This is a genomic window from Kineococcus anabasis, assembly GCF_054590795.1.
In genome coordinates, this window is sequence record NZ_BAAIHU010000002.1 from 473,844 (window position 1) to 704,529 (window position 230,686).

Below are 230,686 nucleotides of genomic sequence, written 5' to 3' on the forward strand. Positions count from 1 at the left end.
GCGTCGGGCTCCAGGCCCACGACCTGCCCGCCGCGGCCCAGCACCCAGTCCACGACCGTGCGCACCTCGGCGCCCACGTCGCGCACCGGGTGCAGCACGAGGCCCACGCGCCCGCCGATCACCTGCGTCACCGTAACCCAGGGCGCACCGGCGGTCCTGCCGTGGCTCAGCGCCCTGCGCCGGCCCGGCCGCCCGCCGACGTGCCCACGGGCGCCCCGGGCGACGTGCCCGCCCCGGTGCCCGCCCCGGTGCCCGCCCCGGTTGCCGGGCCGGTGCCCGCCCCGGTGGTCGCCTCCGCACCCGCCGCACGTGCCCGCCGGCCCCCGCGCCGCGCCGCGGGCACCACCAGCGGGGTGCCCGTCTCGGGGTCCGGCACGACCACGCACGGCAGCCCGAACACCCGCTCCACCAGCGCCGCGTCCACCACCTCGCCCGGTGCGCCCTGCGCCTCGATCCGCCCGCCGCGCATCGCCACCAGGTGCGTGGCGTAGCGGCAGGCGTGGTTCAGGTCGTGCAGCACCGCCACGAGGGTGCGGCCCTGCTCCTCGTGGAGCTGGGCGCACAGGTCCAGCACCTCGATCTGGTGGGCGATGTCCAGGTACGTCGTCGGCTCGTCCAGCAGCAGGATCGGCGTCTCCTGGGCCAGCGCCATCGCCAGCCACACCCGCTGCCGCTGCCCCCCGGACAGCTCGTCCACGGCGCGCTCGGCCAGGGCGTCGACCCCCGTGGCGGCCATCGCCCCCGCCACGGCCCGCTCGTCCTCGGTGCTCCACTGCCGCAGCAGCCGCTGGTGGGGGAAGCGGCCGCGCGCCACGAGGTCGGCCACCGTGATGCCGTCCGGGGCGCTCGCCGTCTGCGGCAGCAGGCCCAGGCGGCGCGCCACCTCCTTGGAGGGGAGCCGGCCGATCAGCTCCCCGTCCAGGTGCACGCCCCCGGAGCGGGGCTTCAGCAGCCTCGCCAGGGCCCGCAGCAGCGTGGACTTCCCGCACGCGTTCGGCCCGACGATCACGGTGAAGGAGCCGTCGGGGATCTGCAGGTCCAGGCCCTCGACGACGGTGCGCTGCTCGTACGCCAGGGTCAGGTCCTGCGCGCGCAGCCGGGCGGGGGGAGCGTGCACGGCGTTCGTCCTCCGGGTGGGGTTCGGGTGGTCGGTGCGGGGCGCGCCGGGCGGTCTCATCCGCGCCCCCGGCGCCAGGAGTCCACGAGCAGCCAGGCCAGGTACAGCCCGCCCACGGCGGCGGTCATCACGCCCACCGGGAGCTGGGTGGGGGCCAGCACGCGCTGGGCCGCCACGTCCGCCGCGAGCAGCAGCGCCGCGCCCGTCAGCGCCGCCGCGGGCAGGCCCGCCCCGGTGGCGCGGGTCAGCCGGCGCGCCACCTGCGGGGCGGCGAGCGCCACGAACAGGATCGGCCCCGAGGCGACGGTCGCGCCCGCGGTGAGGGCCACCGCCACCACCACCGCGGCCAGGCGCACCCGCTCCACCCGCACCCCGAGCGCCGAGGCGAGGTCGTCGCCCATCTCCAGCAGGGTGAGCCGCCGCCCGAGCACCAGGGCGGCGGGCACCAGCACGAGCATCCCCACCGCCAGGGGCGCGACGTGCTCGAAGCCGCGGGCGCTGAGGGTGCCGGTCAGCCACAGCTGCGCGCCGTGGGCCTCCTCCACCTCCGCGCGGGTGAGCAGGTAGTGCGTCGTGGACTGCAGCAGGGCGGTCAGGCCGATGCCGACGAGCACGATGCGGTAGCCCTCGGCGCCGCCGCGGAAGGCCAGCGCGTACACCAGCAGGGCCGCGGCCAGGCCCCCGGCGAGCGCCCCGAGCGCCACGGCCGGGCCGGTGCGGTGCAGGACGAGCAGCACCACGACGGCCCCGAGGGCGGCGCCGTGCGTGAAGCCGATCACGTCGGGGCTGCCCAGCGGGTTGCGCGTGAGCTGCTGGAACATCCCCCCGGCGATGCCGAGCGCCGCACCGACCACCACGGCGACGACGACGCGCGGCAGCCGCAGCCCCCAGACGATGAACTCCGCCCCGGGGTCCCCGCGCCCGAGCAGCGTCGCGACCACGTCGCGCACGGGCAGGGGGTACTCCCCGGTGGTCAGGGCGACGGTGGCGGCCAGGAGCACCGCGAGGACGAGCAGCGCGCACACCACGGCGGTGCGCGGCGCGACCGCACGCCGGCGCGGGCGCGGGGGCGCGGCGGGCCGGGCCGCGGCGGGGGCGCTCACAGGTGCGCCAGCCGGCGGCGGCGGACCAGGGCGATGAACACCGGCGCCCCGACGGCGGCGGTCACGATGGCGACCGGCAGCTCGCCCGGCCGCACGAGCACGCGCCCGAGGACGTCGGCCAGCAGCAGCAGCACGGGCGCGCAGACCACGCAGTACGGCAGCACCCAGCGCTGGTCCGGGCCCGTCACCGCCCGCACCGCGTGCGGCACGGCCAGGCCGATGAACCACAGCGGCCCGGCCGCGGCGGTCGCGGCCCCGCACAGCAGGGTCACGGCCACGGCGGTCAGCACCCGGGTGCGGGCGGTGCTCGCGCCGAGCGCCCGGCTGGAGTCGGCGCCGAGGGCGAGGGCGTTGAGGCCGCGGCCCTGGGCCAGGGCCAGCACACCGCCGACGAGGAGGAAGGGCGCCAGCCCGGTGAGGGTGTCCCACCCGGCCCCGGCCAGGGAGCCGACCTGCCAGAAGCGGTAGCGGTCGAACGTCTCGCGGTCGAGCAGGACGAGGGCGCTGGTCCAGGCCAGCAGGACCGCGCTGACCGCCGTGCCCGCCAGCGCCAGGCGGACGGGGGTGGCGCCCCCGCGCCCGGCGGCACCCAGGGCGTAGACCACGACGGAGGCCGCGGCGGCCCCGGCCATCGCGGCCCAGACGAGCGTGCTGGTGCTGCCGGCGCCCACGATGCCGGCGACGGTCACCATCGCCGCGGCGGCGCCGTTGTTGACGCCGAGCAGGCCGGGGTCGGCCAGCGGGTTGCGGGTGAGGGCCTGCATGAGGGCCCCGGCCAGCCCGAGGGCCGCGCCCACGGCGAGGCCGGTGACCGTGCGCGGCAGCCGCAGCTCCCGCACCACGAGGGCGTCGGGGGAGGTGTCGGCGCCGGTGAGGGCGCCGGCGACCGTGCCGAGGGGGACGTCCCGGGCGCCCACGGCCAGGCTCAGGGCCACCGCGAGGGCGAGCAGGGCCAGGGCCACCAGCAGGCCGGTGGTGCGGCCGCCCGCGGAGCGCAGCCGGGAGGGGGCGGGGAGGCGCGGGGGTGGGGCGAGCGCGTCGCGCGCGGTGCGGGCGGAGCTCGACGTGGTCGGCACGAGGTGAGGTTAGCCTGTCCAACCATCTCGCGAGCCTGGAGCGGCGTGGTCCGGGGAGCCGGGCCGCGAGGAGCAGCCGATCGGGTGCACCCGCTCAAGCGGGCGCGCTGTGCTGCCGATGGGAGCATGGGGCAGACTGTCCCGGAGCGGGCGCGCCGTCGGCGCCGGGCCCGCGGTCGAGTGCGATGCGCCCCAGGGCGCCGGAAGTCCCAGCGGGTCCCTCTTCGTGAGCGGGGTCGATCGTCCGTCGGCCACCACCCATCCCCTCCCGGAAGGCTCGCCTTGAGCATGCGCGACGTCCGCACGCCCGGATCGTCCAGCCCGTCCACCCCGTCCGCCCCCCGCCGCCGCGCCACGCGCGCCGCGGGTGCGGCGAGCCAGACCCCGGCCGCCGCCGCCCCGGTCGCCCCCGCGCCGGTCGCCGCCGCGGTCGCCGCCGCCCCGCGCGCCGAGGCGCCGCAGGCCGTGGTGCCCGCGCAGCGCGCCGCCGTCGCCGGAGAGTCCGGCTTCGCCGCGCTCGGCGTGCCCGCCCCCCTCGTCGAGGTGCTCGCCGCCGGCGGCGTCACCGAGCCGTTCCCCATCCAGTCCGCCACGCTGCCCGACTCCCTCGCCGGCCGCGACGTGCTCGGCCGCGGGCGCACCGGCAGCGGCAAGACCATCGCCTTCGCCCTGCCGCTGGTGGCCGCGCTGGCCCGCTCGGGCACCCGCCGCGAGGCCGGCCGCCCCCGTGCCCTGGTCCTGCTGCCCACCCGGGAGCTCGCCAACCAGGTCGCGGCGACCATCACCCCCCTGGCCACCGCCCTCGGCCTGCGCGTGACGACCGTCTTCGGCGGCGTCGGGCAGAACCCGCAGGTGCAGGCGCTGCGTGCAGGCGTGGACATCCTCATCGCCTGCCCCGGCCGGCTGGAGGACCTCATCGGCCAGGGCCACTGCCGCCTGGACCGCGTCGAGGTCACCGTGCTGGACGAGGCGGACCACATGGCCGACCTCGGCTTCCTGCCGGGCGTCAAGCGACTGCTGGACGCGACGCCCGCGGGCACGCAGCGGCTGCTGTTCTCCGCGACGCTGGACAACGGGATCGACGTCCTGGTCAGGCGGTACCTGCGCCAGCCCGTGACGCACTCGGTGGACCCGGCCGTGGCTCCGGTCTCCACGATGGAGCACCACGTCCTGGAGGTCGCGGCCGACGCCAAGGGCCAGGTCGTGCGGGAGCTGGCCTCCGGCCTGGGCCGCACGATCCTCTTCACCCGCACGAAGCACTCGGCGAAGAAGCTCGCCAAGCAGCTCACCGCGGTCGGTGTGCCCGCGGTGGACCTGCACGGAAACCTCAGCCAGAACGCCCGCGAGCGGAACCTCACGGCGTTCTCCGACGGCTCGGTCCGGGTGCTCGTCGCCACGGACATCGCGGCCCGCGGCATCCACGTCGACGACATCAACCTCGTCGTGCACGTCGACCCGCCGACCGAGCACAAGGCGTACCTGCACCGTTCCGGGCGCACGGCCCGCGCGGGGGCGGAGGGCACCGTCGTGACCGTGGCGACGCCGGACCAGCGCGGCGACGTGCGCACCCTGGCCCGGCAGGCGGGCATCTCCCCGCGCTGGTCCTCGGTGGCCGCGGGCGCCCGGGAGCTGTCGGACCTGACGGGCCCGCAGGCCCCCTACGTCGACCCCGCGAGCGCCCCGGTGCCCGTCGCGCCGGCGCAGCCCCAGCGCGCCGCGAAGCCGCGCACCGCCACCGGCACGTCCCGCGCCGCGGGCTCCGGTGCGCCGCGCACGGCGGGCTCCGGCACGTCCAGGGCGGCCGGGCCCGGTGCGCCCCGCCCGGCGGGTGCCGGTGCGCCGCGCTCCGGTGGCTCCCGGCGTCGTGGGCGCGGCTCCGGCCGTCCCGCCCAGGGCAGCTGACGAGCAGCGCGAGACCAGGACGGAGGGCGGGGCCGCGGTCGCGGTCCCGCCCTCCGTCGCGTCAGGAGGCGGGGACCCCGCGCAGCGCCAGCGGCTCCAGCTCCTCCCAGAGCTCCGCCGGCACCTGCGCGCCGAGGTCGGCCGCGGCGGCCTGCGCCTCCGCGGCGTCGCGCATGCCGACGAGGACGGACGCCACGGCGGGGTGGCGCAGGGGGAACTGCAGGGCGGCGCGCAGCAGCGTGCAGCCGTGCCGCGCGCAGACCTCCTGCTGCCGGCGGGCCAGCGCGAGGACCTCCCCGGAGGCGGGGGCGTAGTCGAAGCGGGCGCCGGGGGAGGGGTCGGCGAGGACCCCGGAGTTCAGCGCCCCGCCCACGACGACGCCGATGCCCCGCTCGACGCACTCCGGCAGCAGCTCCTCCCCGGCGGTGCGGTCCAGCAGGGTCCAGCGGCCGGGCACGAGCAGGACGTCGGCCAGGCCGGTGCGGGCGAAGCGGGTGAGCATCCCGACGTCGTCGACCCCGGCGCCGACGGCCGAGACCACGCCCTCCTCGCGCAGCCGTGCCAGCTCGGGCAGCCCGGTGGCGAGGACCTCCTCCTCGCGCCCGTGCGGGTCGTGGGCGAAGAGGACGTCCACGCGGTCGAGGCCGAGGCGCCGGAGGCTGTCCTCCAGGCTGCGCCGGACCCCGTCGGCGCTGAAGTCCCAGACGCGGCGCTTGGCGAGGCCGCCGCGGAAGCCCTCCTGCAGCCGCCCGGGGTCGAGGTCGGTGTCGTCGACGAGGAGCCGGCCGACCTTGGTGGAGACGACGTACTCGTCGCGCGGCCTGCCGGCGAGGAAGGTGCCGAGGCGCTGCTCGGCCAGGCCCGCGCCGTAGTGCGGTGCGACGTCGAAGTAGCGCACGCCGGCGTCCCAGGCGCTCTGGAGCGCGGCGAGGGCCTCGTCCTCCCCGACAGGGTCGAACAGCCCGCCGAGGGGGCCGGCGCCGAAGCCGAAGGTGGAGACGCGCAGGCCGCTGCGCCCGAGCGCCCGGGTGGGCCAGGGATGCGGTCGGGACGGGGGCATCGGGGCTCCTCGGGGGTTCGGCGGGCCGGATCGCGCTCCGGCGGGCGGGCCGGGCGGCGGCCCCGGCGGCGGTGGCATTGAACCGGCCGGCAGGGGTGGGGGCCACCGCGGGTCGACTTGTGACTGCGAGTGAACGCTCAGCTACCATGAGTTGATGGATCGCGATGCGGTGGTGCCGCACGTCCGGGCACCGCGCATCGCGCTGCTGACCGCCCACCTGCGCGGCGCACCCGAGGAGGAGCAATGGCTCGGCGCGGCCGGGGCCGCCGCCCGCCTCGGCGTGGGCCTGCTCGCCGTGGTCGGCTCGGAGCTCGCGCCGGAGGGTGCGGACGATCCGTGCGCCGTCGCCAACGACGTCTTCGACCTCGTCGCCCCGCCGCTGCGGGAGCGGCGCCCCCACGCGGCCGCAGGGCCCGTCGACGCCTACCTCCTGCGGACGCCGCAGCTGCGGGCGCGCTGCGGACCGGCGATGGTGCGCCGTTGGGCGCACCGGCTCACCGGGGTGCCCGTGGTGAGCGTGGGCGAGCCGCTCCCCGGGGCGGTGCACCTGGGCGCGGACGAGCGCGGGGGCAGTCGGGAGCTGGCCGGGCACCTCGCCCGCGGCCACGGCCTGCGCCGCATCGCCTTCGTGCGCGGCCCCGCCAGCGACCCCGTGGCGGCCGGGCGGCACCGGGGCTACCTCGACGCCGTCGCGGCGCACGGCTTGCCGCGGGACCCCGTGCTCACCGGCCCCGTCCTGCCCGGCCCGGACCCGGCCTCCCCGCGGCTGCGGCGGTGGCTGCACGCCCTTCTCGCCTCTCCCGCCCGTCCCGACGCCGTCATGGCGGCCGGTGACCGCCTCGCGGGGGTGGTGCTGCAGGTGGCCGCCGCGCTGGGGCTGCGCGTACCGGAGGACCTCGCCGTCACCGGTGCGGCGGACCCCTGCCGCGGCGAGGACCCCGCCGGGGGCGCGCAGGGACCCCGCGCCACCGGCCTGACCACCACGCGCCCGCCCGCCGGCGCGGCGGGGCGACGCGGTGTCGAGCTGCTCGCCGGGATGCTGGCGGGAGCACCCGCGCCCGCGGAGGAGCTGCTGCCCTGCGAGGTGCTCCGCCTCGGCTCCTGCGGCTGCCCCGAGCCGGTCGCCGTCCAGGGCGGGGACCGCACGCTGGAGCGGCGCAGCCGCCGGGTCCACGAGGCCGAGCACCGCCTCGTCACCGCCGGCACGCCCGAAGGGGTCGCCGCGGTCCTCGCCGCCGAGCTGGCGCCCCTGGGCCTGCGCACCGCCCACCTCGTCGTCCACGACACCGCCTCCGCGGCCCCGCCGGACGTTGCGGCGCGGCTGCTCACCGCTGCCCCCGGCGCCCAGGAGCCGCCGGTGTTCGGGGTGCGCGAGCTGGTGCCGGCGCCGGTGTGGCGGTCGCTCGGCACGGCACCGCAGGTGCTGCTGCCCCTGCACTTCGCGGGGGTCCGCCACGGCCACCTGCTGGCCGGCCCCGCCCCGGGCCCGCAGGCCGGGTGGCTCCACGAGACCCTGGCCGCGTCGGTCTCGACGGGTCTGGAGGCCGCCCTGGCGCGCCGGCGCCGGCTCGCGGCGCAGCAGGACATGGAGCGGCGCGTCGCCGAGCGCACCGGGGAGCTGGCCGGGGCCGTCGAGCAGCTGGCGGCGGAGAACCGGGAGCTGCGCGCGCAGGTCGCCGAGCGGCAGCGCGCGGAGCGGCAGCTGGCGCACCAGGTGATGCACGACCCCCTGACGGGCCTGGCGAACCGCCGCATGCTGCAGGAGCACCTGGAGGGCGCGGTGGCGAGGCTGTCCCGCCACGGGGTGCCGGTGGCCGTGCTGTTCTGCGACCTCGACGACTTCAAGTGGGTCAACGACCACCTCGGCCACGCCGCGGGCGACGACCTGCTGCGCCAGCTGGCGCGGCGGCTGCGGCACGCCCTGCGGCCGGAGGACCTCGTCGCGCGTTTCGCCGGGGACGAGTTCGTCGTCGTGCCGACCGACGTCGCCACCGCGCGGGACGTCGTGGCGATCGCGCGGCGGGTCCTCGCCGAGTGCGCCGGCGGGTACCGCGTGGGGGGCGCGGAGGTGCAGGTGCGCCTCTCGCTGGGCCTGACCCTGGCGACGCGCCCGCCCACCACCACCGACGACCTGCTGCGCGAGGCGGACTCGGCGCTGTACCTGGCCAAGCGGCGCGGCAAGAACTCCGTGGCGGTGTTCGACGGGCGCCTGCAGGAGCAGATCAACCGCCGGGCCGACCTGGAGAGCGGGCTGCGCTCCTCGCTGCACGACGGCTCCCTGTGCGTGCTGTACCAGCCGAAGGTGGACCTGCGCACGGGGCGGGTGGCCGGCGTCGAGGCGCTGCTGCGCTGGCGGCACCCCGAGCGGGGACTGCTGGCGCCGCCGGACTTCCTCGACGTGGCGGAGGAGTCGAACCTGATCGTGGAGATCGGCGAGTGGGTGCTGCGCCGGGTGTGCGCGGAGGCCCGCACGCTGGTGCTGCCCGACGGGACCCCGCCCCTGGTGCAGGTGAACCTGGCGGCGCGCCAGCTCGGGGACCCGATGCTCGTGGAGCGGTTGCACGACATCCTCGACCGCAGCGGCCTGAACCCCCGGCGCCTCGTCGTGGAGGTCAGCGAGTCCAGGTCCCCGGGCGACCTGCGGCGCACGCGCGAGGCGCTGCTGCGGCTGCGGGGGCTGGGGGTGCACGTCGCCCTGGACGACTTCGGGGTGGGGGCGTCCTCGCTGCAGTGGCTGCAGCAGCTGCCGGTGGACGAGGTGAAGCTGGACCGGCGGCTCATCCGCGACATCGACTCCGACGAGCAGGACCGCCGCGTCGTCTCCTCGGTGATCGACCTGGCCCACGCGATGGGCCACGTCGTGGTGGCGGAGGGGGTGGAGAGCACCGCGCAGTGCGAGCACCTGGTGGCGGCGGGGTGCGACTACGGGCAGGGGTTCCACTTCGCGCGGCCGGTGCCGGGTGCCGAGCTGGGGCGGGCGCTGGGGGCGCTGCGGGTGTGAGGGCGGTGCCGCCGGTGCGGGGGCGCGGGGCTGGGAGGATGCGGGGGTGAGCCGCCCCGCCCCGTCCGCGTCCCGGTGACCGCGCTCCTGCTGGCCTTGGTGAGCTCCCTCGCCTACGGCCTGGCGGACTTCGCGGGCGGCGTGGCGGCGCGCTCGGTGCCGGTGCTGCGGGTGGTGGCCGCCGCCGCCCCGGCGAGCCTGCTGGGGGTGCTGCTGCTGCTGCCGGTGCTGGGTGCGCGCTGGGACCCTGCCGTGCTGGCCTGGGGGGCCGCCTCGGGGGTGGCGTCGGCGGCGTCGTTCGCGCTGCTGTACCGCTGCCTGGCCCTGGGCCCGATGAGCGTGCTCTCGCCGGTGACGGCGGTGGTCTCGGCCGCCCTGCCGGTCGCGGTGGGGCTGGCTGCGGGGGAGCGGCTGTCCCCGCTGGACGGGGCCGGGGTGGCGGCCGCGGTGGCGGCGGTGGTGCTGGTGAGCGCCGGGCCCGGCGGGAGCGGGGACGGGCCGGGCCGGGCCGCGCTGCTGACGGCCGTGGCGGCCGGCACGGCGATCGCGGTGCAGTTCGTGACGCTGGACGCCGCGCCGCACGACAGCGGCCTGGCGCCCCTGGTGGTGGGCCGGGCGGTGGCGACGGTGCTCGTGCTGGCGGTGCTGCTCGGGCAGGTCCTGGGGCGCCGCGCGCCGGGTGCCGCCCGGGGCCGGGCACTGGCGCTGGCGGCGGGCGCGGGGGTGCTGGACGCGGCGGCGAACCTGGCGTTCCTGCTCGCCGCGCGACAGGGGGAGCTGGCGGTGGTGGCGGTCGTGGTGGCGCTGTACCCGGCGGCGACGGTGCTGCTGGCGCGCGTGGTGCTGGCCGAGCGGCTGGTGCGCCGGCAGGTCGTGGGGCTGGTGGCCGCGGGCGCGGCGGTCACCCTGCTGGCGCTGCCCTGAGGGTCGCGCAGCGCCGGGGCCCCTGCCGCGTCAGGCGCTGCTCAGGCGGCCTCGTGCCGCGGGGTGGTCAGGTCGACCACCCGGGCGGGGTCGGCAGCGGCGGTCGCGAGGGCCTCGTCGAGGCGCCGCGCGGCCAGCCGCAGCCGCCGCAGCAGGCCCCACGCGCCCAGGGCCAGCAGGGCGGTGAGGGCGCCGGCACCCAGGCCGGCGGCGGCGGTGACCGCGAGGGCGGCCACCAGGCCGGCGGCCGGCGCCAGCAGCGCCGCGGCGCCGAGGCGCTGGTCCATCTCGTCCACGGGGTCCTCCGCACGTCGGGGCGCGGGCCGCGGTGGCGGGCGCGGCGCCGCAGCGCGCGGCGCCCACCCAGGATGTGTGCCCGGCTCGGGCCGCCGGAAGCCTGCCGCGGTCCCGCCACCCGGACGCACCACGCCGCGGCGCGGGTGACGGGTGCGGGTGGGGGACCGGGTCGGGCCGGACGGGTGAGACCCGCGCCGCGGCTCCCCTGCGGCACACTCCCGGTGTGCTGCCTGAGGGTCCCGGGACCGACCTGCCGGTGCGGGCCGTGCTGCCGGACCTGCTCGGCGCCCTCGCCGCCGACGGCGCCGCCGTCCTGGTCGCGCCGCCGGGCACGGGCAAGACGACCCTCGTCCCGCTGGCCCTGGCCGGGGCGGTGGCGGGCGCCGTCGTGGTCGCCGAGCCGCGCCGCGTCGCCGCCCGGGCCGCGGCGCGGCGGATGGCCGCCCTGCTCGGGGAGGACGTCGGCGGGCGCGTCGGCTACTCGGTGCGCGGGGACTCCCGCCGCAGCGCCGCCACCCGCGTCGAGGTCGTGACGACCGGGGTGCTGCTGCGGCGCCTGCAGCGGGACCCGGAGCTGCCCGGGGTCGCGGCCGTCGTGCTCGACGAGGTCCACGAGCGCCACCTCGACGCCGACCTGGCCCTGGCCTTCGCCGTCGACGTGCGCTCCGTGCTGCGCCCGGACCTGCGCCTGCTCGCCACCTCCGCCACCGCCGAGGCCGGGCGCGTCGCGGACCTGCTCGGCACCTCGCGGGTGGTGACGGCGAGCGTGCCGGTGCACCCGCTCGACGTGCGCTGGGTGCCGCCCGCGCGCCCGGTGGCACCGCCGCAGGGGCTGCGCGTGGACCCGGCCCTGCTGCGGCACGTCGCGGACGTGGTGCGCTCGTGCCTGGCCGGGCTCGCCGGGGACGTCCTCGTCTTCCTGCCCGGGGCGGGGGAGATCGCCGCCGTGCAGCGGGAGCTGGCCGGATCCGGCGCCGACGTGCTGCCCCTGCACGGCCGGATGCCGGGCGAGGCGCAGGACGCGGCGCTGCGCCCGGGACCGCGGCGCCGGGTGGTGCTGTCCACCTCGCTCGCCGAGTCCAGCCTCACCGTCCCCGGGGTGCGCGTCGTCGTGGACGCCGGGCTGGCCCGCCTGCCCCGCACCGACCACGCCCGCGGCCTGGCCGGCCTGGACACCGTGCGGGTCTCCCGCGCCGCCGCGGAGCAGCGCGCCGGCCGGGCCGCGCGCGAGGGCCCGGGCACGGTGCTGCGCTGCTGGTCCCGCGCCGAGCACGACCTGCTCACCGCGCACCCCCTGCCGGAGATCGCCACCGCCGACCTGGCCGCCTTCGCCCTGGCCGCGGCGTGCTGGGGCGCCCCGGGCGGGCAGGGCCTGGCGCTGCCGGACGCCCCACCGGCCGGCGCGCTGCTCGCGGCGACGGAGGTGCTGCGGGGCCTGGGCGCCCTCGACGGCTCCGGCGCGCCGACGGCCGCGGGCCGGGTGCTGGCAGGGCTGGGCGTGCACCCGCGCCTGGGCCGCGCGCTGGTGGACGGGGCGGGCCTGGTGGGGGAGCGGGCCGCCGCGGAGGTCGTGGCGCTGCTGTCCGCCGACGGCGTCCTGCCGCCGGGCGACGACCTCGTCGCGGCCTGGCGCGCGCTGCGGCGCGGCGGGCCGGGGGCGGGGGCCTGGCGGGAGGAGGTGCGCCGCCTGCGGGCCGCCCTGCCGGGACGGGCGCGGCCGGCGGCGGGCCCGGGGCGCGCACCGGTGCCGGACGACCTCGCCGCCGGGACGGTCGTCGCCCTGGCCCACCCCGAGCGGATCGCCCGGCGGCGGCCGGGCGGCGGGGACGGCTACGCCACGGTCGGCGGCACCGGTGCGCGCCTGTCGCCCGGCTCGGCGTGGACGGGCGCGCCGTGGCTGGCGGTGGCGGTGGCCGACCGGCCCGAGGGGCGCGCCGACGCGCGGGTGCGCGCCGCGGCACCCCTGGACGAGGACACCGCCCGCGTGGTCGCCGCCGCCGCGCTGCGCACCGGGGACGAGGTGCGCTGGGAGGACGGCGTGCGGGCGCGGCGGGTGGAGCGGCTCGGCGCGCTGGAGCTGCGCTCCCGGCCGCTGCCGGACCCGCCCGCGGCCGCGGTGCGCGCGGCGGTGGCGCGGGAGCTGCGCGGGCGCGGCCTGGCGGTGCTGCCGTGGACGGCGGGCGCGGACCTGCTGCGCCGGCGGATGGCGTTGTGCCGCAAGGCTCTGGGCGATCCGTGGCCCGAGGTCTCGGACGCGGCGCTGCTGGCGGCGGTGGAGGAGTGGCTGGCGGAGGAGCTGGCCGCGGTGCGCTCGGCGGCGGACCTGCGGCGCGTGGACGTGGCCGGTGCCCTGCGGCGGCTGCTGCCGTGGCCGGCGGCGGGCCGCCTCGACGAGCTGGTCCCGGAGCGGGTGGAGGTGCCCAGCGGCAGCCGGGTGCGGCTGGAGTACTCCGCGGACTGCGCCGACCCCGGCCCACCGGTGCTGGCGCTGAAGCTGCAGGAGGCGTTCGGCTGGGCGCAGGGCCCGCGCGTGGTGGACGGCCGCGTCGCCGTCGTGGTCCACCTGCTGTCCCCGGCGGGGCGGCCGGTGGCGGTCACGGGCGACCTCGACTCGTTCTGGCGGGGCGCCTACCGGCAGGTGCGGGCGGAGCTGCGGGGCCGCTACCCGCGCCACCCCTGGCCCGAGGACCCGCAGGCCGCCGCGCCCACCCGGCGGCTCAACCCCCGGCGCTGAGCACCCCACCGGCCCCGCCCGTCCACGTGGGGCGTCACGTGCCCGGCGGGTAGCGCACCTCCGGCTCGGCGGACCAGGGGTACTCCACCCAGCGCTCCGTCCTGCGCCAGGCGTAGTCCGGCCGCACGCGCGAGCCCGGCTTCTCGTAGACGACCGCCGTGCGCGGGCGCGCGCCCCAGCGGCGCACCATGTCCGCGACGACGAGCAGGGTCCGCCCGGTGTCGGCCACGTCGTCCACGACGAGCACGTCGAGACCGGCCAGCCCGGCCGGGTCCAGCGCCGGGGGCAGCAGGACCGGCTCGGGCAGCCGGGTGTCGACCCCCGTGTAGAACTCCACGTTGACGGTGGCGACCTTCTTCACGCCGAGGGAGTAGGCCAGCGACGCCGTCAGCGGCAGCCCGCCGCGGGCGATGCCGAGCAGCACGTCGGGCCGGTAGCCGTCGGCGGCGATGACGGTGGCGAGGTCGCGGCCGGCGGAGCCGAACTCCGCCCAGGTCAGCACCTCCCGCTCGGGCGCGGGGCTCGCAGCGGGGGCTGTGGCGGGGGCTGGGGCGACGGTCTGGTCCACGGCGGGTCCTTCCCTCGCGGGCGGTGGCTGCCACGCTAGTGCGTGCCCCGCGGCCCGCGCGGCGGCGCGCGGGAGCCGGCGGGCCCGGCCGGGCGGGGCTCCGTCCGGCGGCGCGAGGACGACGGTGTCGACGCCGGAGACCGCGGGGAGCGTGCGAGGAGGGCCCGGAGGAGGGCTGCGGAGGAGGAAGGTGTGCCCCCGGCAGGACTCGAACCTGCGCACACGGCTCCGGAGGCCGATGCTCTATCCGCTGAGCTACGGGGGCCAGCGACGAGGGAACCCTACCAGCGTCCGGCGCGTGCCCCGCGCGGGTTCCCCCGACCGCGGGATCTCCCGGACCCCGCCCGGCGGGCACCCGTGCGGACCGCCGGGGGCGCCCCGGCCCGCCGGTAGGCTCGGGATGTGACACCCGCCGAGCTCTCCGCCGCCCTGAAGGACTGCCTCACCGCCGCCGTCGCGGCCGGTGAGCTGACCCTCGACCCCGCCGACGTCCCGGCCGAGGTCCGCGTGGAGCGCCCGAAGAACCGCGACCACGGCGACTGGGCCACCAGCGTCGCCCTGCAGCTCGCGAAGAAGGCCGGGGTGCCGCCCCGGCAGGTCGCCGGGGCCCTCGCCGCCCGCCTGGCGCAGGTGCCCGGGGTGAGGTCCGCGGACATCGCCGGTCCCGGCTTCCTCAACGTCACCCTGGAGGCCGCCTCCGCCGGTCAGCTCGCGCGCGCCATCGTGGAGGCCGGCGCGGCGTACGGGCACGGCGACGCCGCCGCGGGCGAGCGGATCAACCTGGAGTTCGTCTCCGCCAACCCCACCGGGCCCATCCACATCGGCGGCACCCGCTGGGCCGCGGTGGGCGACTCCCTGGCCCGCCTGCTGCGCGCCTCCGGCGCCGAGGTCACCTGCGAGTACTACTTCAACGACCACGGCGCCCAGATCGACCGCTTCGCCCGCTCCCTGCTGGCCGCCGCGCACGGCGAGCCGACCCCCGAGGACGGCTACGGCGGCGCCTACATCGCCGAGATCGCCTCGGCGGTCCTCGCGGCGGCGCCCGGCACGAGGGACCTGCCGCGCGCCGAGCAGCAGGAGGTCTTCCGCCGCGAGGGCGTGGAGCTGATGTTCACGGAGATCCGGCAGAGCCTGGCGGACTTCGGCGTCCACTTCGACGTGTGGTTCCACGAGGACTCCCTGCACACCTCCGGCGCGGTCCAGCGCGCCGTCCAGCGGTTGCGGGACCTCGGCCGCATCTACGAGGCCGACGGTGCGATCTGGTTGCGCACCACCGACTTCGGGGACGACAAGGACCGCGTCGTCATCAAGGGCGACGGCCAGCCGGCCTACATCTCCGGGGACCTGGCGTACTACCTCGACAAGCGCGAGCGCGGTTTCGACCGGGCCGTCATCATGCTCGGCGCGGACCACCACGGCTACGTCGCCCGGATGATGGCGATGTGCGCGGCCTTCGGGGACGAGCCGGGGCGCAACCTGGAGATCCTCATCGGCCAGATGGTGCGCCTGCTGCGCGACGGCAAGCCGCTGCGGATGAGCAAGCGGGCCGGCACCGTCGTCGCGATGGAGGACCTCGTCGAGGCCGTCGGCGTGGACGCCGCCCGCTACTCCCTGGCCCGCTCCTCCGTCGACTCGATGATCGACATCGACCTCGACCTGCTCGTGCGGCGCAGCAACGACAACCCCGTCTTCTACGTGCAGTACGCCCACGCCCGCACCGTCAACGTGGGCCGCAACGCCGAGCAGGCCGGGGTGCGCCGCGAGGACGCCTTCGACCCGGCGCTGCTCACCGACGAGACCGAGGCCGTGCTCCTCGCGGCGCTGGGGGAGTTCCCCGCCGTCGTCGCCCGGGCCGCGCAGCTGCGGGAGCCGCACCGCGTCGCGCGCTACCTGGAGGAGCTCGCCGGCAGGTACCACAAGTGGTACGACACCTGCCGCGTCACCCCGCGCGCGGAGGAGGACGTCACCGACACCCACCGCACCCGGCTGTGGCTCAACGACGCCACCCGCACCGTGCTCGCGGCCGGCCTGGACCTGCTCGGCGTCTCCGCCCCGGAGCGGATGTGATGGCGCACACCCACGAGGGCGGCGCGATGCACTCGCCCGGCTACGCCACCGTCGCCGTCGTGCCCGCCTGGCTGCGCCCGCCCGCCGACGTCGACGAGCTGCTGCCCGCCCTGTGGGCCCGCACCGTCACCCGCGGCGGGGACGGCGCCCTGCGCGTGGGCGGTGTCGACGTGCGCGAGATCGCCGCCGGGTTCGGCACCCCCGCCTTCGTCCTGGACGAGGCCGACTTCCGGGGCCGCGCCACGGCCTACCGCGACGCCTTCGCGGGCGCCTTCGCGGACCTGTGCGGCGGCGCGGACGTGTACTACGCGGGCAAGGCGTTCCTGTGCACCGGCGTCGCGCGCTGGCTCGCGGAGGACGGGCTGAACCTCGACGTGGCCAGCGGCGGGGAGCTCGCCGCCGGCCTGCGCGGCGGGATGCCCGCGCAGCGCATGGTCTTCCACGGCAACAACCGCTCCCGCGCGGAGCTGCGGGAGGCCCTGGCGGCCGGGATCGGGCGCATCGTGCTGGACAACCTGCGCGACGTCGACGTCGTCGCCGACCTCGCCGCGGAGCTCGGCACCACCGCGGCCGTCATGCTGCGCGTCACCGTCGGGGTGGAGGCGCACACCCACTCCTACATCGCCACCGCCCACGAGGACCAGAAGTTCGGCCTGTCCCTGGCCTCGGGGCGTGCGGAGGAGGCCGCCGCGGCGGTCCTGCGCCGGCCCGAGCTGCGGCTGCTCGGCTTCCACAGCCACATCGGCTCGCAGATCTTCGACACGGGCGGCTTCGAGGTCGCGGCCCGCCGCATCCTGGGCCTGACCGCGAAGGTCCGCCGCGAGCACGGCGCGGAGGTGCCCGAGGTCGACCTCGGCGGCGGCTTCGGCATCGCCTACACCTCCGAGCACGACCCCCTGGCCCCCGCCGAGCTCGCCGCCCACCTGGCGGGCATCGTGGCCCGCGAGTGCCGCGCCGAGGGCATCGACTGCCCGAAGGTGTCCGTCGAGCCCGGCCGCGCCATCGCCGGGCCCAGCACCTTCACCCTCTACGAGGTCGGCAACGTCAAGGACGTGGAGCTGGACGGCGGCGCGCAGCGGCGCTACGTCTCCGTCGACGGCGGGATGAGCGACAACATCCGCACCGCCCTCTACGACGCCGACTACTCCGCGACGCTGGCCGACCGCGCCTCCGGCGCCTCCCCGGTGCTCTCCCGGGTCGTCGGCAAGCACTGCGAGAGCGGCGACGTCGTCGTCAAGGACGAGTTCCTGCCCTCCGACGTCGGCCCCGGGGACCTCCTCGCGGTGCCCGGCACGGGGGCGTACTGCCGCAGCATGGCGAGCAACTACAACCACGTCCCGCGCCCGCCGGTCGTGGCGGTCAGGGACGGCGCCGCCCGCCTGCTGCTGCGCCGTGAGACGGTCGAGGACCTCTTCGCCCTCGACGTCGGCTGAGCCGGCGGGGGCGGGGGAGCGCCGGGCGCACAGCGCGCGGCGGCGGTGGGTGCAGGTTGGGTTCGGGGACGAGAGGACGTACAGGTGGAACCGGTGAAGGTCGCGCTGCTGGGATGCGGGGTCGTGGGCACGGAGGTGGCCCGCCTGCTCACGAGCCAGGCCGACGAGCTCACCGCCCGCGTCGGCGCCCCGCTGGAGCTGACGGGCATCGCGGTGCGCCGGCTGGGCCGGGACCGCGGTGACCTCGGGGTGGACCCCGCCCTGCTCACGACGGACGCGGAGTCCCTCGTGGAGCGCGCCGACGTCGTCGTGGAGGTCATCGGCGGCCTGGAGCCCGCGCGCTCGCTGATCCTGCGCGCGATGGAGCACGGCGCCGCGGTCGTCACGGCCAACAAGGCGCTGCTCGCCGCCGACGGCCCGACCCTGTTCGAGACCGCCGCCAAACAGGGCGTGGACCTCTACTACGAGGCGTCGGTGGCCGGGGCGATCCCGCTGCTGCGGCCGCTGCGGGACTCCCTCGCCGGGGACCGCGTCACGCGCGTGCTCGGCATCGTCAACGGCACCACGAACTACGTGCTGGACAAGATGCACACCACCGGGGCGGGCTTCACCGAGGCGGTGGAGCAGGCGCAGGCCCTCGGGTACGCCGAGGCCGACCCCACCGCGGACGTGGAGGGCTTCGACGCCGCCGCCAAGGCCGCGATCCTGGCCTCCCTGGCCTTCCACACCCGCGTCGGCGGTGGCGACGTGCACCGCGAGGGCATCACCGACGTCAGCGCCGCCGACGTGCGCGCCGCCCAGCAGCAGGGCTGCGTCGTGAAGCTCCTCGCGATCTGCGAGCGGGTCCCGGGACCCGAGGGCGAGTCGGTCTCCGTGCGGGTGCACCCGGCGATGCTGCCGCTGACGCACCCCCTGGCGGGCGTGCGGGAGGCGTACAACGCCGTCTACGTCGAGGCCGAGGCCGCGGGGCAGCTGATGTTCTACGGCCCCGGCGCGGGCGGGCGGCCCACCGCGAGCGCCGTCCTGGGCGACGTGGTGGCCGTCGCGCGGCACCGGGTCACCGGTGGGCGCGGGCCGGGGGAGTCCGCCTACGCGGACCTGCCCCTGCTGCCCATGAGCGAGGTCGTCACCCGCTACCACGTGCGCCTCGACGTCACCGACCGGCCGGGCGTGCTGGCGCAGGTGGCAGGGGTGTTCGCGCAGCGCGGCGTCTCCATCGAGACCGTGCAGCAGCGGCAGGACGACTCCGGCCGGGCGGTGCTCGTGGTGGTGACGCACGCCGCGACGGACGCGGCGCTGTCGGCCACGGTCGACGACCTGGCGGAACTGGACATCGTGGACTCCGTGGCGGGCGTGCTGCGGGTCGAGGGAGGGGACGACCGGTGAGCGGCAGCAGGGCGCACGTGTGGCGGGGCCTGATCGAGGAGTACCGCGACCGGCTGCCCGTCACGGACGCCACCCCGGTGGTGTCCCTCGGGGAGGGCGGCACCCCCCTGGTGCCGGCGCGGCACCTGTCGGAGCGCACCGGCTGCGAGGTGTGGCTGAAGGTCGAGGGCTGCAACCCCACGGGCTCCTTCAAGGACCGCGGCATGACGATGGCCATCTCCGCGGCCAGGGAGCGCGGCGCGGAGGCCGTCATCTGCGCCTCCACCGGCAACACCTCCGCCTCCGCCGCGGCGTACGCCACCGCCGCGGGGATGCGCTGCGCCGTCCTCGTGCCCGACGGCAAGATCGCCCTGGGCAAGCTCAGCCAGGCCATCGCCCACGGCGCGACGCTGCTGCAGGTCGACGGCAACTTCGACGACTGCCTCACCCAGGCCCGCAAGCTCGCCGAGGCGTACCCGGTGGAGCTGGTGAACTCGGTGAACCCGTTCCGCATCGAGGGGCAGAAGACCGGCGCGTTCGAGGTCGTCGACGTCCTCGGCGACGCCCCGGACGTCCACTGCCTGCCCGTGGGCAACGCCGGCAACATCAGCGCCTACTGGAAGGGCTACTCCGAGTACGCCGCCGACGGCACCGCCACGCGCCGGCCCCGCATGTGGGGCTTCCAGGCCGCCGGCGCCGCCCCGTTCGTCAAGGGGCACCCCGTCGACGAGCCGGAGACGATCGCGACCGCCATCCGCATCGGCCACCCCGCGTCCTGGGCCACGGCCGTGGCCGCGCGCGACGACTCCGGCGGGCGCATCGACGCCGTCACCGACGAGCAGATCCTCGCCGCGCACCGCTGGCTGTCCTCCCGGGAGGGCGTCTTCGTCGAGCCGGCATCGGCCGCGGGGGTGGCCGGTCTGCTGGCCGCCACCGAGGCCGGTGAGGTCGACCCCGGGCAGCGCATCGTCATCACGGTCACCGGGCACGGCCTGAAGGACCCGCAGTGGGCGCTGGAGCTGGCCGGCGCCGAGGACGGGCAGCGCCGCGCCGTGGAGCCGGTGCGGGTGCAGCCGGACGCGGTGACCATCGCCCGCGCGCTCGGCCTCGAGCTGTCGTGACGACCACGCCCGGCGCCGCCGAGCGCACCTCGGCGCTCCCGGGGGCCGTCCTGCCCCCCGGCGTGGCCGTCGACGTCACGGTCCCGGCCACCAGCGCCAACCTGGGCCCCGGCTTCGACTCCTTCGGCCTGGCCCTGGGCCTGTACGACCGGCTGCGGGTGGAGGTGGTGCCCGCCGGGCTGGACGTGGTGGTCGAGGGGGAGGGCGCCGGGTCGGTGCCGCTGACCGCCGAGCACCTCGTGGTGCGCACGGTGCTCGCGGAGCTGGCGGCCGCCGGTGTGGCCATCCCGGGGCTGAAGGTGCTGTGCCGCAACGACATCCCGCACGGCCGAGGGCTGGGCAGCTCCGCGGCGGCGGTGGTCTCCGGGGTCGCGGCGGCACGGGCGCTGCTCGCCGCGGCGGGGCTCGGCGACGGCTCCGCCGACGTCGTGCGGCAGCGGGTGCTGGCCGAGGCGGCGCGGCTGGAGGGGCACCCGGACAACGCCGCGCCCGCGGTGCTCGGCGGCTTCACCGTCGCCTGGTGCACCGCGTCGGGCCCGTGCGCGCAGACGCCGGGAGCCGCGCGCGCCGCCCGCCTGGACGTGCACCCCGACGTGCGCCCGGTGCTGCTCGTCCCGGCCGAGGAGCTGGCCACCTCCCGCGCCCGGGCGCTGCTGCCGCCGGTGGTGGACCACCGCGACGCCGCCTTCACCGCCGGTCGGGCCGGCCTGCTCGTGCACGCCCTCACCGCCGCGCCGGAGCTGCTGTTCGAGGCGACCGACGAGCGCCTGCACCAGGCCCAGCGCGCCCCGGCGATGCCCGCGACCGCGGCGCTGCTGGCGGCGCTGCGGCAGCGGGGGCTGCCCGCGGTGGTCTCCGGTGCGGGCCCCAGCGTGCTGGTGCTGGCACGCGGGCCGGAGCGGGCGCAGGTGGTGGAGGCCGCCCGCGGCTGGCGCCGCCTCGACCTCGACGTCGACACGTCGGGCGTCCGTTGGGGGTAGGGGGGACCGTGCCGGGGCCTCCGGGTGTTACATTGGCGACGTACCGCAGCGGACGTGGCGTCGATGGACGCTCGGCCCCGGGTGTCCGATCCGGACGCCGGAGTTCTGATGTCCCGCCCCGTCGTCGTCCGCAGACACGGTACGCAGCCACGCATCTGTGCACTTCCCGCACCCGTGGCTCTTCCATCACCTGCCCGTCCCACGGGCAGACATCGCGACCTGGCTGATCCGGTGGCCCGTCGCTGACGAGGGGGAAGGACCTTCGTGACCAACAGCACCGACACCGCTGCGACGGACGCCGCCGACGGCGCCGCCCTCGCGGCCGAGGCCGCCCCGCGCTCCGGCAACCTGTCCGCCCTGCGCCTGCCCCAGCTGCAGGAGCTCGCCTCCCAGCTCGGCATCAGCGGCACCGGGCGCATGCGCAAGGTCGACCTGCTCAGCGCCATCCGCGAGCACCAGGCCGCGCTGCCGGGTGCCGCGGGCGCCCCGGCCCCGCGCTCCGGCCGTCGTGCCACGGCGCCCGCGGGTGCCGCCGAGGCGCCTGCGAGCGCTCCCGTGGTCGAGGCGCCCCGTGAGGAGGCCGCCGCGCCCGCCGTGGAGGCCCCGCGGCCGGACGTGCCCGCCGCCCGCGAGGAGGTCGCCGCACCGGCGGCCGCGCGCAACGGCTCGGCCGACCCGGCCGTCACCATCGAGCTGCCCCCGGTGGTGCGCACCGAGCAGGACGAGCGCCGCGCCGGTGGGGAGGCGCCCGTCGTGCCGACGCTGGAGAGCCTCGTCGGGGACCGGCCCGTGCGCACCGAGGGCGAGCGGCCCTCCCGCCGCGAGCGCAGCCGCCGCGGTGAGCGCAACCGCGACGGCGCCCGCGACGGCGCCCGGGAGGGTGCCGGCGACCTGCAGCAGCAGCTGCCCGTCGTCGAGCCGCGCGAGGGCGGCGACCGCGAGCCCCGCGCCGACCGCCCGGACCGCGAGCCGCGCGGCGAGCGCGAGCCCCGCGCCGACCGCGGCGAGGCCCGCCAGGACCGCACCGAGCGCGGTGGGGCCGACCGCGGCGGGCTGGACCGCGCCGCTGCCGCGGACCGCGGGCCCGACCGCGGCGTCCCGGACGACGACGAGGGCGGGCGCCGCGGGCGCCGCAGCCGCTACCGCGACCGCAAGCAGCGCCGCGGCGGGCGTCCCGAGGGCGCACCCGAGACCGAGCCGGAGATCGGCGAGGACGACGTCCTGCTGCCCGTCGCGGGCATCCTCGACGTCCTGGACAACTACGCCTTCGTGCGCACCTCCGGCTACCTGCCCGGTGCGAACGACGTGTACGTCTCCCTCGGCCAGGTGAAGAAGCACGGCCTGCGCAAGGGCGACGCCGTGACCGGCGCGGTGCGCCAGCCCCGCGACAACGAGCAGCAGAACCAGCGCGCGAAGTTCAACGCGCTCGTGCGCGTCGACTCCGTCAACGGCGCCTCGCCCGACGACGCGCGCCGCCGCCCGGACTTCAACAAGCTCACGCCGCTGTACCCGCAGGACCGCCTGCGCCTGGAGACCGAGCACAACGTGCTCACCACGCGGATCATCGACCTGATGTCGCCCATCGGGAAGGGCCAGCGCGGTCTCATCGTCTCCCCGCCCAAGGCCGGCAAGACGATGGTCCTGCAGGCCATCGCCAACGCCATCACCACGAACAACCCCGAGTGCCACCTCATGGTCGTCCTCGTCGACGAGCGTCCGGAGGAGGTCACGGACATGCAGCGCACGGTCAAGGGGGAGGTCATCGCCTCCACCTTCGACCGGCCCGCCGACGACCACACCACCGTCGCGGAGCTGGCGATCGAGCGCGCCAAGCGCCTCGTCGAGCTCGGCAACGACGTGGTCGTGCTGCTGGACTCCATCACCCGCCTGGGCCGCGCCTACAACCTGGCGGCCCCCGCCAGCGGCCGGATCATGTCCGGTGGTGTGGACTCCAGCGCGCTGTACCCGCCCAAGCGCTTCTTCGGCGCCGCCCGCAACATCGAGAACGGCGGCTCCCTGACGATCCTCGCCACGGCGCTGGTGGACACCGGCTCCAAGGCCGACGAGGTCATCTTCGAGGAGTTCAAGGGCACCGGGAACATGGAACTGCGCCTGTCGCGGCAGCTCGCGGACAAGCGCATCTTCCCCGCGGTGGACGTCCCGGCCTCGGGCACGCGCCGCGAGGAGATCCTCATGAGCCGCGAGGAGCTCCAGATCGTCTGGAAGCTGCGCCGGGTCGTCACCGCCCTGGACCCGCAGCAGGCCATCGAGCTGATGCTCGACCGGCTGAAGAAGACGCGGAACAACCTCGAGTTCCTCATGACCATCCAGAAGACGACGCCGTCCGTCGGCCAGGGCGGCGACGACGCCTGAGCCGGCCCGGCGGTCCCCGGCACACCGCGGGGGCGGTGGGAAGAACCCCACCGCCCCCGCGGTTGTCGGGGAGGCGTCCCGTGCTGTGCCAGACTGGGACGACGCCTGCCCCGTCTCCCGCGCCCACCCACCGGCGGCGCGATCCGGGGCGCCACGAGCGGAGGAGCACACCGTGAAGAACGCGATCCACCCCGAGTACCACGAGACCCAGGTGACCTGCACCTGCGGCAACTCGTTCACGACGCGCAGCACGTCGAACAAGGAGATCAAGGCCGACGTCTGCAGCGCCTGCCACCCGTTCTACACGGGCAAGCAGAAGATCCTCGACACCGGTGGCCGCATCGCCCGCTTCCAGGCGCGGTACGCCAAGAAGGCCGCCAACTAGTCGCACCGGACGGCGCCGGNGGCGCCGGTCCCCCGCGGGGGACCGGCGCCGTTCGCCGTCCCGGAGCCGTCCGGCACCGGGCCCGGGTCAGGGTCCCCCCGCGGGGCCACAGCGAGCCACAGGAGGCGTCTGGTGTTCGAGTCGGTGCGACCGCTGCTGTCCGAGCACGCCGACCTGGAGCGTCGGCTGGCCGACCCGGAGGTCCACGCGGACCAGGCGCGGGCACGGGCCCTGGGCCGGCGCTACGCGGAGCTGAGCACGGTGGTCGAGGCCCACGCCGCCTGGCGCCGCGCCGTCGACGACGCGGAGGCCGCCCGCGAGCTGGCCGAGGTCGACGAGTCGTTCGCGGCGGAGCTGCCGCAGCTGCTGGCCGCGGCGGCCGCCGCCGAGGAGGTGCTGCGCAGGCAGCTGCTGCCCAGGGACCCCGACGACGCCCGCGACGTCATCCTGGAGATCAAGGCGGGGGAGGGCGGGGAGGAGTCCGCGCTCTTCGCCGGCGACCTGCTGCGCATGTACCTGCGCTACGCGGAGCGCCAGGGCTGGCAGACGGAGGTCCTCGACGCCACCGACAGCGACCTCGGCGGCTACAAGGACGTCTCCGTGGCGGTGAAGTCCCGCTCCGGCGGCGTGTGGTCGCGGCTGAAGTACGAGGGCGGCGTGCACCGGGTGCAGCGGGTGCCCGTGACCGAGTCGCAGGGCCGGATCCACACCTCCGCCGCGGGCGTCCTCGTGCTGCCCGAGGCCGAGGAGGTGGAGGTGCAGATCGACCCGGGCGACCTGCGGGTGGACGTCTTCCGCTCCTCCGGCCCCGGCGGGCAGAGCGTCAACACGACGGACTCCGCGGTGCGCCTGACGCACCTGCCCACCGGGATCGTCGTCTCCTGCCAGAACGAGAAGTCCCAACTGCAGAACCGCGAGCAGGCGCTGCGCATCCTGCGCGCCCGGCTGCACGCCGCGGCGCAGGAGGCCGCCGACGCCGAGGCGTCCCAGGCGCGGCGCTCGCAGGTGCGGACGGTGGACCGCTCCGAGCGCATCCGGACGTACAACTTCGGCGAGAACCGCATCGCCGACCACCGCACCGGTTACAAGGCGTACAACCTCGACCAGGTGCTCGCCGGGGACCTCGACCCCGTCATCCAGTCCTGCGTGGACGCCGACGAGGCCGCCCAGCTCGCCACCCCCGCCTGACCCCCTCTCCCGAGCCTTCTCCCGGCTCGCCCTCCGCACCCCCCGGGGCGGGGGCGTCCTGCGCGCGACACGCCGGTGTCGTGACGCGGAACGTCCCCGCCCCCTGGCGTTTCTACGTCCCTCTTGTGCGAACTACGAACTTCCGTAGTCTCTACGCATGGACGAGGAACGATGGGAGCTGGTGGAGAAGCGGCTGGCCGCCCTGGAGGCCCGGGTGGCGGACACCTCCTCCCCGCTGGCGCGCGAGGAGTTCTGGGCGCTGAACGAGCTGCGCCGGCGCGCCGAGGGGCGCTCGCAGGTGCTGTTCACCGGCGCCGTGGAGCTGCCGACGGGGGAGTCCTACCTGTGGCAGGAGACCGTCGTGACCGCCGACGTGCTCGGCGCCGACCTCACCGCCACCGCGCCGGCCCTCTCCGCCCTCGCCCACCCGGTGCGCCTCGGCCTGCTGGCCAAGGTCCTGGCCGGGCAGCGCACCGTCCCGGAGCTGTCCGAGGGCCTCGGCACCAGCGGGCAGCTCTACCACCACCTGCGCCAGCTCGTCGCCGCCGGCTGGCTGGAGGCCTCCGCCCGCGGCAGCTACGCCGTGCCCGCCGCCCGCGTCGTCCCGCTCCTGACCCTGCTCGCCATCGCCGGACCGAGGTGATCCCGTGACCGCCACCCGCACCTCCCCCCGCGCCGCGACGGCCCCGCCCGTCGTCCACCTCGACCCACCCGGCCGTCGCGCCCTGGTCGCGGCCGTCGTCGTCGCCGTGCTCGCCACCGCGCTCTGCGCGCTCTGGCTGCCCCTGCCGCCCCGGCTCTCCCCCGCCGCGAGCGGCGAGCAGGTCCTGGCCCGCGAGCTGCGCGCCGCCGCGCAGGGGGTCGGTGCCCCGGGGGTGGCGGCCTCCCGCACCGACCGCGGCCGCACCACCAGCGCCGCGGTGGGCGACGCCGACCCCCGGCCCGGCCGGCAGCGCGCGATGACCGCGACCACGCCGCAGGAGATCGGCTCGGTGACCAAGTCCCTCACCGGGATGCTCCTCGCCGACGCCGTCCGCCGCGGCGAGGTCACGCCGGCGACCACCCTCGGGGAGATCCACCCCGACGAGGACCTCCCGCCGGAGCTGGCGCGCACCACGCTCGAGGAGCTGGCCTCCCACCGCTCCGGCCTGCCCCGCCTGGACGAGGCGACGCTCGCCCGCGGCCTGCTGGCCCGCTACACCCGGGGCAACCCGTACGCCGGGCACACCCCCGCCTCCCTGCTGGACGCGGCCGCCGGTACGCGCCTGCGCGGGCAGCGCGGGGAGTACGCCTACTCCAACCTCGGCTCCGCGCTGCTCGGCTGGGCGCTGGCCCGCCGCGCCGGGACGGACTACCCGCAGCTGCTGCGCACCCGCATCACGGGACCTCTCGGGATGGAGGCCACCACCGCCACGCCGCAACCGCTGCCCGCCGGGCGCGCGCACCAGCTCAGCGCGCAGGGGCTGCCGGCCGATCCGTGGCTGTCGGCGGGCAGCGCCCCGGCCGGAACGGGTGTGTGGTCCACGGCGGAGGACCTCGGCCGGCTGGCGCGGGCGGTGGCCGCCGGGAGCGCCCCGGGCCAGGACGCGGTGGGCGCGCGGCACCCCACGGACCAGCAGGAGATGCGCACCGGCTGGGGCTGGTACACCGCCCGCCTGGGCGACCGGGAGGTCCTCCTCAACAACGGCACGGTCGGCGGGGCCGCCTCCTCGGTCGCGGTGGACCTCGCCTCGGGGCGCTCCGTCGCGGTCGTCGCGCCCGCGGAGACCTCGACGCAGACCGTGGCGCTGCGCCTGCTCGGCGTGCAGGTCCCGGCCGCGGCGGAGCCGTCGTGGGCGCGGCCCACCGTGCTCGCCACGCTCGCCCTGCTCGTGGTGGCGCCCCTGTCCCCGCTGCTGCTCGCGCTGCGCCGCCGGGCGCGCAGGCCCTCGCAGGTCCCGGACCGGCTGCGGATCGCCACGACGGTCCTGTCCGCCCTCGCCGTGCTGGCCCTGACGCGCGCGGTGGGGGTGTGGCAGGTGGTGCCACCGGCGGCGTGGCTCGGCTCGGTGCTGCTCACCGCCGCCGGGTGCGCGCTGCTCGCGGCGCGCTGGCCCGGCGCGTCGTGGCCGCACCGGCGCCGGGGAACGCGCTGGGCCGGGGCCTGCTTCGGCGCCCTGGTCTCCGGTGCCGTGCTGGTGGTGCTGGCGTCCTGACCGCGCACCCCCGGGCCCGGCCGGGGGAGGAGGCGGGACCTGGCAGGCTCGGGAGGGTGAGACCCACCTCCCTGCGCGACCTGCTCGCCGCGGCCACCACCGCCCTGCAGGACGCCGGGGTGCCGAGCCCCCGCGCGGACGCCGAGGTGCTCCTGGCCCACGCGCTGTCCGTCGAGCCGGGCCGGCTGCGGGTGCTCCTGGCGCTGGGCGAGGCCGCGCCCGACGGTGCCGCGGAGCGGTTCGCCGCCCTCGTGGAGCAACGCACCGCGCGCATCCCCCTGCAGCACCTGACGGGACGCGCGCCCTTCCGCGGGGTGGAGCTGGCGGTGGGACCGGGGGTGTTCGTCCCGCGCCCGGAGACCGAGGTCGTGGCCGGCCTCGCCGTCGAGGCCGCGCACCGGGCCGGGCCGGCGCCGGTCGTGGTGGACCTGTGCACCGGCTCGGGGGCCATCGCCGTGGCCGTGGCCGTGGAGGTGCCGGGCGCGCGGGTGCACGCGGTGGAGCTGGACCCGATGGCGCACGCGTGGGCCCGGCGCAACGTCGACGCCCTCGCCCCCGCGGTGGACCTGCGGCTGGGGAACGCCGCGAGCGCCTTCGGCGACCTGGACGGCGCGGTGGACGTGGTGGTGAGCAACCCCCCGTACGTGCCGCCCGGTGCTGTGCCGCTGGAGCAGGAGGTGCGCGACCACGACCCCGAGCTGGCCCTGTACGGGGGCGGGGAGGACGGGCTGGCGGTGCCGCGACGCGTCGTGGCGACCGCGGCGCGGCTGCTGCGCCCGGGGGGCTTCCTCGTCGTGGAGCACGCGGAGGTCCAGGAGGACGCCGCGCGCAGGATGCTGGCGGGGCCGGCGTGGACGGCGGTGCAGGGGCACCGGGACCTCACGGGGCGGCCGCGGGCGACGTCGGCCCGGCGCGCGGGGGCGGAGGCGGGGCGGGCGCCGGGGGCAGTGCCAGACTTCGGCGTGTGAAGCCACGCTACGACTGCACCGATCCGGACGCGCGCCGCCGCGGGCTCAGCGCCGCGCACAGCGCCGTGCAGCGCGGTGAGCTCGTGGTCCTGCCCACCGACACCGTGTACGGCATCGGCGCGGACGCGTTCTCCCCGACGGCCGTGCAGCGGCTCCTCGACGCCAAGGGCCGGGGCCGCTCGATGCCCCCGCCGGTGCTGGTGCCGGACGTGCGGACCCTGGACGGGCTGGCCACGGCCGTGCCGTTCGCGGTGCGGGAGCTGGTGGACGCGTTCTGGCCCGGCCCGCTGACCGTCATCTGCCGCGCGCAGCCGTCGCTGACGTGGGACCTGGGGGACACGAACGGCACGGTCGCGATCCGGATGCCGCTGCACCCGGTGGCGCTGGACCTGCTGAGCCGGACCGGCCCGATGGCGGTCTCCAGCGCGAACCTCTCCGGCCGGCCGGCGGCGACGACGGGGGAGGAGGCGCAGGAGCAGCTCGGCGACTCCGTCTCCGTCTACCTGGACTCCGGCCCCTCCGAGCACGGGCAGGCGTCCTCGATTGTCGACGCCACCGCCGGTGTGCTGCGGGTGGTGCGCCTCGGTGCGCTGGGCGAGGAGGAGATGCGCCGCGCGGTGCCGGACGGCTGGCTGGAGCCGGAGGACGTGGACCCGGAGCGGGAGGCGGCGCAGGACGCGGGGGAGGCCGCGGAGGAGGCCGCAGAGGAGAACGCGGGGTGAGGGCCTACCTGCTCGTCCTCGCGGTGGCCGCGGCCGTCACGTACCTGAGCACGCCCCTGGTCCGCCGCTGCGCCCAGCGCGTGGGGGCGATGACGCCGGTGCGGGACCGGGACGTGCACAGCGTGCCGATCCCGCGCATGGGCGGGGTGGCGATGTTCCTGGGGCTGGCCGCCTCCCTCCTGGTGGCGAGCCGCACCCCGTTCCTGGGCCGGGTGTTCGACGCGCAGCCGGGGCCGCTGTGGGTGCTCGTCGGCGCGGCGATCGTGTGCGCCGTGGGCGTGATCGACGACGTCGTGGAGCTCGACGCGGTGACGAAGCTGGCGGGGCAGGTGCTCGCCGCGGGCGTCATGGGCTGGCAGGGCGTGCGGCTGCTGTCGCTGCCGGTGGGCGGGGTGACGCTGCTGTCGAGCGAGGTGATGATGCTGTTCACCGTGCTCGGCGTGGTCGTGACGATCAACGCGGTGAACTTCGTGGACGGCCTCGACGGCCTGGCGACGGGCATCGTGGGCATCGGGGCGGTGGCGTTCTTCGGCTACTCCTACGCGCTGCAGCGCACGGGCAACCACGACGACTACTCCTCGCTGGCCACGCTGGTGGCTGCCGCGACGGTCGGCTGCTGCCTGGGGTTCCTGCCGCACAACTTCAACCCGGCGCGGGTGTTCATGGGCGACTCGGGCTCGATGCTGCTGGGGCTGCTGCTGGCGACCTCGACGATCGCCGCCACGAGCACGGTGGACCCGGAGCTGGTCTCCAGCGAGCGCATCGCGCCGGCGTTCTTCCCCCTCGTCCTGCCGATCGCGGTGCTCCTGGTGCCGCTGGGGGACATGGCGCTGGCGGTGATCCGGCGCACCCGGGCCGGGCGGGCGTTCTGGCACGCGGACAAGCAGCACCTGCACCACCGGCTCCTGGAGCTGGGGCACTCCCACCGGGTGGCGGTGCTCGTCATGTACTCCTGGGCGGCGGCCCTGAGCTTCGGGGTCTCGGCCTCGGCGTTCCTGCCGCTGGCGACGACGCTGCTCGTGGCCCTCGGGGCGGCGGCGCTGGTGCTGGCGCTGACGTTCCTGCCGCTGTGGTGGCGCGGCGCGCCCGGGACGCGGGAGGCGCTCCCCGTGCCGGCGGGGCCGGACGGGGGAGCGGCCGGGCAGGACGGCGGGGGGCCGGCGGGTGTGGTGCCGACGGCGCGACCGGTGGGCCCGCCCCCGGTGCCCCCGCCGCCCGGCCCGTCCTCGCCGACGACGCCCGCGCGGTGAGCGGTGCCGCGGGAGTTTCCCGGGACGTGACACAGCCGACATCCGGTGGGTGGGCGGCGTGTGCTTCCGGCCAAGAGCTTGTGATAGCGTTCACAAAGTAGCCGGGACGCCGCAGTGCTCCCGGACTCGCCGACGAGCCGATCGCCACGACCCGCCGACGACGGAGCCGACCCCATGAGCCAGAACACCGCCGGTGCGCGGACCGAGGACCCGTTCGGCGTCCTCCTGCGCCGCTCGGTGCTCCCGACGCTCGTGGCCGGTGCGCTCTGCGCGGTGGGGGCGGGGTTGTGGCGGGGTCCGGCCGGTGGCCTCTCGGCCGCCCTGGGGGCCGCGATCGTCGTCCTCTTCTTCGGCGCCCGCCTGCTCGTGATGCGCCGTGCCGCGCGCACGAACCCGCAGATGCTCCTCGTCATCGCCCTGGCGGTCTACACGGGCAAGGTCGTGCTCCTGGGCATCGCCATGCTCGTCCTGACGCAGGTGGCCGGGGTGGACACCCGGACCCTCGGGCTCACGGTGCTGCTCACGGCCGTCGTCTGGCTCGCCGCCGAGATGCGGGGTTTCGTGCGGCTGCGCATCCCCGTCTTCGCGACCGGGCGGGACGACACCCCGCCGGGCGCCTCCGGGTCGGGGGGCTGAGGTGCTCGGCTGCTACCGTTCGACACGCGATGACCAGCGACGACAGCCCCGAGCAGCCGCTTCCCGAGGATGCGGGGAGGCGACGGCTGGAGGAGTCGGCGGCCTGGAACGTGTCGGCGAACCTGATGGCCGGCCTCCTGCTGGGCGGGGGCGTCGGCTGGGGGCTCGACCGCTGGCTGGGGACCGACGTCCTCGTCGGCGTCGGGCTCCTGCTCGGCCTCGCCCTGACCTTGTACTACGTGTGGCTCCGGTACGGTACGCACTGACCGCGGGCCCCGCACCTCGAGTCGGGAGCCGCGTCCTCTGCGCCGCACCAGGCTCCCGTACCCACGACGACGTTCGCACGGAGGAGAAGACGTGAGCCTGCGAGTGCTGGCTGCAGCGGGGAGCACCTTCGAGACCCCCGGCGCGCACATCTTCTGGCAACCGCTGATCGGAAGCGGCCAGTTCGCCATCACCCGCCCGATGATCGTCTTCGCCCTGTCGGTGCTGCTCGTCGCGGGCCTGCTGCTGGCGGCCACGAAGCGGCTCTCGGTGGTGCCGGGCAAGAAGCAGATGGCGGTCGAGGCGGTCTACGGCCTGGTCCGCAACAGCCTGGCGCGCGACATCATCGGCAGCCACGACTTCCTGAAGTTCGTGCCGCTGCTGTTCTCCCTCTTCACGATCATCCTGGTGAACAACCTGTTCGGGATCATCCCGCCGGTCCAGTACCCCACGATGAGCCGCATCGGGTTCCCGATCGCGCTGACGCTCTTCGTCTACGTGGTCTACCACTACCTGGGCATCCGCAAGCAGGGCCTCGGCGGGTACTTCAAGCACATGGTCCCCGCCGGCCTGCCCGGCTGGATCGTGCCCCTCGTGTTCCTGCTCGAGGTCATCACGTTCTTCCTCACCCGTCCGGTGACGCTGGCCCTGCGGCTCTTCGGCAACATGTTCGCCGGCCACATCATCCTCGTGCTCTTCATCCTGGGCGGCGAGTACATGCTGACCCACGGCGGCCTCGGCCTGAAGATCATCGCCATCCCCACGCTCGGCATGGCCTTCGTGCTGACGATCTTCGAGCTCCTGGTGGAGTTCCTCCAGGCGTACGTGTTCACGATGCTCGCTGCCACGTACATCGCCGGCTCCCTCGCCGACGAGCACTGACCCGCCCTCCCAAGCCCCCGGCGCATCCTGCGCGCCGGCTACGAAAGGAACGAGAGAGGACCATGACCGGAGACCTCGCCATCGTCGGCTACGGCCTGTCCGCAATCGGCCCCGGCGTCGGTATCGGCCTGATCTTCGCCGCGTACATCAACGGCGTCGCCCGTCAGCCCGAGGCCCGCGGCATGCTGCAGTCGATCGCCATCCTGGGCTTCGCCCTCGCCGAGGCGCTCGCCATCTTCGGCATCGCCCTCGCGTTCGTCTTCGCCGGCAACAACTGACGACGCCCGACGGACACCGGCCCTCGAGTTCCTGAGGAGGAACCGTGCAGCTAGCAGCAGTCGCCGCTGCCGCCCACCAGGGCAACGTCGACCCTTCGGGCTACCCGATCATCCCCCACCTCGGGGAGCTGATCGTCGGGATCATCTTCTTCGTCATCCTCTACGTGATCGTGGCGAAGAAGGTCGTCCCGCGGCTCGAGAAGATGTTCGCGGAACGCCGCGCGGCCATCGAGGGCAACGTCGAGAAGGCCAAGCACGCGCAGGCCGAGGCCCAGGCGGCGCTGGAGCAGTACCGCGCCCAGCTCGCCGACGCCCGCGGTGAGGCGAACGCCATCCGCGAGGAGGCCCGCCAGCAGGGTGCCGCGATCGTCGCGGAGATGCGCCAGCAGGCGCAGACCGAGGCCGAGCGCATCACCACGGCCGCCCGCGCGCAGATCGAGGCCGAGCGCCAGCAGACCGTGGTGCAGCTGCGCCAGGAGGTCGGCCGCCTGGCCACCGAGCTGGCCTCGCGCATCGTGGGCGAGTCCCTCGAGGACGAGGTCCGCCGTCGCGGCACGGTCGACCGCTTCCTCGGGGAGCTGGAGCAGACCTCCACGGTGACCTCGCGATGAGCGAGGGCATCACCTCCGGCTCCGGGCGGGCGAGCCTCGCCCGGGCCGCGGAGGTCCTCGACCGCTGGCTCGTGGACCCCCTGCAGGACGCGGGCCGGATCGGCGACGACCTGTTCGCCGCCACCACCCTGCTGGACTCCGCGATCGGGCTGCGCCGCGCGCTGACCGACCCGGCCCGTCCGCCCGCGGGCAAGGCGGAGCTCGTCCGCCACGTCCTCGGGGGCCGGCTCAGCCAGGCCGCGGTCGACGTGCTCTCCGCCCTCGCCGAGGGCCGGTGGGCCGGCGCCCGCGACATCGCCGACGCCTGCGAGCACCTGGCGGTCGTCTCGGTCGTGGCCCAGGCCGAGCGCTCCGGGCGCGTCGAGGCGCTGGAGGACGAGCTGTTCCGGTTCTCCCGCACCATCGCCGCCAACCCGGGTCTGCGCGACGCCCTGGCCGACGTCGCCTCCCCGGCGACCAGCCGGGCCGAGCTCGTCACCCGGCTCCTGGCCCCCCGGGCCGTGCCGGAGACGGTGCAGCTCGCCCGCCGGGTCGCCACCGCCCCCCGCGGCCTGCGGGCCGAGCGGGCGCTGGAGAACTACGTCGGGGTCATCGCCACGCGCCGCCAGCAGGTCGTCGCCCACGTCGTGACCGCGGTGCCGCTCACCGAGCAGCAGCACCAGCGTTTGGCCGCGGGCCTCGAACGTACGTACGGTCGTGCTGTGCGACTGAACGTCGACGTGGACCCGCACGTCCTCGGCGGGCTGCGCGTCTCGGTCGGTGACGAGGTCATCGACGGGACCGTCAGCACCCGCCTGTCCGAGGCTCGGCGGCGTCTCGCCGGCTGACATCCCGGGCCGGCGGCACCCACCGCGGCACCGGAACCGCTCCACCCCCGAACAGCGCCCCCGAACAGCGCACCACCACCTAGGAGAGCAGGGCATCCCATGGCCGAGCTGACCATCCGCCCGGAGGAGATCCGGGACGCGCTCGACGCCTTCGTGGCGTCGTACGACCCCGGCACCGCCGCGCGCGAGGAGGTCGGGCGCGTCACCGAAGCCGGCGACGGCATCGCACGCGTGGAGGGCCTGCCCTCCGTCATGGCCAACGAGCTGCTCCGCTTCCAGGACGGCACGCTGGGCCTGGCGCTGAACCTCGACGTCCGCGAGATCGGCGTCGTCGTCCTCGGCGAGTTCTCCGGCATCGAGGAGGGCCAGGAGGTCCGCCGCACGGGCGAGGTCCTCTCCGTGCCCGTGGGCGACGCCTACCTCGGCCGCGTCGTCGACCCGCTCGGCAACCCGATCGACGGCCAGGGCCCGGTCGAGGCGGAGACCCGCCGCGCCCTGGAGCTGCAGGCGGCCACCGTCATGGAGCGCCAGGAGGTCCGCGAGCCCCTGCAGACGGGCATCAAGGCCATCGACGCGATGATCCCGATCGGCCGCGGCCAGCGCCAGCTCATCATCGGTGACCGCCAGACCGGCAAGAGCGCCATCGCGCTGGACACGATCATCAACCAGAAGGCGAACTGGGAGTCGGGCGACCCCAAGAAGCAGGTCCGCTGCATCTACGTCGCCATCGGCCAGAAGGGCTCCACCATCGCGGGCGTGCGCCGCTCGCTGCAGGAGGCCGGCGCGATGGAGTACACGACCATCGTCGCGGCCCCCGCCTCCGACCCGGCCGGCTTCAAGTACCTGGCCCCCTACACCGGCTCGGCCATCGGCCAGCACTGGATGTACGGCGGCAAGCACGTCCTCATCGTCTTCGACGACCTGTCCAAGCAGGCCGAGGCCTACCGCGCGGTGTCGCTGCTGCTGCGCCGCCCGCCGGGCCGCGAGGCGTACCCCGGTGACGTCTTCTACCTGCACTCCCGCCTGCTGGAGCGCTGCGCGAAGCTCTCCGACGAGCTCGGCGGCGGTTCGATGACCGGCCTGCCGTTCATCGAGACCAAGGGCAACGACGTCTCGGCGTACATCCCCACCAACGTCATCTCCATCACGGACGGGCAGATCTTCCTGCAGTCCGACCTCTTCAACGCCAACCAGCGCCCCGCGATCGACGTCGGCGTCTCCGTCTCCCGCGTCGGTGGCGCCGCCCAGATCAAGGCGATGAAGGCCGTCTCCGGCACGCTGAAGATCGACCTGGCGCAGTACCGGTCGATGCAGGCGTTCGCCATGTTCGCCTCCGACCTCGACGCGGCCTCCCGTCGCCAGCTCGAGCGGGGCGCGCGCCTCGTCGAGCTGCTGAAGCAGCCGCAGTACTCGCCGTACCCCGTCGAGGAGCAGGTCGTCTCGGTCTGGATGGGCACCACCGGCGGGCTCGACGACGTCCCCGTCGCCGACGTCCTGCGCTTCGAGCGCGAGTTCCTGGAGCACCTGCGCCGCGAGCAGCCGGGCATCCTCGCGGGCATCCGCGAGAGCAAGGTCCTCGACGACGACAACAAGGCGGCGCTCGGCCAGGCGCTGAAGCGCTTCCGCCCGCAGTTCGGCAACAGCGACGACAGCGCCACCGTGCCGCACGAGCAGGAGACCGGCCGCATCCAGGCGGACGACGTCGAGCAGGAGCGCATCACCACGCACAAGCGTGGCGGCGCGCACGCCGCGAACTGACGATCCGCCGACGAGGACGAGGCAGGAGGGCTAGGACATGGCAGGTCAGCTGCGGGCCTACCGGCGGCAGATCCGCTCGGTGCAGGCGACGAAGAAGATCACCCGCGCGATGGAGCTCATCGCGGCGTCGCGCATCATCAAGGCCCAGGCGGCGGTCCGTGCGTCCACGCCCTACGCCGATGCGCTGACCCGCGCGGTCTCCGCCGCGGCGGAGAACAGCTCGACCGAGCACCCGCTCGTCACCGAGAAGCCGGACGTGAGGCGCGCGGCGCTGGTGCTGTTCACCAGCGACCGCGGCCTCGCGGGGGCGTACTCCTCCTCTGTCCTGAAGGAGGGCGAGAAGTACGTCGAGACCCTGCGCGAGCAGGGCAAGGAGGTCCTGCCCTACCTCGTGGGCCGCAAGGCGGCGGCGTTCTACCGCTTCCGCCGGCGCGACGTCACCGCGGAGTGGGCCGGCTTCACCGACAAGCCCTCCTACGAGGACGCCCGCCAGATCGCCGAGCGGCTCGTCGCGGACTTCCTGCGGGACGAGAGCGAGGGCGGCGTCGACGAGATCCACGTCGTCTACACGCACTTCGTGAACATGGTCACCCAGGAGCCGCGCCGGGTGCGGCTGCTACCGCTGGAGGTCTCGGAGACCAGCGAGGAGCTCTCCCCGCTGTACACCTTCGAGCCCAGCGCCGAGGACGTCCTCGACCAGCTGCTCCCGCAGTACGTGACCAGCCGCGTCTTCAACTTCCTCCTGCAGGCGGCGGCCTCCGAGCTGGCCGCCCGCCAGCGCGCGATGAAGAGCGCCACGGACAACGCGGAGGAGCTCGTCAAGAACCTGACGCGGCTCGCCAACAACGCGCGGCAGTCGGAGATCACCCAGGAGATCACCGAGATCGTCGGTGGGGCGGACGCCCTCGCCTCCGCCGGCTCCGGCTCCTGACCCACCGCGCACCCCGACGACGACCATCCTGATGATCACCACCGAGGAGCGATCATGACCGCCACCGCCACCGACGCGCCGAGCACCACCGAACGTGGCGCGACCGGCCGCATCGCCCGCGTCATCGGGCCCGTCGTGGACGTCGAGTTCAGCGCCGACGCCATGCCGGAGATGAACAACGCCCTCCAGGTCGACGTGACCCTCGGCGGGCAGACGACCACGATCACCCTCGAGGTGGCCTCCCACCTCGGCGAGAACATGGTCCGCGCCATCTCGCTGAAGCCCACCGACGGCATGGTCCGCGGCGCCCCGGTGCGCGACACCGGCGCCCCGATCTCCGTGCCCGTCGGCAACGTGACCCTCGGCAAGGTGTTCAACGCCATCGGCGAGTGCCTCAACCTGGAGCCCGGCGAGCGCCTCGAGGTCTCCGAGCGCTGGCCGATCCACCGCAAGGCCCCCGCCTTCGACCAGCTCGAGTCGAAGACGCAGATGTTCGAGACGGGCATCAAGGTCATCGACCTGCTCACCCCGTACGTGCAGGGTGGGAAGATCGGCCTCTTCGGCGGTGCGGGCGTCGGCAAGACCGTCCTCATCCAGGAGATGATCCAGCGCGTCGCCCTGAACCACGGCGGTGTGTCCGTCTTCGCCGGTGTCGGCGAGCGCACCCGTGAGGGCAACGACCTCATCCACGAGATGGACGAGGCCGGCGTCTTCGACAAGACCGCCCTGGTCTTCGGGCAGATGGACGAGCCGCCGGGCACCCGCCTGCGCGTGGCGCTGTCCGCGCTGACGATGGCGGAGTACTTCCGCGACGTGCAGAAGCAGGACGTGCTCCTGTTCATCGACAACATCTTCCGGTTCACCCAGGCCGGCTCCGAGGTGTCGACCCTGCTGGGCCGCATGCCCTCCGCCGTCGGCTACCAGCCCACGCTGGCCGACGAGATGGGCCTGCTCCAGGAGCGCATCACCTCCACCCGCGGTCACTCGATCACCTCGCTGCAGGCGATCTACGTCCCCGCGGACGACTACACCGACCCGGCCCCGGCGACGACGTTCGCGCACCTCGACGCGACCACCGAGCTCTCCCGCGAGATCGCCTCCCGCGGTCTGTACCCCGCGGTGGACCCGCTGGCGTCGACGTCCCGGATCCTGGACCCGCTGTACATCGCCAAGGACCACTACGAGACCGCGGTGCGCGTCAAGCAGATCCTCCAGCGCAACAAGGAGCTGCAGGACATCATCGCCATCCTCGGTGTCGACGAGCTCTCGGAGGAGGACAAGCTGACCGTCTCGCGTGCGCGGCGCATCCAGCAGTTCCTCTCCCAGAACACGTACATGGCGGAGAAGTTCACCGGCGTCGCCGGCTCCACGGTGCCGCTGAGCGACACGATCGAGGGCTTCTCGGCCATCTGCAACGGCGACCTGGACCACATCGCCGAGCAGGCGTTCTTCAACGTCGGCGGCATCGACGACGTCGAGCGCAACTGGGCGCGCATCCAGAAGGAGACCAGCGGCTCCTGAGGCCGCGGTCCCGGCCCCCCGGGCCTCTTCGTGGGGCGGNNNNCCGCCCCTGCACGATCCGCATACGATGCACGCACGACGACGGAGGAGGAACGCGTGGCTCAGCTGCACGTCGAGCTGGTCGCCGCCGACCGGCAGGTCTGGTCCGGTGAGGCGACGATGGTGCGTGCCCGCACCGCCGAGGGTGAGATCGGCATCCTCGCCGGCCACGAGCCGCTGCTGGCCATCCTCGGCAGCGGTGAGGTGGTCATCACCGCCGGGGGCGACGGCATCAGCGCCCACGTCGACGGCGGCTTCCTGTCCGTCGACCACGACAGGGTGACGCTGGTCGCCGAGACGGTCCGGGTCGGCGGGGACACCTCCGGCACCCTGTCCTCGCGCTGACGTCGCGCCCGTGGGGCCGTACCTGCTCCCGCTGGAGATCCTCGGTGGTCTCACCGTCCTGCTCGCCCTCGCCGTCCTGGCGGTGGTGCTCAGGCGGCGTGCCCTGGGGCGCAACGTCGGTACGTTCGACTGCTCCGTGCGCCTGGCGGGGCGGGGGCGGCGCCACTGGATCCTCGGTGTCGCCCGCTACGAGGTGGACCGCATCGACTGGTTCCGCCTGTTCTCCTTCTCGGTCCGCCCCTCGTGCAGCTACGCGCGGGGGGCGCTCGACGTCGTCGGGCGCCGCGAGCCGACCGGCGCCGAGGCGGTCGCCGTCCAGCCCGGCGCGATCGTCGTGGAGTGCCGGCACTCCGGGCACGACCTGGAGCTGGCGATGAGCCGCGACGCCTACACGGGCTTCGCCTCGTGGCTGGAGTCCGCCCCGCCGGGCCAGAACTCCAACGTCGCCTGAGACCCGCCGCGCCCGGACGGGAGCGGGTGCCCCTCAGCCGGGCGGGGCGGCCAGCACCTCGCGGGCCCGGGGGGCGTCCTCCGGGAACACCATCAGCCGCGGGCCCTCGGTGGTGGGGGCGAGCGTGACCCGGATCCCGGCGTCCTCCAGGCGCCGGCGCTGCATCTCCGCCTCGACGAACGTCGGCGGTGACGCGACGGCCTCCAGGAGCCCGTAGTCCGTCACCGTGCCCTGGTGGGGGCGGCGCTCCACCAGGGACCGGCCGCTGGAGAACGCCCAGCGCAGCAGCAGGGCGAGCACCGCCACCGCCGCGAAGGCCACCACGAGCCCGAACAGGGAGTGGTAGCTCGACCAGTCCCCGGGCGGGTTCACGCCGCCAGTGTGCCCCACCGGTCCCTGCCGTCCCGGCCAGGTCACCGATCCGCAACGGTCCACTGGTCTTGTCACGCACTGGTGGACGATGATGTCAGTCTGTGCACACCGCGCGATGGGGCGCCGTGGGGCGGCAGATCTGCGCCGTTCCCTGCAACCGGAGACCCGTCCGCAGCGTCACAGGTCGTGGGCGGACGCGAGCCGGTGTCCGTTCCGCGGCGGTACGCCGCACCAGCACTCGCCGGCCCGCGGGCCGGCTTCCTCGGGGGAGGACTGCATGACCGCTCAGATCATCAACGGAACACGGGAGGCACCACCGGTGCCCGGGCTCGGGCACGTGGTGGAGGACGACCCGGGACGGCACGTCCGGCTCTGCGGCCGGATGGACGTCCACTCCGTCCCGGACATCCGCGAGGCGCTGCACCGGGCCGTCGACGGCGGCACGGGCGACCTGCTCGCGGACCTGGAGGAGGCGCACATCGCCGACGCCACCGGGCTCGGGGTCCTCGTGGGCGCCCACCGGCGGGCACAGCGACTGGGGCGCAGGCTCGTCCTGGAGGACGTGCCGGTGCCCGTGCTCAGGCTCCTGCGGGTCACGAAGCTGCACCGCGTCCTGCCGCTGGCCGAGCCCTCGGCGGTGCGGACGCAGGTCCTGCTGACCCGGGAGCTCGTTCAGAACAGCCGGGCGTTCCCGTCGTCCATGCCGCGCAGGGCGTCGTAGTCGAGCGTGAGGCACCGGATGCCGCGGTCCGCCGCGAGCACCCGTGCCTGCGGCTTGATCTCCTGCGCGGCGAAGACCCCGGTGACGGGGCTCAGCAGCGGATCGCGGTTGAGCAGCTCGAGGTAGCGCGTGAGCTGCTCCACGCCGTCGATCTCACCGCGACGCTTGATCTCGATCGCGACGCTGCCGCCGTCGGGCCCCTTGGCGAGGATGTCGACGGGCCCGATGGCGGTGGGGTACTCCCGGCGCACGAGCTGGTAGCCGGCGCCGAGGGTCGTGATGTGCTCGGCGAGCAGCGCCTGCAGGTGGGCCTCCACGCCGTCCTTGACCAGGCCCGGGTCCACCCCGAGGTCGTAGGTGGAGTCGGCGAGCACCTCGTGCACGGAGATGACGAGGCGGTCGTCGCTCTTGGTGTGCTGCACCGTCCACGTCTCCCGCACGCCCTCACCGTCCCCGGCGGGCGCGACCGTGAGCCGGCAGGGGGGGCTCATCCAGTTCAGCGGCTTGTAGGAGCCGCCGTCGGAGTGGACCAGGACGCTGCCGTCGGCCTTGACGAGCAGCAGCCGGGTGGCCAGGGGCAGGTGGGCGCTGAGACGCCCGGCGTAGTCCACGGAGCAGCGGGCGATGACGAGGCGCACGGGCAGGAGGGTAGTTCCCCGCCGGGTGCTGTCCGGAACCGCCACGGAAAGTAGGGCAGTAACTACTGTCGGTCATTGTCCGGTGATTCCGGCGTGCCGCTGTAACGAAATCCGGGTAGGCCGCGTCTACACATCGGACCGGGCGCAGCCTCGGCGGTGTGGAGGGGACATCACCGCGGCTCGCGCCCGGTGACGCGTCCGGCCCGGGTCCACCCACGGGCGTGCCCGCGTCCCGGTGCGGGAGGATGCGGGCGTGCCCCGCGCCAACCGACGCAGGCGGGACCCTGCTCCCGGCCCGCTGAGCCCCGTCGGCATGCAGCGCCTGCAGACCGGCCCCGACGGCGACTGGGTCGTGCGGAGCGTCCCCGGCAGCGCCTCCGGCAAGACCTACCGCTGTCCCGGCTGCCTGCAGGACATCCCGCCCGGCACGGCCCACCTCGTCGCCTGGCCCCTGGAGGGCACCTTCAGCCGGGCGGCCGGCACCGAGGAGCGCAGGCACTGGCACGGCGGGTGCTGGCGCGCCCGGGGCCGGCGCCGCTGACCCTCCCCGGGCCGGCCCCGGCCCCGGCCGCTACCGTCCCTGGCGTGCCCGCCGCTCCGCTCCACGACCCCGGGGTGCGGGGCTTCGCCAGCGACAACGCCGCCGGCGCCCACCCCGAGGTGCTCGCCGCCCTGGCGGCCGTCAACGGCGGGCACGTCCCCAGCTACGGGGCGGACCCGTGGACGGGCGCGCTCACCGGCGTCCTGCGCCGCCACTTCGGGCCCGCGGCGGAGGTCCTGCCCGTGCTCAGCGGCACCGGCGCCAACGTCGTGGCCCTGCAGGCGATGACGCGGCGCTGGGAGTCGGTGGTGTGCGCGGCCGGCGCCCACGTCGACGAGGACGAGGGCGGGGCACCCGAGCACGTCGGCGGGCTGAAGCTGCTGACCCTGCCCACGCGGGACGGCAAGGTCACCCCCGACGACGTCGAGGCCGCCGTCCTGCGCTCCCGGGCACCGATGCGGGCCCCCGCCGGGGTCCTCACGCTCACCCAGAGCACCGAGCTCGGCACCTGCTACACCCCCGAGGAGACCGCCGCCCTCGCCCGCCGCGCGCACGACCTCGGCCTGCGCGTCCACCTCGACGGCGCCCGCCTGGCCAACGCCGCCGCCGCGCTGGGGGCCGACCTGCGCGCCCTGACCACGGACGCCGGCGTCGACGTCGTCTCCCTGGGCGCCACGAAGAACGGGGCGCTGCTCGCCGACGCGGTCGTGGTGTGCGCGCCGGGGGCCGCCGAGGGCCTGGACCGGCTGCGCAAGCAGTCCCTCCAGCTGGCCTCCAAGATGCGTTTCGTCTCCGCCCAGCTCCTCGCCCTCTTCGACGGTGACCTGTGGCTGCGCAGCGCCCGCACCGCCAACGAGCGCGCCGCGCGGCTCGCCGCCGCCGTGCGGGACCTGCCCGGTGTGCGGATCAGCCGGCCCGTGCAGGCCAACGCCGTCTTCGCCGTGCTCCCCGTCGCCGCCCGCGAGCGGCTGCAGCGCGCCGCCGCCTTCCACGTGTGGGACGAGCGCACCGGCGAGGTGCGCTGGATGTGCGCCTTCGACACCACCGAGCAGGACGTCGACGACTTCGCGCGCGCCGTGGCCGAGGCCGTGAGCGCGCCGGGGGAGGGGAGCACCGCGTGAGCGCAGGGCACGACGACGGGTTCGAGTCCGGCACCGTGCCGGAGGCCGCCGGGACGGCCGGCCCGCAGGAGATCCGCGCGGCCACGGTGCTGCCCGCGCGCCGCCGTGACGTCGAGCTGCGCACCGCGGACGGCCTCACCCTCGTCGGGGAGCTCGCCCTGCCCGCCGAGCGGGACCCGGTGGCCACGCTCGTGACGCTGCACCCCCTGCCCACCGCGGGGGGTTTCATGGACAGCCACGTGCTGCGCAAGGCCTCCTACCGGCTGCCGGCCCTGGCGGACCTCGCGGTGCTGCGGTTCAACACCCGGGGCACCGAGAGCCCGCGGGGGCGCAGCGAGGGGGCCTTCGACGCGGGCGAGGGCGAGCGCCACGACGTCGCCGCCGCCCTGGAGCTCGTGGAGTTCGAGGACCTGCCGCGGGTGTGGCTGCTGGGCTGGTCCTTCGGCACGGACCTCGCGCTCGTGCACGGCCTGGACCCGCTCGTGGAGGGGCTGATCCTGCTCTCGCCGCCGCTGCGGTGGTCGCGGCCGGAGCACCTGGAGGCCTGGGCGGCCTCGGGCAGGCCCGTGACGGCCCTGGTGCCCGAGCTCGACGACTTCCTGCGCCCGGAGGAGGCGCGGCGGCGCTTCGCCGCGGTCCCGCAGGCGGAGGTCGTGGCCGTCGAGGGCGCCAAGCACCTGTGGGTGGGGGAGCCCGCGGTGCGCAGGGTCCTCGACGAGGTCGTCGCGCGGGTCAACCCGGCCGCCGCGCCCCTGCCGACGACGTGGCCCCCACCCACGGCCTGAGCCCGGGGACGGCCTGGGCCCGGGGACGGCGCGGCCCCCACCGCGGTGGACGCGACGGGGGCCGGTGCCGGGCTGGTAGCGGGGCGCTCAGGCCTCGGCGCGGGCGCGCTCCTCGGCGGTCAGGTCGACGACCTCGATCCGCTGGGTGTCGCCGAGGTCGATGCGCTGCGTCCGCTGCTCGCCCTCCGCCTCGGCCGGGGCGGTGCCGAACAGGCCCCGCAGGTCGTCCAGCTGCCCGGTGATCTCGTCGCGCTGGCGCATGAGGCCCTCGACCTCGTCGTGGGCGCTGCGCCGCGTGGACTCCGCCTGCCCGCGGGCGGCCTCCACCATGGCCGCGGCGCGCTGGCGGGCGTCCTGCACGAGCGCGTCGGCCTCCCGCCGTGCCGTCTCCAGCCGCATCGCGGACTCGGCCAGCGCCTGCTGCCGGATCGACTCGGCGGCCTCCCCGGCCTCCACGGCGCGCTCCTCCGCCTCCGCGGCGCGCTGCTCGGCCTCGGCGATGCGCGCCGCGGTCCTCGCGGCGGCGACCGCGTGGCGCTGGCGGTCCTCCTCGGCGGCCTGCTCGCGGATCGCGGCGAGCTCGACCTCCTGCCGGCGCGCGGCGGCCTCGGCGGCCTCGCGCACCTGCAGCGCCTCCCGCTCGGCGTGGGCGCGCAGCGCGCTCACCTCGCGCTCGGTGCCGGTGCGCAGCTCCGCGGCCTCGTGCTCGGCGACGGCGCGCACCTGCTCGGCCCCGCGGCGGGCGGCGGCCACGAGCTCCTCGGCGCGGTGCTGCGCGGACTCCACGAGGTGCTGGGCCTCGGCGCGGGCGCGGGCGATGAGCTCCTCGGCGTCGCGGCCGGCGTCGTGGGTGCGGCGGTGCGCCTCCTGGGCGGCCTGGCGGCGTTCGAGCTCCGCCTCGGTGCGGGCCTCCTCGCGCAGGCGGTCGGCGTCCCGGCGGGCGGAGCGCAGCATCTCCCCGGACTGGTCCTCCGCCAGGCGCAGCAGCTTCTCCACGCGCGCCCCGAGGCCGGAGTAGCTGGGCCGCTCCATCTCCCGCAGTTCCTGCTTGACCTGGCTGAGCTCGCCGGCCATGCGCAGCGCGCGGGCGTCGGCCTCCTCCACCCGGGCGCGGGCCTGCTTGAGGGCCTCGTCGAGGGCTGCCATGCGCTGGTCGACCTGCGCGCGGTCGTAGCCGCGGACGACGACGGAGAACGCGTCGTGGAACTCCGAGGACACGTCGAACCTCCGGGGTGTGGGGGCGGGCGCTGCCCGGCGGCGGCAGCACGTCAGAGGGTAGACCGGCGCGGGGGCGGACGGTGCCCAGCGCGCCGGGGTCAAGCCACTGACCGGGGGAGCGTGGCGGTGGACGCGGGGCGGCCGTGGACGGAGCGTGGTGCGGCGACCACCCGGGCGGCGCGGAGCGGGGACGTCCGGCGCGCGACACGCGGGCGTGTCGCGGCGGGACGTCCCCACCTGGCGGCAGCGGCGGGCGCGGCTAGCGTGGCGGGATGCTCGTGGCCTTCTCCGTCTCCCCCTCCGGTGGCCCCGTGCCCGTGGGGGCGCCCGCCGACTCCGTCTCCGCGGCCGTCGCCGACGCGGTGCTGGTGGTGCGCTCCTCGGGGCTCCCGCACCGCACCGACGCCATGTTCACCACCATCGAGGGCGGGTGGGAGGAGTGCATGGACGTGGTGCGGCGTGCCTGCGAGGCGGTGGCCCGGCACGGCAGCCGGGTCTCGCTGGTCCTCAAGGCCGACATCCGCGCCGGTGCCACCGGCGAGCTGCAGGGCAAGCTGGACCGGCTCGAGGCGGCCGTGGAGCGGGTGGCGGGGGAGCCCGGCCGGGGGCAGTGACCGGGCGCCCCCGCCGGCGGCTCAGGCGCGGGCGCGCAGGGCGTCCAGGGAGGCCCGCCCGCCGCCGGTGAGGGCGAGGGCGGCGCCGGTGGTGGCGAGCAGGACGGCGTTCTCGCCGTTGAGGCCGGTGGGGGTCGTCAGGCCCTGCGGCAGGTGCACGACGAGGAAGATCAGGCCCATCTGCAGGGCGGTGAGGGCTCCCGCCACCCGCGTCAGCAGCCCGGCGAGGAGCAGGGCGCCGAGGCCGATCTCGCCGGCGATGACGAGCCAGGCGGACAGCGCGGGCAGCGGGACGCCGAGCCCGGCGACCATCCCCTGCACGGCGCCCGGATCGGCGAGCTTGGGCAGGCCGTGCACCAGGAGCAGGGCGCCGGTGACCAGGCGCAGCACGAGGGGTGCGGTGGCGGCGGTGCCGGCGGCCGCGGCGGTGGTGGGACGGGGGGCGGTGGTGGTCGTGCTCACGGCGTGCTCCTTCGCGACGGTCCGGTGGGCGTTCCTCCGGGGTACGTTGAGCACGCTAGTACTTCTTTGAAGCTGCAACAACCCCTCCCGTCACATCCTCCACAGATCTGCGGCGACGACCTCCACAGCGCCTATCCTCGGCACCGCCGCCTCGCCGGCACCTGTCCGCAGGGCCCGCTCCGGGCCGCCCGACGACACGAGGAGCGCCGTGAGACGCGTCCTGGCCTGGGTCCTCGTGGCCGCCGGGGTGGTGGGCATCGTCGCCGGAGCACTGCTGGCGACGGCCCTGCGCCCCGACCCCCGGCTGCTCGCCACCGCCCGCCTCCCCGACCCTGGGGTCGCCCTCGTCACCGCGCCGGGCCTGCTGGAGCTCACCGGGCCGCAGGTCCGCGTCACGGTGGCGGACCCCGCCGGCGGCGCCGTCTTCGCGGGGGTGGCCCGCGAGGCCGACGCCCTCGCCTGGCTGGCCGACGCCCGCCGCACCGAGCTCACCGGCGTGCGCGAGGGCGACGACGGCACCCGCCTCACGACCCGCGGCGCGGGCACGGCGCCGCGGGCAGCCGACCCGCGCGAGGCCGACCTCTGGCTGCTCACCGCCACCGGGGACGGCGAGGCCGTCCTCGAGTGGCCCCGCGCCCCCGGCCGCCACGTCCTCGTCGCCACCACCGACGGCACCGCACCTGCGCCGCAGGACGTGCGGATGACCTGGACCCGCACGGGCGAGGCCGCCCAGCACCCCATCGCCCGCCCGCTCGTCGCCGGCGGCAGCGCGTCCCTGCTGCTCGGGGTGGCGCTGCTGACCCGCCGCGGCCGGCACCGCGCGCGCGGGCCCCGGCCCGGCGGCGCCCCCGGCGTCCCGGCCCGCGCCGGTGCCGACGCGGGAGGCCGCCGGTGAGCCGGGCGCGCGCCGCCACCCCGGCCACCGCCCTCGTCGCCGCGGGGTGCGTGCTCACCGCCTGCGCCCAGCTCCCGGCCCCGCAGCCCGTCGCGCCCCCGGCGGCGCCCCCGCCCGTCGTCACCCCCGCCCAGGCGAGCCGCATCTGGGGCGAGGTGGTCGACGCGGTGGCCGCAGCCGATGCCGCCCGCGACCCCGCCCTGCTGCCCGACCGCGTCACCGGCCCCGAGCAGGCGCTCCGCACGGCCCGCTACACGCTCCAGCGGGCCGGTGTGCAACCGGTGCCCACGTACGCGGCGGACGAGCTGCGCCCCCAGGCCGCCTACGTGCCCCGGCTGGCGGGCTGGCCGCGCTGGGTGGTCGGGGTGACCCGGGCGGGCCCGGACCAGCTGCCCTCCCTCGCCGTGCTGCGCTCGCAGGGCCCGCGGGAGCCGTACCGCCTCACCGCCAGCCCGTCGCTGCTCTCCGGCGCCACCCTGCCCCCGGCCGGGGCGGTGGCCGAGGGCGTGGAGGCGGTCGCGGCCGACGACGGCGAAGGCCTGGCCGCCTCCCCGGAGCAGGTGGCCGAGCGCTACGGGGACGTCCTCCTGCGGGGCGCGGCCAGCGAGTTCGCCACCTTCTTCGCCGACGACTCCTACCGCCCGCAGGTGGGGGCCGTGACGCTGCGGGACGGGGATGCGGTGCGCGCCGTGGGCGGCACCTACGAGCAGCGGCGCTCGGTGGTCCCCGGCTCCGTCGTCGCCCTGCGCACCACCGACGGCGGGGCGCTGGTCCTGGCCGCCTACGACTGGACGGTCACGCACACCGTGCCGCCGCAGGCGCGCGCCGGTGAGCTCACCCCGGTCCTGGCCACCCTGGCGGGGCGCCCCAGCGTGCAGGGTGCGGCGCGGGTGTCGGCGGAGGTCCTGGCGTTCGTGGTGCCGCCCGCGGGGGCCGGGCCGGTGCGGGTGGTGGCGGCGGAGAGCGGCCCGGTGGCGGTGCGCCCGCTCTGAGGGCGGGTGCGGGACTCCTGCCGTCCCGCTGCCGGGCGGGCGTGAGAGGCTTGCCGGTCGTGCGCCCGGAAGCGGCCGGGCCCTGAGGAAGGACGCGTTCCGATGACGCAGCAGCCGACGTCCGGTGGCCCGGGACTGAACCTCCGCGGTGCCGTGGACCTCGCGGCTCTGGCCGCGCGGAACCAGCGGCGCGAGCAGGCGCAGCAGCGGCCCGCGGCACTGGACGCCCCTGAGGGGCCGGCCCTCGTGCTCGACGTCACGGAGGAGACCTTCGCCGACGTCGTGCAGGGGTCCGTGACGGTCCCGGTCGTCGTGAACCTGCACTCCCCGCGCTTCCCGGACTCGGAGGAGCTGACGCAGGTGCTCGCCGAGCTGGTGCGCGAGCAGGCCGGGCGGCTGCTGCTGGCCAACGTGGACATCGACGCCCACCCCCGCCTGGCGCAGGCGTTCCAGACCCAGACGCCGCTCGTGGTGGCCGTCGTGCGCGGCCAGCCGGTGCCGCTGTTCGAGGGCGCCTACCCGCGGGAGCAGGTGCAGCAGGTGCTCGCCGAGGTGCTGCGGATCGCCGAGGCCAACGGCGTGACCGGGCGCGTGGAGGGGGCGGCCGAGCCGGTGGCCGGTGCGCAGGAGGAGCCGGCGGTGCTCCCGCCGCGGCACGCCGGGGCGCAGGCCGCGCTGGAGGCCGGGGACCTCGACGCCGCCACGGCCGCCTACGAGCGCGCCCTCGCGACCGACCCGCGCGACGAGGAGGCCGTGGCCGGGCTGGCCCGCGTCGGCATCCTGCGCCGGGTCCGCGACGTGGACCTGGCCGGGGCGCGCCGGGCGGCGGCCGACGACCCGGGCGACGTGCAGGCGCAGATCGTCGCCGCCGACCTCGACGTGCTGGGCGGGCACGTGGAGGACGCCTTCGCGCGGCTGGTGCAGGCCGTGCGCGACAGCGCGGGCGAGGACCGCGAGGCGGCCCGCGCCCACCTGGTGGAGCTGTTCTCCGTCGTCGGGTCGGACGACCCCCGCGTCGCCGCCGCCCGGGTGGCGCTGTCGCGGGCCCTGTTCTGACCCGGCCCGCCCCGGGCCCGGCCTGAACCCCTCCCGTCCGACCCCTCCCGTCCGACCCCTCCCGCCTGACCCCTCCCGTCCGCCCATCTCCGGGTTGGGGCGGCCGCTGGGCACTCCCGGTGCGCCCGAACCCGGAGATGGGCGGGCTGGGGCACTCCCGGTGCGCCCGAACCCGGAGATGGGCGGGCTGGGGCGTGCTCTGGTGCGCCGGAACCCGGAGATGGGTGGGGTGGGGCACTCCCGGTGCGCCTGAACCCGGAGATGGGCGGGGTGGGGCGTGCTCTGGTGCGCCCGAACCCGGAGATGGGCGGGCTGGGGCGTGCTCCGGTGCGCCGAAACCCGGAGATGGGCGGGGTGGCGGTGGGGCTGGGGCTGGGGCCGTGCCCCGGGAGTGGGCATGGTCCGCGGAGCACGGGGCACGGGGAGGGCGACGTAGCCGACGCCCCGAGGAGGACCCCGTGACCACGACCGACACCACCGCCGATCCGGCCGCCCGACCGCTCGCGATCGTCACCGGTGCCTCCAGCGGCATCGGCCTGGAGCTGGCCCGGGAGCTGGCCCGCCGCGGCTTCGCCCTGGTGCTGGCCGCAGAGGACGCCGAGCTGCACGAGGCCGCCGAGCGCCTGCGCGAGGGCGGCGCCGCGGTGGAGGCGCTCCAGGTGGACCTCACCCTGGCGGAGGAGGTGGAGCGGGTGTGGGCGGCCGCCACCGCCGGAGGCCGCACCGTGGACGTCGTCGCGCTCAACGCCGGTGCCGGCGTCGGCGGGCCGTTCGTGGAGAACGACCTCGACGCCGAGCTCGCCACCGTCCAGCTCAACGTCGTGCACGTCGTGCGCCTGGCCAAGCGCGCGGCGACCGCGATGGCCGCGCGCGGGGAGGGCCACATCCTCATCACCTCCTCGGTGGCGGCGCGCGTGCCGCACCCGAACATGGCGGTCTACGGCGCGACGAAGGCGTTCCTGCAGAACTTCGCGCAGGGCGTGGGTGCGGAGCTGGCCGAGGCCGGGGTCACCGTCACCGCGTTCATGCCGGGCCCGACGCACTCGGAGTTCTTCGACCGCGCCGGTGTGGAGGACACCGCCCTCGGCGCGACGGAGCAGAAGGACGAGCCGGGGCAGGTGGCGCGCCAGGCTCTCGACGGGCTGTTCGCGGGCCGGGACCACGTCGTCACCGGGTCGCTGACGACGAAGGTGGTGGGCGCGCTGGCCGGGCTCACCCCGGACCGGCTCGCCGCGAAGGGGCAGGGCAAGGGCCTGGAGCCCGGTTCGGCGGGCTGAGGGCGCCCGGGGGAGCGGGAGCGCGGCGGTGGACGGCCGCCCCGCTCCCGCTCCCGCCGGAAGTTCTCCGCCCCCGGGGGTTCACGCCCGACGTTCCTCGCGTTAGGTTGACCAGCGCCCACGGGGAGTGAGTACACCGGTGTGCTCGCGCCCCGACGAAGATGTTGAGGAGGGTCCCTGTGCGCAGGAGCATCGCCCTGTCGGCAGCAGCGGTCACGACCGCTGCCGTGCTGGCCCCGACGGCGCCGGCGATGGCCGTCGACGACGTGAACACCACCAAGCTGCGCCGGGAGGTGACGACCAACGGGATCCTCGCGCACCTGCGGGCGTTCCAGCGCATCGCCAACCAGAACGACGGCAACCGGGCCTCCGGCACCGCGGGGTACGACCAGTCCGTCTCCTACGTCAAGCGCCGCCTGGAGCTGGCCGGGTACTCGGTGCGCCTGCAGGAGTTCGAGTTCCCGTTCTTCTCGGAGACCACCCCGGCGGTGCTGGCGCAGGTGACGCCGACCGCGAAGACCTACGAGACCTCGACGTTCACCTTCTCCGGCAGCGGTGACGTGACCGCCCCCGTGCGGGCGGTCGACGTGACCTTCCCGCCGCCGGGCGGGCCGAGCAGCACGAACTCCGGCTGCGAGGCCGAGGACTTCGCCGGGTTCCCCAAGGGCGCGATCGCACTGCTGCAGCGCGGCACCTGCACGTTCGGCATCAAGGCCGTCAACGCGCAGCGGGCCGGTGCGGCGGCGGTCGTCATCGCCAACGAGGGCCAGCCGGGCCGGGAGGTCGTGACGACCGGCACGCTCGGGGAGGTCGTGGGCATCCCCGTCGTCGGGCTGGGCTCCGCCGACGGCAGGGCGCTGGCCGAGGCTGCCGCGAAGGGGACCGTGACGCTGCGGGTCGCCACCGACACCGTCAACGAGACGCGTGAGACGTTCAACGTGCTGGCGGACTCGAAGTCGGGTGACCCCTCCCGCACCGTGGTCGTCGGGGCGCACCTGGACTCCGTGGCGGAGGGACCGGGCATCAACGACAACGGCTCGGGCTCCGCGACGATCCTGGAGATCGCCGAGGAGATGGCGGAGCTGGGGGTCAAGAACCGCCAGCGCGTGCGGTTCGCGTTCTGGGGTGCGGAGGAGCTCGGCCTGCTCGGCTCGGAGCACTACGTGGAGCACCTCACCGACGACGAGCTCGGCGACGTCTACGCGAACCTGAACTTCGACATGCTGGGCTCCCCGAACTACGTCCGGTTCGTCTACGACGGCAACGGCGACGCCGCGGAAGGGGCGCCGGCCGGCCCTCCCGGCTCCGCCCAGATCGAGTCGGTGTTCACGTCGTACTTCGAGGGGCAGGAGCTCGCCACCGCGCCGACGGAGTTCAACGGCCGCTCCGACTACGGGCCGTTCATCGCCGCGGGCATCCCCGCCGGGGGCCTGTTCAGCGGCGCGGAGGGCATCAAGACGGAGGAGCAGGCCAAGGTCTTCGGCGGCACCGCCGGCAAGGCCTACGACGAGTGCTACCACCAGGCCTGCGACGACATCACCAACATCAGCACCAAGGCGCTCGCCGAGCTCGGTGACGGTGCCGCGCACGCGGTCCAGACCCTGGCGGTCAGCCGCACCGGGTTCTTCGAGGACACCAGCCGCGCGCCGAAGAAGGCGGACGCGGCGCGCTCGTACGCCTCCCCGCACGACTCGGCGGCCTGAGCCCCGGGTCCACGGCAGGGCACACGCACAGGGGGACCGGGCCCGACGGGCCCGGTCCCCCTGTGCGTGTGCGTCGCCCTCAGGCGGCCGTCACGGCTCGGCGCGCTCCGGCACCAGCCACAGCGCGCCCAGCGGCGGGACGCGCAGCTGCGCGGACTGCGGCCGGCCGTGCCACTCGACCTCCTCGGAGGTGACCGCGCCCATGTTCCCGACCCCGGAGCCGCCGTAGCCGTCGGAGTCGGTGTTCAGCACCTCCAGCCAGCGGCCCTGCTCGGGCAGGCCCACCCGGTAGGTCTCGTGCGGCATGCCGCTGAAGTTGACGATGCACACCAGCGGGGTGCCGTCCTTGGCCCAGCGGGTGAACGAGACGACGTTGTGGTGCGTGTCGTTGGCGTCGATCCACTGGAACCCGCGGCTGTCGAAGTCCTGCTCCCACAGGGAGGGCCACTTCTTGTACAGCGCGTTGAGGTCCCGCACGAGGGAGTGCATCCCGCGGTGCCACGGGGTGTCCAGGAGCCACCAGTCCAGGGAGCGGGACTCCGACCACTCCGCCTCCTGGGCCAGCTCCTGGCCCATGAACAGCAGCTGCTTGCCGGGGTGCGCCCACATGTAGGCCAGGTACGCCCGCAGGTTCGCCAGCTGCTGCCAGCGGTCACCGGGCATCTTGCGCAGCAGGGAGCCCTTGCCGTGGACGACCTCGTCGTGCGAGATCGGCAGCACGAACTGCTCGCTGAACGCGTACACCATGGAGAACGTCAGCTCGTGGTGGTGGTACTGCCGGTGCACCGGGTCCTGGGAGACGTAGTTCAGGGTGTCGTGCATCCACCCCATGTTCCACTTCATCCCGAACCCGAGGCCGCCGGCGTAGGTGGGCCGGGTCACCCCCGGCCAGGCGGTGGACTCCTCGGCGATCATCATGATGCCGGGGACGCGCTTGTAGGCGGTGGCGTTGGTCTCCTGCAGGAAACCGATGGCCTCCAGGTGCTCGCGGCCGCCGTACTGGTTGGGCGCCCACTGCCCTTCCTCGCGGGAGTAGTCCAGGTACAGCATCGAGGCCACGGCGTCCACCCGCAGGCCGTCGATGTGGAACTCCTCCAGCCAGTACAGCGCGTTGGCGACGAGGAAGTTGCGCACCTCGGTGCGGCCGTAGTCGAAGACCAGCGTGCCCCAGTCCATCTGCTCTCCACGGCGCGGGTCCGGGTGCTCGTAGAGCGGCTGCCCGTCGAACTGGGCCAGGGCGAAGGCGTCCTTGGGGAAGTGCGCCGGGACCCAGTCGAGGATGACGCCGATCCCCGCGGCGTGCAGCCTGTCCACGAGGTGGCGGAAGTCGTCAGGAGAGCCGAACCGCGACGTCGGCGCGTAGTAGGAGGTGACCTGGTAGCCCCACGAGCCGCCGAAGGGGTGCTCCGCGACGGGCAGGAACTCCACGTGCGTGAAACCGAGCTCGCTGACGTACTCCACCAGCTCCTCCGCGAGCTGGCGGTAGTTCAGCCCCACCCGCCAGGAGCCGAGGTGCACCTCGTAGACGGACACCGGCCCGGACAGCGGGTCGCTGGCGGCGCGGCGGGCGATCCAGTCCCCGTCGTTCCACTCGTAGGAGCTCTCGGTCACCACGGAGGCGGTGGCCGGCGGCACCTCGGTGGCCTGCGCCATCGGGTCGGCCTTCTGCCGCCAGTGCCCGTCGGCGCCGAGGATCTCGTACTTGTAGCGGTTGCCCGCCGAGACGCCCGGGATGAACACCTCCCACACCCCCGAGCCCCCGAGGGAGCGCATGGCGTGGGTCCGCCCCGTCCAGTGGTTGAAGTCGCCGACCACGCGCACGGCGCGGGCGTTGGGCGCCCACACCGCGAACGACGTGCCGACCACGTCGCCCAGCTGCCCGCCGAAGCGGCGCACGTGCGCGCCCAGGACGGTCCACAGCTGCTCGTGGCGGCCCTCGGCGATGAGGTGGAGGTCGACCTCCCCGACGGTGGGGAGGAACCGGTAGGGGTCGTCGACGAGGTGCGGCTCCCCGCCGTCGAAGGTGACCTCGATGCGGTAGTCGCTCACCTGCGGCGTCGGCAGGACCCCGGCCCACACCCCGTCGTGCTCGTGCTCGAGCTCAACGCGGGAGGAGTCCGGCAGGACGGCGGCGACGCTGCGTGCGAAGGGCCGCAGGGTGCGGACGGTCACGCCGTCGGGCCCGGGGTGCGCTCCGAGGACGGAGTGCGGGGCGTGGTGAGCGCCCGCGGCGACCCTGGCCAGAACTTCCGCGTCGACCGGCAGCGCGTGATGTGTCGTCGGCATGTCCGTCAGTCTGTCGCTGTCGGCCCCAGCTCGCCACAGCGGGTGAGCCACCCCGGCCGGGGCCGCGGAACCGGTCCGGGGAACGGTTCGGCGGCCGGGCCGGGCCTCAGGACAGGAGCCGCTCCACGGCCGCCAGGGGGATCGGCAGCCAGTCGGGCCGGTTGCGCGCCTCGTACACCACCTCGTACAGGGCCTTGTCCAGCTCCAGCGCCCGCAGCAGCACGGCGGGGGCGCCACCGGTGCGGGGGTCCAGGCCGGCGACGTCCGCGTACCCGTCGAGGAACGCCTCCCGGCCGGCCTCGGTCCAGGCCTGCGCGCGGGCGGCCGCCGCGGGGTCCTGCGAGCCGACGGTGGCGTGCCGGCCGGCGTAGTCGAAGGAGCGCAGCATCCCGGCCACGTCCCGCAGGGCGAGGTCCGGGACGCTGCGCTCGGCCAGGGGCCGCAGCGGCTCGCCCTCGAAGTCCAGCAGGACCCACCCGCGCTCGGCCGAGTGCAGCACCTGGCCGAGGTGGTAGTCCCCGTGGACGCGCTGCAGGTCCGGGGAGTGCCCGGCGGAGCGCACCGAGCCGGCGACCGCGCGGGCCCGCTCCGCGTACGGGCGCAGCTCCTGCACCGCCGACGTCGCCCAGTCCACGCGGGCGACGAGGCCGTCGGCGAGCGCGCCGAGGCGCTCGGGCGTGGCGTGCGCGGTGGGGAGCGTCGCGGCGAGCACCGCGTGCACCTGCGCGGTGGCGCGCCCGAGCTCACCGGCCTCGGCGGTGAAGTCGCGGCCCGCCTCCACCGCCGCGCACGCCACGCGCCAGGCGTCCTCGCTGCCGGCGAGGAACTCCGTGACGAACGCCAGGTGCCCCCTGACCTCGGTGTCCCCGACGCCCCAGGTGCCCTCGACCCACCCGGCGGGGCGGGGCACGCGGCTGCAGCCGGCGGCGGCCAGGGCGCTCTGCACGACGACGTCCGGGTTGTCACCGGGGTGCAGGACGCGGAACAGCTTCGCGATGAGCGGGGTGTGCCCGTCGGCCTCGACGATGACGGAGGTGTTGGACTGTTCCCCGCGCAGGACGCGGGTGCGGGCGTCGACCGGCACGGGCAGCCCGGAGGCCGGGCGCACCCCGCGCACGGCCAGCGCGCCGGGCCCCCGTGCCGCCCGACCGCCGGCGACGAGACCCAGCAGGGCGTGCACGAACGCGGGATCGGCCGCGCCGTCGTAGACCCACCCGCCAGGCTCGCCGGCGGGGGTGGCGGGCAGTTCGCCGACGAGGGCGTCCTCCAGGCCGGTGGCGGGGGAGGGGTGCACGGTCAGCGGGACCTGGTAGGTGGCGCTCTCCGAGCCGGAGCGGGTCGCGGCCAGCACGAGGAGGACCCGCACGCCCGCGGGGCCGGGCAGCGGGACCACCTGCGTCCCGGTCACGCTGACGTCGCCGCCCTTGTGGGCGAACCAGCGCCTGCCCGGCAGCCACGCGCCCAGCAGGGGCGCCAGCGCCTCCTCGGCGGGGGCGGGGCCGGGAACGGACAGCGGTGCCTCGGAGTGGGTGCTCGTCTGCTCGCTCACCCTGCAGAACCTAGCGAGCCGGGGCGCTGTGCGCGCCCCGGCCCGTGGCCCCGCCCCTGCCCGCGCGAGCGGCGGGAGGGGCCTCAGCGCTCGTCGTCGGGACGGATGAGCCGGAGCCAGAAGAAGTCCCGCCCGCCGATGGTGACGCGCAGGCAGCCCTCGGCGTCCAGCGAGGGGAACGAGGCGCCGCCGAACAGGTCCCGGACGACGGCGTTCTCGTACCCGGGGATGCGCAGGTGCGCCGACTGCGCCGAGGTGGAGAGGTTGTTCACGCACAGGACCGTCTCGCCGCGCCGCTCGTGCGAGGGGTCCAGGACGCGCAGGAACGCCAGGACGGCGTCGTTGTCGCAGAACCCGTCGTCGGGACGCACCTCGGGTGCGCCGACGGCCCGCTCCAGCGACTCCTCCCCGGCGCGCGCCTCCAGCGTGCTGACCTGCGCGCCGCCCTGCCGCCGGTTCGGGGCCGCGGCGTGCGACTCCGCGCCCACCATGTCGGGCCCCAGCGCCTCGGCCCGCAGCGCCTCGGCACCCACGGCCTCGGTCGCGGGGTGCGCCGCGACCTCCCCGTGGAGCTGGGGGTGCCGGGAGGTCAGGGCCACGTACCTGCCCAGCCCGAACACCGGGTGCTGCTTGCGCACCGCGAGGACGTTGCGCACCCAGTGCAGCAGCGACGAGGACGACGCCAGCTGCGCCTCGACGTTGACCGCCTGGTAGTTGTAGACGAGCGACTGGACCGTGGGCAGGTACAGCTTGCCCGGGTCCGCCGAGGAGAACCCCGCGTTGCGGTCCGGGGTCCACTGCATCGGCGTCCGCACCGCGTCGCGGTCCGCCAGCCAGATGTTGTCGCCCATGCCGATCTCGTCGCCGTAGTACAGGCACGGGCTGCCCGGCAGGGACAGCACGAGCGCGTGGATGAGCTCGATCTCCGGGCGGGAGTTGTCCAGCAGCGGGGCCAGCCGGCGCCGGATGCCGATGTTGGCGCGCATCCGCGGGTCGGGGGCGTACCAGCCGTACATGGCGGCGCGCTCCTCCGTCGTCACCATCTCGAGGGTCAGCTCGTCGTGGTTGCGCAGGAACGTGCCCCACTGCCCGCCGGAGACGGGGATCTCCGGGGTGGCGGAGAGGATGTCGACGATCGGGGTGGCCTTCTCCTCCCGCAGCGCGTAGTACAGGCGCGGCATCACGGGGAAGTGGAAGCACATGTGGCACTCCGGCTCCTCCTCCGTGCCGAAGTACTCCACCACGTCGAAGGGCCACTGGTTGGCCTCCGCCAGCAGCACCCGCCCCGGGTACTCCTCGTCCACCATCCTCCGCAGCCTGCGCAGGAAGTCGTGGGTGCGCGGCAGGTTCTCGCAGTTGGTCCCCTCCTCCTCGAACAGGTAGGGGACCGCGTCGAGGCGGAAGCCGTCGATGCCCAGGTCCATCCAGAAGCGGACGGCGTCGAACATCGCCTCCTGCACGTCCGGGTTCTCGAAGTTGAGGTCCGGCTGGTGGCTGAAGAAGCGGTGCCAGTAGTACTGCCGGCGCACCGGGTCGAACGTCCAGTTCGACGTCTCCGTGTCCACGAAGATGATGCGCGCGTCGGAGTACTTCTCGTCCGTGTCGCTCCAGACGTAGAAGTCCCCGTACGGGCCGTCCGGGTCGGAGCGGCTGGCCTGGAACCACGGGTGCTGGTCGCTGGTGTGGTTCATCACCAGGTCCACGATGATCCGGATGCCGCGGTTGTGGGCCTCGGTGACCAGGCGCTGGAACTCCGGCAGCGTCCCGAACTCCGGCAGCACCGCGCAGTAGTCGGAGATGTCGTACCCGCCGTCGCGCAGGGGCGAGGCGTAGAACGGGGGCAGCCAGATGCAGTCGATGCCGAGCCACTGGAGGTAGTCGAGCTTCCCGAGCAGGCCGGAGAAGTCCCCGCTGCCCGAGCCGTTGGAGTCCGCGAAGGCGCGCACCAGCGCCTCGTAGAAGACGGCCGACTTGTACCAGTGGGGGTCGTTCTTCAACCCGGGGCCCGCGATGTGGAGGTTGTCCACTCACCGCCTCCTGACGTGCAGCACGTGCGCGGGCTCGTAGTACACCGGGTCCAGGCGGACGTAGTTGTGCGCCCCCCACGTCCAGGACGCGCCGGTCAGCAGGTCGTGCACCTCGAAGGCCTCGTGCCACTCCATGCCCAGGGCGGGCATGTCCAGGTGCACGGTCGTCTCGCGGGCGTTGTGCGGGTCGAGGTTGACGACGACGATCAGCAGGTCCTCGTCGCCCTCCTGGTTGTGCGCCGGCGTCCAGCGGCGCGAGTACACCACGAAGTTCTCGTCGTCGCTGGAGTGGAAGGCGGTCCCGCGCAGGTGCTGCAGCGCCTTGTGCCCGCGCCGGACCTCGTTGAGGCGGCGCAGCAGCGGTGCCAGGCTGCGGCCCTCCCGCTCGGCGGCGGCGAAGTCGCGCGGGCGGTACTGGTACTTCTCGTTGTCGAGCTGCTCCTCCACGCCGGGGCGGGGCTGGTTCTCCACCAGCTCGTAGCCGGTGTAGATGCCCCAGGACGGGACCATCGTCGCGGCGAGCACCGCCCGCAGCTTGAAGACGGCCGTGCCGCCGTGCTGCATGGTGGGCGTCAGGATGTCGTGCGTCGTCGGCCAGAAGTTCGGCCGCATGTAGTGCGCCGACTCGGTGGTGAGCTGGGTGAGGTACTCGCGCAGCTCCCACGCGGCGTTGCGCCACGTGAAGTAGGTGTACGACTGCTGGAAGCCCACCTTGGCGAGGGTGTGCATCATCGCCGGCTTCGTGAACGCCTCCGACAGGAACACGACCTCGGGGTGGCGGCTGTTCACCTCCCCGATGAGCCACTCCCAAAACTGCACCGCCTTGGTGTGCGGGTTGTCCACGCGGAACAGCGTCACGCCGTGCGCGACCCACAGCTCCACGACCCGCAGGACCTCGGCGTAGATGCCGGCCGGGTCGTTGTCGAAGTTGAGCGGGTAGATGTCCTGGTACTTCTTCGGCGGGTTCTCCGCGTAGGCGATGGAGCCGTCGGCGCGGGTGGTGAACCACTCCGGGTGCTGCTCCACCCACGGGTGGTCCGGGGCGCACTGCAGCGCGAGGTCGAGGGCGACCTCCAGGCCGTTGCGGCGGGCCTCGGCGACGAAGGCGTCGAAGTCCTCCATCGTGCCGAGGTCGGGGTGCACGGCGTCGTGCCCGCCCTCCGCGGCGCCGATCGCGTACGGCGAGCCGGGGTCGAGCGGCCCGGCGGTGAGGGTGTTGTTGGGGCCCTTGCGGTTGGTGCGCCCGATGGGGTGGATCGGGGTCAGGTAGGCGACGTCGAAGCCCATCGCGGCGATCTCCGGCAGGCGCTGCGCCGCGGTGGCGAACGTGCCGGAGCGCCAGCGGCCCTCCTGCTCGTCGAACCAGGCTCCCTCCGAGCGGGGGAAGAACTCGTACCAGCTGGAGAACAGCGCGAGCGGGCGCTCCACCCGCAGCGGGTAGGTGGGCGAGGCGGACACCGCGTCGCGCAGCGGCATGGCCGCCAGGACCTCGTGCACCGCGCGCGAGGTGCCCGCCGCCAGGCGCGCGGCCTCGGGCCGGGAGGCGTCGCGCAGGCCGGTGACGGCGTCGGTCAGGACCTTGCGGTCGGTGTCGGAGCGGCCCGGCAGCGCCAGGGCCCGCTCCAGGACGCGCGCGCCCTCCTCCAGCATGAGGGCGGCGTCCACCCCGGCGAGGACCTTGATGGTGGCGTCGTGCTCCCACGTGCCGTACGGGTCCGACCAGCCCTCGACCCGGATGCCCCAGTCGCCCTCCGACGTGGGCGCGAGCACCGCCTCGTAGCGGTCGGTCCCCGGCACGGTGGTCCTCATCGGCGCCCACGCGGCGTCCCGCCCGTCCGGGCCGACCAGGACGGCCGTGGCCGCGACGGCGTCGTGGCCCTCGCGGAACACCGTCGCCGTGATGGGCACCGGCTCCCCGACGACCGCCTTGGCCGGCCAGCGGCCGCAGTCCACGACGGGCCCGACCGCCAGGACGGGGATGCGCCCGAGCTCCAGCGCGCCGCGGGCGGAGCGGGTGGGGCCCGCGTGGGCGGGCTCGTCGGCCGCCGCGGTCGTGTCCCGCGCGGCGTCCGTCACCGAGGTGGTCTGCGCCTCGACCTCCGGCCGTGCCGCCCCCGGCCGTGCCGCGGCGGCCTCTCCCGTCCCGTCGCGGCTCCCCCCGCGGCGGCCGGTCGAGCTCTGGTCCTGTGCTGGGCTCACGTCAGGGCTCACGGGGGAAACCTACCGAGGCCCGGCCGCGACGGCGCGCCGTCACCCCTGTTCACACGCCGTTCACACGGGCCCGCCGCACGCAGGGCGCGGGAGGGATCCCCTCGCTACGCTGCCGGACCGTGAGAGCCATCCGTCGCTTCACCGTCCGGACCGTCCTGCCCGCGCCCCTCGCCCCGCTGGGCGAGCTGGCGAGCAACCTGCGCTGGTCGTGGCACAAGCCGACTCGGGACCTCTTCGAGTCGATGGACCCCGCCGCGTGGGCCGCGGTGCACCGGGAGCCCGGCGCGCTGCTGGGCGCGCTGAGCACCGAGCGCCTCGACGAGCTCGCCGGCGACGCCGGCTTCGTGGCCAGGGTCCAGGAGGCCCTCGCCGACCTGCGCGAGTACCTCTCCCGCCCCGGCTGGTACGCCGGGCTCGGGGAGGAGGCGCCGAAGGCCATCGCGTACTTCTCGATGGAGTACGGCATCACCGGCGCCCTGCCCCAGTACTCCGGCGGCCTCGGCATCCTCGCCGGGGACCACCTGAAGTCCGCCAGCGACCTCGGCGTCCCGATCGTCGGCGTCGGCCTGTTCTACGCCACCGGCTACTTCAAGCAGTCCCTCTCCCGGGACGGCTGGCAGCAGGAGACCTACCCCGTCCTCGACCCGGACGGCCTGCCCCTGTCGATGCTGCGCGAGGCGGACGGCACGCCCGCCACCGTCAGCATCGGCCTGCCCGGCGGGCGCACCCTGCACGCGCACATCTGGCGGGCGCAGGTCGGGCGGGTCCCCCTGCTGCTGCTCGACTCGGACGTGGAGGAGAACGACGACGCCGCCCGCGGCATCACCGACCGCCTCTACGGCGGCGGCGGCGAGCACCGCCTGCAGCAGGAACTGCTCTGCGGCGTCGGCGGCGTGCGGGCCCTGCGGGCCTGGGCGCGCATCACCGGCGCCCCGGCGCCGGAGGTCTACCACATGAACGAGGGCCACGCCGGCTTCCTCGGCCTGGAGCGCATCCGCGAGCACATCACCGACGGCGGGCTGGGCTTCGACGAGGCGCTGGAGGCCGTGCGGGCCTCCACGGTGTTCACCACCCACACGCCCGTCCCCGCCGGGATCGACCGCTTCGGCCGGGACCAGGTGGAGCTGTACTTCGGCGGCGCCGGCGGGATGCCCGGCGTCCCGCTGGAGCGCGTCCTCGCCCTCGGCGCCGAGAGCTACCCCGGCGGCGACCCCGGCGTCTTCAACATGGCCGTCATGGGCCTGCGCCTGGCCCAGCGCGCCAACGGCGTCTCCCAGCTGCACGGCGCCGTCAGCCGCGGGATGTTCACGGGCCTGTGGCCGGGGTTCGACGCCCCCGAGGTGCCCATCACCTCCATCACCAACGGCGTGCACGCGCCCACCTGGGTCGCCCCCGAGATCGTGGCGATGGCCCGTCAGCACACGGGAGGCGACTTCGTCAGCAGCGGCGAGGGCTTCGACCAGGTCGCGCAGATCCCCGACGAGGAGATCTGGCGCACCCGCCGCATCCTGCGCGCCCGGCTCGTGGCCGACGCCCGCACGCGGCTGAAGCGCTCCTGGCTGCAGCGCGGGGCCAGCGAGGCGCAGCTCGGCTGGATCAAGGACGTGCTCGACCCGGACGTGCTGACCATCGGCTTCGCCCGCCGCGTCCCCACGTACAAGCGCCTCACCCTCATGCTGCGCGACCCCGAGCGGCTGAAGGCCCTGCTGACCCACCCCGAGCGGCCCGTGCAGCTCGTCATCGCCGGCAAGTCCCACCCCGCCGACGAGACCGGCAAGCGCCTCATCCAGCAGATGGTGCGCTTCGCCGACGACGCGGGCGTCCGGCACCGCATCGTGTTCCTGCCGAACTACGACATCACCATGGCCCTGACCCTCTACCCGGGCTGCGACGTGTGGCTGAACAACCCGCTGCGGCCCTTCGAGGCGTGCGGCACGTCCGGGATGAAGGCCGCGCTCAACGGCGGGCTCAACCTCTCCATCCTCGACGGCTGGTGGGACGAGTGGTTCGACGGCGCCAACGGCTGGGCGATCCCCACCGCCGACGGCGTGGAGGACCCCGAGCACCGCGACGACATCGAGGCCGAGGGGCTGTACGACCTCATCGAGAACTCCGTCGCCGCCCGGTTCTACGACCGCGACGAGCGCGGCCTGCCCGCCCGCTGGATCGAGATGGTCCGCCACACCCTCGCCTCGCTGGGGCCGAAGGTCCTCGCGAGCCGCCAGGTGCAGGACTACGTCCAGCAGCTGTACGTGCCGGCGACCGCGGCCGGCCGCGCGGCCACCGCCACGGGTGCCCGTGCGGCCCGCGACCTCGCCGCCTGGAAGCAGCAGCTGCGCACGTCCTGGTCCGCGGTCCGCGTCGACCACGTGGAGTCCACCGGTGTCGGGGACTACCCGCAGGTGGGCGACGTCATCGAGGTGCGCGGGTTCGTCTCCCTGGGCGACCTCGACCCCGCGGACGTGCAGGTGGAGGTCGTGCACGGCCGGGTGTCGGAGTCCGACGAGCTCACCGTCGCCGGTGTCGTGGCCCTGGAGCACGCCGAGGCCTACGAGGCGGGCAGGCACCGCTACGAGGGCAGGCTCACGCTGCGCCAGACCGGCCCGTTCGGCTACACGGTGCGCATCCTGCCCCGGCACGCCGGGCTGGCGTCGCCCGCGGAGCTGGGCCTCGTCGTCAACGCCTGACCGGCGGACGGCACGCACCGGAGGCCGGCACCCCCTGCGGGGTGCCGGCCTCCGGCACGTGCGCGGCCGCGGACCTCAGGCCGTGGCGAGCACCTGCACCGACCACGGCGCCACCCGCAGGGTGCTCCCAGCCTCGACGGGCTCACCGGCCCGCCCGCCGCCGGGGGCGGCCGCCTGCGCCGGGGCCTCCACGGCCGAGTTCCACAGGTGCAGCAGCTTCCCGGCCCCCGGCACCACGGGCAGCACGACCTCCCCCGGCGCGTCCCAGCCGTGCAGCACCACGAGCACCGAGTCCTCCCCGGTCTCCCGGCCGTCCACCAGGACCTGCAGCACCCGGCGCCCCGCCTCGTGCCAGCGCTCCACGCTCATCGGCTGCCCGTCCGCGCCGAACCACAGCAGGTCGTGGCGGCTCTCCCGCGGCGGGCGCCCCGGCACCGCGCCGCCGCGCCGCAGCACCGGGTAGCGCCGGCGCAGCTCCAGCAGGGCACGGGTGTCCACCAGCAGGGACCGCTGCCAGCCCGCGAGCTCCCACCCCACCCAGGACACCTCGTTGTCCTGGCAGTAGGCGTTGTTGTTGCCGCCCTGGCTGCGCCCGAACTCGTCGCCCGCCGTCAGCATCGGCACGCCCGTGGACAGCACCAGCGTCGCGAGCAGGTTCCGCATCGAGCGGCGCCTGGCGGTGGCCACCTCCCCCTCGGGGACCGGTCCCTCCACCCCGTGGTTCCAGCTCGTGTCCGAGTCGCTCCCGTCGCGGTTGCCCTCGCCGTTCGCCTCGTTGTGCTTGCGGTCGTAGGCGGTGAGGTCGGCGAGGGTGAAACCGTCGTGGGCGGTGACGAAGTTGACGCTCGTCAGGCGCCCGCGCTGCGGGTCGAACGTGTCGGCGGAGCCGGCGAACCGGGTCGCGATCTCCTGCAGCCCCCGGCCCGGGGCGTCGGGGGCGCCGTGACCGCAGGCCGCCTCCCGCGCGTCGGTCAGCCAGAACCGCCGGACCCCGTCGCGGAACCGGTCGTTCCACTCCGTCAGCGGTGCCGGGAACTGACCCGTCCGCCAGCCGTACGGCCCGATGTCCCACGGCTCGGCGACGAGCTTGGTCCCCGCCAGGACCGGGTCGGTGGCCAGCGCCACCAGGAACGGGTGGTCCGGGGTGAAGCCGTCCCCGCCGCGGGCCAGGGTGGTCATCAGGTCGAACCGGAAACCGTCCACCCCCAGCTCGGACACCCAGTACCGCAACGAGTCCAGCGCCTGCTGCACCACCCGCGGGGAGCGGAAGTCCAGCGAGTTGCCGCAGCCGGTCACGTCGAAGGGGCGCCCCGCGGCGTCGCGCAGGTAGTACGTCCGGTCGTCCAGCCCGCGCCACGACAGCGACGGGCCGTCCGGGCCGCCCTCGCAGGTGTGGTTGTAGACGACGTCGAGGAGGACCTCCAGCCCGGCGGCGTGCAGGTCCCGCACCGCGCGGCGGAACTCCTCGCGCACCGCCTGCGGGCCCGCCGCCCGCGCCGCGGCCGTCGCCAGCCCCGGCTCCGGGGCGAAGAACCCCAGGGTGCTGTAGCCCCAGTAGTTCTCCGCCCCGCGCTGCCGCAGCGGGACCTCCGTGGACCTGGCGTGCACCGGCAGCAGCTCCACCGTCGTCACCCCGAGGGCGAGCAGGTGCTCCACGACCGCCGGGTGCGCCAGGGCCGCGTAGGTGCCGCGCAGCTCCTCCGGGACCTCGGGGTGCAGCTTCGTCAGGCCCCTGACGTGCGCCTCGTACACGACGGTCTCGGCCCACGGCACGTGCGGGCGCTCGTCCGGGCCCACCGCCAGGTCCGCCGGCAGGTCGCCGAGCACCACGCCCCGCGGGACGAAGGGGGCGCTGTCCCGCCCGTCGCGCACGGTGGGGTCGCCGGTCAGGTCCGCGCCCACGGTGTGGGCGAAGATCTCCGGGCGCAGGGCCACCTCGCCCTCCACCCCGCGCGCGTACGGGTCCAGCAGCAGCTTGGCCGGGTTGTGCCACAGGCCGCGCTCCGGCTCCCAGCGCCCGTGCACCCGGAAGCCGTAGCGCGTCCCCGGCCCCACGCCGGGCACGTGCCCGGACCACACGCCGTGCTCCACGTCCGGCAGGGGCACGCGGCGCTCGGGGGCACCGGGACCCGCGGACAGGCACACCTCGACCGCGTCGGCGTGGGCTGCGAACACCGCCACGTCGGCGCCGTCCCCCCGGAGGGTGACGCCGAGCGGTGCGGGACGGGCTCCTCGGGTGTGGACGGGCACCGCCGCAGTCTGCCGCAGCCCCGCCGGGGGCGGCGACCGGTCCGGCGATCTTGGCACCGGCCGGCCGGGGGGTCCCCGTTCCCCGGCGGGTGCGGCACCGCCGCGCCGCCCCCGGCGGCCGCGGCGCCGGCTCCGCGATCCGGGCGGCGGGCCCCGGGAACCGACCTAGACTCGTGCACCGTGCCGGCGTACCTCGACCACGCGTCCACGACGCCGCTGCGTCCCGAGGCCGCCGCCGCGGTGGTCGAGGAGCTCGGGCGCACGGGCAACGCCTCCTCCCTGCACAGCGCCGGACGCCGCGCCCGCAGGGTGGTGGAGGAGTCCCGCGAGGCCCTCGCCGACGCGGTCGGCGCCGGGGCCAGCGAGGTCGTCCTCACCGCCGGCGGCACCGAGGCGGACAACCTCGGCGTCAAGGGCCTGTACTGGGCCCGCACCGCCGCCGACCCGCGCCGCCGCCGCATCCTCGCCTCCGCCGTCGAGCACCACGCCGTCCTCGACGTCGTGGAGTGGCTGGTGCGGCACGAGGGCGCCGAGGTGACGTGGCTGCCCGTGGACGGCACCGGCCGCCTCGACCTCGACGCCCTCGACCGGGCGATCGCGACCTCCGGCGACGAGGTCGCCCTGCTGACCCTCATGTGGGCCAACAACGAGGTCGGCACCCTGCAGCCGGTGCGCGAGGCCGCCGCCCTGGCCGCCGCCGCCGGCATCCCCGTGCACACCGACGCCGTGCAGGCCGTCGGCCACGTCCCCGTCGACTTCGCCGGCTCCGGCGTGGACGCGCTGGCGCTGTCGGCCCACAAGTTCGGCGGGCCCGTCGGCGCCGGGGCCCTGGTGCTGCGCCGCGGCCTGGACCTCGTGGCCGTCCAGCACGGCGGCGGGCAGGAGCGCGGCGTGCGCTCCGGCACCCTCGACGTGCCCTCCGTGCGCGGCATGGCCGTCGCCGCCGTCGCCGCCGTCGCGGAGATGGACGCCGAGGCCGCCCGGCTGCGGCTCCTGCGCGAGGACCTCGTCGCCGGCCTGCGGGCGCAGGTGCCGGGGGTCGTGGTGCGCGGTGACGCCGACCCCGCCGGCCGCCTGCCCGGCCACGCCCACGTCACCGTGCCCGACTGCGAGGGCGACTCCCTGCTCTACCTCCTCGACGCCGCCGGCGTGGAGTGCTCCACGGGCTCGGCGTGCCAGGCGGGGGTGCCGCGGCCCAGCCACGTCCTGCTGGCCATGGGCGTGGACCCGCTCGACGCGCGCGGCGCCCTGCGCTTCTCCCTCGGGCGCACCACCACCGCCGCCGACGTCGCCGCGGCCGTGGCGGCGTTCGGCCCCGCCGTCGCGCGCGCCCAGCGGGCCACCCGCGCCAGCCGCGCGCGCAGGGCGTCCTGATGCGCGTGCTGGCCGCGATGAGCGGCGGGGTGGACTCCGCGGTCGCGGCGGCGCGCGCCGTGGACGCCGGGCACGACGTCGTCGGCGTGCACATGGCGCTCTCACGCTCCCCGGGCACGCTGCGCACGGGGGCGCGGGGCTGCTGCACGATCGAGGACGCCCGCGACGCCCGCCGCGCCGCCGACGTCCTCGGCATCCCGTTCTACGTGTGGGACCTGTCCGAGACGTTCGTGGCGGACGTCGTGGAGGACTTCGTCGCCGAGTACGCCGCCGGGCGCACCCCGAACCCGTGCGTGCGGTGCAACGAGCGCGTGAAGTTCGCCGCGCTGCTCGACAAGGCCCTCGCCCTGGGTTTCGACGCGGTCTGCACCGGCCACTACGCCCGCGTCGTGCCCGGCCCCGACGGCACGCCCCGGCTCCACCGGGCGCGGGACGCGGCCAAGGACCAGTCCTACGTCCTCGCGGTCGTCGCCCCCGCCGAGCTCGCGCACTCGCTGTTCCCGCTGGGCGAGGCCGCCTCCAAGGAGGAGGTGCGCGCCGAGGCGCAGCGCCGGGGGCTGGCGGTGGCGGCCAAGCCGGACAGCCACGACATCTGCTTCATCCCCGACGGCGACACCCGGGGCTTCCTGCGGCGCCGGCTCGGCGAGCAGCCGGGGGAGGTGGTCGACACGGGCGGGGAGGTGGTGGGCACCCACGCCGGTGCGTACGGCTTCACCATCGGCCAGCGCAAGGGCCTGGGGGTGCAGCGGCCCGCACCGGACGGGCGGCCGCGCTACGTGCTGTCCATCAGCCCGGTGGAGCGGCGCGTCGTGGTGGGCGCCGCGGAGGAGCTGCTGGTGCGGCGCCTCAGCGCCACCGCCCCCGTCTGGGGTGGTCCCGCGCCGGCCGGGCCGGTGGAGGTCGCCGCGCAGGTCCGCGCCCACGGCGAGGCGGTGCCCGCGGTGGTGCAGGTGGCGGGTGAGGAGGTGGACGTCGTGCTGCGCGTCCCCTTCAGCGGGGTGGCGCCGGGGCAGACCGTCGCCCTCTACGTCGGCGACCGGGTGCTGGGCTCGGCCACCATCACCGGCACGGCGCGGGACTGAGCCCGCGAGGGGCCCCGCCCCGCGCCGTGCCGGCGAGCGGTCTCAGGAGGGCGCCTCGGTGCGCGCCAGGACCTTGTCGTACAGCAGTGCCGCCGCGACGCCGCCGAGGACGGGCCCGACCAGGTACACCCACAGGCTCGTGAAGTTGCCCGCCACGATCGCCGGGCCGAAGGCGCGCGCGGGGTTCACCGCACCACCGGTCACCGGGGCCGCCATGAAGATGCACACCGCCAGCGCCGCACCGGCCGCGACGGGCGCCGCCGCCGCGGGAGCCCTCTCGTCCGTGGCGACGGAGATCACCACGAGGACCAGCACGAAGGTGATGAGCGCCTCCACCAGCAGGGCCCGCACGTCGCTCACGCCCTCACCGGGGACCGTCGTGGCCAGCCCGGCCTCCTCGCGGGCGCGCGAGCCGTACATCCCCCACACCGCGAGCGAGGCCAGCACCGCGCCGACGAGCTGGGCGCCCACGTAGACGGGCACCGCCTTCCACGGGAAGCGCCCGGCCGCGGCCAGGCCCAGCGTCACCGCCGGGTTGAGGTGGCAGCCGGAGACGTGGCCGAGCCCGGCCGCCAGCGCCACCAGCGCCAGGCCGAAGGCGAGCACCACGGCGAGCAGCTCGTACCCGGGTGCCTGGCCCACGAGCCAGCCCATCGCGGTGGCGGTGCCGGCCAGGACGAGGACGAAGGTGCCGACGAGCTCGGCGACACCGCAGCGCACGACGTCCTGGCCGGGGGTGCTGCCGTAGAGGCCGCGGGCCCGGACCGCGCCGGAGACGCTGAGGGTGTCGCCGTGCGCGGTGCGCGGCGGGTGGTGTGCCATGGGGGAGCCTTCCGGGTCGGGCGGCCGTCGGGGAGGCGGCCGGGGCGCGTCTACGCCGTAGGAGCGATACCCGGCTGCGCGCCGCGGGAAACGGGGCGCCGGCGGTGCGCGGGAGCTGCGGGACCGGGGCGGTGGGGTGGGAGCGCGCTCCGCCAGCCCGTAGGGTCCGCGGCATGGAGACGAGAATGCTGGGCAAGACCCAGCGGCTGGTCAGCGTCGTGGGGCTGGGCTGCTGGCAGCTCGGCGGCGACTGGGGCTCGGTCAGCGAGGACGACGCCCTGGCGACCCTCACCGCCGCCGTGGAGTCCGGTGTGACCTTCCTGGACACCGCCGACGTCTACGGCGACGGCCGCAGCGAGCAGCTCATCGCCCGGTACCTGCGGGAGAACCGCACCGCGGAGCTGACGGTCGCCACGAAGATGGGCCGCCGCGCCGACCCGCACACCCCCGGGGCCTACACCCGCGAGGCGTTCCGCGCCTGGAACGACCGCAGCCGCGCCAACCTGGGCGTCGACCGGCTCGACCTGGTGCAGCTGCACTGCCCGCCCACGCCCGTCTACGACCGCGACGAGGTGTTCGACGCCCTCGACGAGCTGGTCGCCGAGGGCCGCATCGCGAACTACGGCGTGTCGGTGGAGACCACGGCGGAGGCGCTGACCGCCATCGCGCGCCCCGGTGTGTCCAGCGTGCAGATCATCCTCAACTGCCTGCGCCTGAAGCCCCTGGAGGAGGTGCTGCCCGCGGCGCTGGAGCACAACGTGGGCATCATCGCCCGGGTGCCGCTGGCCTCGGGGCTGCTGTCGGGCAAGTACGACGAGAACACCACCTTCGCCGCCGACGACCACCGCACGTACAACCGCGGCGGCGAGGCGTTCGACATCGGCGAGACGTTCTCCGGGGTGCCCTTCGAGGTGGGCGTGCAGGCCGCGCGCCGGCTGGCGGAGGTCGCCGGGGACGTGCCGCTGGCGGCGTTCGCGCTGCGCTGGATCGTCGACCAGCCCGGCGTGACGACGGTCATCCCGGGCGCCCGCAACGGCGAGCAGGCCCGGCGCAACGCCGCCGCGGCACAGCTGCCGCCGGTGACGGACGAGCAGGCCGCCGCGGTGCGGGCCGTCTACGACGAGCTGGTCCGGGAGCACGTGCACGGCCGCTGGTGAGCCGGTGAGCCGGTGAGCGCGGCGCGGTCCGCGGGACGTGGTGTCCCGCGGGCCGCGCCCCTGCGCCGCCCGGCGGGCTCAGTGGCCGGCGAGCTGGGTGGCGGCGTGGATGAGGACCCCGACGAGCCCGCCGACCACGGTGCCGTTGATCCGGATGAACTGCAGGTCGCGGCCCACGTGCAGCTCGATGCGGCGGGCGGCGTCGTCGCCGTCCCAGCGGGCGACCGTCTCGGAGATGACGGTGGCGATCTCCGGTGCGAAGCGGCGCACCAGGTGCCCGGTGGCGTCCACGACGTGGGAGTCGATGCGGGCCCGCAGCGCGTCGTCCTCCAGCAGCCGCCGCCCGAGGTCGCCCAGCGCCCTCACGGCTCGCACGCGCAGCTCGCTGCCGGGGTCGGCGACGGCCTCGGTGAGCAGCCGGCGCACCGTGCCCCACAGCCCGGCGATCGTCTGCCGCACGTCGGGGTGGGTGAGCAGCCGCTTCTGGAACTCCAGCGCCCGGGCCCTGGTCGTGGCGTCGTGCTGCAGGTCCCGGGCGAAGCGGGAGAGCAGGTCGTCGATCGCCCGGCGGCCGGAGTGGCCCGGGTCGGCGAGGGCGTCGGTCACCCAGCGCAGCGCCTCGCTGTGCACCTTGCGCCCGATCCGCTCGTCGATCCACGACGGGCTCCACGACGGGGCGCGCTCCACCACCATCGCCAGGATCGTGTGCTCGTTGTGGTCCAGCCAGCGCTGCGCCTCCCGCAGGCACACGTCGACGACGGGGTGGTGGGTGCCGTCGGCCACGACCCGCTCCAGCAGGCGGCCCGCGGCGGGGCTCCACGGCTCCTCCGCCATGCGCTGCAGCAGCACCTGGTCGAGCAGTGCGGCGACCTCGTCGTCCTTGAGGAGCTTCAGCCCGCCGCCGACGACGACGGCGGCCTCCTCCACGATGCGCTCGGCGCTGCCGGGGCGCACCACCCACGAGGCCAGGCGCCGGGTCACCTCCGCGCGGGCGACCTTGTCTCGCACCACGTGCTCGGCCAGGAAGTTGGAGGAGACGAACTCCTCCAGGCTCTGCCCCAGGGCGTCCTTCTTGCGGGGGATGAGGCCGGTGTGCGGGATGGGCAGGCCGAAGGGCCGGCGGAACAGGGCGGTGACGGCGAACCAGTCGGCGACGGCGCCGACCATGGCGGCCTCGGCGGCGGCGTTGACGTAGCCGAGGACGCCGGAGGTGCCGAGGGTGGCGAAGTAGACGACGGCGGCGGCCAGCAGCAGGCCGCCCGCGACGACCCGCATCTGCCGCAGGCCCCGGCGCCGCTCCTCGTCGGCGGCCGACAGCAGGAACGGCACCGGCGCCGTCGTCTCCGGCGGGGAGGTGGGCGCGGGGGCGGTGGGTGCTGGCACGGGGCCATCCTGCCGCCGCGGGAACCGGTGGACGACCCGTGGTCACCGGACCTGCACGCACCCTCCGGCACGCACCCCGGCACGGGACGGCGGAGGCCGCCCCGCGGGTGCGGGACGGCCTCCGGTCGGCGTCGCGGTGGCCGGCGTCAGCCGGTGATGAGCTCGCGGAGCTGCTCGCGGCCCTTGGCCTGCCGCTCGCCGGGCACCGGCAGCCCCGTGCCCTGGCAGGTGACGTCGCGCGCCGGCGCCTTCCCGGTGGCGAGGAAGGTGTCCACGACCGCGTCCACGCAGGGGTTGCCGACGCTGGCGTACAGGGCGTGGTCGCCCTCGCCCCTCACGAGCACCAGCCGGGAGGTGGGCAGGGCGGCGCGGCTGCGCCGGGCCCCCTCGACGGGGGTGGCGGGGTCGTGCTCGGACTGCACGATCAGCAGCGGGGGCAGGTCGCGCCCGTCGGGCTTCGGCAGGCTCAGCGGGGGTCGCTTCCAGTAGCCGCACGGCTGCTGCGTGGTGCTCCAGCCGATCAGCGGGTACCTCTCCCCGTGCCGCTGCCCGAGCGCGTTCCAGAACCTCGCGCCCTGCGACCAGGCGGTGTCGTTGCAGGTGACGGCGTAGAACGTCGCGCTCTCCGCGTCGGGTGCGCTCCCGGCCGGCCGGGCCGTCGGCGCTGCCCCGATCCGCGGGCGGGAGGGCAGCAGCTGCTGCACGTCGGGGGCGACCTGCTGGGCGAGGCGCTGCACGCCCGCGCGGTCCCCGAGCGGCACGAGGTCGGAGATCACCCGCAGCAGGCGCAGGGTGCGCGCCAGCTCCTCGAAGGAGGTCTTGCTGTACATCGCCCCGGCGATCATGGAGTCGAGCGCCACGCCGTCCACGCGCCCGACCAGGGGGATGTCCAGCGGGCGCTGGGCGAGGTCGCCGCGCAGCGCCTCGTAGGTGCCGTTGACGTCCTGCGCGGTGCGGCCCAGGCGGAAGCGGGTGTGGTGCTTCGCGGCCCAGGGCTGGAAGTCCGCGGCGAAGCGGCGCTGGAAGCCCAGGGGCTGGTCCTCGGCGAACACCTGCTGGAACGGGGCGGCGACGTCGACGGCGGAGTCCAGCACGAAGCGGCCGACGCGGGCGGGGAAGTACGTCGCGTACTGCGCGCCCAGCCAGGTGCCCCCGGAGTAGCCGACCCAGTCGACCCGCTCGCGGCCGAGCAGGGCGCGCACGAGGTCGAGGTCGGCCACGGTCTGCTCGGTGTTGACGAACGGGGCCAGCGGTGAGGAGCTGCTGCAGGCCTTCGCGATCGCGCGCATGGCGGTGGCGGTGGCGGCCAGCGCCCGGGGGGAGCGGTCGCGCCAGTCCGGGAGCACCCCGACCTCGGCCTGCACCTCCGGGCCGCAGGTGGTGTTCGTGCTGGCGCCGGTGCCGCGCACGTCGATGCCGATGACCTCGGAGTTCGCCAGCGCCGGGCGGTCGGCGAGCACGAGCGGCACGAACAGGCCCGCGCCGCCGGGGCCGCCGGGGTTGGTGAGGATCGTGCGGGCCGGGCGCGGCCCCTCGCGGCGCACCCGGCTGATCGCGATCTCGACGGTGGCGCCGTCGGTCGGGGCGCCCCAGTCGCGCGGCGCCCGCAGGCTCGCGCACTCCAGCACGGGTGGCAGCCCGGGGGGCAGGGCCTCTTCGGGGCAGGGACCCCAGGTGAGCTTCTGGTCGCGGATCGCGGCGGGGGTGCGGGCGAGGAACTGCCGCTGCGCCTCCGGGAGCCCGGCGGGGCGGGCGGTGGCGAGCGGGCTGAGGGGGGCGTTGCCGGGCAGCGCACCGGTGCGCGGTGCGGCCGAGGCGGGCCCCGCGGTGGCGGCGAGGAGGGCGACGGTCAGGGTCGCCACGGTGCCGGCCATCGCCGGGCCGGTCCGTCGGACCGCGCGGGCAGGGGGAGCAGGCGTCATCGTCGATCTCCTGTCGAGGGGCGCGGGGGGCGCGGAGGGCGTCTCGCCCCGTGCAGTCTTCCGGGGGGCCGGGTGCGGCCCATCCGTCGAAGGATGGTCATGATCTCCGTCTCCCGTCGTCACCGCCATCGGACACGCGGTGAACGGTCGGTGACCTGACGGGTGGGTCCGCGCCGTCCCGCACCCGCGGGGGACGGCGGAGGCCGCCCCGCGGGTGCGGGACGGCCTCCGGTTCCTCCCGTGCCCGTCGACGGTGCCGGCCGGTGGTGCGGTGTCAGCCGGTGATGAGGGTGCGCATGAGCTGCTGGCTCTTCGTCTGCTTCGCGCCGGGGTCCGGGATGCCGGTGCCCTCGCAGGTCACGTTGTCCGCCGGTGCCCTGCCGGTGGCGAGGAAGGTGTCCACGACCGCGTCCACGCAGGGGTTGCCGACGCTGGCGTACAGGGCGTGGTCGCCTTCGTCCTCCACGAGCACCATCCGGGAGGTCGGCAGCGCGGCGTGTGCGCGCCACGCGCCCTCGACCGGGGTGGCGGGGTCGCGCTCGGACTGCACGATCAGCAGCGGGGGCAGGTCGCGCCCGTCCGGCTTCGGCAGGCTGAAGGCGGGGCGCTCCCAGTAGCCGCACGGCTGCTGGGTCTTGCTCCAGCCCACCAGCGGGTGCTTCTCGCCCTGCCGCTGCCCGAGCGCGTTCCAGAACTCCTCGCCCTGCGACCAGGCGGTGTCGTTGCAGATGATGTTGTAGAAGGTCGCGACCGCGGCGTCGGGAGCGGACGCGGCCGGCTGCGGTGGGAGCACCCCGAACCGCGGCCGGGAGGGCAGCAGGTCCCGCACCAGCGGGGCGAGATCGCGGGTCAGGCGCTGCACGCGCGCCTCCTCCCCCTTCGGGACGAAGCCGGAGACGGTGTTGACGATGTCCAGCAGGCGGGCGAGGTAGGCGAACTCCTGCTTGGAGTACATCGACTGCGCGATGACGTTGTCCAGCACCACGCCGTCGATGTGCAGGCCGCCGGGGACGGAGAGCGGGCGCAGCGCGAGGTCGGCGCGCAGGGCCTCGTAGGTGCCGTCCACCTCCTGCGGCGTGCTGCCCAGGTGGTAGATCGCGTCGTGCCTGGCGGCCCACGTCTGGAAGTCCTGGGTGAAGCGGCGCTGGAAGCCCAGGGGCTGGTTCTCGGCGAACCCCTGCTGGAAGGAGCTGGCGACGTCGACGGCGGAGTCGAGGACGAAGCGGCCGACGCGGGCGGGGAAGTAGGTGGCGTACTGCGCGCCCAGCCAGGTGCCCCCGGAGTAGCCGACCCAGTCGACCTGCTCGCGGCCGAGCAGGGCGCGGACGAGGTCGAGGTCGGCCACGGTCTGCTCGGTGTTGACGTACGGGGCCAGCGGCGAGGTGGTGCTGCAGGCCTCGGCGATCCCGCGCATCGAGGCGGCGGTCTTCTCCAGGGCGCCGGGGGAGCGGTCGCGCCAGTCCGGGGCCTCCTCGATGCCGGTGCCGTCGCCGCAGGTGACGTTGGTGCTGGCGCCGGTGCCGCGCACGTCGATGCCGATGACCTCGGAGTTCGCCAGCGCCGGGCGGTCGGCGAGCACGAGCGGCACGAACAGGCCGGCCGCGCCGGGGCCGCCGGGGTTGGTGAGGATCGTGCGGGCCGGGCGCGGCCCCTCGCGGCGCACCCGGCTGATCGCGATCTCGACGGTGGCGCCGTCGGTCGGGGCGCCCCAGTCGCGCGGCGCCCGCACGGTCGCGCACTCCAGCACGGGCGGCAGCCCGGGGGGCAGGGTGCCCTCGGGGCAGGAACCCCAGGTGAGCTCCTGGTCGCGGATCCCGGCGGGGGTGCGCGCGAGGAACTGGCTCTGCGCCTCCTCCAGGTGGGCCGGGCGCGCCGTGGCGAGCGGGCTGAGGGGGGCGGTGCCGGGCAGCGCCTCGGTGCGCGGCGCGGCGGCGGCGGGTGCGGCCGTGCCGGCGGCCAGCGCCGCGGTGAGCACGAGCACGGTGCCGGCCGCGCTCCTGCCGGTGCGCCGGGCCGTGCGGGGCGGGGGAGCAGGCGTCATCGTCGATCTCTCCTCGTCGGGGGCGGTGCGCGCGGGCACCGGGGTGGGGCGCGGGTAGCGTCCGGTGCCGTGAAGTCTTCAGACGGGCCCGCCGCGGCCCATCCCCCGAACGACGCCCGGGACCTCCCTCAGCCGTCGCCGGCGCCATCGGGCGGGCGGCTGAGGGCCGGGGACCTGAGGGGGGTGGCCACCGCGCCGGGTCCTGTGCCGGGCGTCGAGGCGCGCGAGGCCGCGGCGGTGGTGTTCGGGGAGCTGGGCGCCGGGCACCTGCCGTTCCTGCCGCAGCTGCCCCGGCGCGGTCCCGGGGCGGACGCGGTCGGGCGCGGGGCGTGCCTGCTCGTGGACCTGGCGGTGGACCTGCAGCCCTCGGGGTGGCGGTTCGTGGACCGTCCCGGCCGCGACGCCGGGCGGGCCCGCAGCTTCCTGCGCGCGGACCTGGACGAGCTGGCCGAGGTCGCCGACGGCTACGCGGGGCCGCTGAAGGTGCAGGTGGCGGGGCCCTGGTTGCTGGCGGCGAGCGTGGAGCTGACCCGCGGGGAGCGCTCGGCGGCCGACCCGGGAGCGCGGCGGGACCTCGTCGCCTCGCTCGCGGAGGGCGTCGCGGCGCACGTGCGGGAAGTGCGCAGGCTCGTGCCGGGCGCGCGGGTGGTGGTGCAGGTCGACGAGCCGGTGCTGCCGGCGGTGCTGGAGGGGCGGCTGCCCACGGCCAGCGGCTACGGGCGGCTGCGCGCGGTGGAGCAGCTGGAGGTGGAGGCCGGCCTGCGGGCGGTGCTGGAGGCGGCGCGCTCGGCGGGGGCGCTGGCCGCGGTGCACGCCGCGGGGGCGGAGGTGCCGTGGGCGGTGCTGCGCGCGGCGGGCCCCGACGCCGTCGCGGTGGACGTGACCGGGCTGGGCGCGGGCGGCTGGGAGTCGCTCGCCGCCACGGTCGAGGCCGGGGTGGGGTTGTGGGCGGGGGTGCTGCCGGTGGCCGGTGCACCGCCGGGGGTGGGTGCCCTCGTCGACGCGGTGCGCGGGCCGTGGCGGCGGGTCGGCCTGCCGGCGGCGGACCTGGCGGGGCTGGTGCTGACCCCGGTGGGCGACCTGGCGCAGATCGCCCCGGCCCTGGTGGCGCCGGCGCTGCGGCGGCTGCGGGAGGCGGCGGGCGCGCTGGCGGAGGCCGCGGCGGGTTGAGCGCGCTCTCCCCGGCGTGTCCGCGGGCGTGTCGGTTGCTCCGGATGGGGGGCCGCTTGACGCCCATGACGGGGCGTCACCGAAGATGACGCCATGAGCACCTTCGTCGCGCCGATGTTCCTGCCCGCGACCCCCTTCTGTGCGGAGCCCGACCCCGCCGTCCGCTTCCGCGAGGCGGAGGCGGAGGACGTGCTCGACGTGGTGCGCCTGGTGGAGTCCGCCTACCGCGGGGAGAGCAGCCGCGAGGGCTGGACCACCGAGGCCGACCTGCTGGACGGGCAGCGCACCGACCCCGAGGGCGTGGCGGAGCTGCTGGCGGACCCGGCGGGCGCCGTGCTGCTGGCCGAGTCCGAGGACGACGGCCTGCTCGGCTGCTGCCACCTGCACGTCTCCGGGACCCGCGCGTCCTTCGGGCTGTTCGCCGTGCGCCCGCGCCGGCAGGGCGCCGGGCTGGGCAGCGCGCTGCTGGAGGAGGCGCGCCGACGTGCCCGGCAGGCCGGCTGCACCGACATGGAGATCAGCGTGCTGCGCCAGCGCGAGGAGCTGCTCGCGTTCTACCGGCGCCGCGGGTTCGCCGAGACGGGGGAGCGGGTGCCGTTCCCGTACGGGCAGGAGCGCTTCGGCCTGCCGCGCCGCGACGACCTGGAGATGCTCGTGCTGCGCGCGCCGCTGGGGGGGAGCGCCGGCTGAGCGGGGTGCCGCCGGGCCGGGAGGTCCGCGGCCACCTCCACCGCCACAGCGCCGGGCGCGGGGGCGCCTGTCGGGGCCGGGCGGCAGGATGTGGCCGGTGAGCGAGACCGAGGTCGACCGTGCGGACGTCGAGGCGGACGTCGAGGCAGACGTCGAGGCGTCCGTCGAGGTGCAGGCCGGGCGGGGCACGGGGACGGCGCCCGTCCCCGACGCGGCCCGGCACCGGTGGCAGGACCTGGTGGAGCGCGTCAACGCCGCCCGCTTCGCCTACTACCTGCGCGACGCGCCGGTCATGTCGGACGGCGACTACGACGCGCTGGAACGCGAGCTGCGCGCGCTGGAGGACGAGCACCCGGCCCTGCGCACCCCCGACTCCCCGACGCAGACGGTGGGCGGCACCTTCTCCACGGAGTTCCGCGCCGTCGACCACCGCCAGCGGATGCTCAGCCTGGACAACGCCTTCTCCACCGAGGAGCTCCAGCTGTGGCACCAGCGCGTGGTGCGCGACGCCGGCGAGGGCGCCCACCTGCTCTGCGAGCCCAAGATCGACGGCCTGGCGATCAACCTGCTCTACGAGGACGGCCGCCTGGTGCTGGCCGCCACCCGCGGCGACGGGCGCACCGGCGAGGACGTGACGTTCAACGTCCGCACCATCTCCGACGTCCCCGAGCGCCTGACGGGGCAGGACGTCCCCGCCGTGCTGGAGGTCCGCGGGGAGGTGTTCTTCGAGGTCGGGGCGTTCGAGGAGCTCAACGCCGGCCTCGTCGCGGCCGGGAGGGCGCCGTTCGCCAACCCGCGCAACGCCGCGGCCGGCTCGCTGCGGCAGAAGGACCCCCGTGTCACCGCCACCCGCCCGCTGCGGGTCCTCGTGCACGGCGTCGGCGCGCGCGAGGGCTTCGAGCCCGCCACCCAGTCCGCGGCGTACGGGGCGATGCGCGCCTGGGGGCTGCCGGTCCCCGCCCGCGCGCAGGTGCACGAGGACCTCGACGGGGTCCTCGGGTACGTCCGCCACTACGGCGAGCACCGCCACGACGTCGAGCACGAGATCGACGGCGTGGTCGTCAAGGTCGACGAGATCGCGCTGCAGCGCCGCCTCGGCTCCACCAGCCGCGCCCCCCGCTGGGCCATCGCCTACAAGTACCCGCCCGAGGAGGCGATGACGCGGCTGCGCGACATCCGGGTCAACGTCGGCCGCACGGGCCGGGTGACGCCGTTCGCGTTCATGGAGCCGGTGCTGGTGGCGGGCTCGACGGTGAGCCTGGCGACGCTGCACAACGCCTCGGAGGTCAGGCGCAAGGGCGTCCTCATCGGCGACACCGTCGTCATCCGCAAGGCGGGCGACGTCATCCCCGAGGTGCTCGGCCCGCTGGTGGAGCGGCGCGACGGCAGCGAGCGGGAGTTCGTCATGCCGACGCACTGCCCCGAGTGCTCCGCCGAGCTGCGGCCGGAGAAGGAGAGCGACGTCGACATCCGCTGCCCCAACGCCCGCAGCTGCCCCGCGCAGCTGCGGGAGCGGGTGTTCCACGTCGCGGGCCGGGGCGCGTTCGACGTGGAGGCCCTCGGCTACGAGGCGGCCACCGCCCTGCTGCGGGCCGGGGTCCTGACCGACGAGGGGGACCTGTTCGACCTCACCGAGGACGACCTGCTGCGGGTGCCGCTGTTCACGAACAAGAACGGCAGCCTGTCCGCCAACGGCCGCCGGCTGCTGGCGAACCTGCACAGGGCCAGGGAGCAGCCGCTGTGGCGGGTGCTGGTGGCGCTGTCGATCCGGCACGTCGGCCCGACCGCGGCCCGGGCGCTGGCCGGGCACTTCGGCAGCCTCGACGCGATCCGCGCGGCCGGCACGGAGGAGCTGGCGGCCGTGGAGGGCGTCGGCCCGGTCATCGCCGAGGCGCTGCGCGACTGGCTCTCCGTGGACTGGCACGTCGCGGTGCTGGACAAGTGGCGCGCGGCCGGGGTGCGCGCCGAGGACGAGCGCGACGAGTCGGTCCCGCGCACGCTGGAGGGCCTCACGGTCGTGGTGACCGGCTCCCTGCAGGGGTTCAGCCGGGACGAGGCGAAGGAGGCGGTCCTCGCCCGGGGCGGGAAGGCCTCGGGCAGCGTGTCGAAGAAGACCTCCTTCGTCGTGGTGGGCGACGCGCCCGGCAGCAAGTACGACAAGGCCCTGCAGCTCGGCGTGCCGGTGCTCGCCGAGGACGGTTTCCGCGCGCTGCTGGAGGGCGGGCCGGACGCCGTGGTGGACATGGTGGAGCGGGCGGCCCCCGACGGCGCGGACGGCGGCACCGAGGGGGAGGGCGCGGGGGACGGCGCGGACGGGGGTGCCGCGGAGGACCCGGCGGCCGCGCCGGCGGAGCGCGCCGGGCCCGAGGGGTGAGTCCCGCCGGCGGCGGCAGGCCCGAGACGACCGGCGGACGCGGCGGCGGGTGGCGGCGGCGCAGAGTTCCCCCCGTGGACGACGCCGCCGCGACCCGACAGACCCACCCCGACCAGAGGACCGGCCCCGACCGGACGACCGGTCCCGACCACAGGACCGGCCCCGACCGGGCGACCGGTCCCGACCACAGGACCGGCCCCGGCGCGGCGCCCGAGCCGCGCCCGCTGCCCGTGCGCGCCGCCGCGCGCCTGCTGGCCCCCTACCTGCGCGAGCACCGCTCCTCGCTCGTGGCGGCCGTCCTGGTCTCCCTCGCCGCCGCGGCCACCACGCTGCTGCAGCCGCTGCTCGTGGGGCGCGTCGTCGACGCCGTGCGCACCGGTGTGCCCCTCACGGGCCCGGTCCTCGTGCTCGTCGTGGTCGTGCTCGCCGCGGCGGTCGCGAACGGCGTCACCCAGTTCCTGCTGGAGCGCGCGGGGGCGGGCGTCGTGCTGGCCGTGCGCCGCGACCTCGTCGCCCACCTGCTGCGCATCACGGTGGCCGAGCGGGACCGGCGCGTCTCCGGGGACCTGCTCTCCCGCGTCGGCGGCGACACCCTCGCCCTGTCCGCGGTCGTCACCTCCGGGTTGTTCGACGTCGTCGGCGTGGTGCTCACCGCGCTGGGCGCCCTGGTCCTGATGGGCCTGCTCGACCCCGTCCTGCTCGGCGTGACCCTCACCGCGGTGGTGCTGGGCATCGGCATCTCCCTCGTCGCCGTGCGCAGCCTCTCGGCGGTGGAGCTGGTGGGCCGGGAGCGGGTCGGCGCGATGACCGCCGCGGTCTCCCGGGTGCTCTCGGCGCTGCGCACGATCCGCGCCAGCGGTGCCACCGACCGGGAGCTGGCGCAGGTGGTGCGGGCGGCGGCCGAGGCGCGGGACGCCTCCGTGCACGCGGCCCGGGTGCGCGCCGCCGTCTCCCCGCTCATGGGGATCGCCTTCCAGGGCGCGTTCATCGCCGTCCTCGGGGTCGGCGGGGCGCGCGTGGCGGCCGGCTCGACCAGCGTGGCGGACCTCGTGACGTTCGTGCTGCTGCTGTTCACCCTGATCTTCCCGCTGGGGCAGCTGTTCGGGGTGTGGACGGTGCTGCAGTCCGGCATCGCGGCCCTCACCCGCATCGACGAGGTGCTGCGCACGCAGGTGGAGCGCGAGGAGCCCCGCCCCGTGCCCGGCCCGCGACGGCAGGGCCCCGGCGTGCCGGCCCTGGAGCTCGACGACGTCGTCTTCACCTACCCCGGTGGGGAGCGCGCCCTGGACGGGGTGAGCTTCGCCGTGCCGCGCGGCACCCGCACCGCGCTGGTCGGTCCCTCCGGGGCGGGCAAGTCCACGGTGCTGACCCTGGTGGAGCGCTTCGCCGACCCCGACTCCGGCGCGGTGCGCCTGGACGGGGTGGACCTGCGGGACCTGCCGCTGCCGCAGCTGCGCGCCCGCCTGGGCTACGTCGAGCAGGACGCCCCGGTGCTGGCGGGCACGCTGCGCTCGAACCTGCTGCTGGCCGCGCCGCAGGCCTCGGAGCAGGACGTGCTGCGGGTGCTGGCGGCGGTGGGCCTGACGGAGCTGGCGACCCGCGGCGAGGCGGGCCTGGACGCCGAGGTCGGCGAGGGCGGGGTGCTGCTCTCCGGCGGGCAGCGCCAGCGCCTGGCCATCGCGCGCTCGCTGCTGGCCGGGGCGGAGCTGCTCCTGCTGGACGAGCCCACCGCCAGCCTGGACGCCCGCAACGAGGCGCTGCTGCGCGACGCGCTGGACGCCGCGGCGGAGCAGCGGACGCTGCTGGTGGTGGCGCACCGGCTCTCCACCGTCGTCGACTCCGACCAGATCGTCGTGGTGGACGCCGGGCGGGTCGTGGCGGCGGGCACGCACGCGCAGCTGCTGGAGACCTCCCCGCTCTACCGGGAGCTGGCGGCCACGCAGCTGCTGGTGTGAGGGGCCGCCGCCGGTGCGGGGAGCCGTGCCGTCACCGCGCGGGGGCGTCCGCCTAGACTCGATCCCCGTGTCCGTCATCTCCCGCCCCGAGGTCGCGCACCTGGCGCGACTTGCGCGCATCGACATGACCGACGACGAGCTGGACCGCATGGCCGGTCAGCTCGACGCGGTCCTCGAGGCCGTGAAGCAGGTCGCCGCCGTCGTCGGGGACGACGTGCCCGCCACGTCCCACCCGCTGCCCCTGCGCAACGTCACCCGACCCGACGTCGTCGCCGAGGTCCTGGACGCGCAGGACGCCCTCGCCGCCGCCCCGGAGGTCGAGGACGGCCGGTTCCGGGTGCCGATGATCCTCGGGGAGGACGCGTGAGCGCGGCCACGGACGACGGCGACCTCACCCGCTGGGACGCCGCCCGCCTCGCGGGGGCGCTGCGCTCCGGTGAGGTCTCCTCCGCCGAGGCCACCCGGGCCCACCTGGACCGCATCGCCGCCGTCGACGGCGACGCGCAGGCCGGTGTCCACGCGTTCCTGCACGTCGCGGCCGACCAGGCCCTCGCCGCCGCCGCCGACGTGGACTCCCGGCGCGCCCGGGGCGAGGAGCTCGGCGCGCTGGCCGGGGTGCCGATCGGCGTGAAGGACGTGCTGACCACGGTCGGCATGCCCACCACGTGCGGCTCGCGGATCCTCGAGGGGTGGGTGCCCCCGTACGACGCCACCGTGGTGCGGCGGCTGCGCGCGGCCGGCCTGGTGGTCGTCGGCAAGACGAACATGGACGAGTTCGCGATGGGCTCGACCACGGAGCACTCCGCGTTCGGCCCCACCCGCAACCCGTGGGACCTCACCCGCATCCCGGGCGGCTCCGGCGGCGGCTCGGCCGCGGCCCTGGCGGCCTTCGAGGTGCCCCTGACGGTGGGCTCCGACACCGGCGGCTCGATCCGCCAGCCCGCCGCCGTCACCGGCACCGTGGGCGTCAAGCCCACCTACGGCGGGGTGTCGCGCTACGGGCTCGTCGCGATGGCCTCCAGCCTCGACCAGGCCGGTCCGTGCGGGCGCACCGTGCTGGACACGGCGCTGCTGCACGAGGTCATGGCCGGGCACGACCCGCTGGACTCCACCTCCCTGCCGGACGACGTGCCGGCGCTGGTGGCCGCCGCCCGCGAGGGCGCCTCGGGCGGCCTGGCCGGCGTGCGGGTCGGCGTCGTGCGGGAGCTGGGCGGGGAGGGCTACCAGCCCGGGGTCCGCGCCCGCTTCGAGGAGGCCGTGGAGCTGCTGACCGCCGCGGGCGCGGACGTCGTGGAGGTGAGCTGCCCCAACGTCGTGCACGCGCTGCCCGCCTACTACCTGATCATGCCGAGCGAGGCGAGCAGCAACCTCGCCCGCTACGACGGGATGCGCTACGGCCTGCGGGTGGTGCCCGACGGCGACGGCGTCACCGCCGAGCAGGTCATGGCCGCCACCCGCGCCGCCGGTTTCGGCGAGGAGGTCAAGCGCCGCGTCATCCTCGGCACCTACGCCCTCTCCGCCGGGTACTACGACGCCTACTACGGCAGCGCGCAGAAGGTCCGCACGCTGGTGCAGCGCGACTTCGACGCCGCGTTCGCGCAGGTCGACGTGCTGGTCTCGCCGACGGCCCCCACGACCGCCTACCGGCTGGGGGAGAAGCTGGACGACCCCCTGGCCATGTACGCCGGGGACGTCGCGACCATCCCCGCGAACCTCGCCGGGATCCCCGGGATGTCCCTGCCCGTGGGCCTGGCGGAGGCGGACGGGCTGCCGGTGGGCCTGCAGGTCCTCGCCCCGGCCCGCGAGGACGCCCGCCTGTACCGGGTGGGTGCCGCCCTGGAGGCGCTGCTGGTGCAGCGCTGGGGCGCCCCGCTGCTGTCGAGAATCCCCGAGCTCGCGGTGGAGGCACGCGCATGAGCGCACAGACCGTCCCCTTCGACGAGGCCGTCGCCCGGTTCGACCCGGTGATGGGCCTGGAGGTCCACGTCGAGCTGTCGACGGTGACGAAGATGTTCTCCGGTGCGCCCACGGCGTTCGGCGCGGAGCCGAACACCCAGGTGGACCCGGTGAGCCTGGGCCTGCCCGGTTCCCTGCCGGTGCTGAACGCCACGGCGCTGGAGTCCGCGATCCGCATCGGCCTGGCGCTGAACTGCACGATCGCCGCCGAGTGCCGGTTCGCGCGGAAGAACTACTTCTACCCGGACATGCCGAAGAACTTCCAGACCTCCCAGTACGACGAGCCCATCGCGTTCGACGGCTGGCTGGACGTGGACGTCCCGGCGTCGGAGGACGGCACCGGGGAGGCGTTCACCTACCGCGTGCAGATCGAGCGCGCCCACATGGAGGAGGACACCGGCAAGTCCTCCCACGTGGGCGGCTCCACCGGCCGCATCCACGGCGCGGAGTACTCCCTCGTGGACTACAACCGCGCCGGCATCCCCCTCATCGAGATCGTCACCAGGCCGCTGACCGGTGCGGGGCGGCGGGCGCCGGAGGTGGCGCGCGCGTACGTCGCGACGCTGCGGGACCTGCTGCGCAGCCTCGACGTCTCGGACGTGAAGATGGAGCAGGGCTCCATGCGCTGCGACGTGAACCTGTCGCTGCGCGAATCCCCCGACGCGCCGCTGGGCACGCGCTCGGAGACGAAGAACGTGAACTCCCTGCGGTCGGTGGAGCGCGCGGTGCGCTACGAGATCGGCCGGCACGCGGCGCTGCTCAGCGCCGGGCAGCGCGTGGTGCAGGAGACGCGGCACTGGCACGAGGACACCGGCCTGACCACGCCGGGGCGGGAGAAGTCCGACGCGGAGGACTACCGCTACTTCCCCGAGCCGGACCTGGTGCCGATCGCGCCGGACCCGGCGTGGGTGGAGGAGCTGCGCGCGACGCTGCCGGAACCCCCCGCCGCCCGGCGGCGCAGGCTGCAGGCCGGGTGGGGTTTCTCGGACCTGGAGCTGCGCGACGTCGTCAACGCCGGGGCGCTGGACCTCGTGGAGGCCACCGTCGCGGCGGGCTGCTCCCCGGCGGCGGCGCGCAAGTGGTGGACGGGGGAGATCGCCCGGCGCGCCAACGCCGAGGGCATCGACCTGGCCTCCTCCGCGGTCACCCCGCAGCACGTCGCGGAGCTGCAGGCCCTCGTGGACGCGGGCACCCTGACGGACCGCCTGGCGCGCACCGCGCTGGAGGGTGTGCTCGCCGGGGAGGGCTCCCCGTCCGAGGTCGTGCAGCAGCGCGGGCTGGCGGTGGTGTCGGACGACTCGGCGCTCACCGCGGCGGTGGACGCCGCGATCGCCGCGAACCCCGGTGTCGCGGAGAAGATCCGCGCCGGCAAGGTGCAGGCGGCGGGTGCGCTGATCGGCGCGGTGATGAAGGAGATGCGCGGGCAGGCCGACGCCGCGCGCGTGCGGGAGCTGGTGCTGGAGCGCGTCGCCGCGGGCTGACGCCGCGCGCGGCCTGCCTCGCGTCCTGCCTCGCCCATCTCCAGGTTTGGGTGCGGATCACCCCCTCCCTCCTCGCCCATCTCCGGGTTCGGGCGCGGATCGTCCCCTCCTTCCCCGCCCATCTCCGGGTTCGGGCGACAGGGAGGCGCTCGCGCGTCACCCAAACCTGGAGATGGGCGGGCGGGGCGGGGCGAGGGCCTGGGCGGGCGAGGGCCTGGGCGGGCGAGGGCCTGGGCGCAGGGGGCGCGGAGCGCAAGGGGGGCGCGTGCCGTCCCCGGTGTCCTGTCCGGGGCGTAGCGTCGCCGCATGACACCACGGGTCCCGTACGCGGCCGGGGAGAAGGAGACCCTGCATGCCGCCCTCGACAGCCACCGCGACGTGGTCGTCTGGAAGCTGCAGGGCCTGGACGACGAGCAGCTGCGCCGGGCGCTGACACCCTCGGGCACGTCCCTGCTCGGCCTGGTGAAACACCTCGCGTCGGTGGAGTACGGCTGGTTCTGCACCACGTTCGGCCGGCCCTCGCAGGAGGTGCGGTTCGAGGAGTCCGACCCCGACGCCGACTGGCGGGTGGAGCCGGGGGAGAGCACCGAGGACGTCCTGGCGTACTACGCCCGCGCCCGCGCCGCGGCCGACGCGGCCGTGGCGGAGCTGGACCTCGCGGACACCGGCACCGCCTGGCACGGGGCGCCGGTGTCGCTGCGCTGGGTGCTGGTGCACATGCTGGAGGAGACCGCCCGGCACGCCGGCCACGCCGACGTGCTGCGCGAGCTCCTCGACGGCACCACGGGGGACCACCCGCAGGGCTGAGCGCTGGTCGCCCCCCACGGCCGCGCAGGCTTCCCCACCGCGCGACCGTGGGGCGGCGCGGTGCACACCCGACCACACGGCACCGACAGGACCCCGGCGGCGGACCCGGTGGGGCCGTGAACACCCCGGAGCCGGCTGTGACGGCGTTGCGCCCACCGGGTGGTCCTGCCGCCCGGGTCGCCGCCGTCCACGCCCGCGCCCCGCAGGGTGAGAACGTTGCTCACCTACGCTCGGGGCCATGACTTCCTGGAAGACCCGCGCCGCCGCCGTCGTCGCCGCCGTCGCCGCCGTGGCCACCGCCGCCCCGGCCGGGGCCGACCCGCGTGTGGGCGGTGACATCGGCGTGCGCTACGAGGCCCTCGGGGGCGCACGCGGTCTCCTCGGCCAGCCGACCAGCGGCGAGATCCGCACCCCGAACGGGCGCGGCGCGTACGTGACCTTCGAGCGCGGCGCCATCTACTGGTCCCCGGCCACCGGCTCGTGGGAGGTCCACGGCGCCATCCGCTCGAACTGGGCCGCGCAGGGCTGGGAGAACGGCCCGCTCGGGTTCCCCCTGACCAACGAGACCCGCACGCCGAACGGCCGCGGTGCCTACAACGCGTTCCAGGGCGGCTCGGTCTACTGGTCCGCCACGACCGGCGCCCACACCGTGCGCGGCGCGATCCGCAGCCGCTGGGCCGGCACCGGCTGGGAGGGCGGCCGCCTCGGCTTCCCCGTGACCGACGAGGTCCGCACGCCGAACGGGCGCGGCGCCTACACCGTCTTCCAGGGCGGCTCGATCTACTGGAGCCCCGACAGCGGCGCCCAGGTCGTGCTCGGCGCGATCCGCGACGCGTGGGCCCGGGAGGGCTGGGAGGGCGGCTGCCTCGGTTTCCCCGTCACCGGCGAGTACGAGGACCCGGCGCTGGACCTCGGCCCCGGCGCGCTGGTGCAGGCCTTCCAGGGCGGTGTCGTCGTCTTCTACCCCGGCGAGGGCGCCGAGGCGGCCCTGTGGCCGGACACCCCGGAGTACCGCGAGGACGGGCTGTACCCCCGCTGCTGAGCACCTCCCACCGGGCGCCCGCCCGGTGCCCCACCGGCACCTGTGCCCGGGAACCGCACCCGCGGTTCCCGGGCACACGGCTGTCCGGCGTGGATCTTGCCCACCGCGGCCTGTGGGCGGCAGGCTCGCCTCCTGCGGAAGGAGGCCGCCGTGGCCCTCACCTGCGCGCCGCTCCTCGCGGTGCTGCTCCTGCACGGGCAGCACCGCGCCGACCCCGCGGACGTCCTGCGCTCGCTCGACGCCCCGGCCTGCGAGGTGCCCGTGGCCGAGCGGCCCCTCGTGCGGGCGGCCGCCGCGCTGCTGGCGGGTGAGCCGAAGGCGGCCCGGGACGCGCTGGCGGACCTGCCCGGCGGGACCGGCCCGGCCGTCGCCCGGGCGCTGGCCGTCGCGGCGGACGTCCTGGAGCACAACTGGTTCCCACCCGACACCGGCGCGGACCCGCTCGAGGCGGGGTGGGTTCCCCTGCCCGCGCCGGAGCCGCCCGCCGACCCCGCCGAGCGCCTCGTCGTCCTCCTCGCCGCCGGGCTGCTGCCGACCCTGCTGTCGGCGCGTGCCGTGCTGGACCACGCCTCCTCGATCGTGCGGGCGGGCGGACCGGAGCCGCGGGAGGCGGTCGCGGCGGTGCTGGAGTCCTCCGCCGCCGCAGGCCGGGCGCTGTCCGGGCTCGGCGCGGTCCCGGGGGCGGCGCAGGCCGTGGCCCACCACGCCGCCTGCCACGCCGACCTGCTCTCCCGCGCGGGCCGCAGGGAGGAGGCCGCCGCGGCGCTGGGGCGCCTCGAGGCCGGTGCGGACCGCTGGCTGCGCGCCCAGTGCCTGCTGCTGCGCGGGGACCACGCCGCGCGGGCACCGGGCGGTGCGACCGACGCGGTGGGGCACTGGCGGGCGGCGGCGGCCACGGCGGGCACCGCCTCGGCGGCGGCGGTGTGCCGGCTGCGGGAGGCGGCGCTCGAGGAGGACACGGGGACGGGGGCCGCGGCGGAGGCCGCCCGGCTGGCGGAGCGCGCGGGCGCGGGCGCCCTGCACGCGCACGCCTCGGTCCTGCTGGTGCTGCGCGGCGCGCACGAGACGGTGCTGTGCGGCGCGCACGGGACGGTGGCGCGCGGCGCGGACGGGAGCGCGGGCGGCGCGCCGGCCGTCGCCGACGCCCTCGTGCGGTGGGCGCGGGGCCCGGGCAGCACCGCCTTCGCGCGCGGGCTGTGCCGCGTCCTCGCGGAGGCCGCCGCGCGGCTGCGCGGGACGGGCGCCCTCGACGCGGCGCGGCGGGCGCTGCTGCTGGCGGACGAGCTCGCGCGGGGGGTGGGCGCCGGGCCGGAGCAGCGGCTGGTCCGCGAGGCCCTCGCGGGGTTCTTCGCCGGCGGGACGTACCCGCTGCTGACCGCGCTGCGCTCGCTGGGCCTCGCGGCGGAGCGCCTCGCCGGGCCGGGACCGCTGGACCTCGACGACGTCCCGGCGGTGGGCGAGCTGGCCACCGCCGCGGTCTCGGCCGCCCACCGGCGCCGGGACCCGGAGCTGCTGCAGGCCTGCGAGTCGGTGCTGCGGGGCGCGGCGGCCGCCCTGCGCGGGTGGGCGGCGGCCCCGGGGCAGGACCTCGGGGGTGCGGCGGGGATGCTGGCGCAGGTCGTGGTCCCGCTGGAGCACGCGGCGGACGCCCTGCCCGTGTTCGTCCGCTGGTACCGGGGGGTGGAGGCGTGGCGGGCGGGGCTGGAGGAGGGCCGCCGCGACCTGGAGCTGGTGCTGGCGGAGCCGGGCGCGGGGGCGGCGCTGGCGCGCGTCGGGGCGCTGCTGGCGCTGGGCCGCGCGGAGGAGGCGCGGGCCGAGGCGGCCGGGGCGGCGGGAACGCTGCCCGCCGGTGCGGCCCTGGCCCTGGCGCTGCAGGTGCGCGACACGGGGGCGGCGCTGCGGGCCTGGGACCGGCTGGGGGGCGCCCTGCCCCCGGACGAGGGGCAGCCGTGGGAGGCCCCGGCGCTGCACGCCGCGCTGGTCCTGGCCCTGGGTGTGCCGGGGGAGGCCGCGGAGCTGGCCGGCCGGGCGACGGCCTCCTTCGAGACCTGGCAGGCGCGGCTCGGGCGCGACGTGGTGCGCACGGAGGCCGCCGACGACCCGCTCGTCGCCGGCGCCTACCTCACGGAGGTGGTGGCCTGGTGCGTCCTGGCCGAGGACGCGGCCGCCGCCGGCGACGGGGCGCGGGCGGCCACCGCGCTGGCCCGTGCCCTGGCCGCCGCCGACGCCGCCCGCGCCGGGCTCCTGCACCTGGCCGAGGAGGTCGTGCGCGCGGAGTCCGACCCCGCCGCCCGCCGGGCCCTCGGGGGGTGGCTGGCCGCGGGGGCGGCGTGGGCGGCGGCGGTGGAGCGCGCGGGTCGCGAGGTCGTGGCCGGGCTCGGGCGCGCCGCGCAGGCGGGGATGCAGGGGGGCGCCCGGGCGGGGACGCGGGGCGACCCGCGGGCCGCCGTCGACGCCGCGGAGGAGGTGCTGGCCGCGGCGGAGGACGCCCTGCGCCGGGCCGCCCCGGGCGTGCTGCGGGACGAGCCCCGGCCCCGCCTGGACGTGGAGCGGGTGCGCGCGCACCTGCCCGCGGGGGCGCTGCTCCTGCTGCCGCACGCCTACGACGACGAGCTGGTGGTGTTCGCGGTGACCGGGGACGGGGTGCGGCACTGGCGGCGGCCGGTGCCCACGGCGGAGCTGTCCCGGGCCGTGCTCACCGCCCGGCGCACGCTGTCCCGGCCCTCGGCGGACCAGGCGCAGGAGGTGCTGCGGCGGCTGGCGGAGGTGCTGCTGGAGCCCGCCGCGGCGGAGCTGGACGCCACGGGTGCCCTCGCCGTCGTCCCGCACGGCGTGCTCGGGCAGCTGCCGTGGCACCTGCTGCCCCGGGCCGGTGCGCGCCTGGTGGACGAGCGGCCGGTGTCGCTGCTGCCCAGCGCGGGGCTGCTGACCGTGCCGGGCGCCACCGCGCCACCGCGGCTGGACGGCGGCGCGCTCGTCGTGGGCGACCCGGCCTACGCGGACCTGGCCCGGCTGCCGGGCACCGGGGTGGAGGCCCGCGCGGTCGCCGCCCTGCTGGGCTGCGCCGACCCGCTGCTGGGCCCGGACGCCACGGCGGCGCGGGTGCGGGCGCTCGCCCCGGGCCGCCGCGTGTGGCACCTGGCGACCCACGGCCTGCTCGACGAGCGCGCCCCCCACCTGTCGCGGCTGGCCCTGGCCGGCGACGACGCCCTGGGCCTGGGCGAGGTGGTGGAGCTGGGGCTGGACGCGGACCTCGTGGTGCTCGCCGCCTGCCGCAGCGGGCAGGGCCGCGCCACCGCGGGCGGGGACGTGGTGGGCGTGGCGCGGGCGGCGCTGGCGGCCGGCGCGCGGCACGTGGTGGTCTCGCTGTGGCCGGTGGACGACCTCGCGGGGTGCCTGGTGATGACGGGCCTGTACGAGCGGCTCGCCGCGGGGGTGCCGGTGGCGGCCGCGCTGCGGGGGGCGGCGCTGGCGGTGCGCGACCTCGACGACGCCGGGCGCACCGCCGCGTACGAGGAGCTGCGCGCGCGCCGGGGCGGGCCGCGGGCGGCGCCGGGGGCGCGGGACGCCGATCCGCTCGTGCCGCCGGGCGGTGGCGGCGGTGCGGACCACCCGTACTCCTGGGCCCCGTTCGTGCACCTGGGCGCGCCGGCGTGAGCGGGACCCGGCGCGCGCTGCTGCTCGGCGCGCAGACGTTCGGCCTGCGCGGGGTGCACGCCGACGTCGACGCCGTGGCGGAGCACCTGGCGGGGGCGGGGTTCGGGGACGTGCGCCGCTGCACGGGTGGGGACGCCACCCGCGCCGGCCTGCTGGCGGCCCTGGAGGAGCTGGTGGCCCGCACCGGTCCCGGTGACGCCGTCGTCGTGTACTGGTCCGGGCACGGCGCCCGGGACCTGCTGCCGGGGGCCGCGGCCCGGCGGGCGGCGGGGCGCAGCGCGTACGTGCAGTACCTGGTGCCGGTGGACCTGGCCGCCTCGACGGAGGCGGACTTCCGGGGGCTGCTGGCGGCGGAGCTGTCGGACGTGCAGCGGCGCCTGACGGCGCTGACGCCGAACGTGACGACGGTGCTGGACTGCTGCCACGCGGGGGCGATGGCCCGCGACCCGGCGCTGCGGCTGCGCGCCACGACACCGCGGGTGCCGCTGGCGGGTGCCGTGGTGCGGCTGGCGGAGCTGGAGGCGCGGGACGCGCCGGGTGCGGAGGCGAACCCCCTGGCGGTGCGGCTCGTGGCCAGCGAGCTGGACCGCAGCGCCTACGAGGGGCCCACCGCCCGCGGCGGGGTCGGCGGGGTGTTCACCGACGCGCTGCTCACCGTCCTGGCGGGTACGGCGTCGCGGCCGGTGCCGTGGCGGGTGGTGCTGCGGCGGGTGCGGGAGCTGCTGCGGGCGCGGGACGCGGTGCAGCGCCCGGGGGTGGAGGGCCCGGCGGGGCGGCTGCCGTTCTCGGTGGAGGAGCCCGCGGTGCCGGACGGGCTGCCGGTGCGGGGGGACGGGCCGGGCTGGCGCGTGGAGGCGGGGGCGCTGCTCGGCCTGGGCGCCGGGGACCTGCTGCGGCTGGTGGCGCCGGACGGGCGTGTCGTGGGGGAGGCCCGGGTGGGTGCGGCCGACGGGGCGGACGTGCTGCTGGAGGACGTGCGGGGCGCGGTGGCGGCGGACGGGCCCGCAGCGGCGGACGGCGTGGTGGCGGTGCCGGTGGGCTCGCGGCGGCACCCGGTGGTGGTGGAGGTGGCGGGCACGCCCGGGGAGGAGGTGCGGGAGCGGGTGGCGGCCTCCCCGTGGCTGGCCGTCGCCACCGCGGGTGCGGGGGCGGGCGCGGGTGCGCTGCGCGTGGCGGACGTCCCGCAGGGCCTGGCCGTCCTCGACCCCGCCGGCACGCCCGCCCGCACCACGGCCCTGCCCGCCACGGCGGCCGGGGCGGCACGGGCCGTGGACCTGCTGGAGCTGCTGGCCACCGCCGAGCGCTTCCGCCGGCTCGACGACGACGCACCGGGCGACCTCGCCGTGGAGGTCGCCGTGCAGGTCGCCGCGCGGGGGGCGGGATCCCCCGCCGACGGCGCGGGCGGGCCGCCGGGCGTCCTGCACGCGGGGGAGCGGCTGCTGGTGTCGGTCCGCAACCTCGCCCGCGCCCGGGTGTTCGCCTGGCTCCTCGACGTCGGCGTCAGCGGCCGGGTCTCGCTCGTGTCGAACGACCTGCCGGACGGCCGCCCGCTGGAGGCCGCGGGCCGCTTCGGGGACGGGCACGTCTTCGGCGCCCCGGACGGTGTCCGCTTCTCCTGGCCCGCGGACGTGCCCGCGGGTGCGCCGCGGCCGGAGACGCTGCTCGTCGTGGTCGCCCACGCGCCCGCCGACCTGTCGGTGCTGCAGACCGGGGCGGCGGCGCGCGAGGTGCCCGGCCTGCCCGCGGTGCTGGCGGAGGCCGCCGGTGCGCGGGTGCGCTCGGGGGCCGGTGCGGGTTCCCGCTGCGTGGTGCGGGCGGTGGACCTGCTGCTTCACCCGGCGCCCCGCACGGGCGGCTGAGGAGCCTCAGGCGCCGTCGGGCAGGGGCAGCACCGCGTGCACGCGCGTCCCGGGCGAGGCCGCCGCCACGCTCAGGCGCCCCCCGAGCTCCTCGGCGCGCTGCCGCATGCTCGCCAGGCCGACGCCGCCGTCCCGCTCCGGGCCGGGCCCCGTGCCGTCGTCGGTCACGGTGACCTCCAGCTCCTGTCCGCAGCGGGCCAGGCGCACGTGGCACGCGGTGGCGCGGGCGTGCTTGAGGACGTTGGTCATCGCCTCGCAGCAGATGCGGAACGCCGCCACCTCCACCGCGGCCGGCAGCGCGTCCAGGTCCCCCTCGGTGCGCACCTCCGCGGCGAGCTCCCCGGCGGCGCCGATCCGCGCGGCCTCCTGCCGCACCGCGGCGGGCAGCCCCTGGTCCAGGGTCGGGGGGCGCAGGCCGTCGACGAGCGCGCGCAGCTGCACGACCGCCGCCGAGAGGTCCTCCGCCATGTCCAGCAGCACCCGCCGCAGCGGCTCGTCGGGGTCCAGCCGGCGGCCCAGGGCCCGCGCCTGCATGTTCATCCCGACGAGCGCGGGGCCCAGGCCGTCGTGCAGGTCCTGGCGCAGGCGGCGGCGTTCCTCCTCGCGCGCCAGGACGAGCCGTTCGCGGGCGTGCTGCAGGTCGACGGTGAGGCCCACGGCGTCGACGGCCGCACCGGCCTGCCGGGCGATGCCGCGCAGCACCTCCAGCTCGGCGGCGGTGAAGCGCTCGTCGGGGGAGCGGGCCTCCACGACCAGGGTGCCGACGGCGGTGCCGCGGTGCAGCAGCGGCAGCCGCTCCTGGGGCCTGCCGCGGGTGCGGCCGTGGGTGGCGGCGGCTCCCGTCCGGCTGGGCAGCTCGACGGCGACGTAGGGGACCTTCAGGGACTCGGCGACGGTGCTGGCGATGGTGGGCAGGACCTCCTGCAGGGGCAGGAGGTCCTGCAGGCGCCCGCCCAGGGTGGAGACCAGCCGGTAGGGGTTGCGCCGCTCGCCGTAGATCATCCGGTCCACGCGGTGCTGCGCGGCGCGGCGCGCGGGTTCGGCGACCAGCGCGGCGGCCACGGCCGCGACGAGGCCGGCCTGCTGCGGGACGACGCCGACGAGGGCGACGACGACCCCCGCGTAGGCGGCCATGATCGCGACGCTGGTGGCGCCGTAGAGCAGGGCGCGGTGGACGATGAGGTCGATGTCGTAGAGGCCGTAGCGGGTGATGGCGACGGCCGCCGCGGCGGGGAAGGCGAGGGCCGCGGCGATCCAGACGGTCCCCGCCCTCCACACCTCCAGCACCGCGGCCAGCAGCAGCAGCGCGGTGCCGGCCGCGGCCCAGCCGATGAGGGCGCGCTCGCGTCCGGTGGCGCGCCGCCAGCGCAGCGCGAGGCTGACCACGGCGCCCAGGCCGCCGAGCGCCACGACCCCCACGGCGGCGGCGAACGCGACGAGCGGTGGGTCGACGCCGTCCTGCGGCACGGTGCGGAAACCGCCGGGGGAGCGCTCCGCCGCGAGGCCGATGGCCACCGCCCCGACCGCGACGGCGCCCGCGGTCGCGGCGGCCAGGACCGCCCAGCGGCGCGACGCCGGGTGGCCCGTGGGGAAGAGCAGGGCCAGCAGGGGCAGCACGGCGTAGGTGGGCCACCAGGTGACGAGCCGCGGCCAGGTGGGCCCGCCCGGCCCGGTCCAGGTGCTCGCGGCCAGGGTGGCGCCGGCCGTGACGCCGAGCAGCAGGAACAGCCACCCCACGGGGTTGCGCGGGGCGTGGGCGACGACCCTGGTGCCCAGGAGCAGGCCGATGACCGCCAGGACCCACTCGCGCGGCTCGGGCGCCAGCACCAGGTGGGCGTCGCCGGCGGCGGCGAGCCGGCCCAGGGCGACGGCGAGCAGCAGCACGGCCAGCGCCGCCAGGGCGCGCGCCACGGTGAGCGCCCGGCCCCCCGACGCGCCCGCCGGGCCGTCCACGCCCGGGGAGGTCCCGGTGAGCGCCGCGGAGCTCACGCGGTCACCGCCCGCGGGGAGGGGGCCGGTCCACCGGTCGGCGCCCGGGCCGGCTCAGGAGTGCCGCCAGCCGCAGGCGTGCGCCACGCGGTGGGCGATGGGCATCCCCCAGGTGTGCTTGCCGCCGTCGGCCAGGTCCTCGTGGCCGTGCGCGCGGGCGGTCGGGGCCTCCCCGCCGTCCTCCTCCGGCACCGCGTCCGGTGCGTGCCGCGGGCCGGTGCCGCCGTGGGTGGGGTCCCCGTCCCCGCCCCACCCGGCGGTGGCGTCGTCCGGGAGGGGGAGGTCGGGTGCGGGCAGCGGCAGGCCGGGCCCGAACTCCTGCTCGGGCATCGCCTCGCGCAGCGCCCGGTACACCTGCTCGGCGGTGGGGGCCTGCGCCGGCGCCACGTGCCCGCTGCCGCGCAGCAGGGCCGCCGCCTCGTCCAGCCACTGCTGCAGGTCCGCGTCGGCGCCCCGCACCCGCGAGGAGTCCCTGCTCGCGTCCGTGCTCTCGTCCGTGCTCTCGTCCGTGCTCTCGTCGGTGCCCGCCCGCGAGGGCGCCTGGGGGAGGTCCATGTCCCGAGCCTCGCGCACGCCGGGCCCCCGGACAACGAACTCCGCGGAACTGCCCGTGCACACCGCGTGGCGCCCCGCCTTGTGGCGGTGTCCGCGGCCCGGCTAGCGTCGCGGCGGCCCGCCGGCGCACGCGGGAGGCACGGGGACGAGGAGAGCGATGCCGCCCAGCACCGTCCTGCTGGTGGACGACCACCCCGTCTTCCGCCGGGGCCTGCGCGCCATGCTGCTCCTGGAGGAGTGGGTGGGCGCGGTGGTGGAGGCCGGCACGGTCGCCGAGGCGCTGCGGCGGGTCACCACGGAACCCGTCGACGTCGTCGTGATGGACCTGCAGCTCCCGGACGGGGACGGGGCGGAGGCCACCCGGCGGCTGCTCGCGGTGCGCCCGGAGGCACGGGTGCTGGTGCTGACGATGGCCGAGGGGCAGGACAGCGTGCAGCGCGCCCTGCGGTGCGGGGCACGCGGGTACCTGCTGAAGCAGACGGACCCGGACGTGATCGTCGACGCCCTGCGGACCGTGGGGTCCGGGGGTTTCGTCCTCGGCCCGGAGGTGCACCCCGACGCCCTGGCGTCCCCCGCGGCGGACCCGGGGCGGCTGCCCCCGCCGCTGGACGCCCTCACCCCGCGGGAGCGGGAGGTGCTCGACCTGCTGGCCCGGGGCGGCAGCAACGCGGAGATCGCGCGCAGGCTGTCGGTGTCGGACAAGACGGTGCGCAACCAGCTCTCGGCGGTCTTCGTCAAGCTCGGGGTGGCCGACCGGCTCCAGGCCGCGCTGCTGGCGCGCGACCACGGCCTCGGCCTGCCCGGGCGGCGCTGAGGCGGCACCCGCCCCCGGCCGGGAACCCGCCCCGGTGGGGTACCCCGCCGGAACCTCCCGGCCGGCCGGGACATCCGCACCATGTGGGTGGGACACCCGCCGCGCGAACCTCGGAGCACGTCACCCGGCCGGCACGGCCCGGGACCGAACCCGAGAGGACCAGACCATGCGCCCCACCCGCCGGACCACCGCGGCCGCTGCCGCCGCCGCCGTCAGCGCCGCGACCCTGGCCGTCCTGCCCGCCGCCAGCGCCTCCGCGCAGTCCTGCTCCGACCCGGTCGGCACGCCGGGCAACATCTCGGCCATCCCGTTCTCGAAGCGGGACTGGCCCCTCACCGGTGGCCTGCACATGAGCACCTACAACGGGGCCTTCAACCGGAACACCGGCGGCGCGGCCGCGACGACGCACCTGTACAACAGCTACTGGGGCATGGGTTACCACGGCTCCACGATGGTGGTGATGCGCAACGGCTGCGGCGACGTCATCGGCGTGACGACGCCCGCGACGTACGGCGTGGACGCGAAGAGCTGGTTCTGGAACGCCAACGAGCGCCGGGAGGTCTGGATGCGCTCGGTGGACCCGGCGATCGCGGTGCGCACGGCCAGCGTCGAGGTCGTGCACAACCGGGTCACGACGTCGCCGGCGGAGAACTACAACCGGCTGCGCGACCAGGCCTGCCAGTTCTGGCCGGTCATCGACCCGAACCGGGAGTGCCCGCTGGTCCGCATCTGAGGACCGGCGACCCGCACGCCCGGAGCGCCGGGGAACCGCGAGGTTCCCCGGCGCTCCGGCGTTCCTGTGCCGGAACCCGTCGGTGCCTGCGATGTGCCGGAACCCGCCGGGACCCGCGGCGCACGCGGGCAGCGCCTTCCCGGGACGGCGGTGTCTCCGGGAAGGCGCTGGTGGGGGGAACGGTGCCCCGCCGGGCCCGCCGGGCGGGAGGACCCGCGGCGGAGGGGAAGGACCCGGTCGGTGGACCGGAGCACCGTCACCTGGTCCAACCGGCCGGGTGCCGGCCCGATTCCGCTCCGGGGCCGGGGTGAGCGGTCTCACACGGCCGCGGCCGGCGCGCACGGCGGTGGGCCGGCGCCGCTGCCGCAGCGGGTTCCGCCGTGCCGCCCGCGACGCGGACGGGCGCCACCGGGATCCCGGGCAGGTCGTGAGGACCTGTCCGGGATCCCGGTGGCGCCCGGGACCCCGCCGGGCACCTCCCGCCCCGCGCGGTGCGCGGGGCGGGTGGCGCCCGGGGACGACGTCTGTGCGGCGGTGGTCAGAGCGGGACGACGTGGTACACGAACTCGTAAGCCGTGCCGTGGCCGGTGAACCACTTCTGCTGCTCCTGGCCGGCCTGCGTGGTGCTGACGGTGAGGCGGCCGAGGTGGTCGTGCGGGTCGAAGAAGCGGCCGGAGTCCCACTCCCACAGGTTCACCTCGAAGGAGCTGGTGCAGAAGTCGCGGGAGGGCGGGTTCGTCTCGTTGCCCTGGCTCATGTTCACGCGGTGGTTGACGTCCAGGTACTTGATGCTGATCTCGTCCGTGCTCTCCTCCGTGTCGTGCGCGGTGAGGCGGATGACCTCCAGGCGGTGGCAGCCGGCCGCCTGGGCGGGCGCCGCGGTGACGAGCGCGGCGCCGAAGGCGACGGGAGCGGCCACGGCGAGGGCGAGCGCGCTGCGCAGGCCCCGGCCGCGCCCGGTGCTGTGGGTGGTGGTCGACATCTCGGGTTCCTCCTCCGGTGCGGGCGCCGTGTGCGCCCCGGTGGAAGAACTCTGTCCGGCGGGGTGTCCCGCCGGCATGGTGCGGACGTCCCGGTGCACCCGGGAGGATCCGGACCCGTCCCGCGCGCCGGGAGGCAGTCGCGTCACTACTGTCGGTGGCCGCGGGTCTGGGAACCCGGCGGCGACGACGACGGAGGCAGTGGATGGACCTGGCAGGGGAGATTGCGCTCGTGACCGGCGCCGGCAGCGGCCTCGGCGCGGCGCTGGCCCGGGAACTGGCGGCGGCGGGTGCGCACGTGTGGGTGGGCGACCTGCGCGAGGAGGCCGCGAAGCAGGTGGCGGCCTCCATCGCCGAGGGCGGCGGCAGCGCGAGCGCGGTGGGTTTCGACGTCTCGGACCCGGCGGCCTGCGCCGAGGCGGTCGGGCGCGCCCGCTCGGAGACCGGTGACGTCACGGTGCTGGTGAACAACGCGGGCTACGACGTGTGCACGCCCATCGAGCACCAGACCCCCGAGCAGGCGCACCGCGTGGTCGGGGTGAACCTGCTGGGGCCGATGACGCTGGTCGGGCTGCTGTACCCGGGGATGCTGGAGCGCAACCACGGCTACGTGGTGAACGTGCTGTCCACCGCCGCGCGGCGGGTGTGGACCGAGGCGTCGGCGTACGCGGCGTCCAAGCACGGCCTGCGCGCCTACACCGCGGCGCTGTTCAAGGAGGCGCAGCGGGACTGCACGCAGCGGCACGGGTCCATCGGCATCGGCGTGACGGGGGTCATCCCCGGCGGGATGGCCACGCCGTTCGTCACGGACCGCTTCCCCGACGCGGACCGCTCCCTGCTGCAGGACCCGGCGACGGTCGCGCGCGCGGTGATGGTGGCGTTCCGCACGTGGCCGGACAGCGTCGTGCCGGAACTGGCGGTGCTGCCGCCGGGGGAGTCGTCCTGGTGACGAGCCCGTGACGTCCCGGGCGGTCCGGCCGGGGCCCGGCGGGCCCGGCCGGACCGCACCACCGGCAGGAGCGGCCGGCGCCGTGGGTGTTCCCTCAGCCGCCGAGCCGCACGTGGGCGAGGTCCCCGGCCCCGCCGACCTCCAGGACCGCCAGCGCCTCCACCCGGCCCGCGAGCGGCAGCCCCGCCTCCACGGCGCGCACGGCCGCGGGCACGTCGCGGACCCGGCGCGCGAGGGTGCAGTGCGGTGCCCACCGCCCGGGCCGCGCCGTGGCCAGGGTGTTGCGCAGGCCCTGCGCGGCGGCGCGGGCGAGGACCTCCCCGTGCCAGGCCGCTAGGCCCGCCGCCTGCGAGGGCCCGGCCCACAGCACGGCCCCGCCGCCGAAGGTGCCCGCGACGTCGAGCGCCACCGGGACCGGCGGCAGGGCGGCGGCCACCTCCTCCGCGGCGGCGAGCACGTCCTGCGTCGCCGCAGCCGGGCACGGCAGCCCGAGCAGCGTCAGGTGCGGCCGGTGCCGGGGGGCGGCGGGCACTCGGGTCCCGGTGCGGCGCAACCTCTCCAGCAGGTCCGCGACGGCCGCGTCGAGCCCGGCGTCGAACGCCGCGCAGACGACGAGGGTGCGCTCGCGCGCGGGCACCGCTCAGCCCAGCGGCAGGCGCAGGAGCCGGTCGTCCCCGGGGCGCAGTTCCCCGCGGAAGGTGTTGCTGGTCAGCAGCCAGAGCGAGCCGTCGGGGGCGGCCTCCACCGCGCGCAACCTGCCCAGCTCCTCCTGCAGGTAGGGCTCGGGTGTCCCGGTCGCGCCGTCGGGGGTCAGCGGGACCCGCCAGAGCCGCTCCCCGCGCAGGCACGCCAGCCACACCGCGTCGGCGGTCACGGTGATGCCGCTGGGGGAGGCCTCCTCCGTCTCCCAGGAGTGCAGCGGCGCGGTGAAACGGCCCCCGCCGTCGCCGGGTCCCTCCACCTCCGGCCAGCCGTAGTTCCCGCCGGCGCGGATGAGGTTCAGCTCGTCGAACCGGTCCTGGCCGAACTCCGCGGCGTACATCCGCCCGGTGCTGTCCCAGCCGATGCCCTGGACGTTGCGGTGGCCCCGGGACCACACCGGGGAGGCGGGGTCGGGGTTGTCGGGTGCGGGTTCCCCGTCCGGGGTGACCCGCAGGATCTTGCCGCCGAGGTTCTCCGGGTCCTGCGCCGCACCGCGGCTGGCGGCGTCGCCGGTGCCGATGTACAGCATCCCGTCGGGGCCGAACCGGATCCGGCCGCCGTTGTGGACGCGGGCCTTCGGGATGCCGGTGACGACGGGTTCGGGGTTCACGAGCCTGCCGTCGCGGTAGGTCATCCGCACGACCCGGTTGTCCTCGCGGGTCGTCTGGTACAGGTACACCTCGTCGTCCTGCGCGAACCCCGGGGACAGGGCGATGCCGAGCAGGCCGCCCTCCCCGTCCGGCGCGACGTCGGGCACGCGGCCCTCGGGCCCGGGCGCGGGAACCGCGGCGACGGTCCCGGGCCCGGTGCGCAGCACCCGCGCCTGGTCCCGCAGGGTCACCAGCGCGGCGCCGTCCGGCAGCAGCGCCACGTCCCACGGCACGTCGAGGCCGGTGGTGATGTCGGCCGGCTCCTGCGGCAGGCCCGCGGGCAGCTCCCCGGGGGGTGCGCCCGGCGCCGGGGTGGACGGCGAGGTGGACCCCGACGGCGCGGCGGACCCCGACGGCGAGGTGGACCCCGACGGCGAGGTGGACTGCGAGGGGGTGACCGGCGCCGCGCTCGGCGCGGGTTCCGGCGCGCCGCTGCACGAGCCGGCGGTCAGGGCCGCGGCCAGCGCCAGGACGGCCGGTGCCCCGCGTCGGGACCGCGGGCGGGACGGGCCGGTGGCCGGGTGCGGACGCTCCATGCGCCCATCCTGCGGCGCGCCGCGGCATCGTGCACGGCTGCCGTGCCGCGGGGTCGTNNNCCCCGGGCGCGCCCGGGGACGCCACGGGGAGGCACGGCGGGCGGCTACGGTGCCGACCGTGCCCCCGACGACGGTCGTCAGCCTCCCCGACGAGACGTGGGTGCGGGACCTCGCCCCGCTGCCGGAGGGGGTGCGGGCGGTGGTGTGGGACCTCACCGGCCCGCCCCCGGAACCCCTCCCGGCCCTCGTGGTGCCGCCCTACATGAGCCCGCCGGCGCTGCTGGACGCCGTGGCCGCGGTCCCGGCGGTGCGGGTCGTGCAGTCCCTGAGCAACGGCTACGACGGTGTGCTGGAACGCCTCCCGGCGCACGTGACCTTCTGCAACGCGGCCGGGGTCCACGACACCTCCACCGCGGAGCTGGCCGTCGCGCTCGCGCTCGTCTCCCGGCGCGGCATCGACGGGGACGTGCGCGCGCAGGACGCGGGGCTGTGGCGGCCCGGGCCGCGGCGTGCGCTCGCCGACGGCCGCGCGCTGGTCGTCGGCCGGGGCGGTGTCGGCCGCGCCGTCGCGTCGCGGCTGGCGGCCCTGGAGGTGGACGTCACCCCCGTGGCGAGCCGCGCGCGCACCGAGGACGGCGTGCGGGTGCGGGCGGTGGAGGAGCTGCCGGAGCTGCTGGGGTGGCACGACCTCGTCGTCCTGGCCTGCCCGCTGACGGAGCGCACCCGCGGCCTGGTGGACGCGGGGTTCCTCGCCGCGATGCCCGGCGGTGCGCTGCTGGTGAACGTCGCCCGCGGCCCGGTCGTGGACACCGGCGCGCTGCTCGCCGAGCTGTTCGCGCGGCGGCTGCACGCGGCGCTGGACGTCACCGATCCCGAGCCGCTGCCTCCCGGGCACCCGCTGTGGAGCGCCCCGAACGTCGTCGTCACCCCGCACGTCGGGGGCGACACCACGGCCTTCCGGCCCCGCGCCCTGCGGCTGCTCGCCGAGCAGGTGCGCCGCTTCGCGGGGGGCGCGCCGCTGGGGAACGTGGTGCGCGCCGGCCGGGACGACGGGTGGGACGACGGGTGGGACGACGGGCGGGACGCCGCCGCGAGCGGGTGAGACCCGCCGCGAGGTGGCGGACCCGGGCCGCACCGGCGCGGCCGTCTGGCCCGGAGTGCCCCCGGTGGGTACCTTCGCGGCGTGGGCTCCGATCCCCGTCTCGCCGTCGCGGACGCGCTGTGGTCCGACGGCGACCCCTGGGTCGCGTGCCGGGCGGTCCGCGACGCCTCCGGGGCGGTCGCGGACCTGGAGTACGTCCTGGCCAACCCGGAGGCCGAGGCCGCCGTCGGGCTCGGTCCCCTGGTGGGGCGGCGCATGCTCGACGTGGTCCCCGAGGCGCGCGGCGGCCTCTTCGAGCTGTTCCGCGAGTCGCTGGAGGAGGGCGTGCCGCGGCAGCTGTGCCTGCCGCGCCTCACCCGTGACGACCTGCCCCTCTGGCGGGCCGGGTGGGTCACCTACGAGGTGCGCGTGGCGGGCGACACGGTCGTGGTGCACTGGCGGGACTCCACCGCCGAGCGGGAGGACGCCGAGGCCGCCAAGCTGCTCGAGCAGCGGCTGACCGCCCTGGTGGAGAACGCCAGCGACGTCGTCTCCGTCGCCTCGGCCGAGGGGACCATCACCTACGTCACCCCGGCCGTCGTGCGCGTCCTGGGCCGCGACGTCCTCGGCGAGGACGTCCTGGCCTCCGTCCACCCGGACCACCGGGAGGTGGCCCAGGCCGTCTTCGAGCAGATCGTCGCGGGGCGGCCGGGCGAGAGCGCCGAGGTGGAGCTGCAGGTGCGGCACGAGGACGGCCGCTGGCTGTGGGTGGACGTGCACGGGACGAACTACCTCGCCGACCCCGCGGTCGGCGGCGTGGTCCTCAACTGGCGCGACGTCACCGAGCAGCGGACCCTCGCCGACCGGCTGCGCCGCGACGCCCTGCACGACCCGCTGACGGGGCTGCCCAACCGCCGCCTCCTCACCGCGGAGCTGGAGCGCGCCGTGGCCCGCACCCAGCGCGACGACTCCAGCGTCGGCGTCGTGCTCTGCGACGTGGACCACTTCAAGGCCGTCAACGACGCCCTCGGCCACCCCGCGGGGGACGAGCTGCTGCACGCGATCGCGGGCCGGCTGCGCCACGCCGTGCGGCCGGCGGACGTCGTCGCCCGCATCGGCGGCGACGAGTTCGTGGTGCTCGCCGAGGACCTGTCGGCGGACCCGGCCACCGGCCGCGCCGAGCTGGCCGCGCTGGCCGCCCGCGTGCGCGGGGCCGTGCGCGGCAGCTACCTGCTCTCCGGGCACGAGACGGTGGTCACCACCACGATGGGCGGCGCCGTGGGCCGGTACCCCGTGCCCACGGGCGACCTGGTCGCGGAGGCCGACGCCGCGCTGTACGAGGCCAAGCGTTTCGGCCGCGACCGCTGCGAGGTGTTCGACGAGGACCTGCACCGGCGCCACCGCGAGCGCGCCGACCTGGAGGTGGGCCTGCGCCGCGCCCTCGGCGGCGGTGAGCTGCAGATGCACTACCAGCCGCAGGTGGACGTCGCGACGGGCCGCACCGTCGGCGCGGAAGCCCTGCTGCGCTGGATCCACCCCGACCGCGGGATCCTGCTGCCGGGGGAGTTCCTCCCCCTGGCGGAGGAGAGCGGGCTGATCGTGGACCTGGGCGCGTGGGTGCTCACCGCCGCGATGACGGGCGCGGCGGGCTGGGAGGCGGAGGACGGCGGCACGGCGCCGTACGTCACCATCAACCTCTCCGGCCGCCAGGTCGTGCACCCCACGCTGCTGCAGCACATCGACGCGGCGCTGGCCAGCAGCGGGATCGAGCCCTCCCGCGTCGAGGTGGAGATCACCGAGAGCGTCGCGATGGGCAACCCGGGGGTCATCGACCGCGTCCTGCACGCCGTGCGGGACAAGGGCATCGGCATCGCGCTGGACGACTTCGGCACCGGCTGGTCGTCGCTGGCCTCGCTGCGCCGCCTGCCCGTGGACACCGTGAAGCTCGACCGCAGCTTCATCGTCGACCTCGACGCGGTGGACGAGCCGGGGCACACGGTCGTGGAGGCCGTGACGAGCCTCGCCCACGCGCTGGGCAAGACGGTCATCGCCGAGGGCGTGGAGACCCCCGCGCAGCACCTCGCGCTCGTGGACCTCGGCTGCGACCGCGCGCAGGGTTTCCTCTACGGCGCGCCGGCCGCCGCCCTCGCCGCGGGCGTCGCGCCCCTCGGCTGACCGACCACCCCGACGACCGCCCACGGCGACGGCCCGGCGGGGAGTTCCGCCGGGCCGTCGTCGCGGGGTGCGTCAGCAGCGGAAGCGGGCCACCACGCCCTGCAGCTCGGACGACATCCGCGACAGCTCCTCCGCGGCGTGCTGCGCCTGCAGCACGCCCTCGGTGGTCACGTGCGCGGCGGCGGCGACGCCCTCGATGCTGCCGGCGATCTCCTGCGAGCCGGCGGCCGCGTCGGAGACGTTGCGGTTCATCTCGTTCGTCGTCGCGGTCTGCTCCTCCACCGCCGCGGCGATGGTCGTCTGGATGTCGTTGATCCGCTCGATGGTGGCGGTGATCCGGGAGATCGCGTCCACGGCACCGCCGGTGTCGGCCTGGATCGCCGCGACCCGGGCGGAGATGTCCTCGGTGGCGCGGGCGGTCTGCTGGGCCAGCTCCTTCACCTCGCCGGCGACGACCGCGAAGCCCTTGCCGGCCTCACCGGCGCGGGCGGCCTCGATGGTGGCGTTGAGGGCGAGCAGGTTCGTCTGCTCCGCGATGGAGGTGATGGCCTTGACGACGTCGCCGATCTCGGCGCTGGACTGCCCGAGACGGGTGATGCTCTCGGTGGTGCGCTCGGCCTCCTGCACCGCCTCGGCGGCGACGCGGGCGGCCTCGGAGGAGTTCTGCGCGATCTCCACGATGGAGACGCCCATCTCCTCGCTGCCGGCGGCGACCGTCTGCACGTTCGCCGAGACGAGGGCGGCGGAGGCGGCGGCGCCACCGGCCTGCGCGGAGACCTGCTCGGCGGAGTGCGCGATCTGCGCGGAGGTGCTGGTGAGCTGCTGGGCGGAGGCGGACAGGGAGTCCGCCGACCCGGAGATGGTGCTGACGGCGGAGCGCATCGCGCCCTGGGCGCGGCGCAGGGACTCGGCCATGCGGCCCAGCTCGCAGTTGCTGCTGACGGCGACGGGGCGGGTCAGGTCGCCCTCGGCCATCCCGTCGACGGCGTGGGCCACGCGGCGCAGCGCGCCGACGATCGTGCGGGAGACCAGGAGCGCGAACGCCACGGAGAGCGCCAGGCCCAGCCCCAGGACGAGCAGGGAGGTCAGCTTCGCGGTGGAGTTGGCGGCGTCGGCGGCGGCGAGGCTCTTCCCGGCGTCGGCGAGTTCGTACTCCTCCACGCGGTCCAGGGCGTCGGCCAGGTCGGAGATGACGGGCTGCGCGACGTCGTCGCGGACCCGCGTGTACTCCACGAAGGAGTTCGCGTCCGCCAGCGGCACGAGCTGCTCGTCGCGGATCTCGCGGAACTCCGCGATCTTCGCCGTGAAGATGTCCCAGTCGGCCTGCTGGCCGCTGATGCCGAGCGCCTCGTACTCCGCGACGGCGGCGTCGAGGTCGGCGTCGGTCTCCCGGATCTTCTCGCCGAACTCCGCGATGGTCGCCTCGTCCTGGGACAGCGCGTAGTTCGCGATGAGCATGCGGGACTTCAGCTGCTCCTGGTGCACGTGGCCGCGGGCGACGAGGCCGGCCATGTTCTTGTCGGCCAGGTGGTGCGCGGTGGCGCTGGTGGAGGTGATCGCGCGCACGCCGACGAGCGCGACGGCGACGGCGACCAGGGCCATGAGCACCACGACGAGGACGATCCGGGTGCCGACCTTGCGGTTCGCCACTGCTCGGAGGACGGGGTTCATGGCCTGCTCCTGGACCTGGATGTGATGGTCCTCACCCATCGGCGCCGCGGCGCGCTGCCTTGAGCGGTCAGGCGGGATCGCCCCGGGCGGCTGGCAGCTCGGCGTGGGTGCCCGCGACGGCCCGTCCTTGATAGATCCACTATCGATAGCTACTCTATCGATGTGCGGATCTCGGAACTCAGCGCTCGCAGCGGCGTCAGCGCAGCCTCGATCAAGTACTACGTGCGCGAGGGCCTGCTCCCCCCCGGCCAGCGCACGGGCTACAACCAGACCGACTACACCGACCGGCACCTCGAGCGCCTGCGCCTCATCCGCTCCCTCATCGACGTGGGAGGCCTGCCGGTCACCGCGGTCGCCCGCGTCCTCGCCGCCGTCGACGACCCCGACCTCCCGCTGCAGGAGGTCCTCGGCGCCGCCCAGCAGGCGCTGCCCCAGGCGCTCACCCCGCCGTCGCCCCGGGCCGTGGCCCGCGTGGCGGAGCTGGTCGCCGACCGCGGCTGGCGCGTCCACGACGACAACCCCGGCCTGCGCGCCGTCGCGAGCGTCCTCGACAGCTACACCCGGCTGGGACGCGAGGACCTGGCCGCAACCCTGCCCCGCTACGCCGAGGCGGCCGCGCTCGTCGCCGAGGCCGACCTCGACGCCGTCGCCGCTCCCGCGAGCGCCGCGCGCGGTGCGGCCGCCGAGACCGTCGTCGTCGGCACCGTCCTGGGGGACCAGCTCCTGGCCGGCCTGCGCCGCATCGCGCAGGAGGACGCCTCGACCCGCCGCTACAGCCGAACCGGAGGAAACCCGTGACCGTGACCGCCCCGACCACCGGGAGCACTGCGCTGCCTGCGCTGCCCCGGCCCTCCCGCTGGAACCGCCCCCTGCTCGGCGTCACCGTCGCCATGGCCGTCCTCACCCTGCTCACCGGTGTGCTCGCCCTCGTCGACCCGCGGGAGGTCCTCGGCCAGAACGCCTGGTTGAAACCGCTGAAGTTCGCGCTCTCCACCGGGATCTACGCGCTCACGATGGCCTGGCTGGTCGGCCTGCCCGGTCTGCGCCGGCCCTGGCTGGCCCGGGCGGTGGCGCTGGTGACCGCGATCGGCCTCGTGATCGAGATCGCCGTCATCGGCTACGCCGCCGCGGTGGGCACGACCAGCCACTTCAACGTCTCGACCCCGTCCAGCGCGGCGCTGTGGTCGGCGATGGCCGTCTCGATCGTCGTCGTGTGGGCGATGACGCTCGTCGTCGGGGTGCTCGTCCTGCGCAGCCCGCTGCCCGAGCGCGCCCGCACGCTCGCCGTCTCCGCCGGGATCGTCCTCGCGCTCGCGGGCATGGCGCTGGGGTTCCTCATGACGACGCCGACCCCGGAGCAGCTGGAGGACTTCCAGGGGATCGCCGGTGCGCACGCCGTCGGGGTTCCCGACGGCGGGGCCGGGATCCCGTTCCTGGGCTGGAGCACGCAGGGCGGGGACCTGCGCGTCCCGCACTTCGTCGGACTGCACGCCCTCCAGGCCATCCCCCTCGTCCTGCTCGTCCTGGAACGGGCGAGCCGGCGCGTCGCGGCGCTGCGCCCGGAGCGCACCCGGGCCCGGCTCGTCCTGGTGGCGGCCCTGGGCTACGCGGCCGTCATGGCCCTGCTGACCTGGCAGGCCCTGCAGGGACAGCCGGTCACGGCCCCGGGCGCCGCCGTCCTCGGCGGGGCGGCGGCGATCGCCGGAGGTGTCGCCGCGGGCGCCGCGGCGGTCCTCGGGCGCCGCCCGCGGGGCACGACCGACGCCGGGCGCCCTCGGCTGCCGGAGAGCACTCGCTGACCCGCCGGGGTGTCGCGGCTCTCTCGTCGTCCGACCGCGCCCGGGTCGACGACGACCGCGCGCACCCCGAGGTGGGCCAGTTCGTGCGCGGCGGCGATGGCCGCGGGTGCCCCGGGTCCGCCGCCCCGGGGCGTCGACGAGTGCCGGCGGGTGGCGCCCGGTGACCGCTACCGCGGGGTCAGGGGTGGTGGGCACGTCGCCTCCGGAGGTCGTCCTCGATCGTCTGCCCGCGTTGCGGGTGTGGAGGCGCGCGTCGTGGGCGTGTGCGGTCGCGGCGCTGATGGCCAGCTCGCCGGGCAGCGGCCCGACGTCACGGGCCAGGACGACGCTGGTGTCGGGGACCGCCCTCACCGCTGCGCCCACGGGTCCGCGAGCTCGGAGCTGACCAGGGCGCGGTCCTGCTCCCGGGTCGGGTCGGCGGCTCCGGGGAACAGGTCCTCGACGCGCCGCAGGAGGTCGGAGGCCTGGTTCCGCAGCTCCCGCAGACCGACGGTCGTCACGGCACCCGAAGTAGCACTCGTGCTGTCCCGGGAGCGGCCGCGTAAGCCGGTGTCAGCCGGGCCGGCAGGCCCCGACGTCGTCCGGGGACACCGCCTCGGGGCACCACTCGTGACCCCAGCGCCCGGCGCCGGGGACGGCCCGGCCGCTGTCGGCGTAGACCTCCAGGCCCTGCCGGCCGGGCAGCGTGCGGTAGTGGTCCGAGAGGGTCCCGCCCCCGGTCGTGGAGGTCCTGACCTCCTGCTCCGCGCCGCGCCGGTCGGCGGCGGCGGCGAGCAGGCAGTCCCACGCCCCCGGTGGGGCCACCCCACCGGGCAGCAGGGTCACCGCAGGGCACGTCGGGAGGGCCTGGCGGCTGTGGAAGTCCTCGGCGGTCAGCGCCCGCACGAGGGGTGGGACCAGCAGCAGGAGCCCGCCCCCGACGAGGAGGACGGTGAGGACCAGCCAGCCGACCGGCGAGGGGCGCGGGGACGGTTCCGTCACGTCGGGTCCTCCGTCGTCATCACGCTCCGACGGCCACCCCGCCGCGTCGGTTCCCGGCCGGACCCCGTCCCCCGGGAGCCGGCTCAGCCCGCAGGGACCGCCCAGTCCGCGAGGGCGGCGTCGTAGCGGCGCAGCGCGAGCGCGGCGATGCGCGGGTCCGCGCCCAGGGGAGCGGCGACCCGGTCCGCGCCCGCCTCGGCGAGGCGGTCCGTGAACACCCCGGGGGCCAGCAGGTAGCTCGCGATCGTCACCGCCCGGCCGCCCGCGCGGGCCAGCCGCACCGCCCCCGGCACACCGGGCTGCGCGATGGAGAGGTACCCGGGCAGGACGGGCGTCCCGCGGCGGGCGGACAGCGCCGCGGCGACCGCCTCCACGTCGGCGGTCGCACGGGCGCTGGAGGAACCGGCGGCGGCCAGCACGACCGCGTCGTCCGCCCCGGCCCCGCACTCCGCGAGGCGGTCGGCGAGCACGTCGACGAGGACGTCGTCCGGGCCGAGCGCCGCCGCCGCGCGCGCCAGGCCACCCGTTGCCTCCACCGCCGAGCGCACGTCGTGCCGCACGTGGAACCCGGTGGACAGCAGCAGCGGCACGGCCACGCTGCGCAGGCCCGCGGCGGCCAGCTCCGCCACGACCGGACCCAGTTCGGGGCGCTGCACGTCGACGTGCGCGGCCCGCACCCGCACGTCGGGGCGCTGTGCGCCGATGGCCAGGCGCAGCTCGGCGATGCAGCGCCGGCCGGCGGGGGAGCGGGTGCCGTGGGAGACGGCGACGAGGACGGGGGGCTCGCTCACGCCGCCCCCGCCACGTCGAGGCGGTAGCCGCGCTTGACGACCGTGCGGACCAGGTCCGGTGCCGGCAGGGCCGCGCGCAGGCGTCCCACGACGACCTCCACGGCGTGCGGGTCGCTCGCGCCCGGCAGCAGGGCCAGCAGCTCCGTGCGGTTCACGACGCCCCCGGCGGCCTCCGCGAGGCGCCTGAGCACCGAGAACGGGCCGGGGCTGAGCTCCAGCAGCTCCCCGCCCAGCAGGGCGTGCTGGGCGCGCACGACGAGCTCCCCGGCGGGCGTGGGCAGCCGGTGCAGGGGGTTGGCCGCCAGGTGGGCGCTCAGGGTGCGGCTGAGCGCCCCGAGGCGCCAGCGGTCCGGCACGAGGGGCTCGACGCCGACGCGGCGCAGCGGCTCGGCGGTCACGTCGCCGACCGCGCAGGCCACGACGGGTCCGGTGAGGGCGGAGACCAGCTCGGCCGAGCGACCCTGCCGCGCCGCCACGCGCAGCAGCTCCGCGGCACCCGGCGCGCTCGTGAACGTCACCGCGTCCACCCGCTGTGCGGCGATCGCCTCGACGAGGCGGGCCACCGCCGCGGGGTCATCCGGCGGCAGCCACCGGTAGACCGCCACGCCGCGCACCCGCGCCCCCGCGGCGGCCAGCGGGGCCAGGATCTCCGCCGGGTCCGCCGCCCCGTGCAGCTGCACCACGACCGAGGCGCCCGCCACGCCCTGGGCCAGGAGGTGCTCCACGGCCTCCGACGTCTGCTCCGAGGCCGCCGACCACTCCTCGCTCAGCCCCGCCGCGCGGATGGCCCCCTTGGCCTTGGGGCCGCGGGCCAGCAGCCGCGCCCCGCCCAGGGCGGCGAGCAGCTGCGGCGCCAGGCCCGCGGAGTCCGCGGCCTCCACCCAGCCGCGCAGGCCGATGCCGGTGGTGACCACGACGATGTCCGGGGGGTCGGTGACGACGTCGCGGGTGGCGTCGAGGAGCTGCTCGTCCTCCGGCAGCGGCACGATCCGCATGGTCGGGGCGTGCAGCACCTGCGCACCGCGGCGGGTGAAGGTCGCGATGAGGTCGTCGGAGCGGCGGTCGCTGGTGATGCCGATCGTGACGCCCAGCAGCGAGCGCGGGTCCACCCCCTCCGCGCGCGCGGAGGGGGTGGGGCCCTCGGTGGTGGTGCCGTCGGTGGTGGTGCTCACTCAGCTCCTCCGGGTGCGTCGCCCATCGCGGCGACGGCCCCGATCACGATGACCGCGGGGGCGCGCACGCCGCGCTCCGCGGCCACCCGGGCGATGTCCGCCAGCGGCGCACGGGTGGTGCGCTGCCGGGGCGTGCAGCCGTTCTCCACGACGGCGACGGGCGTGGCGGGCTCCTTGCCGTGCTCGAGCAGGCCGGCGGCCAGCTCCGGCAGCGTGGAGACGCCCATGAGGACGACGAGGGTGCCGTCCAGGCGGGCCAGCGTCGCGTGGTCGAGGGTCTCGTGGCCGGTGGTGACGGTGACGGCGCGGGAGAGGCCCCGGTGCGTGACGGGGATGCCCGCGGCGGCGGGCACGGCGAAGGCGCTGGTGACCCCGGGCACGACGTCGACGTCCACACCGGCCTCCCGGCAGGCGGCGACCTCCTCGCCGCCGCGGCCGAGGACGTAGTTGTCCCCGCCCTTCAGGCGCACCACGCGGTGCCCGGCGCGCGCGGCCTCCACGAGGATGCGGTTGATCTCGTGCTGGGGCACGGGGTGGTGGTCGGGCGTCTTGCCGACGTCGACGACCTGCACGTCCTCGTCCAGCTCGGTGAGGACGCCGGTGGGGGCCAGCCGGTCGACGACGACGACGTCGGCCTCGGCCAGCGCCCGCCGCCCGCGCAGGGTGAGCAGGTCCGCGTCGCCCGGGCCGCCGCCGACGAGGGTGATGGAGCCGGGCCCGCGGCGGGAGCGGCGCAGGGGCAGCGCCCCGGAGTCCAGCAGGCGCGCGAGGGCGACCTTGAGGCGGCGGGCCCGCCGCGGGTCACCGCCGGCGGTGACGGAGACGGTGACCTCGCCGCGGCGCGCCACCGACGGCGTCCACGCGGCGGAGGAGGCGGCGTCGTCGGCGCGCACGCACCAGGTACGCCGTGCCTCGGAGGCGGCGGCCACGGCGCCGTCCACGTCGCGGTCGCCGGTGGCGGTGTGCACGAGCCACGCGCCGTCGAGGTCGGCCGGCTCCCAGGTGCCCGGCCGCCACGTCAGCGCGCCCGCGGCGGCCAGCTCGGCGAGGTCCTCGCACAGCTGCGGCGCGACGACGAGGACGTCGGCGCCGCAGTCCAGCAGGCCCCGGGCGCGGCGGGCCGCGACGGGACCGCCGCCGACGACCACGGCGCGGCGGCCGGCCACGTCCAGGTGCAGCGGGTACGCCGCGGCGCGCGCGGGCTCCGGCGCGCCGGGCGCCGCGGTCCCGGCGGTGGGGTGCTCGTGGGGAGCGGGCACGGTGGGACCTCCAGTCACCGGCACGGGGATGTGGCCAGGATGCCACCTGCGCGGCGGTGGCGGGGCCGAACGGGCCGGTTCCGCCCGCCCGGAGCAGAGCCGGCACCCGCCCGGCCGGGTGCCGGGTTCAGCACGCCGGGCCCGCCGGGGATTCCCCGCCGCCGGCGGGGGCGATGAGCACGGAGCCGTCCGGGCCGACCCGGCAGGGGTGCACCCGCACGGGCGGCTGCCCGCTGGTGGAGGTCCCCGTGGCCAGGTCCCAGGCGTACAGGTGCAGCGGGCACACCACGACCCGCTCGTCGATCTGCCCGTCGGCCAGCGGCCCGCCGGCGTGCGGGCACCACGCCTGCACGGCGCTCAGCTTGCCGCTGCGGTGCCGGAACACCGCGACCTGCTCGCCGTCCACGACGTAGCTGCGGCCCTCCCCGGCGGGGATCTCGTCGAGGTGCCCGACGCGGACCGCGCCGTCCTCCTGCACGGCGGGCGCGCCGGCGCCCTCGAGCTGTGCGGTCATCTCAGCGCGCTCCTTCGGGAACGAGGCCGTCGGCCGCGGCGGGCCGGGCCGCCGCGTTCGAGTGCACCTCCGGCAGCACCCCACCGGGGGCACCGCCCGGGCGGCGGGGCACCAGCGGCAGGTCCACCAGCGGCAGCGACGTGCGGAACTGGCCGGGGACGACGGGCTCGCGGCCCTCGCTCCACGGGTCGACGTAGGCGTCCACGGACTCCTGCAGGCGGGCGTCCAGGCCCGCGGCCAGGCCGTCGGAGTCCTCCACCACGACCTTGCGGACCCGCTCGACCCCGAGGCGCGGCACGAAGTCGTAGGTGCGCTCCAGCCAGTTCGCCCACTCCCGGTAGAACTGGATGAACCGGCCCGAGAGCAGGATCACCTCCTCGGGGCTGTCCACCGTGGCGAGCAGGTCGCCCTTGCGGACCGAGGCGCCCGCCGCGCCACCGACGTAGATCTCCCACTTGCCGGCGCCGACCGCGACGACCCCGACGTCCTTGACGTACGCCTCGGCGCAGTTGCGGGGGCAGCCCACGACCGCCAGCTTCAGCTTCGCGGGGGTCTCCAGGCCCTGGAAGCGCGACTCCAGGTCGATGCCGAGCTGGGTGGAGTCCCCGAGGCCGAACCGGCAGAAGTCCGTGCCCACACATGTCTTCACGGTGCGCATGCTCTTGCCGTACGCGTACCCCGAGGGCATCCCCAGGTCCGCCCACATCGAGGGCAGGTCCTCCTTCTTCACCCCGAGCAGGTCGATGCGCTGCCCGCCGGTGACCTTCACCATGCCGACGGAGTACTTGTCCGCCACGTCGGCGATCTTCCGCAGCTGCTCGGGGGTGGTGACGCCGCCCTTCATCTGCGGCACCACGGAGAACGTGCCGTCGCGCTGGATGTTGGCGTGGACGCGGTCGTTGACGAAACGGGCGTCGCGCTCCTCCACGACCCCGCCGGGCCACATCACCCGCAGCAGCGAGGTCAGCGCCATCTTGGACTTCGCGTCCTCCGCGCCGCCGGGGGCGAGGGCGGCGAACACCGAGGACACCGAGCGCAGGTCCTGCTCCCGGATGGCGGCCATCAGGGTGGGCTTGTCCATCGGGATGGCGGGGACGTACCAGCTCGCGGACTCGTCCACGGCCAGGGCGCCGCCGGCGGCCCACTCGGTGATCTGCCCGACGAGGGTCTTGCAGGAACCGCAGCCCTTGCCGGCGCGGGTGGCGTCGACGACGGCACCCACCGACGTGCAGCCGCCCTTGACGGCGTCCACGATCGCGCCCTTGGTGACGCCGTTGCAGTTGCAGACCTGCGCGCTGTCGTCCAGCTCCGCCGCGCCGGTCTCCTCCGAGGGCCCGCCGAGGTCGAACAGCAGCTGCACGCGCTCCTCGGGCAGCGGCGTGCCCTGGTCGAACGCCTGCTGCAGGAACCCCGCCTTGCGGGCGTCCCCGACGAGGGTGGCGCCCACGACGCGGCCCTCGCGGATGACGACGTTCTGGTAGACCCCCCGCCCGGGCTCGGAGAACACCACGAACTCGTCGTCGGTGCGCTCCGGCTCCTTCAGGCCCATCGCGACGACGTCGACGCCGGCGACCTTGAGCTTCGTGGCGGTGCGCGAGCCGTGGTACTCCGCCGTGGGGTCCGCGCCGGTGAGCTGGTCGGCCAGGACGGTCGCCATCTCCCACAGCGGCGCGACGAGGCCGTACGTCTCCCCGCGGTGCTGCACGCACTCGCCGACGGCGTAGACCTCCCCGGCGTCGTCGCCGTCGTCCCCGACGCAGCGCATGGTGTCGTCCACGACGACGGCGCGCTCGACGGCGAGGCCGGAGCGCGCGGCCAGCTCGGCGTTGGGGCGGATCCCGGCGGTGACGACGACGAGGTCGGCCTCCAGGGTGCGCCCGTCCGCGAGCACGACACCGCTGACGCGCTCGGTGCCGGTGACGGCGACGGTTCGGGCCGCGGTGTGCACGGTGATCCCGAACGCCTCGATCTGCCGCTGCAGGACGCGGCCGGCCTCGGCGTTGAGCTGCTGGTTCATCAGGTGCCGGGGGGAGTGGACGAGCTCGACCTCCAGGCCGTGGCTCTGCAGGCCCCGCGCGGCCTCCAGCCCGAGCAGGCCGCCACCGATCACGACGGCCCGGCGGTGGGTCCGGGCGTCGGCGAGCATCGAGCGGGTGTCGTCGAGGGTCCGGAACCCGAACACCCCGGGCAGCATCGAGCCGTCCTCGCGGTACAGGCCCGTCATGCCGGGGAAGAACGGCACGGAACCCGTGGCCAGGACCAGCACGTCGTAGGGCGTCTGCGCACCCGTGTCGTCGTGGACGACCTTGGCGTGCCGGTCGACGAGCGTGACGCGCACCCCGGCGCGCAGGTCGATGCCGTTCTCCTCGTACCACGGCAGGCTGTTGAGGAAGATGCCGTGCTCCTCCTCCTCGCCGGAGAGCACGTGGGAGAGCATGATGCGGTTGTAGTTGCCGTACGGCTCGTCCCCGAACATCGTCACGGAGAACATGTCCGCGCCGCCGCGGGCGAGGACCTCCTCCACGGCGCGGGCGCCGGCCATGCCGTTGCCGACGACGACGAGGCGCCGGCGGGTGTTCGCGCGCTGCGCGGGCAGCGCCGCGACGGGATCGGTGCCGGTGGTGGGTCCTGCGGTCGAGCCCGCGCGCAGCGCGGGGGTGGTGGCGGTCATCGGTTCACACCTCCACGAGGCCGAGGTCGAGGACGAAGGTCCCGGTGCAGCCCTCCGGTGCGGCCACGCGGACCTCCAGCACGGTGGGGGCCTCCAGGTCCTCCACCACCCGCAGGGGGACGTGCACCGCGCCGCGCGCCCCGACGGGGAACCACCGCATGGGCACGCCGTCGCGCAGGAGCACGGCGCTGACCATCTCGTCGGTGGAGTTCCCGCCGCGGAAGTACACGGCCTGGGCGCGGCTGCCCGCGGGCACGGTGTACGTGGGGGCGCCCTCCAGCGGGACGGGCTTCTCGAGCCCGGCACCGGTGAAGGTGTGGGCTCCCTGCAGGAACCGTGGGGTCGAGGTCACGGGTTCCCCCTCTCAGGCGGGTCGGGCGGTGCGGGCGTCGTGCTCGGGTGTCGTGCGGTCGGGGCCCGCCACCGCGGTGGCGGGCCCCGGGGCGGTGGTGTCTCAGACCACCGCGTCGGCGAACTTCGTGCCGGTGCGGCGCATGTAGCAGGCCCAGGTCACCGCGATGCACACGACGTAGAACCCGATGAAGACGGTGAGCGCGGGGACCAGCGAGCCGTACTCGTTGATGGCCATGGCGAACCCGCGGGGGACGAGGAAACCGCCGTAGGCGCCGATCCCGGCGGCGATGCCGATGCACGCCGCGGCCTCGCGCTTGGCCATCGTCATGCGCTCCTTGTCCGCCTGGTCCACCCCGGCGCGGAACACCGCGGGGATCATCCGGTACACCGAGCCGTTGCCGGCGCCGGTGGCGACGAACAGGAGCATGAAGGAGCCGAAGAACAGTGCGAAGGAGCGCACGTTCAGCGCGGCGATGACACCGAGGGCGCCGAGGGCCATGACGGCGTAGGCGGCGATGCTGATGCGCGCCCCGCCGAAGCGGTCGGCGACCTTGCCGCCGTAGGGGCGGACGAGGGAGCCCACGAGCGCGCCCAGGAACGCCAGGGTGAGCGGCACGGCGGGCAGCCCGATGAACGCCCACGTGTACTTCACGTCGGGGAACTGGGTGCTGATGAGGGTGGGGAAGGCGCCCGCGTAGCCGATGAAGGAGCCGAAGGTGCCGATGTAGAGGAACGAGATGATCCAGGTGTTGCGGTCGCGCATCGCCGCCGCGTAGCCCGCGAAGTCGGCCTTGGCGCTGGTGAGGTTGTCCATGTACTTCCACGCCAGCACCGCGGACAGCAGGACGAGGGGGATGAACACCAGCCCCGCCCGCTCCAGGGCGATGCCCGCGCCGGCGATGATGATGAGCGGCACGGCGAGCTGCACGACCGCGACGCCGAGGTTGCCGCCGGCGGCGTTGAGGCCCAGGGCCGCGCCCTTCTCCCGCTCGGGGAAGAAGAAGGAGATGTTGGCCATCGAGCTGGCGAAGTTGCCGCCGCCGACACCCGCGGTGGCCGCGATGAGCAGCATCAGCCAGAACGGGGTGTCCGGGTTCTGCACCACCCAGGCCAGGCCGGCGCAGGGGACGACGAGCAGGAGCGCCGAGACGATCGTCCAGTTGCGCCCGCCGAAGCGGGGCACGGCGAAGGTGTACGGGAAGCGCAGGGTGGCGCCGACCAGGTTCGGGATGGCGATGAGCCAGAACATCTGGTTGGCGGTCAGGTCGAAGCCGGCGCGGCCGAGGCTGGGCGTCACGATCGTCCACAGCTGCCAGACGGAGAACCCGAGGAACTCCGCGAAGATCGACAGCCACAGGTTGCGGCGGGCGGTGGGGCGGCCGGTGGTGCCCCACTGCTGGGTGTCCTCCGGGTCCCACTCGTCGATCCAGCGGCCGCGGCGCGGGGTGGTGGGGGTCCCGACGAGGGCGGGGGAGTCCGTGGTGGTGGCCAAGAGGGCTCCTCGGGGAGGGGTGGCACGGGTCCGGGCCGGGCGGTGTGCCCGGACGTCCCCACCGTAGGAACGGGGTGTTTCGCCTCGTGGACCCTCGTGTTACCGCTGGCGCACGCGCACCTCTCAGGACGGCCCGGGCCGGGTGAGCGGCGCGCAACACCGCGATCACGGCCCGCGCGGCGCCGGGGCGTCAACCGCGGGAAGGTGGGTAGGTACCCGGTGGGCGCACCGAGGCGTCCCGCCGGAGCCACACGAGGAGGTCCTGTGACCCAGAACCGCGCGGAGCTGCCGCTCCCGGACTACGACCACCTGCCGGTCGCCACCCTCGGCGACCGGATCCGCTCCCTGGACGCGGAGGCGCTCGGCGCGCTCATCGCCTACGAGGAGGAGCACGGGGCGCGCGAGCCGGTGCTCACGATCATGCGGGCCCGCGCCGGCCAGCTCGCCGCGGGAGCCCAGCCCTCCGGTGGGGACCCGGCCGCCCCGGCGCCGGAGAGGGCACCCGCACCGACGGGGCCGCTGCTCGGTGAGAGCGGTGCCCCGCCGGTCAACCCGCCGTCGCACGGGGACCCGACCAACCCCGCACAGCCGCGCTGACCGGGCGGACGACGGGCCCTCTCCCCGCCCGGGGAGGGGGCCCGTCGTCCGCGTGGGCGGTGGGTCGGGAGGCGGGGGCCGGGGTGCTCAGGGCCGCGGGTCGGTGCGGCTCCAGCGGCGCTGGCCCTTGGCCGCGGTGCGCCCGCCGGCCGCGGCCGAGCAGCGGGGGCACACCCAGCGGACCTCGTCCGCGACGCTGCCGGTCTCCGGCTGCACCTCCGACCACGGGACGTGGCTGAAGCGCGCCAGGCCCGTGCGGTGCAGCGGGAGCCCGCACACCGTCTGGTTGGTGCCGGGCTCCCAGGCGTGCACCTCCCCGGCCGGGGCACGCACCCCGTCGTCGTCGGTCCAGGTGCTGCTGGCGGCGACCCTGGCGCCGCTCACCCTCCCCCTGCCGGGCACATCCGCCCCACCTCCCTCAGCCGCGCGGGTTGAGCGTCCCCGGGTCGCCGTCGGTGTCGGTGTCCGCGCCGGAGCCGCCGTCGCTGCCGGGGCCGTCGGTCTCGGCCACCGCGTCACCGGTGGCCTCGCCGCGCAGGTCGCGCGGGTTGAGGGTGCCGGGGTCGGCGTCGGTGTCCTGCTCGGGGGCGGAGGCGCTCTGGTGCTCCTCGGGCTTGTCGTGGTGCGTCATGCCGCTCCCGTACCCGCCGCCGCCCGCGTCACACCTGCCGCGGGACCCACCGCACCACGCCGTCGCGCCGACCTAGACTCCGGTCGTGACCCCCGACAGCAGCGCAGCACCCGGCGTGGACATCAAGCCCCGCAGCCGTGACGTCACCGACGGCCTCGAGCGCACCGCCGCGCGCGGCATGCTCCGGGCGGTCGGCATGCAGGACGAGGACTTCGCCAAGCCCCAGATCGGCGTGGCCTCGAGCTGGAACGAGATCACGCCCTGCAACCTGAGCCTGGACCGCCTCGCCAAGGAGGTGAAGGTCGGGGCCCGCGCGGCGGGCGGCTTCCCGATGGAGTTCGGCACGATCAGCGTCTCCGACGGCATCTCCATGGGCCACGAGGGCATGCACTTCTCCCTCGTCAGCCGCGAGGTCATCGCCGACTCGGTGGAGACCGTGATGAGCGCCGAGCGCATGGACGGCTCGGTGCTGCTGGCCGGCTGCGACAAGTCCCTGCCGGGCATGCTCATGGCCGCCGCGCGCCTGGACCTGGCGAGCGTCTTCCTCTACGCCGGCTCGATCCTGCCCGGTTACGCGAAGATGTCGGACGGCTCCGAGCGCGAGGTCACGATCATCGACGCCTTCGAGGCGGTCGGGGCGTGCGCGCGCGGGCTGATGAGCCGGGAGGACGTCGACGCCATCGAGCGCGCCATCTGCCCCGGCGAGGGCGCCTGCGGCGGGATGTACACCGCCAACACGATGGCCGCCTCCGCCGAGGCGCTGGGGATGTCCCTGCCGGGCAGCGCCGCCCCGCCGGCCCCGGACCGCCGCCGCGACGGCTACGCGCGGGCCTCCGGCGAGGCCGTGGTGAACCTGCTGCGCAAGGGCATCACCGCCCGCCAGATCCTCACCAAGGAGGCGTTCGAGAACGCCATCGCGGTGGTGATGTCCCTGGGCGGCTCCACCAACGCGGTCCTGCACCTGCTGGCCATCGCCCACGAGGCGGAGGTGGAGCTGACCCTGGCGGACTTCGACCGCATCGCCTCGCGGGTGCCGCACCTGGGCGACCTCAAGCCCTTCGGCCGGCACGTCATGGCCGACGTGGACCGCATCGGCGGCATCCCGGTCGTCATGCGCGCCCTGCTCGACGCGGGGCTGCTGCACGGGGACTGCCTGACCGTGACCGGGCGCACGATGGCGGAGAACCTCGCCGACATCGCCCCACCCGACGTGGACGGCGTCGTGCTGCGGGCGCTGGACAACCCGATCCACGCCACCGGCGGCATCACCATCCTCTCGGGCAGCCTCGCCCCCGGCGGGGCGGTGGTGAAGAGCGCGGGCTTCGACTCCGACGTCTTCGAGGGCACCGCCCGCGTCTTCGACCGCGAGCGCGCCGCGATGGACGCCCTGGAGGACGGCCGGATCGGGGCGGGCGACGTGGTGGTCATCCGCTATGAGGGCCCCAAGGGCGGTCCCGGGATGCGCGAGATGCTGGCGATCACCGCCGCGATCAAGGGTGCGGGCCTGGGCAAGGACGTGCTGCTGCTCACCGACGGGCGCTTCTCCGGGGGCACGACGGGCCTGTGCGTGGGGCACGTGGCGCCCGAGGCCGTCGACGCGGGGCCCATCGCGTTCGTCCGCGACGGCGACCGCATCCGCCTGGACGTGGCGGGCAAGACCCTGGACGTGCTGGTGCCGGCGGAGGAGCTGGCCGCGCGCCGCGAGGGGTGGGCGCCGCTGCCGCCGGTCTACACCCGCGGGGTCCTGGCCAAGTACGCGCGCACCGTGCAGTCGGCGTCCGTGGGCGCGGTCTGCCTCTGACGGTCCCGGGGGGCGGGCACGGCCCACCGTGTCCGCCCTCTGGACATCTGGTCCGCATGCTGAGACGAATGGGGGACCCGGCTGACACCGGCCGCCGCGGCGGGCTACGGTGGCCCGGTGCAGCTCCTCGTAGTAATCGGACAGCGCGCCGGCTGACGTCACGGCCGTGCGCGCGACCCCTCGTCATGCCCACGGGCCGAGGGGTCTTTTCGCGTCCGGCGCCAGGAGGCCGGGCGCCGTCCCAGCCCGACAGCCGCACGCCGACACCCCGACAGGAGCCTGAGAGATGACCGCTCAGCACAGCAGCGCCGACGCCGGCGCCGCCGGGCGCAGCGCCGACCAGACCACGCAGCCCGGCCAGGACCTCCCCGGCCCGGCGCAGCCCGAGCTGCGCCCGGACGGCACGCCCCTGGACCCGAAGCTGCCCGTGGCGTCCCTCACGGGCGCCCAGAGCCTCATCCGGTCCCTCGAGGCCGTCGGCGTCGAGGTCGTCTTCGGCATCCCGGGCGGGGCGATCCTGCCGGCGTACGACCCGCTGATGGACTCCCCGCACCTGCGGCACATCCTCGTGCGCCACGAGCAGGGCGCCGGGCACGCCGCCGAGGGCTACGCCGTGGCCACCGGCAGGGTCGGGGTCTGCATGGCCACCTCCGGCCCGGGCGCCACCAACCTCGTCACCCCGCTGGCCGACGCGAACATGGACTCCGTGCCGATGGTCGCCATCACCGGCCAGGTCGGCGCCGCCGCCATCGGCACCGACGCCTTCCAGGAGGCGGACATCGCGGGCATCACCGTGCCCATCACCAAGCACAACTACCTCGTGACCGACCCGGCGGACATCCCCCGCGTCGTCGCCGAGGCCTTCCACCTGGCCGCCACCGGCCGCCCCGGCCCCGTCCTCGTGGACGTGGCCAAGAGCGCGCTGCAGGCCACCACGTCGTTCACCTGGCCCGAGAAGGTCGACCTGCCCGGCTACCGCCCCACGGTCCGCCCGCACGGCAAGCAGGTGAAGGAGGCGGCCAAGCTCATCCTCGCCGCCCGGCGCCCCGTCCTCTACGTCGGCGGTGGCGTCGTCAAGGCCGACGCCTCCGAGGAGCTCGTCGCGCTGGCCGACCTCACCGGCATCCCCGCGGTGACCACGCTCATGGCGCGCGGCGCGCTGCCCGACTCCCACCCCGCGCACCTGGGCATGCCCGGGATGCACGGCACGGTCGCCGCCGTCACCGCGCTGCAGAAGTCCGACCTGCTCATCACCCTCGGCGCCCGCTTCGACGACCGCGTCACCGGGCAGCTCTCCAGCTTCGCCCCGGAGGCGAAGGTGATCCACGCCGACATCGACCCCGCCGAGATCGGCAAGAACCGGGTCGTGGACGTGCCGATCGTCGGCGACGCCAAGCTCATCATCGCCGAGCTGGTCAAGGCCCTGGAGGCCGAGTTCGCCGCCGGCGCGGCCCTCGACGTCGCCGACTGGCAGGGTCAGGTGCGCCACTGGCAGGAGACCTACCCGCTCGGCTACGCCGAGGCCGAGGACGGCTCCCTCGCCCCCCAGCACGTGATCTCCCGCATCGGCGCCATCGCCGGCCCCGACGCCATCTACGTCGCGGGTGTGGGCCAGCACCAGATGTGGGCCGCGCAGTTCGTGAGGTACGAGAAGCCGCGCACCTGGCTGAACTCCGGCGGCCTGGGGACCATGGGCTACTCGGTGCCCGCCGCGATGGGCGCCAAGGTCGGGCGCCCCGACGCCGTGGTCTGGGCGATCGACGGGGACGGCTGCTTCCAGATGACCAACCAGGAGCTCGCGACCTGCACCCTGAACGACATCCCGGTCAAGGTCGCGATCATCAACAACTCCAGCCTCGGCATGGTCCGGCAGTGGCAGACGCTCTTCTACGCCGAGCGCTACTCCAACACCGACCTGCACTCCGGGGCCCACTCCAGCCGCGGCGCGGCGATCCCGGACTTCGTGAAGCTGGCGGAGGCCTACGGCTGCGTCGGGCTGCGCTGCGAGCGGCCCGAGGACGTCGACGCCGTCATCGAGAAGGCGATGGCCATCAACGACGTCCCCGTGGTCGTCGACTTCCGCGTGCACCGCGACGCGATGGTCTGGCCGATGGTCGCCGCCGGGGTCAGCAACGACGCCATCCAGTACGCCCGCGGCGTGAGCCCCCGGTGGGACCGCGACGTCGACGGCGACCTGTACTCCAACGACTCGGGGACCGAGAAGGTGATCTCCTGATGACCCAGCACACCCTCTCCGTCCTGGTGGAGGACAAGCCGGGCGTGCTCATGCGCGTCGCCTCGCTCTTCGCCCGGCGCAACTTCAACATCCAGTCCCTCACCGTCGGCCCCACCGAGCGCCCGGACATCTCCCGGATGACCGTCGTGGTCGACGTGGAGAAGCAGCCGCTGGAGCAGGTGACGAAGCAGCTCAACAAGCTCGTCAACGTCATCAAGATCGTGGAGCTGGACGCGGTGGCCTCCGTGGAGCGCGAGCTCGTGCTCGTGAAGGTCCGCGCGGACTCCTCAACGCGCGGGGAGGTGCTCGACGCCGTGCAGCTCTTCCGCGGGCACGTCGTCGACGTCTCCCCGGACGCCGTCACCGTCGAGGCGACCGGCAGCGCCGAGAAGCTCCAGGCGCTGCTGCGGGTGCTGGAGCCCTTCGGCATCCGCGAGCTCGTGCAGTCCGGCACGGTCGCCCTCGCGCGGGGCGGGCGCTCCATCTCCGACCGGGCGCTGCGCTCGGCCTGAGCCGGTCCGCCCCCGCACCGCCCAGCACCACCCCAGCACCAGCCCAGTACCGCCCCCGGGACCGCCCCGGGACGCACACACACCGAGGAGAGCCCGAAGTGGCCGAGATGTTCTACGACGACGACGCCGAGCTCACCGACATCACCGACCGCAAGGTCGCGGTGATCGGATACGGCAGCCAGGGCCACGCGCACGCGCTGTCCCTGCGCGACTCCGGCGTCGACGTGCGGGTCGGCCTGAAGGAGGGTTCCAAGAGCCGCGCCAAGGCCGAGGACGAGGGCCTGCGCGTCGTCACGCCCGCCGAGGCCGCCGCCGAGGCCGACGTCATCATGCTGCTGGTCCCCGACCACCTCCAGCGCGGCGTGTACGCCTCGGACATCGAGCCCCACCTGAGCGCCGGCAAGGCGCTGTTCTTCAGCCACGGCTTCAACATCCGCTTCGGCTACATCAAGCCCCCGGCCGACGTGGACGTCGTCATGGTCGCCCCCAAGGGCCCCGGCCACCTGGTGCGCCGCGAGTACGCCGACGGCCGCGGCGTGCCCGTCATCGTCGCCGTCGAGCAGGACGCCACCGGCAACGCGTGGAAGCTGGCCCTGGCCTACGCCAAGGCCATCGGCGGCCTGCGCGCCGGCGGCATCAAGACCACCTTCACCGAGGAGACCGAGACCGACCTGTTCGGCGAGCAGGCCGTCCTCTGCGGTGGCGCCTCTGCCCTCGTGCAGGCCGGTTTCGAGGTCCTCACCGAGGCCGGCTACCAGCCCGAGGTCGCGTACTTCGAGTGCCTGCACGAGCTGAAGCTCATCGTCGACCTGATGTACGAGGGCGGCATCGCCAAGCAGCGCTGGAGCGTCTCCGACACCGCCGAGTGGGGCGACTACGTCTCCGGCCCGCGCGTCATCGACGCCTCGGTGAAGCAGCGCATGCAGGAAGTCCTCAAGGACATCCAGGACGGCAGCTTCGCCCGCCGCTTCATCGAGGACCAGGACGCCGGTGCGCCGGAGTTCAAGAAGCTGCGCGAGCAGGGCGAGCAGCACCCGATCGAGGCCACCGGCCGCGAGCTGCGCAAGCTCATGTCGTGGGTGAAGTCGGACGACTCCGACTACGTCGAGGGCACCGCCGCCCGCTGACCGACCGGCCACCGCACAGGGCCCCGGCCCGGACGTCCCCGTCCGGGCCGGGGCCCTGCCGCGTGCGGGGCCCGCGGGTGGCGCCCGCCCGCGGGGCTCACCGGTCCGGCGCCGCGATCTCCCTGATGCTGCCCAGCCGGTAGACCAGGCCGTTCTCGTGGACCCCGTCGCTGCGGAAGTAGACGCTGAGGTTGGGTCTGCCGGACTCCGAGCCCGCCCGCCGCGGGGAGGCGGTCAGCGGCATCTCCGGGTCGATGCCCTCCGCGCAGGGTTCCTCGCCGAAGTCGTCGCCGTCGTCCACGAGCTCGTTCACCAGCCGCCAGCCGTCGGCGTCGTCCGGGCCCGTCTCGTCCAGCCACAACTCCAGCCGCACGGCACCGCCCGGCAGGTCGCGCACGACGAACTTGAACCCGAACCAGCGCTCCCGCGGCATCCCGTTGGGCCACAGGACCTTGCTCGCCGCCGCCTCGTTCGCCGGGTGGGCCGTCTCCTTCTCGAAGTCCACGAGGCCGTCGTAGCGCATCCTGGCCCCGTAGCCGCGGCTGTCGCAGAGGTCCTCGTCGACGTCGCCGGTGATGCCGTGGTTGGAGCGGGCGACCGCGGCCATGCCGGCGTACGGCACGCCGTCGTCGGAGCGGCGCAGGAAGTACGTGGTGATCTCGACGTCGCGCCACTGCCGCCGCAGGGCGGGGTCGCGCACGTACATGCGCGGGGCCTGCCCGCTGATCTCCAGCAGGCCCCCGCCGGCGCGGAAGGAACCGGACCCGCCGTTCGCGTCGAACCAGGGGTCCGCGGGGTCCGTCGTCGTGAACGTGCGGGGCTGCTGCCAGGAGGCGGTCCAGCGCATGCCGTCCGGCCGGGTGGGGTACAGCTCCCGGACCCCGGCCGGGGGGGCGGGCCGGGCCAGTACCGCGGTCAGCCCCAGCACCACGGCGAAACCGGCGCCCACCGCCGCCCAGGAGCGTCGCACGGCTCACCGTACCCCGCGCGGTGCCCGGGGCACAGCAGCCACGGGCGCCGCGCGGGCTCACCGCGCGCGGCGCCCCGGTCCCGGCGCGGGTCTCAGCGCAGGCACAACCGCGGGCCGGGGCCGTCGGGACCACCGTCGGCGCCGCCCCGGTCGAAGGCGACGTGCCAGCCGGTTCCCGTGAACGTCACCCCGTACTCCGCGCTGCAGTTGCGGGGGATCGGGTAAACCTGCTCCGACACCAGGACCGGCGGGTCGGTGGAGTAGTCCCACACCCGCACCGGCTGGGAGTGCACGGTCAGCCGCACCTTCTGCCGCACCCCGTAGCAGGTTCCGGAGGGGTCCGGCGTCCACGTGCGGGCGGTGATGTCGTCGGGGGCGCCGCTGCCCACCAGGACCATGAACAGCGAGGCCGTCCAGCGGTCCCCCCGCGGGCACTTCAGGGTGAACTCCACCCGCGCCGAGCGTCCGTGCGGGCGGACCGTGCCACCCACCAGGGTCGCGGTGTCGTCGATCCCGGGGGACTCGTCCGCGAGCACCGTGGAGGCGGGGGCGAGAAGCGCGGAGGAGGTGGGGGGCGCGGCGGAGGCGGGGGCCGGCGCGAGGACGCCCGCGGCGGTGGCCGCGGCGACGAGGAGGGTTCGTGAGGTCGTTGCGTGCATGGGAGGTCTCCCGACGTGACGAGTCACCCGCCCCGGCCGGACCGGCTCGGGGCTCTGCGGGACGGCGGCGGGATGGTGGCCGGACGTCGTCCCGCGCAGTCACGTTACTCCGCGTGATGACGTCCTCACAGGGGTTTCGGGGAATCTCCGCGCCGGACGCACCGGAGGGCCGGCCCCGGGTGGGGCCGGCCCTCCGGCCGTTCACGTCAGGCGCGCGGGGCGCCGGTCAGCGCCGTGCGGGGCGCACCGTGCGCCGCCCGCGCGACAGCGCTCTTCACTGCCGCGGGACGCTGATGCTCGCGCCCACCGGGGCGTTGGCGTTCAGCCAGTCGCGGGCCTTGCCGTGGCCGCTGAGCACGACGGTGCCGGTGGGCACGGTGATACCCGTCTGCGCCTTGTAGACGGCCACCACCCTGCCGTCGCGGACGACGACCTCCGTGCCGTACTGGTTGGTGCCGGTGCGCTGACCGGCGTTCGTGTAGGCCACCAGCGCGTCCGCGGTGCGGGACACGTTGTACCCCTTCAGCGGGTACGAGGAGCCGTTGCCGGCGGTCACCACGAGGGGGCCCGTCGGCGCAGGGGTGGTGGTGCCGAACTCCGGCAGGTTGCGCGCGTCGTAGATGCGCTGCAGCTCCGCCTGGGTCAGCTTGCGGTTGAAGAACGCGACGCGGCGCAGGCGGCCCACGAGGAAACCGGTGGTCATGTCGCGGGTGCCCAGGCGGACCGGGGCGCCGGCGTTGCGCGGGGTGATGCTGTACCCCGACATCGGGTCCGAGTCGCGCTGGACCGCGTTCTTCCACATCGAGATCGTGCCCATGTCGGCCATGCCGCTGACCATGCGCTCGGTGCCCGCGGCGTCCGGGTCCTGGAAGTAGGAACCGGCACCGAGGCCGCCCGCCGGGTTGAAGTGGTAGAAGCTCGTTCGGTACTGGCGGCTCGCGGCCTCGCCGGTGCCGCCCTGGACGTAGTGGCGGAACACCCACTCGTGGTTGCCGGAGGTGCCCTTGCCCATCCAGTGCACGTACTCCGAGGCGCCGGCGCCGCGCCAGTTGTCGATCGTGTTGAACACCACGATCGTCAGGGCGCCGCGGGTGGCCACGGAGAAGTCGTCGTGGTCGGGCAGCTCGATGTGGCTCCGGCCGTCGAAGCGCGCGTGGGAGTCGAAGGTCACGTTGCCGTGGACGGTGCCGTGCACACCGCCGACGACGTCCTGCGCGCGGGAGGCGGAGTCCAGCGGGTAGTAGTGCGTCAGGCCCGGGACGCTCCTGATCACGTCACGGAACCCGGTGGCGGCGGCGGCGGCGGAGGACGCCGCGGAGATCGCGTGCGCGCCGGCGCCGGCGGCGAGGCCCGCGCCCAGGAGGCCGAGGAACGAGCGACGGGAAGGGGCGTGGAAGGAGGGAGAGGAATCGAAGGGTGCCATGCACAACCCATCGGCCACCCCCCGCGGGAACTTGAGGCCTCGTGCCGCGAAAACTTGAGGACGTGTCACCCGAAGGGGTCAACGCCCCCGCGGGAGGTGCCGACGGGCAGCCCGACACCTCCTGCGGGCCTGCCCTCCTGCTCAGGGCGTGGAGGACGGTGGCGCAGGCACCACCCCCGCACCACCCGTCCCGTGAACTCCAGCCGTCCCGTGAACTCCGGCCGTCACGCCCGCTCCAGCCGTCACGCCCGCGCCGCCCGTCAGATCGATCACGTCCACCACGTCGGGCTCTCCCGCCGGGGGCGCCACCTCCCGCGTGTGCCAGCTCGTGGAGCGCAGTTTCGTCAGGGCGGCGTACGCCGCCGGCCGCAGGATGACCAGACCGAAGACCGGGTACACGGGCGAGAGCGCCCACTGCAGCAGCCGCTGCGGGAGCGTCAGGCCGGGCCGGTAGATCGCGTACACCGCGGTCTGGGTGATGGAGCACACCACCCAGTACAGGATCCCGTAGAGCAGCGCCGGGTTGCCGAAGCGCACCGACAGCGTCGTCAGGATCGCCACCACCAGCGGCCACAGCAGCGCGAACACCAGCGGGAAGGTGTAGAAGAGCACCACCAGCCAGCGCAGGTTCGTCCACACGAAGCCCGTGCCGAGCCACGCGGACTTCGACCAGCGCATGCGCTGGCGGAAGGCGCCGTCCCACGTGGTCGGCAGTTGCGTCTCCACCACCGCCTCGCTCACGCCCACCACCTGCCCCCGCAGGAGCGCGTAGAACGACAGCCGGCGGTCGTCGCCCGCCGTGCCCGAGGAGACGTAGTCGTCGAGGTTGTCGTACACGACCTCCGAGCGGTACAGGGCGATGGCGCCGCTGGTGGGGGAGACGATGCCGAACCACGAGCGCACCATCCGGAACAGCAGGCAGCTCGTCACCACGTTGATGTCCGTCAGGCGGGTCAGGAAGTTCACGTTCCAGTTCCGCATCAGGATCATGCCCGTGCAGGCCTGGACGCGGTCGTCGCTCATCGCCTCGAGCATCCGCTCCAGCGCGTCGTCGTCCAGGACGGAGTCGGAGTCGACGGTCAGGAGGAAGTCGAACTCGTGCGGCGCGAACATGCGGAGGACGTGCGCCTGGGCGTGCCGCTTGCCGCTGTTGGGGATCCGGTGCCAGCGGATGAGCGGGTCGTCGAAACCGCGCAGCGGGTTGACCGAGCCGTCGTCCACCACGTGGATCTCGTCGGGCAGGATCGTCTGCCGCAGCAGCGCCCGCAGCGCCGCGTGCACGAGGTGCTCCTCCTCGTTGTACACCGGGACGATGCACAGCACCCTGCCGTGCGCGGGGCTGAGGTGGCGGAAGCTGCGCCAGAACACCCCCGAGACCAGGAAGCACGTGACCAGGACCGCGTTGAGCCCGAAGAACACCATGAGGAACGCCACCTCGGTGGACGCCCAGCCGACGTAGCTCCACACCACGTACACCAGGAACACCACCGGTGACAGCAGGGCCAGCGCGCGCGCGCCGCCGCGCATCGGCCGGCTCCGCCCTGCCGCCCTGCTCGCCCCGCCCGGCGTGGCCGGTCGGAGGGCCGGGCGCGCGTGGCGGCCGGGGCCCGTCGTGGTGCCGGTCGTGGGGACGGCACCGCGTGCGGGGGCGGAGGGCCCCCGCCGTGCGTGCCTACCGCGTCGGCTGAACATGACGCCTGCCTCTCGTGCCGTACCGGTACCCCAGCACCAGGAGGGTGGCGAGCACCAGGCCCACCGCGATGACGAGCGACTGGCCGATCCCGACGCTGCCGATGCTGAACGCGATCGAGCGCGCCCGCTCCGGCCGCGCCGGGACGGGGTCCACGAGCCGCTCCAGCGCGGTGCCGACGACCGGGCGCAGCGGCCCGCCCGCCACCCGGTCCACCCGCTCCACGCGGGTCTGCGCCCCCCGGGCGGACAGCCAGTCCACGAACGCGGCGAAGTCCGCGGGGCTGATGGTGCCCGTGCCCTTCTCCGGGCAGGTGCAGATGTGGTGGAACACCAGCACCACCCACCCGCCGCCCGTGGCCTCCGCCTGCGTCACCCGCCGCTGCAGCAGCTCCGGTGTCGTGGTGGTGTCGTGCGTGCGGATCCGCCAGGTGTCCATGTCCGCCAGGTCCTCGGCCTTGGGGCAGTCCCCGCACTCGGTGGGGCTGTCGTACAGGCCGGAGGAGTCCCGTGCACTGCTGTAGCCGCACTCCTGCACCACCGTGCGCACGGCGGGGTCCTGGTCGCCGTAGGGGTAGGCGAAGCTGCGCGGGTCGAAGCCGAGGACCGCCAGGGTGGCCCGGTCGTCGCACACCTCCGCGCGCACGCGCTCGGGGGGCAGTTCCGTCAGGTGCTCGTGGTTGACCGAGTGCCCGGCGATCTCGTGGCCCTCGGCGTGGATCTCCCGCAGCTGACCCAGGGTGAGGTAGGCGGGGAAGCCGATGCTCCCGGTGTTGACGTAGAAGGTGCCGGCCATGCCCTTGTCGGCGAGCATCCTGGCGGCGAGCTCCTGGCCCCGGAAGCCGTCGTCGAAGGTCAGCGACACCACGGTCCGCCCCGGTGGGGCGGCTGCCGGTGCCGGTGCCGCTGCCGGGGCCGGTGGTGCGGCGGGCGCCGGCGCGGGCGGTGCCGCCCCGGCCGCGGCAGGCAGCGCGGACGGGACGGCCCAGAGCAGGGCGGCCGCCAGCGCCACCACCGCGGCCACCGGGCTGCGGAAGGTCACAGGGCCACCACGTTGGCCGACGGCGTCAGGGCGTGCCGGCAGTCCAGCACGAGGCGTGCGCCGGCCGCGACCTTGTCGAAGTCGAACACCGCGTGGTCCGTCACCACGACCACCAGGTCGAAGCGGGACAGCGACGGCACCAGGTCCTCGAACGGCAGCACCGGCGAGAGCGTCCAGTCGGTGACGTGCGGGTCCACCACGGTCACGTCGAGGGACCTGGCCTGCAGCTCGCGCACCACGTCCACGGCCGGGCTCTCGCGCACGTCGCCCACGTTCGGCTTGTACGCCGCGCCCAGCACCAGCACCTGCGCGCCGGGGCGCCCGCCGAGGAGGGCCGCCGCGCGCTCGGCGACGCTCACCGGTCGCGAGGCGTTGATCTCGTACGCGAGTTCCGCGAACCGGAACGGGCGGCCGAGCTCGTGGCGTGCCAGCCACGCCAGGTACATCGGGTCGATCGGCAGGCAGTGGCCCCCGACGCCCGGGCCGGGGGTCCAGTAGGCCATCGAGTGGCCCTTGGTCATCGACGCGTCCACCATCTCCCACACGTCGATGCCCAGCTCGTGGCAGATCTCCGCCATCTCGTTGACGAGGGCGATGCAGGTGTTCGCCTGGATGTTCTCGAACAGCTTGGTGATCTCCGCCACGCGCGGGCTGCTCACCGGGACGGTGAGGTCCACCAGGGTGTCGTAGAACCCCTGCACCGCGGCCAGCCCGGCCGGGGTCGTGCCGGACACCAGCTTCGGGGTGTTCCGCAGCGTGTGGACCTTGTTGCCGGGGTCGATGCGCTCGGGGGAGAAACCCAGGTGGAAGTCGACGCCCGCCCGCAGGCAGCTCTCCTCCTCCAGCGCCTGCGCGAGCAGCCCCTCCGTGGTCCCGGGGTACGTGGTGCTCTCCAGGACCACGGTGGCGCCCGGGCGCAGGTACCTGCCGAGGGTCCGCCCGGCGGCCTCGACGTAGCTCAGGTCCGGCACGCCGTCCCGCAGCGGGGTGGGCACCACGATGACGCCGATGTCGAAGTCGAGCATCTGCTCGGACGGCTGTGCGGCGGCGCAGAAGCGGCCGGCGGCCGTCACCTCGCGCAGCTCGTCGCCGGTGACGTCCTCCACGTAGCTGCGGCACGTCCGCAGCGCCTCGATCTTGGCGGTGTCCAGGTCCAGGCCGAACACCCGGTGGCCGACCTGCGCCGCCCTGACCGCCAGGGGGAGGCCGACGTACCCGAGGCCGACGACCACCACGCGGTTCATTCCGTGCCCTCCTCGTGCTCCGCGAGCACGACCTCCATGGGGTCGTCGCAGTCCATCAGGACGCTGAGGATCGAGTCCCCCGTCGCCGGCTTGTGCGGCGACCACACGACCGGGATCCCCGCCTCGTCGAACTCCCGGCAGTCGCCCATGTACACGCGCGCGCCGGTCCCCGAGAGGTAGGTGGGCGTGCCGTAGGTCTTCAGGACGCTGATGAGGCCGACGCTGCCGCGGCCCTGCGTGGCGACGCTCATCGACACGGGTGTGCGGATCCCGAGGACCTCGCGCACGAGGAGGATCAGCTCGACGTTGAAGTGCCAGAGGCGGTCCGTGTGCAGGGACCGGATGGCGTCCTCGAGCATGGGGCCGTACTTGTCCCAGTGCTTCGCGCCGCGGTAGCGGCCGTGGACGAGCTTGGCGAGCGCCCTGGGTGACTCGACCGGGTCGATCCTCACCTCGGAGATGGGGACGTACTTGGGGCTGCCGACGACGGGCAGCGACGCCCAGGTGCCCCGCATCCGGACGCGGCGCTGGTACCCCCGGTCCACGAACTGGTCGTAGATCTTCAGGTCGAACAGGTCGGCCTTGGCCATCTTGTACCAGAAGCCGGAATAGGGCAGCAGGTCTGCCTGGTGACTCGCGACGATCACAGTTCCCCCCGGTGCAGAACGCGGTGTGCGTGTGCGGTGCCCGTCCGGGCACGGCGGAGGTGCACCGTGCTCAGGGCGGCGGTGACGAGCGGGTGCGGCGGGAGGGCACGCCCTCCCGGCGCGCCCGCGCCGCCGGTGTACCCGACGGGTGGTGCTCCGCCGTGCCGGCCGGGGTCCGGGGCCGGGATCGACGGTGGAGCGGAGCCGGTTCCCCGGCTGTGCGGGCCCCCTGCCACGCTCCCGCCGTGGCGGGGTGGTGGTGGGCGGTCCCGCTCGGGGTCAGCGGATGGTCCGCACCAGGGCGTACTGCTCGGCGTACGCCGTCTGGCGCTGGCTCCCCAGCGACCGCGCGGTGGACTTGAGCTCGTTGGCCGGGTGCGGGCCGTTGACCGCCTGGGACGCGTAGCACGCGAAGGCCTCGACCTTGAGGTCCACGTGCTCCTCGGTGAGGGATTCGAAGTAGTTCCAGCGCAGGTCCGTCGGGTAGAGCGCGACGTCGTAGGCGGTGACGTCGTAGACGAGGACCGTGGGCGTGAACCAGTGACGGGTTCCCATCGCCATGCGCGAGGCCCTGAGGCCGGCCTCGTAGGCCGCCACGTGGTCCTGGTGCATCGACGGGAACGGCAGGTAGATCTCCTCCGGGCGGTAGACGTCGACGACGTGGTCGAGCATCCCGACGAGTTTCCTCATGTCGGCGCCCACGGAACCGTCCGGCAGGTCCAGCAGCCACGTCGCGGAGTAGCCGAGCGCCTCGCGTGCCTGCTCGAACTCCTTGAGCCGCAACGTGTCCGGCTGGGCGAGGACGACGACGCCGCAGTCCTGCGGGTACTTGGCCAGCAGGCCTCCGCACCCCAGGACCTCGTCGTCGCAGTGGGGCGCCACGACCAGCCGGGCGATCGACCGCGTCGCGGTGCTCGTCGCGGTGGCCGCCGTTCCTGAGGTGGTGACGGGTCGGTGGTGCGTGGTGGTGTCAGAACTCACGGCGGTCCCCCCGCATCGACTGCAGCGCCCCCGAGTCGAAGTCGGCCGATTTCTGCGCCGACCGTGGTGACCATAGCGGACTGCTGACCGGCATGGAACAGACAGTTACAAAGTCGAGGCCCTCGATGTCCGCGTTGTGGTGACGATTCGGAGTTTTCCGACTACTCAACGTCAATGGTTGGGGGAGTGCGCGATTCTCGCGCCGGAAACGGCGGACACACCGCTGCGCGCCGCGCCCTCCCGGACGCGCGGACGGGCCGGGCTCCACCAGGTGCCCGGCCCGTCCTCTCCCGCCCGTGGAGCGGTTTCCCGCCGCGGCGGGGGCTCAGCCGCGCGGAGCCGCCCCGAGGACCACCTCGAACTCCAGCAGGCTCGCCCCGGTCGCCACCGGACGGGCCCGCTCCCCGGCGTGGGCCTCGCGCGCCCCGCCCGACGCCCACGCGGCGAACGCCTCCTCCGTCTCCCACCGGGTGTAGACGAAGTACCTGCTCTCCCCCCGCACCGGGCGCAGCAGCTCGAACCCCAGGAAACCCGCCGTGCCCTCCACCGCCCCCATGCGCTGGGCGAACCGCCGCTCCAGCTCCTCGCCGCCGCCCTCGGGGACCTCGATCGCGTTGATCTTCACCACTGCCATGACGCCACCCTGCCACCCCGCGGGCCGCGCCCCTACCCGGCGATCGCCGCCACCGGGGACGTGCGCGCCGCGCGCCGCGCGGGCAGGACCGAGGCCAGCACGCCCGCCGCCGTGGCCACCACGACGATCGCGCCCACCCGCAGCCACGGCACGTCCAGCACCACCTCCCCGGACAGCCCGAACACCGAGTGCGTCCCCGCCAGGCCGTAGCCGGTCCCGAGCGCGACCCCCAGCGTCGCGGCCACCCCGGCCACCAGCAGCGCCTCCCACGCCAGCGTCGCGCGCAGCTGCCGCCGGGTCAGGCCCAGCGCCCGCAGCAGCCCCGACTCCTGCCGCCGCTCCACCACCGACAGCGCCAGGGTGTTGCCGACGCCCACCAGGGCGATGAGCACCGCCACCCCCAGCAGCCCCGTGACCACCAGCAGCAGGGTCGTGAGCATGCTGTCCAGGCTCGCGCGCTCGGCGACGACGCCCTGCACGATCGCGTCCGGGTCGACCTCCCACACCGCGGCCTCGACGTCGGTCACGAGCTCCGCCTGCGCGGCCGGAGCCAGACCGTCGTCGACGCGGACCCACAGCACACCCGCGACGGCCGCCGCGTCCAGGGCCCGCACGTCCGCGGCGGCCAGGACGAGCGGGGTCTCCGTCTCGGTGTCGACCCGCACCCGGAACCGCGTGCCGCCCAGGTCCAGCGCCCCGCCCTCCGCCGCGGCGAGGTCGCGCGCCGCACCCCGCGACAGCACCGCCGTGCCCTCCTGCGGCCGCGGGCTCGACGCGGGTGTGCGCAGCACCTCCGCCGCCGCCACCGGGTCGACCCCGTACACCGTGAACCCCTGCGCGGGCCCCGAGGGAACCGTCCCCCGCAGCGCCACCACCGCGGAGTGCACGCCGTCCACGGCCAGCACCCGCTGCGCCATCGCCGCGGGCAGCTCCGCGGGCGACTCGGCCACCACGTCGGCCGGGTACATCGCGTCGAGCTGCCCGTCGGCCGTGGCCCGCGTCGAGGCCGCCCCCACGACCATCGCCGTCGTGAGCGTCACCCCCACGACCAGGGCGGTCGCGGTGGCCGCCGTCCGCCGGGGGTTGCGCAGGGAGTTGCCCGCCGCCAGCCGGCCCGGCACCCCGCCCAGCGGCGCGAGCAGCCGACCCGCCAGCCCCACCAGCGGCGGGACGGCGCGCTGTCCCAGGAGGAGGACGCCGAGGAAGCTCAGCGCGCCCGCCGCGACCGCCGGCAGCAGCAGGCCCAGCCACGACAGCACCACCAGCGCCGCGGTGGACGGCACGAGCAGGACCAGCCCCACGGCCAGGCGCGCCAGGCCGCCCCGGGAGCGCAGCGGCGCCGGGTCCAGCGGGCGCAGCGCCGCCAGCGGCGAGACCCGCGTCGCGGCCCGGGTGGGCAGCAGCGACGCGACGACGGTCACGCCCACCCCGAGCACCGGGCCGACCACGAGCGCGGACAGCGGCACGGCCACCGCGCCCAGCGGGATGGGCGAGTCGGTGCGGGCGACGACGACGGACACCAGAGCCGCCAGGCCCACCCCCGCCGCGACCCCCAGCGCGGAGGCCACCAGGCCCATGCCCAGCGCCTCGCCGAGCACACCGCGCCGCAGCTGGCGCACCTGCGCCCCCACGCAGCGCAGCAGCGCCAGCTCCCGGGTCCGCTGCGCCAGCAGCACCGCGAAGGTGTTGGCGATGACCAGCCCGGCCACCAGGACGGCCACCGCGGCGAAGGTCAGCAGGACCGCCGAGAGCCCCGCCGACTCGCCGGTGTACCCCGCGGCGACCTCCTCGGCCGCCTCGGTGCCCGTCAGCGCCGTGAGCGGCCCCGGCGGCAGGACCGCCGCGACGGCCTCGCGCAGCTGCTCGTCGGAGGTCCCGGGAGCCGCCGCGATCCGCACCGCGCGGGCCTCGCCCTGCCAGGCGGCGACGTCGGCGGGCAGCGCGACGAGCCGGCCCTGCACCCCCGAGGAGGGGTCCCCGCCCAGGTCCACGACCCCGACGACGGTGACGCGGGCCCGCGGCGGTGCGGGCGGTGCGGTGCCGGGCTCGCCGCCGGACGGCGGCCCCGGGACCTCCAGCTCCAGGACGTCGCCGGGCGCGGCGGAGGTGCGCCCGGAGACGGCCACCTCCCCGGGACGCTCCGGCAGGCGGCCGTCCGCGAGCCGCTGCCAGCGCAGGGGGCCCGGCGCCGCGACGCTCTCCGCGCGCACGAGCTGCGTCCCGGAGCCCTCGGCCCCGACGACGCGGGCCGGCAGGTACACGGCGCTGTCCAGGGCCACCGCCGCCACCTGCGGCAGGTCGCCGGCGCGCGCGGCGGCCTCGGCGTGCAGGGCCTGCGCGCGGGCCGGCTCCAGCGGTTCCCCCGCGGGGTCGGCGCGCACGACCACGGCGCTGCCGGTGAACTCGGCGGCCACGGCGCGCAGCACGCTGGCCTCGGAGCTGGCACCGAGGGTGAGGGTGGCCACGACGAACGCCACCGCGATCACCACCGCCGTGCTGGAGGCCACGAGGCGCCCGGTGTGGGCGCGGATCTGGGCGAGGGTGAGGTGCAGCACGGCTCAGCCCCTCCGGCCGGCGCCGGCGCGGGCCAGCGGGGACAGGCCCGCCAGGGCCTCGACGACCTCCTCCGGCGTGGGGGAGTGCAGCTGCCCGGCGAGGGCGCCGTCGACGAGGAGCACGACGCGGTCGGCGTAGGAGGCGGCGACGGGGTCGTGGGTGACCATGACGACGGTCTGGCCCGTCTCGCGGACGCTGCTGCGCAGCAGGCTCAGCACCTCCGCGCCGGTGCGGGAGTCGAGGTTGCCGGTGGGCTCGTCCGCGAAGACCACGTCCGGGCGGGAGAGCAGGGCCCGGGCCACGGCGACGCGCTGCTGCTGGCCGCCGGACAGCTCCGAGGGCCGGTGGGAGAGGCGGTCCGCCAGGCCGAGGCGCTCCACGACGGCGCGCATCCACGAGGGGTCGGGGCGGCGGCCGGCGAGCTGCATCGGCAGCAGCAGGTTCTCCTCCGCCGTCAGGACCGGCAGCAGGTTGAACGCCTGGAACACGAAACCGATCCGGTCGCGGCGCAGCTCCGTGAGCTGCCGCTCGCGCAGCGCCGTCAGCTCCGTGTCCCCGATCCACACCTGCCCGGAGGTGGCGGTGTCCAGGCCCGCGAGGCAGTGCATGAGGGTGGACTTGCCGGAACCCGAGGGGCCCATGATGGCGGTGAAGGCGCCGCGGCCGAAGGAGACGTCGACGCCCGCCAGGGCGGTCACCGCCGTCTCCCCGCGGCCGTACACCTTGCGCAGGTCCACCGCGCGGATGGCGGCGTTCTCCTCGGTGACCCCGGTGGTGCTCGGGGCGGACAAGGACTGGGGCATTCGGATCCTCCTGCGCCGCAACGACTTCGCTCGCCACCGCGGATGTCGGTGGCACCTGCCTGACGCTAGGGGTGCCGGCGGCCGCGCCGCGTCGGACCGGGAGGGGATCCGTGCGGGCCCCCGCCCTGGTGCCGGGGGGTGAGGCGGGCCGCCCGCGCGTCCACCCGCGGGTGGATGCGCGGCGGTGCCGACGCGCCCGGCCCCGGACCCCGCGCACGGCCCCGGACCCCGCGCGGGGTGCGCATGCGCGGTCCGCGTCGCGGTGCGAGGGTGGGCGCGGCGCCCGGCACGGTGCGGGCGACCACCGAGGCGACGAGGGGGAGACCGTGGGGCTCGAGGACGACGACATCATCACCAGCGGTGGCGCGGGGAACAGCGGCGACGCCGACTCCGGCGACAGCGACAGCACCCAGGCGGACCCGGCGGGCACCGACCCCGCCGGCGTGGACACCTCGGCGGGGGACGCGGACTCCGGGGACAGCGACTCCTCGCAGGCCGACCCGGCCGGTGCGGACCCCGCGGGCGTGGACACCGCCTCCGGCGACGCGGACTCCGGGGACAGCGACTCCTCGCAGGCGGACCCGGCGGGCGCCGACCCCGCCGGGTCCGACAGCGGCGCGCGCTGACGTGACCGCTCCCGTCCAGGCCCCGGCCGCCCCCGCGGCGGCCGGGGCCGCGCCGCACCCCGGGTCCGCGCCGGGGACCCCGGCGACCGCGCTGGGCCGCTGCTTCGGGGCGGCCGCCGCGGGTTTCGCCGGGCACTGGAACTCCACGCCGCTGCTCGTGCGGGCCGCGGACCGCGGCGCCACGGGTTTCGCCGACCTGCTCGCCCCCGGCGACGTGGACGAGCTGCTCGGCCCCCGCGGGCTGCGCACCCCGTTCCTCAAGCTGGTGGAGGACGGCAGCACCCTGCCGCGGGAGCGGTGGACCCGCTCCGCGCGCGCCGGGGACCAGAACCTCACCGATCTCGCCGACCCCGACGGCATCGCCCGGGCGCACGCCGCCGGCGCGACGATCGTGCTGCAGGCGCTGCACCGGGTGTGGCCTCCGCTCGCGGGGTTCTGCCGCGACCTCGCCGCCGAGCTCGGCCACCAGGTCCAGGCCAACGCCTACGTCACCCCGCCCGGGGCGCAGGGTTTCGCGCCGCACCACGACACCCACGACGTCATCGTGCTCCAGGTCGACGGCCGCAAGCGCTGGACGATCCACCCGCCCGCCGTGGAGCTGCCGCTGAAGTCCCAGCCGTCCTCGCAGCTCGGCGCCGACCCCGCCGCCGGCCGCGCCCCGGTCCTCGACACCGAGCTCGGCCCGGGTGACGCCCTGTACCTGCCCCGCGGCTGGCTGCACTCGGCACGCACCACGGACGAGCGCTCCATCCACCTCACGGTGGGCCTGCTCGCCACGACGTGGGCGGACGTCCTCGGCGACGTGCTGGCCGGCGCGGGCACCGGGGACGTCGCCCTGCGCCGGGCGCTGCCGCTGCCGGGGGAGGCGCTGGACGTGGTGGGTTTCCGCCGCGCCGTCGCCGCGTGGCTGGAGGGCCTGGCCGACGAGGACGTGCTGCGCGCGGTGGAGCGGCACCGCGGCCGCGCCGTGCCCGCCGAGCCGGTCGGGGCGCTCGCCCAGGACGCCGCCGCCCGCACGCTCGGCCCGCGCACGCTGCTGCGCCCGCGGCGCGGCCTGCGGGTGCGCCTCGTCGACGCCGCCGGGCGCACCGACCTCGTCCTGCCGGACCGGCGCGTCAGCTTCCCCGCCCCCGTGGGGGCGGCGGTGCGCGCGGCCGTGGAGCTGCCGACGTCCGCCGCGCGGCTGGCCGCCGCGGGGGTGGGCATCGACGAGGCCGACGCCCTCGTGGTGCTGCGCAGGCTGCTGCGCGAGCTCGTCCTCGTGCCGGTGGGGGAGGGCGCCTGAGCGCCGCGCCGACACTCCCGCCGACGCCTCCGCCAGCCCCGCGGTACTCCTGCGCGGCGGAGTCGGAGCGTGCCGCCGAGCCGGTCCTGGGGACGGCCAGCCCCGCCCGGGCGTGGCTGCTCGTGGAGGAGCCCGGCCCGTGGGGGCCGGGCGCTGTGCCCTCCTCCCGGCTCGGGGAGGCGGAGACCGCGGCGCTGCGGGACGTCGCGGCCGCGACCGGCGCGCGCCTGCTGCTGGTGCGCCGCCCGGACGCGGTGCAGCGCCGCGGCACCGGCGGGCGCACCCTGTTCCGCGTCACCTGCGGGCGGGAGGGCGCCGCGGTGCTCACCCGCACCGTGGACGCGCCCGGGACCGCCGCCGCGGCCGCCGCGGAGGACGGCTGGGCACCGCACCCGGGCAGGCTGCTGCTGGTGTGCACGCACGGGCGCAAGGACTGGTGCTGCGCCGTGCGCGGCCGGCCGGTCGCCGCCGCCCTGGCCGCGCTCGACCCGGCGGCGACGTGGGAGTGCTCCCACCTGGGCGGGGACCGGTTCGCCGCCACCGTCCTGGACCTGCCCACCGGCACGATGCACGGGCGCCTCACCCCCGCCGACGTGCCCGCCCTGCACGCCGCGCTGGTCGCGGGCCGGGTGCTGCCGCACCTGCTGCGGGGCCGCTGCGCCGACGCGATGGTCGTGCAGGCGGCGGAGGTCCACGCCCGCCTGCGGCTCGGGCTGGACGGGCTGGAGGACCTGCGCCCGCTGGCGGCCCGGCGCGGCGGGGACGGCGCGACGTGGGACGTGCGGTTCCGGGCGGGACGGCGGCCGGTGCGGGTCCTGCTGCGGGCCGGGTCCTCCGAGCGCGCGCAGAAGCTGACGTGCGCCGCGCCCTCGGAACAGCACCCCCGGGACTGGCACCTGCTCGACGTCGAGGTGGGGGAGCCCGCCGCACCCTGAGGCCTGATCACGCCGGCGGGGTCAGGGCGCTGCGGGCAGCGCCGCGTACACCGCGGGCAGGGCCGCCTCGACGGCGGCGCCGAACCCGGTGAAGGCCTCGGCGTCCAGGCTCCGCCGCGCACCGCGCCCGGCGTGCCGCCACGTGCCGACCACCCGGCCGCCCGCGACGACGGTGGGCCGGAACACGCCGTTGCCGCCGGGGACGATGCGCGCGGCGAACTCCGGTGCCAGCACCGCCCCGCGCTCGCCGTAGCCGAGGACGAACTCGTCGAAGCCCGGCAGCAGGAAAACCCCGGCCGCCTCCTCGCGGTGCGCGGGCAGCAGGTCCGGCAGCGCCGGGTCCAGCAGGTGCTCCACGCCGTCCACCTCCACGGCGGCCAGCTCCGGGCGCGCCCCGGCCAGGGCCGTGCGCACGTCGGCCGCGGTCAGGCCCGTCCAGCGCGTGAAGTCCTTCGCCGTCGCCGGGCCGTGGCTGCGGAAGAAGCGCAGCGCCCACGTCGCGAGGGCCTCCTCCCGCTCCGGCCGGTGCGGGTCGGGCACCCGCTCCGGCAGCAGGACGACGAGCTGGTCCCTGCCCACCAGCGGCCCGAGGCACAGCACACCGGTCGCGGACAGGTGGAACAGCAGGTGGTAGCCGCGCCCGCCGGCCACGTCGAGCCCGGCGGCCGCCCACGCGGCGAGCAGGTCCTCGCGGGAGAGGGCCCGGCCCCCCGAGAGCGCGCCCGTGGCGACGTCGAGGGCCCGGCCGAGGACCGCCTCGTCGAGGCCCAGCTCCGCGCGCCGGCGGGCCGCGGCGGCGGTCATCCGCGGCGCGGTGAGGGCCAGCATCCAGCCCAGGTCCCGCGCCGGGACCAGGTGCAGCGTGCCGCGCATCGGCCAGGAGCGGAGCAGGTGCCCGTCCGCGAGCGAGGCCGCCACCTCCGCCACGTCGCGCGCGCCGGTGCGCAGGGCCACCGAGACCAGCGCCCCGGGCAGGTCCTGCGCCTGCACGGCGCCGAGGTGGCGCACCGCCTCGGCCGGCCCGGGCGCGCGGGGCCCGGCCAGCCGCTGGGCCAGCAGCCGCAGCGGCCCCACGGCGGAGGTGGGCAGCACCGTGCTCACGCCCGGACCGCCCCGCCCGCCGGCCGCGTCATCCGGCGGCGTCCCGCAGGACCTCGCCGGGCTGCACCAGCCCGGCGGCGTAGGCGAGCACGACCACCTGCACCCGGTCGCGGGAGCCGGTCTTGGACAGCACCCGCCCCACGTGCGTCTTGACGGTCGCCTCGGACACGACGAACCGCTCGGCGATCTCCGTGTTGCTCAGCCCGTGCGCCATGAGGACGAGGACCTCCAGCTCCCGCGGCGTCAGGTCCGGCGGCAGCCGCGGGGTGCCGCTGCCGGCACCGGCGCCCCCGGCGCGCAGCATCGGGCCCACGTGCTGCAGGAGCCGCCGGGTGGAGCTGGCGGCGATCACCGCGTCCCCGGCGTGCACCGTGCGCACCGCCGCGAGCATCTCCTCCGGCGGGGCGTCCTTGAGGAGGAACCCGCTGGCACCGGCCGCGATGGCGGTGACGACGTACTCGTCGAGGTCGAAGGTGGTCAGCACCACGACGCGCGGCGGGTCGGGCAGGGCCACGATCCGGCGGGTGGCCTCCAGGCCGTCCATCCGCGGCATGCGCACGTCCATGAGGACCACGTCGGCCGGGGTGCGCGCGAGCAGCGCGACCGCCTCGGCGCCGTCGGAGGCCTCCGCCACGACGGTCAGGTCGGGCTGGGAGTCCAGCACCATCCGGAAACCGGCCCGCACGAGCTGCTGGTCGTCGACGAGGACGACGCGCACCGGCCCGGGCCGGGTCTCGCTCGGGAAGCCGCTCACGAGGCGCGAGGGTAGGGCAGTTCGGCGTGCACCTCGAAGCCGCCACCCTGGCGGGGCCCGGCCAGGACCCGGCCCCCGTGCAGCTGCGCCCGCTCCCGCATGCCCGTCAGGCCCTGCCCGGAGCCCTTCCCCTCGGCGGTGGCGGCGGCGCCGCGGCCGTCGTCGAGCACGGCCAGGCGCAGGCAGTGCTCCTCCCAGCGCACGAACACCGCCGCGCGGCAGGCCGGGCCGGCGTGCTTGAGGACGTTGGTCAGCGACTCCTGCACGATCCGGTAGGCGGCCAGGCCCGGGCCGGGTGGCAGCTCGCGCGCGGTGCCCTCCACCTCCAGGTCCACGGGCAGGCCGCTGCGGCGCACCGACTCCACCAGCTCGGGGATCTGCGTGGTGTCGGGCTGCGGCAGGCGCTCGCTGCCGGGTTCCTGGCGCAGCACCCCCAGCAGGGAGCGCATGTCCGTCAGCGCCTGCCGGCCGGTGGAGGCGATCGTCTCCAGGGCGTCGACGGCGGCGGCGGGGTCGGCGCGGCCCGCGTACCGGCCCCCGTCCGCCTGCGCGATGATCACCGAGAGGGAGTGGGCGACGACGTCGTGCATCTCCCGGGCGATGCGCTGGCGCTCCGACGTCGCGGCGAGGCGGGCCTCGTTCTCCCGCTCCACCTCCAGCAGGCGGGCCCGCTCGGCGAGCTGGTCCACGTGCTGCAGGCGCACCCGCCGCACCACGCCGAGGGCGTAGGCGGCGACGGCGAGGACCACCATGAACACCGTGGCGGCCACGAACTGGGTGAGGGTTCCCGAGAACCACCGCGCGCCGGCCACCGCCGCGCCGGCGAAGGCGAGGGCCAGGCCCCCGCTGCGCGCCCAGCGGGGGGCGTAGGCGGCCAGCGCGTACACCGAGACGAGCACCGCGACGTCGGCGACCAGGAAGTACTCGAGGAGGGCCACCTGCGCGACGGCGACGCCGGCGACCACCGCGGCGCTGGTGACGGGCGCGACGCGCCGCCACACCAGCGGCACGGTCAGGGCGAGGGCGAAGGCGAGGTGGAGGAGGCGGGCCGAGCCGTCGGTGAGGGCGGTGAGGACCACCAGCGGCACGACGGCCGCGGCGTCCACGGCGAGGGGGTGCCGGCGGGCCAGGGCGCTCACGAGGTCCACCAGGGGCACGTCCGGCGGGGCCACGTCCGCCGGCCGCCGCGGGCCCCCGGCGTCGAGGTCGTCCTCCCCCTGCCCCGTCCCCTCCTGCCCCGTCCCCTCCCGTCCTGTCCCCTCCCGTCCTGTCCCCTCCGGCACCCTCCCCCCACCGGCCCGCGCCCGCAGCAGCGACCCGAGCCCGTGCGCGGCGGCGGCCGAGGCGGCGCAGGCGATCGCCAGGAGCACGGCGACGGAGAGGTTGTCCGCCGCGTAGCGCAGCGCCAGCAGGAGCGCGCCGGCCAGGGCCGCGGCCAGGCCGGCCAGCGCCGCGCGGCGGGGGGCGTGCCGGGCGAGGGAGTACACCGAGACGGGGACCACCGCGGCGGCCAGCAGCGGCTCGACGGCCACCACCAGGCTGCCCAGCGCCGCGAGCGCCACCAGCGCGGCGCTCGCCACCGGGGCCAGGCGCCGCAGCACCAGCGGCACCACGAGCGCCGTCCCCGTCAGCCAGCCGGCGGAGGACTCCGCCTGCGCGCCGCTGACGGGCACGACGACGAGGGCGAGGGCGGCGGCGAGGACCGCGTCGGCGAGCAGGACGCGGCGGCGCAGCCAGGACAGCAGGTTCGCGGCGGGGGTGGGCTGCGGCACGGGCCGAGCGTAGGCAGGGCCGGCGGGGCCCGTCGTCGGACCGCGGGCGGAGGTGCTGGTGCGACCGCGGGTGGAGGCGCGACTGGTCCGGATGGTGGGACGCGCCGCCCGGATCGTGGGACCGCCTCCGGCCGGGCCGGTAGGGTGCGCTCCCATGGCGGACACCCTCAACCTCGCGGTCATCCCCGGCGACGGCATCGGCACCGAGGTCACCGCCGAGGCCCTGAAGGTCCTCGGCGCGGTCCTCGACGGCGGCGCCACGAAGGTCGCCACGACCGAGTACGACCTGGGCGCGCGGCGCTGGCACGCCACGGGGGAGACCCTGCCGGACTCCGTGCTCGCCGAGGTCCGCGGGCACGACGCCATCCTCCTCGGCGCCGTGGGCGACCCCGGCGTCCCCAGCGGTGTCCTGGAGCGCGGGCTGCTGCTGCGGCTGCGCTTCGAGCTGGACCAGTACGTGAACCTGCGCCCCTCCGTCCTCTACCCGGGCGTGGCCACCCCGCTGGCGGCCCCGGGCGACATCGACTTCGTCGTGGTGCGCGAGGGCACCGAGGGCCCCTACGTCGGCAACGGCGGTGCGCTGCGCGTCGGCACCCCGCACGAGATCGCCACCGAGGTCAGCGTGAACACCGCCCACGGCGTCGAGCGCGTGGTGCGGGACGCCTTCCGCCGCGCCGCCGCCCGCCCGCGCCGCAAGCTCACCCTCGTGCACAAGCACAACGTCCTCGTGCACGCCGGGCACCTGTGGCGGCGCACCGTCGAGGCCGTCGGCGCGGAGTTCCCCGGCGTCACCGTGGACTACCTGCACGTCGACGCCGCGACGATCTTCCTGGTGACCGACCCGTCCCGCTTCGACGTGATCGTCACGGACAACCTCTTCGGCGACATCCTCACCGACCTCGCTGCGGCCGTCACCGGCGGCATCGGGCTCGCCGCCTCCGGCAACGTCAACCCCGACCGCACCGCCCCCAGCATGTTCGAGCCGGTGCACGGCTCCGCCCCCGACATCGCCGGGCAGCAGAAGGCCGACCCGACCGCGGCGGTCCTCAGCGTCGGGATGCTCCTGGAGCACCTCGGCCTCGACGACGCCGCCCGCCGCGTGCAGACCGCCGTCGCCGCCGACCTCGGCCGCCGGGCCTCCGGTGAGATCGCCGGCCCGCGCCGCACCGCAGAGGTGGGCGACGCCCTGGCGGCGCTGGTCTCCTGACGCACCCCTCCCGGCGCCCCCGCGCGCGCGTGCGGGGGCGCTACCGTCGAGCACGTCACCCGGACAGCACCAGGCGGTCCGCCGGGGTGGGCAGCGGAGCCCGCCCGGAGTCGAGAAGGGAACAGGCATGAGTGCGACGAGCACCGCCCTCGGGTTCACCCTCCGTCCCTCGGCGAACCCCGTACCGCAGGCCCGCCGCGAGGAGATCCTGGCCAACCCGGGGTTCGGCAACCACTTCACCGACCACATGGCCACGGCCACGTGGACCGCGGAGGGCGGCTGGCACGACGACGCCGTCGTGGCCTACGGCCCCCTCGTCCTGGACCCGGCGGCCGCCGTCCTGCACTACGCGCAGGAGGTGTTCGAGGGCCTCAAGGCGTACCGGCACGCCGACGGCAGCGTGTGGGCGTTCCGGCCCGAGCAGAACGCCCGGCGCCTGGCCCGCTCGGCCCGCCGCCTCGCGCTGCCGGAGCTGCCCGAGGAGGCGTTCCTCGCCTCGATCGAGCAGCTCGTGCGCGCCGACGAGGCGTGGGTGCCCGGTGGCGGGGAGTCCAGCCTCTACCTGCGCCCGTTCATGGTGGCCACCGAGGCGTTCCTCGGGGTGCGCCCGGCCCGCGAGGTGCGCTACCTCGTCATCGCCTCCCCGGCGGGCAGCTACTTCTCCGGCGGCCTCGAGCCGGTCTCCATCTGGCTCTCGCAGGACTACACCCGCGCCGCCCCCGGCGGCACCGGTGCGGCCAAGTGCGGCGGGAACTACGCCGCCAGCCTGATCGCCCAGCAGGAGGCCGCCGCCCACGGCTGCGAGCAGGTCTGCTTCCTCGACGCGGCGGAGCACCGCTGGGTGGAGGAGCTGGGCGGGATGAACCTGTACTTCGTCCACGACGACGGCGGCATCGTCACCCCCGCCCTGTCCGGCTCGATCCTGGAGGGCATCACCCGCGCCAGCATCCTGCAGCTCGCCGCGGACGCCGGGCGCCGGGTCGAGGAGCGCCGCGTCGGCATCGAGGAGTGGCGCGAGGGCGTCGCCTCGGGCCGCATCACCGAGGTGTTCGCGTGCGGCACGGCCGCGGTCGTGACACCCGTGGGGCGCCTCGTCGACCCCGACGGGGAGCTCGTGCACGCCGGCGGCGGGATCGGCGAGGTCACCACGAGCATCCGCCAGGCCCTGCTGGACGTGCAGTACGGCCGCACCGAGGACACGCACGGATGGATGAGGCGCCTTGTCTGACACCACTTCCCCGAGCCGCCCCGCCGGCCGGCTGGACGTCTACGACACCACCCTGCGCGACGGCGCGCAGCAGGAGGGCCTGGCCCTCTCGGTGCACGACAAGCTGCAGATCGCCGCGCACCTCGACGAGCTCGGGGTCGGTTTCGTCGAGGGCGGCTGGCCCGGCGCGATCCCGCGCGACACGGAGTTCTTCGCGCGCGCCGCGAAGGAGCTGACCCTGCGCAACGCCGTGCTCGCGGCGTTCGGCTCCACGCGCAAGGCCGGCGGCACCGCCGCCTCGGACCCGCAGGTGCGGGCGCTGCTGGACTCCGAGGCGCCCGTGGTGACCCTCGTGGCCAAGTCCGACGTGCGGCACGTCACCGCCGCGCTGCGCACCACGCCGGCGGAGAACCTCGCGATGGTCACCGACACGGTGGCCTTCCTCACCGGGGAGGGCCGGCGGGTGTTCCTCGACGCCGAGCACTTCTTCGACGGCTACCTGCACGACGCCGCCTACGCCGTGGAGGTCCTGCACGCCGCGGCGGCGGCCGGTGCGGAGGTCCTCGTCCTGTGCGACACCAACGGCGGCATGCTGCCCCCGCAGGTCGGGCAGGTCGTCACCGCGGTGCGGGAGCACACCGGCGCGCCGCTGGGCATCCACTGCCACAACGACACCGGCTGCGCGGTGGCGAACTCCCTGGCGGCCCTGGCCGCCGGGGCGGTGCACGTCCAGGGCACCCTCAACGGCTACGGCGAGCGGACCGGCAACGCGGACCTGCTCACCGTCGTGGCCGACCTGGAGCTCAAGCTCGGCCGCCGGGTGCTGCCGCCGGGGGCGCTGCGGGAGGCCACCCGGATCGCGCACGCCGTCTCGGAGATCACCAACGTGCCGCCGGGGAACCGGGCGCCGTACTACGGGGCGAGCGCCTTCGCGCACAAGGCGGGCCTGCACGCCTCCGCGATCCGCGTCGACCCGGACCTCTACCAGCACATCGACCCCCAGCTCGTCGGCAACGACATGCGGATGCTGGTCTCGGACATGGCCGGGCGCGCCAGCATCGAGCTGAAGGGCCGCGAGCTGGGCGTGGACCTCTCCGGCGACCGGGACGTGCTCAGCCGGGTCACCGAGCGCGTCAAGGCCGACGAGGCGAACGGGTACACGTACGAGGCGGCGGACGCCTCCTTCGAGCTGCTCGCGCGGGAGTACGCCGACGGCTCGCGACCGGCGTACTTCGACGTGGAGAGCTGGCGCATCATCATCGAGTCGCCGGCGCAGGGCCTGCCCGTGTCCGAGGCGACGGTGAAGGTGCACGCCGGCGGCCGCCGGATCATCGCGACGCGGGAGGGCAACGGCCCGGTCAACGCCCTCGACGCCGCGCTGCGCGAGGCGCTGCTGCCGGTCTACCCGGAGCTGGCGTCGCTGGAGCTGGTGGACTTCAAGGTCCGCATCCTCGACTCCGCCCACGGCAGCGACGCCGTGACGCGGGTCCTCATCGAGACGAGCGACGCCCGCCGCAGCTGGACGACGGTCGGCGTGGGGCCCAACCTCGTCGAGGCGAGCTGGGAGGCCATGGTGGACGGGCTGGTCTACGGCCTGCTCAAGGCGGGGGTCCCCCGCCGCTGAACCCCGGCGCCGCCCCGCCCTCCCGGACGCGGGCGGCGCGGCGCCCTGGCCGCCGGGCGCGGGCGGGCCTACGGTGCGGGACCGGTGATCGTCACCGCGTCGCCGCGTCCCGGGAGGTCCGTCGTGAGCCACACCGCCAGCACCGCACCCGCGCCCGTCACGCAACGCCGCTGGCGCCTCGTGGGTCCCGGCATCGTCGTCGCCGCCACCGGTGTCGGCGCCGGCGACCTCGTCGCCACCCTCATCGCGGGCGGGAGGTTCGGCTACGCCCTGCTGTGGGCGGCGGTCCTCGGCTGCATCGTGAAGATCTCCCTGGCCGAGGCGGTGGGGCGCTTCCACCTGGCCACGGGCAGCACGATGTTCGCCGGCTGGCGCAGCCTGGGCGCGTGGACGACGGTGTACTTCGCCGTCTACGTCGTGGTGTGGGGTTTCGTCTACGGTGCCGCCGCGATGACGTCCTCCGCGCTGCCGCTGGCGGCGCTGTTCCCCGCGCTGGGCCTGAAGACGTGGGCGGTGCTCTCGGGCCTGACCGGGCTGGCGCTGGTGTGGTTCGGGCGGTACGCGGTCTTCGAGAAGGTGATGACCGCCTGCGTGGGCGTCATGTTCGTCACCGTCGTGGGCCTGGCGGTCATCGTGGTGCCCGACGTCCCGGCGATGTTCACGGGCCTGGTGCCGACGCTGCCGGAGAACTCGGCGCTCTACACCCTGGGCCTGGTCGGCGGCGTGGGCGGCACCATCACGATGGCCGCGTACGGGTACTGGATCAACGCCAAGGGCTGGCGCGACCCCACGTGGATGCGGGTCATGCGCTGGGACAACCGCGTGGCCTACGCCACCACGGGGCTGTTCGTCGTCGCCATGCTCGTCGTGGGCGCGGAGCTCGTGCGGGCCGCGGGCATCGCGCTGGCCGACGGCGACCGCGGCCTGCTCGACCTCGACGAGGTCCTGCGCGAGCGGTTCGGGCCGGTCGTGTCGGTGCTGTTCCTCGTGGGGTTCTTCGCCACCTCCTTCTCCTCGCTGCTCGGCGTCTGGCACGGGGTGAGCCTGCTGGTGGCGGACTTCGTGGCGAACGTGCGCACCCCCCGCGGTCAGGAGGCCGCCGAGCGGGTCGCGGACGGCAGCGCCGAGCGGAGCCTGCCGTTCCGGGCGTACCTGCTGTGGCTGACGTTCCCGCCGATGGCGCTGCTGTTCCTGGACCGGCCCTTCGGCCTCGTCGTGGCGTACGGGGTGCTCGGCGCCTTCTTCATGCCGTTCCTGGCGGGGACGCTGCTGTGGCTGCTGAACTCCTCGCGCACCCCCGCCGAGCACCGCAACGGGGTGGTGAGCAACGTGGTGCTGGGGCTGGCCGCGGTGCTGTTCGTCGTGCTGTGCGCGGACCAGGTGCGGGAGTACCTGGGCTGAGCGGGGTCGCTACGGTGGCGCCGTGCGCATCGCGAGGTTCACCACCGGAGAAGACCCCCGCTTCGCCGTCGTGGAGGGCGGCCCGGGCGAGGAGGAGCTCGTCGTCGTGGCGGGCGACCCCCTGCACACGCCGCTGAGCCCGACCGGCAAGCGGGTCCCGATGGAGGAGGCGCGGCTGCTGGCGCCGGTGATCCCGCGCAGCAAGGTCGTCGGCATCGGGCGCAACTACGCCGCGCACGCCGCGGAGATGGGCAACGAGGTGCCCGACGAGCCGCTGGTGTTCCTCGCGCCCAACACCTCGGTGGCCGGGCCGGGCGACCCGGTGGCGATCCCGGGGTGGGCCGGGGAGGTGCACTACGAGGGGGAGCTGGCCGTCGTCATCGGCCGCTTCTGCCGCGACGTGCCGGTGGAGCGGGTCCCCGAGGTGGTCTTCGGGTACACCGTCGCCAACGACGTCACCGCCCGCGACCGGCAGAAGAGCGACGGGCAGTGGTGGCGCGCCAAGGGCGCCGACGGCTTCTGCCCGCTCGGGCCGTGGATCGAGACGGAGCTGGACCCCGCCGACCTGCGCATCACCACCCGGCTGGACGGGCAGGTCGTGCAGGACTCGCGGACCTCGCTCATGGTCCGCGACGTCGCGACCCTGGTGGCGCACGTGTCCGCCGCGATGACCCTGCTGCCCGGCGACGTCATCATGACCGGCACCCCGGAGGGCGTCGGCCGGGTGCGGCCGGGGCAGCGGGTCAGCGTGGAGGTCGAGGGCATCGGCGTCCTGGAGAACCCCTTCGTCGCACGCTGAACCGGGCACGCCGGCCCGGCGCCGTGGGATCGCTCCCGCGGCACACCGGCGCAGCGGGGAGGATGTCTCCCCGTGACCCCGCCCGACGGCACCCGCCGCCCCCTCGCCGCCCTCTGGCACCACCACCGCCGCCACCGGCCCCGCGTCGTGGCGGCGGTGGCCTGCACCAGCCTCAACACCGCCGCGGACGTGGCACCGGAACTGCTCATCGGCGTCGCCGTGGACGTCGTGGTGCGCGGCGCGGACTCCTTCGTCGCCACGACCCTGGGCGTCGAGGGCCGCTTCGAGCAGCTCCTGGTCGTGGCCGCGCTCAACGTCCTGGCGTGGGTGGTGGAGTCCGCCACGGACTACGCGGCCTCGCTGCTGTGGCGGGGCCTGGCGCAGTCCGTGGAGCACGAGCTGCGGGTGGAGGCGTACGCCGCGGCGCAGGACCTGGACGTCGGCTGGCACGAGCGCACCCCCTCCGGGCAGGTGCTGTCCGTCCTCACGGAGGACGTCAACCAGCTGGAGCGCTACCTCGACGTGGGTGCCCGCACCATCCTGCGCACCGCCTGGACGGTGGTCCTGGTGGGCGCCGTCTTCGCGTTCACGTCCTGGCAGCTGCTGCTGCTGGCGTTCCTGCCCGTGCCCGTCATCGTCGCCGGCTCGCTGTGGTTCCAGCGCCGCCTGGAGCCGCTGTACACCCGCGTGCGGGAGGCCGCCGGAGACGTCAGCGCCACCCTCACCGCGAACGTCGGCGGCCTGCCGACGATCAAGGCGTTCACCGCCGAGGCCCGCGAGACCTCCCGCGTCGCCGCGGCCTCGGAGGGGTACCGCCGCGCCAACGCCGCCGCGATCCGCTCCTCCTCCGCCTTCGTGCCGCTCATCCGGATGGCGATCCTGGCCGGGTTCACGTGCACGCTGCTCGCCGGGGGCTGGCTGGTCCTGCAGGGCCGGCTGGAGGTGGGCCTGTACTCGGTGCTGGTGTTCTCCACCCAGCGCCTGCTGTGGCCGCTGACCGACCTGGGTCAGACCCTCGACCTGCACCAGCGGGCGATGGCCTCCACCCGCCGCATCTTCCGGCTGCTGGCCGAGCGGCCCGCCGCGCTGGACGGCACCCGGGCCCTGGCGCGACCGGTGCGCGGGCGCCTCGAGCTGCGCGGGGTCCGCTTCGGCTACGACACGATCGACGGCAGCGGCCCCGACGTGCTGCACGGCCTGGACCTGGTGGTGCCGGCCGGCGAGACGCACGCCGTGGTCGGCCCGACCGGCGCCGGCAAGTCCAGCCTGCTGCGGCTCGTGCTGCGCTTCGCCGACCCCCGCGCCGGGCAGGTCCTGCTCGACGGGGTGGACGTGCGGGAGCTGACGTGGGAGTCGCTGCGCGGGGCCATCGGCTACGTCAGCCAGGACGTGTACCTCTTCGCCGGCACCATCCGGGAGAACATCGCCTACGGGCGCCCGGAGGCGGGCGAGGAGGAGGTGCGCCGCGCCGCGGAGCTGGCGGAGGCCGACGGCTTCGTCCGCGCCTTCCCCGACGGCTACGACACCCTGGTGGGGGAGCGCGGTGTGACCCTCTCGGGCGGGCAGCGCCAGCGCATCGCCCTGGCCCGGGCGATCCTGCGCGACCCGGTGCTGCTGGTGCTCGACGAGGCCACCTCCGCCGTCGACAACGAGACGGAGGCGGCGATCCAGCGCTCCCTGGCCACCGTCACCGCGCAGCGCACGGCCCTGGTCGTCGCGCACCGCCTCTCCACGATCCGGGACGCGGACCGCATCTGGGTCCTCGGCGGCGGGCGCGTCGCCGAGGCCGGCACCCACGACGAGCTCGTCGCCGCCGGCGGCGTCTACGCGCAGCTGTGGGCCGTGCAGACCGGGGAGGCGGCCCGCAGGGCGCACGCGGCGGGCGGGCCCGGCGCGCGGGCCGGCCGCGGGTCCTAGGCTGGGCGGGCCATGACGAACGCATCCCCCGCCCCCGCCCCCGCCGACGGCGCCGACGTGCGTGTCCGCTTCTGCCCCTCCCCGACGGGCACCCCGCACGTCGGCCTCATCCGCACGGCGCTGTTCAACTGGGCCTACGCGCGGCACACCGGCGGCAAGCTGGTGTTCCGCATCGAGGACACCGACTCCGCCCGGGACACGGAGGAGAGCTACGCGCAGATCCTCGAGGCGCTGCGCTGGCTGGGCCTGGACTGGGACGAGGGCATCGACGTCGGCGGCCCGCACGAGCCGTACCGGCAGAGCCGGCGCCGCGCCCTCTACGACGACGTCGTGCTGCGGCTGCGCCAGGGCGGGCACCTGTACGAGAGCTTCTCCACCGCCGAGGAGATCGAGGCGCGCCACGAGGCCGCGGGCCGCTCCAAGGCGCTGGGCTACGACAACTTCGACCGCGACCTCACCGACGAGCAGGTCGCCGCCTTCCGCGCGCAGGGCCGCGAGCCCACGCTGCGGCTGCGGGTGCCGGAGAAGGACTACGCCTTCGACGACCTCGTGCGCGGCCGGGTCGAGTTCAAGGCCGGCTCCTTCCCCGACCCGGTCCTGGTGCGCGCCAGCGGCGAGCCGCTGTACACCCTCGTCAACCCGGTCGACGACGCCCTGATGGGGATCACCCACGTGCTGCGCGGGGAGGACCTGCTCTCCTCCACCGCCCGCCAGCTCGCGCTGTACGACGCGCTCGTGGACGTCGGGGTGGCGCGGCACGTGCCGGTGTTCGGGCACCTGCCGTACGTCATGGGCGAGGGCAACAAGAAGCTGTCCAAGCGCGACCCGGAGTCCAACCTCTTCCACCACCGCGACCGCGGGTTCCTGCCCGAGGGCCTGCTGAACTACCTGGCGCTGCTGGGCTGGGGCATCGCCGAGGACCGGGACGTCTTCACGCTGGAGGAGATGGTCGCGGCGTTCGACGTGCACGACGTCAACGCCAACCCCGCCCGCTTCGACCAGGCCAAGGCCGAGGCCCTCAACGCCGAGCACCTGCGCCGGCTGGCGCCGGAGGACTTCCGCGAGCGGCTGGTGCCGTACCTGCAGGCCGCGGGCGTGCTGCCGGCCGAGCCGAGCGCGGAGCAGCGCGAGCGGCTGGCGGCGGCCGCCCCGCTGGTGCAGGAGCGCATGACGCTGCTGGGCCAGGCCCCGGGCATGCTGGGCTTCCTCTTCGTCGCCGACGACGCGCTGGTGGTGGAGGAGGAGGCCGTGGCCGCGCTGCGCCCGGAGGCGGCCGAGGTGCTCGACGCCTCGCTGCGCGCCCTGGCGGAGCTGCCGGCGTGGACGACGGCGGCGGTGGAGCAGGCGCTGCGGGCGGCGGTCGTGGACGGTCTCGGGGTCAAGCCGAAGTTCGCCTTCGCGCCGCTGCGCACCGCCGTGACGGGCCGGCGGGTGTCCCCGCCGCTGTTCGAGTCGATGGAGATCCTGGGCCGGGAGGCGTCGCTGCGGCGTCTGGAGGCCCTGCGCGCCCGCCTCGCCTGAGGGTCGCTCAGCCCCGCCCGGCGGAGGCGGGGCGGGGAGGGCCGGGATGTGGGTGGTCCCGCGAGTGCGGTAGTGTTCTGGTCGGCCCGAACGGAGCGATCCGCCCGGGTGATCACCATGGGGTATGGTGTAATTGGCAGCACGACTGATTCTGGTTCAGTTAGTCTAGGTTCGAGTCCTGGTACCCCAGCGCACGGCCGGAAGATCCCTGGTCTCCCGGACATGCCGACTCGACAGCAGTCGACGCTAGGGCCCCGTTGTGTAGCGGCCTAGCACGCCGCCCTCTCAAGGCGGTAGCGCGGGTTCGAATCCCGTCGGGGCTACGTCTGAAGGACCTCTCGCCGCTGGCCGGGGTCCGGGACAGGTAAGTGCACGCTAGGGCCCCGTTGTGTAGCGGCCTAGCACGTCGCCCTCTCAAGGCGGTAGCGCGGGTTCGAATCCCGTCGGGGCTACGGTCGAGGCCCCCGATCTCCGGATCGGGGGCCTCTTCGCGTTCCCCGGTGCCGCCGCGCCCCGCGGGCAGGGGTGCGCCTGTGGAGGGGGACGTTCTGCCGCGCCACACCGGCGCGTCGCGCGCGCAACGTCCCCGCGCGCGGGGGTGCGCCTGTGGAGGGGGACGTTCTGCCGCGCCACACCGGCGTGTCGCGCGCGCAACGTCCCCGCGAACAGGGGTGCGCGGCTCAGCCGAGGGTGGTCGCCGAGAAGTGCTGCTGGGCCAGGCGCCGCAGCGCCAGCAGCACCGGCTCGTACAGCACCGTGCCGAGCACGACGTACTCCACGGCGGCGGCGAAGTCCCCGCGCGGGACGGCCGCGACCTCCGCCTCCGCCACCTCGCCCGCCACGCGGACGTAGCCGGCGAGGGCGTCCGGCCCGGTGGGCTGGCCCGCGGCGCCCAGCGCGGCGAGCGCGGCGCCGAGCTGGGCGAAGGCGGGGGAGTCGCGCGAGACCCGCCAGCCCGCGGCGGCGACGACGGCCTCCGCGTCGGCGCCGCCGGCCGTGGGCAGGGGCGTGGGACCGAGGGCGTCGTGCGCGATGCGCAGCGCCTCGTGCAGGGTCGGCGGCGGGTCGTCGAGGCAGGCGAGGACGTCGCGCACGCGGGCCAGGGGCAGGCCCCCGACGTCGACGAGGGCGCGGACGAGGCGCAGGCGCCGCACGTGCTCCTCGCCGTACTGCGCCTGGGTGGCCCCGGTGGCCCGGCCGGGCGGTAGCAGCCCCTCGCGCAGGTAGTACTTCACGGTCGCGACCGGCACGCCCGTGGCGCGGCCGAGCTCGGAGATCCGCACGGTCCCCCCTTGACTGGATAGTGCCACTCCCCAATATTGGGGACCAGCACTATCCAATCATGACGGAGGCCCCCGTGAACGCTCCCGCACGCACCACCCACGACCACGACGGCGACCTCGTCGTCTTCCTGATCGGCATGCGCATCAACGCACCGCTCCAGCCGTGGCGGTGGCTGCCGGTCCTGCGGGCGATGCCGCCGATGGTCGCCGAGCTCTCCCGGCAGCCGGAGCTCGGGGCGCTGCACACCGTCAACGCCCTCGGGCCCGGTGGCCCGTTCCTCGTCCAGTACTGGAAGGACGCGGCGTCCCTGCACGCCTACGCCCACGCCCCGGACGGGCAGCACGTGGCAGCCTGGCGGCAGTTCAACGCCCTCGCCCGACGCGCCGGGGACGCCGTCGGCATCTGGCACGAGACGTTCGTCGTCCCCGCCGGGCACCACGAGTCCATCTCCGTGGGCATGCCCCCGCACGGGATCGCCGCGGCGTTCGGCGCGGTGCCCGTGGCGCGGGGCCGCGAGCGCGCCGGGCAGCGGTTGCGGGTCCCGGCGTGAGCGGGGTGTCCGGGCAGTCCCTGCACACCGCCGGGGTGCTGCTGCTCACCCTCGTCGCGGTGGCCTACGGCGGCACGTTCCTGCTGAGGGTCAGCCGCGGCTCGTTCCCCGCCACCGACCTGCAGCGCAGGTTCTTCCGCGCCGGCCACGCCCACGCCGGGGTCTTCGTGGTCCTGGCGGTGCTCTGCCTGCTCCTGGTGGACCGCGCGGTGCTGCCGCCGGCCGCCGAGGTGGTCGCGCGGCAGGGCGTCCCGCTCGCCGCGGTCCTGCTGCCCGCCGGGTTCTTCCTCTCCGCCGCCGGCCGCGGGCGCGAGCGGCCCAGCCGCTGGATCGCCCTGGTGTGGGCGGGTGCGCTCAGCCTGACCGCGGGGCTCCTCTGCCTCGGCGTGGGGCTGCTGCGCGCCTGAACCGGTCTATGACGTCCCCGCCCGAGGCGCGCGGTCCCGGGTGCGCGCCCGGGGTGCCGGCTCAGGACTGGGCGGGCACCGGGCGCAGGGCCTCGGTGAGGGCCGCGGCGGCCCCGAGCACCGCCTGGGCGTGCAGGCGCCCGGGGGAGCGGGTCAGCCGCTCCATCGGCCCCGAGACCGACACCGCCGCCACGACCCGCCCCGAGGGCCCGCGCACCGGGGCGGAGACGGAGGCGACGCCCCGCTCGCGCTCGCCGACGCTCTGGGCCCAGCCGCGCCGGCGCACCGCGCTGAGGGTCGCGGCGTCGAACCGCGCCTGCTGCAGCTCCAGCGACAGCCGCTCCGGCTCGTCCCAGGCCAGCAGCACCTGCGCCGCGGAACCGGCGAGCATCGTCATGGACGCCCCCACGGGCACGGTGTCGCGCAGCCCGTGCAGCCGCTCGGCCGCGGCGATGCAGATGCGGTGCTCGCCGTTGCGGCGGTAGAGCTGTGCGCTCTCGCCCGTGGTGTCGCGCAGCGCCACGAGGACCGGCCCGGCGGCGGCGACGAGGCGGTCCTCGCCCGCGGCCGCCGCGAGCTCGGCGTGGCGCGCCCCGAGGACGAAGCGGCCCTGCAGGTCCCGCGAGACGAGGCGGTGGTGCTCCAGGGCGACCGCGAGGCGGTGCGCGGTGGGCCGGGCCAGGCCCGTGCTGGCGACGAGCTGGGCCAGCGTCGCCGGCCCGGCCTCCAGGGCCGACAGCACCGTGACGGCCTTGTCCAGCACGCCGACTCCGCTACTCTTGTCCACGGAGCGATACTGGCGTCTCAGGTTGCGAGACGCAAGGCCGGTGGGCGGACGGGCTGGTCCCGTCCGCGCGCCGGTGCCCGGGGGCAGAGGCACGCCGAGGAGCAGGAGGAAACGATGGGCCGGACGCTGGCCGAGAAGGTGTGGGACGCACACGTCGTCCGTCGCGGGCAGGGCGCCGAGCCCGACCTGCTGTACATCGACCTCCACCTCCTGCACGAGGTCACCAGCCCGCAGGCGTTCGAGGGGCTGCGCCTCGCCGGCCGCGGCCTGCGCCGGGTGGACCTCACCATCGCGACGGAGGACCACAACACCCCGACGCTCGCCATCGACAAGCCGATCGCCGACCGCACCTCGCGGATCCAGATCGAGACGCTGCGCGCGAACTGCGCCGAGTTCGGCGTGCGCATCCACTCCCTGGGTGACGCCGAGCAGGGCATCGTGCACGTCGTCGGCCCGCAGCTGGGCCTGACCCAGCCGGGGATGACCGTGGTGTGCGGCGACTCCCACACCTCCACCCACGGTGCGTTCGGCGCCCTGGCCTTCGGCATCGGCACCAGCGAGGTGGAGCACGTCATGGCCACCCAGACGCTGCCGCTCAAGCCGTTCCGGACGATGGCCATCACCGTCGACGGGCGGCTCAAGCCGGGCACCACCGCCAAGGACGTCATCCTCGCGGTCATCGCCCGCATCGGCACCGGCGGCGGTCAGGGCTACGTCCTGGAGTACCGCGGCGAGGCGATCCGCGCGCTCTCCATGGAGGGCCGCATGACGATCTGCAACATGTCCATCGAGGCCGGCGCCCGCGCGGGGATGATCGCCCCGGACGACACCACGTTCGAGTACCTCAAGGGCCGCCCGCACGCCCCGCAGGGCGCGGACTGGGACGCCGCCGTGGCCGAGTGGCGCACCCTCGCCACGGACGACGACGCCGAGTTCGACACCGAGATCGTGCTGCAGGGCGAGGAGATCGAGCCCTTCGTCACCTGGGGGACCAACCCCGGCCAGGGCGTGCCGCTGTCCGGCAGCGTCCCCGTGCCGGACGAGATCGAGGACCCCGGCGCCCGCTCCGCCGCCGAGCGCGCCCTGGCCTACATGGGCCTGCAGGCCGGCACCCCGATGCGCGACATCGCGGTGGACACCGTCTTCCTCGGCTCCTGCACCAACGGCCGCATCGAGGACCTGCGCGCCGCCGCCGACGTCATCAAGGGCCGGACCAAGGCGGAGAGCGTGCGGGTGCTCGTGGTGCCCGGCTCCGCGCGGGTGCGCCTGCAGGCCGAGGCGGAGGGCCTGGACGAGGTCTTCACCGAGTTCGGCGCGGAGTGGCGGTTCGCGGGCTGCTCCATGTGCCTGGGCATGAACCCCGACCAGCTCGCGCCGGGGGAGCGCTCGGCCTCCACCTCCAACCGCAACTTCGAGGGCCGGCAGGGCAAGGGCGGGCGCACGCACCTCGTCTCCCCGCTCGTGGCCGCCGCGACCGCCGTGCGCGGCACGCTGTCCTCGCCCGCCGACCTGCCGCCGGTGGGCACCGACGCCCCCACCGCGCAGCTCGTCGGCTGACGCCCCGCCCGCACCCCTTCCCGAACGAGGAGCCCGACGTGGAGAAGTTCACCGTCCACCGCGGTGTGGGCGTGCCGCTGCGCCGCAGCGACGTCGACACCGACCAGATCATCCCGGCCGTCTACCTCAAGCGGGTCTCCCGGACCGGCTTCGAGGACGCGCTCTTCGCCGCCTGGCGCGGCGACCCCGACTTCGTGCTGAACCAGGAGCCCTACCGCAACGGCTCCGTGCTCGTCGCCGGCAACGACTTCGGCACCGGCTCCTCGCGCGAGCACGCCGTCTGGGCGCTGAAGGACTACGGGTTCCGCGTGGTCCTGGCCCCCCGGTTCGCCGACATCTTCCGCGGCAACTCCGGCAAGCAGGGCCTGCTGACCGGTGCGGTGGCCCAGGCGGACGTGGAGCGGCTGTGGCAGGCGCTGGAGGCGCAGCCGGGCGTGGAGGTGACGGTCGACCTCGTCGGGCGCACCGCCACCGTCGGGGACCTGACGGTGTCCTTCGAGGTCGACGACTACGTGCGCTGGCGCCTCATGGAGGGTCTGGACGACATCGGCCTGACCCTGCGCCACGAGGCCGACATCACCGCCTTCGAGGCCACCCGGCCCTCCTTCAAGCCCAGGACGCTGCCCGTTCCCGCGGGTTCCTGAGCCCCTGCGCACGGCCCCGGCCCGGACGGCACCCGTCCCGGCCGGGGCCGTCGCACGTCCGCGAGAGGCGTTGCGGCACAACGGGTCCGCGCACCCCCGGTGGCCCGCGGCCGCACCCGCGGGCGCGCGCCGGGCGGGCTGGGGGCCGCGCGAACCGACTGCGGCACAACGACTCCCGGCGCGCCATGAGTGGACTCGCGTGATCGCGGGTCGTACCGTGGGGCTCCACGTCCGGGCGCCCGCTCGGTCCGGGACAGCAGTCCGTGGCGAGGAGGAGAGCGTGAACAAGGCCCAGTTGGTCGAGGCGCTGGAGGACCGGCTCGGTGGCCGCCGAGCCGCCACGGAGGCGGTCGAGGCGATCGTGGAGACGATCACCCTGGCGGTGGCCCGCGGCGACAAGGTCGCCATCAGCGGTTTCGGCACCTTCGAGAAGCAGGCCCGCAACGCCCGCACGGGACGCAACCCCCGCACCGGCGAGGCCGTGAAGATCAAGAAGACGTCCGTGCCGCGTTTCCGCCCCGGCACGGCCTTCAAGGAGGTCGTGGCCGACACCAAGGCCCTGCGCGCCCTCGCCGCGACCCTCAAGGAGCGCAACGCCGCGGGCGCGAAGAGCACCGCCGCGAAGGTGGCGGCAGTCCCCGCCGCTCCGGCCACCCCCGCCTCGACGTCCCGCCAGACGACCGGCCGCAGCACGACCCCCCGGGCCGCGACGGCGAAGACGGCCGCCACCGCGGGCACGGCCACCAAGGCCACCGCCACGAAGACCGCGGCGACCAGGACCACCGCCGCGAAGACCGCGGCGACCGGCGCGGCCACGAAGACGGCGGCCACGAAGGCGGCCGCGACGAAGACCGCCACCACCGGCGCGGCCACGAAGACGGCCACCAAGGCCGCCGCGACGAAGACGGCGGCCACGAAGGCGGCCGCGACGAAGACCGCGGCGACCGGCGCGGCCACGAAGACGGCGGCGGCGAAGACGGCCACGAAGGCCGCCACCACCAAGGCCGCCACCCCCGCCCGTCGCGCGGCCAAGAAATCCTGAAGTACCGTCGTCCGCCGGACCTGCCGCAACCGCGGTGGGTTCCGGTGGACGACGGCGAGCCCTCCGCCGGTGGCACCCGGGTGGCGGCCGACACGCCGACCGCACGGATGACGCACGGCACCAGGGCGACAGGACGAGGATGTGGACATGGCTGACGTGCTGACGGTGCGCGGGGGAATCCCGCTGCGCGGAACCCTCAAGGTCAGGGGTGCGAAGAACTTCGTCTCCAAGGCGATGGTCGCCGCGCTCCTGGGCGAGGAGCCCAGCCGGCTCAGCAACGTGCCCGACATCCGCGACGTCGCGGTCGTCACGCGCCTGATGGAGCTGCACGGCGTCTCCGTCACCGACGACGGCAACGGCGAGCTCCTCCTCGACCCCTCCAACGTCGAGAGCGCCCGCGTCGCCGACATCGACGCCCACGCCGGCTCCAGCCGCATCCCGATCCTGCTGTGCGGGCCGCTGGTGCACCGTCTGGGTGAAGCCTTCATCCCCGACCTCGGCGGCTGCCGCATCGGCGACCGGCCCATCAACTACCACCTCGACGTGCTGCGCGCCTTCGGCGCCCACGTCGAGAAGCAGCCCATGGGCATCCGCATCACCGCGCCGAACGGCCTCACCGGCACCCACGTCGAGCTGCCCTACCCCAGCGTCGGCGCGACCGAGCAGGTCCTGCTGACGGCGGTGCGGGCCCACGGCGTCACGGAGCTGCGCAACGCGGCGATCGAGCCCGAGATCATGGACCTGATCGCGGTGCTGCAGAAGATGGGCGCCATCATCAGCGTGGACACCGACCGGGTCATCCGCATCGAAGGCGTCGACCGCCTCACCGGGTTCAAGCACCGGGCCCTGTCGGACCGCATCGAGACCGCGTCCTGGGCCTCCGCGGCCCTGGCCACCCACGGCGACATCTACGTCGAGGGCGCCACCCAGCCCGAGATGATGACGTTCCTCAACGTCTTCCGGAAGGTCGGCGGCGCCTTCGAGATCGACGAGGACGGCATCCGGTTCTGGCACCCCGGCGGCGACCTGGACTCCATCGTCCTGGAGACCGACGTGCACCCCGGCTTCATGACCGACTGGCAGCAGCCCCTCGTCGTGGCCCTGACCCAGGCCAGCGGCCTGTCCATCGTCCACGAGACGGTGTACGAGAACCGCTTCGGCTTCACCGACGCCCTGCGCGAGATGGGTGCCGTCATCCAGGTCTACAAGGAGTGCCTGGGCGGGCGGCCGTGCCGCTTCGGGGCCCGCAACTTCAAGCACTCCGCCGTCATCTCCGGCCCCGCCAAGCTGCGCGGCGCCGACATCGTCGTGCCCGACCTGCGCGGCGGGTTCAGCCACCTCATCGCCGCCCTGGCCGCGGAGGGCACCTCCCGCGTCTACGGCATCGACCTCATCGACCGCGGCTACGAGCACTTCCAGTCCAAGCTGGACGCCCTCGGCGCGACGTACGACCGCGACCTCCGGGCCGCGTCCTGACCCGCCCGCCCACCCCGCCGCAGCACGCGGCGGGGTGCCGGCGCGCGCCCGCCCGCCGGCCTCAGGCGGTGGCCCGCGCCGCCGCCAGCACCGCCGCGGTGTGCGGGCCCACCCCCGCCGCGACCGCCAGCGCCAGGGCCTCGGCGGTGTCCACGTCCCGGCGCAGCCGGGCCGCCACGTCCGGCGGCACCGTCAGGCGCACCGCGCCCAGCGCGGCGTGGGCCGCCGCCGAGTCCGGCCCGAACGCCGGGCGCAGCGCCACCGCCGAGCGCCCCGCCAGCAGCACCGTGCCCACGTCGTCCGCGTCCGGCAGGAAGGCCGCGCCCTGCGCGTCCCCCAGCGCCCGCCCCGCCGCCGCCAGCGCCGCCGCCACGTCCGAGGGGCGCAGCGCCGGCAGGTCCGGCAGCAGCACCGCCACCGGGCCGCTCCCCGCGGCCGCCAGGCCGTCCGCGACCGCCGCGCCCAGCCCCCGCCCCGCCCGCTCCTCGCGCAGCACGCCCACCCCCGGCGCCACCGCCGCGCACGAGCGCGCCACCCGGGCGTCGGCCGTCACCACCAGCACCCGCCCCGCGGCGGGGCACGCGGCCACCGCCGCCACCGCGTCCAGCGCGATCGCCAGCGCCAGCTCCGCCCGCTCCACCCCCGGCGGCGGCTGCAGCCGCGACTTCGCGCCCCCGCCGCCCTTCACGGGCAGCACGAGCGTCCACGGCCCGGGCCGCGGAGGGCTGGGGGGTGCGGCGGTGGTGCTCACGGAGGCCGATCCTGGCACCCGCGCGGAGCGACCGTGACGCGCGCCACCGTCCTGGGCGCCGGCGGCTGGGGCACCGCGTTCGCCCTCGTCCTCGCCGACGCCGGGTGCCGGGTGGCCCTGTGGGCGCGCCGCGCCGAGGTCGCCGCCGAGCTCACCGCGCGGCGGACCAACAGCGCCTACCTGCCCGGCATCGAGCTGCCCGCGGCCGTGCACGCCACCGCCGACGTCACCGAGGCCCTGCGCGGTAGCGACCTCGTCGTGCTCGCGGTGCCCGCCCAGGCCCTGCGGGAGCACCTGCAGCGCTGGCGCGAGGTCCTGCCGCCGCGCGTGCCGCTCGTCAGCCTCGCCAAGGGCGTCGAGCTCGGCACCGGCGCCCTGATGACCGGGGTCGTGCGGGAGGTCACCGGCGCGGGCCCCGAGCGGCTCGTGGCCGTCTCCGGGCCCAACCTGGCCCTGGAGGTCGCCCGCCGCGAGCCCGCCGCGACCGTCGTGGCGTGCTCCGACGCGGGCACCGCCGACGCCGTCGCCGACGCCTGCACCACCCCCACCTTCCGGCCCTACCTCTCCGGCGACGTCGTCGGCGTGGAGGTCGCCGGGGCCGTCAAGAACGTCGTCGCGCTCGCCGTCGGCATCGCCGAGGGCCTCGGCTACGGGGACAACGCCAAGGCCGCCGTCGTCACCCGGGGCCTGGCCGAGTCCGCCCGCCTCGGGATGGCGCTCGGGGCGCGGCCGGGCACCTTCGCCGGGCTCGCCGGCGCCGGCGACCTCGTCGCCACCTGCGCCTCGCCCCTCTCGCGCAACCACCGCGTCGGCGTCGCCCTCGGCCGCGGCCTGCGCCCCGAGGACGTGCTGGCGGTCGGTCAGGTCGCCGAGGGCGTGCGCTCGGCCGCCGCGGTCCTCGCCCTCGGGCAGCGGCACGACGTGGAGATGCCGCTGACGGAGCAGGTCGCCGACGTCGTCGCGGGCCGCCGCAGCGCCGCCGAGGCCGCCACTGCCCTGCTCAGCCGCCCCCGCACGATCGACGCGTGGTGAGCGGGCGGGGACCCCGCGCTCCCCGCCCGCCCCGCAGCGCTCAGCCCTGCGGCAGCGCCACCCGCAGCGCCGCGTCCAGGTCCTGCCACAGGTCCTCGACGTCCTCCACGCCCACGGACAGGCGCAGCAGCCCCTCCGGCACCACCTCCGGCTCGCCGGGGTGGCGGCGGCGGCGCTCCACGAGGGACTCCACCCCGCCCAGGCTCGTCGCCGGCAGCCACAGCCGCACCGCGTCCACCACGGCGTCCGCCGCGGCCGCGCCGCCCACCACCTCCACCGACACGATCGCCCCGTACCCGGCCATCTGGCGCGCCGCCAGCGCGTGCCCCGGGTCGGAGGACAGGGACGGGTGCCGCACCCGCGCCACCGCCGGGTGCCCGCACAGCCGCAGCGCCAGGTCCGCGGCGTTCGCCTGCGCGCGCTCCATGCGCAGGTGCAGCGTGCGCAGGCCGCGCAGCGCCAGCCACGCCTCCCACGGCCCGGGGATCCCCCCGTGCAGGGTGCGGTGCCGCTGCAGCCGCGCCCGCAGGTCCGCCGAGCCGGTCACCACCGCGCCCAGCACCACGTCGGAGTGCCCCGAGAGGAACTTCGTCACCGAGTGCACGACCACGTCCGCGCCCAGGGCCAGCGGCTGCTGCAGCAGCGGGGTGGCGAAGGTGCTGTCCACCGCCACCAGCGCACCCGCCTCGTGGCCCGCCTCCGCCAGCGCGCGCAGGTCCGCCACCTCCAGCAGCGGGTTCGTCGGCGACTCCAGCCACAGCAGCGCCCCCGGCCCCGCCTCGCCCAGCACCCGCCGGACCTCCGCCACGTCGGTGGTGTCCACGGCCACCGCCCGCAGCGCCCCCCGCTCGGCCAGCAGCGCCGCCAGGGCGTGCGTGCCGTTGTACGCCCCGTGCGGCACCACCAGCGTGCCGCCCACCGGCAGCAGGCCCACCACGGCGCTCACCGCGGCCATGCCGGAGGCGAAGCACAGCGCCTCCCCGCCCTCCAGCGCGCCGAGGGCCTCCTCCAGCGCCTCCCAGGTCGGGTTGGCGAAGCGGCCGTAGCCGCGCTCCCCGGCCCCCATCGTCCCCGAGCCCACGTACGTGGAGGTGAGCGAGACCGGCACGTTCACCTCCGCGTCGGGCGTGCGCGCAGGGCGGCCCGCCACCACCGCGAGCGTCGCGGGGGACAGCGGTCCGGCAGGTGGTCCGGCCGGCGGTCCGGCGGGCGGGGCGGCGGGCGGGGCGGGGAGCAGGGGCTGGGGCTGCGCGGGGCCCTCGGGCGCGTCGGACATGGGGCGAGCCAACCACAGGTAGGGTCTGCGCCCGATGAGCCAGTCCAGCACCCTCCCCGCTCCCGCGACCCCGCCCGCCGGCACCCGGCCGCGGGTGGCCGTCGTCTTCGGCGGCCGCTCCGGCGAGCACGCCATCAGCTGCGTCACCGCCTCCGGGGTGCTCGCCGCCATCGACCGCAGCCGCTACGACGTGGTGCCCGTGGGGATCACCCGCTCGGGCCGCTGGGTGCTCGTCGAGGGCGACCCCTCCACGCTGGCCATCACCGGCGGGCGCCTGCCGGAGGTGCCCGCCGACGGCGCCGTGGTGGCGCTGCCCCAGGAGGTCGGCTCCAGGGACCTGGTGCCGCTGTCCGGCGGGGTGGACCCGGCCGCGCTCGGCGCCGTGGACGTCGTCCTGCCGCTGCTGCACGGCCCCTACGGCGAGGACGGCACCCTGCAGGGGCTGCTGGAGCTGTCCGACACCCGCTACGTCGGCTCCGGGGTCCTGGCCTCGGCCGCCAGCATGGACAAGCAGGTCATGAAGGCGCTGCTGACCGCTGCCGGGCTGCCCGTCGGGCCCTACGTCGCCTTCTCCCGCCGTCGCTGGGAGCGCGAGCCCGGCACCTGCCGCGAGGAGGTCGCGGCCCTCGGCTGGCCGGTGTTCGTCAAGCCCGCCCGCGCCGGCTCCAGCATCGGCATCACCCGCGTGGAGCGCCCCGGGGACCTCGACGCGGCCGTCGCCGAGGCGCAGCGGCACGACCCGAAGGTGGTCGTGGAGGCCGCGATCACCGGCCGCGAGATCGAGTGCGGCGTGCTGGAGGACCTCGGCGGGGGCGAGCCCCTGACGAGCCTGCCCGGGGAGGTCGCCGTCGTCGACGGCCGCGCCTTCTACGACTTCGAGGCCAAGTACCTCGCCGCCGACGAGGCGGTGCGGCTGTCCTGCCCGGCGGACCTGCCCGCGGACGTCACCGCCGAGGTCCGCGCGACCGCGGTGCGGGTGTTCGAGGCGATGGGGGCTGAGGGTCTGGCGCGCGTGGACCTCTTCGTCTGCGACGACGGGCGCGTCCTCGTCAACGAGATCAACACGATGCCGGGCTTCACGCCGACGTCGATGTTCCCGCGCATGTGGGCCGCCACCGGCGTGGACTACCCCGCGCTGGTGGACCACCTGCTCCAGCTCGCGCTACGCCGCCCCGTCGGCCTGCGCTGAGGCCCGCGCCGCGGCGAGCACGACCTCGTCGCGGCACCCCGCGGCGAACCCCGCGATGCGCCGCTCCACGTCGCGCTGCAGGATGCGGGCGCCGATCCGCTCCGCGAGCGGTGCCAGCCGGCGCGGCCGGCAGCGGAAGCTGTACCGCCACACCGCCCGCGTCCACCCCGTGCCCTCCTGAGTGCCCTCCTGGGTGCCCTCCTGAGTGCCCTCCTGGGCGCCGCCGGCGGGGTGCGGCAGGAAACGCCAGCCGCCCGCGAAGTTCTCGAAGAACCACGGCCCGCTCACCATGCGCATGCCGACGGTGCGCGGCGGGGCCCAGGAGACGTACTCGCTGACCATCCGCAGCCCGTGGCGGGAGAGGGTCGCGGTGCGCACGCCCTTGCCCGGCCGGTCCGCGTCCAGCAGGTGCTGGGAGCGCACGAACGGGTCCCAGCGGTAGCGCACCGCGCCCGTGGTCTGCGAGACCGCGAACGCCAGCGCGGGGGGGACGGGGACGACGATGCTCGCCTCGACGACCGGCACCCCGGCATCCTGCCGCAGGTCAGCCGCCCGACGGACCCGCAGCGGGCCGCGGGGCGCCCGGCGCGACCTCCGACAGGGCGGTGCAGCGGCGCTCCCGCGGCAGCGTGGCCACCTGCGGCACGAGCGCGGCGAGGACGTCCGCCGCCGCCTGCCCGCTCCCGCGCACGGTCACCTCCACCGCCGGGGTGCGCCCGAAGGTCACGGCGCGCGTCGCGGTCGCGGTCTGCGCGTCGATCAGCCAGTCCACCTCCGCGCGCCCGTCGCCGCTGGTCATGCTCACGCACCGCTGCGGGGACGGGCCCGGCGGCACGACGCCGCAGCGCAGGAGGACCTCGGAGCCGTTCCAGGCGACCGCGCCGGCCACCGCCAGCGGTGAGCGCCGCCGCCCGTCGAGGTCGGCGGGCAGGTCGGACAGCAGCGCCGCGCAGGCGGGGGAGGCGCCGTCGGGGCCGGGCTCGACGGCGGGCCCGCGGCCCCACAGCAGCGCCGCGGCCGCGGCCGCCGCCACCGCGAGGACGACACCGGCGCGCAGCACACCCTCACGCCGCGGGCGCCACGGGCGCCGGGCGACGCCGGTGGCCGCGGTCCGGGCGGTCGCCTCCTCGCCGGCCCCGGCCCGGGCGTCGCCGCTCGTCACGTCGTCCCCTCCCCGGTGTGCGCCGTGCAGCGGCCGTCGTCGCGCCCACCGCCGGGGCCCGTGCGCCCGGCCGCACCCGGGAGGCACGGCGTTCCCGCGGGGAGCGGCGTCACTAGGGTGGAGGGGTGCAGCACGGGTCGGGGCACCACGGGCCCGAGCAGGTCGGGGACCTCACCGAGGACGACCTCATCGCGCGCTTCGCGCCGCTGCTGCGCCCCTCCGCCACCACCCTCCTGGGCCCGGGTGACGACGCGGCCCTGGTCGCCGCGCCCGACGGCAGGGTCGTGGCGACCACCGACATGCTCGTGGAGGGCCGCGACTTCCGCCGCGACTGGTCCACGGGCACCGACGTCGGCTGGAAGGCCGCCGCGCAGAACCTCGCCGACGTCGCCGCCATGGGCGCCACCCCCACGGCGCTGCTCGTCGCGCTCGGCCTGCCCCGCGACGTGCCGGTGGAGTGGGTCCTCGACCTCGCGCGCGGCCTCGCGGCGGCCTGCGAGGGCACCGGGGCGGCGGTCGTGGGCGGGGACCTGTCCGGCGCCGCGGAGGTCGTGCTGTCGGTCACCGCGCTGGGGGACCTCGGCGGGCGGGCACCGGTGCTGCGCTCCGGGGCGCGACCGGGGGACGTCGTGGCCCTGGCCGGGCGCGTCGGGGACTCCGCCGCCGGCCTGGCGCTGCTGGCGGGCGGGCGGGTGCCGCAGTCCGGCCCGGCGGCCGGGCTGGTGGACCGGCACCGCAGACCCCGCCCCCCGCTGGCCGCCGGCCCCGCGGCCGCCGCGGCGGGGGCCAGCGCCCTCATGGACGTCAGCGACGGGCTGCTGCGCGACGCGGGCCGCATCGCCCGCGCCAGCGGCGTCGTGCTCGACCTCACCGGCTCCGCGGGCCCGCTGGCCGGCTGGCAGGCCGCGCTGGTGGAGCGCCTGGCCGGTGTGGCGGGGCTCGGCTCCGCCGCCGACGCGCGGGCGTGGGTGCTGGGCGGTGGCGAGGACCACGCCCTGCTGGCCTGCTTCCCGCCCTCGGTGCAGCTCCCGGCCGGTTTCGAGGTCGTCGGCACCGTTCGTGCGGCCGGCGGCGCCCCCGGGGTGCTGGTGGACTCCGCCCCCGTGCACGACCTCGGGCCGGGCTGGGACCACTTCGCGCGCTGAGGCACCGGTCCCGGACGCACGTCGGGGCCGGTCCCAGCGGACCGGCCCCGACGTGCGCACCTGCGGGGTCAGCGCGTGACCTTGCCCGCCTTCAGGCAGGAGGTGCAGACGTTCAGCCGCTTCGGCGTACCGCCCACGACCGTGCGCACGCGCTGGATGTTGGGGTTCCAGCGGCGCTTGGTGAGGCGGTGCGAGTGCGAGACGGAGTGGCCGAAGCCCGGGCCCTTGGCGCAGACGTCGCAGGTGGCAGCCACGGAGTTCTCCTGAGGTCGGTCGGAAGCACGGGGTCGTGCCGACCGGGGACCGGGGCACGGGCGGGCCCGGACATTCCGGGCACGGTCGTCCACGGTATCCCAGTGCGGAACACCGCTCAAATCACCTCCCGGCCACCCCCCGGCCACCCCCCGGCGGGGCCCGTGCGCGGGGCCGCGGGGCCGTCGGGGGGCCGCAGTAGCCTGCGGGGGCACCCGTGCGGCACCCCGCGGCACGGGCCGGGAGGAGGACGGCGACGGTGACGGGGACCGGCACGGCCACCGAGGACCTCGACGCGCCGCTCACCACCCGCGTCGGCGGCACCACCGCCGCCAAGCTCGCCGCCGAGCTGGACCTGCACACCGTCCGCGACCTGCTGTGGCACCTGCCGCGCCGCTACGCCGAGCGCGGACAGCTCACGTCCATCTCCGGGCTGGAGGAGGGCGACGACGTCACCGTCGTGGCGCAGGTGCAGCGCGTCTCCGGCCCCCGGCAGATGAAGAGCCGCCGCGGCGCGATGCTCGAGGTCTGGGTGGGCGACGGGCGCGGGGAGCTGCTGCTGACGTTCTTCGCCAAGGGCCTGGGCCCCCTGAACCACCACGCCCGCCAGCTCCCCGTGGGCACCCGCGCCCTGTTCGCCGGCAAGGTGCAGCCGTACCGCCGCGGCGCCTCGCGCATCCTGCAGCTCGTCCACCCCGAGCACCGGCCGCTGCCGGAGGACGCCGACGACAGCATCGGCGTGCGCTTCGCCGAGCAGCCGGTGCCCATCTACCCGGCCACGACGAAGGTGCGCAGCTGGGACGTCGCCGCGTCCCTGGCCGTGGTGCTCTCCTCCCTCGGCGACGTCGACGACGCGGTACCGGAGGAGATCGCGCTGCGGGAGGCGCTGCCCTCCGCCGCCGACGCCCTGCGCTGGGTCCACCAGCCGCGCTCCAAGGAGGAGTGGCGCCGCGGGCTGGAGCGCTTCCGCTACGAGGAGGCGTTCGTGCTGCAGGCCTCCCTCGCCCAGCGCCGCCACGCCGCGGCGCGCGAGGCCGCCACCCCCCGCCTCGCCACGCCCGACGGTCTCCTCGCCGCCCTCGACGCGCGGCTGCCGTTCGAGCTGACCGCGGGCCAGCGCGCCGTGGGGGAGCAGATCGCCGCCGACCTGGCCCGCACCTCGCCCATGCAGCGGCTCCTGCAGGGGGAGGTCGGCTCCGGCAAGACCCTGGTGGCGCTGCGGGCCATGCTCACCGTCGTCGACGCGGGCGGGCAGGCGGCGCTGCTGGCCCCCACGGAGGTCCTCGCCGGCCAGCACCTGCGCTCCACGACCGCGATGCTCGGCGACCTGGCGATGGCCGGCCAGCTCGGCGGCGCCGAGCGCGCCACCCAGGTCGTGCTGCTCACCGGCTCGATGCCCGCCGCCGCCCGCCGCCGCGCCCTGCTGGCCGCCGCGAGCGGGGAGGCGGGCATCGTCATCGGCACGCACGCCCTGCTGGAGGAGCACGTGCAGTTCGCCGACCTCGGTCTCGTCGTCGTCGACGAGCAGCACCGCTTCGGTGTCGAGCAGCGCGACGCCCTGCGCGCCAAGGCCGCCGCGTCCCCGCACCTGCTCGTCATGACCGCCACCCCCATCCCGCGCACGGTGGCCATGACGGTCTTCGGGGACCTGGAGGTCTCCACCCTGCGTGAGCTGCCGCCGGGCCGCGCGCCCATCAGCACCCACGTCGTGCCGCTGGCGCAGCACCCCGAGTGGATCGACCGCGTCTTCCAGCGCATCGCGGAGGAGGCCGCCGCCGGGCACCAGGTGTACGTGGTGTGCCCGCGCATCGGGGGGGAGGAGACCCCGCCCGCGCCCGGTGAGGACGGCAGGCGGCCCCCGCTGTCGGTGGAGGACGTCGTCGCGCAGGTCCGTGCCCACCCCGCCACGGCGGGCCTGCGCACCGAGGTGCTGCACGGCCGGCTCCCGGCGGAGGAGAAGGAGGACGTCGTGCGCCGCTTCGCCGCGCAGCAGCTCGACGTCGTCGTGGCCACCACCGTCGTGGAGGTCGGCGTCGACGTCCCCACCGCCACCCTGATGGTCATCGTGGACGCGGAGCGCTTCGGCATCTCCCAGCTGCACCAGCTGCGCGGGCGCGTGGGACGCGGCGGCCTGCCCGGGATGTGCCTGCTCGTCACCGAGTCGGCCGGCGCGTCCGCCGTGGAGCGGCTGCGGGCGGTGGAGGGCACCACCGACGGCTTCGAGCTGGCCCGGGTGGACCTGGAGCAGCGCCGGGAGGGCGACGTGCTGGGCGCCGCGCAGTCCGGCCGCCGCTCCTCCCTGCGCGTCCTCAGCGTCCTGGACGACGTCGACCTCATCGCCCGGGCGCGGGCCGACGCCACCGCCGTGGTGGAGGCCGACCCGCAGCTGCGCCGCAACCCGGGCCTGGCCGCGGCCATCGCCGACCGGCTCGGCGCGCAGGAGCGGCAGTTCCTGGAGCGGGCGTGACGCGCATCGTGGCGGGCGCGGCGGGCGGGCGATCCCTGCGGGTGCCGCCCGGCTCGCACACCCGCCCCACCAGCGACCGCGTCCGGGAGGCGCTGTTCTCCCGGCTGGAGGCGATCGGCGTCGTCGACGGCGCGCGGGTGCTCGACCTGTACGCCGGCTCCGGCGCGCTGGGGCTGGAGGCCGTCAGCCGCGGCGCCGCCTCCGCGGTCCTCGTGGAGTCCGCCCGCCCCGCGGCCGCCGTGGCGCGCGCCAACACCGACGCGCTCGGCCTGCCGGGGGTGCGGGTCGTGGCCGACCGGGTGGAGCGCTGGCTGCCCTCCGCGCCCGAGGAGCACTTCGACCTCGTGCTGGTCGACCCGCCGTACGCCGTGACGGAGGACGAGCTCGCCGGGGTGCTCGCGGCGCTGGCCCCCGCCCTGGCCCCCGAGGCCCTCGTCGTCGTCGAGCGCAGCAGCCGCAGCCCGGAGCCCTCCTGGCCCGCGGGGTGGGAGCGCGAGGAGGTGCGCCGCTACGGCGAGACGGCGCTGTGGTTCGCCGGCTACCCCTGAGCCCCCCGGCGGGCCCGGGGCGGGTGGGCGGGGGCGCGCGCGCCGGGGCACCCCGCCGCCGCTGCTAGGTTCTGCGCGTGTCCCCCGTCGCCCGCCGCTGCGTGTGCCCGGGCAGCTTCGACCCGGTCACCGTGGGGCACGTGGACGTCATCGTGCGCGCGGCCGGCATGTTCGACGAGGTCGTGGTCTCCGTGGCCCGCAACCCCGCCAAGCGGGCGCTGTTCAGCCTGCAGGAGCGGGTCGCGATGGTCCGCGGGGCCCTGGCCGGGCTGCCCGGCGCCGAGCGGGTCGAGGTCGGCGCCCTGCCGGACGGCCTGCTCGTCGACCACGCCCGCGCGGTCGGGGCGCCGGTGGTCGTCAAGGGCCTGCGCGGTGGGACGGACTTCGCGTACGAGCTGCCGATGGCGCTGATGAACCGCCACCTGGCGGACGTGGAGACGGTGTTCCTCGCCGGGGACCCGCGCTACGAGCACGTCTCCTCCAGCCTGGTGAAGGAGGTCGCCGGGCACGGCGGCGACGTCGCCGGGCTGGTGCCCGCCGCGGTGCTGCCGCTGCTGCTGGAGCGGCTCGCCGCCCGGCGCGCGGAGCATGCGGCACCGCAGAACGAAGTCCACGCGAGGGAAGGCAGGTAGTCGTGGAGGTCCACGAGAAGCTCGGTCAGCTGGCCGCCGTGGTGACGGGGGCGCGCGGCATCCCGATGTCCACCTCCTGCGTCGTGGACCGCGAGGACCTGCTCCGCCTCATCACCGACGTGCGCCGGCTGCTGCCGGTGGAGGTGCAGCAGGCCGGTGACGTGCTCGCCGCCCGCGACGACGTGCTCGTCGCGGCGCGCGCGGAGGCCGAGCACATCGTGGCCGACGCGCGCTCGCGCGCCGACGCCCTGGTGGAGTCGCAGTCGGTGATGCGCGCGGCCCGCGAGCGCGCCGAGCACATCGTGGCCGGCGCCCGCGAGGAGGCCGCCCGCCTGCGCAGCGACGCCGACGACTGGTGCGACGGCAAGCTCGCGGACTTCGAGGAGGAGGTGCAGCGGCTGCTGCAGCAGGCCTCCCGCGGGCGGGAGCGGCTGCGCGCCCGCCGCGCCGAGGCCGCCGACGGCGAGGCCGACGCCGCGCCCGCCGCGCCGGCCGCGTCCTCCGGGCCCGCCGCGCAGCGGCAGGCGCCCGCGGCCGAGCGCGCCGGGGGCGGGGCCGACGCCTCCTGATCCCCGGTGCGGCGCGGGCCGGCGGGCGGGCGCCCGGCCTGCGGTTTGGGGTGCCCGTCCGCCTCGGCTAGGCTGGGGTCGGCCTCGACGCTGGTGAGCGGTGCCACCCGAGGGTGGCGCCGACCACGGACGTCGGGGCCGTCCAGCGCCGGTGCCCGACCCGCGGTTCTCGCGGTCCGGGGCAGCGGGAGTTCTACGAGGGAGCGGTCGTGAGGCAGCACGCGGGTCACCTCGACCCGAAGGCACCGCTCGTGCTGTCCACGCACGAGCTCGGGCGCCGCCCGGGCACCATGCGCAAGGTGCAGCGCACCGCGCCCGCACCGGCGGAGCTCGGCACCGAGGTGATCAAGGTTCCCGAGGGCAGCGACCTCGCGCTCGACCTGCGCCTCGAAGCCGTCATGGAGGGTGTCCTGGTCTCCGGGACGGTCACCGGCCGCGCGGAGGGCGAGTGCGTCCGCTGCCTCGACGACGTCTCCCGGGACGTCAGCGTCGAGCTGCAGGAGCTCTACACGTACGAGGCGCGCGCCAGCGCCGAGGACGACGACGAGCTGCACTCCCTCGACGGCGATCTGCTGGACCTGGAGCCGGTGGTGCGGGACGCGATCGTCCTGGCCCTGCCCTTCCAGCCCGTGTGCACCGAGGACTGCCCGGGGCTGTGCGCCGAGTGCGGCGCCCACCTCGCGGAGGACCCGGAGCACTCGCACGAGAACGTCGACCCCCGCTGGGCCGCGTTGCAGGGGCTCGCCCGCACCCGGGACGACGCCCCCGAGTCCCCGTCCGACCCGAGAGAGAAGAGCTGACCGTGGCCGTCCCGAAGCGGAAGATGTCGCGCAGCAACACCCGGTCCCGTCGCGCCCAGTGGAAGGCGGCGGAGACGACCCTGACCACCACGGTCGAGCGCGGCCAGGTCGTGCACTCCCGCCCGCACCAGGCCCGGGTCGTGACCGACTCCGCGGGCACCCCGCTCTACCTGGAGTACAAGGGCCGCAAGGTCAAGGACCTCTGAGCTGGTCGGCACGGACGCCGGCTCCTCCCGGGGGGGCGCGGAACCCCTCGCCTCCCTGGAGGAGCGGCTCGGCATCGGGATCGGCACCGCGCTGCTGGTGCAGGCGCTGACGCACCGCTCGTACGCGTACGAGAACGGCGGCCTGCCCACGAACGAGCGCCTGGAGTTCCTCGGTGACTCCGTGCTCGGCCTCGTGGTGACCGACACGCTGTACCACCGCTACCCCGACGTGCCCGAGGGGCACCTCGCGAAGCTGCGCGCCGCGGTCGTGAACATGCGCGCGCTCGCCGACGTCGCGCGCGGCCTGGACCTCGGCGCCCACGTGCGCCTCGGCAAGGGCGAGGAGACCACGGGCGGGCGGGACAAGTCCTCCATCCTGGCCGACACCCTCGAGGCCGTCATCGGCGCCGCCTACCTCGCACAGGGCGTCGAGCGCGCCCGCGAGCTCGTGCTGAGCCTGGTCAGCCCGCTGATCGACTCCGCGGAGCGCCTCGGGGCGGGCACCGACTGGAAGACCACCCTGCAGGAGATGACGGCCGCCGCCGGCCTCGGGGTGCCCGCGTACGCCGTGCGCGACGAGGGCCCGGACCACGCCAAGCAGTTCGACGCCGACGCCGTCGTCGCGGGCACCGCGCTGGGCTCCGGCCACGGGCGCAGCAAGAAGGAGGCCGAGCAGCGCGCCGCCGCGGCCGCGGTCGTGGCGCTGCGCGAGGCCCAGGCGGCCGCCGAGGTCCGCACCACCTCCCGCGTCGACGGCTGAGCCCGGAGCGCGGGGTCGAGCCGGTGCCGGAGCTGCCCGAGGTCGAGGTGGTCCGCCGGGGCCTGGCCCGCCACGTGAGCGGGCGCGTCGTCGCCGAGGTGGAGGTGCTGCACGAGCGCGCGGTGCGCCGCCACCCCGGTGGGGCCGCCGACGCGGTGCTGCGCATGACGGGCGCGCGCCTGGTGGACGCGGTGCGCCGCGGCAAGTACCTGTGGCTGCCCCTGGAGCGGGACGGCGCGGTGGCCGAGGCCCTCGTCGTGCACCTGGGGATGAGCGGGCAGCTCCTCGTGGAGGAGGCCTCTGCCCCGGTGGAGAAGCACCTGCGGGCACGCTGGCGCTTCTCGGGCGGCGGGGCGGAGCTGCGCTTCGTCGACCAGCGCACCTTCGGCGGGATCGCCGTGGTGCCCCTGGTGCCGGCCCCGGACGGCGGCCGCGGCGGGCACGGCGAGGCGGGGGAGGGCCCGCACGTGCCGATGCTGCCCGCGCCCGTCGCCCACATCGCCCGCGACCCCCTGGACCCCGCCTTCGACGACGCGGCGTTCGCGCAGCGGCTGCGGCGCAGGGCCACGGGCGTGAAGCGGGCCCTGCTCGACCAGACCCTCGTCTCGGGGGTGGGCAACATCTACGCCGACGAGGCGCTGTGGCGGGCGGGCCTGCACTACGCCCGGCGCACCGCGTCGCTGACGCGCCCGCAGGTGACGGCCCTGCTAGGGGCGCTGCGCGAGGTCATGACGGCGGCGCTTGCGGCGGGGGGCACGAGCTTCGACGCCCTCTACGTCAACGTCAACGGCGCCAGCGGGTACTTCGACCGCTCCCTGTCGGTGTACGGGCAGGCGGGCAGGCCGTGCCCGCGCTGCGGCACCGCGGTGCGCCGCGACGCCTTCATGAACCGCTCCTCGTACACGTGCCCGCGCTGCCAGCCGGTGCCGCGCTCGCCCTCCTGGTGAGGCGCGGGCACGGTGGCGGGGACGTCCGGCTGTGCGACACCGGCGTGTCGCGTGCACGACGTCCCCGCCGGCTCCCCGCCTAGCCTGGACGGGTGAGCGAGCCGAGCCCTCCCGCAGCCGCCGACCCGGAGGCCGCGGACGCCACCGCCGACCACGGGCCCGTGCGCATGACCGCGTGGGTGCGCGGGCGCGTGCAGGGCGTGGGGTTCCGGTGGTGGACGCGCGCGCAGGGGCTGGAGCTGGGTCTGTCCGGTTCCGCCTCCAACCGCCCCGACGGGCGGGTGGAGGTCGTCGCCGAGGGCCCGCGCGCCGCCTGCGCCGAGCTGCTGGCCCGGTTGCGGGCCGCGGACCGGCCGGGCCGGCCGGGGGAGGTCGCGGGGGTCGTGGAGCGCTGGGACGCCCCGCGCGGCGTGACGGGTTTCGTCGAGCGCTGAGGCGCCCCGGCACCCGGGCGGCACCCGGGCGGCACCCGGGCGGCGCGGAACACGATCTCCGCCCGGTGCGCGGTTGGCCGGTCACGTCGCGGGCGGGAACTACCCTCGATCCCCGTGCACCTGAAGACCCTCACCCTCAAGGGGTTCAAGTCGTTCGCGTCGGCCACGACGCTGCGGCTGGAGCCCGGCATCACCTGCGTGGTCGGCCCCAACGGCTCGGGGAAGTCCAACGTGGTGGACGCCCTGACGTGGGTGATGGGGGAGCACAGCGCGAAGTCCCTGCGCGGCGGGAAGATGGAGGACGTCATCTTCGCCGGCACCACCGGCCCGGGCGGGCGCTCCGCGCTGGGCCGGGCCGAGGTCAGCCTCACGATCGACAACACCGACGGCCGGCTGCCCATCGACTACTCCGAGGTGACGATCACCCGGACGATGTTCCGCACGGGCGGCAGCGAGTACGCCCTCAACGGCTCGGCGTGCCGGCTGCTCGACGTGCAGGAGCTGCTGTCGGACTCCGGGATCGGCCGGGAGATGCACGTCATCGTGGGGCAGGGCCAGATCGACGCGGTGCTGCACGCCTCGCCGGAGGACCGCCGCGCGTTCATCGAGGAGGCGGCGGGGGTCCTGAAGCACCGCCGCCGCAAGGAGAAGGCCCTGCGCAAGCTCGACGCGATGGAGGCCAACCTCCAGCGCGTCGGCGACCTCGTCGGCGAGATCCGGCGCCAGCTGAAGCCGCTGGGCCGGCAGGCCGAGGCCGCCCGCCGCGCCCAGGTGGTGCAGGCGGACCTGCGCGACGCCCGCGCCCGCCTCCTCGCCGACGACCTCGCGCAGGCCGTCTCGGGCCTGCAGCGGGAGGAGGCCGACGAGCAGGCGCTCCTGACCCGGCGCGAGGCCGTGGAGCGCGACCTCGCCGAGGCGGCGCTGCGCCTGGCCGCCGCGGAGGAGCAGGCGGTCGCCGCCGCACCGGAGCTGGCGCGCGCGGTGGACACCTTCCACCGCCTCGGGGGGCTCTCGGAGCGGCTGGAGGGGGTGCGGGCCCTGGCCGCCGAGCGCCTGCGGCTGCTGTCCCAGGCCGCGGAGGAGCCGGCCTCCCGCCGCGACCCGCAGGAGCTGCTCGCGCAGGCGCAGCGGGTGCGGGCCGAGGAGGCCGAGCTGGCCGCCGCGGCCGCGGCCGCGCGCGAGGCGCTGGAGGAGGTCCTCGCCGCGCGCGCCGAGGCGGACCGGGCCGCGGTGGAGGAGGACCGCCGGGTCGCCGCCGCGCTGCGGGCCGCCGCCGACCGCCGCGAGGGCCTCGCGAAGCTCGCCGGGCAGGTCGCCGCGCGCCGCAGCCGCGTGGAGGCCGGGGCGGCGGAGGCGGAGCGGCTGCGCGCCGCCGTGGAGGGCGCCGAGCAGCGCCGCGCCGCGGCCGGGACGGAGCTGGCGGCCCTGCAGGAGCAGGTCGCGGGCGTGGAGGAGGGCGAGGAGGGCCTCGACGCCGAGCACGAGGCCGCCGAGGAGCGGCTGCGGGCCGCCGCCCGGGCGGAGGAGGCCGCGCGCGCCGAGGAGGCCGCCGCCGAGCGGGAGCGCGCCACCTGGACCGCCCGCAAGGAGGCCCTGGAGATCGGCCTGACCCGCAAGGACGGCGCCGGCGCCCTGCTGGCCGCCGGCTCTGAGCTGTCCGGGGTCCTGGGGTCCGTCGCCGCCCTGCTGAGCGTGCGGCCCGGCTACGAGCAGGCCGTCGCCGCCGCCCTGGGCACCGCCGCCGACGCCGTCGCGGTGGCCTCCCCCGCGGACGCCGCCGCCGCCATCGGGCACCTCAAGGCCGGGGACTCCGGCCGCGCCCGGATGCTCGTCGCCGGTGCGGACACCGGGCCGGCGGCCACCGGCCTGCCCGACGGGGCGCTGGCGGCGCTGGACCTGGTGGAGGCCCCGGACGGGCTCGCCGGTGCCCTGGGCGAGCTGCTGGGCCGGGTCGTCGTCGTCGCGGACCTGGACGCGGCGCGCGAGGTGGCCGGGTCGCGCCCGGACCTGGTGGCCGTCACCCGCGAGGGGGACCTGCTCTCCGCGGCCGGCGCCGAGGGCGGCTCGTCCTCCGCGCCCAGCCTGCTGGAGGTGCAGGCCGCCGTCGACGAGGCCAGCGACGCCCTCGCCGCCGCCGCCCGCCGCGCGGGGTCGGCCCGCCGCTCCGTCGCGCAGGCGCAGCAGGAGCGCGCCGAGGCCACCGGGCGGGTCGAGGCCGCGCTGCAGCAGCTCCACGAGTCCGACGCGCGGATGGCCGCCGTCGCCGAGCAGCTCGGCACGCTCTCCGCCGCGGTGCGCTCCGCGGAGGCCGAGGCCGAGCGCTCCCGCCGCACCCTGGCCTCCGTGCAGGAGCGCCTCGCCGACGACACCGCGGCCCTCGCCGACCTGAGCGCCCGGCTGGAGGCCGCCCGGCAGGCCGGGGAGGCCGAGCCCGCCGACGTGAGCACGGCCGAGCGGGACCGCCTCGCCGAGGCCGCCCGCGCCGCCGGCCGCGCCGAGACCGAGGCCCGCCTGGCGCTGCGCACCGCCGAGGAGCGGGTGCGGGCCCTGTCCGGGCGCGCCGACGGCCTGGAGCGGGCCGCGGCGGAGGAGACGAGGGCGCGGGAGGAGGCGGCCCGGCGGCGGCAGCGGCGCGCCGTGCAGGCGCAGGTCGCCGAGGAGGTCCGCGCCGGGGCCGAGCGGGCCCTGGTCGTCGTGGCCGGCTCCCTGGCCGAGGCCGCCCGGCTGCGCGACGCCGCCGAGCAGGCCCGCGCCGGGCTCGAGGCCGGCGTGAGCACCGCCCGCAAGCACGTGCGGTCCCTGCAGGAGGAGCGCCAGCGGCTGGAGGACTCCCGCACCCGCGACGAGGTGGCCCGCGCCCAGCAGCGCTGGCGGATCGAGCAGCTGCAGACCCGGGCGCTGGAGGAGCTCGGCGTGGACCCGGACACGCTCGTCGCCGAGTTCGGCCCCGACCAGCCCGTCCCGCCGCCGCCCGGGCAGGAGGAGGACGGGCTGCTGCCCCGCCCGTACGTGCGCGCCGAGCAGGAGAAGCGGCGCCGCGCCGCCGAGCGGGCGCTGGCCCAGCTGGGCACGGTGAACCCGCTGGCGCTGGAGGAGTACGCGGCGCTGGAGGAGCGGCACACCTTCCTCGTCACCCAGGTCGAGGACCTCAAGCGGTCCCGCAAGGACCTCCTCGACATCGTCCGCGAGGTCGACGAGCGGGTGGAGCAGGTGTTCTCCGCCGCGTTCGCGGACGTCGCGGCGCAGTTCGAGCAGGTGTTCTCGCGGCTGTTCCCCGGGGGCGAGGGCCGGCTGGTGCTGACCGACCCCTCCGACATGCTCGCCACCGGTATCGAGGTGGAGGCCCGGCCCGCGGGCAAGAAGGTCAAGCGCCTCTCGCTGCTCTCCGGCGGGGAGCGCTCGCTGACGGCGGTGGCGGTGCTGGTGTCCATCTTCCGCGCGCGCCCCAGCCCGTTCTACGTCCTCGACGAGGTCGAGGCGGCGCTGGACGACACCAACCTCGGCCGGCTGCTCACCCTGTTCGAGGAGCTGCGCGAGTCCAGCCAGCTCATCGTCATCACCCACCAGAAGCGGACGATGGAGGTGGCGGACGCCCTGTACGGGGTGACGATGCGCGGGGACGGCGTCACGACGGTCGTCAGCCAGCGGATCCGCGAGGCGACCCCCGCCTGACGGGCCCGCGCGCCCCGCTCCCGTGCCTGCGCCGTGCCCCTCGCGTGCCCGTGCCGTGCCGGTCGTGCTGCTCGTGCAACGACCTCGTCACGGTGCGGCAACGGCACGCGCGTCGGGTGGCCTGCGCCTGCGGCCCGCACCAGAGTGGGACCGTGCTGATCGGGACTCTCGTCGTGTCGCTGCTGCTCTGCGTCGGCCTCGCGCTGGCGGTCCTCTACGTCGTCGCCGCACCGCACCTGCGCGCGAGCGACAGCCGGTTCGCGACCCGCCTCACGGAACGGGTCGACGCGCGGGTGCACCGCCTCGGCGTCCTGGCGCGCTCCGGCGCCGCCCGCTCCCGGGGCGCCGCCGCCCGGGGCGTCGAGGCCGCCCAGCGGCAGCTGCACGCACGCCGCGGCACCGAGCCCGAGACCCGCTCCGCCCAGCTGCACAGCTGAACCCCCGGCCCCCCGGGAGCCGCGCGCCGTTGCGGCCGGGGCCGCCGGGCCGTCTGCGAGGATCGGCGCCGTGGAGAACCTCGAGCTGATCATCACCCTCGTCGTCGCGATCGCGGTCGCGGCCGCGGGGATCGGCGCCGCTCTGGTGCGGGGCGGGCGCAGCCGGTCCCTGCCCCCGCCCCCGCCCGCCGGCGCGCACCTGCCCGGTGTCGGCGACGACGCGGAGGTGCCGCGGGACAGCCCGACCCGCACCGTCGACGTCGTCGAGCTGCCCGACACCCTGGACGAGAGCCTCCTCGACGACTCCGCGCTCGTCGAGGAACCCGCCCGCACGCTGGACAGGCCCGACTCCGCCGCCGGCCGCCTGGTCCGCCTGCGCGAGCGCCTGGCCCGGTCCAACTCCGCGCTCGGCAAGGGCCTGCTGGCGCTGCTGAGCCGCGACACCCTGGACGAGGGCACCTGGGAGGAGGTCGAGGACACCCTCCTGCTCGCCGACATCGGGGTGGGCCCGGCCACCGAGATCGTGGAGTCCCTGCGCGACCGCGTCCGGGTCCTCGGCACCCGCGACCCCGAGCACCTGCGCGCCCTGCTGCGCGAGGAGCTGATCCGCGTGGTGGACCCGGCGATGGACCGCTCCCTGCGGGTCGAGCGGCACGCCGAGCGGCCCGCCGTGGTGCTGGTCGTGGGCGTCAACGGCACGGGCAAGACCACCACGGTCGGCAAGCTGGCGCGGGTCCTGGTGGCGCAGGACAAGGACGTCGTCCTCGGTGCGGCGGACACCTTCCGCGCCGCGGCCGCGGAGCAGCTCGCCACCTGGGGCGATCGCGTGGGGGTGCCCACGGTCCGTTCGGAGCGGGACGGGGCGGACCCGGCCGCGGTGGCGTTCGACGCCGTGAAGCAGGGCGTCGAGATGGAGGCGGACGTGGTGCTGATCGACACCGCGGGGCGCCTGCAGAACAAGGCCGGCCTCATGGACGAGCTGGGCAAGGTCAAGCGGGTCGTGGAGAAGCACGGGCCCGTCGACGAGGTGCTGCTCGTCCTGGACGCCACGACCGGGCAGAACGGCATGCAGCAGGCGCGGGTGTTCTCGGAGGTCGTCGACGTCACGGGCATCGTGCTGACGAAGCTGGACGGCACCGCCAAGGGCGGCATCGTCGTGGCCGTGCAGCGCACCCTCGGCGTGCCGGTGAAGCTCGTCGGCCTCGGCGAGGGCGTGGACGACCTGGCGCCGTTCGAGGTGGAGGCGTTCGTCGACGCGATCGTGGGCTGACCCGGGTGGTGGGCTGACCCGGGTGGTGGGCCGACCCGGGTGGTGGGCCGGCGGGCTGCGGGGACGGGCGGCGGCGTAACAGGGAATTCACACCGCCCCGCCGTTCGTCACCGGTGCGAAACGGGGCGCGGGGGCGCGCGTAACAGCGGGCGGTCACCTTTTCCTCGTTCCCGCCGCGCTTCACCACGAGCGCTGCGACCCGTCCCCGCCGGCCGAGCCGGCCTCGTGGAAGGTCGTCCCCGCCCATGAACACCGGTGACACCGCCTGGGTGCTCGCCAGCGCCGCCCTGGTGCTGCTGATGACGCCCGGCCTCGCGCTCTTCTACGGCGGCATGGTGCGCGCCAAGAGCGTCCTGAACATGATGATGATGAGCTTCGGGGCCATGGCGCTCGTCGGCGTCCTGTGGGTCCTGTACGGCTACTCGGTCGCCTTCGGCAACGACGTCGGCGGCGGCCTGCTGGGCAACCCGACGGAGTTCCTCGGCCTCAAGGGCCTGATGGGCACCACCGGCGTCGACGGCGGTTTCGAGGCCGAGCAGCTGGTCTTCACCATCCCCTCGATGGCCTTCGTGTTCTTCCAGGGCACCTTCGCGATCATCACCGTCGCCCTCATCTCCGGCGCGATCGCCGACCGGGCGAAGTTCGGCTCGTGGATGGTCTTCGTCGGCATCTTCGCCACCCTCGTGTACTTCCCCGTCGCGCACTGGGTCTTCGCCTTCGACGGCGCCGAGTCCGAGACCGGCGGCTGGATCGCCATGCAGGTCGCCGCGCTGGACTTCGCCGGCGGCACCGCGGTCCACATCAACGCCGGCGCCGCCGGCCTGGCCCTGGCGCTCGTCCTCGGCCGCCGCCGCGGCTTCGGCCGCGAGCCGATGCGCCCGCACAACCTGCCGCTGGTGATGCTGGGCGCGGGGCTGCTGTGGTTCGGCTGGTTCGGCTTCAACGCCGGCTCCGCGCTCGGCGCCAACGGTCAGGCCGCCGAGGCCGCCGTGAACACCCTCGCCGCCACCGCCGCCGCGATCCTCGGCTGGCTGCTCACCGAGCGCATCCGCGACGGGCACGCGACCTCCCTGGGCGCGGCCTCCGGTGCCGTCGCCGGCCTCGTGGCCATCACCCCGGCGTGCGCCTCGGTCAGCCCGGTCGGCGCCCTCCTCATCGGCGTCGTCGCCGGCGCCCTGTGCGCCCTCGCGGTCAGCCTCAAGCACAAGCTGGGCGTGGACGACTCCCTCGACGTCGTCGGCGTCCACCTCGTCGGTGGCCTCTGGGGCACCCTGGCCGTCGGGTTGTTCGCGACGTCCTCCGCCACCGCGGGCATCGACGGCCTCTTCTACGGCGGCGGTGCCGGGCAGCTCTGGAAGCAGTTCATCGGCGCCGTGGCCGTCCTGGCCTACTCCTTCGTGATCAGCTACCTGATCGGCCTGGCCCTGCAGAAGACGATCGGCTTCCGCATCGACGCCGACGACGAGGTCGCCGGCATCGACCAGACCGAGCACGCCGAGACCGGCTACGACCTCGTCCCGCTCGGCGGCGGGCGCGGCGCCGGCGCGGCCCGGCACGCCTCCGCGGCCCCCGCCGCGGCGACCGGGACGGAGGTGTCGGCATGAGGCTCGTCACCGCCATCGTCAAGCCGCACAAGCTCGACGACGTGAGGAACGCCCTGGAGGCGTACGGCGTGCAGGGCCTGACCGTCTCGGAGGCCAGCGGTTACGGCCGCCAGCGGGGCCACACCGAGGTCTACCGCGGCGCGGAGTACACCGTGGACATGGTCCCCAAGGTGCGGGTGGAGGTCCTCGTGGACGACCTGGACGCCCCGGACGTGGTGGAGGTCGTGGTCAAGAGCGCCCAGACGGGGCGCATCGGCGACGGGAAGGTGTGGACCGTGCCCGTGGAGGACGTGGTGCGGGTGCGCACCGGCGAGCACGGGCCCGACGCCCTCTGAGCAGGCCCGCGACCGGGTGCGGGGGTGCGGGGCGCGAGAGGCGCCCGCACCCCCGGACCCGCCGGCCGTAACACGCCGTTCACACGGGTGCGGGCCACGTCACCACCGCGAAACACCCGGGCAGGACGGGTGTAACACGTCCCCGCCACGGTGAGGACCCCTCACCCCGCCGGCCGCGCCGGCCTCGTGGAAGGTCAGGTCCTCCGCCCATGGACACCGGTGACACCGCCTGGGTGCTCGCCAGCGCCGCCCTGGTGCTGCTCATGACGCCCGGCCTCGCGCTCTTCTACGGCGGCATGGTGCGCGCCAAGAGCGTCCTGAACATGATGATGATGAGCTTCGGGGCGATGGCCCTGGTGAGCATCCTGTGGGTGCTCTACGGCTACTCGATCGCCTTCGGCGACGACCTCGGCGGCGGCCTGGTGGGCGATCCCCTGCAGTTCGCCGGGCTGCGGGGCCTCATCGGCACCGACGGCACGGGGGAGGCCGCGCAGCTCGTCGGCACCGTGCCCGCGCCGGTCTTCGCCGCCTTCCAGGGCACCTTCGCCATCGTGACCGTCGCGCTCATCTCCGGGGCGATCGCCGACCGGGCGAGGTTCGTCACCTGGCTGGTGTTCGCCGCCGCCTGGATGACCCTGGTGTACGCCCCGGTGGCGCACTGGGTGTTCGCCCTGGACGGGCTGGTGTCCGAGGAGGGCGGCTGGCTGGCCGGCCTGGGTGTCGTGGACTTCGCCGGCGGCACCGTCGTGGAGATCAACTCCGGTGCGGCGGGCCTGGCCGTCGCGCTCGTGCTGGGCAGGCGCCTCGGCTTCGGCCGGGACCCGATGCGCCCGCACAACCTGCCGCTGGTGATGCTGGGCGCGGGCCTGCTGTGGTTCGGCTGGTTCGGCTTCAACGCCGGCTCCGCGCTCGGCGCGAACGGCACCGCCGCGGTGGCCTGGGTCAACACCCTCGTCGCGGGCAGCGCGGCGGTCTTCGGGTGGCTGGCCGTCGAGCGCGTCCGCGACGGGCACGCCACGTCCCTGGGCGCGGCCTCCGGTGCCGTCGCCGGCCTGGTGGCCATCACCCCCTCCTGCACCGCGGTCGGCCCGGTCGGCGCGATCGTCCTCGGCGCCGTCGCCGGCGTGCTGTGCGCGCTGGCCGTCGGGCTGAAGTACCGCCTCGGCTACGACGACTCCCTCGACGTCGTCGGCGTCCACCTCGTCGGGGGGCTGTGGGGGACCATCGCGATCGGCCTGCTCGCCACGGCCGAGGCCCCGGCCGGCGTCGACGGGCTGCTCCACGGCGGCGGCGTGGACCAGCTCGGCAGGCAGCTCCTCGCCGCGGGCGTCGTGCTGGTCTACTCCTTCACGGTCACGTACCTCATCGCCACGCTCCTGCAGCGCACCCTCGGCTTCCGCGTCCACGCCGACCACGAGTTCTCCGGCATCGACCAGGTCGAGCACGCCGAGAGCGCCTACGACCTCGCCACCCTCGGCGCCGGCGGCCGCATCCCCGGCGCCCGCCCCACCACAGCCCACCCCCTGACCGGCACGGAGGCCACCCCATGAGGCTCGTCACCGCCATCATCAAGCCGCACAAGCTCGACGACGTGAAGAACGCGCTGGAGGCGTTCGGCGTCCAGGGCCTCACCGTCTCGGAGGCCAGCGGTTACGGCCGCCAGCGCGGGCACACCGAGGTCTACCGCGGGGCCGAGTACGTCGTCGACATGGTCCCCAAGGTCCGCGTGGAGGTCCTCGTCGACGACGTCGACGCCCCGGACGTGGTGGAGGTCGTCGTCAAGAGCGCCCAGACGGGGCGCATCGGCGACGGGAAGGTGTGGACCGTGCCCGTGGAGGACGTCGTGCGGGTGCGCACCGGCGAGCACGGGCCCGACGCCCTCTGAGGAGGAGCGCGGGCCAGGCACACGAGCGAGGCACACCCCGCCGCCCCCCCCGGCGCCCCCCCCCGGGGGGGGGNGGCGGCGACCCGACGAGCGGAAGGGGACGGCCGTGACCACCGACCTGCGCACCGAGCGCCTGAGCCTGGCGGTGCGCGCCGGGCGGCCGGGCCCGCAGCGGCGCGCCGAGATCGTCGCCCTGGTCGAGCGCCGGCTCACCGAGGTGTGGGGCGAGGCCACCGGCACCCTGCCCGCCCTGGCCGGCGACCCCAGCGGCGTGGCCCTGGCCGCCGTCGGGTCCCTGGCCCGCCGGGACAGCGGCCCCGCCAGCGACGTCGACCTCGTCCTGCTGCACGACGGGCGCACCCTGTCCGACGCCGACGTCGGTGCCCTCGCCGAGAGCCTCTGGTACCCCCTGTGGGACTCCGGCCTGCGCCTGGACCACTCGGTGCGCACCTCCACCGGGTGCCGGGAGGTGGCCCGCGAGGACCTCGCCGCCGCCGTCGGCCTGCTCGACCTGCGCGTCGTCGCCGGCGACGGGGCCCTCGTGGCGCGCACCCGCGCGGCGCTGCTGGACGACTGGCGCACCGGGATCCGCCGCCGCCTGCCCGTCCTGCTGGACTCCCTCGCCGAGCGCGCCGCCCGCCACGGGGAGCTGGCGTACCTGCTGGAGCCGGACCTGAAGGAGGCCCGCGGCGGACTGCGCGACGCCGTCGCGCTGCGCGCCCTCGTCGCCAGCTGGCTCACCGACCGCCCCCACGGCGACGTCGACGCCGCGCACGAGCTGCTCCTCGACGTGCGCGACGGCCTGCAGGCCACCTCCGGGCGGCCCACCGACCGCCTCGTCCTCGCCGAGCAGGACGCCACCGCCGTCGTGTGCGGCTACCCCGACGCCGACGCGCTGCTGGCCGCCGTGGCGCAGTCCGCGCGGGTCCTCACCCAGGCGCTGACCACCACCACCCGCCGCGCCCGCCAGGCGCTGCCCCCGCGCCGCTTCCGCCCCGGCCCGCGCCGGCCCCGGCTGCGCTCCCTGGAGCACGGCCTCGTCGAGCACGACGGGGAGGTCGTCCTCGGCGGGCGCGTCTCCCCGGCGGAGGACCCGGTGCTGCCCCTGCGCGCCGCGGCGGTCGCCGTGCGGGCCGGGCTGCCGCTGTCCCCGGTGACGCTGCAGCACCTCGTCGACGCCGCCCCCGCCCTGCCCGAGCCGTGGCCCGCGGCCGCCCGGGAGTCGCTGCTGGAGCTGCTGGCCGCCGGGCAGGCGCAGGTGCCCGTCTGGGAGGCCCTGGACCTCGTCGGCCTCGTCGCCCGGTGGGTCCCGGAGTGGGCGGCGGTGCGCAACCGCCCGCAGCGCAACGCGGTGCACCGCTTCACCGTGGACCGGCACCTGGTGGAGACCGCGGTGCGCGCCCAGCCCTTCCTGCGCGACGTGGAGCGCCCGGACCTGCTGCTCATGGCGGCGCTGCTGCACGACATCGGCAAGCGCCCCGGGGCGCACGACCACTCCCGCGAGGGGGCGCCGCTGGCCCGCCGCATCTGCGAGCGCGCCGGGTTCCCCGAGGCGGACGTGGCCGTCGTGGAGCGGCTCGTGCGCGAGCACCTCACCCTCATCGAGCTGTCCACCCGCCGCGACCCCGACGACCCGCGCACCGTGGAGGAGCTCGTCGCCGCCGTCGGCGGGCGCGCCGACGTCCTGGCGATGCTGCGCGCGCTCACCGAGGCCGACGCGCTGGCGGCCGGTCCGGCGGCCTGGTCGCCGTGGCGGGCGCGCCTGGTGGACGACCTCGTCGCCCGCGCCCGCGCCCGGCTCGGGGGGCGGCCCGCGCCCCCGCCCGCGCCGTCCTCGCCGGAGGAGGAGGCGCTCGCCGCGCGCGTGGCGGCCGGCGCGCCCACCGAGGTGCGGGTGCAGCAGGTCGACGGCTTCTCCGTCGTCACCGTCGTCACCGCCGACCGCACGGGGCTGTTCGCGGACCTCGCCGGGCTGCTGGCCGGTCACCGGCTGCTGGTGCGCTCGGCGCTGGTGCGGACCGTGCGCCCGCCGGGCGGGGGGGCCGTGGCCGTGGACACCTGGTGGGTGGAGTCCCCGACCGGGGAGCCGCCCTCGGGCGAGACGCTGCGGCAGGCGCTGGACCGCATCGTCGCCGGGGACGTGGCCCTGCTGGAGCGGCTGGTGCGCCGCGACGCGCAGAGCAGGCCCCCGCGCGGCGGGGTGCGCGCGCTGGTCTCCCACCCGCGGGTGGTGATCCTGCCGGGCGCCTCGGAGCGGGCCACGGTGATCGAGGTGCGCGCCGCGGACCGGCCCGGGCTGCTGCACGCCCTCGGGCGCGCCCTGGCCGAGGAGGGCGTCGACATCCGCTCCGCGCACGTGGCGACGTACGCCGCGCAGGCCGTGGACGTGCTGTACCTCGCCGAGCCCGACGGCTCCCGGCTGTCCCCGCCGCGCGTGGCCCGCGTCGTGGGCGCGCTGTCCGACGCGGCGGAGTCGCCGGGGGAGAGCACGCACGGCTGAGGGGACGGCGCCCGCGCGCGGGGGGCGGCTAGGCTTCCCGACGTGTTCTCCTCCCTCTCCGACCGCCTCACCGCGACGTTCCGCTCCCTGCGCGGCAAGGGACGGCTCTCCGAGGAGGACGTCGACACCACCGTCCGCGAGATCCGCCGCGCGCTGCTCGAGGCCGACGTGGCCCTGCCCGTCGTGCGGCAGTTCACCGCCGCCGTGCGCGAGCGCGCGCTGGGCGCGGAGGTGTCGCAGGCCCTCAACCCCGCCCAGCAGATCGTCAAGATCGTCAACGAGGAGCTCGTCGCGATCCTCGGCGGGGAGACGCGGCGGCTGCGGTTCGCGAAGAACCCGCCCACGGTCCTGATGCTCGCCGGCCTGCAGGGCGCGGGGAAGACGACCCTCGCCGGCAAGCTCGGCCGGCACCTGCGCAACCTGAACCACCGGCCGCTGCTGGTGGCGTGCGACCTGCAGCGCCCCAACGCCGTCAACCAGCTCCAGATCACCGGTGAGCGCGCGGGGGTCGACGTCTTCGCACCCGAGCCGGGCAACGGGGTGGGCGACCCCGTGGCGGTGGCCCGCGCCGGCCTGGAGCACGCCCGCGCCCACGCCTACGACGTCGTCGTCGTCGACACCGCCGGCCGCCTCGGCGTGGACGCCGAGATGATGCAGCAGGCCGCGGACATTCGGGACGCGACGAACCCCGACGAGGTCCTCTTCGTCCTCGACGCCATGATCGGCCAGGACGCGGTGCAGACCGCGGAGGCCTTCCGCGACGGCGTGGGCTTCACCGGCGTGGTGCTCACCAAGCTCGACGGCGACGCCCGCGGCGGCGCCGCCCTGTCGGTGCGCTCGGTCACCGGCCAGCCCGTGATGTTCGCCTCCACGGGGGAGAAGCTCGACGACTTCGAGCTGTTCCACCCCGACCGGATGGCCTCCCGCATCCTCGACATGGGCGACATCCTCACCCTCATCGAGCAGGCCGAGCGGGCCTTCGACGCCGACCAGGCGCAGGCGATGGCGGCGAAGTTCGCCAACGACGAGGACTTCACCCTCGACGACTTCATGCAGCAGCTCGCCGCCGTGCGGAACATGGGCTCCATCAAGAAGATGCTCGGGATGCTGCCCGGGATGCAGCAGGTCCGCGAGCAGCTCGACGCCTTCGACGAGCGGGAGTTCGACCGCATCGAGGCGATGGTGCGCTCCATGACGCCGCTGGAGCGCCGCCAGCCCCGCATCATCAACGGCTCCCGCCGCGCGCGCATCGCCGCCGGCTGCGGCCAGAGCGTCTCCGCCGTCAACGACATGCTCGAGCGGTTCGGGCAGGCGCAGAAGATGATGCGCCAGATGCGCAAGGGCCTCGGCGGGGGACTGCCCGGCATCCCCGGCATGCCGGGCGTGCCCGGCGGCGCGGGCAAGAAGCAGAAGGGCCGCGCCGCGGCGATCAAGGCGAAGAAGGGCAAGTCCGGCAACCCCGCCAAGCGCGCCGAGCAGCAGCGTTCCGCGCTGGCCCGCGACGACGCTGCCCGCACCGCCGCGACGCAGGCCGCCGCGGCCTCCGCGTTCGGCCTCCCGCAGGGCCAGGGCGGGGAGCAGGACCAGCAGGCCCCCGACCTGGCGGGCATGCAGCTGCCGCCCGGGTTCGACAAGTTCCTCGGCGGCCGCTGAGCCGGCGGCCGTGGACGTCCTGCACCTGCGCGGCCCGGTCCTCACCGGGCCGGACCGCGAGCGCGGGCAGGCGTGGGTCCTCGGCGGGCGGCTGACGTTCGAGCGGCCCACCGCCCCCGGCCTGGACGTCACCGAGCTCCGCGGCTGGGTGCTGCCCGGCCTGGTGGACGCCCACTGCCACGTCGGCCTCGGCCCCGGCGGCGCGGTGGACGAGGCGAGCACCGAGGAGCAGGCCCGCACCGAGCGCGACGCCGGGGCGCTGCTGCTGCGCGACGCCGGCTCCGCGGCCGACACCCGGTGGATCGACGCCCGCGAGGACCTGCCGCGCATCGTGCGCGCCGGGCGGCACCTGGCCCGCACCCGCCGCTACCTGCGCGGCCTGGCCCACGAGCTGGAGCCGGAGGACCTGCCCGCCGCGGTGCGCGAGCAGGCCCGCCTCGGCGACGGCTGGGTGAAGGTCGTCGGCGACTGGATCGACCGCGACACCGGCGACCTCGCCCCCTGCTGGCCCGCGGGGACGCTGCGGGCCGCGGCGGAGGCCGCGCACGCCGAGGGCGCCCGCATCACCGCCCACCAGTTCGGCGAGGAGGGCGTCACCGAGCTGCTCGACGCCGGTTTCGACGGCATCGAGCACGGCACCGGCCTGGACGCCGGCACGATCGCGCGGGCGGCGGCGCAGGGCGTGGCGGTCGTGCCGACCCTGGTGAACACCGCCGGCTTCCCCGGCATCGCCGAGCGCGGGGAGGTGAAGTTCCCCCGCTACGCCGCGCACATGAGGGCGCTGCACGCCCGCCGGTACGAGACGGTGCGCGCGGCGTGGGAGGCGGGGGTCCCGGTCCGGGCGGGCACCGACGCCGGCAGCGTCCTGCCGCACGGCCTCATCACGCGGGAGGTCGCCGAGCTGGTGGCCGCCGGACTGCCGCCGGTGGCCGCCCTGGACGCCGCCACCTGGTCGGCGCGGCGGTGGCTGGGCGCCGCCGGGCTGGAGGAGGGCGCCGCCGCCGACCTCGTCGTGTGCGCCGCCGACCCCCGCGCCGACGTGACGGCCCTGCGCGCCCCCGAGGCGGTCGTGCTGCGCGGCGTCGTGCGCGCCGGCCGCGCCGCGTAGCGCCCGCCCGTCACGCCCCGTGCGCTCCGCGGGGCGGCGGGTTCGCCGGGTCTGGCACAATGCTGGAGCACTCGAGCGCCGGGGACCCTCTCACCCCTGCGGTCGTGTCCGAGAGCCACCCGCCCGGAGTCCCCACCCCGGGCGGTGACGCTCACACCAGACCAGAACCGGAGTGTTCACCCACCGTGGCTGTCAAGATCCGCCTCAAGCGCATGGGCAAGATCCGCGCGCCGTACTACCGCATCGTCGTCGCCGACTCCCGCACCAAGCGCGACGGCCGCGCCATCGAGGAGATCGGCAAGTACCACCCCACGACCGAGCCCTCCCTCATGGAGGTCGACTCCGAGCGGGTGCAGTACTGGCTCGGCGTGGGCGCCCAGCCCACCGAGCAGGTCGTGGCCGTCCTCAAGGTCCTCGGCGAGTGGCAGAAGTTCAAGGGCCTGCCGGGCGCCGAGGGCACCTACCGCGCGCCGCAGCCCCGCACGAAGCCCGCCGCGGCGGCCCCGGCCGCCGAGGCGCCCGCCGCCCCGGCACCCGCCGCCGAGGCGCCCGCGGCCGACGCGCCCGCCGCCGAGAGCTGAGCCGGTGCTCGCCGACGCCCTCGAGCACCTCGTGCGGGGCATCGTCGGGCACCCCGACGACGTCCGCGTGACGTCCAAGGCGTTGCGCCGCGGTGCCCTGCTGGAGGTCCGGGTCAACCCCGAGGACCTCGGGCGGGTCATCGGGCGCTCCGGCCGCACGGCCAAGGCGCTGCGCACCGTCGTCACCGCGCTGGCCGGTGGCCAGCCCGTCCGGATCGACCTCGTGGACGTCGACCGCCGCCGCTGAGCGGACCGGAAGACCCCCGGGCCACGCGCCAGGACCCCGCCGGCGACGGCAGGGCCCTGGCGCGTTCGCGTGCGGGCACCGCGCCGCCGCACCCACCGACCCCCGAAGCGCAGGAGCAGCCGTGGACTACGTCGTCGCCCGCATCGGCCGTCCCCACGGCATCCGCGGGGAGGTCACCGTCGAGCTGCGCACCGACGACCCGGCCCGCCGCCTGGCGCCCGGCAGCGTCCTGCGCACCGACCCCGCCTCCGCCGGGCCCCTCGTCGTGCGCTCCGTGCGCGACCACCAGGGCGTCCTGCTCGTGGGCTTCGCCGAGCGGCACGACCGCACCGGGGCCGAGAGCCTGCGCGACGTGCTGCTCCTCGTCGACGCCGACGACGTCGACGACGAGGTGGAGGAGGACGCCTGGTACCCGCACCAGCTCACCGGCCTCGCCGCCGTCGACACCACCGGCGCCCCGCTGGGCACGGTGCGCGACCTGCTCACCGGTACCGCCCAGGACCTGCTCGTCGTGCGGCCGGCCGCCGGCGGCGAGGACGTGCTCGTGCCGTTCGTGCGCGCCCTGGTGCCCGAGGTGGACGTCGCCGGCGGCCGCGTCGTCCTCGACCCGCCGGGCGGGCTGTTCCCCGGCACGGGCGGCGACGACGGCGCCGGCGGGGACGGCTGAGCGGCGTGCGCGTCGACGTCGTCACGATCTTCCCCGAGTACCTGCAGCCGCTGTCGCTGTCCCTGATCGGCCGGGCGCGGCGGCAGGGCCTGCTGGACCTGCGGGTGCGGGACCTGCGCGAGCACACCCACGACCGGCACCGCACCGTCGACGACACCCCCTACGGTGGCGGCGCCGGCATGCTCATGCGCCCCGAGCCGTGGGGCGAGGCGCTGGACGCCGTGCTCGGCGACCCCCCGCCGGACGCGGGCGGGCAGGGCCCCGTGCTGCTCGTGCCCAGCCCCGCCGGGGAGGTGTTCCGGCAGTCCACCGCCGCGGAGCTGGCCGCCGAGCCGTGGCTGGTCTTCGCGTGCGGGCGCTACGAGGGCATCGACGCCCGCGTCGTGCAGCACTACGCCGAGCGGGTGCGGGTGCGGGAGGTCTCCCTCGGCGACTACGTCCTCAACGGCGGGGAGGTGGCCGTGCTCGTCGTCGTGGAGGCCGTCGCCCGGCTGCTGCCCGGCGTGGTGGGCAACGCGGTGAGCGTGCAGGAGGAGAGCCACGCCGCCGAGCACGGCGGCCTGCTGGAGCACCCCGCCTACACCAAGCCGCCCACCTGGCGCGGGCTCGACGTGCCGGAGGTCCTCGGCTCCGGCCACCACGGCCTCGTCGCGCGCTGGCGCCGGGACGAGGCGCTGCGCCGCACCGCGCGCCGCCGGCCCGACATCGTCGCCGCCCTGGAGCCCGCCTCCTGCGACGCGGCCGACCTGCGCGTCCTGGCCGAGGAGGGCTGGGTTCCCGGCGGTGGACGGTTCCGGCCCGCGCCGCCCGCTGTGGCAGACTGATCCGTCGAACGCCGACCGTTCGCACGAGACACCGCGTCGACCCGGTCCCCGCCCCGCGGGGGTGCGCCCCTGCCACAGGGGGTGTGCGCTGCACCGGAGCGAGACGCGACCAGACGACACGCGGGGGACCTGTGGCGCCCGCGGGGAAGAAGCGAGCATGCACACCCTGGACAGCATCGAGGCCGCGAGCCTGCGCAGCGACGTTCCGGAGTTCCGCCCCGGCGACACCCTGAAGGTGCACGTCAAGGTCGTCGAGGGCAACCGCTCCCGCGTGCAGGTCTTCCAGGGCGTCGTCATCCGCCGCACCGGTGGTGGCGCGCGCGAGACCTTCACCGTCCGCAAGGTCAGCTTCGGCGTGGGCGTGGAGCGCACCTTCCCGGTGCACACCCCGATCATCGAGAAGATCGAGGTCGTGACCCGCGGTGACGTCCGCCGGGCGAAGCTCTACTACCTGCGCGACCTGCGCGGCAAGGCCGCCAAGATCAAGGAGAAGCGGACCCCGGTCACGGCCGGCCGCTGAACCCTCCCGGCACCGCCGGGAGCCGGGCCGCAGACCGTGCGCGAGCGCGGGCTGCGGCCCGTCGGCATCCCGGCGCCCCGTCCGGGCACGATCGATCCGCGCGGTGCCAGTGCGCCGTCCCACCGAGCACCAGGGAGTTGGCGTGACCCCAGCGGCAGCAGACACCGGTGACGCGACCGCCACCGGTTCCGCGCCCGCCGCGACGCCCGCCCGCCGGCCCGCCGGGTTCTCCGGCGCCGGGCGGCTCCTGGGCGTCCTCGGGGCGGGTCTGGTGCTCTCGCTGCTCGTGCGCTCCCTCGCCTTCCAGGCCTTCTCCATCCCCTCCGGGTCCATGGCACCCACCCTCAACCCCGGTGAGCGGGTCCTCGTCTCGCGCCTGGACACCCGGGGCGGGGACGTGCGCCGCGGCGACGTGGTCGTCTTCGACGGCGCGGGCACCTTCGCCCCCGCCCCGCGCGAGCCGGAGGGCCTGGCCCGGCTCGGCGCGGCGGGCGGGGCGCTGCTCGGCTTCCGCCCCGGGGAGGTGGACTACGTCAAGCGCGTCGTCGGCCTGCCGGGGGAGCGGGTCGCCTGCTGCGACGCCTCCGGGCGCCTCACCGTCGACGGGCAGCCCCTCGACGAGCCGTACCTGCCGCCGGGGGAGGCGCCCAGCGCGTCGCCGTTCGACGTGGAGGTGCCGCAGGGCAGGCTGTGGCTCATGGGTGACCACCGCTCCGCCTCCGCCGACTCCAGGGCCCACCTCGGCCGGCCCGGCGGCGGCACCGTCGCCGTGGGGGACGTCGTGGGCCGCGTGAGCGTGGTCACCTGGCCGCCGTCGGACCTGCGCACCGTCGCGGGCGGGGCCGGCCGGTGAGGGGCGAGGACGGCCGCGAGCACCCCTACGACGCCGGGAGCGGCCCCGACGTGCCCGCGCCGCAGGGCCCCGGCACCCCCGGGGCGGGCGCGGGCGCGGGCACCGGTGAGGACGCCGAGGACGCCGGCCCGCAGCCGCAGCGCTCCCGCTCCCGCTCCGGCGGCTTCCTCGCCGCCGTGCGCGAGACGGTCTTCGTCGTGGTCGTGGCGCTCGTGGTCTCCCTCGTCGTCAAGACGTTCCTGCTGCAGGCCTTCTTCATCCCCTCGCAGTCGATGGAGCGCACCCTCCTGATCGGCGACCGCGTCATCGTCAGCAAGCTCACGCCGGGACCGTTCGAGCTGCACCGCGGGGACGTCGTCGTCTTCCAGGACCCCGGCGGCTGGCTCGACCCCGCCCCGCCCAGCACCCGCGGGCCCCTGGCCCGCCTGCTGACGTTCGTCGGCCTGCTGCCGGAGGACTCCAACGACCACCTCATCAAGCGGGTCGTCGGCCTGCCCGGGGACCGCGTGGTCTGCTGCGACGCCCGGGGTCTGGTCACCGTCAACGGCGAGCCCGTCGAGGAGTCCTACGTGCACCCCGGCAACGAGCCGAGCACCAAGACCTTCGACGTGCGGGTCCCGGCGGGGCGCCTGTGGGTCATGGGCGACCACCGCGAGCAGTCCGAGGACTCCCGCTTCCACGAGGACCTCCCCGGCCAGGGCACGATCCCGCTGGAGCGCGTCACCGGCCGCGCGTTCACGATCATCTGGCCGTTCGACCGCTGGACCTGGCTGGGCAGCCAGGAGGAGACCTTCACCGGCGTCGGCGGGGTCCAGGGCGTCCGGTGAGCACCGCAGGCCGCCGCGGCGCGCCCACCCTGCGCGAGGAGCGCCGGCTGCTGCGCGAGGGGTACCCGCTCGTGGCGGGCGTGGACGAGGTGGGGCGCGGGGCGCTCGCCGGGCCGGTCACCGTGGGCGTGGTCCTCGTGCACGCCCGCACCCGCAGCGCCCCCGTCGGCCTGCGCGACTCCAAGCTCCTGACACCCGCCGCCCGCGAGGAGCTCGCCCCCCGGCTGCGGCGCTGGGCCCCGGCGTGGGCCGTCGGGCACGCCGAGGCCGCCGAGATCGACGCCCTCGGCATCACCGCCGCCCTGCGCCTGGCCGGGTGCCGCGCCCTGGCCCGGCTCGGGCAGCAGCCCTCCGTGGTGCTCCTGGACGGCTCCCACGACTGGCTCACCGCCCGCGCGCAGGCGTCCCTGCTGGACGAGCCCGACGCGGCGCCGACGCCGCCCGTCGTCACCCGCGTCAAGGCGGACCTGACCTGCGCGGCCGTCGCCGCCGCCAGCGTCCTCGCCAAGACCACCCGCGACCGGATCATGGCGGGGCACCACCTCGCGGACCCCCGCTACGGCTGGCACGAGAACAAGGGCTACAGCGCGCCCGGCCACCTGCGGGCCCTGGCCGAGCACGGCCCGTGCGAGCTGCACCGGCGCAGCTGGCGCCTGCCGCTGCCCCGCGGGCTGGGCGCGGAGGACGGCGTTGCGCGGGGCGGGGCCGCGGCGGGCATGATGGCCCGGTGAGCGCAGAGGACCTCGAGAACTACGAGACCGAGATGGAGCTGCAGCTCTACCGCGAGTACCGCGACGTCGTCGGTCTCTTCGCGTACGTCGTGGAGACGGAGCGGCGTTTCTACCTGGCCAACCAGGTGGACCTGCAGGTCCGCACGGCCGACGGGGAGACCTACTTCGAGCTGCGCCTGACCGACGCCTGGGTGTGGGACGTGTACCGCCCCGCCCGCTTCGTGAAGAACGTGCGCGTCGTGACGTTCAAGGACGTCAACGTCGAGGAGCTGGCCAAGAGCGACATCGAGCTGCCCGAGCCGCCACCGCGCGCCCGCTGACCCGCGGGCCCCCTCGGCGCCCGCGTCCCGCACCGGGTCCACAGCCCGCCCGCGCCCGCCCGCCTCCACAGCCGGGCGGCACCCCGCGCCCGTCCCGCCGCCGCGACCGCACCCTCGTCGCGGAGGTGGTGCGCGTGCGCGCGGAGGACGCCGTCGGCGGGTACGGGGAGCGGGTCGCCGTCCGGTACCTGCAGCAGGCCGGGATGGTGGTGCTGGCCCGCAACTGGCGGTGCGAGCTGGGCGAGGTGGACGTCGTCGCCCGCGACGGGGACTGCCTGGTCGTCTGCGAGGTGAAGACGCGCCGCACCACCGCGGCCGGGCACCCGCTGGAGGCGGTCACCCCCGCGAAGGTGGCGCGGCTGCGGCGGCTGGCGGCCGCGTGGATGGCCGCCGCCGGGGTCCACCCGCCCGAGGTGCGCCTCGACGTCGTCGCGGTGCTGCGCCCCCGGCGCGGCCCGGCCCTCGTGGAGCACCTGCGGGCGGTGGGCTGACGTGGCGCTCGCGTCCGTGCCTGCCGTCGCCCTGGTGGGGGTGCAGGGTCACGTCGTCGGCGTGGAGGCCGACATCGCCCAGGGCCTGCCGGCGTTCGTGCTCGTCGGCCTGCCCGACGCCTCGCTCGTGGAGGCCCGAGACCGCGTCCGCGCGGCGACCGCGAACTCCGGCTGCGCCCTGCCGCCGCGGCGCATCACCGTCAACCTGTCGCCGGCGACGCTGCCCAAGCGGGGCTCCGGCTTCGACCTGGCCGTGGCCGTGGCGGTGCTCGCGGCGGCGGGGACGGTGCCGCGGGACGTCGCCGCGCAGGCGGTGCACCTGGGGGAGCTGGGGCTGGACGGCACGGTGCGTCCCGTGCGGGGGGTGCTGCCGGCCGTGCTGGCCGCCGCCCGCGCCGGGTTCGGGCGCGTCGTCGTGCCCCGCGCCAACGCCGACGAGGCCGCCCTCGTGCCGGGGGTGCGGGTGCTGGGCGTGCGGCGGCTGGTGGACCTCATCGCGGAGTACCGCGGGGAGCCGGTGCCCGCGCCGGACGACGAGGACGCTCCCGCGGCGGTGTCACCGCCCGCGCCGCCCGGCCCCGGGCCGGACCTCGGTGACGTCGTCGGGCAGGCCGAGGCGCGCCTGGCGCTGGAGGTCGCGGCCGCCGGCGGGCACCACCTCCTGCTGAGCGGACCGCCCGGCGTGGGCAAGACGATGCTGGCCGCGCGGCTGCCCGGCCTGCTGCCCGACCTCGGCGAGCAGGAGGCGCTGGAGGTCACCGCCGTGCACTCCGTCGCCGGCACCCTGCCCTCCGCCGGTGCGCTCCTGCACCGGCCCCCCTTCGAGGACCCGCACCACACCGCCACGGTCGCCGCGGTCGTGGGCGGCGGCAGCGGCCTGCCGCAGCCGGGGGCGGCCTCCCGCGCGCACCACGGGGTCCTCTTCCTCGACGAGGCGCCCGAGTTCGACCGCCGGGTGCTGGAGTCGCTGCGGCAGCCCCTGGAGCACGGGGAGCTGGTGCTGCACCGCGCGCGCGGCAGCGCCCGCTTCCCGGCGCGCTTCCAGCTCGTCCTGGCGGCCAACCCCTGCCCCTGCGGGCGCGCCACCGGCAAGGGCCTGGACTGCACCTGCACACCGGACGCGCGGCGGCGCTACGCCACCCGGCTCTCCGGACCGCTGCTGGACCGCGTCGACCTGCGCGTGGCGGTGCGGCCCGTCACCCGCGCCGAGGTCCGCGGCGCCGGGGCGGTGGAGCCGACCGCGGTGGTGGCGCGCCGGGTCGTGGCGGCCCGGGCCGCGGCGGCGGGGCGGCTGGCGGGCACCGGTGCCGCGGTCAACGGTCAGCTGCGCGGGGTGGACCTGCGCGGGCGGTTGCGCCTGCCGGGTGCGGTGAGCGCCGACCTGGACCGGGCGCTGGACCGCGGCGCGCTCACGGTGCGCGGGTACGACCGGGTCCTGCGGGTCGCGTGGACGCTAGCCGACCTCGCCGGGCGCGAGGGGCCCACCCGGGACGACGTCGGCCGGGCGCTGGCGCTGCGGGACGGGGGCGGGGCGTGAGCGCGCACGCGGCGGGCGCCGGTGGGGTCGGGTCGCGCGAGCGCGCCCCCGGGGCGGGGGTGCCGCCGGTGCGCGGGCTGCGCGGGGTGCGGCCCATGGCCGACGTCCCGTCCGCGCTGCACCCGGCGCTGGCGGACGAGCGGCTCGCCCGGGCCGCCTGGAGCCGCCTGGCCGAGCCGGGCGACGCGGAGGCCTCCGGGCTGCTCGCCTCCTGCGGTGCGGTGGCCGCCCTGGAGGCCGTCCTCGCGGGAGCCGGGCCGCAGCGCTGGCGCCTGCGGCTGGAGGGCGTGGACCCGGCGGCGGACCTCGCCGTGCTGGAGGGCGTCGGCGGGCGGCTGCTGGTGCCCGGCGACGCCGAGTGGCCGGCAGGTCTTGCGGACCTGGACCGCGCGCTCGGCCCGGACGGGCGCGTCCTGGCCCAGCCGCTGTGCCTGTGGGTGCGCGGGCCGCTCGCCCTCACCTCGGCGCGCTCGGCGGCCGTGGTGGGCAGCCGCGCCGCGACCGGGTACGGCGAGCACGTGGCCGCCGAGCTGGCCGCCGGCCTGGCCGGGCGGGGCGTGGCGGTGTGGAGCGGGGGCGCCTACGGCATCGACGCGGCCGCGCACCGTGCCGCGCTGGCCGTGGACGGCCCCGCCGTGGCCGTGCTGGCGTGCGGGGTGGACCGGGTGTACCCCCGGGGCAACACGGCGCTGCTGCGGGCGCTGGCCCGGCACGGCGCGGTCGTGAGCGAGGTGCCCCCGGGCAGCGCACCGACGCGCTGGCGCTTCCTGGAGCGCAACCGGGTCCTGGCCGCCGCCACCTGCGGGACCGTGGTCGTCGAGGCGGCCTGGCGCTCCGGGGCGCTGGCGACCGCGGACCGCGCCGAGCGCCTGTCCCGCCCGGTGGGTGCGGTGCCCGGGCCGGTGACGTCCCCGGCGTCGGCGGGGTGCCACCGGCTGCTGCGGGAGCGCGGTGCGGTGTGCGTCACCGACGCCGCCGAGGCCGCGGAGCTGCTCGGGGCGGCCGGGCAGGAGCTCCTGCCGGAGCGGGCGGGGCCGGTGCGCCCCCTGGACGGGCTGCCTCCGGGCGACCGCCGCGTCGCGGAGGTCCTGCCGCGGCGGGGGTGGCTGGCCACGGAGGCGGTGGCCCGTGCGGCGGGTGTGGACGTGGCGGCGGCGCAGGCGGCGCTGGGCCGGCTGCACCTGGCCGGCCGCGCCGAGCGCGGGGACGGCGGCTGGCGCGCCGCCGCCCCGGGGTAGCGGGGCGGCGGGACCCGGGGCGGCGGGACCCGGGGCGTGCGAGGTGGGGCGCGGGAGGTGGCCGCGAGGTGGGGCGCGGGAGTGGCGGCGCACCGTCGTCCCCCGCGGCGCCTACGGTGCGGCCATGAGCTCCATCGGGGACGGAGGGCCGGGCGGGGTGGGCGCGGGCGGGGTGGGCGCGGGCGGGGACGTCCTCGCCGCCTTCGCGGAGCACCTGCGCTCCGAGCGCGGCCGCTCGGAGCACACGGTGCGCGCCTACCTCGGGGACGTGCAGGATCTCCTGTGGCACGCCTGCGGCGCCGAGCCCGGCGCCGAGCCCGGCACCGAGCCCGGCGCCGGGGTGCGCGGGGCGCTGGAGTCGGTCGACCTGACGGTGCTGCGGAACTGGCTGGCCGCGGGCGACCGGCGCGGCCTGGCGCGCGCGACCCTCGCGCGGCGCGCCGCGGCCGCCCGCACGTTCTGCGCCTGGGCGCGGCGCACCGGGCTGCGGGCGGACGACCCGGCGCTGCGGCTGCGCGCGCCGCGGCGCCGGGGTGAGCTGCCGCACGTGCTGCGGGCGGAGCAGGTCCGCGCGCTGCTCGACGCCGCCGCGGACCGCGCCTCGGACGGGGACGCGGTCCACGTGCAGGACGTGGCCGTCCTGGAGCTGCTGTACGGGACCGGGTGCCGGGTCTCGGAGCTCGTCGGTGCGGACGTCGACGACGTGGACCTGGAGCGCCGGACCCTGCGGGTGCTGGGCAAGGGTGCACGCGAACGGGTGGTTCCGTTCGGGCTGCCGGCGGCCCGGGCGGTGTCCGCGCACCTGGACCGGGCGCGGCCGGCGCTGGCGCGCGAGGGCTCCGGATCGGCCCTGTTCCTGGGCCGGCGGGGCTCCCGCCTGGGACAACGCCAGGTCAGGGCGGTGCTGGCGGCTCTGCTGGCGTCCCTGGAGGGGGTGCCGGGCACGGGGCCGCACGGGCTCCGGCACAGCGCGGCGACGCACATGCTCGACGGAGGAGCCGACCTTCGTAGCGTTCAGGAGTTGCTCGGTCACGCTACGCTTTCAACGACTCAGATCTACACGCATGTCTCCGTCGAGCGGTTGCGGAGCTCGTACCGCCAGGCCCACCCCCGGGCCTGAGCGGAGCCGGGGGTGGGAGATGGACGCAGCAGCCAGGTCGCAGGAAGCCGTGCCCGCTTCGGCGGCCGCGGGAGCGGACCTGCACGTGGTGCACGAGGCGCCGGCCGAGGTGGAGCCCGCGGGCCGGCCGAAGGCCAACGCGCGCTTCGGCTCGCGGGCGGGGCGCGGTGCCCCGACCCCGGAGCAGGAGGAGGCCGAGGCGGCGCTCCGCGCCATGTGGGAGGAGTTCAAGAGCAGCGGGAACCCGGCGCTGCGCGAGCGCCTGATCCTGCACTACTCGCCGCTGGTGAAGTACGTCGCCGGCCGCGTCGGGGTGGGCCTGCCGCCCAACATCGAGCAGGCCGACCTCGTCTCCTACGGCATCTTCGGGCTCATCGACGCCATCGAGAAGTTCGACATCGAGCGCGCGATCAAGTTCGAGACGTACGCGATCTCACGCATCCGCGGCGCCATCATCGACGAGCTGCGGGCCATCGACTGGATCCCGCGCTCGGTGCGCAGCAAGGCCCGCGAGGTCGAGCGCGCCTACGCCGCGCTGGAGGGCGAGCTGCACCGCAGCCCCACCGAGACCGAGGTCGCCGAGCGCCTGGGCATCCCCCTGGGTGACCTGCACGCGATCTTCAGCCAGGTGTCGTACGTCAACGTGGTGGCGCTCGACGAACTGCTGACGGTCTCGGGGGAGAAGGGCGACAAGCTCTCCCTGGTCGACACGCTGGAGGACACCAAGGCGGAGGACCCCGTCGCGGCGTTCGAGTCCGAGGAGACGAAGTTCATCCTGTCCCGGGCGATCAACCAGCTGCCCGAGCGGGAGAAGATCGTCGTCACCCTCTACTACTACGAGGGCCTGACCCTGGCCGAGATCGGCCGGGTGCTCGGGGTCACGGAGTCCCGGATCTGCCAGATGCACACCAAGGCCGTGATCCAGCTGCGCGGCAAGCTCAGCGACGCGAGCTGAGGACGTCCCGGCGGCGTCGGCCGGCCCCGCTCAGGCCGGCCTGCCCAGGGGCAGCAGCACCGGGGGTGCGGCCGCGGTGAGCAGCGACAGCGGGTCGACGTAGCCCGCGCCGCGACGGGCGCCCCAGTGCAGGCAGGACACCGGCGCGCAGTGCCGCCCGTCCCGCGCGAGGGCGCCCAGCGGCTGTCCCGGGCCCACCGCCGCGCCGGCCCGCACCGCCGGCTCGAGGGGCTCGTAGGTGGTGTGCAGGCCGTCGGCGTGGGCGACCACCACGACGCCCCGCCCCGCCACCGGCCCGGCGAAGGTGACGGTCCCCCCGGCGGAGGCGAGCACCGGCGCACCCGCCGCAGCCCCGAGGTCGGCCCCGCGGTGCCCGGGCGCGTAGGGGCTCTCGAGCACGTCGAAGCCGCGCAGCACCCTCGGTGCCGGCGCGAGCGGCCACCGGTGCCCCGCGCCCGCCACCGCCGCGGGAAGGCCTGCCCGCACGGCCACGTGCGGCGCGGCTCCCGGCGCGGCCACGTCCGGCGCGGGCATGTCCGGCGCGGGCATGTCTGGCACGGCCACGTTCGGCGCGGCCACGTCCGGCGCGGCCACGTCCGGCGCGGGCGGCTGCGCGGTGGTCTGCGCGGTGGTCTGCGCGGCGGGCCGCGGTGCGACGGGCGCGGACGCCGCCCCGGCGAGGCTGCCGAGGGCCAGGGCGAGGGCCGCGCCGGTGAGGGCACCCGCCGAGGGCGGTGCCGCGAGGGCGGGGGAGAGGAGCACGTCCCGGACCCTGCCCGCCGCACGGGGGCACCGTGTCCCCGCACGGCCCGCCTGTGGACGCAGCCCCGTCCGGCGCCGCTGTGGACCCCGCGACGGACCCCGTGACATCCCGCGGCACCCTCGCGCGGCACCACCGCGCGGCGCCCTGCGGCACCACCGCGCGCGGCACCGCCCCGCCCGCCTCAGCCCGTGCGCAGGCGCTGGAGCCGCTCGACGCCCTCGTGCAGGACGGCGTCCCGCTTGCAGAACGCGAACCGCAGCAGCGGAGCCGCCCCGGCCGCGGCGGCTCCGCCCGGCGTGCAGAACGCCGCGACCGGCACGGCCACCACCCCGGCCCGCTCCGGAAGCTCCCGGCACAGCCGCACGCCGTCGTCGAAGCCCAGCGGGCGCGGGTCCGCCACGACGAAGTAGCCGCCCGCGGGCACCGACACCGCGAAGCCCGCCGTCCGCAGGCCCGCCACCAGCAGGTCCCGGCGGCGCTGGTGGTCGGCGGCGAGGGAGGTGAAGAACTCCTCCGGCAGCGCCAGCGCCCGCGCCACGGCCGGCTGGAACGGCGCCCCGCCGGTGAAGGTGAGGAACTGCTTGACGGTCCGCACCGCCGTCACCAGCTCCGCCGGCCCGTGCACCCAGCCGACCTTCCAGCCGGTCACCGAGAACGTCTTGCCCGCGCTGGACACCGTCAGGGTGCGCTCCGCCATGCCCGGCAGGGTCGCCAGGGGGACGTGCCGGGCCCCGTCGTACACGAGGTGCTCGTACACCTCGTCGGTGACGACGACGACGTCGTGGGCCCGGGCCAGCTCGGCGACGAGCGCGAGGTCGGCGGCGCCGAGCACCGCGCCCGTCGGGTTGTGCGGCGTGTTCAGCAGCAGCAGGCGCGTGCGGTCGGTGACGGCCGCGCGCAGGGCGGCGTGGTCCAGCACGAAGCCCTCGCCGGGCCCGCCCCAGCGCAGCGGCACGCTGCGCTGCACGGCGCCGGCCAGGGCGACGAGGGCGGAGTAGGCGTCGTAGGCGGGCTCCAGCACGACCACCTCGTCGCCGGCCTCGCAGAGCGCCAGGACGCTCGAGGCGATCGCCTCGGTGGCCCCGGCGGTGACGAGCACCTCCGTGGCCGGGTCGACCGCGAGGCCGTGGAAGCGCTCCTGGTGGGCGGCGACGGCGGTCAGCAGCTCCGGCTCGCCGGGTCCGGGCGGGTACTGGTTGCGCCCCGCGTGGATCGCGGCGGCGGCGTCGGCGAGCAGCGAGGCGGGCCCGTCGGAGTCCGGGAAGCCCTGCCCGAGGTTCACCGCACCGGTCCTGCGCGCGAGAGCGGACATCTCCGCGAAGACCGTCGTGCCGAAGCCGCGCATGCGCCGCACGAGGTGCGCGCCGCCCACGCCGGCGGCGGCCGGGGGCGGACCGGTGTGGAGGGGCTGTGTCACGGCCAGTAGGATAGGCGTGCGCCCGGCCTGTGCCGGGCGACTTCGCGTCCCCGTCACCGGGCCCGCGGACGCCGGCCCCGTGGCCGTCGTGCCGGGTCCGGGGTGCACTCCCGCGGTCCGCGGTCCGAGGCCAGGTACCCCCTGAGCAGCAGACCACGGCGGGGTGCGCCGCGGGGGCCAGGGCGGCGGCCGCACGGTCCGCCGCGACAACCGGAACCCGGCCGCGGCCGGGCACGAGGAGGACACCCATGGCCGTCGTGACGATGCGCCAGCTGCTCGAGTCGGGCGTGCACTTCGGGCACCAGACCCGCCGCTGGAACCCCAAGATGAAGCGCTTCCTCTTCACGGAGCGCAACGGCATCTACATCATCGACCTGCAGCAGTCGCTGTCGTTCATCGACCGCGCCTACGAGTTCGTCCGCGAGACCGTCGCCCACGGCGGCACGGTCCTGTTCATCGGGACGAAGAAGCAGGCGCAGGAGGCGATCGCGGAGCAGGCCCGCCGCGTCGGGATGCCGTACATCAACCAGCGCTGGCTCGGTGGCATGCTCACCAACTTCCAGACCGTCTCCAAGCGGCTGCAGCGCCTGCGGGAGCTGGAGGAGCTCGACTTCGACGACGTCGCCGGTTCCGGCATGACGAAGAAGGAGCTCCTGGTCCTGCGGCGCGAGTACGAGAAGCTGGAGAAGACCCTCGGCGGCATCCGGGACATGTCCAAGGTCCCCAGCGCCGTGTGGATCGTCGACACCAACAAGGAGCACCTCGCCGTCGACGAGGCGCGCAAGCTGCGCATCCCGATCGTCGCCATCGTGGACTCCAACTGCGACCCGGACGTCGTCGACTACCGCATCCCCGGCAACGACGACGCCATCCGCGCCATCAGCCTGCTCACCCGCGTCGTGGCCGACGGTGTCGCGGAGGGCCTGCAGATCCGTCACGGCGGTGGCGCCGGTGCCGGCGAGGAGCCCCTGGCGTCCTGGGAGCAGGAGCTGCTCGAGGCCCCCGCCGGTGGCGTGCAGGCCGGCGGCACCGAGAGCGCGCAGGCCGAGCCGGCCTTCACGCCCGAGGTGCACGAGGCCGCCGCTGCCGCCGCGGGCACGGGCACCGCGCAGGAGCTCGCCGAGGGCGACGCCGCCGCCGCGGCGCAGTCGACCGACCAGGCCTGAGCGAGACCCCCGGGCCGCACCGCTCCACCAGCACCACCGCACCGTCCGGCGCCGGGCTGCCCGCACCCGCGGGCAGCNNNNCCCGGCGCGGGAGCGTGAGCACGTCCCGTGCACCCCGTCCGGGCCGGCGGCCGAGCGGCCGGCCGCCCGTCGGAGCGCACCGGCCGCCCGGCCCGGCCCGGCGGCCAGAGACCCGGAAGGCACGAGGAGAGGACCGAAATGGCTGCCTACACCGCCGCCGACGTCAAGGCGCTGCGCGAGAAGACCGGCGCCGGCATGCTCGACTGCAAGAACGCGCTCGTGGAGGCCGAGGGCGACTTCGACAAGGCCGTCGAGATCCTGCGCGTCAAGGGCCTCAAGGGCGTGACCAAGCGCGAGGGCCGCACCGCCTCCAACGGCCTCGTGGCCGCCCACGTCGAGGGCGGCCTCGGCGTGCTCGTCGAGCTGAACTGCGAGACGGACTTCGTCGCCAAGGGTGAGCGCTTCCAGGAGCTCGCCGCCCAGGTGCTGAAGCAGGCCGTGGACACCGGCTCCGCCGACGCCGAGGCCGTGCTGGCCAGCGAGCTCGACGGCCGGAGCGTCCAGGCGGTCCTGGACGAGGCGAACGCCACCATCGGCGAGAAGATCGTCCTGCGCCGCGTGGCCCGCGTCGAGGGCCCGCACGTCGCCTCCTACCTGCACCGCACCAGCGCCGACCTGCCCCCGCAGATCGGCGTGCTCGTCGCGCTCGACGCCGACGCGGGCGACACCGGCCGCGACGTGGCGATGCACGCCGCGGCGATGTCGCCCACCTTCCTCACCCGCGAGGAGGTGCCGGCCGAGGTCGTGGAGAACGAGCGCCGCGTCGCCGAGGCCACCTCCCGCGAGGAGGGCAAGCCCGAGGCCGCCCTGCCGCGCATCGTCGAGGGCCGCGTGAACGGCTTCTTCAAGGAGAACGTCCTGCTGGAGCAGGCGTTCGCCAAGGACCCCAAGCAGACCGTCACGCAGGTCCTCAAGGCCGCCGGCGCGAACGCCACCGGTTTCGCGCGCTTCCGCGTCGGCCACTGAGGTCGGTCGCCGCGGTCGCCGCGGTCGGCCACCGAGGTCGGCACGTCCCGGGCCCCGCGTCCCGGGAGCCGCACCCCCGTGGCGTGCACCCCGTGAGGGGCTCGAACGGGCACGGACCCTGCGGTCCGTGCCCGTTCGTGCGCCCGCCACCACCGCCGCACCCACCGTGTCCGGCCGCACACCCGCTCGGCGCATCGGTGCCGGGCCGCGGGGCGACCGGCGGTGCGGGACTGCGGCAGACTGGCCCCGCCCGCGGACGACGGCGACCACGGGCCCGACGCGCACCGGCGAGCAGGACCGGTGCGGTGTCCCCGCCGCGGGGTCCCCGCCCGGGGGCTGACCGTCCAGCACCACCGACCGGCCACCGCGCCGCCCGACGAGCAGGAGCCCGTGTGCCCGAGACCACCGTGACCGTCGACCTCGAGGCAGGAACCGTGGAGCCGGCCCCCACCTACCGCCGGGTGCTGCTGAAGCTGTCGGGGGAGGTCTTCGGGGCCGGCCGGCTCGGGGTGGACCCCGACGTGGTCTCCCGCATCGCCCGCGAGATCGCCGTGCCGGTGCGGCAGGGCGTGCAGGTCGCCATCGTCGTCGGCGGCGGCAACTTCTTCCGCGGTGCGGAGCTGTCCCAGCGCGGGATGGACCGGGCCCGGGCCGACTACATGGGCATGCTCGGCACGGTGATGAACTGCCTGGCGCTGCAGGACTTCCTGGAGCAGGCGGGCGTCGACACGCGTGTGCAGAGCGCCATCGCCATGGGCCAGGTCGCCGAGCCGTACATCCCGCGCCGCGCGATCCGGCACATGGAGAAGGGTCGCGTCGTCATCTTCGGCGCCGGGGCGGGCATGCCGTACTTCTCCACCGACACCACGGCCGCCCAGCGGGCCCTGGAGACGAGGGCCGACGTGGTCCTCATGGCCAAGAACGGCGTGGACGGCGTCTACACCGCCGACCCCCGCACCGACGCCACCGCCACCAAGATCGACGAGATCACCCACAGCGAGGCGATGCGCCGGGGCCTGCGCGTCATCGACAACACGGCCTTCAGCCTGTGCGCCGAGAACCGCCTCCCCATGGTGGTCTTCGGCATGGACGGGCATGGCAACGTGGCCGCCGCGCTGCGGGGTGAGAGGATCGGCACGCTGGTCACGGCGGGCTGAGCCGGCTGCGCCGCAGCCGGGAGCGCAGGCGCTCGGCGGGCCTCGCCGATCGGACGCCGTGCGGGAGACGAAGGGACGACTGTGATCGACGACACCCTCCTCGAGGCCGAGGAGAAGATGGACAAGGCGATCGAGGTCGCGAAGGAGGACTTCGCGAGCATCCGCACCGGGCGTGCCAACGCCGCGATGTTCCACAAGATCCTCGTCGACTACTACGGCGCGCCGACCCCGCTGCAGCAGCTCGCCTCGTTCCAGATCCCCGAGGCGCGCTCGGTGCTCATCACGCCGTTCGACCGCGGCGCGATGGGCGAGATCGAGAAGGCGCTGCGCAACTCCGACCTCGGGGTGAACCCGGGCAACGACGGCGCGGTCATCCGCATCACGCTGCCGCAGCTCACCGAGGAACGCCGCAAGGACTACATCAAGCTCGCCCGCACCAAGGCGGAGGACGCGCGGGTCTCCATCCGCAACATCCGCCGCCGGGCCAAGGAGGAGCTCGACCGCATCGTCAAGGACGGCGAGGCCGGCGAGGACGAGGTCTCGCGCGCGGAGAAGGAGCTCGAGGCCGCCACCAAGCGGCACGTCGAGACCATCGACGACCTGCTGAAGAACAAGGAAGCCGAGCTGCTGGCGGTGTGAGCGAGGCAGTTCCCGAGGTGAGCCCCGCCCCCGCCGGTGCGCCCGGCGCCCCGCGCCGATCCCGTGCGGGGCGCAACCTGCCCGTCGCCAGCGGCGTCGGCATCGGGCTGATCGCGCTGGTCGTCGTCAGCCTGGTCGTGCGCAAGGAGGCCTTCGTCGTCCTGGCCACCGTCGCGGTGGTCCTGGCGGTGCGGGAGATGGCCCTGGCGTTCCGCCGGCAGCACCTGGACGTGCCGGTGCTGCCGCTCGCGGCCGGTGCCGTGGCGATGGTGCCCGCCGCCTACCTGGCGGGGCCGGAGGCGCTCTTCGTCTCCTACGCCCTGACGGCGGGGGCGCTGCTGCTGTGGCGTCTCGGCGGGCACCGCATGCCCGGGACGGGCCTGGAGCGGGTGCTGCCCGTCAAGGACGTGGCGGCGGGGGTGTTCATCGCCACCTACGCGCCGTTCCTGGCGGGTTTCGCGATGCTCATGCTCGCGGAGCCGGACGGGCCCTGGCGGATCCTGGTGTTCGTGCTGATGGTGGTCGCCAGCGACGTCGGCGGGTTCGTGGCGGGCGTCCTGTTCGGCCGGCACCCGATGGCCCCGTCGGTGAGCCCGAAGAAGTCGTGGGAGGGGATGGGCGGCTCCCTGGTGCTGGGGGCCCTGACCGGTGCGGTGGCGGTGCCGCTGGCGCTGCACGGGCCGTGGTGGGCGGGCGCGCTGCTCGGGGTGGGCGCGGTCCTCAGCGCCACCATCGGGGACCTGTCGGAGTCGCTGCTCAAGCGCGACCTCGGCATCAAGGACATGAGCAACCTCATCCCCGAGCACGGCGGCGTCATGGACCGGCTGGACTCGCTGCTGCCGACGGCCCCCGTCATCTACCTGGTGCTGCACGCGGCCGTGCCGGCCTGAGGGGTGCCGCCCGCGGCCGTGCCGGCCTGAGGGGTGCCGCCCGCGGCCGTGCCGGCCTGAGGGGTGCCGCACGCGGCCGTGCCGGCCTGAGGGGTGCCGCACGCGGCTGTGCCGGGCGCCCGCCGGGCCCGGTGCGGCGTGCGACCATGGAGGCACGATGCCTGCCGAGACGACCACCTCCGCCGCGCCCGGTCCCACCGCCGCACCCGCCCCCGCCGAGCGCTCCGCCGCCGCCGTGCCGCCGCGCGAGCCGGCCGCGCCCACGCCCCTGGCCCCCGCCGGCCCGGGGCAGCTCGTCATGGCCGCGCCCCGGCGCGGCAAGCCCCCGCGGCACCTGTCGGACCTGGAGCCCGCGGAACGCGCCGGCGCCGTCGCGGAGCTCGGGGAGAAGCCGTTCCGCGCCCGGCAGCTCGCCACCCACTGGTTCGAGCGCCTCGTCGACGACCCCGCCGACATGACGGACCTGCCCGCGGCGAGCCGGCAGCGCCTCGCCGACGCCCTGCTGCCGCGCCTGCTGACGCCGGTGCGCACACAGGAGTGCGACGGCGGCACGACGGTGAAGACGCTGTGGCGGCTGCACGACGGTGCGCTCGTGGAGTCGGTGCTCATGCGCTACCCGGACCGCGCGACGGTGTGCATCTCCAGCCAGGCGGGCTGCGGGATGAACTGCCCGTTCTGCGCGACGGGGCAAGCGGGCCTGACGCGGAACATGTCCACCGCCGAGATCGTGGAGCAGGTCCTGGCCGCCGCGCGCGCCCTGCACCGCGGGGAGGTCGCCGGCGGGCCCGGCCGCGTGAGCAACGTCGTGTTCATGGGCATGGGCGAGGCGCTGGCCAACTACAAGGCCGCGGTCGCCGCGATCCGGCGCCTGACCTCCCCGGCGCCCGACGGCCTCGGCCTCTCCGCGCGCGGGGTGACGATGTCCACGGTCGGCCTCGTGCCGGCGATCGACAAGCTCGCCGGCGAGGGGATCCCCGTCACGCTCGCCCTGAGCCTGCACGCCCCCGACGACGAGCTGCGCGACGAGCTGGTCCCCATCAACACCCGCTGGAAGGTGGGCGACGCGCTCGACGCCGCCCGCCGCTACTTCGACGCCACCGGCCGGCGCGTCAGCATCGAGTACGCCCTCATCCGCGACGTCAACGACCAGGCGTGGCGCGGGGACCGCCTCGGCAAGCTGCTCAACGCGCGCGGCCGCGGCTGGGTGCACGTCAACCCGATCCCGCTGAACCCGACGCCCGGCTCGAGGTGGACGGCGAGCGAGCCGGCCGTGCAGCGGGCGTTCGTGGCGGCGCTGGAGGCGCGCGGGGTCCCGACCACCGTGCGCGACACCCGGGGCAAGGAGATCGACGGCGCCTGCGGGCAGCTGGCCGCGGTGGGCGACGGGGAGCCCGCGCGCGCCACGCTCGCCTGAGCCGGCCGGGGTCCCCGTGGACGGACGTCTGGAGCGCGCCCTGGGCGCCCACCCGCAGCGGTGCAGCCGCCTGCGCAAGGGGTACGCCCCCGAGCAGGTGGACCAGTTCCTCGACCGGCTGCGGCGGGCGTGTGCCGGTCCCGTGCCGCAGGTGAGGTCCTCCCAGGTGCGCGCGGCGGGGTTCCGCCTCGTCCTCGGGGGCTACGACGTGGCCGCCACGGACGCGGTCCTGGCCGCCGTCGACGACGCCCTGGTGGCCGGCGAGCACGCCCGGGCGCTGGCCTCCCCGCAGCGGGCCCGCTGGCTGGAGGGGGCGCAGACCCTGCGCGCGGCGATCGCGGGCCGGCTCGTCGCGCCCCCGCGCGAGCGGTTCCCCACGGGGCGCTGGCTGGAGCGCGGCTACCACCGCGGCGACGTGGACGCGCTGTGCACCCTGGTCGCCGAGCACCTCGCGGGCCGGCGGGTGCTGCGCCCCGAGCAGGTGCGCGCCGCGCTGTTCCGGCCCGGCCGCGGGCGGCGCGGCTACCGGGAGGTGCCCGTCGACGCCTTCTTCGACCGGGTCGTGGAGCTGCTCTCCGCCGTGGAGGCGACCCGCCGCGGGTAGCCCGCCGGGCTCAGCCCCAGGGCGGGACGGAGCCGAGGACCCGGTCGACGGCGAGGACGACGACGACGCGCTGCGGGTTCTCCCGGGGCACGCGGTAGCGCCGGGCGTAGCGCTGCTCGGCGTCGGCGACGTCGGCCGGGGAGGTCAGCACGGAGGTGGTCCCCTCCAGGGTCAGCCAGCGGCGGCCGTCGACCTGGCTGACGGCCGCGCGCCCCCCGGTGGCGGCGTGCGCGGCCTTGCGGGAGCGGCCGTGGGTGATGACCCGCACGAGCCCGGTGCCCTCCTCGAACGTGAACCCGACGGGCACCACGTGCGGGCTGCCGTCGGGGCGCAGGGTGGTGAGCGTGGCGAGGTGCCGCTCCGCGAGGAACTCCAGCGCGGAGGGGGGCAGGGCGTGCACGTCGAGGGCCACGCGCGCACGCTACCGGCGCCCGGGCCCGCGCCCCGGTGCGCCCGTCCCGGTGCGCCCCGCCGGGCGCGGGCTAGGGTCGTGTGCGGTGGGGCGGCGACGGCGGGGAGGCGTTCGGCGTGGGCGACAGGCGTGTGCTGCACAACGTCGTCGACGGGGAGCCGGTCCCCGCGCGGGACGGTCGCACCGCCGACGTGGTCGACCCCGCGACCGGGCAGGTCTACGCCACCGCGCCGCTGTCCGGTCCCGGGGACGTCGACGCCGCCTTCACCGCCGCGGCCCGCGCGTCCGCGACGTGGGGGCGGACGACGCCCGCGGAGCGGCAGCGGGCGCTGCTGCGGATCGCCGACCGCCTGGAGGAGCGCGCGGAGGAGTTCGTCGCCGCCGAGGTGCAGAACACGGGCAAACCCGTGGCGACGACCCGCGCGGAGGAACTGCCGCCCGCGGTGGACCAGCTGCGCTTCTTCGCCGGTGCGGCGCGGGTCCTGGAGGGCCGGGCGGCGGGGGAGTACCTGGCGGGGCACACCTCCTGGGTGCGGCGCGAGCCGGTCGGCGTCGTCGGGCAGGTCACCCCGTGGAACTACCCCCTGATGATGGCCGTGTGGAAGATCGCCCCGGCCCTGGCGGCGGGCAACGCGGTCGTGCTGAAACCCGGTGACACCACGCCGGTGACGACGGTGCTGCTCGCGGAGCTGGCGCAGGAGTTCCTCCCGCCGGGGGTGCTGAACGTCGTGTGCGGGGACCGCGACACCGGCCGGGCCCTCGTGGAGCACCCGGTGCCGCAGATGGTCGCCGTCACCGGCTCGGTGCGGGCGGGCACGGAGGTCGCGGGGGCCGCCGCCCGCGACCTCAAGCGCGTGCACCTGGAGCTGGGCGGCAAGGCACCGGTGGTGGTGTTCGACGACGCCGACGTGCGCGCGGCCGCCGGGGCGATCGCCGCGGCGGGGTACTACAACGCCGGGCAGGACTGCACCGCCGCCACCCGCGTCCTGGCGGCCCCCCGCATCCACGACGACCTCGTCGACGCCCTCGCCGAGCAGGCGCGCGGCACCCGCGTCGGGATGCCGCACGAGGAGGGCACCGCGGTGGGACCGGTGAACAACCCCCGGCAGCTGGAGCACGTCAGCGGCTTCGTCGACCGCCTGCCGGACCACGCGCGGCTGGAGACCGGCGGGGTGCGCCTCGGCGGGGACCTGGCACCGGGGTTCTTCTGGGCCCCGACGGTCGTCTCGGGGCTGCGGGCCGGTGACGAGGCCGTGCGGGAGGAGATCTTCGGGCCGGTCATCACGGTGCAGCGCTTCTCCGGCGAGGACGAGGCGGTGCGCCTGGCCAACGACACCCGCTTCGGGCTGGCGTCCAGCGTGTGGACGAGGGACTTCGGCCGGGCGATGCGGATGACGACGCGGCTCGACTTCGGCTGCGTGTGGGTGAACACGCACCTGCCGGTGGTGGCGGAGATGCCGCACGGGGGTTTCCGGCACTCCGGCCACGGCAAGGACCTCTCGCTGTACGGGCTGGAGGACTACACGCGCATCAAGCACGTGATGGCGAACATCGGGGACTGAGGACACCGGACATCGAGGACATCGGGGACCGAGGAGGACGCGTGGGCGGGCAGCACGAGGCCGAGGTCGTGGGGGCGGTGCCCGAGGGCCTGTTCATCGGGGGCCGGTGGCGGGAGGGCACGGGCGGGCGGACGGTGGCCGTGGAGGACCCCGCCACGGGCAGGACGATCGCGCGGGTGGCCGACGCGACGGCCGCCGACGGCACCGCCGCTCTGGACGCGGCCGTGGACGCGGCACCGGTGTGGGCGGCGACCCCGCCGCGCGAGCGGGGGGAGGTCCTGCGGCGCGCGTTCGAGCTGCTCACCACCCGCGCGGACGACTTCGCGCTGCTCATGACCCTGGAGATGGGCAAACCCCTGGCGGAGTCCGCGGGGGAGGTGGCGTACGGGGCGGAGTTCTTCCGCTGGTTCTCCGAGGAGGCCGTCCGCATCTCGGGGCGGTACTCGGTGAACCCCGCCGGCGGCAGCCGCTTCCTCACCACGAAGCAGCCCGTGGGGCCCTGCCTGATGATCACGCCGTGGAACTTCCCGCTCGCGATGGGCACCCGCAAGATCGGCCCCGCCGTCGCGGCCGGCTGCACGATGGTGGTCAAACCCGCGACGCAGACGCCCCTGACGATGCTGGCGCTGGCGGACCTGCTGGCGGAGGCGGGCCTGCCGCCGGGGGTGCTGAACGTCGTGACCACCACCGCGACCGCCGAGGTGGTCGAGCCCCTCGTCCGCGACCCCCGGCTGCGCAAGCTGACGTTCACCGGGTCCACGGCGGTGGGCCGCACGCTCGTGGCGCAGTCCGCCGAGCGACTGCTGCGCACCTCGATGGAACTGGGCGGCAACGCGCCGTTCCTCGTCTTCGACGACGCGGACCTCGACGCGGCGGTGGAGGGGGCGCTGGCGGCGAAGATGCGCAACACCGGCGAGGCGTGCACCGCCGCGAACCGGTTCTACGTCCAGCGGGGCGTGGCGGAGGAGTTCGCCGCCCGCCTCGCCGGCCGCATGGGGGCGCTGCGCCTCGGCCGCGGCACCGAGGAGGGCGTGCAGGTCGGCCCGCTCATCGACGCCCGCGCCCGCGACGGAGTGGCCCGCCGCGTGGAGGAGGCCGTCCGGGCGGGGGCGAGGCTCCTCACCGGCGGTGGGCCGGTCCCGGGGGAGGGGTACTTCTTCGCCCCCACGGTCGTGACGGACGTGCCCGCCGGCTCACGGCTGCTCGCGGAGGAGACCTTCGGCCCCGTCGCGCCGCTCGTGCCGTTCGAGACGGAGGAGGAGGCGCTGCGCCTGGCCAACGACACCGAGTACGGCCTCGTCGCCTACGCCTACACCAGCGGCCTGGAGCGCGCGCTGCGGATCGCGGAGGGCCTGGAGACCGGCATGGTCGGGCTGAACCAGGGCGTCGTGTCCAACGCCGCGGCGCCCTTCGGCGGGATCAAGGCCTCCGGTTTCGGCCGCGAGGGCGGCCCCGAGGGCATCGAGGAGTACCTGTCCGTGAAGTACGTCGCGATCCCCGCCCCCTGAGCAGGGCCCCTGGTCCGGGGCCGGGCCCGCGCAGCCGGGGGCGCTGGGGGCGCCGGCGCCCGGGCCGGGCGGGTCAGCGCCGCTCGGCCGTGCCGTACAGCTCGCGCACCACCGCGCCGAACCGCGGCCCGTACAGCACGTCCGGGCTGTCCTCGTAGCTGAAGCTCACGACCGACGTCACCGCTCCCGTCGAGCCGTCGAAACCGGACAGCCACGGCCCTCCGCTGGAGCCGCCCGTCATGAAGCAGCTCACCCCCTCGTCGGTGCTGCGGGGGGTGTCGTCGGGGAAGCTCGCCGCGCGGCAGTGGTGCAGCCGCTCGCCGTCGTAGGGCGGGGCGGAGGGGTAGCCGAACACCGACACGCGCCGGCCGGTGGGGGCGTCGAAGGCGATCGGGAAGGACCCCACGACGTCGGCGAGGCGCTTGCCGTCCGCCCGCGGTGCCACCACGGCGAACGCCACGTCCAGGTTGGAGGCCTCCGGGGAGGCCTGGTCCCCGTTGCGCCACTGCGCGGCCGGGGCCAGGAACGTCACGGGCCACGTGCCGTGCGGGGTGCGCCCGTCGGTGTACCCGGGCACGAACACCACCTGCGTGGAGTCCGCCGGGGTGCCGTCCTCCCGCTTCTCCGTCAGGCAGTGCCCGGCCGTGACCACCGTGCTGCGGTTGCCGCTGCGCACGCTGCTGCCCGAGCACACGAACCGGCCGCCGTCCCGGACGAAGAAGATCTTGCCGGTGACCGCCGCCACCGCGCCGCCGCCGGTCCACGGCACCGCGCGGGTCTGCGCCTGCGGGCTGAACGCGCGGCGCGCGCGGTCGAGGCTGAACGGCGCGGCCGTGATCGTCTCGGCCCGGGGGGTCGGCACGAAGCCCCGGGTGCGCCGGGGCAGGCTGAGGGTGTCCACCGGAGCGGCCGAGCGCATGCGCTCGGGCGTCCAGTACGTGGTGACCGCCCGCTGCTGCGGCGCGGTCGTCGCCGCGGCCAGCAGCCGCTGCTGCCCCGTGGACGTCGTGGTGGACGCCGCGGCGGAGGGCGGGGCCGCGGTGGCCGGTGCGCTCGCCGCCGTGGCGGCCACCGCCAGCACCGCGGTCAGGCCCGCTCCCAGGCTGCTCAGCGGTCGACGCGTACCTGCGCGCATCGTGTGCTCGTCCCTTCGTGGCGTGCGGCTGCCGGCCCCGCCCGCGGTCCCGCCGCCCGCACCGGGCAGCGGCACCGCACGCGCGGTCCGGGAGGCCACCCCATCATGGGCGGCCACCGTCCGTCACCCCGGCCTCCCGGCCGGCCCGGCCGCCACCACGTCCCCCACGCGTGTTCGCGAACCCTCCCCGCCTCCGGCCGCGGGCCGCGGGGCCCGCAGGCGAGAATGGCCCGGTGAGCCTCGCCCCGTCCTCCGCTCCCGACGCCCCACCCGCCCCGGCCGCGCCGAGGCGGGTGGTCCTGCTGGGCAGCACCGGCTCCGTCGGCACACAGGCCCTCGACGTCGCCGAGGCCGCCCCCGGCCGCTTCCGGGTCGTCGCCCTCGCCGCCGGCGGCGGGGACGTGGCCGCCCTGGCGCGGCAGGCCGTGCGCCACGACGTGGAGGTCGTCGCCGTCGCCCGCGCCGCAGCAGCGCCGGCGCTGCACGAGGCCCTCGTGGCGGAGGCCGCCGCCGCGGGCGTGCCCGGGCGCCTCCCGCGGGTCGTGGCCGGGCCGGACGCCGCCACCGAGGTCGCCGCCCACCCCTGCGACGTGGTCCTCAACGGCATGACCGGCAGCGTGGGCCTGCGCCCCACCCTCGCCGCGCTCGCCGCGGGCAGCACCCTGGCGCTGGCGAACAAGGAGTCCCTCGTGGCCGGCGGCGACCTCGTCACCGCCGCCGCCGCGCCCGGCCAGATCGTGCCCGTGGACTCCGAGCACTCCGCCCTCGCCCAGTGCCTGCGCGGCGGGCGCGCGGAGGAGGTCGCGCGCCTCGTGCTCACCGCCAGCGGCGGCCCCTTCCGCGGGCGGCGGCGCGAGGAGCTCACCGGCGTCACCCCCGAGCAGGCCCTGGCCCACCCCACCTGGTCGATGGGCCGCGTCATCACCACCAACTCCGCCACCCTCGTCAACAAGGGCCTGGAGCTCATCGAGGCCCACCTGCTGTTCGGCGTGGACGTGGAGCGCATCGCCGTCGTCGTCCACCCGCAGTCCGTCGTGCACTCCCTGGTCGAGTTCACCGACGGCTCGACCCTGGCGCAGTGCTCCCCGCCGGACATGCGCCTGCCCATCGCCCTGGGCCTGGCGTGGCCCGGGCGCGTCCCCGGCGCCGCGCCCGCCTGCGACTGGAGCCGCGCCACCACCTGGACCTTCGAGCCGCTGGACGAGGAGGCCTTCCCCGCCGTCGCGCTCGCCGCGGAGTGCGCCCGCCGCGGCGGCGGGGCCCCGGCCGTGTACAACGCCGCCAACGAGGAGTGCGTCGAGGCCTTCCACGCCGGCGCGCTGCCCTTCCCCGGCATCGTGGACACCCTCACCCGCGTCGTCGGCGAGCACGACCCCGCCGGTGCGCCGCGCGACGTGGCCGAGGTCCTCGCGCTGGAGGGCTGGGCCCGCCGCCGCGCCCACGAGTTGCTCGCCGTCGCGGGGGTGGTCGCGTGAACACCCTGCTCCTGGTCGTCGGGGTCCTCGTCGCCGCCGTCGGCATCGGCGTGTCCATCGCGCTGCACGAGGTCGGGCACCTGCTGCCCGCCAAGCGGTTCGGCGTGAAGGTCACCCAGTACATGGTCGGCTTCGGGCCGACGCTGTGGTCGAGGCGGCGGGGGGAGACCGAGTACGGCGTCAAGGCCATCCCGCTCGGCGGCTACATCCGCATGATCGGGATGCTGGCGCCCCGGCCCGGAGACGCCCCCGGCACGCTGCGCGCCACCTCCACCGGCCGCTTCGGCCTCCTCGTGGAGGACGCGCGCCGGCAGAGCGCCGAGGAGATCGCCCCGGGGGAGGAGCACCGCGCCTTCTACCGGCTCAGCGTCCCCAAGCGCCTGGCGATCATGTTCGGCGGCCCGTTCGTCAACCTCGTCCTCGCCGTGCTGCTCATCGCGGTCGCGCTGTCCGCGATCGGCACCCCGCAGACCACGCCCCTGGTCTCCTCCGTCTCCCAGTGCGTCCTGCCCGCCGGCAGCACCCGCACGGACTGCGGACCGGGCGACCCGGCCGCCCCCGGTGCCCTCGCCGGCCTGCGCCCCGGGGACCGGATCACCACCTTCGACGGACGGCCCGTGGACGACTGGCTCGACGTCAGCGCCGCCATCCGCGCCTCCGGCGGCCGGCCCGTGCAGATCGGCGTCGAGCGCGCCGGCGGCCCGCAGACCCTCACCGCCACCCCCGTGCTCACCGAGCGGCCCGTGCTGGACGAGCAGGGCAACCCCACCGGGAGCACCGCCCGGGTCGGCTTCCTCGGGGTCAGCCCGAGCTGGGAGATCGTGCGCCGCCCGCTCGGCGACGTGCCCGGCCTCGTCTGGCAGCAGACCGCCTCCGTCGCCGGGCTCGTGCTCAACCTCCCGCAGCGCCTCGTCGGGGTGGCGCAGGCCGCGTTCGGCAGCGGGGAGCGCGACCCCAACGGGCCGATGGGCGTGGTGGGCCTCGGCCGCGTCGCCGGGGAGCTCAACCAGCTCCCGCCGCTGGCCGTGCAGGACGCCCTCGCCGAGCGCGCCTCGCGCCTGCTCATGCTGCTGGCGTCGCTGAACATCGCGTTGTTCGTCTTCAACATGATCCCGCTGCTGCCCTTCGACGGCGGCCACATCGCCGGCGCCCTGTGGGAGGCCGTCAAGCGCGGCACCGCGCGGCTGCTGCGGCGCCCCGACCCCGGGCCGGTGGACGTGGCCAAGGCCCTGCCCGTCGCGTACGCGGTGTCGGTGCTGCTCATCGGGATGTCCCTGCTGCTGCTCTACGCCGACATCGTGCGGCCCGTCCGCCTCAGCGGCTGAGGGGCCCGTCCGCCGCACCGGCCGGGCCGCCCGCCCGGCCCGGCGGCGGGACGTCCCGTGGAGGTCCCGCGGGGGCGGTGCGGCGGCCCCCGCGCGAGGGCGATACTGGAGGGGTGAGCGTCAGCCTCGGCCTTCCGGCCCTCCCGCCGCCCGTCCTCGCCCCCCGCCGCAAGTCCCGCAAGATCCGCGTCGGCAAGGTCGAGGTCGGCGGGGACGCACCGGTGTCGGTGCAGTCGATGACCACGACCCCGACGACGAACATCAACGCGACCCTCCAGCAGATCGCCGAGCTGACCGCGACCGGCTGCGACATCGTGCGCGTCGCCTGCCCCAGCGCCGACGACGCCGAGGTGCTGCACATCATCGCGAAGAAGTCGCAGATCCCCGTGATCGCGGACATCCACTTCCAGCCGAAGTACGTCTTCGCCGCCATCGACGCCGGCTGCGCCGCGGTGCGCGTCAACCCCGGCAACATCCGCAAGTTCGACGACCAGGTCAAGCAGATCGCCCGGGCGGCCAAGGACGCCGGCGTCTCCCTCCGCATCGGCGTCAACGCCGGCTCCCTCGACCCGCGCCTGATGGCCAAGCACGGCAAGGCCACGCCCGAGGCGCTCGTGGAGTCCGCGGTGTGGGAGGCCTCCCTCTTCGAGGAGCACGACTTCCACGACTTCAAGATCTCCGTGAAGCACAACGACCCGGTCGTCATGGTCAAGGCGTACGAGATGCTCGCCGAGCGCGGAGACTGGCCCCTGCACCTCGGCGTCACCGAGGCCGGGCCCGCGTTCCAGGGCACCATCAAGTCCGCCGTCGCGTTCGGCGCACTGCTGTCCAAGGGCATCGGCGACACCATCCGCGTCTCGCTGTCCGCCCCGCCCGCCGAGGAGGTCAAGGTGGGCCTGCAGATCCTGCAGTCCCTCAACCTGCGCCCCCGCAAGCTGGAGATCGTCTCCTGCCCCTCGTGCGGTCGCGCACAGGTCGACGTGTACAGCCTCGCCGACGCCGTCACCGAGGGGCTGCAGGGCATGAGCGTGCCGCTGCGGGTCGCCGTCATGGGCTGCGTCGTCAACGGCCCCGGCGAGGCCCGCGAGGCCGACCTCGGGGTGGCCAGCGGCAACGGCAAGGGCCAGATCTTCGTGCGCGGCGAGGTCATCAAGACGGTGCCGGAGTCGGAGATCGTCGCCACCCTCATCGAGGAGGCCGAGCGCCTCGCCGCCGAGATGGACGCCTCCTCCGACGGCGGGTCCGCGCCGGTGGTGACCGTCGGCTGAGCGGCTGCCCCGTGCGCCCGCGCCGGCGGTGGCCGACCCCCGGCCGGGCCTGATGCGCCGTCCCCAGCTCTGGTGGCCCTGGCGCAGGCGGCGTCGCCTCGACGCTGGGCCGGGGAGGCGACAGGATGCGACCGTGCACCACCCCAGCGCACCCGCCGCCCCCCCGCCGCCCTCCGGGGAACGTCGAGGCGTGCTGCGTGCGCTGCAGGCCTCCGACGCGCCCGCGCTGCTGCGCCTGTGCGAGATCGACCCCGTCGCGAACGTCTTCGTCTCCGCCCGCCTCCTCGGGCTGCTCGCCCGGCCCGGCGCAGAGGTCGGCGGGCAGGTCTGGGGCTGGTTCGAGGGCTCGGAGCTGGTCTCGGCGTGCTGGGCCGGCGCGAACCTCGTGCCCATCGAGGCCACGCCGCGGGCCCTGGACGCCTTCGCCGACCGCGCCCGCTCCGAGGGCCGGCGCTGCTCCTCGATCGTGGGCCCCGCCGACGCGGTGCTGGGCCTGTGGTCCCGGCTGGAGTCGTCCTGGCGCGGGGTGCGCGAGGTCCGCGCGCGCCAGCCGCTGATGCTGTGCGACACCGGGCCGGCCGTCGAGCCCGACCCGGCGGTGCGCCGCTCCCGGCTCTCGGAGCTGGACCTCGTCGTGCCCGCCTGCGTGGCGATGTTCACCGAGGAGATCGGCTACGCCCCCTCCCCGCCCGACGGCGGCACCACCTACCGCGCGCGGGTCGCCGAGCTCGTCGCGGCCGGGCGCTCCTTCGTGCGCATCGACCCCTCACCGTCCGGGCCCGAGGTGGTCTTCAAGGCCGAGCTGGGGGCCGTCGCGTCGAGGGTGGCGCAGGTGCAGGGGGTCTGGGTCGCGCCGCACCGGCGCGGGGAGGGGCTCAGCGTGGCGGGCATGGCGGCCGTCGTCGCCCAGGCCCGCGAGGCCGGCACCCCGCAGGTGTCGCTGTACGTCAACGACTACAACGCCCGGGCGATCGCCGCGTACCGCCGCGTCGGCTTCCGCGAGGTCGGCACCTTCGCCACCGTCCTCTTCTGAGCACGCCGTCCCGCTCCGCACCCCGGCTCTGCCCGCCCTCCTCCGGGTCCGGGCGCCCGTGCGCGCGCCGGTAGGCTCGCCGGGTGCTGCTGAGGATGTCGACCCTGTTCCTCCGAACCCTCCGCGAGGACCCGGTGGACGCGGAGGTGGCCAGCCACCGGCTCCTCGTGCGCGCCGGGTACATCCGCCGTGCCGCGCCGGGCATCTACACGTGGCTGCCCCTGGGGCTGCGGGTGCTGCGCAAGGTCGAGGCGATCGTGCGCGAGGAGATGGACGCCGCCGGCTTCCAGGAGGTCCACTTCCCGGCGCTGCTGCCGCGCGAGCCGTACGAGGCGACGAACCGCTGGACGGACTACGGCGAGGGCATCTTCCGCCTGAAGGACCGCAAGGGCGCCGACTACCTCCTCGCCCCCACCCACGAGGAGATGTTCACCCTGCTGGTGAAGGACCTGTACTCCTCGTACAAGGACCTGCCGCTGTCGATCTACCAGATCCAGACGAAGTACCGCGACGAGGCCCGCCCCCGCGCCGGTCTCATCCGCGGCCGCGAGTTCGTCATGAAGGACTCCTACAGCTTCGACGTCGACGACGCCGGCCTCGAGCGGTCCTACGAGGCGCACCGCGAGGCGTACGTCCGCCTGTTCGACCGCCTCGGCCTCGACTACGTCGTCGTCTCGGCGATGTCCGGCGCCATGGGCGGCTCGCGCAGCGAGGAGTTCCTTCACCCCAGCGAGATCGGCGAGGACACCTTCGTCCGCTCACCCGGCGGCTACGCCGCGAACGTCGAGGCCGTCACCACGCCGGTGCCCGACCCGCTGCCCTTCGACGACGCCCCCGCCGCGCACGTCGAGGACACCCCGGACACCCCCACCATCGACACCCTCGTCGCCTTCGCCAACGCCCACCACCCCCGGCCGGATCGGCCGTGGACGGCGGCCGACACCCTCAAGAACGTCGTCGTCACCCTCGTGCACCCCGACGGCACCCGCGAGCCGCTGGTGATCGGCCTGCCCGGCGACCGCGAGGTGGACGCCAAGCGCGTCGAGGCCGCCGTCTCCCCGGCGGAGGTCGCGGCCTTCGGCCCGGAGGACTTCGCGAAGCACCCCGCGCTCGTGCGCGGCTACATCGGCCCGCAGGTGCTCGGCGCGGGGTCCGCCTCCGGCATCCGCTACCTCCTCGACCCCCGCGTCGTCGACGGCACCCGGTGGATCACCGGCGCGAACGAGCAGGGCCGGCACGTCTTCGACCTCGTCAAGGGCCGCGACTTCACCGCCGACGGCACGATCGAGGCCGCCGAGGTGCGCGCCGGCGACCCCGCCCCCGACGGCTCCGGCCCGCTGGAGCTGGCCCGCGGCATCGAGATCGGGCACATCTTCGCCCTGGGACGGCGCTTCGCCGAGGCCCTGGACCTGAAGGTGCTCGACGAGAACGGCAAGCAGGTCGTGGTCACCATGGGCTCCTACGGCGTCGGCGTCACGCGCGCCCTGGCGGCCGTGGCGGAGGGCAACCACGACGGGGCCGGCCTGGTGTGGCCGCGAGCCCTCGCACCGGCCGACGTGCACGTGGTGGCCACGGGCAAGGACGAGGCCGTCTTCACCGAGGCGGAGCGCCTGGCCGCCGAGCTGGTCGCCCAGGGCCTGGAGGTCCTCTACGACGACCGGCGCAAGGTCTCGCCCGGCGTGAAGTTCAAGGACGCCGAGCTCATCGGCGTGCCCACCATCCTCGTGGTCGGCAAGGGCCTCGCCGAGGGCACCGTGGAGCTGAAGGACCGCCGCAGCGGCACCGGCGAGCAGATCCCGCTCGCCGGTGCGGTGGACGCGGTGGTCGGCGCCGTGCGCGGCTGAGGGAGCCTCAGCGGCCCGCCGCGCGGCGCGAGCGCGCGGCGGCCGCGGAGCCCAGCACCACCGCCGACGCCAGGGCGGCCACGACCGCCACGGCAGCGGAGGCGTCGGGCCCGGACGCCCGGCCGACGGCCACCCACGCCAGGCCCCACGCCAGGCCCGCGGCGAACGCCAGCCCGCCGCCCGTGCGACGGGTCACGCCGACACCCACCCCGGCCGCCAGCAGCAGCACGAGCACCGCCCACACCTGAACCCCGAGGCCGAGGTCGCCCACCCCGGCCGCGGCCAGCGCCGCCGCCACGTTGGCGACCGTGGCGATGCTCACCCACCCCAGGTACAGGCCCACCGTGCCGTCGACGACGAGGGCTTCCACCGGCCGTGCGGGACGCGCGGTCCCCAGCCGCCCCACCACGACGACGAGGGTGAGCAGCAGCGCCACGATGACGACGACGCTGGAGGCCAGCTGCCCGGCCTGCACCGTGGCGATCCACGCCGCGTTGAGCAGCATCGATGCGGCCACCCACCAGCCGGTCGCGCGCTGGCGCCGGTCCCCGCGCCGGCCCGGCGCGAGCTGCCACGCGGCCAGCGCGAGCAGCCCGAGGTAGATGGCGGACCAGATCGCGAAGGCCGGGCCGGCGGGGGCCACGAGCGTCGCGGACGCCGAGAGCGCCCCGCCGGCGGCCTCCGCGATCGGCGTGCCACCCAGGGCCCCGGAGCCGACGACGGCGCCCAGCACGGCGACCACCGCGGCGGCGGCGACCACCACCTGGCGGGCCCGGTCCCGGGGGGCGTCGACGGCTGGACGGGACTCGGCGAGGGCGGGCATGACCGGCATCCTGCTGCGCCCGGCGCGCCGCGGCACCCCGGGAGGTCGCGCCGTCAAGGCGAGGGAAGCGTCTGCAGGTCCACCAGCACCGCGGCGTGGTCGGAGGGCCAGACCCCCTCGACGGGGTCCGCGCCGACCCGGCGCACGTCCAGGACGGAGCCGCTGCCGTCGAAGCGCGGCAGGCCGGTGAACACGTAGTCGATGCGGGCGCTCGGCTGGCGGACCCCCGCCACGTGCGGGTTGCGCCGGTCCCACGTGCGGCCCTCGGCGCCGTCCGCGGCGTAGCGCCAGGCGTCGACGAGCACGAACCCCTCCACCACCGGCGCGGTCTCGTAGCCCCCCAGGAGCCGGACCTCGTCGGAGGTCGCCTCGGCGTTGAGGTCACCGGTCAGGACCGGCGGCAGCGCACCCGCGGCGCCCCGGGCGTGCCGCGCGACGGCGGGCACCAGGGCGCGCACCTGCGCCACCCGCACCGCCGACTCGGCGGGTGAGGAGTTCAGGTGCGTCGTGGTGAACGGCAGCGGCCCGCCGGGCACGTCCAGCAGCGTGTGCAGGGCCGTGCGCCCCTCGGGGCGGGCGCTGTCGGGCAGGTCGGTGACGGCGGTGGCCAGGACGGGGTGGCGGCTGAGGACCGCGTTGCCGAAGTCGAGGTCGGCCGCGGGCTCACCGGGACGGGTGGCGCCCAGCCTGCGCCGCCAGCGCTCCGGGGCGGGGGAGGGCGCGAAGACCGCGTGCATGCCCAGCCGCTCGGCGAGCCAGTCCGCCAGCCCCGCGTCGGGGCCGGCCCAGACCTCCTGCAGCCCGCACACGTCGGGCCGGTGCTCGGCGAGCACGCGCAGGATCGCCTCGCGCCGGCGGCGCCAGTCGCCGAAGCGCCACCACACGTTCCACGTCAGCACGCGCAGCGTCCCTGCGGCGGGCGGGGCGGGCGGCGGTGCGGTGGTCATGGCCGGGGCAGTCTCGCAGGAGCCCGCACCGCTGCGCCCGGCGGCCCGCCCCGGTGCCGCGCCCCGCTCAGCGCCCGTGCAGGTCGGGCAGTCCCGGGAACGGGGTCGTCGACGGTGCGCCCCACGAGGCGGCCGCGGTCGTCGCGCGCAGCACGCCCGCGGCGCCCTCCCGGCGCAGGGCGGGGTCGGCGGCGGCCAGGTCGGCGTAGCGCGCGGCGAGGCGCAGCTCCACCTGCGCGGCCAGGGCGGTGGCCTCCTCGGGCGTGACCGCCGCGACGTCGTAGCCGGGCTCGGCGGGTGCGGGGGTTGCCGAGGCCGCCACCAGCACCTGCTGCAGACGTCCCCGCGCGCCGCGGTGGGCGTCCATCGCGGCCAGGGCGGCAGCGCGGCGCTCGGGGGTCAGGCGTCCCGCGACGAGCCCGAAGGCGTGCACGGCGGCGTGCTCCCCGGCGAGCGCGCGCTGCGCGGCCTCCACCGCCTCGCGTGGCAGCGGAGCGGCCGGCGCACCGGCGGGGGCGGCGGGCCCGGAGGCCGGCGCGGACGCCGGCTCCGCCGGCGGGGGCAGCCCCGCGGCGGCCGCCAGGGCCCGCGCCTGCAGAGTGCGGGCCACCGAGATCGACACCAGGAGGCGGGCCGTGCCCGCCGAGGCCTCCTCCGCGGTGGTCAGCGCCCTGCCGGCGGCCGCGCCCAGGGCCCCGACGACCCCGGCCGGCGTGGACGGCGGCGGGTCCGCCGGGGTGGGGTCCGCGGGGCCGGGGGTGCCGCCCGGGCCGGCGGGCGCGGCGGCCGGGCCGGCGCCGAGCGCGCGCAGGTGGGCGCGGGTCTCCTCCAGCGCCGTCGCCGCCGGGGCCGCGGGAGCCCCGCCTGCGGGCGCGAGCGCGGTCAGGGCCAGCTCCAGGGCGCGGGCGTCGGCCACCGCCTCCTCCCGCGCCAGGTCGTCCGGCCCCGGCTCGGCGGTCGGCGTCGGGTCCGGGCGCGGTGCCCAGCGCACGCCGCACGCGGGCAGCAGCAGGCCCAGCGCCGCCGCGCCGCCCAGGCGCAGCACGCTCCGGCGGCCCGGGGTCGCCCCGGGCGGTCCCGGCGCCGCGGGCCGGGCGGCGGGGGGAGTCGGCACGCAGGGGATGCTCGCACGGGCCGCCGCCGGTGGGGGCCGCAGGGGCGCGGCACGGCTAGGCTGGGGAGCCGCCGCGGGAACTGCGCCACCCGCAGCAGCGCGGCGCGGCACGCGGCCCCGCGGTCCTCCGCGGGGCCGCGTGCTGCGCCGACCACCGCCAGGAGAGGAGCCCCCCGTGCCGCCGACGGGACCGTCCCCCGCGACACCCCTGAGCCAGGAGGTGGCCGCGGTGCTCGACGACGTCGTCGCCGGGGCCGGGCTCGCGCTGGAGGACGTGGAGGTCACCTCCGCCGGGCGCCGGCGCATCGTGCGGGTCGTCGTGGACCTCGCCGGCGACGAGCCGGGGGAGGTGGACCTCGACGCGGTGGCCGTCGCCTCGACCGCCGTCTCCGAGGCGCTGGACGCCTCCGACGTGCTCGGCTCCGCACCGTACGTGCTGGAGGTCAGCTCCCCGGGCGTGGACCGCCCGCTGGTGCGGCGCCGCCACTGGTCCAGGGCCCGCGGGCGCGTGGTGCGCGCGGTGCTCGCCGACGGCGGTGTCCTGGTGGGCCGCGTCGTCGACGCCGGCGAGGAGGGCGTCGTGCTGGACGTGCAGCCGCAGTCCGTCAAGGGGCGCCCGCCGTCGAGGTCCGCCCCCCGCGGGGAGCGGCTCGTGCCCTGGGCGGACCTCGTGCGCGGCGAGGTGCAGGTGGAGTTCACGCACGTCGCGGACGGCGCCGACGACGAGCTGGACGGCGTGGACGACGACGAGCTGGACGATGACGAGCTGGACGACGACGAGCTGGACGACGACCTCGGGGACGGGGACGACCTGCCGGACGAGGACGAGGGGGGCGGGACGCCCACCCGGGCGGCCGGCTCCCCCGAGGAGGACTGACGTGAACATCGACATGGCCGCGCTCCGCATGCTGGAACGCGAGCGCGAGATCCCCTTCGACACCCTGGTGCGGGCCATCGAGCAGGCCCTGCTCATCGCGTACCACCACACCGAGGGCTCCCAGAAGCACGCCCGGGTGCACCTGGACCGCTCCTCGGGCGAGGTGGCGGTGCTGGCCGAGGAGCGGGGCGCGGACGGTCAGGTGCTGCGCGAGTACGACGACACGCCCTCCGGCTTCGGCCGCATCGCCGCCACCACGGCGCGGCAGGTGATCCTCCAGCGGCTGCGCGACGCCGAGGACGAGCAGGTCCTCGGGGAGTTCGCCGGCAAGGAGGGCGACATCGTCTCCGGGGTCGTCCAGCAGGGTCGCGACCCGCGGATGGTGCAGGTCGACCTGGGCTCGGTGGAGGCGGTGCTGCCGCCTCAGGAGCAGGTGCCGGGGGAGTCCTACGAGCACGGCAGCCGCATCCGCTGCTTCGTGGTCTCGGTGCGCAAGGGGGCCAAGGGGCCCTCGATCGTGCTGTCCCGCTCGCACCCGAACCTGGTGCGCAAGCTCTTCGCGCTGGAGGTGCCGGAGATCGCCGACGGCACGGTGGAGATCGTGGCCCTGGCCCGCGAGGCGGGGCACCGCACGAAGATGGCGGTCCGGGCGCGCGTCGCGGGGGTCAACCCGAAGGGCGCCTGCATCGGGCCGATGGGCCAGCGCGTGCGCTCGGTGATGGCCGAGCTGCGCGGGGAGAAGATCGACATCGTCGACCACAGCGAGAACCCGGCGGCCTTCGTCGCCAACGCGCTGTCGCCGGCGCGGGTGTCCAGCGTCGAGGTCGTCGACGCCGCGGCCCGCTCCGCGAAGGTCGTGGTGCCCGACTACCAGCTGTCCCTCGCGATCGGCAAGGAGGGGCAGAACGCGCGCCTGGCCGCGAAGCTGACGGGCTGGCGCATCGACATCCACTCCGACGCCGCGGCGCAGGCCCCGCGCTGAGCCCCGTCCGGCCGCAGGCCCGGAGCGGACCACCGGGGTGCGGCGCTAGACTGCCTGCATCGCTACACTGACGCCGCCCGGTCCCCGTGACCGGCGATCCACCGCACCGTCGGACCGATCCTCCCGTGGGACCGGCCTGCCGCCTGCGCCGGCTCCGCCGGAATGCGTGCGTACGTGCGTGGGTTGTCGCAAGCGGGATGCCCGGTCGGTCCTGTTGAGGATCGTGGCCGAGGAGGGTGGTGGGGTGATCTCCGCCGCCCCCGACCCCCGAGCCCGACGCCCCGGACGGGGCGCGTGGTTGCACCCGCAGCTAGCGTGTCTCACCTCCGCCGAGCGTCGGCGAGCCTTCGGACGGGCACTTCGCCGTCCGTCGGACATCGACCTGACCGGTCTGCACCGGTACGTCGAGCAGGTCCAGAACACCACCGTCACCGATGGAAGCGGGTCGAACAGCTGATGAGCACCCGATGAGTTCGCAGCGATGAGCACCCCCCAGTAACGACGGTTCGAGCCGATCCCGAAGGCCCGGACCAAGACAGGAGAGAAGTGGCAAAGGTCCGGGTCTACGAGCTCGCCAAGGAGTTCGGGGTCGAGAGCAAGGTCGTCCTGACGACGCTGCAGGAGATGGGCGAGTTCGTCCGCTCCGCGTCGTCCACCATCGAACCGCCCGTCGTGCGGCGGCTGAAGGACAAGTTCCCCGCTGCGGGCGGGGCCAAGCCGGGTGGCGCCGGGCGCCCCACCCCGCCGCCGGCCAAGCCGGGGCCGCGCGTCGCGGCGCCGGCACCGGGCCCGCGGCCCGCACCGGCTCCCGCAGCACCGGCTCCGGCTCCCGTGGAGCGTCCCGCGGCACCAGCGGCCCCCGCCGGGCCGTCCTTCCAGGCGCCCGCCGCGGCACCGCAGCAGCCCGCCGCGGCACCGCAGCAGTCCGCCGCCCCCGAGCGGCCCGCGGCACCGCAGCAGCCCGCTCCGCAGCAGCCCGCGGCGCAGGCCCCGCAGCGCCCGGCCGCGGGCCCGGGTCCCGCGCCGACCCGTCCGGCCCCCGGCCCGCGCCCGGTCCCCGGCGGGCCCACCCGCCGTCCCGGTGAGCGGCCCGCGCCGGAGTCCCGCGGCGAGCGTCCCGACGCCCGCGGCGAGCGCCCGGGTCACGATCCCCGCGGCGAGCGCCCGGCGCCCGAGTCCCGCGGTGAGCGTCCCGACCCCCGTGGCGAGCGTCCCGGTGACCGCTTCCCCGCCGGCCCGCGCCAGCAGAACCGCCCGGCCGGCCCGGGTGGTCCCGGTGCCCCCTCGCGTCCCGGTCCGGCCGGTGGCGCCGCGCGCCCCGGTGCCGGCGCCCCCCGTCCCGGCGGCGGCTCCCCGCGTCCGGGCAACAACCCCTTCGCCCCGAACCAGGGCATGCCCCGTCCCGGCGGCGGCTCGCCGCGTCCGGGCAACAACCCCTTCGCCCCGAACCAGGGCATGCCCCGTCCCGGCGGCGGAGCACCCCGCCCCGGTGGGGCCCCGGCGCCCGGTGGGCCGCGTCCCGGTGGGCCGCGTCCCGGCGGTGGGCCCGGTGCGGGCGGACCGCGCCCGAACCCCGGCATGATGCCGCCGCGCCCCGCCGCGCCCCGTCCGGGTCCCGGCGGTGCGCGTCCGGGTGGTCCCGGCGGTGCGCGTCCCGGCCCCGGCGGCCGTGGTGGTTTCGGCCCGCGCCCCGGTGCGGGTGCCGGTGGTCCCGGCGGTGGCGGCGGGTTCGGCCCGCGTCCCGGCGGTGGACCCGGCGGCGGCGGTGGGCCCGGTGGCCGCGGTGGCCGCGGCACCACGGCGGGCGCCTTCGGGCGTCCCGGTGGGCGCCCGGCCAAGGGCCGCAAGTCCAAGCGCGCCAAGCGCCAGGAGTACGAGGCGATGCAGGCCCCTACGATCGGGGGCGTGCAGGTCCCGCGCGGCGACGGCAGCGTCGTGCGCATCCGGCGCGGTGCCTCGCTGACGGACTTCGCCGACAAGATCAACGCCAACCCCGCGGCGCTGGTCACAGTGCTGTTCCACCTCGGTGAGATGGCCACGGCCACGCAGTCGCTGAACGAGGACACCTTCCAGCTGCTCGGCGCGGAGCTGGGCTTCGTCATCGAGGTCGTCTCCCCGGAGGACGAGGAGCGCGAGCTGCTCGCGTCCTTCGACATCAACCTCGACGCCGAGCTGGAGGCCGAGGGCGACGAGGAGCTCGAGGCGCGCCCGCCGGTCGTGACCGTCATGGGTCACGTCGACCACGGCAAGACGAAGCTGCTGGACGCCATCCGCTCCACGGACGTGGTGGCCAAGGAGGCCGGCGGCATCACCCAGCACATCGGTGCCTACCAGGTCCACAAGGAGCACGAGGGCGTCGAGCGCGCCATCACCTTCATCGACACCCCGGGTCACGAGGCCTTCACGGCCATGCGCGCCCGCGGTGCGAAGGTGACGGACATCGCGATCCTCGTGGTCGCTGCGGACGACGGCGTCATGCCCCAGACGATCGAGGCCCTCAACCACGCGCAGGCGGCCGACGTGCCGATCGTCGTGGCGGTCAACAAGGTCGACAAGGAGGGCGCGAACCCGGCGAAGGTCCGGCAGCAGCTCACCGAGTACAACCTGGTGGCCGAGGAGTACGGCGGCGACACGATGTTCGTCGACGTCTCCGCCAAGCAGGGCCTGGGCCTGGACCAGCTCCTGGAGGCCGTGCTGCTGACGGCCGACGCGGCGCTGGACCTGCGGGCGAACCCCAACAAGGACGCCCGCGGTATCGCCATCGAGGCCAACCTCGACAAGGGCCGCGGCCCCGTCGCCACGGTGCTCGTGCAGTCCGGCACCCTGCGGGTCGGCGACGCGATCGTCGCGGGCACCGGCTACGGCCGCGTGCGCGCCATGCTCGACGAGTACGGCGAGACGGTCCCCGAGGCCACCCCGGCGCGTCCGGTGCAGGTCCTCGGCCTGACGTCCGTGCCCGGCGCGGGGGACACGTTCATCGTGGCCCCCGACGACCGGACCGCGCGCCAGATCGCCGAGAAGCGCGAGGCCGCCGAGCGCAACGCCCTCCTGGCCAAGGTCCGCAAGACCATCAGCCTGGAGGACTTCACCAACGCGCTGAAGCAGGGCAAGGTCGAGACCCTCAACCTGATCCTCAAGGGCGACGTGGCCGGTTCGGTCGAGGCCCTGGAGGACGCGCTCCTGCAGCTGGACGTGGGCGAGGACGTGGAACTGCGCGTCATCGACCGCGGCGTCGGGGCCATCACGAAGAACAACGTGAACCTCGCCGTCGCCTCCAACGCGATCATCATCGGCTTCAACGTCCGTCCCGAGGGGCAGACGCGGGAGTACGCGGAGCGCGAGGGTGTCGACATCCGGTACTACTCGATCATCTACCAGGCGATCGAGGAGGTCGAGCAGGCCCTGCGCGGCATGCTCAAGCCGGAGTTCGAGGAGGTGCAGCTCGGCACCGCCGAGGTGCGCGAGGTGTTCCGCTCCTCCAAGTTCGGCAACATCGCCGGCTGCCTCGTCCGCTCGGGTCTCATCCGGCGCAACTCCAAGGCGCGCGTGCTGCGCAACGGGGTCGTGCACGGTGACAACCTCACCATCGAGTCGCTGCGGCGGTTCAAGGACGACGCCACCGAGGTCCGCGACGGCTTCGAGTGCGGTATCGGCCTGGGCTCGTTCAACGACCTCCAGATCGACGACGTCATCGAGACGTTCGAGATGCGGGAGAAGCCCCGCGCCTGACGCGCGGATCCGCTTCCCCGGCTGAGGAAGGCCGGGGCGGGACCTCCCTCCCGCCCCGGCCCCAGCCGTGCCCGCGACCGCGGGCGCGGCGGCACGCACACCGCGCGGGAGGGCGCACCACCGACGCATGTACGCAGGAACCCTCACCGTCGACCTGCTCCTGGGCGACGTCCACTCCCTCAAGGGCAAGCGCAGCATCGTGCGGCCGCTGGTGGCCGAGCTGCGCCGGGCCTTCGACGTGGCCGCCGCCGAGACGGGGCACCTCGACCTGCACCGGCGCGCGGAGGTCTCCGTGGCGGTCGTCGCCCCCGACGCCGCCCGCTGCCAGGAGGTGCTCGACCGCTGCGAGCGCGCCGTGGCCGCGCACCCGGAGTTCCAGGTCCTCTCGGCTCGACGGATGCTGCACAGCGACGAGGATTGATCCCCGGCACGGGACGACCCGTGCCGCTCCACCGGGGCCCCGCCACCGGCGGAGCCCCGCACGCCGGGTCCCCCGCGGGCCCGGCCCGACCTCAGGAGCACGCCGTGGCCGACCCCGCCCGCGCCCGCAAGCTGGCCGACCGCATCAAGGTCATCGTCGCGGAGGCGCTGGAGAGCCGTGTGAAGGACCCGCGCCTCGGCTTCATCACCGTCACCGACGCCCGCGTGACCAACGACCTGCAGCACGCGACGCTCTACTACACCGTCCTCGGCGACGAGGAGGCCCACGCCGGTACGGCCGCGGCGCTGGAGAGCGCCCGGGGCGTGCTGCGCGCCGAGGTCGGCAAGCGCACCGGTGTCCGGCTCACCCCCACGCTCACCTTCACCGCGGACGTCGTGCCCGAGACGGCCGCGCAGATGGAGGAGCTCTTGCGCGTCGCCGCCGAGCAGGACCGCCGGGTGGCGGCGCTGGCGGCGGCCGCCGAGCCGGCCGGCGACCCGGACCCGTACCGCAAGCCGCTGGAGCACGAGGACGACGACGAGCACGACGACGACGAGCACGACGACGACGAGCACGAAGACGACGAGCACGACGACGACGAGCACGACGACGCGGCGCTGGAGGCCGAGCTCGTCGAGGGCGACGGCCCGGCCGCCGGGCACTCGTGAGCCGGGGCGCGGCCCCCGTCCCGGCGCACCTGGAGGGTCTCCTCCTCGTCGACAAGCCGGCGGGGATGACCTCGCACGACGTCGTCTCCCGCTGCCGCCGCGTCGTCGGCTCCCGCCGCGTCGGCCACGCCGGCACGCTGGACCCCGCCGCGACGGGGGTGCTGGTCGTGGGTACCGGGCGGGCCACGCGGCTGCTGACGTACGTCGTCGGCCACGACAAGGAGTACCTGGCCACGGTGCGCCTGGGCGCGGCGACCGTCACCGACGACGCCGAGGGGGAGGTCCTCTCCACCGCCGACGCCTCCGGTGTGGGCGAGGAGGCGCTGCGCGGGGCGGTGGCCGCGCTGACCGGCCCGCTGCAGCAGGTGCCCAGCTCGGTGAGCGCGGTGAAGGTGGACGGCCGGCGCAGCTACGCCCGGGTGCGCGCCGGCGAGGACGTCGAGCTGCCCGCGCGCCCCGTCACCGTCACCCGCTTCGACGTGCTCGCGGTGCGCCGGGCGGAGGTGTCGGTGGACGTCGACGTGGTCGTGGAGTGCTCCGCGGGCACCTACGTGCGGGCCCTGGCGCGCGACCTCGGCGCCGCTCTCGGCGTCGGGGGGCACCTGACGGCGCTGCGGCGCACCCGCTCGGGCCCCTTCCGCGTGCAGAGCGCGCAGACCCTGGAGCAGCTCGCCGGGGAGCCGCGGGCCCTGCCGCTGGCGGAGGCGGCGCGCCTGCTGTTCGACGTGCGTGAGCTGAGCGGGGAGGAGGCCGTGGACCTCGGGCACGGCCGGGCCCTGGAGCTGCGGGCCGAGCGCGAGGAGGCGCCCACGGCCGCCCTCGGTCCCGCCGGGGAGCTGGTCGCGCTGCTGCACGCCTCCGGAGGGCGCGCCCGCCCGCTGCTGGTCGTCCCGCCGCGCTGAGCCCCGCCACCCGGGCGCCGGCCCGGCGCCCCCGCGCTGATCGGCCGGCGCCGGGCTGGCACAGTGGGCCCGTGCACCGCTGGAACTCCCTCGACGAGGTCCCCCCCGCCGAGGGCGGCAGCGTCGTCGCGATCGGCAACTTCGACGGGGTCCACCGCGGGCACCGCGCGGTGCTCGCGCGGGTGGTGGGCTCGGCGCGCTCCCGCGGCGCCCGCGCCGTGGCGGTGACGTTCGACCCGCACCCGCTGGCCGTGCTGCACCCCGAGCGCGCCCCGCAGCTGCTCACGGGCCCGCCGGACCGGCTGCGCCTGCTCGCCGAGACCGGCCTGGACGGCGTCCTCGTCATGGAGTTCACCCGGGAGCTGGCCTCCTGGGACCCCGAGCGCTTCGTGCGGACGGTGTTCGTGGAGACGCTGGGCGCCGTGGAGGTCGTCGTCGGGCGCGACGTGCGCTTCGGGCGCGGCAACTCCGGGGACCTGGCCACCCTGCAGGAGCTGGGCCGGGCCTGCGGGTTCGTGGTGACGGCGCTGGACGACGTCTCCCCCGAGCACGGCCCGGCGGGGGCGCCGGTGCGCCCGTGGTCCTCCACGCGGGTCCGCCGGGACCTCGCGGCGGGGGACGTGCAGCACGCCGCGGACGTGCTGGGCCGCCCGCACCGGGTGGTGGGCACCGTCGTGCACGGGGACCACCGCGGCCGGGAGCTGGGCTACCCCACGGCGAACCTGTGCCCGAGCTGCGAGGGGCTGGTCCCGGCCGACGGGGTGTACGCGGGGTGGATGGTGCGGCCCGGCCCGGACGGCGGCGACGGCGAGCGGATGCCCGCGGCGATCTCCGTGGGCACCAACCCCACGTTCGACGGGGTGGAGCGGCGGGTGGAGGCGTACGCGATCGACCGCACGGGCCTGGAGCTGTACGGGGAGCGGATGGCGGTGGAGTTCACCCACCGGCTGCGGCCCACGCTGCGCTTCGACGGCATCGGGGCGCTGGTGGAGCAGATGGCCCGGGATGTGGAGCAGTGCCGCCGCCTGTTAGCCTGATCTCGCCGTTCGATCGGCCGCGGACTCCAGAGCGCCCGGGTGGACCTGCCCCGAGGCACCGCGCAACGACCCGAGGAGAGCAGATGCCGCTCGACGCTGCCACCAAGAAGCAGATCATGTCCGAGTACGCCACCGTCGAGGGTGACACCGGCTCGCCGGAGGTCCAGGTCGCGATGCTGACCCAGCGGATCCGCGACCTGACGGAGCACCTGAAGCAGCACAAGCACGACCACCACAGCCGTCGTGGCCTCCTGCTGCTGGTCGGCCAGCGTCGCCGCCTGCTGCAGTACATGGCCAAGAAGGACATCAACCGCTACCGCTCGATCATCGAGCGGCTCGGCATCCGACGCTGACCCCCGGGGCGGCTCCCTCCCGGGAGCCGCCCCGTCCCCGTGCGGGCACCACCCGCACACGCGCCCGCGCACCCCGGCGGGCGCCGCACCGGTTACGACGCGGCCGTCCGGCCGCACGGAGCAGGAGCGACCTGCAGCACCGGACCGGTCCTCGGTAGTGGCCCCCGGGTCCGCGCCCCGCGCGCCCCGTGCGCCTCGATCGAGCACCGGCAGATCGAGTGCGCGGTCCTCCGCGACAGAACGGAGGCACCCGTGGAGGGTCCTGAGATCACCGCCGCCGAAGCCGTCATCGACAACGGTTCGTTCGGCACCCGCACCATCCGCTTCGAGACCGGGCGCCTCGCCCGCCAGGCCGCCGGCTCCGCCGCCGTCTACCTCGACGACGAGTCCTTCCTGCTGAGCGCCACCACCGCCGGCAAGACCCCGAAGGACCAGTTCGACTTCTTCCCCCTCACGGTGGACGTGGAGGAGCGCAGCTACGCCGCCGGCAAGATCCCCGGCTCGTTCTTCCGCCGGGAGGGCCGCCCGTCCACCGAGGCGATCCTCACCTGCCGCCTCATCGACCGGCCGCTGCGCCCGAGCTTCGTCAAGGGGCTGCGCAACGAGGTCCAGGTCGTCGTCAGCGTCCTGGCGCTGCACCCCGACGACGCCTACGACGTCGTCGCGATCAACGCCGCGTCGCTGTCCACCCAGCTCGCCGGCCTGCCCTTCTCCGGCCCCGTCGGCGGCGTGCGCGTCGCCCTCATCGACGGGCAGTGGGTGGC

General features: G+C 76.2%; 206 protein-coding genes and 4 tRNA genes (2 of these 210 only partly in view). 144 read left to right on the forward strand and 66 right to left on the reverse strand.

Annotation, left to right across the window (positions count from 1 at the left end):
- The 4 genes in view from ACYQBY_RS05610 to ACYQBY_RS05625 are tightly spaced (at most 44 nt apart) and all read right to left on the reverse strand, a layout consistent with a single transcriptional unit that may run on beyond the window.
- On the reverse strand, positions 1 to 122 hold the start of the coding sequence (locus ACYQBY_RS05610; RefSeq protein WP_459642836.1) for an NAD(+)/NADH kinase. The gene continues 799 nt to the left of window position 1, outside the view; 122 of the gene's 921 nt are visible here — the first part of the coding sequence; it begins with the start codon at positions 120 to 122; the stop codon falls past the left edge of the window.
- 44 nt (positions 123 to 166) lie between these two features.
- On the reverse strand, positions 167 to 1,177 hold the full coding sequence (locus ACYQBY_RS05615) for an ABC transporter ATP-binding protein (protein ID WP_459642837.1): 1,011 nt from the start codon (positions 1,175 to 1,177) through the stop codon (positions 167 to 169).
- The gene (locus ACYQBY_RS05620) at positions 1,174 to 2,220 is read right to left on the reverse strand and encodes a FecCD family ABC transporter permease (protein WP_459642838.1); all 1,047 of its coding nucleotides are present in this window, start codon (positions 2,218 to 2,220) and stop codon (positions 1,174 to 1,176) included. Before ACYQBY_RS05620 ends, ACYQBY_RS05615 begins: the two co-directional genes overlap by 4 nt.
- Positions 2,217 to 3,296: a FecCD family ABC transporter permease gene (locus tag ACYQBY_RS05625; RefSeq protein WP_459642839.1), complete on the reverse strand. Its 1,080-nt coding sequence runs from the start codon at positions 3,294 to 3,296 to the stop codon at positions 2,217 to 2,219. Before ACYQBY_RS05625 ends, ACYQBY_RS05620 begins: the two co-directional genes overlap by 4 nt.
- A gap of 288 nt (positions 3,297 to 3,584) precedes the next feature.
- Between ACYQBY_RS05625 and ACYQBY_RS05630 the strand changes: the two genes are divergently transcribed.
- Complete coding sequence (locus ACYQBY_RS05630; RefSeq protein ID WP_459642840.1) at positions 3,585 to 5,198, forward strand: DEAD/DEAH box helicase; 1,614 nt, start codon at positions 3,585 to 3,587, stop codon at positions 5,196 to 5,198.
- A 61-nt stretch (positions 5,199 to 5,259) separates the two neighbouring features.
- On the opposite strand, the gene ACYQBY_RS05635 is transcribed toward ACYQBY_RS05630, so the two are convergent.
- Positions 5,260 to 6,258: an aldo/keto reductase gene (locus ACYQBY_RS05635; protein ID WP_459642841.1), complete on the reverse strand. Its 999-nt coding sequence runs from the start codon at positions 6,256 to 6,258 to the stop codon at positions 5,260 to 5,262.
- A gap of 154 nt (positions 6,259 to 6,412) precedes the next feature.
- Between ACYQBY_RS05635 and ACYQBY_RS05640 the strand changes: the two genes are divergently transcribed.
- Complete coding sequence (locus ACYQBY_RS05640) at positions 6,413 to 9,259, forward strand: EAL domain-containing protein (protein WP_459642842.1); 2,847 nt, start codon at positions 6,413 to 6,415, stop codon at positions 9,257 to 9,259.
- Between the two features lie 75 nt (positions 9,260 to 9,334).
- Positions 9,335 to 10,183: an EamA family transporter gene (locus tag ACYQBY_RS05645; protein ID WP_459642843.1), complete on the forward strand. Its 849-nt coding sequence runs from the start codon at positions 9,335 to 9,337 to the stop codon at positions 10,181 to 10,183.
- 41 nt (positions 10,184 to 10,224) lie between these two features.
- Here the strand turns inward: ACYQBY_RS05645 and ACYQBY_RS05650 are convergent, their stop codons facing one another.
- Positions 10,225 to 10,479, reverse strand: coding sequence for a hypothetical protein (locus tag ACYQBY_RS05650; protein ID WP_459642844.1), 255 nt, complete (start codon positions 10,477 to 10,479; stop codon positions 10,225 to 10,227).
- A gap of 224 nt (positions 10,480 to 10,703) precedes the next feature.
- Between ACYQBY_RS05650 and hrpB the strand changes: the two genes are divergently transcribed.
- A complete protein-coding gene (gene hrpB, locus ACYQBY_RS05655) occupies positions 10,704 to 13,214 on the forward strand; it encodes an ATP-dependent helicase HrpB (RefSeq protein WP_459642845.1) in 2,511 nt (836 codons plus the stop codon).
- Between the two features lie 34 nt (positions 13,215 to 13,248).
- Here the strand turns inward: hrpB and ACYQBY_RS05660 are convergent, their stop codons facing one another.
- Entirely contained in the window at positions 13,249 to 13,782 is a 534-nt protein-coding gene (locus ACYQBY_RS05660) for a phosphoribosyltransferase (RefSeq protein ID WP_459642846.1), read from the reverse strand.
- A 193-nt stretch (positions 13,783 to 13,975) separates the two neighbouring features.
- Positions 13,976 to 14,047: transfer RNA gene (locus ACYQBY_RS05665), tRNA-Arg, on the reverse strand.
- A 137-nt stretch (positions 14,048 to 14,184) separates the two neighbouring features.
- Between ACYQBY_RS05665 and argS the strand changes: the two genes are divergently transcribed.
- The 24 genes from argS (at position 14,185) to ACYQBY_RS05785 (ending at position 38,372) form a co-directional block, all read left to right on the forward strand.
- Positions 14,185 to 15,849: an arginine--tRNA ligase gene (gene argS, locus ACYQBY_RS05670; RefSeq protein WP_459642847.1), complete on the forward strand. Its 1,665-nt coding sequence runs from the start codon at positions 14,185 to 14,187 to the stop codon at positions 15,847 to 15,849.
- Positions 15,849 to 17,282, forward strand: coding sequence for a diaminopimelate decarboxylase (lysA, locus tag ACYQBY_RS05675; RefSeq protein WP_459642848.1), 1,434 nt, complete (start codon positions 15,849 to 15,851; stop codon positions 17,280 to 17,282). The genes argS and lysA overlap by 1 nt, the downstream gene beginning before the upstream one ends.
- Before the next feature lie 84 nt (positions 17,283 to 17,366).
- Positions 17,367 to 18,668, forward strand: a complete 1,302-nt coding sequence (locus ACYQBY_RS05680; RefSeq protein WP_459642849.1) for a homoserine dehydrogenase — start codon at positions 17,367 to 17,369, stop codon at positions 18,666 to 18,668.
- Entirely contained in the window at positions 18,665 to 19,768 is a 1,104-nt protein-coding gene (thrC, locus tag ACYQBY_RS05685) for a threonine synthase (RefSeq protein ID WP_459642850.1), read from the forward strand. Before ACYQBY_RS05680 ends, thrC begins: the two co-directional genes overlap by 4 nt.
- On the forward strand, positions 19,765 to 20,748 hold the full coding sequence (gene thrB, locus ACYQBY_RS05690; RefSeq protein WP_459642851.1) for a homoserine kinase: 984 nt from the start codon (positions 19,765 to 19,767) through the stop codon (positions 20,746 to 20,748). Before thrC ends, thrB begins: the two co-directional genes overlap by 4 nt.
- Positions 20,749 to 21,012: 264 nt before the next feature.
- Positions 21,013 to 23,121 (forward strand): transcription termination factor Rho, encoded by a 2,109-nt coding sequence (gene rho / locus ACYQBY_RS05695; protein ID WP_459642852.1) that lies wholly within the window; start codon positions 21,013 to 21,015, stop codon positions 23,119 to 23,121.
- Between the two features lie 172 nt (positions 23,122 to 23,293).
- The gene (gene rpmE, locus ACYQBY_RS05700) at positions 23,294 to 23,506 is read left to right on the forward strand and encodes a 50S ribosomal protein L31 (RefSeq protein WP_459642853.1); all 213 of its coding nucleotides are present in this window, start codon (positions 23,294 to 23,296) and stop codon (positions 23,504 to 23,506) included.
- Positions 23,507 to 23,638: 132 nt separating this feature from the next.
- Positions 23,639 to 24,694: a peptide chain release factor 1 gene (gene prfA, locus ACYQBY_RS05705; protein WP_459642854.1), complete on the forward strand. Its 1,056-nt coding sequence runs from the start codon at positions 23,639 to 23,641 to the stop codon at positions 24,692 to 24,694.
- Between the two features lie 157 nt (positions 24,695 to 24,851).
- Positions 24,852 to 25,337: an ArsR/SmtB family transcription factor gene (locus tag ACYQBY_RS05710; protein ID WP_459642855.1), complete on the forward strand. Its 486-nt coding sequence runs from the start codon at positions 24,852 to 24,854 to the stop codon at positions 25,335 to 25,337.
- A 4-nt stretch (positions 25,338 to 25,341) separates the two neighbouring features.
- A complete protein-coding gene (locus ACYQBY_RS05715) occupies positions 25,342 to 26,889 on the forward strand; it encodes a serine hydrolase domain-containing protein (RefSeq protein WP_459642856.1) in 1,548 nt (515 codons plus the stop codon).
- 56 nt (positions 26,890 to 26,945) lie between these two features.
- Positions 26,946 to 27,857, forward strand: a complete 912-nt coding sequence (gene prmC, locus ACYQBY_RS05720) for a peptide chain release factor N(5)-glutamine methyltransferase (RefSeq protein WP_459642857.1) — start codon at positions 26,946 to 26,948, stop codon at positions 27,855 to 27,857.
- The gene (locus tag ACYQBY_RS05725; protein WP_459642858.1) at positions 27,854 to 28,579 is read left to right on the forward strand and encodes an L-threonylcarbamoyladenylate synthase; all 726 of its coding nucleotides are present in this window, start codon (positions 27,854 to 27,856) and stop codon (positions 28,577 to 28,579) included. The genes prmC and ACYQBY_RS05725 overlap by 4 nt, the downstream gene beginning before the upstream one ends.
- Positions 28,576 to 29,829, forward strand: coding sequence for an MraY family glycosyltransferase (locus tag ACYQBY_RS05730; protein ID WP_459642859.1), 1,254 nt, complete (start codon positions 28,576 to 28,578; stop codon positions 29,827 to 29,829). Before ACYQBY_RS05725 ends, ACYQBY_RS05730 begins: the two co-directional genes overlap by 4 nt.
- Before the next feature lie 174 nt (positions 29,830 to 30,003).
- Positions 30,004 to 30,465, forward strand: a complete 462-nt coding sequence (locus ACYQBY_RS05735; RefSeq protein ID WP_459642860.1) for a hypothetical protein — start codon at positions 30,004 to 30,006, stop codon at positions 30,463 to 30,465.
- Positions 30,466 to 30,494: 29 nt separating this feature from the next.
- Complete coding sequence (locus ACYQBY_RS05740; protein WP_459642861.1) at positions 30,495 to 30,731, forward strand: AtpZ/AtpI family protein; 237 nt, start codon at positions 30,495 to 30,497, stop codon at positions 30,729 to 30,731.
- A 91-nt stretch (positions 30,732 to 30,822) separates the two neighbouring features.
- Positions 30,823 to 31,611: a F0F1 ATP synthase subunit A gene (atpB, locus tag ACYQBY_RS05745; protein ID WP_459642862.1), complete on the forward strand. Its 789-nt coding sequence runs from the start codon at positions 30,823 to 30,825 to the stop codon at positions 31,609 to 31,611.
- A 62-nt stretch (positions 31,612 to 31,673) separates the two neighbouring features.
- Positions 31,674 to 31,889: an ATP synthase F0 subunit C gene (gene atpE, locus ACYQBY_RS05750; RefSeq protein ID WP_459642863.1), complete on the forward strand. Its 216-nt coding sequence runs from the start codon at positions 31,674 to 31,676 to the stop codon at positions 31,887 to 31,889.
- Between the two features lie 44 nt (positions 31,890 to 31,933).
- Complete coding sequence (locus tag ACYQBY_RS05755) at positions 31,934 to 32,500, forward strand: F0F1 ATP synthase subunit B (protein ID WP_459642864.1); 567 nt, start codon at positions 31,934 to 31,936, stop codon at positions 32,498 to 32,500.
- Positions 32,497 to 33,327, forward strand: coding sequence for a F0F1 ATP synthase subunit delta (locus ACYQBY_RS05760; RefSeq protein WP_459642865.1), 831 nt, complete (start codon positions 32,497 to 32,499; stop codon positions 33,325 to 33,327). The genes ACYQBY_RS05755 and ACYQBY_RS05760 overlap by 4 nt, the downstream gene beginning before the upstream one ends.
- Before the next feature lie 99 nt (positions 33,328 to 33,426).
- On the forward strand, positions 33,427 to 35,085 hold the full coding sequence (gene atpA, locus ACYQBY_RS05765; protein ID WP_459642866.1) for a F0F1 ATP synthase subunit alpha: 1,659 nt from the start codon (positions 33,427 to 33,429) through the stop codon (positions 35,083 to 35,085).
- Positions 35,086 to 35,122: 37 nt separating this feature from the next.
- Positions 35,123 to 36,016 (forward strand): F0F1 ATP synthase subunit gamma, encoded by an 894-nt coding sequence (locus tag ACYQBY_RS05770; RefSeq protein WP_459642867.1) that lies wholly within the window; start codon positions 35,123 to 35,125, stop codon positions 36,014 to 36,016.
- 54 nt (positions 36,017 to 36,070) lie between these two features.
- Positions 36,071 to 37,537 carry a F0F1 ATP synthase subunit beta gene (gene atpD, locus ACYQBY_RS05775; protein WP_459642868.1) on the forward strand — a complete coding sequence of 489 codons (1,467 nt, stop codon included), beginning with the start codon at positions 36,071 to 36,073 and terminating at the stop codon, positions 37,535 to 37,537.
- 96 nt (positions 37,538 to 37,633) lie between these two features.
- A complete protein-coding gene (locus ACYQBY_RS05780) occupies positions 37,634 to 37,921 on the forward strand; it encodes a F0F1 ATP synthase subunit epsilon (RefSeq protein ID WP_459642869.1) in 288 nt (95 codons plus the stop codon).
- Between the two features lie 10 nt (positions 37,922 to 37,931).
- Positions 37,932 to 38,372: a DUF2550 domain-containing protein gene (locus ACYQBY_RS05785; protein WP_459642870.1), complete on the forward strand. Its 441-nt coding sequence runs from the start codon at positions 37,932 to 37,934 to the stop codon at positions 38,370 to 38,372.
- A 33-nt stretch (positions 38,373 to 38,405) separates the two neighbouring features.
- Here the strand turns inward: ACYQBY_RS05785 and ACYQBY_RS05790 are convergent, their stop codons facing one another.
- Positions 38,406 to 38,744, reverse strand: a complete 339-nt coding sequence (locus ACYQBY_RS05790; RefSeq protein WP_459642871.1) for a putative signal transducing protein — start codon at positions 38,742 to 38,744, stop codon at positions 38,406 to 38,408.
- 382 nt (positions 38,745 to 39,126) lie between these two features.
- On the opposite strand from ACYQBY_RS05790, the gene ACYQBY_RS05795 reads away from it, so the two are divergent.
- Positions 39,127 to 39,465 (forward strand): STAS domain-containing protein, encoded by a 339-nt coding sequence (locus ACYQBY_RS05795; RefSeq protein WP_459643122.1) that lies wholly within the window; start codon positions 39,127 to 39,129, stop codon positions 39,463 to 39,465.
- On the opposite strand, the gene nucS is transcribed toward ACYQBY_RS05795, so the two are convergent.
- Entirely contained in the window at positions 39,417 to 40,103 is a 687-nt protein-coding gene (nucS, locus tag ACYQBY_RS05800; RefSeq protein WP_459642872.1) for an endonuclease NucS, read from the reverse strand. The two genes, ACYQBY_RS05795 and nucS, sit on opposite strands and share 49 nt — an antisense overlap.
- Before the next feature lie 253 nt (positions 40,104 to 40,356).
- Between nucS and ACYQBY_RS05805 the strand changes: the two genes are divergently transcribed.
- From ACYQBY_RS05805 to ACYQBY_RS05815, 3 genes are read left to right on the forward strand one after another with little or no spacing between them, the layout of a single operon-like run.
- Positions 40,357 to 40,644: a hypothetical protein gene (locus ACYQBY_RS05805; protein ID WP_459642873.1), complete on the forward strand. Its 288-nt coding sequence runs from the start codon at positions 40,357 to 40,359 to the stop codon at positions 40,642 to 40,644.
- 44 nt (positions 40,645 to 40,688) lie between these two features.
- Complete coding sequence (locus ACYQBY_RS05810; protein ID WP_459642874.1) at positions 40,689 to 41,765, forward strand: threonine aldolase family protein; 1,077 nt, start codon at positions 40,689 to 40,691, stop codon at positions 41,763 to 41,765.
- Positions 41,766 to 41,800: 35 nt separating this feature from the next.
- Positions 41,801 to 42,550 carry an alpha/beta hydrolase gene (locus ACYQBY_RS05815; RefSeq protein ID WP_459643123.1) on the forward strand — a complete coding sequence of 250 codons (750 nt, stop codon included), beginning with the start codon at positions 41,801 to 41,803 and terminating at the stop codon, positions 42,548 to 42,550.
- Positions 42,551 to 42,637: 87 nt separating this feature from the next.
- On the opposite strand, the gene ACYQBY_RS05820 is transcribed toward ACYQBY_RS05815, so the two are convergent.
- Positions 42,638 to 43,768: a DivIVA domain-containing protein gene (locus tag ACYQBY_RS05820; RefSeq protein WP_459642875.1), complete on the reverse strand. Its 1,131-nt coding sequence runs from the start codon at positions 43,766 to 43,768 to the stop codon at positions 42,638 to 42,640.
- A 272-nt stretch (positions 43,769 to 44,040) separates the two neighbouring features.
- Between ACYQBY_RS05820 and ACYQBY_RS05825 the strand changes: the two genes are divergently transcribed.
- Entirely contained in the window at positions 44,041 to 44,382 is a 342-nt protein-coding gene (locus tag ACYQBY_RS05825) for a thiamine-binding protein (protein WP_459642876.1), read from the forward strand.
- A 21-nt stretch (positions 44,383 to 44,403) separates the two neighbouring features.
- Here ACYQBY_RS05825 and ACYQBY_RS05830 read toward each other — a convergent pair whose 3' ends face one another.
- Entirely contained in the window at positions 44,404 to 44,844 is a 441-nt protein-coding gene (locus ACYQBY_RS05830; protein WP_459642877.1) for a DoxX family protein, read from the reverse strand.
- A gap of 208 nt (positions 44,845 to 45,052) precedes the next feature.
- On the opposite strand from ACYQBY_RS05830, the gene ACYQBY_RS05835 reads away from it, so the two are divergent.
- From ACYQBY_RS05835 to ACYQBY_RS05855, 5 genes are all read left to right on the forward strand, one after another.
- Positions 45,053 to 45,739, forward strand: coding sequence for a hypothetical protein (locus ACYQBY_RS05835; protein WP_459642878.1), 687 nt, complete (start codon positions 45,053 to 45,055; stop codon positions 45,737 to 45,739).
- Positions 45,736 to 46,731, forward strand: coding sequence for a hypothetical protein (locus ACYQBY_RS05840; RefSeq protein ID WP_459642879.1), 996 nt, complete (start codon positions 45,736 to 45,738; stop codon positions 46,729 to 46,731). The genes ACYQBY_RS05835 and ACYQBY_RS05840 overlap by 4 nt, the downstream gene beginning before the upstream one ends.
- Before the next feature lie 102 nt (positions 46,732 to 46,833).
- Complete coding sequence (locus ACYQBY_RS05845; protein WP_459642880.1) at positions 46,834 to 47,787, forward strand: co-chaperone YbbN; 954 nt, start codon at positions 46,834 to 46,836, stop codon at positions 47,785 to 47,787.
- Between the two features lie 458 nt (positions 47,788 to 48,245).
- Positions 48,246 to 49,064 (forward strand): SDR family NAD(P)-dependent oxidoreductase, encoded by an 819-nt coding sequence (locus ACYQBY_RS05850; RefSeq protein ID WP_459642881.1) that lies wholly within the window; start codon positions 48,246 to 48,248, stop codon positions 49,062 to 49,064.
- A 179-nt stretch (positions 49,065 to 49,243) separates the two neighbouring features.
- Positions 49,244 to 50,767 carry a M28 family metallopeptidase gene (locus ACYQBY_RS05855; protein ID WP_459642882.1) on the forward strand — a complete coding sequence of 508 codons (1,524 nt, stop codon included), beginning with the start codon at positions 49,244 to 49,246 and terminating at the stop codon, positions 50,765 to 50,767.
- Between the two features lie 90 nt (positions 50,768 to 50,857).
- On the opposite strand, the gene glgB is transcribed toward ACYQBY_RS05855, so the two are convergent.
- The 4 genes from glgB to ACYQBY_RS05875 form a co-directional block, all read right to left on the reverse strand.
- Positions 50,858 to 53,053 carry a 1,4-alpha-glucan branching protein GlgB gene (glgB, locus tag ACYQBY_RS05860; protein WP_459642883.1) on the reverse strand — a complete coding sequence of 732 codons (2,196 nt, stop codon included), beginning with the start codon at positions 53,051 to 53,053 and terminating at the stop codon, positions 50,858 to 50,860.
- 106 nt (positions 53,054 to 53,159) lie between these two features.
- Entirely contained in the window at positions 53,160 to 54,602 is a 1,443-nt protein-coding gene (locus ACYQBY_RS05865; RefSeq protein ID WP_459642884.1) for a maltokinase N-terminal cap-like domain-containing protein, read from the reverse strand.
- An 83-nt stretch (positions 54,603 to 54,685) separates the two neighbouring features.
- Positions 54,686 to 56,629, reverse strand: coding sequence for a maltose alpha-D-glucosyltransferase (gene treS / locus ACYQBY_RS05870; RefSeq protein ID WP_459642885.1), 1,944 nt, complete (start codon positions 56,627 to 56,629; stop codon positions 54,686 to 54,688).
- The gene (locus ACYQBY_RS05875) at positions 56,630 to 58,840 is read right to left on the reverse strand and encodes an alpha-1,4-glucan--maltose-1-phosphate maltosyltransferase (RefSeq protein ID WP_459642886.1); all 2,211 of its coding nucleotides are present in this window, start codon (positions 58,838 to 58,840) and stop codon (positions 56,630 to 56,632) included. It abuts the gene before it with no gap.
- A 119-nt stretch (positions 58,841 to 58,959) separates the two neighbouring features.
- Between ACYQBY_RS05875 and glgP the strand changes: the two genes are divergently transcribed.
- Positions 58,960 to 61,527, forward strand: a complete 2,568-nt coding sequence (glgP, locus tag ACYQBY_RS05880) for an alpha-glucan family phosphorylase (protein WP_459642887.1) — start codon at positions 58,960 to 58,962, stop codon at positions 61,525 to 61,527.
- Between the two features lie 75 nt (positions 61,528 to 61,602).
- Here glgP and glgX read toward each other — a convergent pair whose 3' ends face one another.
- On the reverse strand, positions 61,603 to 63,777 hold the full coding sequence (gene glgX, locus ACYQBY_RS05885) for a glycogen debranching protein GlgX (RefSeq protein WP_459642888.1): 2,175 nt from the start codon (positions 63,775 to 63,777) through the stop codon (positions 61,603 to 61,605).
- Between the two features lie 180 nt (positions 63,778 to 63,957).
- On the opposite strand from glgX, the gene ACYQBY_RS05890 reads away from it, so the two are divergent.
- Both ACYQBY_RS05890 and mnmA read left to right on the forward strand, forming a co-directional pair.
- Positions 63,958 to 65,151, forward strand: coding sequence for a cysteine desulfurase family protein (locus tag ACYQBY_RS05890; RefSeq protein WP_459642889.1), 1,194 nt, complete (start codon positions 63,958 to 63,960; stop codon positions 65,149 to 65,151).
- Positions 65,151 to 66,233 (forward strand): tRNA 2-thiouridine(34) synthase MnmA, encoded by a 1,083-nt coding sequence (gene mnmA / locus ACYQBY_RS05895; RefSeq protein ID WP_459642890.1) that lies wholly within the window; start codon positions 65,151 to 65,153, stop codon positions 66,231 to 66,233. The genes ACYQBY_RS05890 and mnmA overlap by 1 nt, the downstream gene beginning before the upstream one ends.
- A 42-nt stretch (positions 66,234 to 66,275) precedes the next feature.
- Here mnmA and ACYQBY_RS05900 read toward each other — a convergent pair whose 3' ends face one another.
- Complete coding sequence (locus ACYQBY_RS05900) at positions 66,276 to 67,055, reverse strand: MIP/aquaporin family protein (protein ID WP_459642891.1); 780 nt, start codon at positions 67,053 to 67,055, stop codon at positions 66,276 to 66,278.
- A 173-nt stretch (positions 67,056 to 67,228) separates the two neighbouring features.
- Between ACYQBY_RS05900 and ACYQBY_RS05905 the strand changes: the two genes are divergently transcribed.
- Positions 67,229 to 68,212 carry an aldo/keto reductase gene (locus tag ACYQBY_RS05905; RefSeq protein WP_459642892.1) on the forward strand — a complete coding sequence of 328 codons (984 nt, stop codon included), beginning with the start codon at positions 67,229 to 67,231 and terminating at the stop codon, positions 68,210 to 68,212.
- Positions 68,213 to 68,290: 78 nt separating this feature from the next.
- Here ACYQBY_RS05905 and ACYQBY_RS05910 read toward each other — a convergent pair whose 3' ends face one another.
- The 3 genes from ACYQBY_RS05910 to ACYQBY_RS05920 form a co-directional block, all read right to left on the reverse strand.
- Positions 68,291 to 69,595 (reverse strand): DUF445 domain-containing protein, encoded by a 1,305-nt coding sequence (locus ACYQBY_RS05910; protein WP_459642893.1) that lies wholly within the window; start codon positions 69,593 to 69,595, stop codon positions 68,291 to 68,293.
- A gap of 146 nt (positions 69,596 to 69,741) precedes the next feature.
- Positions 69,742 to 71,517 carry an alpha/beta hydrolase gene (locus tag ACYQBY_RS05915; RefSeq protein ID WP_459642894.1) on the reverse strand — a complete coding sequence of 592 codons (1,776 nt, stop codon included), beginning with the start codon at positions 71,515 to 71,517 and terminating at the stop codon, positions 69,742 to 69,744.
- Between the two features lie 274 nt (positions 71,518 to 71,791).
- Positions 71,792 to 73,558: an alpha/beta hydrolase gene (locus ACYQBY_RS05920; protein ID WP_459642895.1), complete on the reverse strand. Its 1,767-nt coding sequence runs from the start codon at positions 73,556 to 73,558 to the stop codon at positions 71,792 to 71,794.
- 183 nt (positions 73,559 to 73,741) lie between these two features.
- Here ACYQBY_RS05920 and ACYQBY_RS05925 point away from each other — a divergent pair, with 183 nt between their 5' ends.
- The 11 genes from ACYQBY_RS05925 to ACYQBY_RS05975 all read left to right on the forward strand — a co-directional run bounded on the left by ACYQBY_RS05925 (position 73,742) and on the right by ACYQBY_RS05975 (position 90,549).
- Entirely contained in the window at positions 73,742 to 74,728 is a 987-nt protein-coding gene (locus tag ACYQBY_RS05925; protein ID WP_459642896.1) for a uroporphyrinogen decarboxylase/cobalamine-independent methonine synthase family protein, read from the forward strand.
- 93 nt (positions 74,729 to 74,821) lie between these two features.
- Positions 74,822 to 75,418: an N-acetyltransferase family protein gene (locus ACYQBY_RS05930; protein ID WP_459642897.1), complete on the forward strand. Its 597-nt coding sequence runs from the start codon at positions 74,822 to 74,824 to the stop codon at positions 75,416 to 75,418.
- Between the two features lie 169 nt (positions 75,419 to 75,587).
- A complete protein-coding gene (ligA, locus tag ACYQBY_RS05935) occupies positions 75,588 to 77,792 on the forward strand; it encodes an NAD-dependent DNA ligase LigA (RefSeq protein WP_459643124.1) in 2,205 nt (734 codons plus the stop codon).
- Positions 77,793 to 77,866: 74 nt separating this feature from the next.
- Positions 77,867 to 79,747, forward strand: a complete 1,881-nt coding sequence (locus ACYQBY_RS05940) for an ABC transporter ATP-binding protein (protein WP_459642898.1) — start codon at positions 77,867 to 77,869, stop codon at positions 79,745 to 79,747.
- A 67-nt stretch (positions 79,748 to 79,814) separates the two neighbouring features.
- Complete coding sequence (gene gatC / locus ACYQBY_RS05945; RefSeq protein WP_459642899.1) at positions 79,815 to 80,114, forward strand: Asp-tRNA(Asn)/Glu-tRNA(Gln) amidotransferase subunit GatC; 300 nt, start codon at positions 79,815 to 79,817, stop codon at positions 80,112 to 80,114.
- Positions 80,111 to 81,664, forward strand: a complete 1,554-nt coding sequence (gatA, locus tag ACYQBY_RS05950) for an Asp-tRNA(Asn)/Glu-tRNA(Gln) amidotransferase subunit GatA (RefSeq protein ID WP_459642900.1) — start codon at positions 80,111 to 80,113, stop codon at positions 81,662 to 81,664. The genes gatC and gatA overlap by 4 nt, the downstream gene beginning before the upstream one ends.
- Positions 81,661 to 83,184 (forward strand): Asp-tRNA(Asn)/Glu-tRNA(Gln) amidotransferase subunit GatB, encoded by a 1,524-nt coding sequence (gene gatB, locus ACYQBY_RS05955; RefSeq protein ID WP_459642901.1) that lies wholly within the window; start codon positions 81,661 to 81,663, stop codon positions 83,182 to 83,184. Before gatA ends, gatB begins: the two co-directional genes overlap by 4 nt.
- A 306-nt stretch (positions 83,185 to 83,490) precedes the next feature.
- Positions 83,491 to 83,991 carry a DinB family protein gene (locus ACYQBY_RS05960; RefSeq protein ID WP_459642902.1) on the forward strand — a complete coding sequence of 167 codons (501 nt, stop codon included), beginning with the start codon at positions 83,491 to 83,493 and terminating at the stop codon, positions 83,989 to 83,991.
- 238 nt (positions 83,992 to 84,229) lie between these two features.
- On the forward strand, positions 84,230 to 85,033 hold the full coding sequence (locus tag ACYQBY_RS05965; protein WP_459642903.1) for an LGFP repeat-containing protein: 804 nt from the start codon (positions 84,230 to 84,232) through the stop codon (positions 85,031 to 85,033).
- A 150-nt stretch (positions 85,034 to 85,183) separates the two neighbouring features.
- Positions 85,184 to 88,690 (forward strand): CHAT domain-containing protein, encoded by a 3,507-nt coding sequence (locus ACYQBY_RS05970; protein ID WP_459642904.1) that lies wholly within the window; start codon positions 85,184 to 85,186, stop codon positions 88,688 to 88,690.
- Complete coding sequence (locus tag ACYQBY_RS05975; protein WP_459642905.1) at positions 88,687 to 90,549, forward strand: caspase family protein; 1,863 nt, start codon at positions 88,687 to 88,689, stop codon at positions 90,547 to 90,549. Before ACYQBY_RS05970 ends, ACYQBY_RS05975 begins: the two co-directional genes overlap by 4 nt.
- Before the next feature lie 6 nt (positions 90,550 to 90,555).
- Here ACYQBY_RS05975 and ACYQBY_RS05980 read toward each other — a convergent pair whose 3' ends face one another.
- Together ACYQBY_RS05980 and ACYQBY_RS05985 are read right to left on the reverse strand one after the other, a co-directional pair.
- Entirely contained in the window at positions 90,556 to 92,538 is a 1,983-nt protein-coding gene (locus tag ACYQBY_RS05980; protein WP_459642906.1) for a sensor histidine kinase, read from the reverse strand.
- A gap of 54 nt (positions 92,539 to 92,592) precedes the next feature.
- On the reverse strand, positions 92,593 to 93,093 hold the full coding sequence (locus tag ACYQBY_RS05985; RefSeq protein WP_459642907.1) for a hypothetical protein: 501 nt from the start codon (positions 93,091 to 93,093) through the stop codon (positions 92,593 to 92,595).
- A gap of 157 nt (positions 93,094 to 93,250) precedes the next feature.
- Between ACYQBY_RS05985 and ACYQBY_RS05990 the strand changes: the two genes are divergently transcribed.
- Together ACYQBY_RS05990 and ACYQBY_RS05995 are read left to right on the forward strand one after the other, a co-directional pair.
- Complete coding sequence (locus ACYQBY_RS05990; protein WP_459642908.1) at positions 93,251 to 93,907, forward strand: response regulator; 657 nt, start codon at positions 93,251 to 93,253, stop codon at positions 93,905 to 93,907.
- A 166-nt stretch (positions 93,908 to 94,073) separates the two neighbouring features.
- The gene (locus ACYQBY_RS05995) at positions 94,074 to 94,640 is read left to right on the forward strand and encodes a hypothetical protein (protein ID WP_459642909.1); all 567 of its coding nucleotides are present in this window, start codon (positions 94,074 to 94,076) and stop codon (positions 94,638 to 94,640) included.
- Positions 94,641 to 95,178: 538 nt separating this feature from the next.
- Here the strand turns inward: ACYQBY_RS05995 and ACYQBY_RS06000 are convergent.
- Complete coding sequence (locus ACYQBY_RS06000; RefSeq protein WP_459642910.1) at positions 95,179 to 95,622, reverse strand: hypothetical protein; 444 nt, start codon at positions 95,620 to 95,622, stop codon at positions 95,179 to 95,181.
- 203 nt (positions 95,623 to 95,825) lie between these two features.
- Here ACYQBY_RS06000 and ACYQBY_RS06005 point away from each other — a divergent pair, with 203 nt between their 5' ends.
- Positions 95,826 to 96,569, forward strand: a complete 744-nt coding sequence (locus ACYQBY_RS06005) for an SDR family oxidoreductase (RefSeq protein WP_459642911.1) — start codon at positions 95,826 to 95,828, stop codon at positions 96,567 to 96,569.
- A gap of 94 nt (positions 96,570 to 96,663) precedes the next feature.
- Here ACYQBY_RS06005 and ACYQBY_RS06010 read toward each other — a convergent pair whose 3' ends face one another.
- Both ACYQBY_RS06010 and ACYQBY_RS06015 read right to left on the reverse strand, forming a co-directional pair.
- Positions 96,664 to 97,206 carry a 2'-5' RNA ligase family protein gene (locus tag ACYQBY_RS06010; protein WP_459642912.1) on the reverse strand — a complete coding sequence of 181 codons (543 nt, stop codon included), beginning with the start codon at positions 97,204 to 97,206 and terminating at the stop codon, positions 96,664 to 96,666.
- Positions 97,207 to 97,209: 3 nt separating this feature from the next.
- Positions 97,210 to 98,457, reverse strand: coding sequence for a PQQ-dependent sugar dehydrogenase (locus ACYQBY_RS06015; protein ID WP_459642913.1), 1,248 nt, complete (start codon positions 98,455 to 98,457; stop codon positions 97,210 to 97,212).
- 118 nt (positions 98,458 to 98,575) lie between these two features.
- Here ACYQBY_RS06015 and ACYQBY_RS06020 point away from each other — a divergent pair, with 118 nt between their 5' ends.
- Positions 98,576 to 99,559: a 2-hydroxyacid dehydrogenase gene (locus ACYQBY_RS06020; RefSeq protein WP_459642914.1), complete on the forward strand. Its 984-nt coding sequence runs from the start codon at positions 98,576 to 98,578 to the stop codon at positions 99,557 to 99,559.
- Positions 99,560 to 99,640: 81 nt separating this feature from the next.
- Positions 99,641 to 101,713, forward strand: a complete 2,073-nt coding sequence (locus tag ACYQBY_RS06025; protein ID WP_459642915.1) for a putative bifunctional diguanylate cyclase/phosphodiesterase — start codon at positions 99,641 to 99,643, stop codon at positions 101,711 to 101,713.
- A 72-nt stretch (positions 101,714 to 101,785) separates the two neighbouring features.
- Here the strand turns inward: ACYQBY_RS06025 and ACYQBY_RS06030 are convergent, their stop codons facing one another.
- Positions 101,786 to 103,384, reverse strand: coding sequence for a methyl-accepting chemotaxis protein (locus tag ACYQBY_RS06030; RefSeq protein WP_459642916.1), 1,599 nt, complete (start codon positions 103,382 to 103,384; stop codon positions 101,786 to 101,788).
- 162 nt (positions 103,385 to 103,546) lie between these two features.
- Here ACYQBY_RS06030 and ACYQBY_RS06035 point away from each other — a divergent pair, with 162 nt between their 5' ends.
- Together ACYQBY_RS06035 and ACYQBY_RS06040 are read left to right on the forward strand one after the other, a co-directional pair.
- Entirely contained in the window at positions 103,547 to 104,182 is a 636-nt protein-coding gene (locus ACYQBY_RS06035) for a MerR family transcriptional regulator (RefSeq protein ID WP_459642917.1), read from the forward strand.
- A gap of 2 nt (positions 104,183 to 104,184) precedes the next feature.
- Positions 104,185 to 105,183, forward strand: coding sequence for a hypothetical protein (locus ACYQBY_RS06040; RefSeq protein WP_459642918.1), 999 nt, complete (start codon positions 104,185 to 104,187; stop codon positions 105,181 to 105,183).
- A 347-nt stretch (positions 105,184 to 105,530) separates the two neighbouring features.
- Here ACYQBY_RS06040 and ACYQBY_RS06045 read toward each other — a convergent pair whose 3' ends face one another.
- The 9 genes from ACYQBY_RS06045 to ACYQBY_RS06085 form a co-directional block, all read right to left on the reverse strand.
- Entirely contained in the window at positions 105,531 to 105,683 is a 153-nt protein-coding gene (locus tag ACYQBY_RS06045) for a hypothetical protein (RefSeq protein ID WP_459642919.1), read from the reverse strand.
- Positions 105,684 to 105,735: 52 nt separating this feature from the next.
- Positions 105,736 to 106,164, reverse strand: coding sequence for a hypothetical protein (locus tag ACYQBY_RS06050; RefSeq protein WP_459642920.1), 429 nt, complete (start codon positions 106,162 to 106,164; stop codon positions 105,736 to 105,738).
- Positions 106,165 to 106,247: 83 nt separating this feature from the next.
- A complete protein-coding gene (locus tag ACYQBY_RS06055; RefSeq protein WP_459642921.1) occupies positions 106,248 to 106,955 on the reverse strand; it encodes a sirohydrochlorin chelatase in 708 nt (235 codons plus the stop codon).
- A complete protein-coding gene (locus ACYQBY_RS06060) occupies positions 106,952 to 108,064 on the reverse strand; it encodes a uroporphyrinogen-III synthase (protein WP_459643125.1) in 1,113 nt (370 codons plus the stop codon). Before ACYQBY_RS06060 ends, ACYQBY_RS06055 begins: the two co-directional genes overlap by 4 nt.
- 59 nt (positions 108,065 to 108,123) lie before the next feature.
- Positions 108,124 to 109,305, reverse strand: coding sequence for a uroporphyrinogen-III C-methyltransferase (gene cobA, locus ACYQBY_RS06065; RefSeq protein ID WP_459643126.1), 1,182 nt, complete (start codon positions 109,303 to 109,305; stop codon positions 108,124 to 108,126).
- Between the two features lie 208 nt (positions 109,306 to 109,513).
- Positions 109,514 to 109,900 (reverse strand): Rieske (2Fe-2S) protein, encoded by a 387-nt coding sequence (locus ACYQBY_RS06070; protein ID WP_459642922.1) that lies wholly within the window; start codon positions 109,898 to 109,900, stop codon positions 109,514 to 109,516.
- A 1-nt stretch (position 109,901) separates the two neighbouring features.
- Positions 109,902 to 112,571: a nitrite reductase large subunit NirB gene (nirB, locus tag ACYQBY_RS06075; RefSeq protein ID WP_459642923.1), complete on the reverse strand. Its 2,670-nt coding sequence runs from the start codon at positions 112,569 to 112,571 to the stop codon at positions 109,902 to 109,904.
- A 4-nt stretch (positions 112,572 to 112,575) separates the two neighbouring features.
- Complete coding sequence (locus ACYQBY_RS06080; RefSeq protein WP_459642924.1) at positions 112,576 to 112,923, reverse strand: molybdopterin oxidoreductase; 348 nt, start codon at positions 112,921 to 112,923, stop codon at positions 112,576 to 112,578.
- 102 nt (positions 112,924 to 113,025) lie between these two features.
- Positions 113,026 to 114,417, reverse strand: a complete 1,392-nt coding sequence (locus ACYQBY_RS06085; protein ID WP_459642925.1) for an MFS transporter — start codon at positions 114,415 to 114,417, stop codon at positions 113,026 to 113,028.
- 264 nt (positions 114,418 to 114,681) lie between these two features.
- Between ACYQBY_RS06085 and ACYQBY_RS06090 the strand changes: the two genes are divergently transcribed.
- Positions 114,682 to 115,014 (forward strand): hypothetical protein, encoded by a 333-nt coding sequence (locus tag ACYQBY_RS06090; protein WP_459642926.1) that lies wholly within the window; start codon positions 114,682 to 114,684, stop codon positions 115,012 to 115,014.
- An 87-nt stretch (positions 115,015 to 115,101) separates the two neighbouring features.
- On the opposite strand, the gene ACYQBY_RS06095 is transcribed toward ACYQBY_RS06090, so the two are convergent.
- Positions 115,102 to 115,398 (reverse strand): hypothetical protein, encoded by a 297-nt coding sequence (locus ACYQBY_RS06095; RefSeq protein WP_459642927.1) that lies wholly within the window; start codon positions 115,396 to 115,398, stop codon positions 115,102 to 115,104.
- A gap of 34 nt (positions 115,399 to 115,432) precedes the next feature.
- Positions 115,433 to 115,645: a hypothetical protein gene (locus ACYQBY_RS06100; protein ID WP_459642928.1), complete on the reverse strand. Its 213-nt coding sequence runs from the start codon at positions 115,643 to 115,645 to the stop codon at positions 115,433 to 115,435.
- A gap of 85 nt (positions 115,646 to 115,730) precedes the next feature.
- Here ACYQBY_RS06100 and ilvD point away from each other — a divergent pair, with 85 nt between their 5' ends.
- The 4 genes from ilvD (at position 115,731) to ilvC (ending at position 121,321) form a co-directional block, all read left to right on the forward strand.
- Positions 115,731 to 117,446, forward strand: a complete 1,716-nt coding sequence (gene ilvD, locus ACYQBY_RS06105) for a dihydroxy-acid dehydratase (RefSeq protein WP_459642929.1) — start codon at positions 115,731 to 115,733, stop codon at positions 117,444 to 117,446.
- 286 nt (positions 117,447 to 117,732) lie between these two features.
- Positions 117,733 to 119,682, forward strand: coding sequence for an acetolactate synthase large subunit (locus tag ACYQBY_RS06110; protein ID WP_459642930.1), 1,950 nt, complete (start codon positions 117,733 to 117,735; stop codon positions 119,680 to 119,682).
- Positions 119,682 to 120,194 (forward strand): acetolactate synthase small subunit, encoded by a 513-nt coding sequence (ilvN, locus tag ACYQBY_RS06115; protein WP_459642931.1) that lies wholly within the window; start codon positions 119,682 to 119,684, stop codon positions 120,192 to 120,194. The genes ACYQBY_RS06110 and ilvN overlap by 1 nt, the downstream gene beginning before the upstream one ends.
- Before the next feature lie 98 nt (positions 120,195 to 120,292).
- Positions 120,293 to 121,321 carry a ketol-acid reductoisomerase gene (ilvC, locus tag ACYQBY_RS06120; protein ID WP_459642932.1) on the forward strand — a complete coding sequence of 343 codons (1,029 nt, stop codon included), beginning with the start codon at positions 120,293 to 120,295 and terminating at the stop codon, positions 121,319 to 121,321.
- 97 nt (positions 121,322 to 121,418) lie between these two features.
- On the opposite strand, the gene ACYQBY_RS06125 is transcribed toward ilvC, so the two are convergent.
- The 11 genes from ACYQBY_RS06125 to ACYQBY_RS06175 all read right to left on the reverse strand — a co-directional run bounded on the left by ACYQBY_RS06125 (position 121,419) and on the right by ACYQBY_RS06175 (position 133,969).
- Positions 121,419 to 122,291: a hypothetical protein gene (locus ACYQBY_RS06125; protein WP_459642933.1), complete on the reverse strand. Its 873-nt coding sequence runs from the start codon at positions 122,289 to 122,291 to the stop codon at positions 121,419 to 121,421.
- Between the two features lie 92 nt (positions 122,292 to 122,383).
- Positions 122,384 to 122,950 carry a hypothetical protein gene (locus ACYQBY_RS06130; RefSeq protein WP_459642934.1) on the reverse strand — a complete coding sequence of 189 codons (567 nt, stop codon included), beginning with the start codon at positions 122,948 to 122,950 and terminating at the stop codon, positions 122,384 to 122,386.
- 274 nt (positions 122,951 to 123,224) lie between these two features.
- Positions 123,225 to 124,373 carry a hypothetical protein gene (locus ACYQBY_RS06135; protein WP_459642935.1) on the reverse strand — a complete coding sequence of 383 codons (1,149 nt, stop codon included), beginning with the start codon at positions 124,371 to 124,373 and terminating at the stop codon, positions 123,225 to 123,227.
- A 141-nt stretch (positions 124,374 to 124,514) separates the two neighbouring features.
- Positions 124,515 to 125,900 (reverse strand): glycosyltransferase family 2 protein, encoded by a 1,386-nt coding sequence (locus ACYQBY_RS06140; RefSeq protein ID WP_459642936.1) that lies wholly within the window; start codon positions 125,898 to 125,900, stop codon positions 124,515 to 124,517.
- A 145-nt stretch (positions 125,901 to 126,045) separates the two neighbouring features.
- A complete protein-coding gene (locus ACYQBY_RS06145; RefSeq protein ID WP_459642937.1) occupies positions 126,046 to 127,104 on the reverse strand; it encodes a polysaccharide deacetylase family protein in 1,059 nt (352 codons plus the stop codon).
- On the reverse strand, positions 127,101 to 128,348 hold the full coding sequence (locus ACYQBY_RS06150) for a nucleotide sugar dehydrogenase (RefSeq protein ID WP_459642938.1): 1,248 nt from the start codon (positions 128,346 to 128,348) through the stop codon (positions 127,101 to 127,103). The genes ACYQBY_RS06145 and ACYQBY_RS06150 overlap by 4 nt, the downstream gene beginning before the upstream one ends.
- Positions 128,345 to 128,995, reverse strand: coding sequence for a WbqC family protein (locus tag ACYQBY_RS06155; protein ID WP_459642939.1), 651 nt, complete (start codon positions 128,993 to 128,995; stop codon positions 128,345 to 128,347). Before ACYQBY_RS06155 ends, ACYQBY_RS06150 begins: the two co-directional genes overlap by 4 nt.
- A gap of 279 nt (positions 128,996 to 129,274) precedes the next feature.
- Positions 129,275 to 129,976, reverse strand: a complete 702-nt coding sequence (locus ACYQBY_RS06160; RefSeq protein WP_459642940.1) for a PIG-L deacetylase family protein — start codon at positions 129,974 to 129,976, stop codon at positions 129,275 to 129,277.
- A gap of 325 nt (positions 129,977 to 130,301) precedes the next feature.
- Positions 130,302 to 130,610: an antibiotic biosynthesis monooxygenase family protein gene (locus ACYQBY_RS06165; RefSeq protein ID WP_459642941.1), complete on the reverse strand. Its 309-nt coding sequence runs from the start codon at positions 130,608 to 130,610 to the stop codon at positions 130,302 to 130,304.
- A 32-nt stretch (positions 130,611 to 130,642) separates the two neighbouring features.
- The gene (locus tag ACYQBY_RS06170; RefSeq protein WP_459642942.1) at positions 130,643 to 133,165 is read right to left on the reverse strand and encodes an ABC transporter permease; all 2,523 of its coding nucleotides are present in this window, start codon (positions 133,163 to 133,165) and stop codon (positions 130,643 to 130,645) included.
- Between the two features lie 3 nt (positions 133,166 to 133,168).
- Positions 133,169 to 133,969 carry an ABC transporter ATP-binding protein gene (locus ACYQBY_RS06175; protein ID WP_459642943.1) on the reverse strand — a complete coding sequence of 267 codons (801 nt, stop codon included), beginning with the start codon at positions 133,967 to 133,969 and terminating at the stop codon, positions 133,169 to 133,171.
- Between the two features lie 326 nt (positions 133,970 to 134,295).
- On the opposite strand from ACYQBY_RS06175, the gene ACYQBY_RS06180 reads away from it, so the two are divergent.
- From ACYQBY_RS06180 to ACYQBY_RS06190, 3 genes are all read left to right on the forward strand, one after another.
- Complete coding sequence (locus tag ACYQBY_RS06180; RefSeq protein ID WP_459642944.1) at positions 134,296 to 134,595, forward strand: hypothetical protein; 300 nt, start codon at positions 134,296 to 134,298, stop codon at positions 134,593 to 134,595.
- 1 nt (position 134,596) lies between these two features.
- A complete protein-coding gene (locus tag ACYQBY_RS06185; RefSeq protein ID WP_459642945.1) occupies positions 134,597 to 135,880 on the forward strand; it encodes a cupin domain-containing protein in 1,284 nt (427 codons plus the stop codon).
- Positions 135,881 to 136,035: 155 nt separating this feature from the next.
- Positions 136,036 to 136,815, forward strand: a complete 780-nt coding sequence (locus ACYQBY_RS06190; RefSeq protein ID WP_459642946.1) for a sucrase ferredoxin — start codon at positions 136,036 to 136,038, stop codon at positions 136,813 to 136,815.
- A 21-nt stretch (positions 136,816 to 136,836) separates the two neighbouring features.
- Here ACYQBY_RS06190 and ACYQBY_RS06195 read toward each other — a convergent pair whose 3' ends face one another.
- The 3 genes from ACYQBY_RS06195 to ACYQBY_RS06205 are packed head-to-tail and all read right to left on the reverse strand — an operon-like array spanning position 136,837 to position 140,442.
- Positions 136,837 to 137,916 carry a winged helix DNA-binding domain-containing protein gene (locus ACYQBY_RS06195; RefSeq protein ID WP_459642947.1) on the reverse strand — a complete coding sequence of 360 codons (1,080 nt, stop codon included), beginning with the start codon at positions 137,914 to 137,916 and terminating at the stop codon, positions 136,837 to 136,839.
- Positions 137,917 to 137,944: 28 nt separating this feature from the next.
- Positions 137,945 to 138,670: a response regulator transcription factor gene (locus ACYQBY_RS06200; protein WP_459642948.1), complete on the reverse strand. Its 726-nt coding sequence runs from the start codon at positions 138,668 to 138,670 to the stop codon at positions 137,945 to 137,947.
- On the reverse strand, positions 138,667 to 140,442 hold the full coding sequence (locus ACYQBY_RS06205) for a sensor histidine kinase (RefSeq protein WP_459642949.1): 1,776 nt from the start codon (positions 140,440 to 140,442) through the stop codon (positions 138,667 to 138,669). Before ACYQBY_RS06205 ends, ACYQBY_RS06200 begins: the two co-directional genes overlap by 4 nt.
- A gap of 154 nt (positions 140,443 to 140,596) precedes the next feature.
- Here ACYQBY_RS06205 and ACYQBY_RS06210 point away from each other — a divergent pair, with 154 nt between their 5' ends.
- From ACYQBY_RS06210 to ACYQBY_RS06255, 10 genes are all read left to right on the forward strand, one after another.
- Positions 140,597 to 141,649 (forward strand): 3-isopropylmalate dehydrogenase, encoded by a 1,053-nt coding sequence (locus ACYQBY_RS06210; protein ID WP_459642950.1) that lies wholly within the window; start codon positions 140,597 to 140,599, stop codon positions 141,647 to 141,649.
- A 127-nt stretch (positions 141,650 to 141,776) separates the two neighbouring features.
- Entirely contained in the window at positions 141,777 to 142,877 is a 1,101-nt protein-coding gene (locus ACYQBY_RS06215) for a branched-chain amino acid aminotransferase (RefSeq protein WP_459642951.1), read from the forward strand.
- Entirely contained in the window at positions 142,870 to 144,480 is a 1,611-nt protein-coding gene (cimA, locus tag ACYQBY_RS06220; protein ID WP_459642952.1) for a citramalate synthase, read from the forward strand. Before ACYQBY_RS06215 ends, cimA begins: the two co-directional genes overlap by 8 nt.
- 123 nt (positions 144,481 to 144,603) lie before the next feature.
- Complete coding sequence (locus ACYQBY_RS06225) at positions 144,604 to 145,881, forward strand: Nramp family divalent metal transporter (protein ID WP_459642953.1); 1,278 nt, start codon at positions 144,604 to 144,606, stop codon at positions 145,879 to 145,881.
- A gap of 22 nt (positions 145,882 to 145,903) precedes the next feature.
- Entirely contained in the window at positions 145,904 to 146,680 is a 777-nt protein-coding gene (locus tag ACYQBY_RS06230) for a fumarylacetoacetate hydrolase family protein (RefSeq protein ID WP_459642954.1), read from the forward strand.
- A gap of 72 nt (positions 146,681 to 146,752) precedes the next feature.
- On the forward strand, positions 146,753 to 148,597 hold the full coding sequence (locus ACYQBY_RS06235; RefSeq protein WP_459642955.1) for an ABC transporter ATP-binding protein: 1,845 nt from the start codon (positions 146,753 to 146,755) through the stop codon (positions 148,595 to 148,597).
- A 12-nt stretch (positions 148,598 to 148,609) separates the two neighbouring features.
- Complete coding sequence (gltX, locus tag ACYQBY_RS06240) at positions 148,610 to 150,118, forward strand: glutamate--tRNA ligase (RefSeq protein WP_459642956.1); 1,509 nt, start codon at positions 148,610 to 148,612, stop codon at positions 150,116 to 150,118.
- Between the two features lie 118 nt (positions 150,119 to 150,236).
- Positions 150,237 to 150,308, forward strand: a tRNA-Gln gene (locus ACYQBY_RS06245).
- Between the two features lie 60 nt (positions 150,309 to 150,368).
- A tRNA-Glu gene (locus ACYQBY_RS06250) sits at positions 150,369 to 150,441 on the forward strand.
- Between the two features lie 56 nt (positions 150,442 to 150,497).
- Positions 150,498 to 150,570 (forward strand) — tRNA-Glu (locus ACYQBY_RS06255).
- Positions 150,571 to 150,798: 228 nt separating this feature from the next.
- Here ACYQBY_RS06255 and ACYQBY_RS06260 read toward each other — a convergent pair.
- Entirely contained in the window at positions 150,799 to 151,401 is a 603-nt protein-coding gene (locus tag ACYQBY_RS06260; RefSeq protein ID WP_459642957.1) for a MerR family transcriptional regulator, read from the reverse strand.
- Positions 151,402 to 151,475: 74 nt separating this feature from the next.
- On the opposite strand from ACYQBY_RS06260, the gene ACYQBY_RS06265 reads away from it, so the two are divergent.
- Entirely contained in the window at positions 151,476 to 151,952 is a 477-nt protein-coding gene (locus tag ACYQBY_RS06265; RefSeq protein ID WP_459642958.1) for a DUF4188 domain-containing protein, read from the forward strand.
- The gene (locus ACYQBY_RS06270; protein ID WP_459642959.1) at positions 151,949 to 152,359 is read left to right on the forward strand and encodes a hypothetical protein; all 411 of its coding nucleotides are present in this window, start codon (positions 151,949 to 151,951) and stop codon (positions 152,357 to 152,359) included. The genes ACYQBY_RS06265 and ACYQBY_RS06270 overlap by 4 nt, the downstream gene beginning before the upstream one ends.
- Before the next feature lie 61 nt (positions 152,360 to 152,420).
- Here ACYQBY_RS06270 and ACYQBY_RS06275 read toward each other — a convergent pair whose 3' ends face one another.
- Complete coding sequence (locus ACYQBY_RS06275; protein WP_459642960.1) at positions 152,421 to 153,146, reverse strand: IclR family transcriptional regulator; 726 nt, start codon at positions 153,144 to 153,146, stop codon at positions 152,421 to 152,423.
- A gap of 114 nt (positions 153,147 to 153,260) precedes the next feature.
- On the opposite strand from ACYQBY_RS06275, the gene leuC reads away from it, so the two are divergent.
- From leuC to murA, 4 genes are all read left to right on the forward strand, one after another.
- On the forward strand, positions 153,261 to 154,703 hold the full coding sequence (gene leuC, locus ACYQBY_RS06280) for a 3-isopropylmalate dehydratase large subunit (RefSeq protein ID WP_459642961.1): 1,443 nt from the start codon (positions 153,261 to 153,263) through the stop codon (positions 154,701 to 154,703).
- A 38-nt stretch (positions 154,704 to 154,741) separates the two neighbouring features.
- Positions 154,742 to 155,347: a 3-isopropylmalate dehydratase small subunit gene (gene leuD, locus ACYQBY_RS06285; protein ID WP_459642962.1), complete on the forward strand. Its 606-nt coding sequence runs from the start codon at positions 154,742 to 154,744 to the stop codon at positions 155,345 to 155,347.
- Positions 155,348 to 155,627: 280 nt separating this feature from the next.
- Positions 155,628 to 156,389, forward strand: coding sequence for an HU family DNA-binding protein (locus ACYQBY_RS06290; RefSeq protein WP_459642963.1), 762 nt, complete (start codon positions 155,628 to 155,630; stop codon positions 156,387 to 156,389).
- 147 nt (positions 156,390 to 156,536) lie between these two features.
- Positions 156,537 to 157,865 (forward strand): UDP-N-acetylglucosamine 1-carboxyvinyltransferase, encoded by a 1,329-nt coding sequence (gene murA, locus ACYQBY_RS06295; protein WP_459642964.1) that lies wholly within the window; start codon positions 156,537 to 156,539, stop codon positions 157,863 to 157,865.
- A 61-nt stretch (positions 157,866 to 157,926) separates the two neighbouring features.
- On the opposite strand, the gene cofC is transcribed toward murA, so the two are convergent.
- The gene (cofC, locus tag ACYQBY_RS06300) at positions 157,927 to 158,616 is read right to left on the reverse strand and encodes a 2-phospho-L-lactate guanylyltransferase (RefSeq protein ID WP_459642965.1); all 690 of its coding nucleotides are present in this window, start codon (positions 158,614 to 158,616) and stop codon (positions 157,927 to 157,929) included.
- 33 nt (positions 158,617 to 158,649) lie between these two features.
- Here cofC and ACYQBY_RS06305 point away from each other — a divergent pair, with 33 nt between their 5' ends.
- Positions 158,650 to 159,648: an NAD(P)H-dependent glycerol-3-phosphate dehydrogenase gene (locus ACYQBY_RS06305; protein WP_459642966.1), complete on the forward strand. Its 999-nt coding sequence runs from the start codon at positions 158,650 to 158,652 to the stop codon at positions 159,646 to 159,648.
- Between the two features lie 40 nt (positions 159,649 to 159,688).
- On the opposite strand, the gene ACYQBY_RS06310 is transcribed toward ACYQBY_RS06305, so the two are convergent.
- Entirely contained in the window at positions 159,689 to 160,924 is a 1,236-nt protein-coding gene (locus tag ACYQBY_RS06310; protein WP_459642967.1) for a trans-sulfuration enzyme family protein, read from the reverse strand.
- 34 nt (positions 160,925 to 160,958) lie between these two features.
- On the opposite strand from ACYQBY_RS06310, the gene ACYQBY_RS06315 reads away from it, so the two are divergent.
- Positions 160,959 to 162,113, forward strand: a complete 1,155-nt coding sequence (locus ACYQBY_RS06315; RefSeq protein WP_459642968.1) for a D-alanine--D-alanine ligase family protein — start codon at positions 160,959 to 160,961, stop codon at positions 162,111 to 162,113.
- On the opposite strand, the gene ACYQBY_RS06320 is transcribed toward ACYQBY_RS06315, so the two are convergent.
- Positions 162,087 to 162,638 carry a type II toxin-antitoxin system RatA family toxin gene (locus tag ACYQBY_RS06320; RefSeq protein WP_459642969.1) on the reverse strand — a complete coding sequence of 184 codons (552 nt, stop codon included), beginning with the start codon at positions 162,636 to 162,638 and terminating at the stop codon, positions 162,087 to 162,089. The genes ACYQBY_RS06315 and ACYQBY_RS06320 overlap by 27 nt on opposite strands.
- Positions 162,639 to 162,657: 19 nt before the next feature.
- On the reverse strand, positions 162,658 to 163,275 hold the full coding sequence (locus ACYQBY_RS06325; RefSeq protein ID WP_459642970.1) for a DUF3515 family protein: 618 nt from the start codon (positions 163,273 to 163,275) through the stop codon (positions 162,658 to 162,660).
- 125 nt (positions 163,276 to 163,400) lie between these two features.
- Between ACYQBY_RS06325 and ACYQBY_RS06330 the strand changes: the two genes are divergently transcribed.
- Positions 163,401 to 164,420 carry a thiamine-phosphate kinase gene (locus ACYQBY_RS06330; protein WP_459642971.1) on the forward strand — a complete coding sequence of 340 codons (1,020 nt, stop codon included), beginning with the start codon at positions 163,401 to 163,403 and terminating at the stop codon, positions 164,418 to 164,420.
- Positions 164,421 to 164,488: 68 nt separating this feature from the next.
- Here the strand turns inward: ACYQBY_RS06330 and rpmB are convergent, their stop codons facing one another.
- Entirely contained in the window at positions 164,489 to 164,674 is a 186-nt protein-coding gene (gene rpmB, locus ACYQBY_RS06335) for a 50S ribosomal protein L28 (RefSeq protein ID WP_459642972.1), read from the reverse strand.
- 257 nt (positions 164,675 to 164,931) lie between these two features.
- On the opposite strand from rpmB, the gene ACYQBY_RS06340 reads away from it, so the two are divergent.
- From ACYQBY_RS06340 to whiG, 33 genes are all read left to right on the forward strand, one after another.
- On the forward strand, positions 164,932 to 167,139 hold the full coding sequence (locus ACYQBY_RS06340; protein ID WP_459642973.1) for an ATP-dependent DNA helicase RecG: 2,208 nt from the start codon (positions 164,932 to 164,934) through the stop codon (positions 167,137 to 167,139).
- Positions 167,136 to 167,687, forward strand: a complete 552-nt coding sequence (gene rsmD / locus ACYQBY_RS06345; RefSeq protein WP_459642974.1) for a 16S rRNA (guanine(966)-N(2))-methyltransferase RsmD — start codon at positions 167,136 to 167,138, stop codon at positions 167,685 to 167,687. Before ACYQBY_RS06340 ends, rsmD begins: the two co-directional genes overlap by 4 nt.
- A 77-nt stretch (positions 167,688 to 167,764) precedes the next feature.
- Positions 167,765 to 168,319 (forward strand): pantetheine-phosphate adenylyltransferase, encoded by a 555-nt coding sequence (gene coaD, locus ACYQBY_RS06350; RefSeq protein ID WP_459642975.1) that lies wholly within the window; start codon positions 167,765 to 167,767, stop codon positions 168,317 to 168,319.
- A 2-nt stretch (positions 168,320 to 168,321) separates the two neighbouring features.
- Positions 168,322 to 168,888: an ATP synthase subunit B family protein gene (locus ACYQBY_RS06355; protein ID WP_459642976.1), complete on the forward strand. Its 567-nt coding sequence runs from the start codon at positions 168,322 to 168,324 to the stop codon at positions 168,886 to 168,888.
- A gap of 209 nt (positions 168,889 to 169,097) precedes the next feature.
- Positions 169,098 to 169,688 carry a YceD family protein gene (locus ACYQBY_RS06360; protein ID WP_459642977.1) on the forward strand — a complete coding sequence of 197 codons (591 nt, stop codon included), beginning with the start codon at positions 169,098 to 169,100 and terminating at the stop codon, positions 169,686 to 169,688.
- A gap of 2 nt (positions 169,689 to 169,690) precedes the next feature.
- Positions 169,691 to 169,894, forward strand: coding sequence for a 50S ribosomal protein L32 (gene rpmF, locus ACYQBY_RS06365; protein ID WP_459642978.1), 204 nt, complete (start codon positions 169,691 to 169,693; stop codon positions 169,892 to 169,894).
- 1 nt (position 169,895) lies between these two features.
- Positions 169,896 to 170,654 carry a ribonuclease III gene (gene rnc, locus ACYQBY_RS06370; RefSeq protein WP_459643127.1) on the forward strand — a complete coding sequence of 253 codons (759 nt, stop codon included), beginning with the start codon at positions 169,896 to 169,898 and terminating at the stop codon, positions 170,652 to 170,654.
- A gap of 23 nt (positions 170,655 to 170,677) precedes the next feature.
- Positions 170,678 to 171,601, forward strand: coding sequence for a bifunctional DNA-formamidopyrimidine glycosylase/DNA-(apurinic or apyrimidinic site) lyase (gene mutM, locus ACYQBY_RS06375; protein ID WP_459642979.1), 924 nt, complete (start codon positions 170,678 to 170,680; stop codon positions 171,599 to 171,601).
- A 167-nt stretch (positions 171,602 to 171,768) separates the two neighbouring features.
- Positions 171,769 to 172,035 carry an acylphosphatase gene (locus tag ACYQBY_RS06380; RefSeq protein ID WP_459643128.1) on the forward strand — a complete coding sequence of 89 codons (267 nt, stop codon included), beginning with the start codon at positions 171,769 to 171,771 and terminating at the stop codon, positions 172,033 to 172,035.
- A 114-nt stretch (positions 172,036 to 172,149) separates the two neighbouring features.
- The gene (gene smc, locus ACYQBY_RS06385; protein ID WP_459642980.1) at positions 172,150 to 175,707 is read left to right on the forward strand and encodes a chromosome segregation protein SMC; all 3,558 of its coding nucleotides are present in this window, start codon (positions 172,150 to 172,152) and stop codon (positions 175,705 to 175,707) included.
- A 152-nt stretch (positions 175,708 to 175,859) separates the two neighbouring features.
- The gene (locus ACYQBY_RS06390; protein ID WP_459642981.1) at positions 175,860 to 176,144 is read left to right on the forward strand and encodes a hypothetical protein; all 285 of its coding nucleotides are present in this window, start codon (positions 175,860 to 175,862) and stop codon (positions 176,142 to 176,144) included.
- Between the two features lie 70 nt (positions 176,145 to 176,214).
- Positions 176,215 to 177,414 carry a signal recognition particle-docking protein FtsY gene (gene ftsY, locus ACYQBY_RS06395; protein WP_459642982.1) on the forward strand — a complete coding sequence of 400 codons (1,200 nt, stop codon included), beginning with the start codon at positions 176,215 to 176,217 and terminating at the stop codon, positions 177,412 to 177,414.
- A gap of 245 nt (positions 177,415 to 177,659) precedes the next feature.
- The gene (locus tag ACYQBY_RS06400) at positions 177,660 to 179,018 is read left to right on the forward strand and encodes an ammonium transporter (RefSeq protein WP_459642983.1); all 1,359 of its coding nucleotides are present in this window, start codon (positions 177,660 to 177,662) and stop codon (positions 179,016 to 179,018) included.
- Positions 179,015 to 179,353, forward strand: a complete 339-nt coding sequence (locus tag ACYQBY_RS06405; protein WP_459642984.1) for a P-II family nitrogen regulator — start codon at positions 179,015 to 179,017, stop codon at positions 179,351 to 179,353. The genes ACYQBY_RS06400 and ACYQBY_RS06405 overlap by 4 nt, the downstream gene beginning before the upstream one ends.
- A gap of 209 nt (positions 179,354 to 179,562) precedes the next feature.
- A complete protein-coding gene (locus ACYQBY_RS06410) occupies positions 179,563 to 180,903 on the forward strand; it encodes an ammonium transporter (RefSeq protein WP_459642985.1) in 1,341 nt (446 codons plus the stop codon).
- Positions 180,900 to 181,238: a P-II family nitrogen regulator gene (locus ACYQBY_RS06415; protein WP_459642986.1), complete on the forward strand. Its 339-nt coding sequence runs from the start codon at positions 180,900 to 180,902 to the stop codon at positions 181,236 to 181,238. The genes ACYQBY_RS06410 and ACYQBY_RS06415 overlap by 4 nt, the downstream gene beginning before the upstream one ends.
- Before the next feature lie 106 nt (positions 181,239 to 181,344).
- Positions 181,345 to 183,738, forward strand: a complete 2,394-nt coding sequence (locus ACYQBY_RS06420) for a [protein-PII] uridylyltransferase (RefSeq protein WP_459642987.1) — start codon at positions 181,345 to 181,347, stop codon at positions 183,736 to 183,738.
- Between the two features lie 42 nt (positions 183,739 to 183,780).
- Complete coding sequence (gene ffh / locus ACYQBY_RS06425) at positions 183,781 to 185,391, forward strand: signal recognition particle protein (protein ID WP_459642988.1); 1,611 nt, start codon at positions 183,781 to 183,783, stop codon at positions 185,389 to 185,391.
- Positions 185,392 to 185,401: 10 nt separating this feature from the next.
- The gene (locus ACYQBY_RS06430; protein WP_459642989.1) at positions 185,402 to 186,499 is read left to right on the forward strand and encodes an amidohydrolase family protein; all 1,098 of its coding nucleotides are present in this window, start codon (positions 185,402 to 185,404) and stop codon (positions 186,497 to 186,499) included.
- Positions 186,500 to 186,684: 185 nt separating this feature from the next.
- Positions 186,685 to 187,080, forward strand: coding sequence for a 30S ribosomal protein S16 (gene rpsP, locus ACYQBY_RS06435; protein WP_459642990.1), 396 nt, complete (start codon positions 186,685 to 186,687; stop codon positions 187,078 to 187,080).
- 4 nt (positions 187,081 to 187,084) lie between these two features.
- Complete coding sequence (locus ACYQBY_RS06440) at positions 187,085 to 187,327, forward strand: RNA-binding protein (RefSeq protein WP_459642991.1); 243 nt, start codon at positions 187,085 to 187,087, stop codon at positions 187,325 to 187,327.
- Positions 187,328 to 187,448: 121 nt separating this feature from the next.
- Positions 187,449 to 187,994, forward strand: a complete 546-nt coding sequence (rimM, locus tag ACYQBY_RS06445; RefSeq protein ID WP_459642992.1) for a ribosome maturation factor RimM — start codon at positions 187,449 to 187,451, stop codon at positions 187,992 to 187,994.
- 5 nt (positions 187,995 to 187,999) lie between these two features.
- Entirely contained in the window at positions 188,000 to 188,818 is an 819-nt protein-coding gene (trmD, locus tag ACYQBY_RS06450) for a tRNA (guanosine(37)-N1)-methyltransferase TrmD (RefSeq protein WP_459642993.1), read from the forward strand.
- Positions 188,819 to 188,975: 157 nt separating this feature from the next.
- Positions 188,976 to 189,338, forward strand: a complete 363-nt coding sequence (gene rplS, locus ACYQBY_RS06455) for a 50S ribosomal protein L19 (protein WP_459642994.1) — start codon at positions 188,976 to 188,978, stop codon at positions 189,336 to 189,338.
- 142 nt (positions 189,339 to 189,480) lie between these two features.
- Complete coding sequence (lepB, locus tag ACYQBY_RS06460) at positions 189,481 to 190,191, forward strand: signal peptidase I (protein ID WP_459642995.1); 711 nt, start codon at positions 189,481 to 189,483, stop codon at positions 190,189 to 190,191.
- Complete coding sequence (lepB, locus tag ACYQBY_RS06465) at positions 190,188 to 191,018, forward strand: signal peptidase I (RefSeq protein WP_459642996.1); 831 nt, start codon at positions 190,188 to 190,190, stop codon at positions 191,016 to 191,018. The genes lepB (ACYQBY_RS06460) and lepB (ACYQBY_RS06465) overlap by 4 nt, the downstream gene beginning before the upstream one ends.
- The gene (locus ACYQBY_RS06470; protein ID WP_459642997.1) at positions 191,015 to 191,749 is read left to right on the forward strand and encodes a ribonuclease HII; all 735 of its coding nucleotides are present in this window, start codon (positions 191,015 to 191,017) and stop codon (positions 191,747 to 191,749) included. Before lepB (ACYQBY_RS06465) ends, ACYQBY_RS06470 begins: the two co-directional genes overlap by 4 nt.
- Complete coding sequence (locus ACYQBY_RS06475) at positions 191,746 to 192,069, forward strand: DUF2469 domain-containing protein (RefSeq protein WP_459642998.1); 324 nt, start codon at positions 191,746 to 191,748, stop codon at positions 192,067 to 192,069. Before ACYQBY_RS06470 ends, ACYQBY_RS06475 begins: the two co-directional genes overlap by 4 nt.
- Before the next feature lie 134 nt (positions 192,070 to 192,203).
- Entirely contained in the window at positions 192,204 to 192,560 is a 357-nt protein-coding gene (locus ACYQBY_RS06480; protein WP_459642999.1) for a YraN family protein, read from the forward strand.
- 1 nt (position 192,561) lies between these two features.
- Positions 192,562 to 194,097 (forward strand): YifB family Mg chelatase-like AAA ATPase, encoded by a 1,536-nt coding sequence (locus ACYQBY_RS06485; protein WP_459643000.1) that lies wholly within the window; start codon positions 192,562 to 192,564, stop codon positions 194,095 to 194,097.
- Entirely contained in the window at positions 194,094 to 195,335 is a 1,242-nt protein-coding gene (dprA, locus tag ACYQBY_RS06490) for a DNA-processing protein DprA (protein ID WP_459643001.1), read from the forward strand. Before ACYQBY_RS06485 ends, dprA begins: the two co-directional genes overlap by 4 nt.
- A 124-nt stretch (positions 195,336 to 195,459) precedes the next feature.
- Positions 195,460 to 196,455: a tyrosine-type recombinase/integrase gene (locus ACYQBY_RS06495; protein WP_459643002.1), complete on the forward strand. Its 996-nt coding sequence runs from the start codon at positions 195,460 to 195,462 to the stop codon at positions 196,453 to 196,455.
- A 19-nt stretch (positions 196,456 to 196,474) separates the two neighbouring features.
- Complete coding sequence (gene whiG / locus ACYQBY_RS06500; protein ID WP_459643003.1) at positions 196,475 to 197,410, forward strand: RNA polymerase sigma factor WhiG; 936 nt, start codon at positions 196,475 to 196,477, stop codon at positions 197,408 to 197,410.
- 30 nt (positions 197,411 to 197,440) lie between these two features.
- Here whiG and ACYQBY_RS06505 read toward each other — a convergent pair whose 3' ends face one another.
- Both ACYQBY_RS06505 and ACYQBY_RS06510 read right to left on the reverse strand, forming a co-directional pair.
- Entirely contained in the window at positions 197,441 to 198,172 is a 732-nt protein-coding gene (locus tag ACYQBY_RS06505; RefSeq protein ID WP_459643004.1) for a peptidoglycan DD-metalloendopeptidase family protein, read from the reverse strand.
- Between the two features lie 182 nt (positions 198,173 to 198,354).
- A complete protein-coding gene (locus tag ACYQBY_RS06510) occupies positions 198,355 to 199,590 on the reverse strand; it encodes a pyridoxal phosphate-dependent aminotransferase (protein WP_459643005.1) in 1,236 nt (411 codons plus the stop codon).
- 248 nt (positions 199,591 to 199,838) lie between these two features.
- On the opposite strand from ACYQBY_RS06510, the gene rpsB reads away from it, so the two are divergent.
- The 7 genes from rpsB (at position 199,839) to ACYQBY_RS06545 (ending at position 206,507) form a co-directional block, all read left to right on the forward strand.
- A complete protein-coding gene (gene rpsB / locus ACYQBY_RS06515; RefSeq protein ID WP_459643006.1) occupies positions 199,839 to 200,756 on the forward strand; it encodes a 30S ribosomal protein S2 in 918 nt (305 codons plus the stop codon).
- Positions 200,757 to 200,975: 219 nt separating this feature from the next.
- On the forward strand, positions 200,976 to 201,803 hold the full coding sequence (gene tsf / locus ACYQBY_RS06520; protein ID WP_459643007.1) for a translation elongation factor Ts: 828 nt from the start codon (positions 200,976 to 200,978) through the stop codon (positions 201,801 to 201,803).
- 392 nt (positions 201,804 to 202,195) lie between these two features.
- Complete coding sequence (gene pyrH, locus ACYQBY_RS06525; protein WP_459643008.1) at positions 202,196 to 202,960, forward strand: UMP kinase; 765 nt, start codon at positions 202,196 to 202,198, stop codon at positions 202,958 to 202,960.
- A gap of 81 nt (positions 202,961 to 203,041) precedes the next feature.
- On the forward strand, positions 203,042 to 203,599 hold the full coding sequence (gene frr, locus ACYQBY_RS06530; RefSeq protein ID WP_459643009.1) for a ribosome recycling factor: 558 nt from the start codon (positions 203,042 to 203,044) through the stop codon (positions 203,597 to 203,599).
- A complete protein-coding gene (locus tag ACYQBY_RS06535; RefSeq protein WP_459643010.1) occupies positions 203,596 to 204,489 on the forward strand; it encodes a phosphatidate cytidylyltransferase in 894 nt (297 codons plus the stop codon). Before frr ends, ACYQBY_RS06535 begins: the two co-directional genes overlap by 4 nt.
- Before the next feature lie 157 nt (positions 204,490 to 204,646).
- The gene (gene rlmN, locus ACYQBY_RS06540) at positions 204,647 to 205,903 is read left to right on the forward strand and encodes a dual-specificity RNA methyltransferase RlmN (RefSeq protein WP_459643011.1); all 1,257 of its coding nucleotides are present in this window, start codon (positions 204,647 to 204,649) and stop codon (positions 205,901 to 205,903) included.
- Between the two features lie 16 nt (positions 205,904 to 205,919).
- Positions 205,920 to 206,507, forward strand: coding sequence for a DivIVA domain-containing protein (locus ACYQBY_RS06545; protein ID WP_459643012.1), 588 nt, complete (start codon positions 205,920 to 205,922; stop codon positions 206,505 to 206,507).
- A 10-nt stretch (positions 206,508 to 206,517) separates the two neighbouring features.
- Here ACYQBY_RS06545 and ACYQBY_RS06550 read toward each other — a convergent pair whose 3' ends face one another.
- Positions 206,518 to 206,919: a TIGR03618 family F420-dependent PPOX class oxidoreductase gene (locus tag ACYQBY_RS06550; protein ID WP_459643013.1), complete on the reverse strand. Its 402-nt coding sequence runs from the start codon at positions 206,917 to 206,919 to the stop codon at positions 206,518 to 206,520.
- Between the two features lie 116 nt (positions 206,920 to 207,035).
- On the opposite strand from ACYQBY_RS06550, the gene ACYQBY_RS06555 reads away from it, so the two are divergent.
- Positions 207,036 to 208,481 carry an aminobutyraldehyde dehydrogenase gene (locus ACYQBY_RS06555; protein ID WP_459643014.1) on the forward strand — a complete coding sequence of 482 codons (1,446 nt, stop codon included), beginning with the start codon at positions 207,036 to 207,038 and terminating at the stop codon, positions 208,479 to 208,481.
- Positions 208,482 to 208,522: 41 nt separating this feature from the next.
- The gene (locus ACYQBY_RS06560; protein WP_459643015.1) at positions 208,523 to 209,989 is read left to right on the forward strand and encodes an NAD-dependent succinate-semialdehyde dehydrogenase; all 1,467 of its coding nucleotides are present in this window, start codon (positions 208,523 to 208,525) and stop codon (positions 209,987 to 209,989) included.
- Positions 209,990 to 210,062: 73 nt separating this feature from the next.
- Here ACYQBY_RS06560 and ACYQBY_RS06565 read toward each other — a convergent pair whose 3' ends face one another.
- Positions 210,063 to 211,124, reverse strand: a complete 1,062-nt coding sequence (locus ACYQBY_RS06565; RefSeq protein WP_459643016.1) for a trypsin-like serine peptidase — start codon at positions 211,122 to 211,124, stop codon at positions 210,063 to 210,065.
- A 233-nt stretch (positions 211,125 to 211,357) separates the two neighbouring features.
- Here ACYQBY_RS06565 and dxr point away from each other — a divergent pair, with 233 nt between their 5' ends.
- The 5 genes from dxr to ACYQBY_RS06590 all read left to right on the forward strand — a co-directional run bounded on the left by dxr (position 211,358) and on the right by ACYQBY_RS06590 (position 218,069).
- Positions 211,358 to 212,599: a 1-deoxy-D-xylulose-5-phosphate reductoisomerase gene (dxr, locus tag ACYQBY_RS06570; RefSeq protein ID WP_459643017.1), complete on the forward strand. Its 1,242-nt coding sequence runs from the start codon at positions 211,358 to 211,360 to the stop codon at positions 212,597 to 212,599.
- Positions 212,596 to 213,924, forward strand: a complete 1,329-nt coding sequence (locus ACYQBY_RS06575; protein ID WP_459643018.1) for a M50 family metallopeptidase — start codon at positions 212,596 to 212,598, stop codon at positions 213,922 to 213,924. The genes dxr and ACYQBY_RS06575 overlap by 4 nt, the downstream gene beginning before the upstream one ends.
- A gap of 113 nt (positions 213,925 to 214,037) precedes the next feature.
- Positions 214,038 to 215,192, forward strand: a complete 1,155-nt coding sequence (gene ispG, locus ACYQBY_RS06580) for a flavodoxin-dependent (E)-4-hydroxy-3-methylbut-2-enyl-diphosphate synthase (protein WP_459643019.1) — start codon at positions 214,038 to 214,040, stop codon at positions 215,190 to 215,192.
- A gap of 190 nt (positions 215,193 to 215,382) precedes the next feature.
- Positions 215,383 to 216,225, forward strand: a complete 843-nt coding sequence (locus ACYQBY_RS06585) for a GNAT family N-acetyltransferase (RefSeq protein WP_459643020.1) — start codon at positions 215,383 to 215,385, stop codon at positions 216,223 to 216,225.
- A gap of 83 nt (positions 216,226 to 216,308) precedes the next feature.
- Positions 216,309 to 218,069 (forward strand): proline--tRNA ligase, encoded by a 1,761-nt coding sequence (locus ACYQBY_RS06590; protein ID WP_459643021.1) that lies wholly within the window; start codon positions 216,309 to 216,311, stop codon positions 218,067 to 218,069.
- 7 nt (positions 218,070 to 218,076) lie between these two features.
- Here the strand turns inward: ACYQBY_RS06590 and ACYQBY_RS06595 are convergent, their stop codons facing one another.
- The 3 genes from ACYQBY_RS06595 to ACYQBY_RS06605 all read right to left on the reverse strand — a co-directional run bounded on the left by ACYQBY_RS06595 (position 218,077) and on the right by ACYQBY_RS06605 (position 220,953).
- The gene (locus ACYQBY_RS06595) at positions 218,077 to 218,892 is read right to left on the reverse strand and encodes a tryptophan-rich sensory protein (protein ID WP_459643022.1); all 816 of its coding nucleotides are present in this window, start codon (positions 218,890 to 218,892) and stop codon (positions 218,077 to 218,079) included.
- A gap of 53 nt (positions 218,893 to 218,945) precedes the next feature.
- The gene (locus ACYQBY_RS06600; protein ID WP_459643023.1) at positions 218,946 to 219,839 is read right to left on the reverse strand and encodes an endonuclease/exonuclease/phosphatase family protein; all 894 of its coding nucleotides are present in this window, start codon (positions 219,837 to 219,839) and stop codon (positions 218,946 to 218,948) included.
- A gap of 67 nt (positions 219,840 to 219,906) precedes the next feature.
- Positions 219,907 to 220,953 carry a DUF4439 domain-containing protein gene (locus ACYQBY_RS06605; RefSeq protein WP_459643024.1) on the reverse strand — a complete coding sequence of 349 codons (1,047 nt, stop codon included), beginning with the start codon at positions 220,951 to 220,953 and terminating at the stop codon, positions 219,907 to 219,909.
- A 175-nt stretch (positions 220,954 to 221,128) separates the two neighbouring features.
- On the opposite strand from ACYQBY_RS06605, the gene rimP reads away from it, so the two are divergent.
- The 10 genes from rimP to ACYQBY_RS06655 form a co-directional block, all read left to right on the forward strand.
- The gene (gene rimP, locus ACYQBY_RS06610; RefSeq protein WP_459643025.1) at positions 221,129 to 221,830 is read left to right on the forward strand and encodes a ribosome maturation factor RimP; all 702 of its coding nucleotides are present in this window, start codon (positions 221,129 to 221,131) and stop codon (positions 221,828 to 221,830) included.
- A gap of 1 nt (position 221,831) precedes the next feature.
- Complete coding sequence (nusA, locus tag ACYQBY_RS06615; RefSeq protein ID WP_459643026.1) at positions 221,832 to 222,812, forward strand: transcription termination factor NusA; 981 nt, start codon at positions 221,832 to 221,834, stop codon at positions 222,810 to 222,812.
- Between the two features lie 178 nt (positions 222,813 to 222,990).
- Positions 222,991 to 223,269 (forward strand): YlxR family protein, encoded by a 279-nt coding sequence (locus ACYQBY_RS06620; protein WP_459643027.1) that lies wholly within the window; start codon positions 222,991 to 222,993, stop codon positions 223,267 to 223,269.
- 89 nt (positions 223,270 to 223,358) lie between these two features.
- Positions 223,359 to 226,541, forward strand: coding sequence for a translation initiation factor IF-2 (gene infB, locus ACYQBY_RS06625; protein ID WP_459643028.1), 3,183 nt, complete (start codon positions 223,359 to 223,361; stop codon positions 226,539 to 226,541).
- A 127-nt stretch (positions 226,542 to 226,668) separates the two neighbouring features.
- A complete protein-coding gene (locus tag ACYQBY_RS06630; protein ID WP_459643029.1) occupies positions 226,669 to 226,962 on the forward strand; it encodes a DUF503 domain-containing protein in 294 nt (97 codons plus the stop codon).
- A gap of 104 nt (positions 226,963 to 227,066) precedes the next feature.
- Complete coding sequence (gene rbfA / locus ACYQBY_RS06635) at positions 227,067 to 227,630, forward strand: 30S ribosome-binding factor RbfA (protein WP_459643030.1); 564 nt, start codon at positions 227,067 to 227,069, stop codon at positions 227,628 to 227,630.
- Positions 227,631 to 227,695: 65 nt separating this feature from the next.
- Entirely contained in the window at positions 227,696 to 228,532 is an 837-nt protein-coding gene (gene truB, locus ACYQBY_RS06640) for a tRNA pseudouridine(55) synthase TruB (protein ID WP_459643129.1), read from the forward strand.
- 71 nt (positions 228,533 to 228,603) lie between these two features.
- A complete protein-coding gene (locus ACYQBY_RS06645; RefSeq protein WP_459643031.1) occupies positions 228,604 to 229,569 on the forward strand; it encodes a bifunctional riboflavin kinase/FAD synthetase in 966 nt (321 codons plus the stop codon).
- A gap of 83 nt (positions 229,570 to 229,652) precedes the next feature.
- Positions 229,653 to 229,922: a 30S ribosomal protein S15 gene (gene rpsO / locus ACYQBY_RS06650; protein ID WP_459643032.1), complete on the forward strand. Its 270-nt coding sequence runs from the start codon at positions 229,653 to 229,655 to the stop codon at positions 229,920 to 229,922.
- A 252-nt stretch (positions 229,923 to 230,174) separates the two neighbouring features.
- A protein-coding gene (locus ACYQBY_RS06655) for a polyribonucleotide nucleotidyltransferase (protein WP_459643033.1) crosses the window boundary here: on the forward strand, positions 230,175 to 230,686 show its 5' end (the start). Its footprint extends 1,762 nt past the window's final position; only the first 512 of its 2,274 coding nucleotides appear in the window; it begins with the start codon at positions 230,175 to 230,177; its stop codon lies off the right edge, out of view.

Coding starts and splice junctions, on each gene's coding strand:
- tsf (WP_459643007.1), top strand. CDS start 200,976: ATGGCTGCCTACACCGCCGCCGACGTCAAGGCGCTGCGCGAGAAGACC.
- ACYQBY_RS06415 (WP_459642986.1), top strand. CDS start 180,900: ATGAGGCTCGTCACCGCCATCATCAAGCCGCACAAGCTCGACGACGTG.
- ACYQBY_RS05985 (WP_459642907.1), bottom strand. CDS start 93,093: ATGGACCTCCCCCAGGCGCCCTCGCGGGCGGGCACCGACGAGAGCACG.
- ACYQBY_RS05735 (WP_459642860.1), top strand. CDS start 30,004: ATGAGCCAGAACACCGCCGGTGCGCGGACCGAGGACCCGTTCGGCGTC.
- lysA (WP_459642848.1), top strand. CDS start 15,849: ATGGCGCACACCCACGAGGGCGGCGCGATGCACTCGCCCGGCTACGCC.
- ACYQBY_RS06005 (WP_459642911.1), top strand. CDS start 95,826: ATGGACCTGGCAGGGGAGATTGCGCTCGTGACCGGCGCCGGCAGCGGC.
- ACYQBY_RS05770 (WP_459642867.1), top strand. CDS start 35,123: ATGGCAGGTCAGCTGCGGGCCTACCGGCGGCAGATCCGCTCGGTGCAG.
- ACYQBY_RS06000 (WP_459642910.1), bottom strand. CDS start 95,622: ATGTCGACCACCACCCACAGCACCGGGCGCGGCCGGGGCCTGCGCAGC.
- atpD (WP_459642868.1), top strand. CDS start 36,071: ATGACCGCCACCGCCACCGACGCGCCGAGCACCACCGAACGTGGCGCG.
- mnmA (WP_459642890.1), top strand. CDS start 65,151: ATGCGCGTGCTGGCCGCGATGAGCGGCGGGGTGGACTCCGCGGTCGCG.
- ACYQBY_RS05795 (WP_459643122.1), top strand. CDS start 39,127: ATGGACGTCCACTCCGTCCCGGACATCCGCGAGGCGCTGCACCGGGCC.
- gltX (WP_459642956.1), top strand. CDS start 148,610: ATGACGAACGCATCCCCCGCCCCCGCCCCCGCCGACGGCGCCGACGTG.
- murA (WP_459642964.1), top strand. CDS start 156,537: ATGGCTGACGTGCTGACGGTGCGCGGGGGAATCCCGCTGCGCGGAACC.
- ACYQBY_RS05635 (WP_459642841.1), bottom strand. CDS start 6,258: ATGCCCCCGTCCCGACCGCATCCCTGGCCCACCCGGGCGCTCGGGCGC.
- ACYQBY_RS06070 (WP_459642922.1), bottom strand. CDS start 109,900: ATGACCGCACAGCTCGAGGGCGCCGGCGCGCCCGCCGTGCAGGAGGAC.
- ACYQBY_RS06565 (WP_459643016.1), bottom strand. CDS start 211,124: ATGCGCGCAGGTACGCGTCGACCGCTGAGCAGCCTGGGAGCGGGCCTG.
- ACYQBY_RS06600 (WP_459643023.1), bottom strand. CDS start 219,839: ATGACCACCGCACCGCCGCCCGCCCCGCCCGCCGCAGGGACGCTGCGC.
- ACYQBY_RS05845 (WP_459642880.1), top strand. CDS start 46,834: ATGACGCAGCAGCCGACGTCCGGTGGCCCGGGACTGAACCTCCGCGGT.
- ilvN (WP_459642931.1), top strand. CDS start 119,682: ATGACCCAGCACACCCTCTCCGTCCTGGTGGAGGACAAGCCGGGCGTG.
- ACYQBY_RS06410 (WP_459642985.1), top strand. CDS start 179,563: ATGGACACCGGTGACACCGCCTGGGTGCTCGCCAGCGCCGCCCTGGTG.
- ACYQBY_RS05900 (WP_459642891.1), bottom strand. CDS start 67,055: ATGGCACACCACCCGCCGCGCACCGCGCACGGCGACACCCTCAGCGTC.
- ACYQBY_RS05825 (WP_459642876.1), top strand. CDS start 44,041: ATGCTCGTGGCCTTCTCCGTCTCCCCCTCCGGTGGCCCCGTGCCCGTG.
- ACYQBY_RS05965 (WP_459642903.1), top strand. CDS start 84,230: ATGACTTCCTGGAAGACCCGCGCCGCCGCCGTCGTCGCCGCCGTCGCC.
- ACYQBY_RS06595 (WP_459643022.1), bottom strand. CDS start 218,892: ATGCCCGCCCTCGCCGAGTCCCGTCCAGCCGTCGACGCCCCCCGGGAC.
- leuC (WP_459642961.1), top strand. CDS start 153,261: ATGGGCCGGACGCTGGCCGAGAAGGTGTGGGACGCACACGTCGTCCGT.
- ACYQBY_RS05960 (WP_459642902.1), top strand. CDS start 83,491: ATGACACCACGGGTCCCGTACGCGGCCGGGGAGAAGGAGACCCTGCAT.
- ACYQBY_RS06015 (WP_459642913.1), bottom strand. CDS start 98,457: ATGGAGCGTCCGCACCCGGCCACCGGCCCGTCCCGCCCGCGGTCCCGA.
- ACYQBY_RS05760 (WP_459642865.1), top strand. CDS start 32,497: ATGAGCGAGGGCATCACCTCCGGCTCCGGGCGGGCGAGCCTCGCCCGG.
- ACYQBY_RS05710 (WP_459642855.1), top strand. CDS start 24,852: ATGGACGAGGAACGATGGGAGCTGGTGGAGAAGCGGCTGGCCGCCCTG.
- ACYQBY_RS06310 (WP_459642967.1), bottom strand. CDS start 160,924: ATGTCCGACGCGCCCGAGGGCCCCGCGCAGCCCCAGCCCCTGCTCCCC.
- ACYQBY_RS05740 (WP_459642861.1), top strand. CDS start 30,495: ATGACCAGCGACGACAGCCCCGAGCAGCCGCTTCCCGAGGATGCGGGG.
- whiG (WP_459643003.1), top strand. CDS start 196,475: ATGGACGCAGCAGCCAGGTCGCAGGAAGCCGTGCCCGCTTCGGCGGCC.
- ACYQBY_RS06495 (WP_459643002.1), top strand. CDS start 195,460: ATGAGCTCCATCGGGGACGGAGGGCCGGGCGGGGTGGGCGCGGGCGGG.
- ACYQBY_RS05640 (WP_459642842.1), top strand. CDS start 6,413: ATGGATCGCGATGCGGTGGTGCCGCACGTCCGGGCACCGCGCATCGCG.
- ACYQBY_RS06175 (WP_459642943.1), bottom strand. CDS start 133,969: ATGCCCCAGTCCTTGTCCGCCCCGAGCACCACCGGGGTCACCGAGGAG.
- atpE (WP_459642863.1), top strand. CDS start 31,674: ATGACCGGAGACCTCGCCATCGTCGGCTACGGCCTGTCCGCAATCGGC.
- ACYQBY_RS06630 (WP_459643029.1), top strand. CDS start 226,669: ATGTACGCAGGAACCCTCACCGTCGACCTGCTCCTGGGCGACGTCCAC.
- ACYQBY_RS06110 (WP_459642930.1), top strand. CDS start 117,733: ATGACCGCTCAGCACAGCAGCGCCGACGCCGGCGCCGCCGGGCGCAGC.
- glgB (WP_459642883.1), bottom strand. CDS start 53,053: ATGCCGACGACACATCACGCGCTGCCGGTCGACGCGGAAGTTCTGGCC.
- ACYQBY_RS05630 (WP_459642840.1), top strand. CDS start 3,585: ATGCGCGACGTCCGCACGCCCGGATCGTCCAGCCCGTCCACCCCGTCC.
- rlmN (WP_459643011.1), top strand. CDS start 204,647: ATGCCTGCCGAGACGACCACCTCCGCCGCGCCCGGTCCCACCGCCGCA.
- ACYQBY_RS06400 (WP_459642983.1), top strand. CDS start 177,660: ATGAACACCGGTGACACCGCCTGGGTGCTCGCCAGCGCCGCCCTGGTG.
- ACYQBY_RS06135 (WP_459642935.1), bottom strand. CDS start 124,373: ATGGCACCCTTCGATTCCTCTCCCTCCTTCCACGCCCCTTCCCGTCGC.
- truB (WP_459643129.1), top strand. CDS start 227,696: ATGACCTCGCACGACGTCGTCTCCCGCTGCCGCCGCGTCGTCGGCTCC.
- gatB (WP_459642901.1), top strand. CDS start 81,661: ATGAGCGCACAGACCGTCCCCTTCGACGAGGCCGTCGCCCGGTTCGAC.
- ACYQBY_RS05920 (WP_459642895.1), bottom strand. CDS start 73,558: ATGACGCCTGCTCCCCCGCCCCGCACGGCCCGGCGCACCGGCAGGAGC.
- ACYQBY_RS05930 (WP_459642897.1), top strand. CDS start 74,822: ATGAGCACCTTCGTCGCGCCGATGTTCCTGCCCGCGACCCCCTTCTGT.
- ACYQBY_RS05995 (WP_459642909.1), top strand. CDS start 94,074: ATGCGCCCCACCCGCCGGACCACCGCGGCCGCTGCCGCCGCCGCCGTC.
- ACYQBY_RS06315 (WP_459642968.1), top strand. CDS start 160,959: ATGAGCCAGTCCAGCACCCTCCCCGCTCCCGCGACCCCGCCCGCCGGC.
- nirB (WP_459642923.1), bottom strand. CDS start 112,571: ATGACCGCCACCACCCCCGCGCTGCGCGCGGGCTCGACCGCAGGACCC.
- rpsO (WP_459643032.1), top strand. CDS start 229,653: ATGCCGCTCGACGCTGCCACCAAGAAGCAGATCATGTCCGAGTACGCC.
- ACYQBY_RS06150 (WP_459642938.1), bottom strand. CDS start 128,348: ATGAACCGCGTGGTGGTCGTCGGCCTCGGGTACGTCGGCCTCCCCCTG.
- ACYQBY_RS05905 (WP_459642892.1), top strand. CDS start 67,229: ATGGAGACGAGAATGCTGGGCAAGACCCAGCGGCTGGTCAGCGTCGTG.
- ACYQBY_RS06140 (WP_459642936.1), bottom strand. CDS start 125,900: ATGCGCGGCGGCGCGCGCGCGCTGGCCCTGCTGTCACCGGTGGTGTTC.
- ACYQBY_RS05915 (WP_459642894.1), bottom strand. CDS start 71,517: ATGACGCCTGCTCCCCCTGCCCGCGCGGTCCGACGGACCGGCCCGGCG.
- ACYQBY_RS06210 (WP_459642950.1), top strand. CDS start 140,597: ATGGCGGACACCCTCAACCTCGCGGTCATCCCCGGCGACGGCATCGGC.
- atpA (WP_459642866.1), top strand. CDS start 33,427: ATGGCCGAGCTGACCATCCGCCCGGAGGAGATCCGGGACGCGCTCGAC.
- ACYQBY_RS06030 (WP_459642916.1), bottom strand. CDS start 103,384: ATGAACCCCGTCCTCCGAGCAGTGGCGAACCGCAAGGTCGGCACCCGG.
- rpsB (WP_459643006.1), top strand. CDS start 199,839: ATGGCCGTCGTGACGATGCGCCAGCTGCTCGAGTCGGGCGTGCACTTC.
- ACYQBY_RS06165 (WP_459642941.1), bottom strand. CDS start 130,610: ATGGCAGTGGTGAAGATCAACGCGATCGAGGTCCCCGAGGGCGGCGGC.
- ACYQBY_RS05990 (WP_459642908.1), top strand. CDS start 93,251: ATGCCGCCCAGCACCGTCCTGCTGGTGGACGACCACCCCGTCTTCCGC.
- ACYQBY_RS05615 (WP_459642837.1), bottom strand. CDS start 1,177: ATGAGACCGCCCGGCGCGCCCCGCACCGACCACCCGAACCCCACCCGG.
- rplS (WP_459642994.1), top strand. CDS start 188,976: ATGCACACCCTGGACAGCATCGAGGCCGCGAGCCTGCGCAGCGACGTT.
- ACYQBY_RS06130 (WP_459642934.1), bottom strand. CDS start 122,950: ATGCACGCAACGACCTCACGAACCCTCCTCGTCGCCGCGGCCACCGCC.
- ACYQBY_RS06100 (WP_459642928.1), bottom strand. CDS start 115,645: ATGACGCACCACGACAAGCCCGAGGAGCACCAGAGCGCCTCCGCCCCC.
- ACYQBY_RS06380 (WP_459643128.1), top strand. CDS start 171,769: ATGACCGCGTGGGTGCGCGGGCGCGTGCAGGGCGTGGGGTTCCGGTGG.
- ACYQBY_RS06405 (WP_459642984.1), top strand. CDS start 179,015: ATGAGGCTCGTCACCGCCATCGTCAAGCCGCACAAGCTCGACGACGTG.
- ACYQBY_RS06215 (WP_459642951.1), top strand. CDS start 141,777: ATGAGTGCGACGAGCACCGCCCTCGGGTTCACCCTCCGTCCCTCGGCG.